This is a genomic window from Labrenzia sp. THAF82 (assembly GCF_009363435.1).
Lineage (GTDB): Bacteria > Pseudomonadota > Alphaproteobacteria > Rhizobiales > Stappiaceae > Roseibium > Roseibium porphyridii.
The window spans coordinates 474,158-702,124 of the sequence record NZ_CP045354.1 but is presented as its reverse complement, the minus strand read 5'-3'; the positions used below and the strand labels follow the sequence as shown (position 1 = coordinate 702,124).

Annotated in this window: 207 protein-coding genes, 7 tRNA genes and 32 pseudogenes (2 of these 246 only partly in view); 114 read left to right on the top strand and 132 right to left on the bottom strand. The window is 54.9% G+C overall.

The features are described 5' to 3' along the window. Window positions 1-608 carry the 5' portion of a YfbU family protein gene (locus FIV00_RS03480; RefSeq protein ID WP_152499477.1) on the bottom strand. The gene continues 88 nt to the left of window position 1, outside the view, so the window shows 608 of its 696 coding nt (coding positions 1-608); the start codon lies at window positions 606-608; its stop codon lies beyond the left edge, outside the window. 310 nt (window positions 609-918) lie between these two features. Between FIV00_RS03480 and FIV00_RS03475 the strand changes: the two genes are divergently transcribed. From FIV00_RS03475 to FIV00_RS03435, 8 genes and pseudogenes are all read left to right on the top strand, one after another. Next, complete coding sequence (locus FIV00_RS03475) at window positions 919-1,587, top strand: NYN domain-containing protein (protein ID WP_152499476.1); 669 nt, start codon at window positions 919-921, stop codon at window positions 1,585-1,587. Window positions 1,588-1,591: 4 nt separating this feature from the next. After that, a complete protein-coding gene (locus FIV00_RS03470; protein WP_152499475.1) occupies window positions 1,592-4,753 on the top strand; it encodes a type ISP restriction/modification enzyme in 3,162 nt (1,053 codons plus the stop codon). Window positions 4,754-4,796: 43 nt separating this feature from the next. After that, window positions 4,797-5,384 carry a recombinase family protein gene (locus tag FIV00_RS03465; RefSeq protein ID WP_152499474.1) on the top strand — a complete coding sequence of 196 codons (588 nt, stop codon included), beginning with the start codon at window positions 4,797-4,799 and terminating at the stop codon, window positions 5,382-5,384. A gap of 629 nt (window positions 5,385-6,013) precedes the next feature. Continuing rightward, window positions 6,014-6,739, top strand: coding sequence for an IS6 family transposase (locus FIV00_RS03460; protein WP_247649336.1), 726 nt, complete (start codon window positions 6,014-6,016; stop codon window positions 6,737-6,739). A 225-nt stretch (window positions 6,740-6,964) separates the two neighbouring features. Then, the gene (locus FIV00_RS03455) at window positions 6,965-7,708 is read left to right on the top strand and encodes a hypothetical protein (protein ID WP_152499473.1); all 744 of its coding nucleotides are present in this window, start codon (window positions 6,965-6,967) and stop codon (window positions 7,706-7,708) included. Between the two features lie 372 nt (window positions 7,709-8,080). Beyond that, window positions 8,081-8,338 (top strand): hypothetical protein, encoded by a 258-nt coding sequence (locus FIV00_RS03450; protein WP_152499472.1) that lies wholly within the window; start codon window positions 8,081-8,083, stop codon window positions 8,336-8,338. A 305-nt stretch (window positions 8,339-8,643) separates the two neighbouring features. Continuing rightward, window positions 8,644-9,374 (top strand): annotated as a pseudogene (locus FIV00_RS03440) (integrase core domain-containing protein); the annotation flags it as partial. 103 nt (window positions 9,375-9,477) lie between these two features. Continuing rightward, entirely contained in the window at window positions 9,478-10,512 is a 1,035-nt protein-coding gene (locus tag FIV00_RS03435) for a hypothetical protein (RefSeq protein ID WP_152499471.1), read from the top strand. Window positions 10,513-10,832: 320 nt separating this feature from the next. Here the strand turns inward: FIV00_RS03435 and FIV00_RS03430 are convergent. Together FIV00_RS03430 and FIV00_RS03425 are read right to left on the bottom strand one after the other, a co-directional pair. Then, window positions 10,833-11,147: pseudogene (locus tag FIV00_RS03430) on the bottom strand (integrase core domain-containing protein); the annotation flags it as partial. A gap of 66 nt (window positions 11,148-11,213) precedes the next feature. Next, window positions 11,214-11,492, bottom strand: a pseudogene (locus tag FIV00_RS03425) (transposase); the annotation flags it as partial. A gap of 132 nt (window positions 11,493-11,624) precedes the next feature. On the opposite strand from FIV00_RS03425, the pseudogene FIV00_RS03420 reads away from it, so the two are divergent. Further along, window positions 11,625-12,704, top strand: a pseudogene (locus tag FIV00_RS03420) (IS110 family transposase); the annotation flags it as partial. Between the two features lie 204 nt (window positions 12,705-12,908). Continuing rightward, window positions 12,909-13,166, top strand: a pseudogene (locus FIV00_RS30215) (IS630 family transposase); the annotation flags it as partial. Here the strand turns inward: FIV00_RS30215 and FIV00_RS03410 are convergent. Both FIV00_RS03410 and FIV00_RS03405 read right to left on the bottom strand, forming a co-directional pair. Then, window positions 13,152-15,026 carry a hypothetical protein gene (locus FIV00_RS03410; protein WP_152499470.1) on the bottom strand — a complete coding sequence of 625 codons (1,875 nt, stop codon included), beginning with the start codon at window positions 15,024-15,026 and terminating at the stop codon, window positions 13,152-13,154. The pseudogene FIV00_RS30215 and the gene FIV00_RS03410 sit on opposite strands and share 15 nt — an antisense overlap. 286 nt (window positions 15,027-15,312) lie before the next feature. Continuing rightward, window positions 15,313-15,681, bottom strand: a complete 369-nt coding sequence (locus tag FIV00_RS03405; RefSeq protein WP_152499469.1) for a hypothetical protein — start codon at window positions 15,679-15,681, stop codon at window positions 15,313-15,315. A 454-nt stretch (window positions 15,682-16,135) separates the two neighbouring features. Between FIV00_RS03405 and FIV00_RS03400 the strand changes: the two genes are divergently transcribed. Beyond that, window positions 16,136-16,849: a calcium-binding protein gene (locus FIV00_RS03400; RefSeq protein ID WP_152499468.1), complete on the top strand. Its 714-nt coding sequence runs from the start codon at window positions 16,136-16,138 to the stop codon at window positions 16,847-16,849. Between the two features lie 203 nt (window positions 16,850-17,052). Here FIV00_RS03400 and FIV00_RS03395 read toward each other — a convergent pair whose 3' ends face one another. Beyond that, window positions 17,053-17,319, bottom strand: coding sequence for a WGR domain-containing protein (locus FIV00_RS03395; RefSeq protein ID WP_247649330.1), 267 nt, complete (start codon window positions 17,317-17,319; stop codon window positions 17,053-17,055). 98 nt (window positions 17,320-17,417) lie between these two features. Between FIV00_RS03395 and FIV00_RS29565 the strand changes: the two genes are divergently transcribed. The 6 genes from FIV00_RS29565 to FIV00_RS03375 all read left to right on the top strand — a co-directional run bounded on the left by FIV00_RS29565 (window position 17,418) and on the right by FIV00_RS03375 (window position 21,127). Further along, window positions 17,418-17,585, top strand: coding sequence for a hypothetical protein (locus FIV00_RS29565; RefSeq protein WP_173005868.1), 168 nt, complete (start codon window positions 17,418-17,420; stop codon window positions 17,583-17,585). Continuing rightward, window positions 17,585-17,740 (top strand): hypothetical protein, encoded by a 156-nt coding sequence (locus FIV00_RS29560; RefSeq protein WP_173005867.1) that lies wholly within the window; start codon window positions 17,585-17,587, stop codon window positions 17,738-17,740. Before FIV00_RS29565 ends, FIV00_RS29560 begins: the two co-directional genes overlap by 1 nt. Next, window positions 17,728-18,129 carry a TrbG/VirB9 family P-type conjugative transfer protein gene (locus FIV00_RS03390; protein WP_152499467.1) on the top strand — a complete coding sequence of 134 codons (402 nt, stop codon included), beginning with the start codon at window positions 17,728-17,730 and terminating at the stop codon, window positions 18,127-18,129. Before FIV00_RS29560 ends, FIV00_RS03390 begins: the two co-directional genes overlap by 13 nt. 332 nt (window positions 18,130-18,461) lie before the next feature. Continuing rightward, window positions 18,462-19,250 carry a TrbI/VirB10 family protein gene (locus FIV00_RS03385; protein ID WP_152499466.1) on the top strand — a complete coding sequence of 263 codons (789 nt, stop codon included), beginning with the start codon at window positions 18,462-18,464 and terminating at the stop codon, window positions 19,248-19,250. Window positions 19,251-19,260: 10 nt separating this feature from the next. After that, window positions 19,261-20,766 carry a hypothetical protein gene (locus FIV00_RS03380; protein WP_152499465.1) on the top strand — a complete coding sequence of 502 codons (1,506 nt, stop codon included), beginning with the start codon at window positions 19,261-19,263 and terminating at the stop codon, window positions 20,764-20,766. 79 nt (window positions 20,767-20,845) lie between these two features. Further along, entirely contained in the window at window positions 20,846-21,127 is a 282-nt protein-coding gene (locus FIV00_RS03375) for a hypothetical protein (protein ID WP_152499464.1), read from the top strand. Here FIV00_RS03375 and FIV00_RS03370 read toward each other — a convergent pair. The 3 genes from FIV00_RS03370 to FIV00_RS03360 all read right to left on the bottom strand — a co-directional run bounded on the left by FIV00_RS03370 (window position 21,124) and on the right by FIV00_RS03360 (window position 22,679). Continuing rightward, on the bottom strand, window positions 21,124-21,561 hold the full coding sequence (locus FIV00_RS03370) for a hypothetical protein (RefSeq protein WP_152499463.1): 438 nt from the start codon (window positions 21,559-21,561) through the stop codon (window positions 21,124-21,126). The genes FIV00_RS03375 and FIV00_RS03370 overlap by 4 nt on opposite strands. An 88-nt stretch (window positions 21,562-21,649) precedes the next feature. Then, window positions 21,650-21,726 (bottom strand) — tRNA-Arg (locus FIV00_RS03365). A 443-nt stretch (window positions 21,727-22,169) separates the two neighbouring features. After that, window positions 22,170-22,679 (bottom strand): FecR domain-containing protein, encoded by a 510-nt coding sequence (locus FIV00_RS03360; RefSeq protein ID WP_152499462.1) that lies wholly within the window; start codon window positions 22,677-22,679, stop codon window positions 22,170-22,172. A 534-nt stretch (window positions 22,680-23,213) separates the two neighbouring features. Here FIV00_RS03360 and FIV00_RS03355 point away from each other — a divergent pair. Together FIV00_RS03355 and FIV00_RS03350 are read left to right on the top strand one after the other, a co-directional pair. Then, the gene (locus FIV00_RS03355; RefSeq protein ID WP_152499461.1) at window positions 23,214-23,873 is read left to right on the top strand and encodes a hypothetical protein; all 660 of its coding nucleotides are present in this window, start codon (window positions 23,214-23,216) and stop codon (window positions 23,871-23,873) included. Window positions 23,874-24,031: 158 nt separating this feature from the next. Then, window positions 24,032-24,439, top strand: coding sequence for a helix-turn-helix domain-containing protein (locus FIV00_RS03350; RefSeq protein WP_209006799.1), 408 nt, complete (start codon window positions 24,032-24,034; stop codon window positions 24,437-24,439). A gap of 177 nt (window positions 24,440-24,616) precedes the next feature. On the opposite strand, the gene FIV00_RS03345 is transcribed toward FIV00_RS03350, so the two are convergent. The 5 genes from FIV00_RS03345 to FIV00_RS29555 all read right to left on the bottom strand — a co-directional run bounded on the left by FIV00_RS03345 (window position 24,617) and on the right by FIV00_RS29555 (window position 26,017). Next, window positions 24,617-24,702 (bottom strand) — tRNA-Leu (locus FIV00_RS03345). Between the two features lie 8 nt (window positions 24,703-24,710). After that, a complete protein-coding gene (locus FIV00_RS03340) occupies window positions 24,711-25,121 on the bottom strand; it encodes a MucR family transcriptional regulator (protein WP_152499459.1) in 411 nt (136 codons plus the stop codon). A 313-nt stretch (window positions 25,122-25,434) separates the two neighbouring features. Beyond that, on the bottom strand, window positions 25,435-25,701 hold the full coding sequence (locus FIV00_RS03335; protein ID WP_247649335.1) for a WGR domain-containing protein: 267 nt from the start codon (window positions 25,699-25,701) through the stop codon (window positions 25,435-25,437). 67 nt (window positions 25,702-25,768) lie between these two features. Beyond that, a tRNA-Arg gene (locus FIV00_RS03330) sits at window positions 25,769-25,845 on the bottom strand. Window positions 25,846-25,855: 10 nt separating this feature from the next. After that, a complete protein-coding gene (locus tag FIV00_RS29555) occupies window positions 25,856-26,017 on the bottom strand; it encodes a hypothetical protein (RefSeq protein ID WP_173005864.1) in 162 nt (53 codons plus the stop codon). A 380-nt stretch (window positions 26,018-26,397) separates the two neighbouring features. Here FIV00_RS29555 and FIV00_RS30210 point away from each other — a divergent pair. Next, a pseudogene (locus tag FIV00_RS30210) lies at window positions 26,398-26,649 on the top strand (IS630 family transposase); the annotation flags it as partial. Here FIV00_RS30210 and FIV00_RS03320 read toward each other — a convergent pair. Then, a complete protein-coding gene (locus FIV00_RS03320; protein ID WP_152499458.1) occupies window positions 26,635-28,167 on the bottom strand; it encodes a hypothetical protein in 1,533 nt (510 codons plus the stop codon). The pseudogene FIV00_RS30210 and the gene FIV00_RS03320 overlap by 15 nt on opposite strands. Before the next feature lie 52 nt (window positions 28,168-28,219). Beyond that, a protein-coding gene (locus FIV00_RS03315) for an IS3 family transposase (RefSeq protein WP_371419552.1) occupies window positions 28,220-29,307 on the bottom strand; the annotation gives its coding sequence in 2 pieces (ribosomal slippage) (window positions 28,220-29,046 and window positions 29,046-29,307; 1,089 coding nt in all). 160 nt (window positions 29,308-29,467) lie between these two features. On the opposite strand from FIV00_RS03315, the gene FIV00_RS30525 reads away from it, so the two are divergent. The 3 genes from FIV00_RS30525 to FIV00_RS03300 all read left to right on the top strand — a co-directional run bounded on the left by FIV00_RS30525 (window position 29,468) and on the right by FIV00_RS03300 (window position 32,024). Then, entirely contained in the window at window positions 29,468-29,779 is a 312-nt protein-coding gene (locus FIV00_RS30525; protein ID WP_152504094.1) for a type IV secretory system conjugative DNA transfer family protein, read from the top strand. A 1,182-nt stretch (window positions 29,780-30,961) separates the two neighbouring features. Continuing rightward, window positions 30,962-31,047: transfer RNA gene (locus FIV00_RS03305), tRNA-Leu, on the top strand. 251 nt (window positions 31,048-31,298) lie between these two features. Then, window positions 31,299-32,024: a hypothetical protein gene (locus tag FIV00_RS03300; RefSeq protein ID WP_152499456.1), complete on the top strand. Its 726-nt coding sequence runs from the start codon at window positions 31,299-31,301 to the stop codon at window positions 32,022-32,024. Window positions 32,025-32,466: 442 nt separating this feature from the next. On the opposite strand, the gene FIV00_RS03290 is transcribed toward FIV00_RS03300, so the two are convergent. Continuing rightward, window positions 32,467-32,781, bottom strand: a complete 315-nt coding sequence (locus tag FIV00_RS03290) for a helix-turn-helix transcriptional regulator (RefSeq protein WP_209006798.1) — start codon at window positions 32,779-32,781, stop codon at window positions 32,467-32,469. A 98-nt stretch (window positions 32,782-32,879) separates the two neighbouring features. Here FIV00_RS03290 and FIV00_RS03285 point away from each other — a divergent pair. Then, window positions 32,880-33,023, top strand: a pseudogene (locus FIV00_RS03285) (transposase); the annotation flags it as partial. Between the two features lie 858 nt (window positions 33,024-33,881). Here FIV00_RS03285 and FIV00_RS03280 read toward each other — a convergent pair. From FIV00_RS03280 to FIV00_RS03240, 9 genes and pseudogenes are all read right to left on the bottom strand, one after another. Next, window positions 33,882-34,187, bottom strand: coding sequence for a HigA family addiction module antitoxin (locus FIV00_RS03280; protein WP_152499455.1), 306 nt, complete (start codon window positions 34,185-34,187; stop codon window positions 33,882-33,884). Window positions 34,188-34,204: 17 nt separating this feature from the next. Continuing rightward, window positions 34,205-34,489 carry a type II toxin-antitoxin system RelE/ParE family toxin gene (locus FIV00_RS03275; RefSeq protein ID WP_152504091.1) on the bottom strand — a complete coding sequence of 95 codons (285 nt, stop codon included), beginning with the start codon at window positions 34,487-34,489 and terminating at the stop codon, window positions 34,205-34,207. Window positions 34,490-34,765: 276 nt separating this feature from the next. Beyond that, on the bottom strand, window positions 34,766-34,951 hold the full coding sequence (locus FIV00_RS03270) for a helix-turn-helix domain-containing protein (RefSeq protein ID WP_209006797.1): 186 nt from the start codon (window positions 34,949-34,951) through the stop codon (window positions 34,766-34,768). 165 nt (window positions 34,952-35,116) lie between these two features. Further along, complete coding sequence (locus FIV00_RS03265; RefSeq protein WP_152499454.1) at window positions 35,117-35,416, bottom strand: transposase; 300 nt, start codon at window positions 35,414-35,416, stop codon at window positions 35,117-35,119. Window positions 35,417-35,497: 81 nt separating this feature from the next. Continuing rightward, window positions 35,498-36,013 (bottom strand): hypothetical protein, encoded by a 516-nt coding sequence (locus tag FIV00_RS03260; RefSeq protein WP_152499453.1) that lies wholly within the window; start codon window positions 36,011-36,013, stop codon window positions 35,498-35,500. A gap of 502 nt (window positions 36,014-36,515) precedes the next feature. Beyond that, a complete protein-coding gene (locus tag FIV00_RS03255) occupies window positions 36,516-37,082 on the bottom strand; it encodes a recombinase family protein (RefSeq protein ID WP_152499452.1) in 567 nt (188 codons plus the stop codon). Window positions 37,083-37,191: 109 nt separating this feature from the next. Beyond that, window positions 37,192-37,476 (bottom strand): DUF1467 family protein, encoded by a 285-nt coding sequence (locus FIV00_RS03250; protein WP_152499451.1) that lies wholly within the window; start codon window positions 37,474-37,476, stop codon window positions 37,192-37,194. 428 nt (window positions 37,477-37,904) lie between these two features. Then, window positions 37,905-38,219 (bottom strand): hypothetical protein, encoded by a 315-nt coding sequence (locus tag FIV00_RS03245; RefSeq protein ID WP_152499450.1) that lies wholly within the window; start codon window positions 38,217-38,219, stop codon window positions 37,905-37,907. Between the two features lie 327 nt (window positions 38,220-38,546). Then, window positions 38,547-39,092 (bottom strand): annotated as a pseudogene (locus FIV00_RS03240) (AAA family ATPase); the annotation flags it as partial. Between the two features lie 392 nt (window positions 39,093-39,484). Here FIV00_RS03240 and FIV00_RS03230 point away from each other — a divergent pair. Further along, window positions 39,485-40,510 (top strand): annotated as a pseudogene (locus tag FIV00_RS03230) (IS110 family transposase). A 335-nt stretch (window positions 40,511-40,845) separates the two neighbouring features. Further along, a complete protein-coding gene (locus tag FIV00_RS03225) occupies window positions 40,846-41,598 on the top strand; it encodes an IS6 family transposase (protein WP_152499447.1) in 753 nt (250 codons plus the stop codon). Between the two features lie 187 nt (window positions 41,599-41,785). Here FIV00_RS03225 and FIV00_RS03220 read toward each other — a convergent pair whose 3' ends face one another. The 7 genes and pseudogenes from FIV00_RS03220 to FIV00_RS03190 form a co-directional block, all read right to left on the bottom strand. Continuing rightward, a complete protein-coding gene (locus FIV00_RS03220) occupies window positions 41,786-42,502 on the bottom strand; it encodes an outer membrane protein (RefSeq protein ID WP_173005860.1) in 717 nt (238 codons plus the stop codon). A gap of 193 nt (window positions 42,503-42,695) precedes the next feature. Continuing rightward, window positions 42,696-43,025, bottom strand: coding sequence for a helix-turn-helix domain-containing protein (locus FIV00_RS03215; RefSeq protein WP_173005859.1), 330 nt, complete (start codon window positions 43,023-43,025; stop codon window positions 42,696-42,698). Window positions 43,026-43,409: 384 nt separating this feature from the next. Beyond that, a complete protein-coding gene (locus FIV00_RS03210) occupies window positions 43,410-43,979 on the bottom strand; it encodes a hypothetical protein (RefSeq protein WP_152499444.1) in 570 nt (189 codons plus the stop codon). Window positions 43,980-44,968: 989 nt separating this feature from the next. Further along, on the bottom strand, window positions 44,969-45,190 hold the full coding sequence (locus tag FIV00_RS03205; RefSeq protein WP_152499443.1) for a hypothetical protein: 222 nt from the start codon (window positions 45,188-45,190) through the stop codon (window positions 44,969-44,971). A gap of 602 nt (window positions 45,191-45,792) precedes the next feature. Continuing rightward, window positions 45,793-45,963: pseudogene (locus FIV00_RS30520) on the bottom strand (mobilization protein); the annotation flags it as partial. Window positions 45,964-46,032: 69 nt separating this feature from the next. Further along, window positions 46,033-46,521 (bottom strand): annotated as a pseudogene (locus tag FIV00_RS03195) (IS6 family transposase); the annotation flags it as partial. Window positions 46,522-46,597: 76 nt separating this feature from the next. Further along, entirely contained in the window at window positions 46,598-47,398 is an 801-nt protein-coding gene (locus FIV00_RS03190; RefSeq protein WP_173005858.1) for an autotransporter outer membrane beta-barrel domain-containing protein, read from the bottom strand. Between the two features lie 64 nt (window positions 47,399-47,462). On the opposite strand from FIV00_RS03190, the pseudogene FIV00_RS03185 reads away from it, so the two are divergent. Continuing rightward, a pseudogene (locus FIV00_RS03185) lies at window positions 47,463-48,758 on the top strand (type IV secretory system conjugative DNA transfer family protein); the annotation flags it as partial. 279 nt (window positions 48,759-49,037) lie between these two features. Here the strand turns inward: FIV00_RS03185 and FIV00_RS03180 are convergent. From FIV00_RS03180 to FIV00_RS29530, 4 genes are all read right to left on the bottom strand, one after another. Then, the gene (locus FIV00_RS03180) at window positions 49,038-49,784 is read right to left on the bottom strand and encodes a BID domain-containing protein (protein WP_152499441.1); all 747 of its coding nucleotides are present in this window, start codon (window positions 49,782-49,784) and stop codon (window positions 49,038-49,040) included. 54 nt (window positions 49,785-49,838) lie between these two features. Then, window positions 49,839-50,384 (bottom strand): Fic family protein, encoded by a 546-nt coding sequence (locus tag FIV00_RS03175; protein ID WP_152499440.1) that lies wholly within the window; start codon window positions 50,382-50,384, stop codon window positions 49,839-49,841. A gap of 34 nt (window positions 50,385-50,418) precedes the next feature. Further along, window positions 50,419-50,634, bottom strand: coding sequence for a hypothetical protein (locus tag FIV00_RS03170; RefSeq protein ID WP_152499439.1), 216 nt, complete (start codon window positions 50,632-50,634; stop codon window positions 50,419-50,421). A gap of 64 nt (window positions 50,635-50,698) precedes the next feature. Further along, complete coding sequence (locus tag FIV00_RS29530; RefSeq protein WP_173005856.1) at window positions 50,699-50,836, bottom strand: hypothetical protein; 138 nt, start codon at window positions 50,834-50,836, stop codon at window positions 50,699-50,701. A 366-nt stretch (window positions 50,837-51,202) separates the two neighbouring features. Here FIV00_RS29530 and FIV00_RS03165 point away from each other — a divergent pair, with 366 nt between their 5' ends. Beyond that, complete coding sequence (locus FIV00_RS03165; RefSeq protein ID WP_247649334.1) at window positions 51,203-51,451, top strand: hypothetical protein; 249 nt, start codon at window positions 51,203-51,205, stop codon at window positions 51,449-51,451. Window positions 51,452-51,458: 7 nt separating this feature from the next. Continuing rightward, complete coding sequence (locus FIV00_RS03160) at window positions 51,459-51,929, top strand: Fic family protein (protein WP_152499438.1); 471 nt, start codon at window positions 51,459-51,461, stop codon at window positions 51,927-51,929. 857 nt (window positions 51,930-52,786) lie between these two features. On the opposite strand, the gene FIV00_RS30200 is transcribed toward FIV00_RS03160, so the two are convergent. Then, entirely contained in the window at window positions 52,787-53,395 is a 609-nt protein-coding gene (locus tag FIV00_RS30200; protein WP_247649333.1) for a transposase, read from the bottom strand. Beyond that, window positions 53,392-53,841 (bottom strand): transposase, encoded by a 450-nt coding sequence (locus FIV00_RS30195; RefSeq protein ID WP_247649332.1) that lies wholly within the window; start codon window positions 53,839-53,841, stop codon window positions 53,392-53,394. The genes FIV00_RS30200 and FIV00_RS30195 overlap by 4 nt, the downstream gene beginning before the upstream one ends. A 260-nt stretch (window positions 53,842-54,101) precedes the next feature. On the opposite strand from FIV00_RS30195, the gene FIV00_RS03150 reads away from it, so the two are divergent. Both FIV00_RS03150 and FIV00_RS03140 read left to right on the top strand, forming a co-directional pair. Continuing rightward, the gene (locus FIV00_RS03150; protein WP_152499437.1) at window positions 54,102-54,407 is read left to right on the top strand and encodes a hypothetical protein; all 306 of its coding nucleotides are present in this window, start codon (window positions 54,102-54,104) and stop codon (window positions 54,405-54,407) included. A gap of 676 nt (window positions 54,408-55,083) precedes the next feature. Continuing rightward, on the top strand, window positions 55,084-56,586 hold the full coding sequence (locus tag FIV00_RS03140) for a hypothetical protein (protein ID WP_152499436.1): 1,503 nt from the start codon (window positions 55,084-55,086) through the stop codon (window positions 56,584-56,586). On the opposite strand, the pseudogene FIV00_RS30190 reads toward FIV00_RS03140, so the two are convergent. Then, window positions 56,550-56,801: pseudogene (locus FIV00_RS30190) on the bottom strand (IS630 family transposase); the annotation flags it as partial. The gene FIV00_RS03140 and the pseudogene FIV00_RS30190 overlap by 37 nt on opposite strands. An 83-nt stretch (window positions 56,802-56,884) precedes the next feature. On the opposite strand from FIV00_RS30190, the pseudogene FIV00_RS03130 reads away from it, so the two are divergent. The 3 genes and pseudogenes from FIV00_RS03130 to FIV00_RS03120 form a co-directional block, all read left to right on the top strand. Then, window positions 56,885-57,181: pseudogene (locus FIV00_RS03130) on the top strand (IS6 family transposase); the annotation flags it as partial. 14 nt (window positions 57,182-57,195) lie between these two features. Further along, window positions 57,196-57,687: a GNAT family N-acetyltransferase gene (locus FIV00_RS03125; RefSeq protein ID WP_152499435.1), complete on the top strand. Its 492-nt coding sequence runs from the start codon at window positions 57,196-57,198 to the stop codon at window positions 57,685-57,687. Between the two features lie 183 nt (window positions 57,688-57,870). Beyond that, a pseudogene (locus FIV00_RS03120) lies at window positions 57,871-57,987 on the top strand (transposase); the annotation flags it as partial. Window positions 57,988-58,372: 385 nt separating this feature from the next. Here the strand turns inward: FIV00_RS03120 and FIV00_RS03115 are convergent. The 3 genes from FIV00_RS03115 to FIV00_RS30050 all read right to left on the bottom strand — a co-directional run bounded on the left by FIV00_RS03115 (window position 58,373) and on the right by FIV00_RS30050 (window position 60,240). Next, entirely contained in the window at window positions 58,373-58,846 is a 474-nt protein-coding gene (locus FIV00_RS03115) for a cytochrome b (RefSeq protein ID WP_247649397.1), read from the bottom strand. Between the two features lie 216 nt (window positions 58,847-59,062). Further along, window positions 59,063-59,542 carry a recombinase family protein gene (locus FIV00_RS03110; RefSeq protein ID WP_209006795.1) on the bottom strand — a complete coding sequence of 160 codons (480 nt, stop codon included), beginning with the start codon at window positions 59,540-59,542 and terminating at the stop codon, window positions 59,063-59,065. Window positions 59,543-59,796: 254 nt separating this feature from the next. Then, window positions 59,797-60,240: a hypothetical protein gene (locus FIV00_RS30050; protein ID WP_209006794.1), complete on the bottom strand. Its 444-nt coding sequence runs from the start codon at window positions 60,238-60,240 to the stop codon at window positions 59,797-59,799. A 147-nt stretch (window positions 60,241-60,387) separates the two neighbouring features. Here FIV00_RS30050 and FIV00_RS30045 point away from each other — a divergent pair, with 147 nt between their 5' ends. The 6 genes and pseudogenes from FIV00_RS30045 (at window position 60,388) to FIV00_RS03080 (ending at window position 64,903) form a co-directional block, all read left to right on the top strand. Beyond that, on the top strand, window positions 60,388-60,921 hold the full coding sequence (locus FIV00_RS30045; protein ID WP_209006793.1) for a hypothetical protein: 534 nt from the start codon (window positions 60,388-60,390) through the stop codon (window positions 60,919-60,921). After that, window positions 60,866-61,953, top strand: a protein-coding gene (locus FIV00_RS03100) for an IS3 family transposase (protein ID WP_371419566.1) whose coding sequence is annotated in 2 segments (ribosomal slippage) — window positions 60,866-61,127 and window positions 61,127-61,953 — 1,089 coding nt in all. Because the reading frame shifts where the segments join, the coding sequence is not laid out codon by codon here. Before FIV00_RS30045 ends, FIV00_RS03100 begins: the two co-directional genes overlap by 56 nt. 30 nt (window positions 61,954-61,983) lie before the next feature. Next, window positions 61,984-62,223, top strand: a complete 240-nt coding sequence (locus FIV00_RS03095; protein ID WP_152499432.1) for a hypothetical protein — start codon at window positions 61,984-61,986, stop codon at window positions 62,221-62,223. Window positions 62,224-62,369: 146 nt separating this feature from the next. Then, window positions 62,370-63,653: a hypothetical protein gene (locus FIV00_RS03090; protein ID WP_152499431.1), complete on the top strand. Its 1,284-nt coding sequence runs from the start codon at window positions 62,370-62,372 to the stop codon at window positions 63,651-63,653. Window positions 63,654-63,903: 250 nt separating this feature from the next. After that, a complete protein-coding gene (locus FIV00_RS03085; RefSeq protein ID WP_305773833.1) occupies window positions 63,904-64,131 on the top strand; it encodes a recombinase family protein in 228 nt (75 codons plus the stop codon). Between the two features lie 4 nt (window positions 64,132-64,135). Then, window positions 64,136-64,903, top strand: a pseudogene (locus tag FIV00_RS03080) (IS6 family transposase). 190 nt (window positions 64,904-65,093) lie between these two features. Here the strand turns inward: FIV00_RS03080 and FIV00_RS03075 are convergent. The 3 genes and pseudogenes from FIV00_RS03075 to FIV00_RS03065 form a co-directional block, all read right to left on the bottom strand. Continuing rightward, window positions 65,094-65,672, bottom strand: a complete 579-nt coding sequence (locus FIV00_RS03075; RefSeq protein WP_152499430.1) for a hypothetical protein — start codon at window positions 65,670-65,672, stop codon at window positions 65,094-65,096. A 306-nt stretch (window positions 65,673-65,978) separates the two neighbouring features. Continuing rightward, a protein-coding gene (locus FIV00_RS03070; protein WP_371419565.1) for an IS3 family transposase occupies window positions 65,979-67,066 on the bottom strand; the annotation gives its coding sequence in 2 pieces (ribosomal slippage) (window positions 65,979-66,805 and window positions 66,805-67,066; 1,089 coding nt in all). 73 nt (window positions 67,067-67,139) lie between these two features. Further along, a pseudogene (locus tag FIV00_RS03065) lies at window positions 67,140-67,847 on the bottom strand (IS6 family transposase); the annotation flags it as partial. 266 nt (window positions 67,848-68,113) lie between these two features. Between FIV00_RS03065 and FIV00_RS03060 the strand changes: the two are divergent. Then, complete coding sequence (locus FIV00_RS03060; RefSeq protein WP_173005854.1) at window positions 68,114-75,181, top strand: non-ribosomal peptide synthetase; 7,068 nt, start codon at window positions 68,114-68,116, stop codon at window positions 75,179-75,181. A 61-nt stretch (window positions 75,182-75,242) separates the two neighbouring features. Here FIV00_RS03060 and FIV00_RS03055 read toward each other — a convergent pair. Then, window positions 75,243-75,923 (bottom strand): annotated as a pseudogene (locus FIV00_RS03055) (IS3 family transposase); the annotation flags it as partial. A gap of 57 nt (window positions 75,924-75,980) precedes the next feature. Here FIV00_RS03055 and FIV00_RS03050 point away from each other — a divergent pair. Beyond that, window positions 75,981-76,097: pseudogene (locus FIV00_RS03050) on the top strand (transposase); the annotation flags it as partial. Between the two features lie 96 nt (window positions 76,098-76,193). On the opposite strand, the pseudogene FIV00_RS03045 reads toward FIV00_RS03050, so the two are convergent. After that, window positions 76,194-76,286: pseudogene (locus FIV00_RS03045) on the bottom strand (transposase); the annotation flags it as partial. A gap of 425 nt (window positions 76,287-76,711) precedes the next feature. On the opposite strand from FIV00_RS03045, the gene FIV00_RS03040 reads away from it, so the two are divergent. From FIV00_RS03040 to FIV00_RS03025, 4 genes and pseudogenes are all read left to right on the top strand, one after another. Beyond that, complete coding sequence (locus FIV00_RS03040) at window positions 76,712-76,882, top strand: MbtH family protein (protein ID WP_152504090.1); 171 nt, start codon at window positions 76,712-76,714, stop codon at window positions 76,880-76,882. Next, window positions 76,822-77,628, top strand: coding sequence for a 4'-phosphopantetheinyl transferase superfamily protein (locus FIV00_RS03035; RefSeq protein ID WP_152499427.1), 807 nt, complete (start codon window positions 76,822-76,824; stop codon window positions 77,626-77,628). The genes FIV00_RS03040 and FIV00_RS03035 overlap by 61 nt, the downstream gene beginning before the upstream one ends. Before the next feature lie 263 nt (window positions 77,629-77,891). Further along, window positions 77,892-78,149 (top strand): annotated as a pseudogene (locus FIV00_RS03030) (IS6 family transposase); the annotation flags it as partial. Between the two features lie 171 nt (window positions 78,150-78,320). Next, a protein-coding gene (locus FIV00_RS03025) for an IS3 family transposase (RefSeq protein ID WP_371419564.1) occupies window positions 78,321-79,408 on the top strand; the annotation gives its coding sequence in 2 pieces (ribosomal slippage) (window positions 78,321-78,582 and window positions 78,582-79,408; 1,089 coding nt in all). Here FIV00_RS03025 and traF read toward each other — a convergent pair. The 4 genes from traF to traA form a co-directional block, all read right to left on the bottom strand. Further along, complete coding sequence (gene traF, locus FIV00_RS03020; RefSeq protein ID WP_152499425.1) at window positions 79,328-79,996, bottom strand: conjugative transfer signal peptidase TraF; 669 nt, start codon at window positions 79,994-79,996, stop codon at window positions 79,328-79,330. The two genes, FIV00_RS03025 and traF, sit on opposite strands and share 81 nt — an antisense overlap. A 96-nt stretch (window positions 79,997-80,092) precedes the next feature. Continuing rightward, window positions 80,093-80,178, bottom strand: a tRNA-Leu gene (locus FIV00_RS03015). A gap of 8 nt (window positions 80,179-80,186) precedes the next feature. Continuing rightward, the gene (locus FIV00_RS03010) at window positions 80,187-80,597 is read right to left on the bottom strand and encodes a MucR family transcriptional regulator (RefSeq protein WP_152499424.1); all 411 of its coding nucleotides are present in this window, start codon (window positions 80,595-80,597) and stop codon (window positions 80,187-80,189) included. Window positions 80,598-80,971: 374 nt separating this feature from the next. Next, a complete protein-coding gene (gene traA, locus FIV00_RS03005; RefSeq protein ID WP_152499423.1) occupies window positions 80,972-84,607 on the bottom strand; it encodes a Ti-type conjugative transfer relaxase TraA in 3,636 nt (1,211 codons plus the stop codon). Window positions 84,608-85,139: 532 nt separating this feature from the next. Here traA and FIV00_RS03000 point away from each other — a divergent pair. From FIV00_RS03000 to traG, 3 genes are read left to right on the top strand one after another with little or no spacing between them, the layout of a single operon-like run. Next, complete coding sequence (locus tag FIV00_RS03000) at window positions 85,140-85,391, top strand: TraC family protein (RefSeq protein WP_152499422.1); 252 nt, start codon at window positions 85,140-85,142, stop codon at window positions 85,389-85,391. A gap of 46 nt (window positions 85,392-85,437) precedes the next feature. Then, a complete protein-coding gene (traD, locus tag FIV00_RS02995; RefSeq protein WP_152499421.1) occupies window positions 85,438-85,695 on the top strand; it encodes a conjugal transfer protein TraD in 258 nt (85 codons plus the stop codon). Next, window positions 85,640-87,526 (top strand): Ti-type conjugative transfer system protein TraG, encoded by a 1,887-nt coding sequence (gene traG, locus FIV00_RS02990; RefSeq protein ID WP_247649331.1) that lies wholly within the window; start codon window positions 85,640-85,642, stop codon window positions 87,524-87,526. Before traD ends, traG begins: the two co-directional genes overlap by 56 nt. A 279-nt stretch (window positions 87,527-87,805) precedes the next feature. Here the strand turns inward: traG and FIV00_RS30040 are convergent, their stop codons facing one another. Then, window positions 87,806-88,591 carry a BID domain-containing protein gene (locus FIV00_RS30040; RefSeq protein ID WP_209006791.1) on the bottom strand — a complete coding sequence of 262 codons (786 nt, stop codon included), beginning with the start codon at window positions 88,589-88,591 and terminating at the stop codon, window positions 87,806-87,808. Window positions 88,592-88,699: 108 nt separating this feature from the next. Next, a complete protein-coding gene (locus FIV00_RS29520; protein WP_152499438.1) occupies window positions 88,700-89,170 on the bottom strand; it encodes a Fic family protein in 471 nt (156 codons plus the stop codon). Between the two features lie 31 nt (window positions 89,171-89,201). On the opposite strand from FIV00_RS29520, the gene FIV00_RS30035 reads away from it, so the two are divergent. After that, complete coding sequence (locus FIV00_RS30035) at window positions 89,202-89,567, top strand: hypothetical protein (RefSeq protein WP_209006790.1); 366 nt, start codon at window positions 89,202-89,204, stop codon at window positions 89,565-89,567. Between the two features lie 127 nt (window positions 89,568-89,694). Here the strand turns inward: FIV00_RS30035 and FIV00_RS02975 are convergent, their stop codons facing one another. The 3 genes from FIV00_RS02975 to FIV00_RS02965 form a co-directional block, all read right to left on the bottom strand. Further along, window positions 89,695-90,261, bottom strand: coding sequence for a recombinase family protein (locus FIV00_RS02975; RefSeq protein WP_152499419.1), 567 nt, complete (start codon window positions 90,259-90,261; stop codon window positions 89,695-89,697). A gap of 198 nt (window positions 90,262-90,459) precedes the next feature. Next, window positions 90,460-90,768, bottom strand: a complete 309-nt coding sequence (locus tag FIV00_RS02970) for an N-acetyltransferase (RefSeq protein ID WP_152499418.1) — start codon at window positions 90,766-90,768, stop codon at window positions 90,460-90,462. Between the two features lie 24 nt (window positions 90,769-90,792). After that, a complete protein-coding gene (locus tag FIV00_RS02965) occupies window positions 90,793-91,035 on the bottom strand; it encodes a hypothetical protein (RefSeq protein WP_152499417.1) in 243 nt (80 codons plus the stop codon). Between the two features lie 392 nt (window positions 91,036-91,427). Between FIV00_RS02965 and FIV00_RS02960 the strand changes: the two genes are divergently transcribed. Together FIV00_RS02960 and FIV00_RS02955 are read left to right on the top strand one after the other, a co-directional pair. Next, a complete protein-coding gene (locus FIV00_RS02960; protein WP_152499416.1) occupies window positions 91,428-92,594 on the top strand; it encodes an ImmA/IrrE family metallo-endopeptidase in 1,167 nt (388 codons plus the stop codon). After that, the gene (locus FIV00_RS02955; RefSeq protein ID WP_152499415.1) at window positions 92,591-93,070 is read left to right on the top strand and encodes a DUF4411 family protein; all 480 of its coding nucleotides are present in this window, start codon (window positions 92,591-92,593) and stop codon (window positions 93,068-93,070) included. Before FIV00_RS02960 ends, FIV00_RS02955 begins: the two co-directional genes overlap by 4 nt. 267 nt (window positions 93,071-93,337) lie before the next feature. On the opposite strand, the gene FIV00_RS02950 is transcribed toward FIV00_RS02955, so the two are convergent. Beyond that, window positions 93,338-93,625, bottom strand: coding sequence for a hypothetical protein (locus tag FIV00_RS02950; protein ID WP_152499414.1), 288 nt, complete (start codon window positions 93,623-93,625; stop codon window positions 93,338-93,340). Then, window positions 93,622-93,951 carry a hypothetical protein gene (locus tag FIV00_RS02945; protein WP_152499413.1) on the bottom strand — a complete coding sequence of 110 codons (330 nt, stop codon included), beginning with the start codon at window positions 93,949-93,951 and terminating at the stop codon, window positions 93,622-93,624. Before FIV00_RS02945 ends, FIV00_RS02950 begins: the two co-directional genes overlap by 4 nt. A 203-nt stretch (window positions 93,952-94,154) precedes the next feature. On the opposite strand from FIV00_RS02945, the gene FIV00_RS02940 reads away from it, so the two are divergent. Beyond that, window positions 94,155-94,844: an IS5 family transposase gene (locus tag FIV00_RS02940; RefSeq protein ID WP_152499412.1), complete on the top strand. Its 690-nt coding sequence runs from the start codon at window positions 94,155-94,157 to the stop codon at window positions 94,842-94,844. A gap of 23 nt (window positions 94,845-94,867) precedes the next feature. On the opposite strand, the gene FIV00_RS02935 is transcribed toward FIV00_RS02940, so the two are convergent. Next, window positions 94,868-97,822, bottom strand: a complete 2,955-nt coding sequence (locus FIV00_RS02935) for a Tn3 family transposase (RefSeq protein WP_152499411.1) — start codon at window positions 97,820-97,822, stop codon at window positions 94,868-94,870. Window positions 97,823-97,961: 139 nt separating this feature from the next. Between FIV00_RS02935 and FIV00_RS02930 the strand changes: the two genes are divergently transcribed. Next, window positions 97,962-98,531, top strand: coding sequence for a recombinase family protein (locus FIV00_RS02930; protein WP_152499410.1), 570 nt, complete (start codon window positions 97,962-97,964; stop codon window positions 98,529-98,531). A gap of 208 nt (window positions 98,532-98,739) precedes the next feature. Here FIV00_RS02930 and FIV00_RS02920 read toward each other — a convergent pair whose 3' ends face one another. From FIV00_RS02920 to FIV00_RS02905, 4 genes are all read right to left on the bottom strand, one after another. Further along, window positions 98,740-99,153, bottom strand: coding sequence for a type II toxin-antitoxin system VapC family toxin (locus FIV00_RS02920; RefSeq protein ID WP_152499409.1), 414 nt, complete (start codon window positions 99,151-99,153; stop codon window positions 98,740-98,742). Next, window positions 99,150-99,398 carry a type II toxin-antitoxin system VapB family antitoxin gene (locus tag FIV00_RS02915; RefSeq protein WP_152499408.1) on the bottom strand — a complete coding sequence of 83 codons (249 nt, stop codon included), beginning with the start codon at window positions 99,396-99,398 and terminating at the stop codon, window positions 99,150-99,152. The genes FIV00_RS02920 and FIV00_RS02915 overlap by 4 nt, the downstream gene beginning before the upstream one ends. A gap of 91 nt (window positions 99,399-99,489) precedes the next feature. After that, window positions 99,490-100,731 (bottom strand): replication initiation protein RepC, encoded by a 1,242-nt coding sequence (gene repC, locus FIV00_RS02910; RefSeq protein ID WP_247649396.1) that lies wholly within the window; start codon window positions 100,729-100,731, stop codon window positions 99,490-99,492. 21 nt (window positions 100,732-100,752) lie between these two features. Continuing rightward, window positions 100,753-100,962, bottom strand: a complete 210-nt coding sequence (locus tag FIV00_RS02905) for a hypothetical protein (RefSeq protein WP_152499406.1) — start codon at window positions 100,960-100,962, stop codon at window positions 100,753-100,755. A 491-nt stretch (window positions 100,963-101,453) separates the two neighbouring features. Here FIV00_RS02905 and FIV00_RS02900 point away from each other — a divergent pair. Beyond that, window positions 101,454-102,212: pseudogene (locus FIV00_RS02900) on the top strand (IS5 family transposase). Window positions 102,213-102,246: 34 nt separating this feature from the next. Here the strand turns inward: FIV00_RS02900 and FIV00_RS02895 are convergent. The 3 genes and pseudogenes from FIV00_RS02895 to FIV00_RS02885 all read right to left on the bottom strand — a co-directional run bounded on the left by FIV00_RS02895 (window position 102,247) and on the right by FIV00_RS02885 (window position 104,756). Continuing rightward, window positions 102,247-103,588: pseudogene (locus FIV00_RS02895) on the bottom strand (IS701 family transposase). A 38-nt stretch (window positions 103,589-103,626) separates the two neighbouring features. Next, window positions 103,627-104,061: a hypothetical protein gene (locus FIV00_RS02890; RefSeq protein WP_152499404.1), complete on the bottom strand. Its 435-nt coding sequence runs from the start codon at window positions 104,059-104,061 to the stop codon at window positions 103,627-103,629. Beyond that, a complete protein-coding gene (locus FIV00_RS02885; protein ID WP_152499403.1) occupies window positions 104,058-104,756 on the bottom strand; it encodes a hypothetical protein in 699 nt (232 codons plus the stop codon). Before FIV00_RS02885 ends, FIV00_RS02890 begins: the two co-directional genes overlap by 4 nt. Window positions 104,757-105,165: 409 nt before the next feature. On the opposite strand from FIV00_RS02885, the gene FIV00_RS02880 reads away from it, so the two are divergent. Continuing rightward, a complete protein-coding gene (locus FIV00_RS02880; protein WP_152499402.1) occupies window positions 105,166-105,897 on the top strand; it encodes a ParA family protein in 732 nt (243 codons plus the stop codon). Beyond that, window positions 105,894-106,202, top strand: a complete 309-nt coding sequence (locus tag FIV00_RS02875; RefSeq protein ID WP_152499401.1) for a hypothetical protein — start codon at window positions 105,894-105,896, stop codon at window positions 106,200-106,202. Before FIV00_RS02880 ends, FIV00_RS02875 begins: the two co-directional genes overlap by 4 nt. A 262-nt stretch (window positions 106,203-106,464) precedes the next feature. On the opposite strand, the gene FIV00_RS02870 is transcribed toward FIV00_RS02875, so the two are convergent. Continuing rightward, entirely contained in the window at window positions 106,465-107,640 is a 1,176-nt protein-coding gene (locus FIV00_RS02870; RefSeq protein WP_152499400.1) for a hypothetical protein, read from the bottom strand. A gap of 346 nt (window positions 107,641-107,986) precedes the next feature. Continuing rightward, window positions 107,987-108,151 (bottom strand): hypothetical protein, encoded by a 165-nt coding sequence (locus FIV00_RS02865; RefSeq protein WP_152499399.1) that lies wholly within the window; start codon window positions 108,149-108,151, stop codon window positions 107,987-107,989. Between the two features lie 44 nt (window positions 108,152-108,195). On the opposite strand from FIV00_RS02865, the gene FIV00_RS02860 reads away from it, so the two are divergent. The 8 genes from FIV00_RS02860 to FIV00_RS02830 all read left to right on the top strand — a co-directional run bounded on the left by FIV00_RS02860 (window position 108,196) and on the right by FIV00_RS02830 (window position 113,920). Beyond that, on the top strand, window positions 108,196-109,956 hold the full coding sequence (locus FIV00_RS02860; RefSeq protein ID WP_371419563.1) for an ATP-binding domain-containing protein: 1,761 nt from the start codon (window positions 108,196-108,198) through the stop codon (window positions 109,954-109,956). 11 nt (window positions 109,957-109,967) lie between these two features. Continuing rightward, window positions 109,968-110,399 carry a hypothetical protein gene (locus FIV00_RS02855; protein WP_152499397.1) on the top strand — a complete coding sequence of 144 codons (432 nt, stop codon included), beginning with the start codon at window positions 109,968-109,970 and terminating at the stop codon, window positions 110,397-110,399. Then, entirely contained in the window at window positions 110,396-112,261 is a 1,866-nt protein-coding gene (locus tag FIV00_RS02850) for a type IV secretory system conjugative DNA transfer family protein (RefSeq protein ID WP_152499396.1), read from the top strand. Before FIV00_RS02855 ends, FIV00_RS02850 begins: the two co-directional genes overlap by 4 nt. 258 nt (window positions 112,262-112,519) lie before the next feature. Beyond that, window positions 112,520-112,681 carry a hypothetical protein gene (locus FIV00_RS29510; RefSeq protein WP_173005851.1) on the top strand — a complete coding sequence of 54 codons (162 nt, stop codon included), beginning with the start codon at window positions 112,520-112,522 and terminating at the stop codon, window positions 112,679-112,681. A gap of 10 nt (window positions 112,682-112,691) precedes the next feature. Further along, window positions 112,692-112,768, top strand: a tRNA-Arg gene (locus FIV00_RS02845). Window positions 112,769-112,835: 67 nt separating this feature from the next. Further along, window positions 112,836-113,102, top strand: a complete 267-nt coding sequence (locus FIV00_RS02840) for a WGR domain-containing protein (RefSeq protein WP_247649330.1) — start codon at window positions 112,836-112,838, stop codon at window positions 113,100-113,102. A 313-nt stretch (window positions 113,103-113,415) separates the two neighbouring features. Next, window positions 113,416-113,844, top strand: coding sequence for a MucR family transcriptional regulator (locus tag FIV00_RS02835; protein WP_152499395.1), 429 nt, complete (start codon window positions 113,416-113,418; stop codon window positions 113,842-113,844). Continuing rightward, window positions 113,835-113,920: transfer RNA gene (locus FIV00_RS02830), tRNA-Leu, on the top strand. The genes FIV00_RS02835 and FIV00_RS02830 overlap by 10 nt, the downstream gene beginning before the upstream one ends. Window positions 113,921-114,284: 364 nt before the next feature. Here FIV00_RS02830 and FIV00_RS02825 read toward each other — a convergent pair. Continuing rightward, window positions 114,285-115,328: a pentapeptide repeat-containing protein gene (locus tag FIV00_RS02825; RefSeq protein WP_152499394.1), complete on the bottom strand. Its 1,044-nt coding sequence runs from the start codon at window positions 115,326-115,328 to the stop codon at window positions 114,285-114,287. 997 nt (window positions 115,329-116,325) lie between these two features. After that, window positions 116,326-116,949: a protein-L-isoaspartate O-methyltransferase gene (locus tag FIV00_RS02820; RefSeq protein WP_152499393.1), complete on the bottom strand. Its 624-nt coding sequence runs from the start codon at window positions 116,947-116,949 to the stop codon at window positions 116,326-116,328. Window positions 116,950-117,710: 761 nt separating this feature from the next. On the opposite strand from FIV00_RS02820, the gene FIV00_RS30515 reads away from it, so the two are divergent. Next, a complete protein-coding gene (locus tag FIV00_RS30515) occupies window positions 117,711-118,238 on the top strand; it encodes a GntR family transcriptional regulator (protein ID WP_152499392.1) in 528 nt (175 codons plus the stop codon). Here the strand turns inward: FIV00_RS30515 and FIV00_RS02810 are convergent. The 3 genes and pseudogenes from FIV00_RS02810 to FIV00_RS02800 form a co-directional block, all read right to left on the bottom strand. Next, window positions 118,120-118,887: pseudogene (locus FIV00_RS02810) on the bottom strand (IS6 family transposase). The gene FIV00_RS30515 and the pseudogene FIV00_RS02810 sit on opposite strands and share 119 nt — an antisense overlap. Window positions 118,888-118,961: 74 nt before the next feature. Beyond that, a pseudogene (gene mobQ / locus FIV00_RS02805) lies at window positions 118,962-119,912 on the bottom strand (MobQ family relaxase); the annotation flags it as partial. Between the two features lie 311 nt (window positions 119,913-120,223). Then, window positions 120,224-120,418 (bottom strand): hypothetical protein, encoded by a 195-nt coding sequence (locus FIV00_RS02800; protein ID WP_152499391.1) that lies wholly within the window; start codon window positions 120,416-120,418, stop codon window positions 120,224-120,226. A 1,353-nt stretch (window positions 120,419-121,771) separates the two neighbouring features. Here FIV00_RS02800 and FIV00_RS02795 point away from each other — a divergent pair. After that, window positions 121,772-122,260 carry a hypothetical protein gene (locus FIV00_RS02795; RefSeq protein ID WP_152499390.1) on the top strand — a complete coding sequence of 163 codons (489 nt, stop codon included), beginning with the start codon at window positions 121,772-121,774 and terminating at the stop codon, window positions 122,258-122,260. A 91-nt stretch (window positions 122,261-122,351) separates the two neighbouring features. Here FIV00_RS02795 and FIV00_RS02790 read toward each other — a convergent pair. Continuing rightward, window positions 122,352-122,471 (bottom strand): annotated as a pseudogene (locus FIV00_RS02790) (IS630 family transposase); the annotation flags it as partial. Window positions 122,472-122,567: 96 nt separating this feature from the next. On the opposite strand from FIV00_RS02790, the gene FIV00_RS02785 reads away from it, so the two are divergent. The 4 genes from FIV00_RS02785 to FIV00_RS02770 all read left to right on the top strand — a co-directional run bounded on the left by FIV00_RS02785 (window position 122,568) and on the right by FIV00_RS02770 (window position 127,238). Continuing rightward, window positions 122,568-122,957, top strand: coding sequence for a transposase (locus tag FIV00_RS02785; RefSeq protein ID WP_152499389.1), 390 nt, complete (start codon window positions 122,568-122,570; stop codon window positions 122,955-122,957). 80 nt (window positions 122,958-123,037) lie between these two features. Next, a complete protein-coding gene (locus FIV00_RS02780) occupies window positions 123,038-123,349 on the top strand; it encodes a transposase (protein WP_152499388.1) in 312 nt (103 codons plus the stop codon). A 441-nt stretch (window positions 123,350-123,790) separates the two neighbouring features. After that, complete coding sequence (locus FIV00_RS02775) at window positions 123,791-125,089, top strand: HlyD family efflux transporter periplasmic adaptor subunit (protein WP_152499387.1); 1,299 nt, start codon at window positions 123,791-123,793, stop codon at window positions 125,087-125,089. After that, window positions 125,079-127,238: a glycosyltransferase family 2 protein gene (locus FIV00_RS02770; protein ID WP_173005850.1), complete on the top strand. Its 2,160-nt coding sequence runs from the start codon at window positions 125,079-125,081 to the stop codon at window positions 127,236-127,238. The genes FIV00_RS02775 and FIV00_RS02770 overlap by 11 nt, the downstream gene beginning before the upstream one ends. Window positions 127,239-127,385: 147 nt before the next feature. Here the strand turns inward: FIV00_RS02770 and FIV00_RS02765 are convergent. Beyond that, window positions 127,386-127,511: pseudogene (locus tag FIV00_RS02765) on the bottom strand (helix-turn-helix domain-containing protein); the annotation flags it as partial. A gap of 3 nt (window positions 127,512-127,514) precedes the next feature. Here FIV00_RS02765 and FIV00_RS30180 point away from each other — a divergent pair. Beyond that, window positions 127,515-127,945, top strand: a pseudogene (locus tag FIV00_RS30180) (tyrosine-type recombinase/integrase); the annotation flags it as partial. A gap of 239 nt (window positions 127,946-128,184) precedes the next feature. Here the strand turns inward: FIV00_RS30180 and FIV00_RS02755 are convergent. From FIV00_RS02755 to FIV00_RS30510, 3 genes and pseudogenes are all read right to left on the bottom strand, one after another. Beyond that, window positions 128,185-128,469, bottom strand: a complete 285-nt coding sequence (locus FIV00_RS02755; RefSeq protein ID WP_152499385.1) for a type II toxin-antitoxin system RelE/ParE family toxin — start codon at window positions 128,467-128,469, stop codon at window positions 128,185-128,187. Beyond that, window positions 128,469-128,639: a hypothetical protein gene (locus FIV00_RS02750; RefSeq protein ID WP_247649329.1), complete on the bottom strand. Its 171-nt coding sequence runs from the start codon at window positions 128,637-128,639 to the stop codon at window positions 128,469-128,471. The genes FIV00_RS02755 and FIV00_RS02750 overlap by 1 nt, the downstream gene beginning before the upstream one ends. A 21-nt stretch (window positions 128,640-128,660) precedes the next feature. Further along, window positions 128,661-128,723, bottom strand: a pseudogene (locus FIV00_RS30510) (hypothetical protein); the annotation flags it as partial. 291 nt (window positions 128,724-129,014) lie between these two features. Here FIV00_RS30510 and FIV00_RS30505 point away from each other — a divergent pair. Next, window positions 129,015-129,077: pseudogene (locus FIV00_RS30505) on the top strand (hypothetical protein); the annotation flags it as partial. 54 nt (window positions 129,078-129,131) lie between these two features. On the opposite strand, the pseudogene FIV00_RS30175 reads toward FIV00_RS30505, so the two are convergent. Next, window positions 129,132-130,084 (bottom strand): annotated as a pseudogene (locus tag FIV00_RS30175) (relaxase/mobilization nuclease domain-containing protein); the annotation flags it as partial. Between the two features lie 485 nt (window positions 130,085-130,569). Continuing rightward, window positions 130,570-131,542: pseudogene (locus FIV00_RS02735) on the bottom strand (replication initiator protein A); the annotation flags it as partial. A 415-nt stretch (window positions 131,543-131,957) separates the two neighbouring features. On the opposite strand from FIV00_RS02735, the gene FIV00_RS02730 reads away from it, so the two are divergent. Beyond that, window positions 131,958-132,341: a VOC family protein gene (locus FIV00_RS02730; RefSeq protein ID WP_152499381.1), complete on the top strand. Its 384-nt coding sequence runs from the start codon at window positions 131,958-131,960 to the stop codon at window positions 132,339-132,341. Window positions 132,342-132,357: 16 nt separating this feature from the next. Here the strand turns inward: FIV00_RS02730 and FIV00_RS02725 are convergent, their stop codons facing one another. Beyond that, complete coding sequence (locus tag FIV00_RS02725) at window positions 132,358-133,320, bottom strand: sugar kinase (protein WP_209006788.1); 963 nt, start codon at window positions 133,318-133,320, stop codon at window positions 132,358-132,360. Window positions 133,321-133,416: 96 nt separating this feature from the next. Between FIV00_RS02725 and FIV00_RS02720 the strand changes: the two genes are divergently transcribed. Then, window positions 133,417-134,178 carry an HpcH/HpaI aldolase/citrate lyase family protein gene (locus tag FIV00_RS02720; RefSeq protein ID WP_152499379.1) on the top strand — a complete coding sequence of 254 codons (762 nt, stop codon included), beginning with the start codon at window positions 133,417-133,419 and terminating at the stop codon, window positions 134,176-134,178. A gap of 24 nt (window positions 134,179-134,202) precedes the next feature. On the opposite strand, the gene FIV00_RS02715 is transcribed toward FIV00_RS02720, so the two are convergent. The 7 genes from FIV00_RS02715 to FIV00_RS02685 form a co-directional block, all read right to left on the bottom strand. After that, window positions 134,203-136,092: a bifunctional sugar phosphate isomerase/epimerase/4-hydroxyphenylpyruvate dioxygenase family protein gene (locus FIV00_RS02715; RefSeq protein ID WP_152499378.1), complete on the bottom strand. Its 1,890-nt coding sequence runs from the start codon at window positions 136,090-136,092 to the stop codon at window positions 134,203-134,205. Then, window positions 136,089-136,316, bottom strand: coding sequence for a hypothetical protein (locus FIV00_RS02710; RefSeq protein ID WP_152499377.1), 228 nt, complete (start codon window positions 136,314-136,316; stop codon window positions 136,089-136,091). Before FIV00_RS02710 ends, FIV00_RS02715 begins: the two co-directional genes overlap by 4 nt. Then, window positions 136,313-137,173 (bottom strand): shikimate dehydrogenase, encoded by an 861-nt coding sequence (locus tag FIV00_RS02705; RefSeq protein ID WP_152499376.1) that lies wholly within the window; start codon window positions 137,171-137,173, stop codon window positions 136,313-136,315. Before FIV00_RS02705 ends, FIV00_RS02710 begins: the two co-directional genes overlap by 4 nt. After that, complete coding sequence (locus tag FIV00_RS02700) at window positions 137,170-138,465, bottom strand: TRAP transporter large permease (protein WP_152499375.1); 1,296 nt, start codon at window positions 138,463-138,465, stop codon at window positions 137,170-137,172. The genes FIV00_RS02705 and FIV00_RS02700 overlap by 4 nt, the downstream gene beginning before the upstream one ends. Next, window positions 138,462-139,022, bottom strand: coding sequence for a TRAP transporter small permease (locus FIV00_RS02695; protein WP_152499374.1), 561 nt, complete (start codon window positions 139,020-139,022; stop codon window positions 138,462-138,464). Before FIV00_RS02695 ends, FIV00_RS02700 begins: the two co-directional genes overlap by 4 nt. A 34-nt stretch (window positions 139,023-139,056) precedes the next feature. Beyond that, window positions 139,057-140,067 carry a sialic acid TRAP transporter substrate-binding protein SiaP gene (locus tag FIV00_RS02690; RefSeq protein WP_152499373.1) on the bottom strand — a complete coding sequence of 337 codons (1,011 nt, stop codon included), beginning with the start codon at window positions 140,065-140,067 and terminating at the stop codon, window positions 139,057-139,059. 97 nt (window positions 140,068-140,164) lie between these two features. After that, a complete protein-coding gene (locus tag FIV00_RS02685) occupies window positions 140,165-141,238 on the bottom strand; it encodes a Gfo/Idh/MocA family protein (RefSeq protein WP_152499372.1) in 1,074 nt (357 codons plus the stop codon). Window positions 141,239-141,422: 184 nt separating this feature from the next. Here FIV00_RS02685 and FIV00_RS02680 point away from each other — a divergent pair, with 184 nt between their 5' ends. Beyond that, on the top strand, window positions 141,423-142,097 hold the full coding sequence (locus FIV00_RS02680; protein ID WP_152499371.1) for a GntR family transcriptional regulator: 675 nt from the start codon (window positions 141,423-141,425) through the stop codon (window positions 142,095-142,097). Between the two features lie 36 nt (window positions 142,098-142,133). Here the strand turns inward: FIV00_RS02680 and FIV00_RS02675 are convergent, their stop codons facing one another. Beyond that, window positions 142,134-142,397, bottom strand: coding sequence for a GFA family protein (locus tag FIV00_RS02675; RefSeq protein WP_247649328.1), 264 nt, complete (start codon window positions 142,395-142,397; stop codon window positions 142,134-142,136). Between the two features lie 224 nt (window positions 142,398-142,621). Between FIV00_RS02675 and FIV00_RS02670 the strand changes: the two genes are divergently transcribed. Beyond that, window positions 142,622-143,350: a YafY family protein gene (locus FIV00_RS02670; protein ID WP_152499370.1), complete on the top strand. Its 729-nt coding sequence runs from the start codon at window positions 142,622-142,624 to the stop codon at window positions 143,348-143,350. A gap of 44 nt (window positions 143,351-143,394) precedes the next feature. Here FIV00_RS02670 and FIV00_RS02665 read toward each other — a convergent pair whose 3' ends face one another. Beyond that, window positions 143,395-145,002: a GMC family oxidoreductase gene (locus tag FIV00_RS02665; protein WP_152499369.1), complete on the bottom strand. Its 1,608-nt coding sequence runs from the start codon at window positions 145,000-145,002 to the stop codon at window positions 143,395-143,397. Window positions 145,003-145,166: 164 nt separating this feature from the next. On the opposite strand from FIV00_RS02665, the gene FIV00_RS02660 reads away from it, so the two are divergent. From FIV00_RS02660 to ftsY, 4 genes are all read left to right on the top strand, one after another. Beyond that, a complete protein-coding gene (locus FIV00_RS02660; RefSeq protein WP_152499368.1) occupies window positions 145,167-146,063 on the top strand; it encodes a neutral zinc metallopeptidase in 897 nt (298 codons plus the stop codon). 150 nt (window positions 146,064-146,213) lie between these two features. Continuing rightward, window positions 146,214-147,125: a diaminopimelate epimerase gene (gene dapF, locus FIV00_RS02655; RefSeq protein WP_152499367.1), complete on the top strand. Its 912-nt coding sequence runs from the start codon at window positions 146,214-146,216 to the stop codon at window positions 147,123-147,125. Continuing rightward, window positions 147,122-148,390 (top strand): tRNA (N(6)-L-threonylcarbamoyladenosine(37)-C(2))-methylthiotransferase MtaB, encoded by a 1,269-nt coding sequence (mtaB, locus tag FIV00_RS02650; protein WP_152499366.1) that lies wholly within the window; start codon window positions 147,122-147,124, stop codon window positions 148,388-148,390. Before dapF ends, mtaB begins: the two co-directional genes overlap by 4 nt. A 28-nt stretch (window positions 148,391-148,418) precedes the next feature. Then, the gene (ftsY, locus tag FIV00_RS02645) at window positions 148,419-149,678 is read left to right on the top strand and encodes a signal recognition particle-docking protein FtsY (RefSeq protein ID WP_152499365.1); all 1,260 of its coding nucleotides are present in this window, start codon (window positions 148,419-148,421) and stop codon (window positions 149,676-149,678) included. Window positions 149,679-149,763: 85 nt separating this feature from the next. On the opposite strand, the gene FIV00_RS02640 is transcribed toward ftsY, so the two are convergent. The 5 genes from FIV00_RS02640 to FIV00_RS02620 form a co-directional block, all read right to left on the bottom strand. Next, window positions 149,764-152,520 (bottom strand): autotransporter domain-containing protein, encoded by a 2,757-nt coding sequence (locus FIV00_RS02640; RefSeq protein WP_152499364.1) that lies wholly within the window; start codon window positions 152,518-152,520, stop codon window positions 149,764-149,766. Between the two features lie 415 nt (window positions 152,521-152,935). Continuing rightward, window positions 152,936-153,898 (bottom strand): hypothetical protein, encoded by a 963-nt coding sequence (locus tag FIV00_RS02635; RefSeq protein WP_152499363.1) that lies wholly within the window; start codon window positions 153,896-153,898, stop codon window positions 152,936-152,938. Between the two features lie 8 nt (window positions 153,899-153,906). After that, on the bottom strand, window positions 153,907-155,568 hold the full coding sequence (locus tag FIV00_RS02630; protein WP_152499362.1) for an iron ABC transporter permease: 1,662 nt from the start codon (window positions 155,566-155,568) through the stop codon (window positions 153,907-153,909). Then, window positions 155,565-156,659 carry an ABC transporter ATP-binding protein gene (locus FIV00_RS02625; protein WP_152499361.1) on the bottom strand — a complete coding sequence of 365 codons (1,095 nt, stop codon included), beginning with the start codon at window positions 156,657-156,659 and terminating at the stop codon, window positions 155,565-155,567. The genes FIV00_RS02630 and FIV00_RS02625 overlap by 4 nt, the downstream gene beginning before the upstream one ends. A gap of 81 nt (window positions 156,660-156,740) precedes the next feature. Then, on the bottom strand, window positions 156,741-157,724 hold the full coding sequence (locus FIV00_RS02620; protein WP_152499360.1) for an extracellular solute-binding protein: 984 nt from the start codon (window positions 157,722-157,724) through the stop codon (window positions 156,741-156,743). Window positions 157,725-157,913: 189 nt separating this feature from the next. Here FIV00_RS02620 and FIV00_RS02615 point away from each other — a divergent pair, with 189 nt between their 5' ends. Further along, window positions 157,914-159,047 carry an ROK family transcriptional regulator gene (locus FIV00_RS02615; RefSeq protein ID WP_209006787.1) on the top strand — a complete coding sequence of 378 codons (1,134 nt, stop codon included), beginning with the start codon at window positions 157,914-157,916 and terminating at the stop codon, window positions 159,045-159,047. A 36-nt stretch (window positions 159,048-159,083) separates the two neighbouring features. Here the strand turns inward: FIV00_RS02615 and FIV00_RS02610 are convergent, their stop codons facing one another. The 3 genes from FIV00_RS02610 to gloB form a co-directional block, all read right to left on the bottom strand. After that, the gene (locus FIV00_RS02610; protein ID WP_152499358.1) at window positions 159,084-159,527 is read right to left on the bottom strand and encodes a cupin domain-containing protein; all 444 of its coding nucleotides are present in this window, start codon (window positions 159,525-159,527) and stop codon (window positions 159,084-159,086) included. 47 nt (window positions 159,528-159,574) lie between these two features. Further along, window positions 159,575-159,790, bottom strand: coding sequence for a hypothetical protein (locus tag FIV00_RS02605; protein WP_152499357.1), 216 nt, complete (start codon window positions 159,788-159,790; stop codon window positions 159,575-159,577). Window positions 159,791-159,927: 137 nt separating this feature from the next. Further along, window positions 159,928-160,710, bottom strand: coding sequence for a hydroxyacylglutathione hydrolase (gene gloB, locus FIV00_RS02600; RefSeq protein ID WP_152499356.1), 783 nt, complete (start codon window positions 160,708-160,710; stop codon window positions 159,928-159,930). 151 nt (window positions 160,711-160,861) lie between these two features. Between gloB and FIV00_RS02595 the strand changes: the two genes are divergently transcribed. After that, the gene (locus FIV00_RS02595; protein ID WP_152499355.1) at window positions 160,862-161,656 is read left to right on the top strand and encodes a class I SAM-dependent methyltransferase; all 795 of its coding nucleotides are present in this window, start codon (window positions 160,862-160,864) and stop codon (window positions 161,654-161,656) included. A gap of 11 nt (window positions 161,657-161,667) precedes the next feature. On the opposite strand, the gene metW is transcribed toward FIV00_RS02595, so the two are convergent. Further along, window positions 161,668-162,300 carry a methionine biosynthesis protein MetW gene (metW, locus tag FIV00_RS02590; RefSeq protein ID WP_152499354.1) on the bottom strand — a complete coding sequence of 211 codons (633 nt, stop codon included), beginning with the start codon at window positions 162,298-162,300 and terminating at the stop codon, window positions 161,668-161,670. A 3-nt stretch (window positions 162,301-162,303) separates the two neighbouring features. Further along, the gene (locus FIV00_RS02585) at window positions 162,304-163,506 is read right to left on the bottom strand and encodes a homoserine O-acetyltransferase (protein ID WP_152499353.1); all 1,203 of its coding nucleotides are present in this window, start codon (window positions 163,504-163,506) and stop codon (window positions 162,304-162,306) included. A gap of 230 nt (window positions 163,507-163,736) precedes the next feature. On the opposite strand from FIV00_RS02585, the gene FIV00_RS02580 reads away from it, so the two are divergent. Genes FIV00_RS02580 through FIV00_RS02570 form a run of 3 tightly spaced genes read left to right on the top strand, consistent with a single transcriptional unit; the run spans window position 163,737 to window position 166,710 of the window. Continuing rightward, window positions 163,737-164,591: a chorismate mutase gene (locus FIV00_RS02580; RefSeq protein ID WP_173005843.1), complete on the top strand. Its 855-nt coding sequence runs from the start codon at window positions 163,737-163,739 to the stop codon at window positions 164,589-164,591. Between the two features lie 31 nt (window positions 164,592-164,622). Next, complete coding sequence (gene hisC, locus FIV00_RS02575; protein ID WP_152499352.1) at window positions 164,623-165,747, top strand: histidinol-phosphate transaminase; 1,125 nt, start codon at window positions 164,623-164,625, stop codon at window positions 165,745-165,747. A gap of 24 nt (window positions 165,748-165,771) precedes the next feature. After that, window positions 165,772-166,710 (top strand): prephenate/arogenate dehydrogenase family protein, encoded by a 939-nt coding sequence (locus FIV00_RS02570; protein WP_152499351.1) that lies wholly within the window; start codon window positions 165,772-165,774, stop codon window positions 166,708-166,710. A 10-nt stretch (window positions 166,711-166,720) separates the two neighbouring features. Here FIV00_RS02570 and FIV00_RS02565 read toward each other — a convergent pair whose 3' ends face one another. Further along, window positions 166,721-167,626, bottom strand: a complete 906-nt coding sequence (locus FIV00_RS02565) for a polyprenyl synthetase family protein (RefSeq protein WP_173005842.1) — start codon at window positions 167,624-167,626, stop codon at window positions 166,721-166,723. A gap of 137 nt (window positions 167,627-167,763) precedes the next feature. Between FIV00_RS02565 and FIV00_RS02560 the strand changes: the two genes are divergently transcribed. The 4 genes from FIV00_RS02560 to FIV00_RS02545 all read left to right on the top strand — a co-directional run bounded on the left by FIV00_RS02560 (window position 167,764) and on the right by FIV00_RS02545 (window position 170,666). Beyond that, entirely contained in the window at window positions 167,764-168,978 is a 1,215-nt protein-coding gene (locus tag FIV00_RS02560; RefSeq protein WP_152499350.1) for a cyclopropane-fatty-acyl-phospholipid synthase family protein, read from the top strand. Further along, window positions 168,971-169,711 (top strand): monofunctional biosynthetic peptidoglycan transglycosylase, encoded by a 741-nt coding sequence (mtgA, locus tag FIV00_RS02555; protein WP_152499349.1) that lies wholly within the window; start codon window positions 168,971-168,973, stop codon window positions 169,709-169,711. Before FIV00_RS02560 ends, mtgA begins: the two co-directional genes overlap by 8 nt. 183 nt (window positions 169,712-169,894) lie before the next feature. After that, window positions 169,895-170,080, top strand: coding sequence for a 50S ribosomal protein L32 (gene rpmF, locus FIV00_RS02550; protein WP_152499348.1), 186 nt, complete (start codon window positions 169,895-169,897; stop codon window positions 170,078-170,080). Between the two features lie 163 nt (window positions 170,081-170,243). Beyond that, window positions 170,244-170,666 carry a hypothetical protein gene (locus FIV00_RS02545; protein ID WP_152499347.1) on the top strand — a complete coding sequence of 141 codons (423 nt, stop codon included), beginning with the start codon at window positions 170,244-170,246 and terminating at the stop codon, window positions 170,664-170,666. An 80-nt stretch (window positions 170,667-170,746) separates the two neighbouring features. On the opposite strand, the gene FIV00_RS02540 is transcribed toward FIV00_RS02545, so the two are convergent. After that, window positions 170,747-171,388, bottom strand: coding sequence for a septation protein A (locus tag FIV00_RS02540; protein ID WP_152499346.1), 642 nt, complete (start codon window positions 171,386-171,388; stop codon window positions 170,747-170,749). 336 nt (window positions 171,389-171,724) lie between these two features. Here FIV00_RS02540 and FIV00_RS02535 point away from each other — a divergent pair, with 336 nt between their 5' ends. Beyond that, the gene (locus tag FIV00_RS02535) at window positions 171,725-172,453 is read left to right on the top strand and encodes a DUF3299 domain-containing protein (protein WP_152499345.1); all 729 of its coding nucleotides are present in this window, start codon (window positions 171,725-171,727) and stop codon (window positions 172,451-172,453) included. Window positions 172,454-172,548: 95 nt separating this feature from the next. Here FIV00_RS02535 and FIV00_RS02530 read toward each other — a convergent pair whose 3' ends face one another. The 3 genes from FIV00_RS02530 to FIV00_RS02520 all read right to left on the bottom strand — a co-directional run bounded on the left by FIV00_RS02530 (window position 172,549) and on the right by FIV00_RS02520 (window position 174,004). Beyond that, entirely contained in the window at window positions 172,549-173,004 is a 456-nt protein-coding gene (locus tag FIV00_RS02530) for a nuclear transport factor 2 family protein (RefSeq protein ID WP_152499344.1), read from the bottom strand. Window positions 173,005-173,079: 75 nt separating this feature from the next. Further along, complete coding sequence (locus tag FIV00_RS02525) at window positions 173,080-173,475, bottom strand: hypothetical protein (protein ID WP_152499343.1); 396 nt, start codon at window positions 173,473-173,475, stop codon at window positions 173,080-173,082. Further along, window positions 173,462-174,004, bottom strand: coding sequence for a peroxiredoxin family protein (locus tag FIV00_RS02520; RefSeq protein WP_152499342.1), 543 nt, complete (start codon window positions 174,002-174,004; stop codon window positions 173,462-173,464). The genes FIV00_RS02525 and FIV00_RS02520 overlap by 14 nt, the downstream gene beginning before the upstream one ends. 71 nt (window positions 174,005-174,075) lie before the next feature. On the opposite strand from FIV00_RS02520, the gene FIV00_RS02515 reads away from it, so the two are divergent. Beyond that, window positions 174,076-174,702, top strand: a complete 627-nt coding sequence (locus FIV00_RS02515; protein WP_247649327.1) for a TetR/AcrR family transcriptional regulator — start codon at window positions 174,076-174,078, stop codon at window positions 174,700-174,702. A gap of 55 nt (window positions 174,703-174,757) precedes the next feature. Here the strand turns inward: FIV00_RS02515 and phbB are convergent, their stop codons facing one another. Continuing rightward, the gene (gene phbB, locus FIV00_RS02510) at window positions 174,758-175,486 is read right to left on the bottom strand and encodes an acetoacetyl-CoA reductase (RefSeq protein WP_152499341.1); all 729 of its coding nucleotides are present in this window, start codon (window positions 175,484-175,486) and stop codon (window positions 174,758-174,760) included. A 116-nt stretch (window positions 175,487-175,602) separates the two neighbouring features. Beyond that, window positions 175,603-176,784: an acetyl-CoA C-acetyltransferase gene (locus tag FIV00_RS02505; protein WP_152499340.1), complete on the bottom strand. Its 1,182-nt coding sequence runs from the start codon at window positions 176,782-176,784 to the stop codon at window positions 175,603-175,605. Window positions 176,785-177,102: 318 nt separating this feature from the next. Here FIV00_RS02505 and phaR point away from each other — a divergent pair, with 318 nt between their 5' ends. Together phaR and FIV00_RS02495 are read left to right on the top strand one after the other, a co-directional pair. Beyond that, on the top strand, window positions 177,103-177,696 hold the full coding sequence (phaR, locus tag FIV00_RS02500; protein ID WP_152499339.1) for a polyhydroxyalkanoate synthesis repressor PhaR: 594 nt from the start codon (window positions 177,103-177,105) through the stop codon (window positions 177,694-177,696). A gap of 3 nt (window positions 177,697-177,699) precedes the next feature. Then, on the top strand, window positions 177,700-178,191 hold the full coding sequence (locus FIV00_RS02495) for a GNAT family N-acetyltransferase (protein ID WP_152499338.1): 492 nt from the start codon (window positions 177,700-177,702) through the stop codon (window positions 178,189-178,191). Window positions 178,192-178,197: 6 nt separating this feature from the next. Here the strand turns inward: FIV00_RS02495 and FIV00_RS02490 are convergent, their stop codons facing one another. Next, window positions 178,198-178,632 (bottom strand): heme-binding protein, encoded by a 435-nt coding sequence (locus tag FIV00_RS02490; RefSeq protein ID WP_152499337.1) that lies wholly within the window; start codon window positions 178,630-178,632, stop codon window positions 178,198-178,200. 227 nt (window positions 178,633-178,859) lie between these two features. Here FIV00_RS02490 and ggt point away from each other — a divergent pair, with 227 nt between their 5' ends. Then, window positions 178,860-180,455 carry a gamma-glutamyltransferase gene (gene ggt, locus FIV00_RS02485; protein WP_152499336.1) on the top strand — a complete coding sequence of 532 codons (1,596 nt, stop codon included), beginning with the start codon at window positions 178,860-178,862 and terminating at the stop codon, window positions 180,453-180,455. Between the two features lie 102 nt (window positions 180,456-180,557). Next, window positions 180,558-181,952 carry a multicopper oxidase family protein gene (locus tag FIV00_RS02480; protein ID WP_152499335.1) on the top strand — a complete coding sequence of 465 codons (1,395 nt, stop codon included), beginning with the start codon at window positions 180,558-180,560 and terminating at the stop codon, window positions 181,950-181,952. Between the two features lie 21 nt (window positions 181,953-181,973). Here FIV00_RS02480 and FIV00_RS02475 read toward each other — a convergent pair whose 3' ends face one another. From FIV00_RS02475 to FIV00_RS02450, 6 genes are all read right to left on the bottom strand, one after another. After that, window positions 181,974-182,294 (bottom strand): hypothetical protein, encoded by a 321-nt coding sequence (locus FIV00_RS02475; protein WP_152499334.1) that lies wholly within the window; start codon window positions 182,292-182,294, stop codon window positions 181,974-181,976. A 260-nt stretch (window positions 182,295-182,554) separates the two neighbouring features. Further along, entirely contained in the window at window positions 182,555-182,851 is a 297-nt protein-coding gene (locus tag FIV00_RS02470) for a hypothetical protein (RefSeq protein ID WP_209006786.1), read from the bottom strand. A gap of 298 nt (window positions 182,852-183,149) precedes the next feature. Beyond that, window positions 183,150-183,794, bottom strand: coding sequence for an exonuclease domain-containing protein (locus FIV00_RS02465; RefSeq protein WP_152499333.1), 645 nt, complete (start codon window positions 183,792-183,794; stop codon window positions 183,150-183,152). 133 nt (window positions 183,795-183,927) lie between these two features. Then, on the bottom strand, window positions 183,928-184,287 hold the full coding sequence (gene rplT, locus FIV00_RS02460; protein ID WP_152499332.1) for a 50S ribosomal protein L20: 360 nt from the start codon (window positions 184,285-184,287) through the stop codon (window positions 183,928-183,930). 26 nt (window positions 184,288-184,313) lie between these two features. Next, entirely contained in the window at window positions 184,314-184,511 is a 198-nt protein-coding gene (gene rpmI, locus FIV00_RS02455) for a 50S ribosomal protein L35 (RefSeq protein WP_145345317.1), read from the bottom strand. A 313-nt stretch (window positions 184,512-184,824) separates the two neighbouring features. Further along, on the bottom strand, window positions 184,825-185,442 hold the full coding sequence (locus FIV00_RS02450; RefSeq protein ID WP_152499331.1) for an FMN-dependent NADH-azoreductase: 618 nt from the start codon (window positions 185,440-185,442) through the stop codon (window positions 184,825-184,827). 98 nt (window positions 185,443-185,540) lie between these two features. Between FIV00_RS02450 and FIV00_RS02445 the strand changes: the two genes are divergently transcribed. Then, window positions 185,541-186,449 (top strand): LysR family transcriptional regulator, encoded by a 909-nt coding sequence (locus FIV00_RS02445; RefSeq protein WP_152499330.1) that lies wholly within the window; start codon window positions 185,541-185,543, stop codon window positions 186,447-186,449. 16 nt (window positions 186,450-186,465) lie between these two features. On the opposite strand, the gene acuI is transcribed toward FIV00_RS02445, so the two are convergent. From acuI to FIV00_RS02420, 5 genes are read right to left on the bottom strand one after another with little or no spacing between them, the layout of a single operon-like run. Further along, window positions 186,466-187,458, bottom strand: coding sequence for an acryloyl-CoA reductase (gene acuI, locus FIV00_RS02440; protein ID WP_152499329.1), 993 nt, complete (start codon window positions 187,456-187,458; stop codon window positions 186,466-186,468). 14 nt (window positions 187,459-187,472) lie between these two features. Then, window positions 187,473-189,107, bottom strand: a complete 1,635-nt coding sequence (locus tag FIV00_RS02435; RefSeq protein ID WP_152499328.1) for an acyl-CoA synthetase — start codon at window positions 189,105-189,107, stop codon at window positions 187,473-187,475. A 1-nt stretch (window position 189,108) separates the two neighbouring features. After that, complete coding sequence (locus tag FIV00_RS02430) at window positions 189,109-190,230, bottom strand: dimethylsulfoniopropionate demethylase (RefSeq protein ID WP_152499327.1); 1,122 nt, start codon at window positions 190,228-190,230, stop codon at window positions 189,109-189,111. A gap of 11 nt (window positions 190,231-190,241) precedes the next feature. Then, complete coding sequence (locus FIV00_RS02425; RefSeq protein WP_152499326.1) at window positions 190,242-190,868, bottom strand: DUF1326 domain-containing protein; 627 nt, start codon at window positions 190,866-190,868, stop codon at window positions 190,242-190,244. 10 nt (window positions 190,869-190,878) lie between these two features. After that, on the bottom strand, window positions 190,879-191,676 hold the full coding sequence (locus FIV00_RS02420; RefSeq protein ID WP_209006785.1) for a DUF2182 domain-containing protein: 798 nt from the start codon (window positions 191,674-191,676) through the stop codon (window positions 190,879-190,881). Window positions 191,677-191,831: 155 nt separating this feature from the next. On the opposite strand from FIV00_RS02420, the gene FIV00_RS02415 reads away from it, so the two are divergent. Then, window positions 191,832-192,563 carry a FadR/GntR family transcriptional regulator gene (locus FIV00_RS02415; protein ID WP_152499325.1) on the top strand — a complete coding sequence of 244 codons (732 nt, stop codon included), beginning with the start codon at window positions 191,832-191,834 and terminating at the stop codon, window positions 192,561-192,563. A 9-nt stretch (window positions 192,564-192,572) separates the two neighbouring features. Here FIV00_RS02415 and rhaI read toward each other — a convergent pair whose 3' ends face one another. Both rhaI and FIV00_RS02405 read right to left on the bottom strand, forming a co-directional pair. After that, window positions 192,573-193,856, bottom strand: coding sequence for an L-rhamnose catabolism isomerase (rhaI, locus tag FIV00_RS02410; RefSeq protein WP_152499324.1), 1,284 nt, complete (start codon window positions 193,854-193,856; stop codon window positions 192,573-192,575). Between the two features lie 150 nt (window positions 193,857-194,006). Beyond that, complete coding sequence (locus FIV00_RS02405) at window positions 194,007-196,109, bottom strand: bifunctional rhamnulose-1-phosphate aldolase/short-chain dehydrogenase (RefSeq protein WP_152499323.1); 2,103 nt, start codon at window positions 196,107-196,109, stop codon at window positions 194,007-194,009. A gap of 185 nt (window positions 196,110-196,294) precedes the next feature. On the opposite strand from FIV00_RS02405, the gene FIV00_RS02400 reads away from it, so the two are divergent. The 8 genes from FIV00_RS02400 (at window position 196,295) to FIV00_RS02365 (ending at window position 204,127) form a co-directional block, all read left to right on the top strand. Then, window positions 196,295-197,101: a DeoR/GlpR family DNA-binding transcription regulator gene (locus FIV00_RS02400; protein ID WP_152499322.1), complete on the top strand. Its 807-nt coding sequence runs from the start codon at window positions 196,295-196,297 to the stop codon at window positions 197,099-197,101. Between the two features lie 54 nt (window positions 197,102-197,155). Beyond that, window positions 197,156-198,148, top strand: coding sequence for a rhamnose ABC transporter substrate-binding protein (gene rhaS, locus FIV00_RS02395; protein ID WP_152499321.1), 993 nt, complete (start codon window positions 197,156-197,158; stop codon window positions 198,146-198,148). A gap of 94 nt (window positions 198,149-198,242) precedes the next feature. Continuing rightward, complete coding sequence (locus FIV00_RS02390) at window positions 198,243-199,796, top strand: sugar ABC transporter ATP-binding protein (RefSeq protein ID WP_152499320.1); 1,554 nt, start codon at window positions 198,243-198,245, stop codon at window positions 199,794-199,796. After that, the gene (locus FIV00_RS02385; RefSeq protein ID WP_173005841.1) at window positions 199,793-200,776 is read left to right on the top strand and encodes an ABC transporter permease; all 984 of its coding nucleotides are present in this window, start codon (window positions 199,793-199,795) and stop codon (window positions 200,774-200,776) included. Before FIV00_RS02390 ends, FIV00_RS02385 begins: the two co-directional genes overlap by 4 nt. Continuing rightward, window positions 200,773-201,786: an ABC transporter permease gene (locus tag FIV00_RS02380; protein WP_152499319.1), complete on the top strand. Its 1,014-nt coding sequence runs from the start codon at window positions 200,773-200,775 to the stop codon at window positions 201,784-201,786. Before FIV00_RS02385 ends, FIV00_RS02380 begins: the two co-directional genes overlap by 4 nt. A 4-nt stretch (window positions 201,787-201,790) precedes the next feature. Then, entirely contained in the window at window positions 201,791-202,105 is a 315-nt protein-coding gene (rhaM, locus tag FIV00_RS02375) for an L-rhamnose mutarotase (RefSeq protein ID WP_152499318.1), read from the top strand. 6 nt (window positions 202,106-202,111) lie between these two features. After that, the gene (locus FIV00_RS02370) at window positions 202,112-203,524 is read left to right on the top strand and encodes an FGGY-family carbohydrate kinase (RefSeq protein ID WP_152499317.1); all 1,413 of its coding nucleotides are present in this window, start codon (window positions 202,112-202,114) and stop codon (window positions 203,522-203,524) included. A gap of 114 nt (window positions 203,525-203,638) precedes the next feature. Next, window positions 203,639-204,127, top strand: a complete 489-nt coding sequence (locus FIV00_RS02365) for a hypothetical protein (protein WP_152499316.1) — start codon at window positions 203,639-203,641, stop codon at window positions 204,125-204,127. Window positions 204,128-204,140: 13 nt separating this feature from the next. On the opposite strand, the gene FIV00_RS02360 is transcribed toward FIV00_RS02365, so the two are convergent. Continuing rightward, window positions 204,141-204,680 carry a L,D-transpeptidase gene (locus FIV00_RS02360; RefSeq protein ID WP_152499315.1) on the bottom strand — a complete coding sequence of 180 codons (540 nt, stop codon included), beginning with the start codon at window positions 204,678-204,680 and terminating at the stop codon, window positions 204,141-204,143. A gap of 194 nt (window positions 204,681-204,874) precedes the next feature. Here FIV00_RS02360 and FIV00_RS02355 point away from each other — a divergent pair, with 194 nt between their 5' ends. Together FIV00_RS02355 and FIV00_RS02350 are read left to right on the top strand one after the other, a co-directional pair. Beyond that, complete coding sequence (locus FIV00_RS02355) at window positions 204,875-205,558, top strand: response regulator transcription factor (protein WP_152499314.1); 684 nt, start codon at window positions 204,875-204,877, stop codon at window positions 205,556-205,558. Window positions 205,559-205,583: 25 nt separating this feature from the next. Next, window positions 205,584-206,090: a Crp/Fnr family transcriptional regulator gene (locus FIV00_RS02350; RefSeq protein ID WP_152504080.1), complete on the top strand. Its 507-nt coding sequence runs from the start codon at window positions 205,584-205,586 to the stop codon at window positions 206,088-206,090. A 535-nt stretch (window positions 206,091-206,625) separates the two neighbouring features. On the opposite strand, the gene leuD is transcribed toward FIV00_RS02350, so the two are convergent. The 3 genes from leuD to FIV00_RS02335 form a co-directional block, all read right to left on the bottom strand. Then, a complete protein-coding gene (leuD, locus tag FIV00_RS02345) occupies window positions 206,626-207,231 on the bottom strand; it encodes a 3-isopropylmalate dehydratase small subunit (protein ID WP_152504079.1) in 606 nt (201 codons plus the stop codon). A gap of 36 nt (window positions 207,232-207,267) precedes the next feature. Then, a complete protein-coding gene (argC, locus tag FIV00_RS02340; RefSeq protein ID WP_152499313.1) occupies window positions 207,268-208,218 on the bottom strand; it encodes an N-acetyl-gamma-glutamyl-phosphate reductase in 951 nt (316 codons plus the stop codon). A 96-nt stretch (window positions 208,219-208,314) separates the two neighbouring features. Beyond that, complete coding sequence (locus FIV00_RS02335; RefSeq protein WP_152499312.1) at window positions 208,315-208,881, bottom strand: peroxidase-related enzyme; 567 nt, start codon at window positions 208,879-208,881, stop codon at window positions 208,315-208,317. A 107-nt stretch (window positions 208,882-208,988) separates the two neighbouring features. Between FIV00_RS02335 and FIV00_RS02330 the strand changes: the two genes are divergently transcribed. Both FIV00_RS02330 and FIV00_RS02325 read left to right on the top strand, forming a co-directional pair. Then, on the top strand, window positions 208,989-213,800 hold the full coding sequence (locus FIV00_RS02330; protein ID WP_152499311.1) for an NAD-glutamate dehydrogenase: 4,812 nt from the start codon (window positions 208,989-208,991) through the stop codon (window positions 213,798-213,800). A 77-nt stretch (window positions 213,801-213,877) separates the two neighbouring features. Next, a complete protein-coding gene (locus FIV00_RS02325) occupies window positions 213,878-215,257 on the top strand; it encodes an MFS transporter (RefSeq protein WP_152499310.1) in 1,380 nt (459 codons plus the stop codon). A gap of 37 nt (window positions 215,258-215,294) precedes the next feature. Here the strand turns inward: FIV00_RS02325 and FIV00_RS02320 are convergent, their stop codons facing one another. The 5 genes from FIV00_RS02320 to htpX form a co-directional block, all read right to left on the bottom strand. After that, complete coding sequence (locus FIV00_RS02320) at window positions 215,295-217,406, bottom strand: methyl-accepting chemotaxis protein (protein ID WP_152499309.1); 2,112 nt, start codon at window positions 217,404-217,406, stop codon at window positions 215,295-215,297. A 161-nt stretch (window positions 217,407-217,567) separates the two neighbouring features. Then, window positions 217,568-219,184, bottom strand: coding sequence for a bifunctional phosphoribosylaminoimidazolecarboxamide formyltransferase/IMP cyclohydrolase (purH, locus tag FIV00_RS02315; RefSeq protein ID WP_152499308.1), 1,617 nt, complete (start codon window positions 219,182-219,184; stop codon window positions 217,568-217,570). 93 nt (window positions 219,185-219,277) lie between these two features. Continuing rightward, a complete protein-coding gene (locus tag FIV00_RS02310) occupies window positions 219,278-221,035 on the bottom strand; it encodes a heparinase II/III family protein (protein ID WP_209006783.1) in 1,758 nt (585 codons plus the stop codon). A 127-nt stretch (window positions 221,036-221,162) separates the two neighbouring features. Beyond that, on the bottom strand, window positions 221,163-222,539 hold the full coding sequence (locus FIV00_RS02305) for an RsmB/NOP family class I SAM-dependent RNA methyltransferase (RefSeq protein WP_152499307.1): 1,377 nt from the start codon (window positions 222,537-222,539) through the stop codon (window positions 221,163-221,165). A 123-nt stretch (window positions 222,540-222,662) separates the two neighbouring features. Then, window positions 222,663-223,622 (bottom strand): zinc metalloprotease HtpX, encoded by a 960-nt coding sequence (htpX, locus tag FIV00_RS02300; RefSeq protein ID WP_152499306.1) that lies wholly within the window; start codon window positions 223,620-223,622, stop codon window positions 222,663-222,665. Window positions 223,623-223,776: 154 nt separating this feature from the next. Here htpX and FIV00_RS02295 point away from each other — a divergent pair, with 154 nt between their 5' ends. Further along, window positions 223,777-224,040, top strand: coding sequence for a DUF1674 domain-containing protein (locus FIV00_RS02295; RefSeq protein WP_152499305.1), 264 nt, complete (start codon window positions 223,777-223,779; stop codon window positions 224,038-224,040). A gap of 7 nt (window positions 224,041-224,047) precedes the next feature. Continuing rightward, entirely contained in the window at window positions 224,048-224,566 is a 519-nt protein-coding gene (locus tag FIV00_RS02290) for a hypothetical protein (protein WP_152499304.1), read from the top strand. A 1-nt stretch (window position 224,567) separates the two neighbouring features. On the opposite strand, the gene FIV00_RS02285 is transcribed toward FIV00_RS02290, so the two are convergent. Further along, window positions 224,568-225,221, bottom strand: coding sequence for an SGNH/GDSL hydrolase family protein (locus FIV00_RS02285; protein ID WP_152499303.1), 654 nt, complete (start codon window positions 225,219-225,221; stop codon window positions 224,568-224,570). A 267-nt stretch (window positions 225,222-225,488) separates the two neighbouring features. On the opposite strand from FIV00_RS02285, the gene FIV00_RS02280 reads away from it, so the two are divergent. Beyond that, complete coding sequence (locus tag FIV00_RS02280; RefSeq protein WP_152499302.1) at window positions 225,489-226,712, top strand: aminotransferase class I/II-fold pyridoxal phosphate-dependent enzyme; 1,224 nt, start codon at window positions 225,489-225,491, stop codon at window positions 226,710-226,712. Then, window positions 226,709-227,967, top strand: the beginning of a protein-coding gene (locus FIV00_RS02275; RefSeq protein WP_152499301.1) for a DNA translocase FtsK. Its footprint extends 1,516 nt past the window's final position; the window shows 1,259 of its 2,775 coding nt (coding positions 1-1,259); its start codon is at window positions 226,709-226,711; its stop codon lies off the right edge, out of view. The genes FIV00_RS02280 and FIV00_RS02275 overlap by 4 nt, the downstream gene beginning before the upstream one ends.

The window sequence follows — 227,967 nt, the reverse complement described above, 5'->3', positions numbered from 1 at the left end:
ACCATTCGATAGTACACGCCGACCTTTGGCGAGTGAGAGTTCATGCTCCGGCCTTTGAAATCCTGGAAACGCTCCATTTCGTCCACCAGGAACTGTGCAATGCCCATGTACTCGGTTTCGTTATTACCGTCGAAGCCGATGAACTTGGGGTCTTTGCCGCGGTAGGGCACAACTTTTTCCAACCGTTCCCTGTCTGCCTTGGAGAAGGCAGCATATGCACGCTCAATGAAAACCCACATATCGAGGGTATCGACCACGAGCTTAAGTGCCTGGCGGCTATCGGTATGGGAGTGCAGTACGCCGGTTAGCTCCCAATCCAGGGCCCAGAAATGGCCCCCGTAGAGGGCTTTCTGTATCAGCTTTACGGTGTCCTGGTTCTCATAGTCTGGGAGGTTTTTAAGCAGCTCTGACAACATCCAGACAATCAGGCGATTAGGCTTATTCAGCCTGAGTTCTTCGTCTTTGTCTGATCGCGTCAATGCAACTTCCAGCAGCCGGCGAACAGCCTCCGCCCGTGACGGTGCGTCGTCCTGGTCCCCTCGCCAGTGGTCTACCCTGTTCAGCAGCTCGCTATCGAGCCGCATTTCAAAACGTTCAGTCTTTGCCATATTCCGCATCTCCAATTTAGAATTATCGTACATGATACGTATCTTACGTACTATTGTACGACATTACGGAACTTGCGTCAACGAGTTTGGAGAAGGTTCTCCAACCAGTAGTAGAGTGGCAGAACGTAAGGCTTGACGTAGCCGTGGGTGCAAATGCACCACACTGACCAGCGCCCGGCGTCAGTTTTGGTTTGATTTCTTTAACGATTGATGCCATATAATGAGGCAACAGGCTTGCAGCGTGCTGCAAGTACAAGGGTCGCCTAAGAGAAGTCTTAGCGGCCTTTGCTTTTTGTGCTAAAAGTTTTCCATGAGAACAATTGTTTATGTAGACGAGTTTAACCTGTATTTTCGCTTATTGAAGCAACGGCCACACCTACGATGGCTGAATATAAAGACTTTATCGGACAATATTCTTAGCGAAGAAAACGATGTCATCGCTGTTAAATACTATACAGTGCGCGTGTCTTCTCGTCTGAAAGCCGAATCGCCAGCTCACCAGCAAATCTATTTAGATGCCCTTTCCACCGTGCCAGAGGTATCGGTGTATATGGGTATGTTCCTCACCTCCGAGAAGTTCGCCCCGTTGGTGCATCCGCCCGAGTTTCGGCCGGGACGAGATTTTGACGAGCCATGGCCAGACGTGGTGCGCATCCTCAAAACAGAGGAAAAAGGTAGTGACGTTAACCTGGCCAGTCATCTGCTGTTTGATGCGTTCCGCGACCACTACGATGTAGCTGCAGTCGTTTCGAATGACAGTGACTTGGTGGAGCCTATCCGTTTGGTTACCCAGGAGATTGGCAAGCCGGTCGGTTTGTTGTCACCGGTCAGAAGCCCGAATCCGGAGCTAGAAGCCGCTTCATCGTTCGTGAAGCGTATCCGACCGAGCCATCTGCAGGCCGCGCAATTCCATAATCCACTGACCATGGCTGACGGCCGCGAGCTAACGAAACCCGGGCATTGGGTGGAAGAAGGCTAAGAATATGAGTTTGATCGCTGACTTTTTGGCGAAAGTCGAAACTGTGCACAAGACGGGCATTGCCCGCGAGCACGCTTACCGCCCTGCCCTACATGACCTCCTTCAAGCTCTCGGCGACGACATCACCCCGGTGAATGATCCGGCGAAAAGCAAAGTCGGTGCTCCCGATTTCATTGTCCTCCAGGACGGTATTGCTATTGGCCATGTCGAAGCGAAGGATATCGACATCGCGCTTCAGGGCATGAAAGGCCCGAACAAGGAACAGCAAGATCGCTATCGGGCCGCCCTTCCCAACCTTGTCTACACCAACTGCCTCGATTGGGATTTCTACCGCGATGGCGAGCTAGTCGCTTCTGTCTCCATTGCTGACCTACTGATGGGCATTCAGCCCAAGCCGGATCAATACCAAACCCTGGAAAACCTGCTTCGCGAATTCGCTGCGGAGCGTCCCCAGACCATCACCGCGCCCAAGGAGCTAGCGGTGCGTATGGCCGGGAAAGCGCAGCTCATAAAGGATGTTCTAAGCAATACGTTGCGCGACGACAAAGACAGGCAGACTGACCTGGCAAAGCAATATGAGGCGTTCAAGGAGAATCTAATCCACGACATCACGCCCGAGGATTTCGCGGATATCTACGCTGAAACCATTGCCTACGGCATGTTCGCAGCACGCCTCCACGATACTACGCTCGACACGTTCAGCCGCCAGGAAGCCCTAGACCTCTTGCCGAAGTCCAATCCGTTCCTGCGCAGTCTGTTCACCTATGTCGCGGGCTATGACCTGGACGACCGTATCGCCTGGATCATCGACGACCTGGCCCGCGTGTTCCAAGCCTGCGATGTGGCAAAGCTCATGGAGGGCTTTGGCAAGCTAACTGGCCAGAACGACCCATTTCTCCATTTCTACGAAACCTTCCTTGCCGCTTACAATCCAGCCAAGCGCAAGGCACGTGGCGTCTGGTACACGCCAGAGCCGGTCGTGAATTTCATAGTTCGGGCCGTCGACGAGGTGCTGCAATCCGAATTCGGATTGCCAGACGGGCTAGCTGACACGTCTAAGGTCACGATCGACTGGGATACAGGGCAGCGCGCTCGTACGCAGAAAGGCGACTTCCGCAAGGACGGAAAAAACATCATCGAAAAGCGTTCAGTTCACCGGGTACAAATCCTCGACCCGGCCACTGGCACCGGCACCTTTCTGGCGGAGGTCATCAAGCAAATTGCGCCCAAAGTGCAGGGCGTCGCGCCGGGCATGTGGTCGCAATACATCGAGCAGGACCTCATCCCTCGCCTGCACGGGTTCGAGCTGCTTATGGCTTCTTATGCCATGTGCCACATGAAGCTCGACATGATCCTGACCGAGCTGGGATATCAGCCGACCAAGGAGCCGCCGCGCCTTTCCGTCTTTTTGACCAACTCACTGGAAGAAGGCGAACCCGCTAACCAGACCCTCCCCTTCACCCAATGGCTGTCACGCGAGGCTAAGGGGGCCAATACCATTAAACGCGACATGCCAATTATGTGTGTGGTCGGGAATCCGCCGTATCTGGGCGAAGGTGGTTTGTCCGAAGGCTGGCTGGGTGAGCTAATGGACGATTACAAGAAAGAGCCAGGTGGCATAGTAAAGCTTCAAGAACGAAATCCTAAATGGTTGAACGACCTTTATGTGAAGTTCATCCGCATGTCTTCACATTTAATCGAGAAGAACGGTGAAGGTATTTTGGGATTCATCACCAACCACGGTTATTTGGATAATCCTACCTTCCGAGGAATGCGTTGGCATTTATTGACGACTTTCGACCGGATTTGGGTTCTGGACTTGCACGGAAATGCAAAAAAGAAGGAGGTGTCGCCTGACGGCTCACCCGATAAGAATGTCTTTGATATTCAACAGGGTGTTGCCATTTTGATCTGCGTGATGAATCAGAATTCTGGCGACAAAATAGCAAAGGTTATGCACGGCCACGTATGGGGACAGAGGAGTTTAAAGTACAAATTCCTTGAAAGTAGATCAATAACAGATTCTATTTTCATTGAAACACAGCCTAAAGCTCCAAATTATTTTTTTCCGCCTCATGATTATGAGCTTGAGGCGCAGTATGAGTCTGGATTTAATATTAAGGACTTTTTCCAAGTCAGTGTTCTTGGTTTTCAGACACATCGGGACAAGTTTGCTGTTGCCGAGACAAAGAACGAAATTGAGCGCCGTTTGGATGATATGCTCGATGAGAGCCTAACAGATGCCGAATTTCATCGGCGCTACGGAACCAAAAACAATAGAGACTGGTCGCTGGAGAAACAGAGGAGAGCGCTATCGCACGATAAGCGGCGGAATGAGGCACTAACCAAGTGCCTATACAGACCTTTCGATGAAAGGTGGTGCCACCTTTCTTATAGAATGATGGATTATCCAAGGACAGAAATCGTTCAGCATGTCTTGAACCGCGAAAATATCTGCTTGCTCGCGTCTAGGCAGTTGGCAACGCAGGGCTACCGACACGTACTAGTGACGAATTTGCCCGCAGAAAGCTGTGCGATTTCGTTGAAGACAAAGGAGCAAAACCAAGTTCTTCCACTATACCTCTATCCGGACGAACAGGACTTGGACCAAACTCGCCGCGTCAATTTCGATCCCAAGCTATTTGCCAATCTTCAGAAGCTGGCGAAGCATCCCAAACATGGCATGCCCGATGAGATCCAAATCTTCGATTACATTTATGGCGTTCTGCATTGCCCTGCCTACCGCGAGACCTACGCCGAGTTCCTGAAAGTCGACTTTCCCCGCATTCCCTGGCCGTCGTCGCCCGATGAGTTTTGGGACGTTTCCGCCAAGGGTGCCCAGCTTCGCAACCTGCACCTTATGGAACCAGCTGCCATTGGCCAGACCCCTTATCCCTTCACAGGTGAAGGCGATAACGTCGTGGACAAGCCGCGCTTCGAGAACGACAAAGTCTGGATCAACAAGACCCAGTGTTTCGCGGATGTGCCCGAGGTTTCCTGGAGCTTCTATATCGGCGGCTATCAGCCTGCCCAGAAATGGCTGAAGGACCGTAAGGCGCGCGCGTTATCCTTCGACGATGTGAAGCATTATCAGAGGATTCTGAAAATCTTGGCTGGGACCGACCGCATCATGAAGACCATCACGATGGAAATTCATAAGTCATAACTTTCGGGCCACACCCCTCACCCCTTATTTTCCAAGCGGTTAAATGGCCCGTAAGTCCGGCCCGAAATTGTGCTACGATTTCCGTATGAAAATTGGCTACGCACGGGTCAGCACAAAAGACCAAAACCTTGACCGCCAGCTTGTCGCCCTGAAGGCCGAGGGGTGCGAGTTGGTCTATTCCGAAAAGGCCAGCGGGAAGAACACCACTGACCGCCCCCAGCTCAAAAAAGCTTTGGCCGCTCTTAATCCTGATGATGTGTTTGTGGTTGCCGAATGGGACCGGGCAACCCGTTCCTATGCGGATGGCCTCAAGATACTGGCCGACATAGGCCAGCGGGGTGCGACCGCTAGGGTTCTCGACCGCCCCTATTTTGACCTTGATGGCCCCCTGGGCAAAGCCCTCCTAGGGCTCCTATCGGCCATTGCCGAGGATGAACGACAGCGCCGCCTCGCCCAGGCGCAGGCGGGCCGGGAGCGAGCCAAAGAACGCGGCCAGCACCTTGGCCGCAAGCCTAAACTCAATCCCCGGCAGCAGGCGGAAGCTCTCAAGATGCTTGACGCCGGAAAGTCACAGCGCGAAGTCGCGGCCATTTTTGGGGTTGGTCGGGCGACTATTTCCCGACTGCGTTAAACCTAGGCACCTAGGTTTATAGGTTCCGCGTTTCCTACTTGAATGTGTTTGATGTTGCTTGGCTGCAAGTTGCCATTTCGGTTGGTTCCGGATTGCCAGGGAGAGGTTGGCTCCACTGGAAGTTCGGGTATGTCTGCCGTATTTGAGGTAATAATCTGGCGCGTCCCTGCGCAGTTTCAATTGGTAGCGGTGTGGAAGAGCGTCGGAAAAACGTCACGCGCCTCCCAAAAAAACGCACACACCCCGAAATAATTTTTCCGACATTGGGGAAAGAAAATGCCTTTCTTCTGGCAGGCCTGGAGTGGTCGCTAATTTGTGAGGGAGGATTAGAATAGATACTGACCATAAGGTGGCTCCTTGAAATCTACCTTTACTAGAGCCAATACAATATACCTATTTTTAGTTGTTTTCCAAGTCGTAGAATTTCAAAGGCCGTAAGGGAAGGTCTCTTCATGAAGGCAGGACTTGGCTCATTGGATTGAATGAGACAGGATTTTTGAGCGATCAACAAACACATTTGGCGGATGCAGTTCACAGACTGAGCCCTGATGCCGTCAGATGCAGCGCCACAAACGCCCTTTTGTTTTTTGAAAGTTGGCTTTGACGATTTCTTCGCCGGCAGAATATGCGTGGCATCCTTCCAGACTGGAAGGCAGATCATTTCCTACGCGGTTTGGGCGTATCATCGGTTTGCGTTGAGTACGGCAGATGTTGAAGACCTTCTGGCGGAGCGAGGTATCCGTGTCAGCCGGGAAACGATCCGCACCTGGGTGAACCGGTTTGGTCGGCATTTCGCGCGCTGCATTCGCCGGGACCGGCCCAAGCCCAACAACAAGTGGCATCTTGATGAGATGGTGATTGTCATTGGCGGTGTGAAATACTGGCTCTGGCGGGCGATTGACGGCGATGGCGATGTGCTCGACATCCTGGTTCAACCCCACCGCAATACAAAGGCAGCCAAGCGTTTCTTCAGCGGGCTGGTGACGCAATTCGGCGAGCCCAGGGTTGTGGTAACCCCCTCTCGTGACATTGCATGCGCAATGCACTGCCGGGCAATGGACAAATTACGCAGCTACACTAAGCCAATCCAGTCCCTGGCGCCGGATGCCGATCATCGCGCTCACAAGGGACTGAACAACAGGATTGAGAATTCCCATCGCCCGACACGCAAGCGGGAGAAAATAATGGGCCGGTTCAAGTCTCCCCGGCAAGCACAACGGTTTCTGTTTGCCCACGATCAGATCAACACGGTCTTCCGGCCGCGTCGATACACACTGTCGGCCGCCTCATACAGGCGTGCAAGGGCTGATGCATTCGGCTTATGGCACGACTACACACGCGAGATGAATGCCTGAAATCCGTCCAAAGCAGGGACAAATGCAGGCCGGACAAAATAACTTGGCGATCCCGCCGCGACCGCCTCGGCAAAATCACAAAACGCGGTCAAGCTGAAAACAATCCGGCTGTCTGACACGGACTTTCAACCCACCCCCAATGGCCCATCAGTATCAAACGAGACATCAACGCTACGTCTTACGGTTTATTCTTTTAGGCAATGAGACTTAAAAGGAATGAAGCTCATGGAGTTGCAGCCGACACGTTTAGATGCTCCCAGCACAATTTCGCAGGAAAAAACGCTTATCGGTAGAATTATTTCCTGTTTTAAGGGGCGTCGTTCTGAGCGAGCGCCGTCGTTTGCTCCTTCCCGAATCAGGGCAGGAAATCTAAGTCGGCCCAGCATCTCTGATCTGCGGTCTTCAGCAACTTCATTAATTCGTTTTATTGTTAGTTCGGAAGCTCGCCATGAATATTATTTGGCGCGCGACGTGCGAAAGCTTAAGAAAGCGCTTATTCAATTTGATGCGCAGTGGCCCAAAAACATAAAAACGGAAGTTGTGACCGTATTGCAACCAGTAAGCGGTCAGGACATTGAAAGTCGAGTAAATGAATTAATTAGCAAACCAAATTTTACATCCGGCTGGTTTGAGGTGGAAGCGAAATATCGCACACAGGACAGCGTCAAATTCGAGCCCCAATTTGAAGTTATTTTTACACGAACAAAAGACGGCGCGTTCCCAGCTGCGAAACACTCATGCCTTGCTCGGATTAGTGATGCGCTTGCCGCTGACCGGCTGGCTGAAAATGGGGAAGGAAAAGCGGGCAGAAAAAAGTCCGATGGTTTCCTTGAATCCTCTTTACGATCCTACTTTGAGGCGAAACGTGCCCCGAAAAGTACCGACTATATCAGAGAACTTGCCGATAGACTGACGAAGCAGGAGCCACAGACGGCCCCATCGGAAGGTTTCTTCGTAGAACCACGCTAAGGAAGAACTTTCAGCGAACATGATCAGGTTTCCCAGTCTCTGGCTGGCCTGATGTTCAGTGGCCGCACAATTTCGCGGTCTGCGGTCCCGGAATGCCAGTCGAAATCACCGGTGACGATACTGATCCCATGGCCGCACAAAGACGGACTATTTTCGAACCGATCGCCCTGAAACTGCAAAGCGAGCTGGAAAGACTGCTCGGCGCGTCATCACCCCAGGAGGTCAATTCCGAGCCCCCCTCCCCGCCAGGCCGATCCCATGTGATCCCTTCAAAGCTCATGCTATGCAGTGGATCTGAGGAATTCTACGCCCATCTCATCTTCGTTGAGACCCAGGCAACACCAGGCGAGATGGAAAAATACCGCCAGGATCATGTTCCCCAAGATCAAGGAAATCGACCTGCCCGCCTGGATCATCGGCGCCCCCATGGACGATGGCGTGCCCGAAAACGCACAGTCCATGATCCTCAAGGTCTGGCTCAAAAAGCTGAAACCGGTGTTTCCTAAAGAGCCCCTCAAAGAGCTCTATTGGGCGGCCAAAGATCTTGATTCCGAGCGCATGGGACGGCTCATCGCGCAAAAAACGTTGTCGCCAGACAAATCCCTCCAAGAGCTTTTAAACAAGAGCTAGCTGGTCAAGTAGCCCAAGGGAATTTCACCTGCAGGCTCTCACAGGAGAGTACTGCAAAGTGACCTGAAACCGTCAGAATGAAATCTTGTCGTTCAAAACGCTTCCCGCGCCGCCTTATCTTCGGGCAACTGCCCCACACTTGGAGAGTACCGCAAAGTGTGGGGCAGTTGCCTTTCGGGTTTGACGGTGGCAGAGATTGTGGATGCCCACGGCTCCGGAAATCTAGCAGTTGAAATTCGTCTTTTGGGGATCAGCCCGATGATCTGGCGGCGGGTGCTGGTGCCAGCCTCGACGACCCTGCGCGAGTTGAGGGCAAGCGGGTCTCGGCGATTACGATCCAGAAGATCCTGACGGACAACGGCCTTGGCTCCAAATATGACCGGTGGCTGGCGCTGGAAGAGAAAAATGCCGGGAAGAAGATTGATTTGACGGCCAAACAGGCCGCATTCATTGAGAAATTGAACCCGTCCTTCCGCGAGCGCCATGTGGAGAGTGGGGCGCCAGGAGAGCTGCTGTCAGCCGACACTTTCTTCGTGGGAAACTTGAAGGGCATCGGCAAGGTCTACCTGCATGCGGTTGTCGATACCTATGGCTCCTATGCCTTTGGCTTTCTGCATGTCTCCAAGCGGCCGGAAGCCGCGGTTGCGGTCCTGCACAATGACGTGTTGCCCTTCTATCAAAGGCTTGATCTGCCGGTGAAGGCGGTCCTGACGGATAATGGCCGGGAATTCTGCGGCACCGAAACACACCCCTATGAACTCTATCTCGACCTCAACGGGATCGAACATAGGCGAACCAAGGTGAAAACGCCAAAAACTAATGGCTTTGTCGAGCGATTTAACGGCACGGTCCTGGACGAGTTCTTCCGCATCAAAATGCGTGAAACCTTCTATGAAAGCGTCGAGGCCCTCCAGAGCGACCTCGACAAATGGCTCACACACTACACTACAACACCGAACGGCCTCATCTTGGGTATAGAAACCAGGGACGCAGGCCAATCGAAACAATCAACCTATTTGTTAGCCAAGAAGCTTAAGTGGACATTTAATGCAACAACGCCACATTTTGGCACAAATGGCACAACCAGACTAACAAATACCTCGTACCTTCACCATAAATAAACAGAGGAGTTGCTTTTTATGAAGGTAGATCGTTTAAGCCAGCAGTTACAGACGAGCCCATCCCCTCAAATTGTAAAAGACACAACAGCGGGTGTATTCCCTACTGGGACGGTTCAAATAAAAGTTAATCTTTTTAGTAGAGGCGTGAATTGTGGAGCAACTTTTGCAGGTAATTTGACGCAAAATAATCGTGCTAAACCCGATGAACTTCGAGCCTCTAATAAAGCTGTTATTACCCGCGCACCTACAACTTTGTATCAGGACGCAAAAGATGCTGCTGCATTGAAATCGACGCGTACCTTGCACATGCGGCTATGCAGGGCTTTACCAAATGTAAATGAACAGCGTCTACTTGGAGCAGCCCAAAAGAAGGGCTTGGATGCAGACGCATTCATTTCCCTTTCTAGAATGCTTCCAAACAAAAAAATATCTATTCTTGCTAAAGTAGCGGCAATTCCTGATTTTAATATTGATCGTTTCATGCAGCTTCGTTCGGCACTTCCAGGTGAGCGCAGTAAAACTCTGGGCAAAATAGCTTCGATAAAAGGCTTGGATGTTGATAAACTAATTGAGTTACGAAGTAAGCTTCCAACAGAAAATATTTATGATCTTGCTAGATTAGCGGCAATGCCTGATGTTAATGATGTTATACAGGAAGTAAACTTTGCAAAAGTACCGCTACTTCGCGAGGCGGCGCCGGAGCAACCACTTGATATTCTTCTTTCTTATTCATCTTTCCAATGTGTTGATTATAGAAAGTTAAAAAAACTACGACAAAAAGACAAGACAGTGGAATTCGTGGTTCACTTGGTTGAAGCTATGCAACCGCAAAAAACAAGTGAGCTTAAATCAAACACTTTGGAGCAAGGACTTTCGACCATCCCTCCAAATTACGCGCGAGTATGGAAGAACAAGGCGAGAGTTATCAATTTCAGACAAATAATTTCTGGTGAAGCTCATGGAAAAAATAGAAGGCCGGGTACTCTTCCTAGAACAATCCAAGAATTGGATTTGAAACAAGAATCGCATGGTGCGCACAAAAAATATTTATGATCAGAAAAATACTGATGAAATCGATGTAGATTCATGTGAGGAACCGCTTGAGCTGTCTTCCGATCTTCGAGAGTATTTTAGCACGAAAGATCAGAGAGTTACCTTGCTCGGCTTTATTGCAATTAATGTGTTATGGGTGAATCTGGTGTCCAGCTGATCCAAAACAATTTCAGACATAAAAATTGGGCTCGCCACCTTCATGGGCCTCACTCATAGCTCAACGGAAAGCGACACCTGAACAGGTGTCGCTTTTGTGTGTACCCATCAGTGACAATCCAATGTGACGCGTAAACGATGTCACAAATGAGTGGTATTCCGCCTTAGGTGTTCAGTCCCGGCATTTGATGGATCGGATTAAGTCTGAAGCGTCCAGGCTCTGAAGTCCATATCTTGCAAATGTATTCATAGGGCGTTAGCCCGCGCAGAGTTTTCAGTCTGCGCCCGAAATTGTAGGCGTTGATGAAGTCCTGGAGATGGGCTTCGAACTGGCTATGATGATCGTAGTGGAAGCGTTTGACCGTAGCTTCCTTGATGGTCCGGTTCATCCTTTCGACCTGGCCGTTTGTCCAGGGGTGTTTCACCTTCGTGAGACGATGCTCGATGCCGTTTTCCCTGCATCTCATGTCAAACATATGGGTCATGTACCGTGCTGTCGGTCCATCGGTAATCATCCCATTTTTCGCGGGGTCGATAACTGGACTTCAGGCTGCAGCTGTCAGTTTCATTTTCGGCGTAACGCCGCCGATGGCCATATTTGGCCGCTCATTGTTGTATGTCCATAGCCAGCGTGTGGCGTGATCCTGTGCCTCCTTGATCGTGTTGAATATGTATTGTCCGAGCCATTCATGGCGGACGGTTCGGTTGTAGCGCTCGATATAGGCGTTCTGTTGCGGTTTGCCGGGCTGGATGTATTGCAGCCCGATCCCGCGCCGTGAAGCCCACATTTGCAACGCCGCACTGACGTTTTCCGGGCCATAACACCTTCGGAATGATGTTGATTTATAGGCTATGATTGCCTGTGCAGCTCTCAAATTGCGGAGCAGGTGATCATAGCCGGGTCTCAGGTCCCTACAGTGGTTTTGCACCAAACCATACCGCGAGGGAGACCGACTATGACCGATGCCAGTATTGCACAGACCGAGCCTGTTCTGGTGGCAATTGATATTGCCAAGTCACGCCACGAAGTCTTGCTGTCCATTCCCGGCAGAAAGCGTCGACGCCGCCTGACCGTTTTGAACCAGCTCGACGATTTCAACCGCTTGATCGCGCTGCTTCGCGATTATGGCCGTCCTGTTCGTGTCGCTTTCGAAGCCACCGGCAATTATCACCGTGCCCTGGCCTACAGGCTTGGAAGCGCAGGTTTTGAGGTGAAGCTTGTCTCTTCGGTTTCACTGGCACGTACCCGTGAAGCCTTGAACAACAGCTGGGACAAGAACGACCCGAAGGACGCACAGGTCATTCTTCATATGATGCAAATCGGGAACGAACAGTTCTACCATGACCCGGTGCTGTGCGGCACGAACGATCTTCAGGAACTCTCCAAGACCCACGACATTGTCTCGCGCTCGAAGACCGAGCTTTGGCACCGGGTTTTGACCCATTATCTGCCGCTGTATTTTCCCGAAGCAGAACGTTTTCATCGCAGTTCACGCAGTGACTGGTTCTTTGCCTTCCTGGAACGCTACCCATCACCGCATTTTATTTCTGCCATGAGCCAAGAGGCATTCATTGCCGACGCTTGGGAGGTTGTTGGCCGCAAGGTCTCAAAAGAGCGTTTGCTCGCAGATATTTATGAGACCGCCAAAACCTCCGTCGGTTTACCAATCGCCCCAGATTCCGATGCCGCAAAGATGTTCCGGATGGTTCTGGCAGAAGGGCGAAGCCTGATTGCGCAACGCAATCAGATTGAAGGGCTTGCCGAAGCTCTGCTGAAGGAAAACGCAGACTACACTCTTCTGACATCCATCCCCGGGATAGGTGCCATCAATGCGCTCACCATCTTGGCAGAGGCCGGAGACCTACGCCGGTTTCAACATCACCGCCAGTTCCTGAAGTTCTGTGGCATGGACTTGGCGACGATCCAGTCTGGCACATTCCGAGGTCAGACCAAGCTGTCAAAATACGGAAACGCCCGATTACGGCGCACCCTTTGGATGGCTGGGCAGGTCGCGATATTGAGCGCCCGTTCCTCGTGAGCGGGCGCTCTTTTTTGGGCCTCTCGATGGCGACGCGGGGGCCTCATCGGGACAGGCCTTTGTTTCAATTTGCAAACTATTTGTCTACGCGATGATGTAGTGGTTTGGGTCTGCGTGCTACCAAACCGAAACCAGACTAACAACTACGCAACCCCCATCCCTTTTCTCAATCTGATCTAGCGCGAAATGCCCAAGGATGAGACGATCCACTTCACGCCAACCCCTTCCTCATGGCTCAATGCCGTCGAAGGCTTCTTCGCCAAACTGAGCCGGCGGCAGCTCAAAAACGGCGTCTTTCATTCCATCGTTGATCGCTAGGAAGCCATCAAACGCTTCATCCGAGAGTACAACGCCAACGAGCCCAAGCCAATCGTCTGGAAGGCCGATCCTGACAAGATCATTGCCGCTCGAAATCGGGAGGTTCAAAGGTTGGAGTCAATTCCATTAGCTCTTATTTGAAAGCTGTTGGAGGGTTTTGTCTGGCGAATTCCTTTTTTGCGTGATGAGCCAAACCATAGCCTCGGTGCCAAAACAATCGGTCGCATCAGAAAGATCTTTGAAGTACGCTTCAGGAAACAGCTCTCGTAGCTTTTCGAACCGACCCACACCATCGGCCTTAAGCCAACGAGCTGCATTAGAAAGCTCTTTAAGGGACGCATCAGAAAACAGCAATTTCAGCTCTATGAGTCGCCCGATAGCCGCGTCATCAAGCCGATCAACTACAACAACAAGCTCTTTGAAGGACGCATTAGGAAACAGCTTTTTCAACTCTTTGAGCCGCCCGATATCCGCGTCATCAAGCCAATTAACTGCATAAACAAGGTCATTGACGGACGCATCAGGAAACAGCTCTTTTTTCAGCTTTACGAGCCGCCCCACAGCTTCGGCCTTAAGCCTACGAACTGCATTAGAAAGCTCTTTGAGGGACGCATCAGGAAACAGCAATTGAAACTCTTTGAGCCGCCCCACACCATCGGCCTTAAGCAAAATAACTGCATCAACAAGGTCTATGAGGGACGCATTAGGAAACAGCTTTCTCAACTCTTTGAGCCGCCCCACAGCCGCGTCATCAAGCAAATCAACTGCATCAACAAGCTCGTTGAGGGACGCATCAGGAAACAGCAATTGAAACTCTTTGAGCCGCCCCACACCATCGGCCTTAAGCAAACTAGCTGAGTCAACAAGGTCTTTGAGGGACGCATTAGGAAACAGCTTTATAAACTCTTTGAGCCGCCCCACAGCCGCGTCATCAAGCAAATTAACTGCATCAACAAGCTCTTTGAAGGATGCATTAGAAAACAGCTCTTTTTTCAGCTTTTCGAGCCGCCCCACGTCATCTGCCTTAAGCCAACGAGCTGCTTTAGAAAGCTCTTTGAAGGACGCATTAGGAAACAGCTTTTTCAACTCTTTGAGCCGTACCATAGCTGCGTCATCAAACCAATTAACTGCATAAAAAAGCTCTTTGAAGGATGCATCAGGAAACAGCAATTGCAACTCACACATCAGCAACATAAGCTTTTCATCAGTGTTACGAAAGTACCTCAGGAAATCAAAGAACTTTGTGCTATTTTCTGAGAATCTGGATTTGCGTACCTGTTCTAGCTTTTCAATTAAAGGCTTTCTTAACTTATTTAAAGCTTTGACCAATGCAGTCTGGATTTTGATCCGTTCTTCGGTTTGCTGTTTGATCCGTTCTTCAGGTTTAAGTTTGCACTCTGCCAATACCTTAAACCAAGCAACAGCTATTTTGGCGACACCCTTTTCTTCTAACTTTTCGTGAAACTGCGAAAACGTCAGGCTGGTTTCCTCGCCTACTTTGGCTTTTCCTGTCAGGAGATTCGTGTCATCACGTAGCGGATCGGTCCTACAGCGATACTCAGACTTTAGCAGTTTTATTAGAGCATTGTATCTATCTTGTCGTGTCCCAAGAGAGGGGCCGACTTGCCGGACAGAGCCGCCCTCGTCGCTCTCTTTTTGCTCTGCCGCATTTCGTGCTAACTTTTCTGACTTATCTAATTCAGTGAGTATTGCTGGTATTGCTGGCATTGCTGATTTAGCGAGTGCACTAAATGTACATTGCGGTTTAAGAGGCGCCGTCAGAGCCGCTCCTCTAAGGGCCTCTATAGCCTCGCTATTTTTATTTTGTGCCAATCGAAACAGATACCTAAAGGCACCTACAGGATCACTCTCCTTTCCAATCTTGACAATCTGATCAACAGTCTTGCCATTAAAGTGACCGGTTATCACCCTTCCTTGGGGAGGCACCGCACCCGACTGGCTAGCTTGTGAGCCAGATCCTGGAACTTTGATGTCACCCATGTGAGCGCCCTCCCTCAACAGTTTGTTGCTGGCGGTATTGCTTCATTGCGGGGCTTGGCCGCACACGACATGTTGCGGGACATGTTGCATCAAGCATCATGGCACTCACATACCTCTTGGGTTTGAAATAGGATTCAACAAATTCAGCTGCTGAATACACGAGGTAAAAGCAAGCAGGAGTAATATTCATTACCGCGTGCCGGACAATCATTTGTGCAACATGTGTAACCTGGGGATTGCCAACTTATTTTGTACGGTCGGCAAGATGCCCTGCTTTTGACGGATTTCAGGCGTTCATTTCGCGTGTGTAGTCGTGCCACAAGCCGAAGGGCTTGATGATGTAGACGCCCTTCCTGGACAGCTTTGCCATGATCCGTCTTCTCATCCAGCGGGCATCGCCGAACAGGTCGCTTTTGGATTGCTTGCGGCTGTCAGGATTGAGACTTGTCCGCGCAATTGCAGCGAGCGCGGCAATTCCAGCCAGGCCGTTGGCGCAGCCAAGAACCAGGAACTGAACGTCTGCTTCTGTCAACAAGCCGAAGACCTGATTGAGGTAGCGCAGGTGTTGAACCACGTTGCCGTCAGGCATGGCGGCCAGATGTGGTTGGAACCAAACCCAATAAAGGGTGATGATATCGTCGGACTTCCAAAACACAGAGCCGCCGCGCCGCCCGCAATGAACCGGGCAGCCCCGTTGACGCTTAGGAACGCAACAGCCCCACCCAGAAGCACAACAGACACCAGCCCCTTGACCAATTCCTCGTTGTTGCCTGGCAAGAACAGAACAACACGCCCGGCCATGACCGCGGCAAAGAAATTCTGGAACAGGCGCACATCGCTCGAGATGTAGCGCACGGGCAATATCATGCCGCCCGAAGACGCTCTTCTCGCCGCTGACCAGGGTCAGAAGATCCTCAGGATGGGCTAGAATGGGGATTGCCAACTTATTTTGTACGGCCGGCAAGGTGCCCTGCTTTGGCCGGATTTCAGGCGTTCATTTCGCCGGGCGCATAGCAGAGATCGCACCGGCGTACCTATGACGCGCGTCACTCCCATGAAAAGAACCTATCGTTAGCCTTATATTCGAAAGTACTGAAGGAAATCTTTTCATGAAATCTAACTATTTTGAAATTAACGCGAGTTATCCTACAGAGCAATCAACGGTAGCAACTCAATATCCGACTGCTGAAATGACATATTTGAGCGACGACGCAGCCAATTACAGCCGCGCGACCCACACTGACATGCCCACAAACTTTGCATCCAACGCTATCAGTGATTATTCAGCATCCTTCGGGACCATGTTGGACAACGGGACCGTTCTCGTTTCAAGCGGGCAATTTGATGTGACATGGTCTGCAGGTTCAACCGCCGAACCTCTTGTCTTGACGGGTTCTTCAGGTGACGACACGCTCATCGGAACCGCCGACGATTTCACCATCGACAGAACGACAAGTTCCTCAGGTAGCGACACGCTGACGGGTTCTTCAGGCGACGACAAGCTCATCGGCGGAAAGGGTGATGACAAGCTCATCGGGGGAAAGGGTGACGATCAAATGTACGGCGGTGCCGGATCTGATACCTTTGTATTTAAGCCGGGCTTCGGCTCCGATCGGATCTCTGATTTCGACATGGACGCCGATCGTCTAGACTTTAGCTCCATGATTGATGCAAACGGAGTGTACATGCTGACTGCGACGAAGCAATCCGATCAGGGACTGGAGTTGGCGTTTTCCGATGGTAGCTCACTTATGCTTGACAGTGTATCCGCCACAACGATAGGTGATCCGAACATGATGTTTTTAGACGACTTAACATTCTAGAGTGAGTCACGTCAAAAGTAGGGCATCTTGCCGGCCGTACAAAATAAGTTGGCAATCCCGGCAATCGCCGTGATGAACAAGATGGATATGAAAATCGACCAAAAACTCTACCGCGAATTCCGGTCCTTGATACTGCCCAGGGAAGGTTTCGGGCGGGTCCAGAGGGCCTGAGGGTGACATTCCCTCGGGCTTACTTGACCCGGTCAGTCAAACATAGTCCTCTGTTGAGGCTCGGCCCAATATCCACGTGCACGTTTGGAAGCCTCCAGGGCCATCAGCGCTGCGACCGCCTGGCTTTCGTGTTCGTAGCAGTCCAGCCGGACCTGCCCACCCTGACCGATGCGGCCCCATTCCCGGTAGAGTGTCCATTCCCCAAACAGGTTCGGCAGAACCGCCATCCGGTAGAACCGGGCGGCATTGTTCGGGGGATCGAGTTTTTCCAGATAGGTTTGCAACATCCGTGTGCCCACGATAGCCCTCCACGCCCAGGCGCTTGTCCGCCAAGGCCGGCGGGATCATCCGGTCCTCGGACCAGTCTTAAGTTTTTCTCTCAAAGGGTCTTTGATCAATGAAACACGTCACTCTTGTAGTGTGCCTGGGGTTTTTCCTGTCCAGTTGCGCCCAGGTGGAAATGCCGATCGAGCCGAACGGCATTGACCAGATGCGCAAGTCTCCGTGTGCCTGTCTTGAGGTTGAGTTCCAGCCGGGCACGTTCGAGTGGGTCGAGGCGGCTTGATGAGTTCGCTCGCGCTCTCTCCGACCGACATGCAGGACATGCCCAAACACGCCAATATTCTGGCGGCGGACCCGTTTGCCTACAAGACCGCGCATCGTCGTCTGGCGTGTCCTATCGCATTGTCGGGTCCGGATCGCCTGACATGGGCCATGTAGCCTTTGACGACAGGGGCCGGGCACTGCCGGCAGCTGGCGCGGGCGCTATCGGCACAGCAGCTGTTGGCACCCATGGTGGCAGCGACTTTCTGAAGACCGCCCGGTTTGATCCGGCATCCTTGCGCGGCTGGGATGACTACAAGCTTTGGGGAGACAACTCGCTGCGCCCGGAGCAGGTATTTCGGGATGACAACTTCACCTACATCCAGTTCGGCGACAAGTGGAACGATCTTGAGCTGCCCACGGCCTATGTTGTGGTCGATGGCATTGACGAGCTGGTCAACACCCGCGTTCAGGGCACGACCTTCATTGTTGAAAGCACGCACCGTCTGATCACGCTGAAATCCGGCCAGTCCTTCCTGTGCATCCAGTACAAGGGGGCAAAGTGAGCGATGGCGGTTTGTGAATTTCTTCTGTCGCTTGGTCTTGGCCTGTTTTGCCCTGATGTGGAGGGGGCAAGGCCTCCTGGTCCTCCAGGTCCTCCGCCGATCATGGTGGAAAACCGGCCTGTTATTCTCCCCCCTCCCATTTTCCGTCGGCACGAGGGCCTGGTGGAGGTTCGCGAGCCTGAGGATGTTGTGCCTTCTCCGCCGACCGGCAATGCCCGCGCGGCTGCGCCGTATCTGATTGATGCCACTGACGGTCGGGTGCGCATCCGTATTGCGGATGTGACTGTTGTTATTGAAGACGGTGAGCCGACGCTCACCCTTATGAGCTTGCCTTGCAGGCGTCCTTGCGTGAGCGGGCCGAGATGCAGACAACACTTGCCGGGGCTGATCTGTCTGGCGAGTTCCAGGAGCCTCCGGCGGCTCCCTTGCCTGAGATGGCTTCTGTGCCGGCGTTTGCGCCACCTGTTGGCATTGATCCGCAAAACGACCGGTATTCCGCCCCACGCCGCTATTCGACCTCTGCCGTTGACAACAGCCGTATTCTGGCGGCCGACCGCTATATCACCGGCATTCTGGAAAGCGGCATCAACAGCCAGCTTGCCGATAACGGGACGGTTGTCGTGCAGGTGAGCCGGGATGTTTACGGCTACCACGGGCGCACGAAGCTTGTGCCGAAGGGCTCGCGGATGATCTGTGCCTATGAGTCGGTGGACAAGATCGGCCAGACGCGTGTCGGGTTCTCGTGCAGCCGTATCCTTCTGGGCGAAAGCCGTGCGGAGATTTTCCAACTGAATTCGAAGGTTGGAGATGCGCAAGGGTATGCGGGTCTTTCGGGCGAGGTGAACAACCGCTTCTGGGAGAAATACGGCTCTGCGATCCTGACGGTTGCCCTTGGCACGGCGGTGGAAGGGGCTGTGGTCGGCTCCAGCCAGATTGACAGCACCAACTCCAACATTGTTGCCAATGGTCTGACCGGTGCCAGCGAAAATATTGGCACGCTCACGGCGGCCTTCCTGGAAGACACAGTTGATCTCAAGCCGGTGATCCGGATTGCCCAGGGCACGCGTGTCCAGGTGCGTCCGGAGTTTGACTGGTATCTCGCCAATCCCCCCAAAAACTGAGGAGTTTTGAATGCGTTTGCGCAAGTATATGTATAGCGGCCTGATTGCCGCGACCCTGACGCCTACTTTGGCACCGTCCTTGGCTGTTCCCTCGGCTCTGGCCCAATCTTTGCCGGTGCCGGAAGTGGTGCGCTCTGCCGGCGCCGGCGAAGATGGCGCTGCCGGTGAAGCCGAAGCGCGGCTGCGGCCGGATCTCTTCGCGATCGCCCCTGTTCTTGAGACCGACCTGACCACGGATGCGGCGGTGCCGCTTGAATTCCGGTTTGCCAGACCGCCAGAGGTTGGCGGGGATGTGCAGGGCGTCAATGCGGAAGGCTTTGTCCGCCGCGTGCGCGCTGGTGGCAACAGTATTGCCCAGGTGGTTGTCTCCCGTCTGACGCGGGGTGCGGATTATGTCGATCTTGAGCCGCAGGATTTTACCAGCCAGTTTGTGCTTGTCGGTGAGCGTCTGTTGCCGACGACGGAGATCTCCATAGATGGCGACGAGGCGGAGTTCCTGGCGGCGCTTGCGCGCCTGAGCACACAGGCGGTTGCCGAAGAGGACGAGCCGGAAGAGGACGCGCGCGAAGAAGAGAGCAGCGGCGACAGCTCCGGCTCCGATGGCAATGAGGATGGCGGCAGTTCCAATCCGATTGCAGGTGGCTACCAGACCCCTGAGCGGCTTGCGGCCGATGAGGATGAGCCGACGGTCACCTATGACGTGACGACGGAGGGGTGCGAGCCTGTTGTCGATCTTGTCAGCGGTGTGGTGCGTCAGCAATCGATGTCGCAAACGCTGGAAGACGGTGTTGTCGTTGAGAACGATGCGTGTTCTCCCAATGGGGTGGTGTGGCCGATTGAGAAGAACTACGACGCGTGTGAGGCGATCGTGGACATCGATGCCCGTCTTGCGTTCCCGCAGTTTGAGACGTTTTACACTGACGACAAGGGCGCGCGGTACGATCTGGAAGCGTGTCAGCCGGATGAGGCCAATTACCACGTGATCAACGAGGATTTTGACGCCTGCACGCCGGAGGTTGATTTTGAGGGCAAGACGGTCGCGCTTCTGTCCAGCTTGAGCTACCGGAACAGGACTGGTGAGGTTGTGTCGGTCAGTGAATGTGCGCCCTCCAACAAGACGTTCGAGCTTGAGCGTGACTACAGCGCCTGTGACGATTTTGTCGATCTTGAGGGGCGTGAGGCGAGTGCGCAGTACACTTACTTCTATGTGGACGGGCAGGCGAGCCGGCATACGGTCAGTGCGTGCCGTGCGGATACGGAGCGCACCTGGCCGATTGAAGAGCGTGAAGAGTGCGCGCTGAACCCCATACACCATTGTCTCCGATTATCTGGAACCGGGAACGACGGCGGTCGATTACACGTTTGTGCGCACCGAAGATACGCCCGATCTGACGAATGCCTATTACGAGGGCTGTTACCAGATGGTTCCGACCAACCGGACCGAGGTATATCAGCGTCCGGATGGCACGAGCCTGCGTGTTCCGGTTGGGAGCGGGCCGGCAGCAAATGGCGGTGATTTTTGCGAGCGAGTTCGCGAGGCACGGGTCAATTCTGGTTGGGGCATCAAGGCATATTTGGAGCGTGGCAATCTTCAAATGAAGTCCGACACGGGCACCGGCAACTGGTCGCGCGGCGATAACCAAGATCCGTACTGGCAGTCGATCTCGGGCGGAAACGCCTGGATCTCGCAATTCAGCTACAACGATGGCGAGATCTGTCATTTTTATTACATCAACCGGGAAGAAGAGCGGTTGAAAATCACGGAACCTGGAACGGACAAGGTCACTTATACGGACTGGACCGGTGTCCAGGAGGTTCAGGATGGAACCCGAAGAAACTGTGAGGTGACCCGGCCGATCGGAATTCCTTCCAACTAGGACGCACCAAAGGGTTCCCGGACCATGGGACGGGGGTCTTTGCCCCCGCCCCTTCTTCCGCCCCGCTTTTGAATGAATCCCGTTTTGAGGTTTTGAGCATGTCCCAGGTTCTCCTGGAAAAAATCCTTGAGCCGTTGTCGCGTCACTATGCTGGCTCTGAAGTTGTTGAAGTGCGCACGAAAGTTCCCGGCAAGCTGATTGTCGAGCGCCGTGATCTGGACAATCGGATCGCGGAAGTCGTTGAGCCGGAGCTGACGCTTTACCGGATCAAGACCATCTGCCGGGCGCTTGCGAATATGAAGGGTCTGGAGTTCGATCCAACGGCCAAGCCGCAGCTTTCGACCGTTCTGCCCGGTGGTCACCGGTTTGAATGCCTTCTTGGCAATTCTGTCGTCTCCGGTCTGTCTCTGGCAATCCGGTGCAAACATCCCCATCGGGTCCGCCTGGAAGACATGGGGCTGGGACCCGACATGATTGCCTACGCACATCGTTCACCTGGACCAAGACGCCAGTTCACGAAGCTGGCGACCCCGACAGGATTCGAACCTGTGACCATTCGCTTAGAAGGCGAGTGCTCTATCCAGCTGAGCTACGGGGCCATGTTTTGCGTCAGATCATGAACAGGATCTGCACCCTTGCGGCGATGCAGATACAAATCCTGTCCACAATCTGGGGAGCGAAAAGGCCGGGGGGCCAGCCAAGCCGCTCCAGGGGACAGGCATAGCTCAAAACCTTCCAGGCTTGAAGCCTTGGCGTTGACAATGCTGCCGCTCGGCGACCGAAAGCAGGCAGGCTTTCAGGGTGTCGCGCGTCACAGGTGTGTGGTGTTTCGATGGGCTATCTAAAGATCAGCAGCGAGGCGAGGTTCGTTTGAGCCGAAGGTTCCTCCCAAGACGTCTTGCTGCTGTCCTTTCGTCCCGATATTGAGCGCCCGTTCCTCGTGAGCGGGCGCTCTTTTTTGGGCCTCTCGATGGCGACGCGGGGGCCTCACCGAGACATGCCCTGTCCTTACCTTTGTTGCGATCTTACCCGTCCGGTTTGGTCATCGGCCGAAGCGAGCAAGAAGAGCGTCCGCCCGTGCTGCTGACCAGCGCACGGGAGCAAAAGAAACCCCTGGTGCGACGTCGGCACCTTCCCCAGGTGTCAAGACCACCGTGTCCGATCCGTTCGCCCGGGAGACAGCAACTTCTCCGCTTACCACGAACACAGACGTCCGTTCTGCGGTTACGTCAACAGCATATACGGTGCCCCTGACACTTGCGATTGCATAGGGTGTGCGGATCTGAAAAGGACCGGATCCTGGCTGCAGATGAATCAGGACTGCATTTCTTTCGACGCGCACGATCTCCGGCTGCCCTGATCTGGTATTGAGCTCAAGGGCCGTAGCTGCTTCGGCTTCCAGCAAGAAGCCGTTCGGGCATTGAAAGACAATTCTGGGCGGGTCAGTTGCCTCTGTTTCGACGCAGCCGTCAACGGTTTGTGCAGAGCCGATGGAAACTGAGGCGACAATCGTCAAGACCGCCAGAGTTGGAAGTATTAGGAACCTTTTCATGACACTTATCCCGAGTATTGCAGGCCTTGTTTCAACCTGAATGGACCAGTCGCAAAGTATCCAGCTTACCGAGAGGCAATTATTTGCCGGATTTTAGTCCGCGTGAGCATGAATACCTTTCGAAGGCTATCTCAGAGCAGTAAACTTTCAAGCGCTTGAGGGTTGTCTCGCGCTGGTCAGCGCAACCCCGCAATAAAATCTGGTAATGCTGAATTAACGATGGGGTCACTCACGCCAAAATTCTGGCTCACCATGTTCATGCGTTTGCACTGGTCGTGACGCGACTTGACCGGTTGGCGTGGTCCGACAAGGAACGAAAGTGGAAATGCCGAGCAGGTCGGAACGGCACCGGATTTCTGTAACACGGTGAAGTTAAGCCGCCTCCAGGGGGCTATCGTGTGGAGAAGGCGGAGCATGAGGCCTTGGGATTAATTTAACGTGGTCGCCAGTGTCAATTGGTACAGTCTTCTTGTTCGTTTTTCTTTAGGCGAGCGCACGCTATGGTGGTTCTAGTTGGTGCGGGCTGGCTTAAGATTGCATCTTGCGCACACAGGGAAAACAATGAAAAGTACACAGCTCGAGACCAGCCTTGTCGGGCGCACTGCCGAAATTGTGGCAGCTTATGTCAGCAACAATAATGTCGACGCCACCTCAACCGGGGATATTGAAGCGCGCCTCAATAACATCCTTTTCACTGCGGTTAGTGCCCGGACGTTCTTCGAGCAGCTATGCGCTTCTCCGCAGTTGATTCAAGCTGCGATCACACTCGTAAATCAGACCCTGGTCGTTGATCGCATGCCTGAGAAGGTCAAGGGATCGCCGGTCTGCAGCCAAGTCAAAGAAAAACATTCCGATCTTTGCGAAGCTTTGGTTCGGCAGACACCTCAAGAGCCCTGTGATGCGACCACTCTGCCGACCTCCGCGCAGGTCAGACAAGCAATGCAGATTGCGGAGCACACTGGAGCTGCCTTGCCTGAGGAAGGTTTGCGCGATGCACAAATCCTTAACGCATGGATCCACGCATGCGAACCGGCAACGAAGAACCATATGAAATGGATCGCCAAACTTGTGGAGCACCGCAAAGTTAGACCGCCAGAAGGTTACCCGAACCAGGTGTCCGCTTTAGAGGCCAAAACCTTTCTGAACCGACATCTTGGCACCAGAAACCCATCACTCCCGTCGCGGCGTAAATGACAACTCTTAAAAAGAAATAGGGCGATCAGATACGCGTCAGCGAACGGTTCGCCTTCGGCGATCTGCACGGTAATCGGATGCTTGTTCCTATGTATCCCAACGTGCCGTCTCTGGTGCGAGGCCCTTTTCCAGAGACCTTTAAAGTCGGAGGTTGCAGAGTGTCGGTATCCACAGGTCCCAAAAAGACCATCTCTTTAGACAAACACATTGGCATGAGAATTCGAACAGCCCGGGTGCAAGCCGGGTTCACTCAAAAAACCTTGGCAGCGAAACTAGAAATTACCTATCAGCAGCTACAAAAATATGAGGCTGGGGTTAATCGAATTGCCGCAAGCAGAATTGCAACGGTCGCCCGTATTCTGGATGAGCCTATTTCGTACTTTTTCGATGGGGCTCCAAACGTCGCCCTCAAGTCACTGTGTTCACCTGAGGAAGCCATACGCCAAAAAAGGCTCTTGAAGCACGAGGATGCCATCGAGCTGGTTCAGGCGTTCAATCAAATCACCACTCTTGCCCGCCGACGTCTTGCGCTTACAATCGTCAAGGAATTGGCATCTGTTCCGTAATTGCCTGAGCGCGCGTCGAAATCGACGCGCGCTGTACCGCTGGCATTGGACGCTTTCCTCCCTCAGCATGCTACGCCACCTCTTCACGCGCGGATTGCTCTCGCCTCCCCGAAATTCTTTTCGCCGGAATGGGTACGGTAACGGCAACCGTCTGCGCTCAGAGGTCAGCGTCAGATTTGGTGCGGACAGCGGGACTCGAACCCGCACAGCTCAAGGCTTCCGGATTTTAAGTCCGGTATGTCTACCAATTTCATCATGTCCGCGTTCGGGCTCACCTGGTGCGCCCGTATTTTGTCCCCAAGCCCGATTTCTTTGCGAGCTCAGCGCGCAAAGCCGCATAGTTTGGTGCCACCATCGGGTAGCTTTCTTTCAGACCCCACTTGGCCCGGTAGTCTTCCGGGGTCATGCCATAATAGGCCCGCAGATGGCGCTTGAGGGATTTGAACCTTTTGCCGTCTTCCAGACAGATAATGTAGTCCGAATGGACCGATTTGTTGATGGGCACCGCCGGTTCCTGGGGCGCTTCGTCCAAGGTCCCGTCACTGTTCTTGCGAAGAGCCTCGTGAACGGAGCTGATCAGACCTGTCAGGTCCGACGTGTTGACTGTGTTGTTGCTGACATAGGCCGCCACAATGTCAGCGGTGCAATCGATGAGGCTGGTTTCGGCGTTGATGTCGTTCATAAGGTTCCTGCATGTGTTCAAACGGGTGAGGAGAGCTGGCAACATTCCTCTTCTCAAGAGCGGCACAGCCACCATTCTGAATTGCGTTATTCAGTAATGCATACAAGAATGGTCGACAGTGCCGTTTGACACTGCCGACCTGTCTGCGATCGAAGTTATAGCGGGCAATGCGAATGCTTCGACTTCGACCGCACCTGATGTTCAAACACATGTTGAGTGGGTATGCCTGAATGCCAGGTCTTCGGCTGACAACATGCCAGCAGACGGAAAACTATAGCTGTCCCTGCCTGTTTTCAATTCTGACCTCTGTCGGTCAGTCAAACATAGTCCTCTGTTGAGGCTCGGCCCAATATCCACGTGCACGTTTGGAAGCCTCCAGGGCCATCAGCGCTGCGACCGCCTGGCTTTCGTGTTCGTAGCAGTCCAGCCGGACCTGCCCACCCTGACCGATGCGGCCCCATTCCCGGTAGAGTGTCCATTCCCCAAACAGGTTCGGCAGAACCGCCATCCGGTAGAACCGGGCGGCATTGTTCGGGGGATCGAGTTTTTCCAGATAGGTTTGCAACATCTGTGTGCCCACGATAGCCCTCCACGCCCGGGCGCTTGCGCACATCGTTCACCTGGACCAAGACGCCAGTTCACGAAGCTGGCGACCCCGACAGGATTCGAACCTGTGACCATTCGCTTAGAAGGCGAGTGCTCTATCCAGCTGAGCTACGGGGCCATGTTTTGCGTCAGATCATGAACAGGATCTGCACCCTTGCGGCGATGCAGATACAAATCCTGTCCACAATCTGGGGAGCGAAAAGGCCGGGGGGCCAGCCAAGCCGCTCCAGGGGACAGGCATAGTTCAAAACCTTCCAGGCTTGAAGCCTTGGCGTTGACAATGCCGTCATTCGCTGGCCGAAAGCAGGCAGGCTTTCAAGGTGTCGCGCGTCACAGGTGTGTGGTGTTTCGATGGGCTATCTAAAGATCAGCAGCGAGACGAGGCTCGTTTGAGCCGAAGGTTCCTCCCAAGACGTCTTGCTGCTGTCTCTTGGTCCCGATATTGAGCGCCCGTTCCTCGTGAGCGGGCGCTCTTTTTTGGGCCTCTCGATGGCGACGCGGGGGCCTCACCGAGACATGCCTTTGTTTCAATTTGCAAACTATTTGTCTACGCGATGATGTAGGGGTTTGGGTCTGCGTGCTACCAAACCGAAACCAGATTAACAACTTCGCAACCCCCATCCCTTTTCTCAATCTGATCTAGCGCGAAATGCCCAAGGATGAGGCGATCCACTTCACGCCAACCCCTTCCTCATGGCTCAATGTCGTCGAAGGCTTCTTCGCCAAACTGAGCCGGCGGCAGCTCAAAAACGGCGTCTTTCATTCCATCTTTGATCGCTAGGCAGCCATCAAACGCCTCATCCCAGAGTACAACGCCAACGAGCCCAAGCCAATCGTCTGGAAGGCTGATCCTGACAAGATCATTGCCGCTCGAAATCGAGGGGTTCAAAGGTTGGAGTCAATTCCATTAGCTCTTATTTGAAAGCTGTTGGAGGGTTTTGTCTGGCGAATTCCTTTTTTGCGTGATGAGCCAAACCATAGCCTCGGTGTCAAAACAATTGGTCGCATCAGAAAGTTCTCTGAGGTGCGCATCAGGAAACAGCTCTCGTAGCTTTATGAGCCGCCCCATACCATCGGCATCAAGTTGACGGGCCGCGCCGCGACATTCTCTGAAGGTCGCATAGGAAAACAACCCTTTCAGCTCTTTCATCCGCTCTAATTGTTCGGCCTTAAGGACATTGACCGTAACTAGAAGTAGTTGTACCCCTTCACCAGGGAATAGCAGAAATAGCTGGCAAAATAAACTCAGAACTTTCTTTTCTTTCAGTGCCTCAATCCTGTTTTCGATATTATCTAACAGCTCTTCCAACTGGTATATATTCAGGCCTTTACAATTCGGTTTAAGCTCCTTAACAATTTCAATTTTATTAAAATGTTTACGAGCAATTCTAAAAACTCGTCCGAGCTTCTTTTGACTAGGAATAAATAATTTCAGCTCTTTGAGCAGCTCCATATGATCGGCATTAAGCCAACGAACTGAGTCAACAAGCTCTTTGAAGGACGCATTAGGAAACAGCTTTTTCAACTCTTTGAGCCGTACCATAGCTGCGTCATCAAACCAATTAACTGCATAAAAAAGCTCTTTGAAGGATGCATCAGGAAACAGCAATTGCAACTCACACATCAGCAACATAAGCTTTTCATCAGTGTTACGAAAGTACCTCAGGAAATCAAAGAACTTTGTGCTATTTTCTGAGAATCTGGATTTGCGTACCTGTTCTAGCTTTTCAATTAAAGGCTTTCTTAACTTATTTAAAGCTTTGACCAATGCAGTCTGGATTTTGATCCGTTCTTCGGTTTGCTGTTTGATCCGTTCTTCAGGTCTAAGTTTGCACTCTGCCAATACCTTAAACCAAGCAACAGCTATTTTGGCGACACCCTTTTCTTCTAACTTTTCGTGAAACTGCGAAAACGTCAGGCTGGTTTCCTCGCCTACTTTGGCTTTTCCTGTCAGGAGATTCGTGTCATCACGTAGCGGATCGGTCCTACAGCGATACTCAGACTTTAGCAGTTTTATTAGAGCATTGTATCTATCTAGTCGTGTCCCAAGAGAGGGGCCGACTTGCCGGACAGAGCCGCCCTCGTCGCTCTCTTTTTGCTCTGCCGCATTTCGTGCTAACTTTTCTGACTTATCTAATTCAGTGAGTATTGCTGGTATTGCTGGCATTGCTGATTTAGCGAGTGCACTAAATGTACATTGCGGTTTAAGAGGCGCCGTCAGAGCCGCTCCTCTAAGGGCCTCTATAGCCTCGCTATTTTTATTTTGTGCCAATCGAAACAGATACCTAAAGGCACCTACAGGATCACTCTCCTTTCCAATCTTGACAATCTGATCAACAGTCTTGCCATTAAAGTGACCGGTTATCACCCTTCCTTGGGGAGGCACCGCACCCGACTGGCTAGCTTGTGAGCCAGATCCTGGAACTTTGATGTCACCCATGTGAGCGCCCTTCGGTAATCATCCCATTTTTCGCGGGGTCGATAACTGGACTTCAGGCTGCAGCTGTCAGTTTCATTTTCGGCGTAACGCCGCCGATGGCCATATTTGGCCGCTCATTGTTGTATGTCCATAGCCAGCGTGTGGCGTGATCCTGTGCCTCCTTGATCGTGTTGAATATGTATTGTCCGAGCCATTCATGGCGGACGGTTCGGTTGTAGCGCTCGATATAGGCGTTCTGTTGCGGTTTGCCGGGCTGGATGTATTGCAGCCCGATCCCGCGCCGTGAAGCCCACATTTGCAACGCCGCACTGACGTTTTCCGGGCCATTGTCCACCCTGATGTTAAGGGGCTTGCCGCGCCATTCGATAATCCGCTCCAGCGTACGGATTACCCGTAGGGCCTGAATGGAGATGTCCACCTCAATGCCCAACCCCTCCCGGTTGAAGTCGTCCAGCACGTTCAGAGTCCTGAAGCTACGCCCATCGGCCAACTGATCCGACATGAAGTCCATTGACCAGGTGACATTTGCCTCGTTTGGCACAACCAACGGCTCCGGCTTTTCCCGAACCAGACGCTTCTTCGGGTTGATGCGCAGGTTTAACTCCAGAGCACGATAAATCCGCCGGACGCGCTTGTGGTTCCAAGCAAAGCCTTTGACATTGCGCAGGTAAAGGAAACACAAGCCGAAGCCCCAGGTACGGTGTGTTGTCGTCAGCCGCACCAGCCAGTCTGCGATCTCGGCATTCTCGTCGCCCAGTTTGCGTTCATAGCGATAGCAGCTTTCGCTGATCTGGAAAGTCCGGCAAGCAAGCGCAATGCTCACGCCACGCAGACGGATTGCATTCATGGCCATCTCTCTACGTTGAGACGGCCTCAAGGCTTTTTTCCCAGAGCATCCTTCAGCAGTTCGTTCTGCATTGCCATCTCGGCATACATCTTCTTCAGTCGGCGGTTCTCCTCGGCCATCGCCTTCATCTCAGACATCAACGAAGCGTCCATCCCGCCATATTTGGAACGCCAGTTGTAATACGTCGCGTTGCTGATCCCGTGCTCCCGGCAAAGATCGGCGACTGGGACCCCGCTCTCACCCTGCTTCAAAACTGCCAGGATCTGGCTTTCCGTAATTCTTGATTTCTTCATGTCGTTCTCCAAGCGCATCAAAGGCCGGAGAAGTCCAATTTTCAACCCGTTGGTTTTTGGGGACGATTACCATCGCCTCATCCTTGGGCATTTCGCGCTAGATCAGATTGAGAAAAGGGATGGGGGTTGCGAAGTTGTTAATCTGGTTTCGGTTTGGTAGATCGCTTTAATAATTCAGAGTTCCGTTTTCCCAGGTCGATCATCTTCTACGCAGTTTGGGCGTATCAGCGAGGAAGTCTCCGACCTGATCGGCCAGGCCACGTTCAAGGCCGAAACGGAAAACTCGGAGCGCCTCATTCAAAGGCCCCTCGTCACACCGGAAGACCTCAGAAACATGGACTATCGCAAACAGATCGTTCTGGCCCGCACCAGAAACGTCGAAAAAGCCCCCATGCACCTGTGGCAACCGCGCTATTTCCTCAGGCCAGACTGCAAAAAACACGCAGACCCAAACCCCTACATCATCGCGTAGACAAATAGTTTGCAAATTGAAACAAAGGCATGTCTCGGTGAGGCCCCCCGCGTTGCCATCGAGTGCTCCAAAAAAGAGCGCCCGCTCACGAGGAACGGGCGCTCAATATCGGGACCAAAGGACAGCAGCAAGACGTCTTGGGAGGAACCTTCGGCTCGAACGAGCCTCGCCTCGCTGCTGATCTTTAGATAGCCCATCAAAACACCACACACCTGTGACGCGCGACACCTTGAAAGCCTGCCTGCTTTCGGCCAGCGAATGACGGCATTGTCAACGCCAAGGCTTCAAGCCTGGAAGGTTTTGAGCTATGCCTGTCCCCTGGAGCGGCTTGGCTGGCCCCCCGGCCTCTTCGATCCCCAGATTGTGGACAGGATTTGTATCTTCATCGCACCGTGATGCGTTAATCATGATCCGCCCGCGACCTATCCCAAATACGCCTTATTGCCGATAGGTCACTTTATGGCCGCCTGAGTACTAAATAACACATAGCATATGGCCCGGCCTCTATGCAATTTTTACGTGTAATCCTCATACGTACAGCTAATGTACTTGTATCACGAACCGACGCGGTCCGAGGGATCCACAGCTGCAATTTGCGATGCAATAGGCTTCGGTTCCGCGCGCTGGAGAACATTATGACCAATCCTCTTTCTTGCATGACTGGCCCTCTGACTTTATTTGTCCGCGGAATAGTGTGCGTTGTAACTTGCCCTATCAGGTTTTGTGGCCGTGTCGTTCAATTCACTCTTAGACAGTCAGTTCGAGATGCTTATTTACAAGCGCCAGTTGAAGAAAAAGACAAATTGCACAAGCTTCTAGCCCGTGACGAAACGAATGATCGCACTGGTCGGACTGACATGAGCAAAGAATTTCTCGCAAAACAAACAGAGGCAATGACCCTTAAGCGTAGACGGGCATCTGCCGCCAAATGTGCAGACAATAAGACTCTTGCTGACCGAAATGTCTTGAATAGGGTTGTGATAAAGCCCACCCAGATTCCTGAAAGCCAGCCAGAAACAGATCCGCGGGTTCCCAGTGTGCTCATGGATCCGCCTGCTAATACTAGACAACCAAGCATTCTAGATTAGCAGAACCGCCGCCAGGCGGCCTTGGTGTAGATGTAGCGGATTGAGATTATCCGGTCTTGGGGACAAAATACGGGCGCACCAGGTGAATCCGAACGCGGACATGATGAAACTGGTAGACATACCGGACTTAAAATCCAAAAGCCTTGAGTCGTGCGGGTTCGAGTCCCGCTGTCCGCACCAAATCTGACGCTGACCTCTGAGCGCAGACGGTTACCGTCTTGCGCAAACCCTGAGCCAGCGCGTAGGTGCCTCTTCCCAGATTTCTGCAATACTGTGCTGCAGGCCTATCGCGCCGCCATCGCGGTCGCATTTTACACCAACGATCTTTTCTTAGGAGAGCAGTGCCAAAGATTACATTTAGATCTAAATCCAAATGCTATCAGTCTTTTACAACTGATTTGATAGTTTTTTTTGCAGGAGTGCGGTTAGAAATGAGTGTTACAGCTTCACCAGCATTAATCCATAAACCAAGCAATCATGTTTTGGAAACGGGACAGGCACACAAAAAAAAGAATCTCTTTCGAAAGATCGTCTGTGCCTTTCATAAAAAGCGCTCAAACAAGACACCAAATACAATTCATAAGGTGGACGTTGTTTATTTAACTACCGCGAAAGCAACTAAACCAAAAAAAGTAAAATATTATAATGATGCGGCTCTGGAGCGGAAATGCTTGAGAGCCTCAATAGAACTTGAGCCTCTTTTTAAAAAATTTCCAAGTAGAGTCAGAAATTTACTATCTTTACCGAAAAATCAATTTCTTGCTGCTGCAAAGAGCGGCCATTTGGACACCTGGGCCGCAGACCTGGGTTTTGTGGACCAATTGGGTAATGAAAATCAATGGAATGAGTTTTTAGGTGACATGTGGCGAGATGCGCGGTGCTTCCACCTTATTATGACTATGGATATAGATCGTTTCAAACAATTACCAGATTTTACTCTGGCCGAAATCGGCTTGGCTGATTTTGATTGTAAAAAATTGGAAGATCTATGGATCGATAAGAAAAAGAAATATTTCTTCTCGTTGGATATTAATCAATTCGCGCGCATAAAGGATGAAGAGTGGGAGTTAGTAAAACTTGGGCCAACAACCACTTCTAGAGCTGAACTTTGGAAAATGTTTGATGAGCCGAAGAAACAGAAGGCGAAGAAACAGTAGGTGTCGCGGATTTGAAACTTTCGGGTCTTGTTGATCGAGCGAACCCAAAGTGGAACTGTAATTGTAGCGGATTGAGATTATCGCCAAGATCGGTTTCACGGGAGCACCCCGTGACTGGATACGCCCGGGGCTACGAGCTCTGCCCTATCGCGAGCGTTGTTTTTATTTCCGCACTGATGCGGACACGGTGACCATATTGCGGGTCATTCATGGGCGGCAGGATGTGGCAGCGCAGGAGTTTTAAGTCGCATAAGGCTACCTTGGAATGAGAAGAGGGCCCGCGCTGCGGAATTCTCAAAGCAATGAAAGGACTGGCTTGCCCGAGACTTAAGGGCAGAACAAAACTGGGCTATTGGGGGGCAAGTATCTCGATGACCTCGCGCACAAACCACGATAATCTCAAGCCGTTACCAATAGGCGGCAAGGTAAGCCGTTCGAGCGTTCAGCTCCATACGAAGGGGCACGGCGTCTCGCGTTTCGCGCCGCTGAGCAGCTGTTCGGTCATGAAGCGCATAAGATCGGACCAGCAGGACACGCCGACCTTGAAGAAGACGTTGTTCTGATGGTGTTCCGCTATCTCCGGACGGGTCTGAAGAATGTCGGCACACTCATCAACGCCGTATCCTTGCAGGCCGAGCCGGGCGACTGCGCTTTCCTCTGCAGTCAGGTTCCAGGCTGCAAAATGGGTTTCCACCATCATGGCAAATGCGTCCGACGCTGCCTTGATTTGCTGGTGGAGTTTCGCTGGATGGTTCATCTTGCCCTCGCCACGATGTGTTGCCGATGCCTCTTATCTAAAGGACCGAATGCGCCTTGACCTGTGACGATCGGCACGCAGCAATGATCTGAACACAATGCCGGATCAAAGACCGCAGCGAGTTGCTGATTTTCTACGACTTTCCAGCCCAGCATTGGCAGAGCCTCCGGACCTCCAATCCCATCGAGTGCACAGTCGCCACGATCCGTCACCGGACAAAACGAACCAATTGCCTGCCTCGGTGAGGCCTCCGCGTCGCCATCGAGAGGCCCAAAAAAGAGCGCCCGCTCACGAGGAACGGGCGCTCAATATCGGGACCAAGAGACAGCAGCAAGACGTCTTGGGAGGAACCTTCGGCTCAAACGAACCTCGCCTCGCTGCTGATCTTTAGATAGCCCATCGAAACACCACACACATGCCCAGAAATTTAGGCCGTCGCAGCAGTGCTGCAATAATGCGGCTGTGACCGCAGTCACACGCGGACAGCATCGCATGACCCACATTAGGTCAAGTGGCGCTTGCAGAAAGTGAATGCGACGCCAAAGGAACAGATCCGATGCAAGACCGTCTGAAGGCTCTATGGCTGACGGTTTCATGTCCGCAAAAAGGTGCAATTCGATGACTGATCAAGCGATCTCAACTCAGTGCCACACCACGTCCCACAGTAAGACCTTCCCCATGCCCATGGCCCCTGGGATCCGGCAGCTGAAAGCATTTTTCTCAAATCATCGCAAACAGCAGATCTACCGCGATTTGTTGTGCGAACCCGATAGCCGCCGGGCAGACATTGGCCTGTCCCGCGAAGAGATTGTTGCTGCACTGAGATCGGTCGGCGGAAATGTTCCCCTACGAAAACCGCAGGCAGGGGTGCTTCAGCCCTGCGCTTGGAGCTGAGCGCTCCTTTGCAGGCTCCTATCTGTGCGGAACCGGAATTGTTCGTTACGCTGTGCCGCAATATGGGCCGCTTAACTAGCGAATCGGCCCTGTCAAATCTCCCGAAGCTGAATAGCTGTTGCGAATTGAGATTATCCGGGCTTGGAATTCAAGCCGCCGCATCATGACCGCCTAGACACTACTTTTGACAACAGCTCCTTGACCAGCTAGAGCAAGCTTTGCTGCGGCAGACTATCTTTTGTTGGTAGAGCGTCTATTACCCCACCTGTTTCTTTCTCGGCGGCAGCTAGGTCGAACTGATTTTGCAGGTTGAGCCAGAATTGAGGCTCGTTGCCAAACCAGTGTCCAAGCCGCAAAGCGGTATCTCCTGAAATCGCACGCTTGCCATTCAAAATCATGCTTATGCGGTTAGCCGGAACGTCGATCTGACGTGCAAGTTCGGTTGGGGAGATTCCCAACTCCAGCAGCTCATCTTTCAAAATAGTTCCCGGATGGACTGTTCTTTCAAACATCGGTTTTCTCCTTTCTCCTAGTGGTAATCCACGATTTCCACGTCACTTGCTCCCTGCTGATCTTCAGGCCACTTGAAGCAAATGCGGTATTGCTGGTTGATCCTAATGGAGTACTGCCCTGCCCTGTCACCGCGTAAGGATTCCAGCCTGTTGCTTGGCAAGGAACGCAGATCATTTAGCGAGGTAGCAGCATTCAGGATCGCAAGCCGTTTTTCGGCTTGATCTTCGAACCCTTGGAACGCCTTGACGAACTGCCCTTTGGCAAATTTCTCAGTCTTTTTGTCTGCGTAGTTCAGTATCATCAATAAATAAGGTAGCAACAAGATACGCAGTACGTCAAGCGGACAATTCGCACTCACTATACTTACCCAAAGCATCCGGTGGAGGCCTCCGCAGAAAAAAAGGCGCCCGCTCACGAAGAACGGGCGCTAAAATAAATGAAGTAACCAGCAGCTGGACGTATGGGGAGAACACTGTGGCTCAAACGAGCCCCGTCTCGCTGCTGGTCTTGGAATAGACCATTGAAACGCCCCGCGCCTGTGACGCGCGACACCAAGGAGGGCCAAGGCAGCTCGATGTCAGCTGCCCGCTTCTGCATCAGCCTCCAGCCGCCGGTAAATTGCCTGGCGCGGGACGTCGGCGGTCCGCGCAGCGGCCGTGATCGTCATGCCGCCATCGAGCATCTGGCGGATGCCGGGCCAGCGGTCATCGGTGATTGACGGTGGCCGACCAGCCGGCCGCCCTGCCCTCTTCGCAGCAGCCATTCTCTCTTTGGTTTGACCTTGCCCCTTGTCTGGTTGCACGTGCTGCCCGTTTTGAGGCAGTGCGTTGCCAACTGTGAAACCAACTCCGGCTCACGCCAAGGACGCGGCAAAGCAGGCGGATCGAATGATGGGCAACTTGGGCAGCGATGAACGCGAGCTTCGTAATCATGTCTTCGCCGCCCATTGCGCGAAAAAAGCGGATGCCTTGCGCATAACCTCATTCTCTTCCTTCAGCCGCTTGTTGTCACAGCGCAGTTGCGTCAACTCAGCTGCCTCTACTTGGCTCTGAGCCAAAGCCGCAGCAGACCCTGCTGCCAGCAGCTCAAGGTGCCAGCTCTTTAGCTGACTGCTGGTCACGCCTAACTCTCCCGCAAGACTGGCATAAGTGACCCCGTCTTCGGACAAGCGCGCAACCCCTTGCTCCTTGTACTCAGGTGTGAACCGCCGTCTCGTTTGCTTGGTCATCAGCGCCTCCGTTCCAAAGGTTTACTTTAACCCCGGTCCGGATTCATGGGGCAAAGTCACCCAATGGCCTGCAGACCCCGTTTACAAACGACGAATAATCGGGCTCTCTTTTTTTGAGATATCAATCAACTCTCCCAAGTATATTACAGGGTCGGTAAGTAAATCAAAAAATCCTCCTCGTATCTCCTGTTTAAGCGGCTCACCGTTGCTCTCCCAATTTTCAATAGTTTTTTTTGCTGTTTTTTTAATGTATTCTTTCTCTTTTTCTATTCGGACCGACACATCTTGAGATTCGCTGTTCCTTTTTCTCGTTTCATGTATGTGTTTCATAAGCCATGTATTATTCTTAAGTGCGTCCAGGATATTATCTCTGTAACCACGTTCCAACTCGCGCCGTTTATTTCGGAGTTTTGCTTCGACCTTTATTCTTGTGGGTGTACCCAGTAATCTGGAAATCGGATTCGACAATTTTATTGCAACCCGATTAAAAAAAGTGGTATTTCCCTTAATAATCACACTGGTAGAAGCATCAAACGTTTCCATTTTATTCACAAAAGCCGTTTGGCTGCTCTTGGCGCTAGGTAATTGTATGCTCATATTTTCTCCTGTGCGGATTTTTATGAAGTTTCTTTTAAAAGATAAGTGGGTGCGACTTCTGTATTAGTGTTTTTTAGTACATATCGCGCCATTACTTTGATCCGCTTCTGGTTACCATTCACGAATGCTTTTTTGGAAAGGACACAGGACTGGTCAACGCACATTCGTGGCCTTTGCATGAGAGGGCGATGTTTAGGGTGATCGCAGCGGCCCAACGAACCTTCGCGGCCGGCCGGCATCCGCGCCCGATCGGGGGCAGGGACGACAACCCGCTCGCCTTAGGTGTGCTGCACCGGAATTATCAGATGGTGGGCTCCGCAGAAAAAAGACGCCCGCTCACGAAGAATGGGCGCTAAAATAAATGAAGTAATCAGCAGCTGGACGTGTGGGGACAACACTGTGGCTCAAACGAGCCCCGTCTCGCTGCTGGTCTAGGAATAGCCCATTGAAACGCCCCGCGCCTGTGACACGCGACACCAAAGAGGGCCAAGGCAGCTCGATGTCAGCTGCCCGCTTTGGCATCAGCCTGGAGCCGACGGTAAATTGCCTGGCGCGGGACGCCGGCGGTCCGCGCCACGGCTGCAATCGTCATGCCGCCATCGAGCATCTGGCGGATGCCGGGCCAGCGATCATCGGTGATTGACGGTGGCCGGCCAACCGGCCGCCCTGCCCTCTTCGCGGCAGCCCTGCCCTCTTTCATTCGCTGCCGGATCACATCCCGTTTGAATTCGGCAAAGGCCGCACTGATATGGAAAAACAGTCGCCCGCCCGGCGTTGTCGTGTCGATCGCTTCATGTAGCGATACGAAGTCAATACCAAGCCCCCCGATCCGTTCGACATCTTCAATCAGGAACTTCATCGACCGCGCCAGCCGGTCAAGCCGCGTCACGACCAGAGCGTCTCCTTCGGAGGCTGCCTGCAATGCGTGTTCGAGCTGCGGCTTACTAACCGCCCCTCCCGAAACACCCTTGTCATGAAAAATGCGCTCACATCCAGCGGCTCTGAGCGCGTCCCGTTGACCGGCACCTGACTGGTCGTCGGTCGATGTTCTGATATATCCGATTTTCATGTCCGGAATTAATCACGCCATGCAATTTTAGACAAGCCGAATAAAGGACAGTTTTCGGTTTCGGACACACGGTCCGTCCCGCGACCTTCATGCGGTTACCTTGCCTGGATCAGTGCTTCTCGCTGCTCAGACTCGGAGGAACAAAAAATGGAATATCGTCCAGACTGAAATCTGACGCACGCATCCACGAATAGGCCCCAAACAAGATGCAGGTCACTACCGTCGTTAAAATGATGACCCGCCACAACAAAGGTTGATCCGGTGCGCTTTCCGCAGTTCCGGGGATTACATCCCCTGCTTCTTCTTGGCTCCGTTTGATGCCAAAGGGTAAGATCCCAAAAAGAACGATCCACCACATCATGAAAAACAGAGCTATGCTGAGCGTCACTGACATCCTGTTCTATTCCATTTCCAATTTGGTTTCAGGGCCCGTTTGAATCGTTTCAGGTTTGCGTCTGACTGACAGGTTCGATTTCTGAAGGCAAGCTGGATATACACAAAAACCTCGCGCTGAGTGAACTTTCCCAATTCCTACGCCATGAGCAGTTCGAGAATTTTTACACTTAAAATCATTGGGCAAGTCTGGAACTTTTTGTGACAAGTGAGGCGAACGCAACCAGATCTCCAATACGGGCACGCCGTGGTCCATGGGTGCGCCGATGATCCAGGTGGGCAGGTCGATTTCCTTGATTTTGGGGAACATGATCCTGGCGGTGTTTTCCATCTCGCCTGGTGTTGCCTGAGTCTGGGGTCGTGTCTCAACGAAGATGAGATGGGCGTAGAATTCCTCAGATTCACTGCATTGCATGAGCTTTGAAGGGATCACATGGGATCGGCCTGGCGGGGAGGGAGCTCGGAATTGACCTCTTGGGGTGATGATGCGCCGAGTAGTCTTTGCAGCTCGCTTTGCAGTTTCAGGGCGATGGGCTCAAAGATGGCCCGTCTTTGTGCGGCCATGGGGTCGGTATTGTCACCGGTGATTTCGGTGCGGATGTTGGTTTGCCCGTCTCCGGCCTGAAGAACGAGGATCCTGCCGAGTTCGCCGAGCCTTTCGTGATTGAGGTAAAAGGCCGGGGTTCCGTCAGGCAGGTCCTGGCGTGTGCTGACAACGTCTTTTGGCAGAATTCCGGCAAACATTTTTTGATTGGTTTCCCTTGTTTGTTTCAGCGGGAGAGCGGGAGTGCCAATGTCTCTCTATGTAACGATTTCGATGGCTTTTTCGCAGGCCTTTTGGAAGGTTTTTGGTCTGAAGGCGAGAGCCTTGCGGATGGCGCGGACATGGTCCTGGTGTTCGGTGTCATGAAGGAGAGCTTCATCGACCAGATAGAGGAACCAGTTTCGTAAAGATACCGATCCTGGTATGAGCTCGTTGACGGCCTGCTGTTTTGAGACGGGTTTTTGGCCGTTGTCTCCAAGGACGAGATTGAGCGCGGTGAGGATGGCCCTTGCGGCAGCAACGTCTTCAGGTTCCAGGAGCTCTTCGATGATGGCATTGGCCCGTTCTCTGACGGAGACTTTGGGCAGTATGCTGACTTCGTATCCAAGCGTTGGCAGAAGGGCGGCGAGCCGCTCATACTCTCCAACGGCGTCGTTGAAGCTATGCTGACGTTCCGGGTCAGCGGCATAGATTTCCGGCCAGGGCGGGGCAAGAAAGACGCGCTGATGATAAGGGTTTGCAGTGAGGACGTCTTTTTTGAGCGGCTCACCGGTCACATGTTGAAGGGCGGCACAGGCGTCGATGATCCCCCGATCGAAGAAGACCCATCCGGTTTTGTCTTCCACCGTTTCATAATCGTGCCTGGCCACTTCAACGGCGCGGCGGGCAAATGCAGCTACTTCGTTCCATGGCAGGGCCTTTCCGTTGCCTTCCAGCTCTTGCCTGATGATACGCCGTCCCGGCTCTTCCACTACGGCAAATCCGCGGGCGGCAAGTTCCGCCAGAAGGGTCGATTTTCCGCCTCCTGAACAGCCGGTGATCAGGACGCGCTTGTTTGTCTGGTCAAGTTTCATGTTGTCTCATTTGCAAGGGCTCGCAGTGATTTAGCAAGGTTTAGTTTTTGATCATTTGCCCTGTCGATCATAGCGCAAAAGTATCCGCCCGGAGAGGTGATGTGAGCAGGATCACGCAAGGCTTTTTCGGCAATAATGGCGATCAGGATCTTGCAGGGGAATGCTATCGGCCTTGCAAGCTTCCAGAGCAGACCCGTAGTGACCCAGAAATGCGACGAGAAAATAAGAGCTGGTGAACTGCCTGTGTACGGTTCACTTCTGATCTGGCTAGTCAGGAGTAGCTTCGACCTTTGCCTGTTCCAGCTCCTCAATGGGGCTTGATGATTTAGACGCCTGCCGCTGGCTCAGATGTGCCAAGGTAGGTTTTGTTTCAATGCTATTTTGAGGCGTCGATGTCAGAAGTTCATACAATTGGTTTGGATTTGGCGCAATCGGTATTTCATGCTCATGGGGCAGACTCATCAGGAGGAGTTGTTTTCCGCAGGCGCTTGCGGCGTAGCCAGGTTTTGAGTTTCTTTGCGGCCCAACCAAAGTGCTTAGTTGCGATGTAAGCCTGTGGCAGTGCCCACTATTGGGGACGCGAGCTTACCCGTTTGGGACACGAGGTTCGGTTGATACCGCCCATTTACGTGAAACCATTCGTGAAGCGTCAGAAGAACGATGTTGCAGATGCGGAAGCGATTTGTGAAGCCGCGACCCGCCCGACGATGCGATTTGTTGCTGTCAAGAGTGAAGAGCGTCAGGGCATTGCCGTCATATTGCGGACGCGCGAGCTATTGATCCGGCAACGTACACAGATCATCAATGCGCTGCGGGGTCATCTGGCGGAATTTGGGGTCATCGTCCCTAAAGGCGTGAGCAACACTGGTAAGTTGATGGATCACATCTGCGACCCGGCAATGGCTCTTCCCGAAACGGCCCGTGATGCTTTGAGCCATTTGACCGATAGCCTGTCCCGGTTGGATGATCACATTCAGGGTCTGGATCGCGAAATCACGCGTCGTGCGAAGGCGAGCGGGACGGCGAGGCGACTGATGACAATTCCCGGGATCGGACCTTTGATTGCAGTTGCCATAGTAGCCTTGGCGGCTCCCCCTGCAACCTTCCGGCGTGGTCGAGATTTTGCAGCTTGGCTCGGTCTTACGCCAAAGCAGAATTCGACAGGAGGAAAACAGCGATTGGGAGCCACGACAAAGATGGGAGAGCGCTCATTGCGACGATTGTTGATTATTGGCGCAAATAGTGTGGTCAGCTGGCGAGCAAAGAAGGGGGCAATGTCAGGGTCGTGGCTCGAACGTATGCTCGCTCGCAAGCCTGCGATGCTGGTTCGGGTCGCTCTGGCCAACAAGATGGCACGTATTGTCTGGGCGGTGATGTCAAGCGGTCAGACATATAGGGCTCCGGCTGCTCAAGCTTAAAACGGGAGCAGCTACGGGGACGGCGGCGCAAGAGAGGTCTTTAGAAGTTTGGCGTAACGATCTTGGGATGAGGTCAGGAAAACCAGTTTGCGACACAGTGCCTTTGAGCACGTGGGCTTGATTTTGGACCTGACACTCGAACACCATACGGGCCCGCGGCAAGTCAAAAGCCGCATCAAAGGCCGGACACATGTCAGCACCCGACCGTGCGATCAAATAACCAAAAAAATCCTCTTGCAATCAGGGCGTCTACACATGTCGCAAAGTTTTTCGTGTTAACCACGCCTTGAGGTTTGGCTGTTGAAAGAGCGGTCCTGTCATTGGAGTTCCGCGTCATGATTCTGAGGGCCATCGTTGAAAAACTGAAACGCCAATCGAAGGATGACTTCAAAGGCAGGCAGTTCGAGGCTTGGTTGATCATCCAGGCGGTGTCCTGGTACTTGCGTTATCCTCTGAGCTATAGAGACCTGGAAGAAATGTTCCTGGAAGGCGGCTTTAAGGTAGACCACAGCACCATCAACAGATGGGTTTTGGCGTATGCGCCGCTGATCGAAAAACGGCTACGCCGCTTCCGCAAACCGCATTGCGGCTCGGTCCGCATCGATGAAACCTATGTGCGCATCAAGGGCCAATGGCGCTATCTGTATCGGGCCATCGACAAGCATGGACATCCGGTCGATTTCCTGCTCACGGCAAAGCGCAACCTGAATGCTGCCAAGCGGTTCTTTCAAAAAATGTTGCGGGAGGCCCCACTGCTGTCACCGGGCAAAATCGGCACCGATGGTGCTGGCACTTTTCCTCCGGCCATCGGCGACGCGGTTGACGGTGGCCTGCTTGCTTCGGATCCGGTGCATTATGTGACCAAGCATTTGCAACAAGGCATAGAGAGCGATCATTTCAGGGTGAAAAAGAACATGCCGAAGGTCGGCGGGTTCCGCTCGTTCAACTCAGCCAGAAGAACCATCGCCAGCTTTGAAGCCATGCTGTGGCTCAAGAAGGGCTTTGACTTTACCGGTCAATGGAGTGTCCGCGAACATAACGATCTGCTGGCAGTGATCTTCGGAATTGAAAAAGTTAACGAAGCCTGAAAAACGCTCCCAAAATGGGAGAATTCTGTCCGCCAGTGAGGGTTGCGACAGGACCGTTCTATCTCGCCAAAGCCTGACTGCTTGTTAACGTGACAAGCCCGGCCGGACAAATGACTGCTCGCAACATGATCGAAATCACGGAAGAAAACTCTTGCAAAGCTTGGGCTGTCCAAAAATGGCAATCCCGCTAAAATGTATATCGAATACCAAACATGAGGTCTTGTGTGGTATAGTTGCCATCGAACCCTTGAGTAAATTCCTCGTTTATGGACCTGCTCAGCGTTCCTCCTTCAAATTTGCCCAGATCCATGTATCTGTAGCTCAAGTCAAGCGACACGTTGTTGGTTAGGCCAATTGCGAGACCTCCGCCCAAGCCCCATGCAAAATCCGTCTTGCTGTCCCCTTCAACAAGCACGCTCTGTGTACCTACGGAAACCTCCAAATCACCGGTTCTATTGTGGGACAAACCCACAAAACCCGCTACGTTGGGTGTAAACGTGAGGTTGCCTACGTCGAAGGAGAAGACGTCATAAATACCACCTAGCATGAGCGAGTAGGAACTCACATCTGCCTGGAGTCCAAAATCCAAACCTAAAAAATCTTGCAGACTTGGGTCGAAACTGTGGCCCTGCCTGTACTGAAAAAGAGCTTCGGTGCGTATCGATTTGCACAATCGGGTACCAACGGCCAAACCAAAAGTACGACCGGTTCCAAGAGTGAAATCATCGATCGGCAGAAAAAAACCGGCGTCATCTGCAAGTTGCGTTTCCCCGGCGCGCGCTCCAATGGAGGTACCGAGCTCACTTCTGAGATAAGTTTCGTTGAGAAATACGCTTTCAGCATATACTGGGCTGCAATATGCAGAAAATACTATGAAAAGAATAGTATTTTTTATTTCCCTCATTCGAATTCTCCTCATACACACAAGAAAAAAGACTTTTACTCAAGGAAAGACTTCTTGTTGGATTAATTTATTAAAGATTAACTATATTTATTAACGAAATCTAAATTATCTCATCACCAAACCTCCTCTTGCACGCGGGCGCAAGAATACGGCACTTTGCGCTCGTTCGACGCCACCGTGTTGCACAAATCAATCATGCGGCACGGCATGCCCATTTGCTCTGCATGCTCCGACTGATCTTCATGTCACGGTATTCAGCCAGATGGCCCCCCTCGTCGAGGGTGATGTCCTTCTTTTCTTTGATCAACGCTCTGACGAACTCTTCGTATGGATCAAGGAGGGAAGTACTTTTGCGACCGGGTTTGCGGAGCCGCGTCTCGCCTTGTCCAGCCCGCGCAATCCAGCGGATCGCACTCGACGCACTCACTCCAAATCGCGTTGCCGCCTGCCGGGCGGAATGACCTTCTTGCGAGGCTTTCAAAACCCGCTCTCGAAGATCGCTGCTTTGTGCCCGTCCAATCAAAGCAACCTCCATTGCTGGCAAGTTCGAAGCAGACAGAGCCAGAAATGCCACATCACATTCGATCCATCGAATAACGGAATGGCATGGAAATAATGAATAAGGAACTCTGTGCTCACAATTATGAGCTTTTCGGCTCGTCAGAGCGGAGGCCTGTAGCAGTTGAAGTGGTCCTGGAGCTTCGGACAGGTCAGCGGCTGAGTATAGGTGTATCCGGTTATCCAGGCCGATCCGGTGAACTGCGCCCCCTGATCGGTGTTCATGACCTCAGGCGGCTGATGGCCTCTTTCAAAGCTTCAACGCAGGAGTGGGCGTGCATCGTACTTGACATACGCACAGGTGGCGTTGTTTCTCTCTCCCGGGGTTGCCTGGGTCTGGGGTCGTGTCTCAACGAAGATGAGATGGGCGTGGAATTCCTGGGATCTGCTGCATCGCCTGAGCTTTCAGGGGATCACATGGGACCGGCCCGCAGGGGAGGGGGTTTTCAGCCTTTGCCTGTTCCAGCTCCTCAATGTTGTGCCGGTCACGTTCCTCGTTCTCGGCCCGCCGTCTCTCCGCTATCTCGGCGCGTTCCTGCTCCCGGAGTTCGGTAATCAATTTGTCCTGTTTCTCGCGCAACTGCTTTAGCAGCAGGCCCAGTTCAGGGTCCTCCAGATGTGCCATTGTATAACCCATCGGGTTTTGGTCCGCTTGCTCGATGCGTTCGTGCAGCCACTTGTAGCAAGTGGTCGTGAAATCGCTCGTTGTTTCGTCGGAAAAGTCCACATAAAAGCGCACTGCGTCATCTGAGATGAGATCAAGGCACTCAATCATGTGAGAACTGATTAACGTGATCCCCATCTCTTCACGATCACCAAACAGCTTGAGCAGTTGCTCTTCAGTTGCATTTGGAAGATCCGAATTACACGCCGCGAGCATGACACTCATCGCAACAGTGGCTAGAGATTTCTTGAACAATTTCTCCTCCTGACTTTACTTCTCTGTCTGATTAGCGCGGCACTCTGGCGTTGACCTGTGCCATTTGACACAGCTTCGCAACACGTCGCGCTCTGGCGCAGGTGAGACCAGCTCCAGCAAATCAAGTGTTGCCGTTGTTACCGTATTGGGTGTCTGGGAGTGTTTTGAAGAGCCTTCAGCACCGGGTCTTTGGGCACCCTGCTGGAGCCGTCTTTGCTCTCGTTTTGTTGAGAGCGCTCTCTGGCCACCGTTTGCAAGGGTAGCACGGGATGATGTGGCTGCCCTTGCTGTGGATGGTCAGGCGGCCAGAGAGCTGACTGTCTTTGTTCACAAGGGGTGGGTAAGTGTGGGGCCCTGTGAAGACAGCACTCCCGGAACTTGGATATGGTGTGCTATAGACACGCCATGCGGGTACCAAGCTACGGTTGGTTACTCGTTAGGGGTGGGTGGTCCTCAGGTTCCAAACTTTGGCCACTCGCCCCGAAAGCGAGTTTTTTGGTTGTATCAGCCAAAGTTGCGCTCGCGAAGCCCCTTTTTTGTTTTCCGACCAAATTGTTGTGTCTTGTCAGGGGATTGCCCGGTAAACCTCTGCCCCCCGTGCTTCTGCCGGCAGGACGCAGGCCCTGAGTTGGCTTTGACGCCTTGGGGCTGAGGCCAGAGGCGCCTTGCACTCGACGTCCCGCCGATTTTCGAGGACTGAGCGCCTGTCCAATTCCAAGAGCCGATAGCAGGCAACACCAGCCGATTGCAGGCAATGTCAACCGTTAGCGGGCGATAGCAGCCGATACCATGCGTTAGCAGCCGACAAGAGCGGATAGGAGCCGATTGCATTGGATGGCAGCTGACAAGAGCCGTGAGCAGATTTTGGCAGCCGATAGCAGACACCGGCTTGGAACATGGTCCTCGGCCGGGGTATGGCGCGGTGCGCGCTCCTCTGGAACTCTTTGAGTTGAAACATGTTCGGCCCGTTCATCAGCCGATAGCAGTCGTTAGCAGACGATAACAGTCGACAAGAGCCGATAGCAGAACGAGACGCGAAAGATCGCAAAACGAAGGTTTTGTGCGGGTGTTCCGCGTCTCTCAAGAGAGCGAGCGCTCTGCGCTGCCCGAATGGGCGCAAGCACGATTGCGACTATCGCCCATTCAGGATCGCGTCCGGCGGCTCTTGCCATGTTCTTGAACGCGGCCCATGCCATGATTGCCTGGCTCATGAATTCTCCTGTTTTGATTTTGTGTTCGGATGAACCGGCCAGTCAGGAGCGGGGGGGACAAAGAGAGGTGGGAAGGGGAGGGCGCGCGCACTCATTTGGAGAGTGCCGTTCTTGGCTCTCGCCATACCCGGACATTCGCTGTCTTGCAACATGACCCGCCCTTGCGACAGAGGTGCGTCGATCACCTGGTTGGTGGCAACTGCGATGTGATCGTCTGATGTCTATTCTTTGTGGTCTCTGACATTGGGACTGAGCAGAAACGAAAAAAAACGCCCGTTCACGGGGAACGGGCGCTCTGAGTTCACACAAAGTGTTGTTAGCAGCAGAACGTCTTGGGAGGAACTTTCGGCTCAATTGAGCCTCGCCCCGCTGCTGGTATTCAAATAGCTCATCTGGATATGAGGCAGCTGTGACGAATGACACAGAAGAAGCAGTGTAAACGGTTGATGCCGTCAGATGCAGCGCCACAAACGCCCTGCTGGTTTTTGAAAGTTGGCTTTGACGATTTCTTCGCCGCCGGAATATGCGTGACATCCTTCCAGACCGGAACGCAGATCATGGCAGGGACTGATTTGAGAAAAACAGCCTCAATCAGATGAGGGTCATGAAGCCTTGTTCTGGTTTTCCGACGTCACTCCGATCAGATCTGCAAATGGATCCTCGTCGGCCTCACGTGTGAGGAAGTCTGGCAGCTCACGGGCGAGCCAATCGGAGAGGCGTCTTGTGAATTCCGGATCACTGTTCTTCTCAAGCCGGTGCAGCACGAGGGCTCCGGGATTTGTCGCAAATTTTTAACCGGTGGTTCCCTTTCGGTGGTTTGGCGTTTAGAAGCCCGGGCTGCCGTCAACCGCGTCGCCGATGGCCGGAGGAAAAGTGCCAGCACCATCGGTGCCGATTTTGCCCGGTGACAGCAGTGGGGCCTCTCGCAACATTTTTTGAAAGAACCGCTTGGCAGCATTCAGGTTGCGCTTTGCCGTGAGCAGGAAATCGACCGGATGTCCATGCTTGTCGATGGCCCGATACAGATAGCGCCATTGGCCCTTGATGCGCACATAGGTTTCATCGATGCGGACCGAGCCGCAATGCGGTTTGCGGAAGCGGCGTAGCCGTTTTTCGATCAGCGGCGCATACGCCAAAACCCATCTGTTGATGGTGCTGTGGTCTACCTTAAAGCCGCCTTCCAGGAACATTTCTTCCAGGTCTCTATAGCTCAGAGGATAACGCAAGTACCAGGACACCGCCTGGATGATCAACCAAGCCTCGAACTGCCTGCCTTTGAAGTCATCCTTCGATTGGCGTTTCAGTTTTTCAACGATGGCCCTCAGAATCATGACGCGGAACTCCAATGACAGGACCGCTCTTTCAACAGCCAAACCTCAAGGCTGAGTTAACACGAAAAACTTTGCGTCACGCCCGATCAAAGGAGACCTTCGGCCCGAATTCTAGCCGTCCGAGGTCGAAGTCCTGCGACGGGATGGTTCGCCCGAGTGTATCGGTGTAGCTCTGCTGCTCTTCGTAATAATAGGTGATGCGCGTGAATGGGCTGATCCGTGTGGTCTCGTTGAGCCTGAAGTCGCCCGTCAGCCCTCCCTGCAGCAGGAACCGCTGGGTCCGGAAATCGTCTTCGAACAGTCCGAGCGCGTTGACGCTGTTGTAGGATCGGCCATAGGTCATGATTCCATTGAGGTACAAGTTCTGGTGTGCGCGAAGGACCAAATAGGGTCCGGCCATCCAGCCGACGCCGTCGGCGGAGGTGTTGGCGCTGTCGTTGCTCTCGTCGGTGACATCGAGCTGTCCCATCACACCGAAGACCGCCCTGTCCTCGTATCGGTAGTCCAGCCCCGCGAAGAACAGACCGGTCTGACTGTCGCTGTCGCTGTTCCGGGTCACTGCATAGGTGCCCTGCGCCCAGAAATCCCAGCCCGAACGCGCTCCCCCCTCTTGCCGCGCATCATGTGTCGCCGTACCGTTGTTCCCGCTCAGGATTGCCAGCGTGTCCGCCGGCTGCGGCGCGGCCGCCGTGTAGCTCATGGTGCCGGACGAACTAAACTGATCGAAGACGGCGAATCTTTCCGGATTTACGGCGGCCTGGGAAGCTGCCGCGGTAACACCGCCTGCGGCCGGTTGTTCGGAACGGCCCCTGCGCAAGGCGTTGGCGAACGCCCGCAGCGAGAACTGGAAACTTCCGGACTGGGAATGGGGCGTCACGTTGAAATTGAAACCATTCCGGCTGGACTGTCGGCCGAATGGACCGACAGTTAGGGTTGCGACTGGCCCGGGCGGAAAGGCTCCCCTCATTGCCTTCGATCAAGGCTTTGGATCCACCCATGGCATCGTCTTTGCCGGGTCAGGCGGATACAAGACCACCTCCGTCGTCATTCCCACCTGCCTCACATATCCCGGCTCCATGGTTGTGCTTGATCCGTCAACCGAGATTGCGCCGATGGTGAGCCAAAGCCGCCACTCTCTCGATCAGGACATTTATTGCCTGGATCCCAAACACCCGGAGATTGGATTTAACGTCCTGGATTGGATCGGCCAGTTCGGAGCGTCAATCGAAGAGGATATTGCAACGGTCGCGGCTTGGCTCATGTCGGAAAAGCCGCGCCTCGCATCCGGTGCCGACGACTTCTTCCGCACCAGCGCAGAGCAGCTCATCACCAGCGTGATCGCCCACGTCGTCTTTTCCAATTCCAAAAACAGTTCCAGACAAAGATCGCTGCGTGCTGTGCGCAGCATTCTCACCAAGCCGGAAGAGAACCTGAAAGAGTTCCTGGCCGACATCCACGACACGGCCCCGAACGAGTTCGTGAAAGAGCTCGTCGGCCCGTTCATCGACATGACGCCCCAAACCTTCTCCGGCGTCTATGCCACCGCCGCCAAGGAAACACACTGGCTCTCTTACGAGAACTATGCCGCTCTCGTCTCCGGCAACACCTTCAAGACCGATATCATCGCCAACGGACACACGACCGTTTTCCTCAACATCGATCTGTCCACCCTGGAAAACCACCCAGGCATGGCGCGCGTGATCATCGGCGCATTCCTGAAAGCCGTCTACAATCGCGATGGCGACATCAAGGGCCGGGTCCTCTTCATGCTCGATGAAGCTGCCCGCCTCGGCTACATGCGCATCATCGAAACGGCACGCGACGCCGGCCGGAAATACCGCATCTCCCTTCTCATGCTCTTCCAGTCGCTCGGACAAATGCGAGAGGCTTTCGGCGGCCGGGACGCAACCTCCAAATGGTTCGAATCCGCCTCCTGGGTCTCATTCGCTGCAATCAACGATACCGACACCGCGCGCTACATCTGCGAGCGATGCGGCATGACAACCGTCGAGGTCGAACAGGTCAGTCGGTCCTCGCGCGCCGGAAGCCTAACACGAAACCGCTCCAGGCAGCTCTCTCAGCGGCCCCTCATCCAGCCACATGAAATTCTCCAAATGCGGTCCGACGAACAGATCATCTTCACAAGTGGAAACAGGCCTCTTAGATGCGGCAGAGCAATTTTCTTCAGAAGGCGCGACATGAGCGGGAAAGTCAGAAATTCCAGATTCAAAGAATGAGTGTACTGAATGATACCCAGCCAACCCTGCGTAGAAGCTACTGACATAGCGCCGCCCAAGTGTGCAGCCTGGGTGGCTCGTCTTCAAGACGATCTAGTTGCATATCCCTACTTTGCCTCTCTGTTAGGCAAACAACCCGCTGTTCGACAGCGGGTTTTTTTTGAGGAAACGCTGCGGTAAGCAGAGCATGCATGTCGTGAACACCGTAGGTCTGACGTTCATCCGTTACCCTGTGCCGCAATATGGGCCGCTTGACTAGCGAATCGGCCCGCCCCTGCCCTACTCGGCCGCCTTCGTCTGGTCCAGCTTGCGGGCTTGCTGACGAACGCGGGTTTGACCTTTGTCCAGCACCTTCAAAGTGCTCTCCAACCGTTCCATCTGCTTCGGATCAAGGCCATGTTTCCGGGAGAGTTCCTCAAATCTCTTTGGCTTTACGCCTGCGCGCATCTCCCCCAAGTCCGAGCCGAAGCGTTTTTCCAGCCTGGCCATCACGTGCCGCAGTTCGGACTTGTGCGCCTCGCTCAGCGGTCCAGCTTCCTGAATGGCTTGCGTCAGCGATTGGCTTGGCGCACTTACCTCTACCCGCGCCTTGTCGACAACGGCCTGGCGTTCCTGAGCCATCGTCTTGCGGATCCCGTGCACCACGTTGATGTGCGTCCCCACAAGAGAGTGAAGGCCGCGCTGGCCTTCGATGGCATTCTGTCGGGAAAGACGATCCTGGCGCGCAACGAGCACCCCACTCTTACCTGCAAGCCCGCTAATCTGCGACAATTCCCCGACAATAGACAGATCGTCGAGCTTGCCAGTCTCGGCAACCTCCCTGATCGCAGCCAGCACAGGCTTGGGGTTGGAGAAGACGATGCCGACCTGTTTCTCAAGCTTGGCGGTCGAGGTCTGCACCGCCTTGGAAGCGGCAAGCCGATCCTGAAGTTCAGCACGGGAAACCTCCGGGCTCAGCGTCGCAGAAGGTGCGAGAACATCCATACTCGCCGTTTTGGCATGCTCAAGTGACCGGAGAGGCGACATTCTCGCCTCGATTAATTCGGCCATGGGTTTGTCGCTGGACAGAAACCCGATGCGCTAGGCTTCATTCCATAGCTCTTTGTCGGAAGCCTTCAGACTGATTTCGTAACCGGCGTTTTCCGAGATCAGGCGCAGAAACACACGCTGCACGCGGCCATTGCTTTCAATGAAGGGGTGAGCCGCGTTGATCTCGTTTAAGAGATGAGCCGCCTTCTCAGCAAACTGACCCGGTGCCAGACCCTTAAACTGATTGGCGGCCTCGAACTTCTTGAATTCCGCCTCAAGATAGGAGCGGATGTTTTCCGGCGTCGCGATAGGAACGCCTGCATTCCGGCCTGTGGTGTATGCCCGTTCCTGACCTGCCCAGCTGTAAGCATACTGGAACAGGTGATGATGAAGGGATTTCAGGCCATCGTAGGTGAGCTGCCTGGCTCTATCGGGAATGCCAACTTTTAGCCGTCGGGTAGCGATCTTGTTTTTGACTTCTTCCAACTCTTTCCATGTTCGCAGACCAAGCTTGTTGACCGGAACGCGCGGTTCATCCCCCGGATACATGATGCGCTCATAGATCTCGCGTTCGGCCTTGTCGCGAAGTTGGCTCATTCAATTTCTCAAAATAAATATCTAGCCCTGCACATCATTCGGCGGCTTGAAGATGCCGAGTTTTCGCGAATAAAATAATTCGCTCAATTTGCTCCTCTGGCGATACACCTTCCGCATCCATAGTCGTCACAAATTCTTCGAGTTCTGGCGAGGTTTCTATGCCTTCGATTGCACCCTCAACCTCTCCTTGCTCAACACGCCACGCGACGTCTTCAGGACGGTCGGAGGCAGATCGTGAAATTCGCTGCATGTTTCCACTTCGCTCTGTCACCACAAATCCCTATTATCATAAAACATTTACAAAAGACCGGTCATCAGGCGGCATGACGCCGTTTGGCTTCGACATACTCATCATCAAGGGCGTCACACTCCTGATCGGTCAGAAATCCCGTTTCCTTGCAGACTATCAGAAACTGGGTAAACAGGTCCGGTTCGTCCCGTGAGATTTTCATTGAAACACTCGCAAAATCTTATGTTTTTATAGCAGATTTCGTCTCTCCGCGCGAGCGGATATGGGTGGAAATAGCCACATTTCTCAACGAGATACGGGGTGCGAAGCCTAAGCCTGGCGCGTCCAGGAACCCGACTTCCGCGAGGGAGGGAGCGCTCTGCAATCTGTCTTGCGGGCGTTCAATGCGCCACAAAAACGGCCGGGTCGGCTCACCCCTTCGCTCTCGCCGCTGAGGTCTCAGGAGCAGGAGGCGGCTCCTGCCCTTTCGGGACGGAACTGCGCTTCGCTTAATGATATGAATTCGAGCCTTTGCCGCTCGCAAACAGAGCCTAAATCTGCTATAAATTGGAGGTCCAAGGGAGAATTTATGTCTCACGCCGTTGCTAAAATCCGTCTGTTGAGCGCTGAAGAGCAGATTCGCGTTCTTGCCAAAAAGCACGACATCTCGGTAGCGCGCACTGCCCTTGATGATTGGGCCGATGATGTCACGCGGCTGGCTGGTGATGACGTTCGGTTTGACGAGGTTCAAGAATTGGTCGTCGCGCTTCGTCGTGCTCGCGTGGTGGACGGCGTCGAGCTGACGCGCCTCCATTCACGATATTTGGACGAGCGCTAAGCCATAAATGACGTTTGATCCGTTTGGTGATTTTGCCGTCCGAGGCTATCTGAGAAACCACGCGGCGCAAAAAGATCCTGCCAAGATCAAAGATCTCGAGCACGATTCTTTTCGCGCAAATGTCGGGCGCGCTCTTAAGTATTTGAGCCAAAGTGACATGCTCACGTTCGATGACGTGAAAGCGGTTCATAAAACACTATTCGAGGACGTTTATCCATGGGCAGGGCAGGATCGATCGCAGAATGCGCTAGAGATTCATGTCACCAAAGGCAACGTTGAGTTTATGTTCGCAAACCATGTTGGGCGAGGGGTAGAATACGCCCTTCAGCAAGGCAATGACGTTTCGTCGATGCGCGTGAGGCCGGGCGAGGTGATGGGCCACCTCGCCTATGCCCACCCATTCCTTGACGGCAATGGCCGTACGATCATGACCGTGCATTCGGAATTGTGTCGGCGAGCTGGTTTTCATATTGATTAGGGAAGGACGGAAAAGAATGCCTACGGTAGTGTCGCAAACTTTAGTCGTATTCGGAGCTCTGGCTTGTTCTTGACACAGTTATCCTGCGAGCTCTATGAACTGGCGGTAAGCAGGCACCGTGTTGCACAAAACATGAGCCGGCACGCAGGTGTCCCTTACCCATAATTTTGGCATCATAAGATACGCTCGAACGTGGGACGTCCGAGCGTATCTCATGTTGTTGAGGGCCGATAAGCAGAGCGCCGCTGATCAGCGGCGCTTTCAAAATTTATCGCCTGTATGTCAAGGTTTTGCTGTATTCGGACGTGTAACCCATGTGCGACTGCTCGTCTTTGTCATTATCCACCGCCGCGACAGCGATTGTGGGCAGGGAAAGAGCAATACAAGTAGCTACTACAACTATTTTTTTCATATCGATAATTTCTCCTATTTTTGAACATCACTTACTCAGTTAAGATATAGTGTCGCTCAGCGAACGTTTATGATGCTCGTCACTGGACGTCGACCAATTGTCAAAAGTAGTGTCCAGACCGTCATCATTCGGCGGCTTGTTCCTGGTTTGATGCCGTTGATGGGGATTGCCAACTTATTTTGTACGGTCGGCAAGATGCCCTGCTTTTGACGGACTTCAGGCGTTCATTTCGCCGATGTATTCGTTCCATAAGCCGAATGCATCAGCCCTTGCGTGCCGGTATGTGTGTTGAACCGGAATTATCCGTGGCTTGCACCGGAAACATCGGGCTTGGACCACATTAAGCGATAATGTGGATGTCCAGGAAACCAGGGTTAGGCAGACACCACCGTGTTGCACAAATCATGAATCGTCACGCAGTGGTCCCTTACCCAGAATTTGGGCATTATGAGATACGCTCGAACGTGGGACGTCCGAGGGAAGTCATCTTGCCCGGGACCGAAACGCCGATCCGGCACTCGGTTCTCTGATTGTCCAGGGTACGTGATCTTAACCTTTCCCCGATGACCGACTTCCAGCGTCCCATGAGCGTTTCCACGCGCGCTCTGTGGTTATGTCCGGTGCTCTTTTGCCAGGCCATGCGGCCATGGGCCTTGATCGCTAAAACATCCAGATCCCGCGCGGTGGGGTTGGTCTCGGCCTCAGGGCCGGGAACGGCCGTCTTCGGCGGTGGAATGATGATTTCCACATCGGCAAAGCGCTGCATGATCTCGGTCCGTGTGGCAGCGCCGTCAAAGGCACCGTCCATTGACCGGCAGGCGGAATGCGAAGCAATCTGCCGAGAGGGGGCGATAAAGCGGCGCACGGGTTCGTCAATCTGGTCCAAAAGATCCGGCACGGCCAAGGGATCACCGATGTCGTCTGTCGTCAGCTCACTGCATTCGATCTGACCTGTCTCCAGATCCAGCCCCAGGTGAAGCTTGCGCCACGAGCGGCGCCGTAGCGTCTTGCCATGCTGTGTTTCCAGCCATTCTCCGGCCCCAAAGACCTTCAAACCGGTGCTGTCCCGTTGCCTGACAGGCGATCACCATCGCCGAGAAGGGAGGACAAGGTCAGGGGAAACTGGCGCTTCGGATCGTGCCCGCGGCAAAGGCTCAAGCCCGCCCCGGCCCAGCGCGAGAGCGTGGTAAAGTCGGGAACGTCCAGTCCCAGCTTCATCAGCTGGAACAACGAGCGGACGAACCCTTGGGTTTGCCGAAGGGTCAAATGGAAAACGGTCCGGAGCTCCAGACAAGCCGTGATCGCCAGATCGGAGTATGTCCCCGGCCGACCCCGCTTGCCGGTGTGCGCCACACCCCAGTTATGCGCCACGCTTTCATCAACCCAGATTGTGGAATCCCCACGCCGGCCCAGGCTTTCCGTATACTCGGGCCAGTTCGCCACACGATGCCTGGACTTTGCAAACTTGTGCCGGCGAGAGGTGTGGTGTTTGAACGGCATTCATAAAACTTCAGAAGGGAGACAACGTCGAACACGTAGGCCACCAATCGGATTAATGCAACAACGCGAGCCAGAACCTTCGATCAGCTCATCGACGCTATCGGCGATGTCTGCGACCTATTCACAAAAGACGAATACTGAAACTTCTTAAAAGCAGCAGGATATACTTCATGAATAAATGGAAACGCAGTAATGCAACAACGCCTGTTTCATTCGGCACAACCTCGCGCGCAAAGTCTGGGTAGTAGGTATGTCTGGGCATGGTCAACAACTTGGCAATCGCCAAAATAGGATACGTAGATATGATGGGTCTTTCCTTCTTTATTTGTGGAGCTAAGCAACCGGCCCCAGCAAATAAATCATCTAGTTTAGCTGCGACCAATAAATCGAAGTCAACTTTTTGGGGGAAATTTGTATTTTTCAAACGCGGACGAAAAACTGGCAAACCCATTGAAATTTGTGATCACCCTTTTGAGCGCATCCTAAAAGCGGAAGCAGATCCAAAAAAAGTAAATGAGTTTTGGAGTAAAGAACAATTATCAGAATACCTTAAGACCCTGAATTAAAGGTATTTGAATGATATCAAAGGGTTGTGATTCAGCCGTCTTTGTCGATGTGGAGATCATCATTCCACCGCTGAAGACGGCTGTTGCCGACTCTGGGGCCGGGACTACCCCCCACCCCGCGGGATCTGGATGTTCTGGCGATCATAGCCGCATGGCCTGGTAAAAGAGCACCGGAAATAACCAGAGAGCTCGCGCGGAAGCGCAAATGGGCCGTTGGAAGGGGTGTGTCGCCTATCAAGAATCTCCGGGCGAGCCCCGAGCCGATCAGCCATTCGATCCAGCACGGTCTTCCGGCCGCGTCGATACACCCTGTCGGCAGCCTCATACCGGTACGCAAGGGCTGATGCATTCGGCTTGTGGCACGACTACACACGCGAAATGAACACCTGAAATCCGTCAAAAGCAGGGCATCTTGCCGACCGTACAAAATAAGTTGGCAATCCCCAGGTTACACATGTTGCACAAATGATTGTCCGGCACGCGGTGATGAATATTACTCCTGCTTGCTTTTACCTCGTGTATTCAGCAGCTGAATTTGTTGAATCCTATTTCAAACCCAAGAGGTATGTGAGTGCCATGATGCTTGATGCAACATGTCCCGCGACATGTCGTGTGCGGCCAAGCCCCGCAATGAAGCAATACCGCCAGCAACAAACTGTTGAGGGAGGGCGCTCACATGGGTGACATCAAAGTTCCAGGATCTGGCTCACAAGCTAGCCAGTCGGGTGCGGTGCCTCCCCAAGGAAGGGTGATAACCGGTCACTTTAATGGCAAGACTGTTGATCAGATTGTCAAGATTGGAAAGGAGAGTGATCCTGTAGGTGCCTTTAGGTATCTGTTGCGATTGGCACAAAATAAAAATAGCGAGGCTATAGAGGCCCTTAGAGGAGCGGCTCTGACGGCGCCTCTTAAACCGCAATGTACATTTAGTGCACTCGCTAAATCAGCAATGCCAGCAATACCAGCAATACTCACTAAATTAGATAAGTCAGAAAAGTTAGCACGAAATGCGGCAGAGCAAAAAGAGAGCGACGAGGGCGGCTCTGTCCGGCAAGTCGGCCCCTCTCTTGGGACACGACTAGATAGATACAATGCTCTAATAAAACTGCTAAAGTCTGAGTATCGCTGTAGGACCGATCCGCTACGTGATGACACGAATCTCCTGACAGGAAAAGCCAAAGTAGGCGAGGAAACCAGCCTGACGTTTTCGCAGTTTCACGAAAAGTTAGAAGAAAAGGGTGTCGCCAAAATAGCTGTTGCTTGGTTTAAGGTATTGGCAGAGTGCAAACTTAGACCTGAAGAACGGATCAAACAGCAAACCGAAGAACGGATCAAAATCCAGACTGCATTGGTCAAAGCTTTAAATAAGTTAAAACGAGCATCTATTTACGCGTTAGAGCAAATACGCGAATCCAGATTCTCAGAAAATAGCACAAAGTTCTTTGATTTCCTGAGGTACTTTCGTAACACTGATGAAAAGCTTATGTTGCTGATGTGTGAGTTGCTATTGCTGTTTCCTGGTGCGTCCATGAGAAGATGTTATAAACTGGCTCATACACTTGATGCCGAGAGCATGAGGCGGCTTAAAGAGCTGAAACAGCTGTTTGAAAATGGATCCCCTAAAAGTCTTTCTAAGGCGGCTTGCAAGCTGGATGGTGAAGGCATGGGGCGGCTCAAAGAGTTGAAAAAGCTGTTTCCTAATGCGTCCTTCAAAGAGCTTGTTGTTGTAGTTGAAATGTTTAATGACGCGGCTGTGGGGCGGCTCAAAGAGTTTAAAAAGCTGTTTCCTAATGCGTCCTTCAAAGAGCTTGTTGTTGTAGTTGAAATGTTTAATGACGCGGCTGTGGGGTGGCTCAAAGAGTTTAAAAAGCTGTTTCCTAATGCGTCCTTCAAAGAGCTTGTTGATGTACTTAATTGTCTTGATTACGCGACTATCGGGCGGCTCAAAGAGTTGAAAAAGCTGTTTCCTAATGCGTCCCTTGAAGAGCTTTCTAATGAAGCTCGTTGGCTTAAGGCCGGTGGTGTGAGGCGGTTCGAAAAGCTACGAGAGCTGTTTCCTGAAGCGTCCTTCAAAGATCTTTCAACATGGTTTGGCTCACCACGCAAAAAAGGAATTCGCCAGACAAAACCCTCCAACAGCTTTCAAATAAGAGCTAATGGAATTGACTCCAACCTTTGAACCCCTCGATTTCGAGCGGCAATGATCTTGTCAGGATCGGCCTTCCAGACGATTGGCTTGGGCTCGTTGGCGTTGTACTCTCGGATGAAGCGTTTGATGGCTTCCTAGCGATCAACGATGGAATGAAAGACGCCGTTTTTGAGCTGCCGCCGGCTCAGTTTGGCGAAGAAGCCTTCGACGGCATTGAGCCATGAGGAAGGGGTTGGCGTGAAGTGGATCGCCTCATCCTTGGGCATTTCGCGCTAGATCAGATTGAGAAAAGGGATGGGGGTTGCGTAGTTGTTAATCTGGTTTCGGTTTGGTAGATCGCTTTAATAATTCAGAGTTCCGTTTTCCCAGGTCGATCATCTTCTACGCAGTTTGGGCGTATCAGCGTTTCGCGCTAAGTATCGCAGATGTTGAAGACCTTCTAGCGGAGCGCGGTATTCGTGTCAGCCGGGAACCGATCCGCAACTGGGTGAACCGGTTTGGTCGGTATTTCGCGCGCTGCATTCGCCAGGACCGGCCCAAGCCCAACAACAAGCGGCACCTTGATGAGATGGTGATTGTCATTGGCGGTGTGAAATACTGGCTCTGGCGGGCGATTGACGGCAATTTCCAAGGAAAGTAATGCAAGAAATATCTTTTAAATCGAACTTTTCCGTTAGGTCGTATAAAGCCACGGACATATTCCGAGTAGCGGATTTAATTGCAGAGCTTCAGGTGTTTCATGATCTGAGCGTGCAGGACCGAGAAGACATTTTATGGGACCTGAACAATATTCCAGCATCGTTTGAAGTTTGGGTTGTCTGCGATGCTAATGATATTCCGGTTGGTTTGGCAATGTGCGCTTCCATTCCTGGGCCGGGGATAAAGGCCGGTCTATTTTTGAAGGAGATTTTTGTATCTTCTAGCTATAGAAACCATGGGTTAGGTAAGATGCTAATCAGAAAAGTTGTTGCATCCGCTAGAGATAGAGGAATGCTTCGAATCGATTGGCTTGCCTCAGCAGACAATAAAAAAGCCCATGATTTTTATAAGCAAATTGGGGCCAAAGACTGTGATTCAGTAGTATTTTTCAGGATAGATAGCCCAATTTTAGATAACTTTCCTGATTTGTGAGCGGTAGAGCCGCAAATTTTTTGTCGTAGTCGGAACTCTGGCTTTGTCTTAAGGGGAATGCCATTGAGCTATGATTGAATCTGGTGTTCGGGCGATTTGAATGACGGCATTGGGTAATCGTCCTCAAAAACCAACGGGTTGAAAATTTGACTTCTCCGGCCTTTGATGCGCTTGGAGAACGAGATGAAGAAGTCACGATTTACGGAAAGCCAGATCCTGGCCCTTTTGAAGCAGGGCGAGAGTGGCGTTCCTGTTGCTGACCTTTGCCGGGAGCACGGGATCAGCAACGCGACCTATTACATCTATGGACAGCTCTCCCGATGCAAGGTTTTTGAGATCTGATCGAAGCCGGTATCTGGGTGCCAACATCTATCCGGCGTCACCAGAACGGTGCTGGTGCGCCCAAATGGGAAATCTGCGTGTGTGAAGGCCTCGACAAGTGACCGGCTTCGATGAGCCATTATAATACTCAGGTTCCCTTCACACCGGATTCAAACCGGTCGTCACATTTCTCGCAGTCTTGCACCTCTCTGCCGTGCCCCTCCTGTTTAAGCGGTACGGAACTCCGTGTTTTGTCGCAGCATGGCAAATATGCCTCATCGAAAAATCAGTCGACTTTTGCAACAGAGCCTTTAAAGGCTCCAAGTGGCAAACATATGAAAACAAATTGCAACGCTTTGCAGGTCTACAGCATTCTGTTCAACAAGCCATCCTTCTTGAAGATCTGATGCCGCAAGACCAACCCGACATGACCCAGAATCGCGACGAGCAGGCACCATCCCGCTCCGATATGAGCCCACTTGGCGATGTCACGAAGTCCGTTATCTTTCGGTAGAGGTCTGGGCATCTCCCAAGCACCGAACAGATTGACGCCGTAATTGCCCCACATCACATAAAGCCACCCACTGACAGGCATGACGAACATTGCGAAATAAAAGACCTGCTCGACCCGATGAATGAATTTTTTCTCAGTATCTGAAAGTGTTGCGGCCCAGGGTGGAAGATTGCCCATCTGTCGGTTGATAATGCGAACGACAGCAAACAACAGCGCCAACAACCCAAGAGACTTGTGCCAATCATAGTAATCGTTAGTTACTATTCCTGCAAAGCTCGAATTGAATCCAATTGTCGTCATTATATGACCGCCAATATATTGCATAGCAAAAAGTATGACTATCGACCAGTGTAAGAATTTTGTGAGCGTGCCGTAACCGCTGTCAGAATTCAAAAGAGCCATTGTCTCGCATCCAGGATTGTTTTTGCAGAATAGCAGGACATTGTAGGAAACGCTCTGAAATGCAAGCACGCATGCCGTGAACATTGCCGGGCTGAATTTCGTGCGCTTGCCCTGGGGCATGGTCAGTCCGCTTTGGAATCAGCCTCCAGCCGCCGATAGATCGCCTGGCGCGGGACGCCGGCGGTCCGCGCAGCGGCCGTGATCGTCATGCCGCCCTGCCCTCTTCGCGGCAGCCCTGCCCTCTTTCATTCGCTGCCGGATCACATCCCGTTTGAATTCGGCAAAGGCCGCACTGATATGGAAAAACAGTCGCCCGCCCGGCGTTGTCGTGTCGATCGCTTCATGTAGCGATACGAAGTCAATACCAAGCCCCCCGATCCGTTCGACATCTTCAATCAGGAACTTCATCGACCGCGCCAGCCGGTCAAGCCGCGTCACGACCAGAGCGTCTCCTTCGGAGGCTGCCTGCAATGCGTGTTCGAGCTGCGGCTTACTAACCGCCCCTCCCGAAACACCCTTGTCATGAAAAATGCGCTCACATCCAGCGGCTCTGAGCGCGTCCCGTTGACCGGCACCTGACTGGTCGTCGGTCGATGTTCTGATATATCCGATTTTCATGTCCGGAATTAATCACGCCATGCAATTTTAGACAAGCCGAATAAAGGACAGTTTTCGGTTTCGGACACGTGGCGGGTTTCTGTGGCTGGCGGCGTCCTATAATTTTCAGATTGGGACTTTTCGGACGCGTCGTAAAGCCCTCCATTTCGGACACGCTAGGCGACGAGCGGACGTTCGCTGCAAGTGCAAACACATCTGGCTCAGTTGTCGGAAGCGGACTTTGGCATGACCTTACCTAGTTGCCGCGCAATAGTTCATCGCCGCGAGGCAAAAAGAAGTGTTCGCTCTGCGAAATCAGTCAGTTCGGCATCGTTGATCGCAACCGTCTGCCAAGCGGGGTTCGAGTCGTGGTGGAAAAGGTTCGCATACCCTAGTAAGGCTCTCAGTCCTGCAATGTCGCCTGCCGACAATATTTGGTTGTTCGCAACTACGCGCTGGTCGCACAGTTCGAGGAATGGGCCGAGAAGCGTCCCTGGCCGAAAATATTCGGGATAGGCAACGCGCATGAAGGCTTCCAGAATTGGCCGAAGCGCCGCTGCAACTTGACGTTCTTTGTCAGGATCGGCTGCCCGCAAGTAGCCCCTTACCAATTCATGACGCTTGTCGTGTTCCGAAATACTGTCGTTCCGGACGTCCCAAACGGAAATCTCGGAGCCAACGACGGCACGGTTGATGCGCAGCGCAGTAGATAGGTTCAAATCAGATTGTTCTCAGAGGTTGCAAAGAAACGGCTTCGAGTGGGAGAGGACAATCACCTGCTGCACTCTCGCGGCACGGTAGTCTGCAACTGCCTGACGAACATCAGGCGATAACGCCATGCGGTCCAGAGGTGCAGCAGCCTTCGCGTGAAGCTGTTCGAGCACTCCCTCGCGGGCAGCGTTCCACTGACGGGCGATAGCGGCGGTATCGATCTCGATTCCCGGCAGGTCGGCGAAGTCCTTCCAGAATTCGTGGGCCTGAACGGCGGTACGAATGTCTCGTTCAAACGCAGATGGAATGTCTCCGGCGTGGGTATCGCGTATCCCAACACCTGTCTGCCTGATTGCAAGTTTGAGGTCTTCTTAGGCTTGGCTGAAATAGGCGCGGTAGTGATCGATCAATTCCGAGTCGCCGAGATCCTGAGCACAGAAGGGGCAAATCTCGCCGTCATGTCCCTCGGAAACTGGTTCGATGCACGCCATGCCGTCCGAGACCCACGCCTCGCCGCCACGCCCGAGCCGGGCGATATGTGCACGAACGCGTTCGGCAGCGGGGTAATCGTCCCCAAAAACCAACGGGTTGAAAATTGGACTTCTCCGGCCTTTGATGCGCTTGGAGAACGACATGAAGAAATCAAGAATTACGGAAAGCCAGATCCTGGCAGTTTTGAAGCAGGGTGAGAGCGGGGTCCCAGTCGCCGATCTTTGCCGGGAGCACGGGATCAGCAACGCGACGTATTACAACTGGCGTTCCAAATATGGCGGGATGGACGCTTCGTTGATGTCTGAGATGAAGGCGATGGCCGAGGAGAACCGCCGACTGAAGAAGATGTATGCCGAGATGGCAATGCAGAACGAACTGCTGAAGGATGCTCTGGGAAAAAAGCCTTGAGGCCGTCTCAACGTAGAGAGATGGCCATGAATGCAATCCGTCTGCGTGGCGTGAGCATTGCGCTTGCTTGCCGGACTTTCCAGATCAGCGAAAGCTGCTATCGCTATGAACGCAAACTGGGCGACGAGAATGCCGAGATCGCAGACTGGCTGGTGCGGCTGACGACAACACACCGTACCTGGGGCTTCGGCTTGTGTTTCCTTTACCTGCGCAATGTCAAAGGCTTTGCTTGGAACCACAAGCGCGTCCGGCGGATTTATCGTGCTCTGGAGTTAAACCTGCGCATCAAACCGAAGAAGCGTCTGGTTCGGGAAAAGCCGGAGCCGTTGGTTGTGCCAAACGAGGCAAATGTCACCTGGTCAATGGACTTCATGTCGGATCAGTTGGCCGATGGGCGTAGCTTCAGGACTCTGAACGTGCTGGACGACTTCAACCGGGAGGGGTTGGGCATTGAGGTGGACATCTCCATTCAGGCCCTACGGGTAATCCGTACGCTGGAGCGGATCATCGAATGGCGCGGCAAGCCCCTTAACATCAGGGTGGACAATGGCCCGGAAAACGTCAGTGCGGCGTTGCAAATGTGGGCTTCACGGCGCGGGATCGGGCTGCAATACATCCAGCCCGGCAAACCGCAACAGAACGCCTATATCGAGCGCTACAACCGAACCGTCCGCCATGAATGGCTCGGACAATACATATTCAACACGATCAAGGAGGCACAGGATCACGCCACACGCTGGCTATGGACATACAACAATGAGCGGCCAAATATGGCCATCGGCGGCGTTACGCCGAAAATGAAACTGACAGCTGCAGCCTGAAGTCCAGTTATCGACCCCGCGAAAAATGGGATGATTACCAAGCCACCGGGCAAAGCTCTGTTTGAAGTTCTCGCACCTCCATATGGATTGAAGCCCTCAGACTTAGGAGAGGAATTTGAGGATCGCGGAGAACGCTTCCGCATCATCGTTCTGGAACCCAGACGGCCCAAATATCCGGTCAATGTCGAGCGCCTGTCCAACCGGAAAAAATACAAATTCTCCGCAGACAGCATCGCCATACTCCTGGCCAAAGCGCAACAGCGAAAATGATCTTCAAAGTCCGGGCAAGAGACCACGGCAACGCGTCTCGAAAAGCACGCTTATAGTGAACCAAACAACACAGACAGAAAACAAAAATTGGTGTTTGATCTTTTGTCAGATTTATAGATATCCCGACCGCTGATAGTAGGTGAATTATGCCCATAAGTTTCGAAAATTTCGGAAATATTGTACTCGCCAATCGGGAGCGCGTTGAAAATCCCAAGAAGAATACGGTCCGCTTGAATGCAGCTGGTGATCTTTATATTGATAAAGTCAGGTCAACTAAGTCTTTCCTTGGCAGGGCAGTTAGCTGGATCAGGTCTCTATCAAGTTCAACGCGAAATAGTGAAAACAAAACGGTCCGGATGAGGTTCCGTAGCTTTCTCGCAGATATCTACGGCCCCGATGTTGGCGCACAAATTTATAACAAAACTTGCTATTCGCGTTTCAGCTTGCGGTGGCGTCCATTGACTGTGCAGAAAATTCAAAATGCTGTTTATAGCAATAGCATGCAGCTTCAAAAAAATATAGATGTCACCAAGGCGCTGACGGCCATGCAGCAGATAGCTGCCTCATTTGAGAAAGAGGGTACAGGTAACCGTCTGGAGGAAGTTGGCGTTTTTAGAGTGCCGGGTCTAACAGACAATATGAATATTTTGGAGCATATGATCGGTGGTGATCGCTACCAGGTCAACTGGGATGTGTTGAAGGCGACAGATATGAGTAATTTGTATCTTCGCTTTGGTAAAGATCACACGAGTAAAAGCGTTCGAAACTATATGGCTAAAAAGTCAGCTGAATATGAAACTTGGATTTCTGAGAATGGGAAGCCCGAAGAGTTTTTTCATTTCGGAAAATTCGGAGCGTTTGAGAGTTTACCGCCCCAATTGCAGTTGCACTTGAAGGTAATGAAGTCGGTTGTTTCGCACACAGACAAAAACCTCATGGGCCACAATATGGGAAGGATGTTCAATCCAACTCTTTTTGGGCCATATTGCATAGCAAATGCCGCAGAGCGTGAGACTTTCATATCTGAATTAGTGAAACACTACATCGGTAATCCAACTGTCGCAGCAGACATGGATGCGCTAGATGTAAACAACATACCAATTGGTCGTGATGAGGTAACTACTAACGGGGACCTAACCTCAGAGAGGGGGGGCTTATCAAGAAACAGTCTTTCCGAGTCGCGGGACTCTAGCGTGCATTCGCGGGCGACTGTGGACATCCAGCGTCTCAGGCAGATTGTGGCCGTGAATCCGAATACCCACCTCTATGGTGGGCAGTCGAGCCGGTCTGACTTTGAAATCAACCAAGATCAAGATCTGGCGGAACTGAAAGAGCTCGTGGATAACTGGGACCCGAAAGACGATCATCACGATGTGGCGGTACTTGATGCGCTTGTGGCTTTGAATACTCCCAATAAGACAAATGATTAAGAATTTGATCAGCTTGTTGCGGAAGCAACTAAAAATATCGACGTCGACAGGTTGATATAACCGGACCCCAACCTGAGCAGCTTCTGCTGGGTCGATACATAACTGCAAAGCGACACCTGAACAGGTGTCGCTTTTAGGTGTACCCATCAGTGACAATCCAATGTGACACGCAAACGATGTCACAAATGATTGGTATTCCGTATTAAGTGACGTTACACGAGGGTAATCACCCTAATGTGACGGCTTCTCCATGGCTCGCATCGGATATGCCCGCGCCAGCTCCTCCGATCAAAATCTCGAAATCCAAAAGGAGCGTTTGAAAGCCGCCGGCTGCGAAGTCATCCGCTCGGAAACCGGATCCGGTTCCTCGCGAGACGGCCGCGGTGAATTGGAGACGATCATCCAGTTCCTCCACGCGGCTCTGTTGCAAAAGTCGACTGATTTTTCGATGAGGCAGCTTTCAACTTTGTTTTGGTGATTTTATGAATGCGTTTAAGGGCCGTCATTTCACGGGCGAAGTCGTGTTGTGGGCTGTTCGCTGGTATTGCCGTTACGGGGTCAGTTAGCGGGATCTTGAACAGATGATGGCCGAGCGCGGTGTTCGGGTCGATCATTCCACGATCTACCGGTGGGTGCAGACCTATGCACCTGAAATGGAAAAACGGTTGCGCTGGCAATGGCGCTGGCCAGTTTCGGGGAGTTGGCGGGTCGATGAGACCTACATCAAGGTCCGCGGAAAATGGACCTATCTCTACCGGGCGGTGGACAAGTTCGGCAACACCATCGATTTCTATCTCTCGGCCACCCGAAACACCAAGGCGGCGAAGCGGTTCCTGGGCAAAACCTTAAGGGGACTGAAAGACTGGGAGAAGCCCCATGCGATCAATACCGATAAGGCTCCCACCTACGGCGTGGCCATTTCCGAGCTGAAAGCGGAGGGCAAATGCCCACAAGACACTGAGCACCGCCAGGTCAAATATCTAAACAACGTCGTTGAAGCCGATCACGGCAAGCTGAAGCAGCTGATCCGGCCGGTGCACGGGTTCAAAACCCTAAAGTCTGCCTATGCGACCATCAAAGGATTTGAAGTGATGCGTGCCCTGCGCAAGGGGCAGGCCAGCATCTTCAACTTCACAAATGACATTGTCGGCGAGGCTCGCATCGTCGAACGAGCGTTCGGCATCGGTCCCTGTGCTCTGGCCGAAGCGATGACCATGCTTGAAAACCATCTTCAAGATGCCGAAGCTTGAACTGGAGTGCCGGGAAAGGTCGAGATCTGTCGGGACGCAATGTTTGCAATAGGGCCGTGAGGGCCCCGTCGCTGTAGGGAAAAAAACGCCCGCTCACGAGGAGCGGGCGTCTTTTTTCTGTGGGCTTCCACCGGATGTGAACATTTTACACGTACTTTCAACCCTCCCGAACTTGGCAATCCCGTTCTGATCAACACTCGTTGGCTTTAACAGCCATCGGGACTTGATTCTCCACAACTGAAGCAACTGGAGTGTCATTGAACATAACTATCGCGTTATCGTCGGCACCATGCTCCGACCCAGCCCTATCAGCGTAATAGACATTTTCATGCTTTATTTTGTAATTTTTCTCTTTTGTCCGATTTCTTTCTAACTCACAAAATCTATTCAAGTTCAGATTAATTCGTCTTTCTCTAGGAATGTCTTCAAGAAGCGTGAAATAAAACGTAGCCTCAGGTAAATTTGATACGGAACCTTGAGCTGTGCTATCAGTTCGGGCATTGCGTTGAACAGTTCCATTGGCCTGACGGAATTCGGGCGCCCGAGATTCAGCCCGTGGGTCAATGCGGCGTGAATGCCGGTTGAAAAAAAACACTCGTCGCCCCGCAAACGTCTTGAGCCCTAAAATAATCGAACTGCCTTTTTCTTTGAAAAAGGATATTATTTTTAAGATTGAATTTTTTCTTGTTTGAGGAACAGCCAAACCGTGTTGATTTTGTGGCTGCAAATTATGAACAGATTGATTCGTTTGAATGCTATTATCAGTCATTATTTTCTCCTCCCGTCATATTCGGTATTCCGATAAGTGTTCGTTAAATGATAGCTAACTACTCTCATACATTGAATAGTGTCCTCTATGTCATTTGATACGAAATTGCTGACTTTGCCCCGTAAATCCGGACCAAGGGTTAAATTCACGGCCCTGTTGCAAACATTGCGTCCCGACAGATCTCGACCTTTCCCGGCACTCCAGTTCAAGCTTCGGCATCTTGAAGATGGTTTTCAAGCATGGTCATCGCTTCAGCCAGAGCACAGGGGTAATCATCCCATTTTTCGCGGGGTCGATAACTGGACTTCAGGCTGCAGCTGTCAGTTTCATTTTCGGCGTAACGCCGCCGATGGCCATATTTGGCCGCTCATTGTTGTATGTCCATAGCCAGCGTGTGGCGTGATCCTGTGCCTCCTTGATCGTGTTGAATATGTATTGTCCGAGCCATTCATGGCGGACGGTTCGGTTGTAGCGCTCGATATAGGCGTTCTGTTGCGGTTTGCCGGGCTGGATGTATTCCAGCCCAATGCTTCGTCTCGAGGCCCATATCTGCAGTGCGGCACTGACGTTTTCCGGGCCATTGTCCACCCGAATATTCAACGGCCGGCCGCGCCATTCGATAATCCGCTCCAGAGTGCGGATTACCCGTAGGGCCGGAATGGAAACATCTACTTCAATGCCCAACCCCTCCCGGTTGAAGTCGTCCAGCACGTTCAGAGTCCTGAAGCTACGCCCATCGGCCAACTGATCCGACATGAAGTCCATTGACCAGGTGACATTTGCCTCGTTTGGCACAACCAACGGCTCCGGCTTTTCCCGAACCAGACGCTTCTTCGGGTTGATGCGCAGGTTTAACTCCAGAGCACGATAAATCCGCCGGACGCGCTTGTGGTTCCAAGCAAAGCCTTTGACATTGCGCAAATAAAGGAAACACAATCCAAAGCCCCAGGTACGATGTGTTGTCGTCAGCCGCACCAGCCAGTCTGCGATCTCGGCATTCTCGTCGCCCAGTTTGCGTTCATAGCGATAGCAGCTTTCGCTGATCTGGAAAGTCCGGCAAGCAAGCGCAATGCTCACGCCACGCAGACGGATTGCATTCATGGCCATCTCTCTACGTTGAGACGGCCTCAAGGCTTTTTTCCCAGAGCATCCTTCAGCAGTTCGTTCTGCATTGCCATCTCGGCATACATCTTCTTCAGTCGGCGGTTCTCCTCGGCCATCGCCTTCATCTCAGACATCAACGAAGCGTCCATCCCGCCATATTTGGAACGCCAGTTGTAATACGTCGCGTTGCTGATCCCGTGCTCCCGGCAAAGATCGGCGACTGGGACCCCGCTCTCACCCTGCTTCAAAACTGCCAGGATCTGGCTTTCCGTAAATCTTGATTTCTTCATGTCGTTCTCCAAGCGCATCAAAGGCCGGAGAAGTCCAATTTTCAACCCGTTGGTTTTTGGGGACGATTACCCAGGGACCGATGCCGAACGCTCGTTCGACGATGAGAGCCTCGCCGACAATGTCATTTGTGAAGTTGAAGATGCTGGCCTGCCCCTTGCGCAGGGCACGCATCACTTCAAATCCTTTGATGGTCGCATAGGCAGACTTTAGGGTTTTGAACCCGCGCACCGGCCGGATCAGCTGCTTCAGCTTGCCGTGATCGGCTTCAACGACGTTGTTTAGATATTTGACCTGGCGGTGCTCAGTGTCTTGTGGGCATTTGCCCTCCGCTTTCAGCTCGGAAATGGCCACGCCGTAGGTGGGAGCCTTATCGGTATTGATCGCATGGGGCTTCTCCCAGTCTTTCAGTCCCCTTAAGGTTTTGCCCAGGAACCGCTTCGCCGCCTTGGTGTTTCGGGTGGCCGAGAGATAGAAATCGATGGTGTTGCCGAACTTGTCCACCGCCCGGTAGAGATAGGTCCATTTTCCGCGGACCTTGATGTAGGTCTCATCGACCCGCCAACTCCCCGAAACTGGCCGGCGCCATTGCCAGCGCAACCGTTTTTCCATTTCAGGTGCATAGGTCTGCACCCACCGGTAGATCGTGGAATGATCGACCCGAACACCGCGCTCGGCCATCATCTGTTCAAGATCCCGCTAACTGACCCCGTAACGGCAATACCAGCGAACAGCCCACAACACGACTTCGCCCGTGAAATGACGGCCCTTAAACGCATTCATAAAATCACCAAAACAAAGTTGAAAGCTGCCTCATCGAAAAATCAGTCGACTTTTGCAACAGAGCCAACAAGTCTTCGGTCCGGGCACGGGTCGAACACGTATTCGCTTATCAGAAGACCAGATTTGGATTGTTCAACCGCGCAACCGCTTTTCATATGACGAACGTCACAGGAACCGAGCCGAAAAAAGCGGTTAGTAGAAACGAATGCAAATTTCACCTGCGAAAAAGAGTATTTCCCGACGACACTAAAACGGCCGTTCAAGAAATGACAAACACGCGCATACCTTTGAGCAGGGCGCAGGCTGGCGTCTACTTCCAACATCTTCGCGATGCGACGGGCAGGACTTTCAATATTGGCCAAGTAACCCGTATTGAGACGCCCTTTGATGTAGAGCAATTCTGTGCTGCGGCGCGCTGGGTCATTTCGCGCACACCGGCACTTAATATGGCAATCCGTGTCGATGATAAAGGCTTGTATCAGACACTTATCGATCGCCGCGACACACCGATCGCATGGCATGATTTGCGGGACTGCATTGATTGCGAACAGCGGAGGGTCGATATAATTGAAGCTTTGCTGGCCAAACCTTTTGATCTAGCCAACGATCCGCTGTTTCGTTGGACTCTGATCCAGAGTGACGACCGCTATGTAGATTGGGTTCAGGTTGGTCATCACGTAGTAGTGGACGGATATGCCGGTCGCATGCTGGCGAAGCATGTAGCCCAGGCATATAGCCGTGGTGACACGGAATGCGACGCCAACATTTCCCTAGCCGACTATCGGACTTATCTCGCAATTGAGGAGGCTTATGAGACCAGCACCTCATTCAAAAACGATCGACACTACTGGCTTGACTTGTTAGACGGGGTAGAAATAGTTGCGCCCTTTGAAGCAGCTGGCGTTCAGCGAGGGCAATCGCATTTCGTCAGGTCTCACTTAGTGCTTGAAGGCCTGCGATTGCAATCGCTCAATGCTACATCTGAGATCTTATCGAGTAATCCCTACCAGATTGTGACAGCAGCCATGGTCTTGATGGAAGCTATGCAGTCGAGACAGGACGATGTCGTGATTGCGATGCCCCTGGTGGGTCGCCTAGGTGCTGGCTCACGTTCAATGGTGTCAAACGCCTCCAATGTAGGCCATCTGCGAATACGCGATGTCTGGAGCAAGGACATTGAGACGCTTCTTGGAGAGATCGCTCGCCAGCAACGCGCTGCACTTCGTCACCAGCGCTACCGGCTAGAAGACGTCCGGCGCGATCTCTTTTCCGACAGACCCGGTGCAATTTTCTCGCGTGCGAGCATCAACTTGATGCCATTCGACTACGACTTAAGGTACGGCGCATCTCTCTCAACAACACACAATCTGTGCAATGGCCCGGTGGATGGAATCGCTTTGTCTATTTACCGAGAAACGAACGGAGCCCTGCATCTTGATTTAGATGGACATGCAAATGCGTTTGATCGGGCGCAACTTTGTCATTATGGCGATCAGCTACTCCACTTTGTCGAAGTGTTGAGCGCAAGTTCTGCCTCTGATTTACCACTGGCAAGCCTTGATCTTTTGCCACCTAGCCATAGACACCCACTTGTTGAGTTCAACGCGCCGGATCATTCGATTGACGACGGGCTTGTGCCGGACCTGTTCGAGCGCGTGGCACGTGACGCGCCTGATGCGATTGCGGTGATCTGCGGCGACGAGCGGCTGGATTATGCCGGACTTGATGCTGCGTCAAACCAGCTGGCGCGTTACCTAATAGGGCTTGGGGCCGGGCCCGAGACCGTCGTGGGGATCTGCATGGATCGCTCGATCACAATGGTGGTTGCCATCCTCAGCGTGATGAAGAGCGGGGCAGCCTACCTGCCGCTCGATCCAAACCATCCAGCCGAGCGTTTGTGTGAGATGCTAGTTGACAGCGCAGCTCTAGGCGTTCTGTGTAACACAGAGCTGAAGTCGGTGTTGGGAAGCGCGACGAGGACCATCATTGTGGATGCACAGGAGACAGCAGCGGCGATCTCAGCGCAAAGTTCGGCACCACTCACCAATGCCGACAGGCTAAGCTCGCTCAAGTCCGACAATCTCGCCTATCTGATCTATACGTCAGGTTCCACCGGTAAACCTAAACCCGTGGGGAATACATTCCGTAACATTGCTCGGCTAATGCAGGAAACGAACCATTGGTATCACTTTGGGTCCAATGATTGCTGGGCACTATTCCATTCAATCGCATTTGATTTTTCAGTTTGGGAAATCTGGGGGGCCCTTCTTTATGGAGGTAGTCTTGTCGTTGTTTCGGAAGAAGATAGACGATCGCCCGATAGGTTTGTGGAACTCCTGCACCGCGAAGGCGTCACTATTCTCAATCAGACACCTTCATCTTTTTACCAGCTGACAGAGGTACTTGGAACTCATCAACAATGCACTGAGCTGTCGCTGCGCTGCATCATATTCGGTGGAGAAGCACTCGAGCCAAGTCGTCTTGCACCATGGTATAGTCTTGGTCAGTCAGCACAGTTGGTGAACATGTATGGCATTACTGAAACGACAGTGCATGTCACCTATCAGCCGTTCGATGCACAATCGATTAGCACCATCAACGACAGTCGAATTGGTGTTGTAATTCCGGATCTCGGTGTCCACATTTTGGATTCTCATTTGCGCCGTGTTCCTGTTGGTGTTTGGGGTGAGATGTACATTTCGGGCGCGGGCCTTGCGCGCGGTTATGTGGGCCGTTCTGACCTTACAGCAGAGCGTTTTGTTGCCTGTCCGTTTGGTGTGTCGGGTGAGCGGATGTATCGGACGGGGGATCTGGGCCGGTGGCGCGCCGACGGGACGATTGAGTTCGGTGGTCGAGCCGACGATCAGGTCAAGCTGCGTGGCTTTCGCATTGAGCCGGGCGAGATTGCCGCTGTGTTGGGAGCCGAGAAGGGGGTCGGTCAGGCCGCCGTGGTGCTGCGTGAGATTGCCGGTGAGGCACGCCTGGTTGCCTATGTGACGGCTGCGCGCGATGGAGAGCTGCCTGGGGTGGATGATCTGCGCAAGACGCTTTCAGCGCGTCTTCCCGACTATATGATCCCATCGGCATTTGTGGTTCTAGAAGCACTGCCGCTGACCGCGAGCGGCAAGTTGGACCGTAAGGCCCTGCCATCGCCGCAGATTGTCGGCAGTGGTGTGCATGAAGCACCGTCGACAGCACATGAAGCGCTGTTGTGTCGGCTTTACGCAGAATTGACCGGAGCACATCAGGTAGGTGTCCAAGACGGGTTCTTTGCACTAGGGGGGCATTCGCTGCTGGCGATGCGGCTTGTCAGTCAAATCCGTGAAGAGACTGGCCTTGAGATTGGGTTGCGGGCAGTATTCAGCCATCCGACAGTCGCCGGGCTTGCCAGCGAACTGGATAAGGCGGAGCGGAGCAGCTTGCGGCCGGTTGAACGCGGCAGCGGACGTGATGCGGAGGGGCGTATGACGTTGTCCTTCGGTCAAGAGCGTTTGTGGGCACTGGATCGTCTGGATGGCGGTAGCAGCCAGTATAACATCCCACTGATGGTCGAACTGGATGGGGCGCTTGATGTTTGCGCGCTTGCAGCGGCGATCCGGGCGCTGGTGATGCGTCACGAGCCGCTGCGCACAGTGATTTCGGTTGAGGCTGGTGTTCCGGTGGGCCGTCTTCTGGATGAAGTGGAGATTGCACCGCTTGTGGAGGTGCATGACTTGTCGATCTCGCCTGAGGCGCTGCAGTCACATCTGGACGCAGTTGCGGGGCATGTGTTCGACCTTGCCGGAGGGCCAAGTCTTTACGGCCGCCTGCTGCGCCTTGGTGCCGATCGCCATGTCCTTGCGCTGGTGGTGCATCATGGGGCTGCCGATGGCCGTTCGCTTGCGGTATTGTTTGAGGAACTGTCGGCGCTTTATTGCGGCGAGGGACTGACCGACCTTGCGTGGACCTACAGCGATCATGCGCATTGGCAGCGTGAGTGGCTAGTGGAGAGCGGGACGCTGGAGCGTGGCCTATCCTATTGGCGGGCGCATTTGTCGGGTGCACCGGAGGTTCTGGACCTGCCGCTGGATCATACCCGTCAGGGGGATCGGGCGCGACATGCTGGCTATGTGCCTGTTCGCATCGACAGCGTGCTCGGGGAGCAGCTTTCAAGCCTTGCAGGCGAAGCCGGTGTGACGCTCTACTCGGTGCTTCTGGGGGTCTGGGGCCTTTTGCTTGGCCGGCTGTCGCGCCAGGATGAGGTTGTGATCGGGACACCGGTTGCCGGACGGACGGCGCCAGGCAGTGAGGCACTGATTGGCTTCTTCGTCAACACGATGGCGCTTCGCCTTGACCTGTCAGGCATGCCTGACCGTGATGAACTTCTGTCGCGGGTGCATGGTGTTGTCAGTGACGGGCTCGAACACGGGGATACGCCGTTCGAGCAGGTCGTTGATGCGCTGGATGTCGCGCGGTCATTATCGCAAGCGCCAGTGTTCCAGGCAATGTTTGCCTGGCAGAGCCAGGAGACGGCGGCGCTGTCGCTGGAGAGGATGACAGCGCGGTCGCTCGATATGGGCCTCGCACAGGCGAAGTTCGACGTTACGCTGTCACTTGCCCCTCAGGCAGACGGATCGATATCGGGTGCGCTGGAATATGACGCGGATCTGTTCGACGTGGAGACGGTGTCTGGCTGGACCGTGATGTTTGAGCGGCTTGTCCTTGAATTGGTGAAAACCAAGGAGAAGCATCCCGTGGCGCTGCTGGAGTTGGTCGGCGAGGCGGACTTGGCCCCACTTGTTGAGTTCAACGCGCCGGATCATTCGATTGACGACGGGCTTGTGCCGGACCTGTTCGAGCGCGTGGCACGTGACGCGCCTGATGCGATTGCGGTGATCTGCGGCGACGAGCGGCTGGATTATGCCGGACTTGATGCTGCGTCAAACCAGCTGGCGCGTTACTTAATAGGGCTTGGGGCCGGGCCCGAGACCGTCGTGGGGATCTGCATGGATCGCTCGATCACAATGGTGGTTGCCATCCTCAGCGTGATGAAGAGCGGGGCAGCCTACCTGCCGCTCGATCCAAACCATCCAGCCGAGCGTTTGTGTGAGATGCTAGTTGACAGCGCAGCTCTAGGCGTTCTGTGTAACACAGAGCTGAAGTCGGTGTTGGGAAGCGCGACGAGGACCATCATTGTGGATGCACAGGAGACAGCAGCGGCGATCTCAGCGCAAAGTTCGGCACCACTCACCAATGCCGACAGGCTAAGCTCGCTCAAGTCCGACAATCTCGCCTATCTGATCTATACGTCAGGTTCCACCGGTAAACCTAAACCCGTGGGGAATAGTCATGGAGGATTGGCGGCTACGTTTGTCGGTCTAGAGCGTGCCGGGGTTGACTTCGCCAAAAACGATAATGTTCTCGCGCTGACGACGCTTAGCTTCGACATCTCCGTGGTTGAACTGATCTATCCGATTGTGTCAGGCGCCTGTGTGACCGTTGTTTCCACGGAACAGTCCAAGGATCTAAATAGTATACCAGATCTTATTGCCAAACATGGTGTTACAGTTGCGCAGGCAACGCCGTCCATGTGGCGTACCATCTCCTCGAACACTCCGAAACTGCGCTTGGTTCTTTGTGGGGGTGAGGCAATCGATGCCGATCTAGCCAACAGCTTGCGGAGCGTTGGTGCAGCGGTAAACCTCTATGGTCCGACAGAAACTACGATCTGGAGTACCTCGTGTCATCTTTATGATGATCGAATAGACATTGGCAGCCCGCTCGCAAATGAACAGATCCACATTTTGGATTCTCATTTGCGCCGTGTTCCTGTTGGTGTTTGGGGTGAGATGTACATTTCGGGCGCGGGCCTTGCGCGCGGTTATGTGGGCCGTTCTGACCTTACAGCAGAGCGTTTTGTTGCCTGTCCGTTTGGTGTGTCGGGTGAGCGGATGTATCGGACGGGGGATCTGGGCCGGTGGCGCGCCGACGGGACGATTGAGTTCGGTGGTCGAGCCGACGATCAGGTCAAGCTGCGTGGCTTTCGCATTGAGCCGGGCGAGATTGCCGCTGTGTTGGGAGCCGAGAAGGGGGTCGGTCAGGCCGCCGTGGTGCTGCGTGAGATTGCCGGTGAGGCACGCCTGGTTGCCTATGTGACGGCTGCGCGCGATGGAGAGCTGCCTGGGGTGGATGATCTGCGCAAGACGCTTTCAGCGCGTCTTCCCGACTATATGATCCCATCGGCATTTGTGGTTCTAGAAGCACTGCCGCTGACCGCGAGCGGCAAGTTGGACCGTAAGGCCCTGCCATCGCCGCAGATTGTCGGCAGTGGTGTGCATGAAGCACCGTCGACAGCACATGAAGCGCTGTTGTGTCGGCTTTACGCAGAATTGACCGGAGCACATCAGGTAGGTGTCCAAGACGGGTTCTTTGCACTAGGGGGGCATTCGCTGCTGGCGATGCGGCTTGTCAGTCAAATCCGTGAAGAGACTGGCCTTGAGATTGGGTTGCGGGCAGTATTCAGCCATCCGACAGTCGCCGGGCTTGCCAGCGAACTGGATAAGGCGGAGAAAGGACAGCTACCCTATCACCCGATTGTACCACTGAAGCAGGGCGGCGATCACACGCCATTGTTTTGCGTGCATCCTGCTAGCGGTATTGCGACGGTTTACAGAAAACTCGCGATGACTTTGACTTGCGATTGCCCAGTCTATGGACTACAGGCACGAGGTCTCGAGTCTAGCAGAGAGAAGCCTTTCGAAACTATCGAGCAAATGGCGGCATGCTATTTAGCTGCTATGCGTTTGATACAGCCTGTGGGTCCATATCGGCTGATCGGATGGTCGTTTGGTGGCCGAGTTGCCTTAGAAATAGCGCAGTTAATTGAGACAGCTGGTGAAGAAATCGAACAAATCATACTGCTTGACAGTCCGGTCGCCGAAACTAACCATAGAGTAGCAGCAGTCACAAACGAAGACATGCTAAAAGAAGTCGCTCGTGATCTAGGTATCGTTATTGCAGACGTTGCCTTGGAAAATCAGAGAGAGAGATTATTTAATGCGTTGATAGAACGCGGAGATATAGCCCAAACGGCCAACGTCGACATTCTCGATCGTGTCGTGGTTTGTTTGACGAATTCAATAAAGATGTTGGAAGCACACAGATTGCAGCGGCTTGTTAGTCCGGTTGTTTATATCAAAGCCAGCGACAATAAGACGGCAGATCTAAAGGAAAAGCTCACTGAAATCACAGCTGGACCAACTACGCTAGTGCCAGTGGAGGCCACTCATGGACAGATATGTTCTAATAAATTCAGTGTTCGAATTGCAGATATTTTGAATGCAACATTGAGGTAGGAACGGCACGGGAAAATGATGAGGTAATCATCCCATTTTTTGTGGGTTATAAAACTGGACTTCAGGCTGCTGTTTTCAGTTTCATTGCGGGTGTAATTCCGCCAATGGCCATGTTGGGCCGCCCATCGTTGTATGTCCATAGCCATCGTGTGGCGTGGTCCTGCGCCTCCTTGATCGCCTCGAATATGTATTGTCCGAGCCATTCATGGCGGATGGTTCGGTTGTAGCGTTCGACATAGGCGTTCTGTTGCGGCTTGCCGGGCTGGATGTATTCCAGCCCAATGCTTCGTCTCGAGGCCCATATCTGCAGTGCGGCACTGACGTTTTCCGGGCCATTGTCCACCCGAATATTCAACGGCCGGCCGCGCCATTCGATAATCCGCTCCAGAGTGCGGATTACCCGTAGGGCCGGAATGGAAACATCTACTTCAATGCCCAGACCTTCTCGGTTGAAGTCGTCCAGCACGTTCAGAGTCCTGAAGCTACGCCCATCGGCCAACTGATCCGACATGAAGTCCATTGACCAGGTGACATTTGCCTCGTTTGGCACAACCAACGGCTCCGGCTTTTCCCGAACCAGACGCTTCTTCGGGTTGATGCGCAGGTTTAACTCCAGAGCACGATAAATCCGCCGGACGCGCTTGTGGTTCCAAGCAAAGCCTTTGACATTGCGCAAATAAAGGAAACACAATCCAAAGCCCCAGGTACGATGTGTTGTCGTCAACCGCACCAGGTGACCTGCTCCCCTGAAAGTTCCTGGTTTTGAGGTTAGTCTGTTCCCAACTGAAGGAAACAGACGATGAAGCGGTCCAGGTTCTCTGAAGAACAGATCATCGGTATTTTGAAAGAACATCAGGCGGGCATATCGGCAGCCGAGCTTTGCCGCAAATACGGTGTCAGCAACGCGACGTATTACATCTATGGACAGCTCTCCCGATGCAAGGTTTTTGAGATCTGATCGAAGCCGGTATCTGGGTGCCAACATCTATCCGGCGTCACCAGAACGGTGCTGGTGCGCCCGGCACAGATCGGCAACCGGCACGCCGCTCTCACCCTGCTTTAAAATTGCCAGGATCTGGCTTTCCGTGAATCTTGATTTCTTCATCTCGTTCTCCAAGCGCATCAAAGGCCGGAGAAGTCTAATTTTCAACCCATTGGTTTTCGGGGATGATTACCATGACATGGGTCATTATTGAATGGGTCCGGTTCCCTCTCTACTTGATTAGCGTCTCCACGCTTATGAAGTTTTGCAAATACCGACACAACCCTATTTTAAACGAGCCTTGTGTCTTGACCAATTCAAAACCTCGCGACATCATAAATTCAATGTTCGCAATCGGAGCTGGGCAACGACATTCTTCCTATTGAAGAAATTGTGTTGACTTGATAGAAATTTCGATGATGAGTTGCATTTTTATTATCGATACCATCGAATATTACTGGGCGAGACTGTCTAAATGCGTCGCGCAAATATGAACAGACGAGGTGATTGACTTGGAAAAAAACTGGAGTATCGACGGCGACGAGTTCATGGTGCTCGTCAATGACGAAGAACAGTACTCACTTTGGCCTTCCGCACAGCCTATTCCAGAGGGCTGGCGCCAAGTAGGGCCTATCGGGGCTAAGCAGGAGTGCCTCAAATGGATCAACCGGAACTGGCCCGACATAGCGCCACTTTCGATCAGAAGCTCTCAGACCTAAGTGCAACTTCGAACCGGTCCGGTCGTCTGGTCTCTGTAGATGATAAGTCTTGTGCAGCCTTCCAAAAAGCGGCGGCACTAGTCCAATCAGGAAAGATCGTTTTAATCCACTCGAGTCTGATGGCTGATACCAAAGAGATGACTAATTTGCAGTATCTCAGTCCTCAAGAACGTCTGAGATTCGATGCCTACGTCTCAAAGCAAGCTGCCCGATTGTTCGTGACTGGTAGGCGACTAGTTAAGCAATTCTTTGCTAGCTGGATTGGTTGCTCAGCCTTCGAGATCGGCGTCACAATACAAGAGAACCTTAAACCCGAGATCATTTCGCCGACAATTCTGCAAGCCCCAGTCCTCCCTCAATTCAACATATCGCACTCGTGCAATCAGGTAGTATTGGCACTCGCCGATCGACTGGCTATCGGCGTCGATATAGAATTGTCAACGAATATTGACGCGAATTGTCAGCAAACGCTTTATCAAGTTTTCACGCACAACGAAGCCGCCTTTATAAGCGAACCGGATGCATATGAAACGCGCCTTGAACGCTTTTTGGCTATCTGGCGCGCTAAGGAGGCCGTTATAAAGGCGACTGGCCTCGGCTTCGCGTTGCAGCCGAACAGTTTCTCGGTACTTGAAGCCAAGGGCGTTTTTAGCCCATCTGTTTATGCCGATTCTAGACTATGGCAACTTGACAGTTTGTGCCTTACGCCGCAGCTTCAGGCTGCATGCGCCTGGGAAATTACCTAGCCATCTTGGAATTTTTGGGGCGATATGGCCAAGTTAACGAAGGCAACGCTGGCCCGTAATCGCATTCTGCCGAGCGAAACAATCCTGGCGCGCAACCAGCGCCCCACTCTTCCCCGCAAGACGATAGCCGAGGAGCACCGTGTTGTTGTGGACTGGGTCCGCCTTGAGGGGTTCTGCCGCAAACATTTAATCTGTCGGTTTCCTTTTTGCGTATCTCGGTTTAGGAGGCGGTCCTCCGTTCAGATTTTTCCAGGTATTTAGCGTTGATCCGTTTCAACGGCAGCCAGTTCCCGAAAGTCGTGGTTGTGTTCGCCGTTTTCTTCTATGTCCGCTATGGGGTTTCCTACCGGGATTTGGAAGAAATCATGGAAGAGCGCGGTGTTGATCTGGACCACACAACACTGAACCGCTGGGTCATTCGCTACAGCCCGGCAATTGCTGCAAAGGTCAAAGCCAGAAAGCGGCCCGTGTGTTCGTCCTGGAAAATGGATGAAACCTATGGTGCGCCTCGTCCCGGATGGCCCGGGGGGCATATGACTGGAATGCATTGTGAAAAGAGGAATGGAAGATTGCCTTGTCCCCTGCAGCAAGGGGCATGAGCCCAAGCGGCTGTGACCTGCTGGTAATCGTCCCCAAAAACCAACGGGTTGAAAATTGGACTTCTCCGGCCTTTGATGCGCTTGGAGAACGACATGAAGAAATCAAGATTTACGGAAAGCCAGATCCTGGCAGTTTTGAAGCAGGGTGAGAGCGGGGTCCCAGTCGCCGATCTTTGCCGGGAGCACGGGATCAGCAACGCGACGTATTACAACTGGCGTTCCAAATATGGCGGGATGGACGCTTCGTTGATGTCTGAGATGAAGGCGATGGCCGAGGAGAACCGCCGACTGAAGAAGATGTATGCCGAGATGGCAATGCAGAACGAACTGCTGAAGGATGCTCTGGGAAAAAAGCCTTGAGGCCGTCTCAACGTAGAGAGATGGCCATGAATGCAATCCGTCTGCGTGGCGTGAGCATTGCGCTTGCTTGCCGGACTTTCCAGATCAGCGAAAGCTGCTATCGCTATGAACGCAAACTGGGCGACGAGAATGCCGAGATCGCAGACTGGCTGGTGCGGCTGACGACAACACACCGTACCTGGGGCTTCGGCTTGTGTTTCCTTTACCTGCGCAATGTCAAAGGCTTTGCTTGGAACCACAAGCGCGTCCGGCGGATTTATCGTGCTCTGGAGTTAAACCTGCGCATCAAACCGAAGAAGCGTCTGGTTCGGGAAAAGCCGGAGCCGTTGGTTGTGCCAAACGAGGCAAATGTCACCTGGTCAATGGACTTCATGTCGGATCAGTTGGCCGATGGGCGTAGCTTCAGGACTCTGAACGTGCTGGACGACTTCAACCGGGAGGGGTTGGGCATTGAGGTGGACATCTCCATTCAGGCCCTACGGGTAATCCGTACGCTGGAGCGGATCATCGAATGGCGCGGCAAGCCCCTTAACATCAGGGTGGACAATGGCCCGGAAAACGTCAGTGCGGCGTTGCAAATGTGGGCTTCACGGCGCGGGATCGGGCTGCAATACATCCAGCCCGGCAAACCGCAACAGAACGCCTATATCGAGCGCTACAACCGAACCGTCCGCCATGAATGGCTCGGACAATACATATTCAACACGATCAAGGAGGCACAGGATCACGCCACACGCTGGCTATGGACATACAACAATGAGCGGCCAAATATGGCCATCGGCGGCGTTACGCCGAAAATGAAACTGACAGCTGCAGCCTGAAGTCCAGTTATCGACCCCGCGAAAAATGGGATGATTACCGATGGTGAATACCTCTCGCGCCAGGCCGAGAATGCCGCTTGCCGGGATCGGACCAAAATATCGGGAGTCATAAGAAGCCATATAGTCGGAATGGACGTAGACCATGCCGGAAGCGATGCGGCCCCCGCCATATCCGGGCAAAGCGCGTCCTTGCCCATCCCTCTTATGAACGGTTGAAAGGCTGAGCCGAATGCTATCTATGACTGCAAAGCCCTCTTTTGTGCAAACCGTCTGTCCCGGCAGAGCTGCAACCGTCTTAATGAGCGGCGCGATGCCGCCCTCACACAAGCCGGCGGGAAGATAGAGACGCTCGCGCGCAAGCTTGATTGCCGGCAAATGTGCCGGCGGGCAAATAAACACGGTGTCCCCCACCCGGACCTCACGGGTTAAGGCATCGATCCGCCACAGCCCAAGCGCAAAACTCGGCGTGGTGTTGATCCGGTAACCGCCGAGAACGCCGGCAGCACCAATGCCGGCGACCGTCACGGCTGCAAGCAACAAGATCACAAGCGCCGCGCGTCGCCCCTCACGTCTGACCGCTGTGGTCACCGAACCATGCCTTGATCCTTGGAGAGAATTTGTTTCCGGTTCAGCACAATTAGGGCTAGAAATAGAATAGTACGCGCCTGCGCTCAGCGCCAGATTTGGTGCGGACAGCGGGACTCGAACCCGCACAGCTCAAGGCTTCCGGATTTTAAGTCCGGTATGTCTACCAATTTCATCATGTCCGCGTTCGGGTTCACCTGGTGCGCCCGTATTTTGTCCCCAAGCCCGATTTCTTTGCGAGCTCAGCGCGCAAAGCCGCATAGTTTGGTGCCACCATCGGGTAGCTTTCTTTAAGATCCCACTTGGCCCGGTAGTCTTCCGGGGTCATGCCATAATAGGCCTTCAGATGGCGCTTGAGGGATTTGAACCTTTTGCCGTCTTCCAGACAGATAATGTAGTCCGAATGGACCGATTTGTTGATGGGCACCGCCGGTTCCTGGGGCGCTTCGTCCAAGGTCCCGTCACTGTTCTTGCGAAGAGCCTCGTGAACGGAGCTGATCAGCCCTGTCAGGTCCGACGTGTTGACTGTGTTGTTGCTGACATAGGCCGCCACAATGTCAGCGGTGCAATCGATGAGGCTGGTTTCGGCGTTGATGTCGTTCATAGGGTGCCTGTAGTCTGTGAATTATTATGCGAGTGCAATTCGCTGAAAAACACTCAGAAGCGGCCTTCTCGTTACCTGCTCGCGTCCGGCCGAGCAACCTGGTGGGAGAAAAAGCGAAGCCGCAAGTGTCAAATGACACCTGCGGCTTGTTTACGTTCGAAGTTATAGCGGGCAATGCTAAACATTCGACTTCGAACGCAATCGATTTTCAGGAACAAACATTGAGCAGGGTCTGTTCTTTCAAATCAACTTTGCAAGCGAATTAAGCACCAACGAACGAAGAATATAAGGTTTGCGGACATTTCACCTGTGTCGTAAATCACACGCCAAACCCTCATGAGTCATGCAGTTGCCCTCACGTCTGACCGCTGTGGTCACCGAACCATGCCTTGATCCTTGGACCAGTCTTTTTTCAAGGCGCGTTCTTGGGCTTGGTTCCGGGAACGCCTGTTCGCAGCGATCTTCTGGATCGCGTTGAACTTCGGCCAAGCCTCCGCAAGCTTGGCTTTGTCTTCGCTGGCAACCCGAACGGCCGCTCTTTCGAAGGCAGGTCCCTCCGGCTTGATGCCGGCCATAAAGGCCCGCTCTCCAAATCGCTGGTCCAGCTTCGCGGCGACTTCACCGAGCTCGGCCTCCACGTGTCTGTCCGCCAGAAAGAAGGACAAACCTGCATTTAGGTCGTTGCGGTCGATGGCATCGCGGATCCGCGTCAGAACCGTTTTGGCCGCTGGCGACAGCCCCGGCACATCGACGCGCGACAGATCCCGCTCGCGTTCCAGCTCCAAGGTGCGCAGGTCTGCGATCTCGGCACGAAGCGTGACATAGGAATTAATGTTCCGAATAAGACCGTTCACGTTCCTCAGGGCCGTATACCGAGCCTCTTTGGCTTGCCCACCGGCGAGCAAACCAGTCTTGCCTTTAAGCTCCCCGAACTGCTCCGGGTTGGTGCTGAGGTCCTGAAGCAGCCGCTCACGATCTTCCGCATGAGCGGCCTCGCCATTCTTCACCACATCGTCAAGCCGCATCGCTTGCATGGCTTTTTCCGGCTGGCGGTAGATGTGCGAGACGCGGTTCTCAAGCGCTTCCCATTGCGGGGTAAGGGATGCGTCCGACTGCAACTTGGCCTCCACATCTTGTTTGACCGGCATCGGCCAAGCCTGCACGCCCCTGATCCAGGGTTGCGGCGGGGCGACATATTCACGCGCGTCGGTTTGGACCGTATTCGCAGATGTGGCAAGGCCGCGTGACCCCATGCCGAGCTTTGCGCCGAGCGCGGCGAGCCGTTCCCCGAGGATCGCGAGCTTCGCCCTCTGCTCACCAAACCAACGGCGTTGGTTCTGGATCATCGCCTTGGCGACCCGAAGCCCATAGAGGCCACGGTTGTTGGCATAGGCGAACGCCTGCGCGTAAAGCTCCGAGTTCGCGTAGTCGAGCGTTGTTTCCTTCGCTCCGGAGCGCGACAAGAAGAACTTCAACTGGCCCGATAGCAGCTCCGCGGAGGTGTTCACCTTCCACTCATTGCGGTGCGCTTGCTGGCCGTTCGACAGCTGGAGTGCCACCTTGCCAACGTGATGAAGGCCAATCTTGTCGCTAGGCTGGCAACCGGCTTCGCTCAACGCTCGCTCCAAGTCTACGCCCCAGGTCGTGTGATGCTCACCTTTCGAGTTCTGGAGCGTCACAAAATAGCTGTCGCTGTTGGTCACCTTGTTTTCAAACCGCGCTTTACCATGCGCAACAAGTTCACCGGAACGGCGATCGCTGAATTCCTCCTGCGACGCATAGAGCTTCATATCGCTCCGGTGCCGGGTCATCGCCACATAGGCAAGATGTCGGTCCAAGGTGCGCGTCGCCAAAACCTTCACACGATCGACCGTCGCTCCTTGCGATTTGTGGATCGTCGTCGCATAGCCATGATCAACATTGCGATAGCTCTTCTGATCGACCGCCACGCGACGCGCCTGATCCGAACCCGGCTCGCCGATCTCGGCAACAAAGCGCCCCTCGCCCGCTTCAACCACACGGGCCAACATGCCGTTCTTGACGTTCAGCTCCCGATCGTTCTTCAAAAACACGATCTGATCGCCAGCTGCAAAAAACCGCTCGCCCTCCTCGGTGCGGAATTTGTCGCCAGCCCCAATCACTCCGCGCTCGATCAGAACTTGCCGCGCCATCCGGTTCAGCCGGTGCACATCTTTGCGCAAATGCGCCAGCATCAACATTGACTTCGAAGGATCATAGTCGGCTGACCAGTCCTCGATCATGGCACCAAAAACCTGATCCTTGAGCAGCAGGCCGACAACATGACCGTTCGCCTGATAAACATCGAGCGCTTTGGCGACTTCTCCACGCGCAAGATCCATCGACGCTTTGCGCATCCACTCATCGCGCTGCCGGTAGATCGTGCCAAGCTCGGCATAACCGGTCCGGCCGGTCAGAGACCGGAACGCAGCTCCCGCTTCAATCGGCTGAAGCTGCTCCGCATCCCCAATCAAAACCAACTTGCCGCCGGTCTTCGCAATCGTCTCCACAAAGACGCTCATCTGACGACTGTCGACCATACCCGCCTCATCGATCACAAAGACGGTCTTTCTATCGGGAAGCTCCTCGCCTCTGCTCCATGACAACTGCCAGGACGCCAAGGTGCGCGATGCGATCCCGGCCTCCTTTTCCAACCCTTCAGCCGCCTTGCCCGCAAGCGCGCTACCGACAACCCGATAGCCATCTGCCTCCCAAACCTCACGCGCAGCTTTCATCATCGTGGTCTTGCCTGCCCCAGCCCGACCAACGACCGACGCCATCCGCTCCCCACCCGTGATCCGCTCAATCGCAACGCGCTGCTCATCAGAAAGCTGCTGGACCCTGGAAAGGATCTCGGCGCGTGAGCGCACACCAACATTATGCGAGGTTGCCGACACAAGGTCATCTGCACGGCGCCCCATCTCAGCCTCAAGCCACAACATCTCCCGGCTGGTAAACTTTGCAGGCACCTGTTCACCCGTGACCGGATCAATCACTTCGACCGCAAGCTTCACCACATCCGCAGACGTCAAAACGCGCGCAAGCAAGTCCTGGAACTGTCCCGGATCGTCCACATACCGATGAAGGTATTTTGCAATATCCCGCTCATCGAACACGCTCTTCTCACGCGTAACCGCATCGATGACGATTTCCGGACGGCGCGTGATCCGTGTGACATTTTCCCGGCACGCAGCAGCGTGCCACTCCATGCGCTCAAGATCGATCTCCCGCCCCCGCGCCTTCGCCTTCCTTTCAATGTTGCGTGCCTGAACACCGATTTTCGTCGTCGGCTGAAGATCAATCCCCTGAGCCGCATAGCTGCGATGATCAATCCGCGCATCATGACCGGCAAGCTCCAGGCTCTTGTTCGCATGACATGCCCAAAGCTCCCGCCACGCCTTCAGCGTCTGCTTGTCACCCGCCCAGGCGCGATACTGGATCTTGCCGTTACTCTGACCGCCCGCTCGAACTGGATTGCCGCGCTCGTCCAAAACCGTTTCCCATTTGGAACCGAACCCTTTCTCCGTCATCGGCGCCAACGTCAGCATGATATGGACATGCGGATTGTTCTCTTTGTCGTGATAGACCCAATCCGCAATCATGCCCCGCGACGTGAAGGCTTCGCGGATATAGCCCTGCATCAGAGCAATATTCTCAGTCCGGCTCAATTCGCTCGGCAATGCAATGACAATTTCCCGGGCAAGCTGCCCATTCGCCCGCGTCTCATGCGCTTCAACCGCATTCCAAAGCGCCTCGCTGGAACCGGCAACGCTGCGACCATCGGTCAATGCTCGGAACCATTCCGGTGGTTGGTCGGGCAGCGCAAGTTCCTCGTGAACCAAATCCGTGTCCCGATCCGAATAGTCGAACTTCCTGTGGTCCATCTCATTCGACACCGTCATCTGCGTGCGATGCCGATAGGCGCTTGCTGCCACTGCCGAACGGCCTTGGCTGCGCGAGATCACCTGAGCGCTGAAGTGGTATATCGACATGGAAGAAGGAATTTTCTGAAGCCGACGAGGATGGCAATTGCGATAGTCTGTGCCGGATAACACGCAAGGATTGTAATCACAATCCTATAAGTGCCCATAGAAATCCTGCTTTTGGCAGTCCTTCCAATGAGCCGTCGCCTTTAGCGACGGGGCGCAAGACCAAGACTCAATACAAACTTTGCAAAGCACCCCTTCTCAAGCTCACCCTTTCAAAGAAAAAATGCTTAAAAAGCCCAGACCCGGTTTACCACAGGCTACGGCTTTCTCTTCAGCGCTTCATGACCAGCGCGTTCGAGCCTCCGCCCGCTCCGTCCGCTTTTCCCTAAAACCGAACTCCGGCCCTTCGGGCTGGAAAACCGGGTCTTCAATGAACGCTTCCACGCGCCGATGGGCAACTCCCTTTCCTATGGCCGAACTCCGCTTAAGTTGTATCCACGACAAGTTTCACAACCAATCTCGACTTGCTTTCAACGACACGCTATGAGCGCGCCCCGTCTATTAAAAAACCCATTCCCGGAATAAGGAAAACCTGATGGCTCCCCGCAATTCCAAATCCGCATCTGAACAGATCGATGACATCGAAGCACAGATCGCAAAGCTGCAACAGCGCAAAAAAGAAGTGCTCAAGAAGCAGTCCGAACGCGTTGCCAAGCTCGTCATGGAAAGCGGACTGGCCGAGCTCAATATCAACGAAACCGAACTCTCAAAAGCATTGAGCGAAGTCGCCGCCCGATTTCAAAACGCGGCCGCTCCACAAACTAACACTCCAGCTCCGCAGAATTGAAGGCCAGTTCCGAACCCTTGAAAACCGGATAAAGCGCAACCAGCTCATGGACCGCAAGAAAGACGCAAGACAGAAGATCCAGCTCGGCGGCCTCATCGTCAAAGCCGGACTTCGAGAAACCGACAAGGCCATCCTTCTCGGCATCCTCACCGATGCTGCGAAACGCCTTGGCGAGAGGAACGAGCGCGACAGATGGCGCGCAATCGGAAAGGCCGCATTCAACGATGACACCCAAGAGAGCAATCTTCATGGTGATCCCCATAGCCCTCATGCTCATAAGCCTATGGGGCTTGAGCGGGATTGAGACAAAACTGGCGGCCTTTGCCACCAACCAGAAAGCCTACATCACCCTCGGCAGGATCGGCCTTGCCCTTCCCTTCCTCTGCTCCGCAGGCCTCGGTCTCATCGTTCTCTTCTCAGTGCGCGGAAGTCTCGATGTCAAATGGGCAGGCTTCGGCGTTCTCTTCGGTGGCGTCATGGTCTTTGCCGTCGGAGCGCTTCATGAACTGCTCCGCCTCAACTCGTTCGTCGCCCAGGTGCAACCTGGAACCATCCAGAACTATACAGATATCCATTCCCTCGCCGGAGCGACAACTGCATTCCTGGTCGCCCTCTTCGGGCTCAAGGTTGGCATGAATGGCAACAGCGCCTTCGGCCTCAACCAGCCAAAACGGGTGTCCGGCCGCAGAGCCATCCATGGCGAAAGCGACTGGATGGACAATGCCACAGCAGCAAGGATCTTTCCCGAACAGGCCGGCATCATCATAGGAGAGCGCTACCGGGTCGATAACGACACCGTGGCGCAAGTCAATTTCGATCCCAGGCACAAAGAGACCTGGGGCCCGGGCGGAAAGGCTCCCCTCATTGCCTTCGATCAAGGCTTTGGATCCACCCATGGCATCGTCTTTGCCGGGTCAGGCGGATACAAGACCACCTCCGTCGTCATTCCCACCTGCCTCACATATCCCGGCTCCATGGTTGTGCTTGATCCGTCAACCGAGATTGCGCCGATGGTGAGCCAAAGCCGCCACTCTCTCGATCAGGACATTTATTGCCTGGATCCCAAACACCCGGAGATTGGATTTAACGTCCTGGATTGGATCGGCCAGTTCGGAGCGTCAATCGAAGAGGATATTGCAACGGTCGCGGCTTGGCTCATGTCGGAAAAGCCGCGCCTCGCATCCGGTGCCGACGACTTCTTCCGCACCAGCGCAGAGCAGCTCATCACCAGCGTGATCGCCCACGTCGTCTTTTCCAATTCCAAAAACAGTTCCAGACAAAGATCGCTGCGTGCTGTGCGCAGCATTCTCACCAAGCCGGAAGAGAACCTGAAAGAGTTCCTGGCCGACATCCACGACACGGCCCCGAACGAGTTCGTGAAAGAGCTCGTCGGCCCGTTCATCGACATGACGCCCCAAACCTTCTCCGGCGTCTATGCCACCGCCGCCAAGGAAACACACTGGCTCTCTTACGAGAACTATGCCGCTCTCGTCTCCGGCAACACCTTCAAGACCGATATCATCGCCAACGGACACACGACCGTTTTCCTCAACATCGATCTGTCCACCCTGGAAAACCACCCAGGCATGGCGCGCGTGATCATCGGCGCATTCCTGAAAGCCGTCTACAATCGCGATGGCGACATCAAGGGCCGGGTCCTCTTCATGCTCGATGAAGCTGCCCGCCTCGGCTACATGCGCATCATCGAAACGGCACGCGACGCCGGCCGGAAATACCGCATCTCCCTTCTCATGCTCTTCCAGTCGCTCGGACAAATGCGAGAGGCTTTCGGCGGCCGGGACGCAACCTCCAAATGGTTCGAATCCGCCTCCTGGGTCTCATTCGCTGCAATCAACGATACCGACACCGCGCGCTACATCTGCGAGCGATGCGGCATGACAACCGTCGAGGTCGAACAGGTCAGTCGGTCCTCGCGCGCCGGAAGCCTAACACGAAACCGCTCCAGGCAGCTCTCTCAGCGGCCCCTCATCCAGCCACATGAAATTCTCCAAATGCGGTCCGACGAACAGATCATCTTCACAAGTGGAAACAGGCCTCTTAGATGCGGCAGAGCAATTTTCTTCAGAAGGCGCGACATGAGCGGGAAAGTCAGAAATTCCAGATTCAAAGAATGAGTGTACTGAATGATACCCAGCCAACCCTGCGTAGAAGCTACTGACATAGCGCCGCCCAAGTGTGCAGCCTGGGTGGCTCGTCTTCAAGACGATCTAGTTGCATATCCCTACTTTGCCTCTCTGTTAGGCAAACAACCCGCTGTTCGACAGCGGGTTTTTTTTGAGGAAACGCTGCGGTAAGCAGAGCATGCATGTCGTGAACACCGTAGGTCTGACGTTCATCCGTTACCCTGTGCCGCAATATGGGCCGCTTGACTAGCGAATCGGCCCGCCCCTGCCCTACTCGGCCGCCTTCGTCTGGTCCAGCTTGCGGGCTTGCTGACGAACGCGGGTTTGACCTTTGTCCAGCACCTTCAAAGTGCTCTCCAACCGTTCCATCTGCTTCGGATCAAGGCCATGTTTCCGGGAGAGTTCCTCAAATCTCTTTGGCTTTACGCCTGCGCGCATCTCCCCCAAGTCCGAGCCGAAGCGTTTTTCCAGCCTGGCCATCACGTGCCGCAGTTCGGACTTGTGCGCCTCGCTCAGCGGTCCAGCTTCCTGAATGGCTTGCGTCAGCGATTGGCTTGGCGCACTTACCTCTACCCGCGCCTTGTCGACAACGGCCTGGCGTTCCTGAGCCATCGTCTTGCGGATCCCGTGCACCACGTTGATGTGCGTCCCCACAAGAGAGTGAAGGCCGCGCTGGCCTTCGATGGCATTCTGTCGGGAAAGACGATCCTGGCGCGCAACGAGCACCCCACTCTTACCTGCAAGCCCGCTAATCTGCGACAATTCCCCGACAATAGACAGATCGTCGAGCTTGCCAGTCTCGGCAACCTCCCTGATCGCAGCCAGCACAGGCTTGGGGTTGGAGAAGACGATGCCGACCTGTTTCTCAAGCTTGGCGGTCGAGGTCTGCACCGCCTTGGAAGCGGCAAGCCGATCCTGAAGTTCAGCACGGGAAACCTCCGGGCTCAGCGTCGCAGAAGGAACCATGATTTCCCGTTGAACACTGTCGCCAACCATCGCCTGGGGCCCGAGGCCGGGGAGTTGCTGAAGGTTTGCGGAAATTGCAACAAGTTGCAAAGCCCCTTCTAGCATGAAGGGTTTGAGATAAGCGTCCAGATACCCTTTTCCTGGCGCGTCGATTTCAGCTGTTAACGCCTCCAGATAGGCATTCTTTTCCGTCCTTCCCTAATCAATATGAAAACCAGCTCGCCGACACAATTCCGAATGCACGGTCATGATCGTACGGCCATTGCCGTCAAGGAATGGGTGGGCATAGGCGAGGTGGCCCATCACCTCGCCCGGCCTCACGCGCATCGACGAAACGTCATTGCCTTGCTGAAGGGCGTATTCTACCCCTCGCCCAACATGGTTTGCGAACATAAACTCAACGTTGCCTTTGGTGACATGAATCTCTAGCGCATTCTGCGATCGATCCTGCCCTGCCCATGGATAAACGTCCTCGAATAGTGTTTTATGAACCGCTTTCACGTCATCGAACGTGAGCATGTCACTTTGGCTCAAATACTTAAGAGCGCGCCCGACATTTGCGCGAAAAGAATCGTGCTCGAGATCTTTGATCTTGGCAGGATCTTTTTGCGCCGCGTGGTTTCTCAGATAGCCTCGGACGGCAAAATCACCAAACGGATCAAACGTCATTTATGGCTTAGCGCTCGTCCAAATATCGTGAATGGAGGCGCGTCAGCTCGACGCCGTCCACCACGCGAGCACGACGAAGCGCGACGACCAATTCTTGAACCTCGTCAAACCGAACGTCATCACCAGCCAGCCGCGTGACATCATCGGCCCAATCATCAAGGGCAGTGCGCGCCACCGAGATGTCGTGCTTTTTGGCAAGAACGCGAATCTGCTCTTCAGCGCTCAACAGACGGATTTTAGCAACGGCGTGAGGGACAAGGGGAAAATCAGGAGGGGGATCTCCCACCGGGACGGCCCGGTGCGGGTTCGCGCCCGCGCGGATACGTGCCTGGTCCTGCACAAACGGAAGGAGCCGGCGCAGCCGGTTCATGCAGTGCGGAAGGATGGGGAGACCTGATTTTTCCCTTGTGGGAGAGGGGAAGCCGCGCGGCCCCTCCCCTGCACCCAAGTAATAATGATCGCGGTAGCGAGCCGTTCCACAACAGGCACATGAACGGGCAAGGGCTCAATGAACATAAAAACCTTCAGCTGCTCGCTCCGGCATCCGCCTGAAGCCGCCGATAGATCGCCTGGCGCGGGACGCCGGCGGTTCGCGCCGCCGCCGCGATCGTCATGCCGCCATCAAGCAAGTGGCGAATACCGGGCCAGCGTGCATCAGTGATCGCCGGTGGCCGGCCAACCGGCCGCCCTGCCCTCTTCGCGGCCGCCATTCCCTCTTTTGTTCGCTGTCGGATCACATCCCGTTCGAATTCCGCGTAGGCCGCGCTGATATGGAAGAACAGCCGCCCGCCCGGCGTCGTCGTGTCGATCGCCTCGTGCAGCGACACAAAGTCAATGCCAAAGCGCCCGATCCGCTCGACATCCTCGATCAGGAATTTCATCGATCGCGCCAGCCGGTCAAGCCGCGTCACGACCAGAGCGCCCCCTTCCGAGGCCGCGTTCAATGCGCGCTCGAGCTGCGGCTTGCAAACCGCCCCTCCAGAAACTCCCTTGTCATGGAAAATTCGCTCGCAGCCGGCCGCCTTGAGAGCTTCCCGTTGACCGGCGCCGGTCTGGTCACCGGTTGATGTTCTTATATATCCGATTTTCATGTCCGGAATTAATCACGCCAAGTGATTTCAGACAAGTCGAATAAAGGACAGTTTTCGGTTTCGGACACATGGCGGATTTCTGCGCCGGACAGCGTCCGATAATTATCGGGCTCGAATTTACCGGACATGTCCGGAAGCGATCCTTTTAGGACACGTGAGACGATCATGACCAGATCTTCAATATGGACAACGCTTCCATTAGCTGACGAGCGACCCGTCTGGGATCCGCAAATCTTTTGAGAGATCCTCCCAACCATATGCAACTTCGTTCAATGTAGCGTCCGTTCTCACATCTTCGCGAAATCCAATCACACGTGCTCCTATCGTCTCGTAGAACGAGCGTGCCGGATGATTGTCTTCCAGGACCCACAAGGCGGCAGCTTTTTGCTCCAGTGCCAATAGATGTTGCGCACCCTGGCGAATGAGATCCCCCCCAATGCCATTGCGTTGAACAGCTGCCAGTGCGTAAAGCGCTTCGATCTCGCCAGTAAAACCCTTATCGCGCAACGCGACATCCCTTTGTGGGCCGACCTAAACGAACCCCACGGCTCTGCGCTCGTTCAAGGCCAAAAACACTGAACCTTCACGACCACCGGCTTTCCTAAAGATGACCGAGGTCCACCTTTTTGTGCGGTCCGCGACATTCAGGTCAGACAGCATCTGATCCGGGAGGATGCCTGCATATGCTTCTTGCCACGAAGTCACGTGAACACTGGCGATCGCTTCTGCGTCCGCCAATGCCGCCACCCTGATTTTTGTGAGATTTCTGGTCATACTGGCAATATGCTCCGGCGCCGGCGTTTTGTCAGTTCAGAATGACGGGCTTGGACTCGGGAGCTGACATTCGCTGCAAATCGGTAGAACGCCCAGGATGGGCGGGTAGCAGACATGCGGCAGCGCGGCATGGTAAGCTCGGCGGTATAATAAGCGGTCATTCGGTGAGCGCGGTCTAGCGCCATGCCTTCGGGCGCGAATAGCCCATTAGCTGACGCTCGCCGCCGGGGAGAATGCGGGTAGCAAAGTACCCACTTTCGGATGACCGGATCCCAGCCGCAGTTGGCATTGTCGGCGGGGCCTTGCCCGTATATGTAGCGCGCGAATATTTTTATTTACACTCCCGTGGCTAAGCTCACATAGTGAAGCTAGGAAGCAGAGAGCAGTATCATATGGCACAGGTAACAATATCGCCTGACGTCCTGGAGTGGGCGCGAGAGCGCGCCGGCGTGCCGTTTGAAACTCTGTCTAAGCGCTTCAAGAAATATCCATTCTGGCTGGACGGGCAAGGCGGCCCTACGTTCCAGCAGCTCGAAACCCTTGCCAGCATCCTTCAACTGCCTGTGGGTATGTTTTTCCTTCGGGAGCCGCCGGAGGAGAAGCTGCCGCTTCCAGACTTCAGGCGTATGGCGGACGGCGTGGTTCAAAGACCTAGCACGGAGTTGATCGACACGATCCATATCTGCCAGCGGCGACAGAGGTTGTATCGTGAACATGTTGCCGGTTCTCGTGCCGACACTCTTCCCTTCGTCGGCGCAGTCGACGTTGGCGATCAACCCGCAGTAGTGGCGGGGCACATCCGGACAGTTTTGAAGCTCGAAGTCGGAAGCCGCAACGAAGCGGCGACTTGGGAAGAGTTCTTACGTCAGTTCATCGCACTCGCGCGCGAGGCAGGTGTTCTGGTGATGATCAACGGCGTGGTCGGAAATAATACCCATCGCCCCTTAAACCCCCGAGAGTTCAGGGGATTTGCGATTGCCGATCCCTTCGCCCCGCTGGTGTTTATCAATGGTGCAGATACCAAGTCCGGGCAAATCTTCACGCTCGCGCACGAACTCGCCCATATTTGGATCGGCGAGGACGGTGTGAGCAATAGCGCCGTTGACGACTTGCCTGAGCAGCTTGGTCCCGATTCCAGGGTGGAGCGCTTCTGTAATGCGGTTGCGGCTGAGGTTCTTGTTCCGATGGCGCAGCTATCCAATATGGACCTGCCGTGGGATGTTGACCAGGCAAAGGCGATGATTGCGCGGACCTTCAGGGTAAGCACGCTGGTTGCACTCCGCCGCATGAAGGATCTGGGACGCCTGTCTTATGACGATTTCCAGGATGCCTATGACGCCGAGCTGGACTTTCTCAAGAGGAAAGCCAAACAGAAGAAATCCAGCGGCGGGGATTTCTACAATACGATGGGCGCCCGTGTTGACCCCCACTTCGCATCCGCAGTTATCTCGGCGGCGCTCGAAGGCCAGATGCTCATGGGCGATGCGTTTGAACTTCTAAATATCAAGAATTCGACCACCTTCCGGCAGGAAGCTCGGCACCTTGGAGTGACAAGTTGACCCTGCTTCCGGACTCCAACACATTCCTCACGCCTGCGATGACGTATTACGCGTTCGATATTTGCGGCAGCTACTGGTCGTGGATCGCTCAAGCGGCAGCCACGGGTGACGTTAAAAGCATTTCCCCGGTGAAGCGGGAGCTTCGACAGAAGGACGATCAAATTCGGAACTGGATCGACATGCACGGTTCCGACATTTTCATGCCTGATGACTCTGCGGTTACGAACACCATGGCGCAGGTCGCGACATGGGCGGGCTCTAATGGGTACACCCCTGCGGCGGTCGCCGAGTTCCTAGGCAAGGCCGACTCTTATCTGGTGGCTTACGCAATGCTTGGAGGGCACCAGATAGTCACGCTCGAAGTCGGCGCTCCGGCGGCGAAAAGCAAGATAAAGATCCCAGACGCTGCCAACGCGCATGGGATTTCGACGATAACGCCCTATCAAATGCTCCGGCAGCACGGCGTATATTTCTGAGCCGATTACTGACAATCGGATTGGACGCAGCGAACGGGCGCCTCGGTCCCGCCCTACTGACCTCGGATCAGTGGGAATGCTGCGGCCGGAATGAATGGCGGTTTCGGTGACGCTGTGGTGTGGCATTGCACTCACCTTGAATGACTGCTGAGGGCCGAAAGCGACTACACGCACAGCGCACAAGAATGTCGATAACTTCCCTACCTGTAGCTGTAGCGACTTGCATTTATCCATGGCTCGGATTGCAAGTCGCTACAAATAGAAAGGCTAGATTTTCGCTCGATCCATTAGCTCTTTTAGAGCTTCTGGGTAGCTCAGCCGATTTTCGATCGCCCACGCGACAAAGCGATTATAAACTGAAACTGGTGGGCGAATGTTGAGCTTAGCAGATGGCTCTGCTTCTTTTCGGCGAACGATCTTTTTGACAGGTTCACGAGGTAAAAAACCGTGACGTTCGGCTACCTGGTCAATAGCATGGTCCGGGACAGTATCTTTATCTTTCTTGCTGTCTGGCCTGATAGTCGCAAGGCGGCTCTGGAATCCTAGATCTTTCATGCGGCGACCTCCTGGTCGGCGACAAGGTTCACAAGTTCTTCCGTTAGACGAAGGGCGTTGTCGCGTGCTTGTGGCAGCCCGTTCACTTCAGTTTGATTCAGCTCTTGCAGATCCAGTTGATGATAGAACATGCTTTTGAAGGCCGCTCGCTCGTTTAGATGTGTCGTAAAATGCGGGATGTCGCCGCCCTTGAGTTGCGCGAGAATAGCCTTTTCCAGTTTCGTGGGAATAGCTTGTGAAGTTCGGGTGAATAGGACGCGGTAGGGAATTACCTTGTCAAAGGATTCACCCTCGTCTTTGATGAGATGAATAGCGCGGGCTGCCAATTCCGCGTCCGTAGGACTGGCCTGAATTGGAATTATAACCAGGTGAGAGCGGAATAACGCCCGGGACATTAAGCGGTTAGCCGTCCCCTCAAGGTCTATGAAGACAAATTGTTTGTGCTGGCGGTGGTAGTCGGCGTTGTTGCATTAATCTGATTTGTGCCCTACTTGCTCGGCGTTGTTGTGTCCCTTGTGAAGTTTTGTGAATGCCGTTCAAACACCACGCCTCCCGCCGCCACAAGTTTGCGAAATCCAAGCATCGTGTGACGAACTGGCCCGAGTATAATGAGAGCATGCGCCAGCGCGGGGATGTCACGGTCTGGGTTGATGAGAGCGTGGCGCATAACTGGGGCGTGGCACACACCGGCAAGCGGGGTCGGCCGGGGACATACTCCGATCTGGCGATCACGGCTTGTCTGGAGCTCCGGATCGTTTTCCATTTGGCCCTGCGGCAAACCCAAGGGTTCCTGCGCTCTGTGTTCAGGCTGATGAAGCTGGAACTGGACGTTCCCGACTTTACCACGCTCTCGCGCCGAGCCGGCGGGCTTGAGCCTTTGCCGCGGGTAAGATCGGAGACGCCAGTATCCCTTGACCTGGTATTGGACAGCACCGGCCTGAAGGTCTTTGGGGCCGGGGAATGGCTGGAAACCAAGCACGGCAAGACGTCCAAGCGCCGCTCGTGGCGCAAGCTTCACCTGGGGCTGGATCTGGAGACAGGTCAGATCGAATGCAGTGAGCTGACGACAGACGACATCGGTGATCCATCGACCGTGCCGAATCTTTTGGACCAGATTGACGAACCCGTGCACCGCTTTCTTGCAGATGGTGCCTATGACGGGGCTGCCACTCGGACCGAGATGGCCCCATCGGAAGGTTTGTGCGTAGGATTACTCTAAGGAAGAACTATCCGCGAACACAATCAGGTTCCCCAGTCTCTGGCTGGCCTGATGTTCAGGGGTCGCGCAATTTTGCGGTCTGCGGCTCCAGAATGCCAATCGAAATCGCCGGATAGGCTGACATGCTCCCACCCGAGGGGTGATGTGTGGGCAAGCAGCTTGGCATCGTAGAGCGGGCTGGTTTGCGCGAGGTGCTTGGCGGCCTTGTCCATGTAGAGCGTGTTCCAGAACGTGATGGCGGTGATGACGAGGTTGAGCGCCATGGCCCGCTTCTGTTGGGCGGCTTCAGAGCTATCATGAATACGCCCTTGTGAGTGGGCAAAGACGGCCCGCGCCAGCGAGTGTCGCGCTTCACTCTTGTTGAGGCCTGCGTGGCATTCCATGCGCAGGTCGGCATTTTCGATCCAGTCGAGCATGAAGAGCGTGCGCTCGATCCGGCCGATTTCACCCAAAGCAAGGTAGAGCCGGTTTTGCTGGCGGTACGCTCCAAGCTTGCGCAAGATTTCAGACGGTTTCAGAGACTTGTCGCGGATGCTGGCCGCGAGCCGCATGATGTCGCCCCAATGCTGCCGGATCACCTCTTCGTTGATGGGCTTCCCGATGAGGGGGGCCAGGGTGGGCCATGCCTTCGTGCTTCCGAAGCATGCCAGCCGCCGATCGGGAAAGTCGCGCAAGCGCGGGGCAAACGTCATCCCCAAGAGATGGAACAGGGCGAAGACGTGGTCCGACACGCCGCCGGTATCGGTGTAATGCACAAGCGGGTCAAAGCTGGCTGGGTTGCTCAGGAGGCTATCAAGCACGAAGGGGGCTTCGCCTGCGGTCGCGCCGATGACATTGGAATGGAATGATCCGTACTGACCCGACAAGAAGGAGTAGATCTTCAGACCGGGATCTGGTCCATATTTGGCGTTGATGAGCCCGCTGCCGCGACTGGCCGCGAAGAACTGCCCATCCGATGAGCTGTGCTCCGCCGTGCCCCAGTGCTGCGCAAAGGGCAGACTATGATGGGCATCGACAATGCGGCCCAGGGCATCCGCGAATGTCTCCGGCCGAAGGTACCATGTCTGCGCCCAGGTCAACTGCGCATGGCTGATGCGCGATGAAGCATGTGCCATCCGTTCCAGACCAAGATTGGTGGCCCCGACCAGGATCGTAGCCAGAACGGCTGCGGGTTCATCATGCTGCTTGCCAGACCGCAGGTCGGTGAAGGCATTGAGGAACCCGGTCTGCGCATCCACCTCCCAGAGCAATTCCGTGATGCGGATGCGCGGCATCACGGCATCGATCGCCCGTTCCAAGCGAACAGCAGCGGGCGGTGTGACCGCGTCATGCGGCGTAATCTTCAACCGCCCGCGTTCAATGCGGGCACCAGGGAGCGCATTGTGCTTCAGGGCACGTTCCACCTGCTCAAGGCGATTCGCCATCGTTGCTCGCCGGTCAGACAACCATGCGTCTGGATCGGTTTCGAAGCCCGCATCCCGCATGATGATTTCGGCTGTGTCCCTGGGCTTCAGGTAGCTGTCGAACCGCCGATATTCTCGACTGCCGTCGACCCAAACACCCCCGGCGCGCAGGCGCTCTCGCAAGGTTGAGACAACGGCGGTCTCATACACGCGCCGTTGTGGCTGACCATCCTGGATGATCAGCGACTGCCAATGCTTGGCCGCAAACGGCATCGGTGGATCGTCGGGCAACTTGCGTTTGCCTGTGCGGTTCTGGTCGCGCAGCAAGGTGATTGCGTCCTTGAGGTCATCCCCTGCGTCGGAAGCCTTGAACTCGAACGCATCAAGGAAGGCAGGAGCGAACTTGCGCATATAGGTATAGCGTTCCGCCGCCAGCGCGAGCGGATCACTGGTTGCCAGCTCCCCAAAGCCAGCGATTTCGTCACGCTTGCCCAAGAGTGGTTCCCACCCGACATCCGCATCCAACGCAGCAAAGGGATCTTGCCCCAAATCTTGTGCGCGGGCCATGGCATCAATGGACGCGCCGAAGAGCTGCATCAGTTTGCCAACCTTGGTCTTGCCCATGCGCCAGACCTCCTCCTGGCGATTGCGGGATCGTGAGAAGAGCTGGCCTGTCAGCCGCTCGAACATGGCGATCGTAGCATCGGTGAGTGTGATGGATAAATCCGCCATCTGCGCCGCGAGCGTGGCGATCCGCCTCCGTTCACCAAAATCGTTCAGCAAGCTCACAGGCGCCACAGCGCCCTCGCGCGCAAACTTGAGCAGCCGGTCCGGGTGAAGGCCGTGCCCAAGGTTTGGCGGTAAATTCAGCGATCGCAGATATTTCAGGCGATCCAGAAGCGCGCTCATGTTGGCCGGGCTGGCGGAGTGCGGATAGCCCCGCAACCATGTGAGCCGCGTTTGCCCGACAAACGGATCCTTGACCAAGAGCGCCTGCAACTGGACCCGTTCGTCAGGTGAGAGAGCATCAAACAGCGCCGCGGCAGCCTCGCGCCGGGCGCGTGCCCGCCCTTTAAGCGCAAGGCGCTCAAGCGTGTCCACGCTCGGCAACAACAGATGCTTCTTACGCAGCTCCGCAACCAGCGTCTCAACAATCTTCACGCCGTGATCCGTCGCGAAGGCCGCCCTCGTGGCGATATCCTCTGCCATCGCCATATGCGCTTTGGAGAACGGGGGCAGATCCAAATGCTGCAACGCAAGAGCTTGATGCGCCGCCCGTGTCGCCCCGCGGCTGGCGTAATTCTGAAGATGTGACGCCGAGAGATGAAGTTGATCCCCAAGCCAGTCCAGGAGGGCTGTCGGCAATACCACTCCATCGCGCCAACCTTGGCCAGGATAGCGAAGAAGAGAGACATGGACTGCCAGGCCAAGCCGGTTTTCATCGCGACGGCGGGTGCGGATCAGGTCCAGATCCGACGGCAAAAACAGGTAATGGCGTATCAGGTCATCAGGGTCTGTCGGGATGACGAAGAGGTCTGCGCGAGCACGGGCGGAAAGCAGTGAGCGAGGGGGCATAGGTGTCCTCAAAACGGTATTGAAGTTTTCTGGACACGCCTTAATATGGAGACTATTAAATAGACAGATATCGATACTCGGAAGGATGATTTCCCACCTTCTGGGAAGATGTCCTCAAACCGTTCGTTTTGGAGACATCATGCCACGCACTGGCGACATTCTCGGATACGCAAGGGTCTCGACCGCCGATCAAGACCTGTCCGGCCAGAGAGACCGGTTGCTGCAGCACGGTGCTATTCGCGTGTTCGAGGATGTGATCTCCGGCAAGACGTTCAACCGGCCCGGTTTGGCAGACCTGCTTGAGCAGGCACGGCCCAACGACACCCTCGCCGTCATCCGCCTCGATCGATTGGGACGCTCACTCAAAGAGCTTCTGGAAACCGTCGATGACCTCAAGGCCAGAGAGATCAATCTGATCAGTCTCGAGGAACGGATCGACACGACATCCGCTGCCGGTGAACTCGTGTTCCATGTCTTCGGGGCCATCGCTCATTTCGAGCGCCGTCTGATCTCTGAACGCACCAAAGATGGCCTGATCAACGCCCGAAAGCATGGCCGCACCCCGGGGCGGCCGCCATTGCAGCCCGAGACAATCTCAGCCCTCCAGGATCTCGTCAGTGCCGGAAAATCCGTCGCTCAGGCCGCAAAACACCTCGGCATAGGCAGATCAACCGCTTACAAGATGATCAGAAACAACAACCCACTATGAGTGTTCGCGGAAAGTTCCACCTTGGAGTAATCCTACGCACAAACCTTCCGATGGGGCCCACGAGCGTACGCCGCGAGGCGGAACGAAATGGTCGCCGTCTTCCGTCAAGAACCTCATCGACCGGGCTCGCAGATCCGGTCTTTTGACTGTAGCGGAGGGGTAAACCTTCCAATTTCCTTCAGCATGGTGCAGTGCCCTGCTGACAGAATTAGATTTCCCAGGGCGAAATGAGCTCGAGGCCGGTCGTCTGGAAGTCGTTCAGATTGCGGGTGGCCAGTCGACCGCCATTGATACGTGCGATCGCGGCAATCATTCCGTCCGGCGCAGACATTCCGCGGCCTTTGCGAGCCGCCTCGCCCATGAGGTTGCCATATGCCAATGCCGCCGTTTCAGTCAGGCCAAAAATCCGATCGGCAAACCTGCGCCGCCAGTCTGAAAGGCCTTGTTCCAGACGATCGGCACGCTGATCCGGCCGGATTTTCTGTATACCGAATGCTATCTCGGCGATGACAACCGTCGAAAGCGCCAATTCTGCGTCGTGCCGTACCAACCACGCGATCACTCCCGGTTCAGGAGTTTTTTTCAACGTTTCCGAGATCACATTTGTGTCGAGGAAAATCAAAGCTCCGGTCCCAGATGGACTTTGCGATTTTCGCGAATCACTTCTTCAAGATCGATATCGGTGCCCGAGCTTTCTGCAACACGGGCGTAAAAGTCCGCGGCCGGTTCCTTGCCGGCCTCACGCACTTCGTATGCCTCGAGGGCACGTTCGACGATGTCGGCGATCGAACGGTGTTCACGGCGAGCAAGGCGATGTGCCAGGTCCCGCGCCTTGGCACTGCGTACGGAAAGTTGAGGTTCAGCCACGAGAGGTCTCCTTCGTTCTAAATATAGCGAACAATCGAATTGCCATCAAGATGGCAGATGACGGCTAGCCATCACATTTACCTGACAGAGCTCATTTCGCAGCCAGACCGAACAGGGACTTTGCGAGCGCCAACTTTCCTTCCGCAGCCCGGTCGCAGCACGCCCTGAAATATCCGCCAGGCGAGCTGATCTTTTCGGGGTCTCGCAAGGCCTTTTCGGCAACGACCGCCAGAATAGCTGCGGCAGCCTGCCTTCCAAGCCGGCCGAAAGCCTGGGCGTAGGCGGGTTCACTGAGACCTATCCCCACCAGCATGACTTCAGCCGCAGACACCAATTCCGGCCAGCTTGCCAGAGACAGTCCAAAATCGCTTTGAACGGCCGTACAGGCGCTTTCCAGCAAGGAGATCGAAACTGCATCCAAAGATGCAGAACTCAGGAAATTCGCTCCACTTGGGCGCTTCTGCGGGTGTTTGGAGGCCAATTTGCCCCCACCCGGCTCCGCTTGCTCCTTTTCAGGAGCTTTCTCGGCGCCGTAGGCGACGTCAGTATCCGATTGAGCGAGTGTATCGCCCACACGCCTACCGGAACGGCTGTTTTCTGACGTTTCCGCTTGTTCATTCAGATGTTGCGCTTCCCTGCCCGCTCCGCAAGGCTCTTCGTCAAGAGCCATTTCAACGGCGCAGCCGTTGTCAGTTTTCAGGTTGACTTCTTGCTCGTTAGAGCAAGTCCGCTTGTTACCAATAAATACAGAAGGTGATTGGGTTGTATTATATAAGCGGGGGACATTCTGACCGCCCGCGGGGGACATTTCAGCCTGCTTTGAGGCTTTTTCCGATGTTTTCTGACGCAGACTTTCCACAGCCATAAGAGCATCGTCATAAAGCGCCTGAAGCCACTCAGTACAGGCCTCCGGATCATGTCGCAGCTCGGCCACCAGCTTCTCGGCATGAGTGGCATAGTCTGAAAAGTCCGATCCTGCTGCCTCCACCAGATCGATGATGGCTCGGGAGAGCCGCGTGACAGCACGCTTCGCGTTGCGCTCCCGGTTGAGCGCTTCCCGATAGTCATCAGCCAAGACCGCAAAGGTCGCGAGATTGAAACAGGCGGGCGTGAAATCAAGCCCGTAAGCCTCGTCCGGCGTGCCGTCATTCTTCCGGTAGACATAGCGACGACCGGTCGGGCTGTCCCGATAAGCAAGGATGCCGGCTTCGACCAGGGATTTCAAACAGCGCGAGACGGTCTTGATAGACGCGCCGGTGTATTGCATCAGGCGGTCATTCGAGATCGCGACGACAGGACGCTTGCCGGGTGCAAAGTCTTCCGGCCGGACCAGGCCGAGCAGGATATCAAGGATCTAATAGGCCGTGCGCCGGATGCCGAGGACCGATGCTGCACGTTTGAGCGTTCGGGCGAGTTCCGCCTTGGCGACCTCCGGTCGGTCATCGTGCGCAGCCAGGGTGGCGCTGGCGAGAATTCCATCGGACAGTTTGCGGAAACTGGCGATGTGCGGACGAGCGGCAGGGCGCGCGCTCGCACGCTGTGAGAACGATTTGTCTTGGTCCATGTTTTTCACTGAGACCAGGCAACAAAAATCGGTTCACCGAAACGGTGATCAGGATTGACAGCAATGTCGGGGATGCACTACAAGAAAGGTGCTAAAGTTCTTGAAGCGCATCTGCCGTTGTCGGTTCGTTCCGATGACGGGTTGCGTTCTAGGGCTCCGTTTTCCTTTCTGTTCTGGGCGATGCCGGAAATTGCCGGGTCAGATCCGTCGGGCTGCTTCAGCTCTCAAAAGGGTCGAATCGCGTGACCGCAGATCATGCCTAGTCATTTTTGCGAGGCAAGGTTGAATAGACCTGATTCACCGAATTGGCGCAATGTCATGTGGAAAGAGGCCACTGACGTGTTCAATCGACCCGCAGGCGCCGATCTGCATCGCGCTTGCTCGGAGCACCAAATTCGCCAGACAAAGCCGCCAGTTTAGGCTTCAGACCCATAAAATGAGTATGCAAATCAGTTGAAGTCTGCTTCAAGCTCCTAAACAGTAGTTGGGCGATGTCCGATAGTTTGTTCTGGCTCAGCGATGAGCAGTTTTCGAAGTTGCAGTCGCTGTTGCCGACCGACACGCGGGGCAAGGCCCGTGTCGATGACCGGCGGGTGATCGGTGGCATCATTCATGTTCTGAAGTCGGGCGGTCGGCGGGTCGATGCGCCGGAGGTCTACGGGCCGTAGGAAAACCCTCTACAATCGCTTTGTCCGCTGGTCGGAGAAAGGTGTCTTGACAGGGATCTTCGACACATTGTCCCAAACCGGCGGTCCTGTTCTGGAAGTGATGATCGAAAGCACAGCCGTTCGGGCGCACCGGGTCGCCCACAGCGGCAAAGGGGGGCTCAAGCCCACGCCCTGGGCCGAGCTCGTGGTGGTCCGGGAACAAAATTCCATGCCCTGAGCGACAACAAGGGACGCCCAATCGCCTTCCACCTGACGGGAGCCAATGTCTCGGATTTCACGGGAGCTTAGGCACTCTTGCCGCTCGTTCCGGCAAACGGCGTTCTGCATGGCGATAAAGGCTACGACAGTGACCGGATCCGCCGAGCCGTCGAGGCGCGCAGTTCGCTGCCAAATATCCCGCCCCGCAAAACACGCAAATGGAAAAACTGTTTCTCGCCATACCTTTACAAGAGCAGAAACGTTATCGAGAGGATGTTCGGCAGGCTCAAGGAGTTTCGCAGGATCGCAACACGCCATGACCGCAATGCCAGGAACTTTCTGCCGTCCCTCTGCCTCGCGGCAACCGTATGCTACTGGTTATGAGTCTGAAGCCTAGCACTACTTTGGCAGGTTTTTCTCAAAGATAGATTTCCGGCAATGAGGGCATCTTTCGGGCGGAGGTTTTTGAATGATTTTCAGGATTTCCGTCCGGACGGCAGGCAGTGTTGGTTGCGGCGGAGGTCCGGAGATTCTTTTTTTCCCCTGTCGCTTGCTTAAGGCGTCGGGATTGCAGGAAGGCAAAGGCGATCATCGTCATTAATGCGTGCCGGTGAAGCCCAGTCCACGATCGTCCTTCAAAGTGATCCAGACCGAGTTCCTCTTTGAGCTGTTGATGTGCCTGTTCGCAGATCCAACGCGCCTTGATGGCGCCGGCAAGTTGTTTGAGTGTCGCTTCTGCGGGAAAGTTGGACAGATAGTATTTGCGCTCGCCGGTCGAGCGGTGCTCGCCGACGACCCAGACCTCCTCTCCCGGCAGGTGCTGGGCACCCATGTCGCGAATGCGCTGAGGTGGACCGTCTGCGATCCGGACCCGCACAGCTGCAAAGCGTGCCGAAAGGGCTCCCTTGGTCCCGCGCCGCCAACTGACCTTCTGCCACTTTGCGGTTTCCAACATGGCCTGCGCTGTGATCGACTTTGTATCGGGAATGTGCCGCTGGCGCGGGCGGCCGCGTTTGGCGACAGGGAAGATCATCTTCACGTCTGCGGGATAAACCTTTTGCTTGAACGGGATGCCAACGGCCCAGGTCAACCCGCGTGCGCTCAAAGCCTGCCGGAAAGGAGCACTCAAGCCATATCCGGCATCGGCAAGGACGCAACCAAAACGCACACCTGCTGCACGAACCCGGTCGATTTCCGCCAAGGCGATCTCGGGCTTGGTCTTGTAGTCACGAACATCATCAGGAACTCTGGCGTGATCAAGCCGGGCGGTATCGCAGATCCAGCTCTCCGGCAGAAAGAGCCGCAAGCCGACCATGACAGGCACTTCATTCGAAGCCAGCGTCACGGATACCAGCGTCTGGCAGTTCGCCCGTTTCCCCAATGCCGAAGCATATTGCGGGGCCACGCCGACCGAGTGGTTCCCCTTTTTGGGCAGTGCGGTGTCGTCGATAATCAGCCATGCATCGTTCCCGCCAACCTGTCGGTCAGCTTCGCTGAGCAATGCGGCTTCGACTGGAGCAGGATCCCAGGGACTGCTCGCAATGAAATGGTGAAACTGATCGTAACTGGCTGCGCCCGTCCTCTCCGCCATCGGCTGAATGCTCTTGCGGTCTCCTGGACCGATCAAACCTTCAATATAGGCCGGGCACATCCGGGCACGCGTCTTGTGACGAAGCGCTACCAAAAACGGCGCTAACCAACCTTCGAGATCACTTTGCCAATTCCCATCCATGACCGACACCTCCTAAAGCCGGTCTTATATGAAGCACCGAAAACTCCGTCGGGGAATCCTCCAAAATCAAAACTCACAAAAACCTGCCAAAGTAGGGCTAGGCTTCGTTCCGATCCTGATCGGTATCTCGTGCATAGTGGGCGGCGAGAGTAACTCTGTGAGTTTAAGCATCTCCGGCCATTTCCAGATTAGAGCTGCAGCAACTTGGTGGAGTGGCGTCTTTTGATAGCCCGGAGCGAGAACAAATCCATGAAGCCCGGCACTTCTAAGTGCGGCCCGCTCTGCTCGGTTTTTCATTAAACGTCCGTCACCTGTGATGAACATCCACGTTTGCGGGTTTCTGCGAAGAAACTCAATCCACTCCACATCCTTTGAGTGGCGACCGTTAGGCAACCCAGGAACTTTTGATATGTGAAAAGCAGCAAGTCCCTCTTTTTGGACAAAGGCATTTAGCGTCTCAGCCAAGACCGGCGCTGTACAATTGTCGAAGAAGACCTTCACGCTGCTTGTCGATATTCCATGGATGTTTCAAACTCTAGCGCATTACGCACCGAGGATTCACTGACTTCATATGCTCGCGCCGCCTCGCGTAAGCCCATTTCGCGGGCTGCATTTGCCAAAACAGATGTCGGCACTGATGAGGCGGAATCTATGGGGGCGCCAAAGGCTCGTGCCGGGTCAATAACAATTAGAAAACGACGACCAGCTGGCCACCACGCGGACGGGGTCCCGTCCTCACCGAGATCAACGGTTTTTAAGATGGGCTCGATAAATCCCTTGAACTCGTATTGTTTCTTGAAAAGGTTCAGCAGCCGCTCGCGCTGTTCACCGTCCTCGCCTGTTTCGATAACATGCAGAAAAATCTCCCGGCCATCGGTTCGGAAACGGTTGGTTGCCAAAGGATGATCTTGACCGATGATACGCCGGGCTTCGTCGATAGCCGTACGAACGCGCCTAGCGGAGAGGCCGCATTCTATAAATGCAGAAGCGACACGCACTTCCATAAGATCTCGAAACCCCAAGAAGACCTTGCCATCTTCCAGATCGACCTCGGGCGTCCAGAGCGGCTCATAGTTTCCTTTGCCCTTGATCTGATGGCCGCGAAGCCAGCGAGAAATCTTGCGGGAAGGGACCTTCAGAAGCCTTTCTGCTTCGACCGGAGTGTAGAGACCTATGCCGAATAGATCGTCCCTCATGGCGGTAGCGAACTCCTCTGCTTCAAACTTTCTGATAACATAGGTTGACAAATCTCCAAGGACATTCTTTTTCGCGTATCCGAAGCAACGACTAATGAAGCCCAATTGCTGTTGCTTTAAATATACCGAAGCTTAGCAAAAACCGCCGAAGACAATTCGTCCCACGCCACTGTACGCAATGGTCCGGAATCGGCAGCCTGCACGCCGAACAAGCATATCGATAAACACCCTCCCCGGCCCACCAGGGCAAACAAAGAGCAAATCTCTCAGTTATCCAGCACACACCAACAATCACTTTAACTTTAACGTTAGAGTTAAAGTTACCATTGGCTCTATCATTAACATCAAAGTTAATGATATTTTTTAGCATTGGCGTCTATGATTCTCTCAATCAAATTAGGAACCAGCCATGTTCACCATCACCTTTGCCAACCCGAAAGGGGGATCCGGCAAGACCACTTCAGCCATGCTTCTGGCCGAACAAATCCACGAAGCAGGCGGCCAGGTTGCCATTCTTGACTGTGACCCCAACCAAAACATCGTTCAATGGGCCAGACAGCGCCAGGACGAGAGGAGGGGAGTTCCATTCCAGGTAACTCCCCTCCCCAGCGAAGCTGCCTTTCTAGACACGGTAGAAAGCATCCAAACCAAAGCCGACTACTTGATTATCGACCTTGAGGGTACGGCATCCACGCTCGTAACCTTCGCTATCAGCCAGTCCGACCTAGTACTTGTTCCTTTCGAACCAACACCGATGGAAGCCCGACAAGCGGCCCGCGCTGTTCAGTTGGTTCGAAGCACCAGCCGGGCAATGAACAAGACCATCGGCCACGCCCTTGTCCTCACCCGCGTGAACGCCGCTTTCCAAACAAGCGACGAAAAAGACGTGCGCAAGGACATGGAAGCTGGCGATGTGCCGGTACTGGAAACGGCCATCGTGCGCCGTGCGCCCTACACTCGAATTGTCCGCGAAGGGTACCTCCTGCGGGAATTGTACGACCAGGCTAGTAACGAAGTGAAGGACAGTAGCAATTCACAGCAAGAACGAGCGTTAAAACCCGTTGCCTCGGCCATCAAGAACGCTAAGACATTTGCCCAAAAGGTCGTCAACAACCTTCCCGGGCAGGAGGCTGCGGCATGACAAATTACGGATTTGGGTCAAAAAAAGTAACGGTCGATACGCTAAAGCTTCCCCAGAGCAGCGCTAAACCTGCTGTTCCGGTCTCTAACATCGCCGGTGTTCTTCAGAACGGACAAGAGCTTGGATTTGTCTCTCGTGAGCCTAATACTCGCCGTAAGCCGGGGCCAAAACGCACCGAAGCTCAGGACAAGATTACTGTCACCGGCCGCAAACACACGATAGACCAACTCAAGGCTTACTGCGACCTAGAAGGCCTATCCTACTGCGAAGCCATTGAGCGCCTTCTAGGCAATGAAAATCGCTGAGAAATAGGCAGGGCAAACGCTTGAAGATGTTCCGCTTCGGCCTTGAGCGCCCGATATCCGATGCGAGCCATGGAGGATCCCGTCACATTAGGGTGGTTGCCCTCGTGTAACGTCACTTAATACGGAATACCACTCATTTGTGACATCGTTTGCGTGTCACATTGGATTGTCACTGATGGATACACCTAAAAGCGACACCTGTTCAGGTGTCGCTTTGCAGTTATGTATAGACCCAGCAGAAGCTGCTCAGGTTGGGGTCCGGTTATATCAACCTGTCGACGTCGATATTTTTAGTTGCTTCCGCAACAAGCTGATCAAATTCTTCATCATTTGTCTTTTTGGGAGTATTCAAAGCCACAAGCGCATCAAGTACCGCCACATCGTGATGATCGTCTTTCGGGTCCCAGTTATCCACGAGCTCTTTCAGTTCGGTATCAGGATCATTCTTCGCGGCATTGCTGTTAGAGACTTCAGAGTGCTGCCGAGGGAGTTTGTGGAGAGCTGTGCTCGCAGCGTCTTCATGAAATTCGCCGTCCCACAGCAGCGGGCTGTTTGGGGGGGACTGCGCCACCTGACCATTTCCAGAGTTTAGCTCATTGACGTTAATGATCAAGCCAATTGTTGCTGACATTCTTTTCCACTGTTCAATATGTTTAATAACAACATCAGCATCTATTATACCTTCTCCATAGTTGTCACCTATGAGCTTCAGCCTTGCTATCTCTTGGGAAACGATAGTGCACATTGCTTCTGAAAGTTTCTTTCCATTTTCATACCACGCTCTCTTAACCGCAAGACGGGCATTGGATGGTGAGATATTTTCGTTATTTTTCAAAAAATCTCGAATATTCTTCGCAATCCTCTTGTTAAATTCTTCCTTAATACCTTCGTTAGCCGCTTTGCCAAGATTTTTCACTTCTTCGCATTCATCTATTTTTGCTTGAATAGCGTCAATCTCTTTTCCAGCGGAATCCTTTACTTGCTGAGCTTCTTCCTTTATTTTCTGCAGTTCTGACGTATTCTCAGTAAAATTTTGTGCATTTACTAGCTTGTTACAAGCCAAGTTTTTCTTGTTTTCAGTCAATGCCTTCTTCGCACTAAGTTCCTTAACCTCCCTAGCAAGTATATCTTCATATAAATCGCTAGCTTCTTTGAGTAATTCATCAAGCTTGGCACGTGGAGATTGATTGAAAAGGCTTTGCTTGTAAGCGTCTTCCCCACTCTCGAGTTTGCAAGCCAAATTTTCAAGGTATTTTGTTGCCGCAAGATTATAGATCGTCGGGTCATTCATACGCCAAGCCTTAAACCTAGCCGCCTTGCTCTGGAAGTAGGTGATAACCCGTGCAGAGAGTATGCGCACGGCTTCTCGTGGCTCGCGAATGCGCAGCGGCTCTAGGGCGAGTTGCTTTCGCGCCCTATCTCGCATGAACTTAGCCATATTGGCTCCGACACCCGGGCCACTCCTGTCACGAGGATTTCCTTTAGGTCGAAATTTGACAACCTTACCGGCGAATTCCCTCATACGGTTGGGTGTGCTTAGCTCTATACGAGCCTCAGGAATGCCTCTTGTTGCAGTAGTCCTATTTAATATTTCACCCATAACACTATATGCCTTTAACCAGTACCAATATATAGATCCCGATTACCAAATTTACCCGTTGCAGGTCGTGACATTTAGAACACTTTCTTCGCGTCAGTGGATTCACGGTTCAAGGTAGGCCTAAGAGGCCCGAACGTGCACATTTGGGCCTTTTTGGGGTAGATTGAAAGTACGTGTAAAGAGTTCAGACGGCCGGATTGTTTTCAGCTTGACCGCGTTTTGTGATTTTGCCGAGGCGGTCGCGGCTTGGCTTTCGACCTGCCTGGGCTTGCTCTGCCAGCTTTTCAAAGTCTTCCAGGTTGAAGCAGGCCGGGGTAAAATCGAGACCATAGGCCTCCTTTCTCGTCACATAACGCTCGCCATTGGGGCTGTCCCTGTATCCGCCGGCAGAAGGTGGACTGGCAGCGCCAGGTCTCTGTTGCCTTTGCCACCCAGAAGACCGGGGAGGCCCTGGCTGCCTACCGCGACAACGGCTCTGTTCATCTTGAACAGGGTGGCGAGGCTGCCCGCAGCGCTGTTGTTCGGGATTATCTGGCCGACATGGACGGCAACCCGCAGGCCAGCCGCGTGGTGCTGGCGCATCGCCGGGCGGATGTGAAGGCTTTGAATGAGGCGATCCGGTCCACGCTGCAAGAGTGGGGGGCACTGACAAAGGGCGCGGAGGCCGGCGAGGTCGTGGCTGAAACCAATGACGGCACGCGGTCCTTTGCGAGCGGAGACCGGATCGTCTTCCTTGAAAACAACCGCGAGCTCGGTGTCAAGAATGGAATGCTTGGCACGGTGGAACGCATCGAAACGTCCGGGGACAACCTTGCACCCCGGCTCGTCGCCCGGCTTGACGGCGAGAACGGCAGAAGCGTCCAGGTTGATCTGGACACCTACAAGGCCATCGACCATGGCTATGCGACCACGATCCACAAGAGCCAGGGGGCGACCGTGGACCGGGCCTTTGTGCTGGCCTCCAGCACCATGGACCGGCACCTGACCTATGTCGCCATGACCCGGCATCGCAAGGACGTTCAGCTCTATGCCGACGCAAGCGCGTTTGCCGGCCGTTCAGCCAGCCACGCTTCAGGTCAGTCGTCTGGGCACACTTCTGGGCGTCTGGTCGCTCATGGCGCTGCTCCGTTCGAGCACAAGCAAGGCAACGCCAAGAGCTACTTTGTCACCCTGGAAACGGCCCAGGGCGCGCAGCACACCACATGGGGTGTTGATCTGGAGCGGGCGCTTGGTGAGGCCAGGCCGAAGATTGGCGACATGATCGGGCTTCGGCGTGAGGGATCACAGAGCGTTCGTCTTCCCGACGGGCGCACGGTGGAGCGCAATGCCTGGGCCGTGCAGAGCGGCGAAGAGCTCGCATATGACAAGCTGGCAGAGCAGCTGTCGCGTTCGGGTGCAAAAGAAACCACCCTCGACTACACCGCCGCCTTTGCCGAGCGGCGCGGGATTGCCAGCACCCTTGGCATCAACAGCGAGATTGAGGTCAAGGGGCTTGAGGGCGGCTTGGCGGCTCGGCACGACAACGCGCCGGAAAAGCGCGTGTTCTCCATGGACAACGGCAGCATTGACGAACACTGGGGTGGGTCTGTGGAGGAAAACGACAGGAAAAAAGAAACAGGGCTCGACCGCGGGCTGGAAAAACCGATAGAGCAGACGTCTCCCCTTGTGGGCAGGCAACAAGCACCGACAGGGGCCGTTGCCGGTGGCCGGAGCCAGGAGACCCAAGGGCAAGATACGGCGCGAGCGGCTGGAAGCGACGACCAGTGGGCGGCGCCCTCTGACAAGTGGAAAGCCAAGGCGCAGGAATGGAGGGCAAAGGCGCAGGCATTGCGCGATCAGCGCCAGCACGAGGACGGCGAGCCCCAACTTTCCGCCCGTGACAGCATCAGGGACAGGCGGCTGGAGATCGAAAGTCGCAGCGACAACCAGGAACAAGCCATGTGGGCCATAGCTGAACGCGCAACACTGCACAAAACAGCACAGACAGGCCGGGAAAAAGAAATGCAATACAAACTTGAGGCAAAAGCCAGGATCTACCCACAGGTCTGGCAGCAAGTCAGCTCGCAATTGGCCGCTGGCGAACACACACAACACCTGGCACAGGCCGTGGACAAGTCCATCGCCGCCGCGCGCGACACTGACATCGAACGATAGGACCCCATCCGTTGAACAAGACCACCGACGACCTGTTCACCGTCATCGACGAACGCCTGACTCTGGCAGAAGAAACCATTGCCACAGCAATCAGGAATGCCGGCGCAGCCGGACAATCTCCCGCCAGTGTTGATGCTGCGCAACTCGACGCCCTGTCGAAGGAGACCCGGACCCTTTATGCAGACGTTGCCAACCTGGTGAAGCGACAAAACCGCAACGCAGTGGTTTATGCCGGAGCCTTGCTGAGCGCTGCCCTCGTGGGCGCAGCCATTGCCAGCCTTGCCTCAAGTGGTCTTGGCGAAGCACTTCTGGCGACGAACGACACCACGAACGGTTGGAAAGACTATATCTGGCAGCAGCACGGCCAGAACCTCCAGGCCTGTCATGAGCAGGCGCGCCAGCAAGGCCTGCCCATAGCCTGCCGGATCGAGGTTGCCCCATGAGGTCTCTTCTGGTCAAGGGACTGGCCGTTGTATCGCCCATTCTCGTCTACGCGGTCATGGCCGGGCTTGCTGCTCTGTTCTTGCCAGGCAACAACGGGGAATTGGTCAAGGGGCTGGTCTGTGTTGTGCTTCTGGGTGGGGCTGTTGCATTCCTAAGCGTCAACGGGGCTGCCCGGTTCATTGCGGGCGGCGCGGCGGTTCTGTGTTTTTGGAAGTCCGACGATATCATCGCCCTTTATTGGGCTTGGTACCAACCACACCTGGCCGCCATGCCTGACGGCAACGCGGTTCAACACCTGCGCTACCTCAATCAGGTCTTCGGCTTGTTGACAGAAGCAGACGTTCAGTTCCTGGTTCTTGGCTGCGCCAACGGCCTGGCTGGAATTGCCGCGCTCGCTGCAATTGCGCGGACAAGTCTCAATCCTGACAGCCGCAAGCAATCCAAAAGCGACCTGTTCGGCGATGCCCGCTGGATGAGAAGACGGATCATGGCAAAGCTGTCCAGGAAGGGCGGCATTATTTTGGGCCAGTTCGACAAGCCCCATGAGACCAGAACGACACGTTCGCCTCTTATGCAATTCCCGTTGCAGGCCCATGGCCTCACCTGTGCCCCGTCCCGCTCCGGCAAGGGGCTCGTGATCGCCGCCAATCTGCTCGCTCCAAACACCAGAAGCTGGCAAGGCCCGGTCGTTGTCATCGACCCAAAGGGTGAGGCCTATATGATCGCAGCACGCCGCCGCCGTGAGCTCGGCCGGCGTGTTGTCCTGTTGGACCCCTTTGCCGTTGTGAAGGAAAAAGCTGACGCGCACAAAGACCTCGACATGGCCGGTGCCGACAGCTGGGACTTCAATCCTCTCGACTTCGTACGCCAGGACGAGCGGATGATCGCCGATATCAACGTCATCCTGGACGCGCTCGTTGTTCCGGCAAAAGACGCCAATGCGTCCGGCGCGCACTTTGCCGATGGTGCGCGGCGCGTGATCGCAAGCTCAATCTGCTGGATCATCGCCACCGTTCCACAGCCTCAACGCAATCTGATGGCTGTCAGAGACCTGCTCAATCAGGAATGGGCCGTTCTGGGGCCCCAGCTGGAGAAGATGGCTGCAAGCGATGCAGCCTTTGGTTTGGCAGCAGACGGGGCCAGGCTGCTGCTCTCGGTCGGGGAAAAGGAGCGCGGCTCCTTCCTGTCCACCGTTACCAACGCCCTCGCTTTCCTGCAATATCGGCAGATCCAGCACCATATGAGCAAATCCGGGTTCTCGCTCGACGGCCTATCCACCAATGACCTTGACCTGTTCATTGTCGTGCCGTCCGAATTGCTGGAAAAAGTCCGCATGTACCTGCGTCTGTGGGTCACCCTGCCAATGGCCCAGGTCAGCCGTCAGACACCCGAAAAACGCGTCCTGCTCATGCTCGACGAAATGCCCGCCATTGGCCGACTGACACCTGTCCTTCAGGCCTACAGAATGGCCGCAGGCAAAGGGCTGTCCGTGTGGGGCTTCACACAGACCTTCGCCGGCCTCATCGACGAATACGGACGCGAAGCCTTTGAGGATATCCGCGACAACGCCGACTTCGTGCAATTCTTTGAAATCCCGCCAACCGCAAAAAGGTTCAGCGAGGAAGTCTTCGACCTAATCGGCCAGGCCACGTTCAAGGCCGAAACGGAAAACTCGGAGCGCCTCATTCAAAGGCCCCTCGTCACACCGGAAGACCTCAGAAACATGGACTATCGCAAACAGATCGTTCTGGCCCGCACCAGAAACGTCGAAAAAGCCCCCATGCACCTGTGGCAACCGCGCTATTTCCTCAGGCCAGACTGCAAAAAACACGCAGACCCAAACCCCTACATCATCGCGTAGACAAATAGTTTGCAAATTGAAACAAAGGCATGTCTCGGTGAGGCCCCCCGCGTTGCCATCGAGTGCTCCAAAAAAGAGCGCCCGCTCACGAGGAACGGGCGCTCAATATCGGGACCAAAGGACAGCAGCAAGACGTCTTGGGAGGAACCTTCGGCTCGAACGAGCCTCGCCTCGCTGCTGATCTTTAGATAGCCCATCAAAACACCACACACCTGTGACGCGCGACACCTTGAAAGCCTGCCTGCTTTCGGCCAGCGAATGACGGCATTGTCAACGCCAAGGCTTCAAGCCTGGAAGGTTTTGAGCTATGCCTGTCCCCTGGAGCGGCTTGGCTGGCCCCCCGGCCTCTTCGATCCCCAGATTGTGGACAGGATTTGTATCTTCATCGCCGCAAGGGTGCAGATCCTGTTCATGATCTGACGCAAAACATGGCCCCGTAGCTCAGCTGGAGAGAGCACTCACCTTCTAAGCGAATGGCCACAGGCTCGAATCCTGTTGGGGTCGCCAGCTTCGTGAACTGGCGTCTTGGTCCAGGTGAACGATGTGCGCAAGCGCCCGGGCGTGGAGGGCTATCGTGGGCACACGGATGTTGCAAACCTATCTGGAAAAACTCGATCCCCCGAACAATGCCGCCCGGTTCTACCGGATGGCGGTTCTGCCGAACCTGTTTGGGGAATGGACACTCTACCGGGAATGGGGCCGCATCGGTCAGGGTGGGCAGGTCCGGCTGGACTGCTACGAACACGAAAGCCAGGCGGTCGCAGCGCTGATGGCCCTGGAGGCTTCCAAACGTGCACGTGGATATTGGGCCGAGCCTCAACAGAGGACTATGTTTGACTGACCGACAGAGGTCAGAATTGAAAACAGGCAGGGACAGCTATAGTTCTCCGTCTGCTGGCATGATGTCAGCCGAAGACCTGGTATTCAGGCATACCCACTCAACATGTGTTTGAACATCAGGTGCGGTCGAAGTCGAAGCATTCGCATTGCCCGCTATAACTTCGATCGCAGACAGGTCGGCAGTGTCAAACGGCACTGTCGACCATTCTTGTATGCATTACTGAATAACGCAATTCAGAATGGTGGCTGTGCCGCTCTTGAGAAGAGGAATGTTGCCAGCTCTCCTCACCCGTTTGAACACATGCAGGAACCTTATGAACGACATCAACGCCGAAACCAGCCTCATCGATTGCACCGCTGACATTGTGGCGGCCTATGTCAGCAACAACACAGTCAACACGTCGGACCTGACAGGTCTGATCAGCTCCGTTCACGAGGCTCTTCGCAAGAACAGTGACGGGACCTTGGACGAAGCGCCCCAGGAACCGGCGGTGCCCATCAACAAATCGGTCCATTCGGACTACATTATCTGTCTGGAAGACGGCAAAAGGTTCAAATCCCTCAAGCGCCATCTGAAGGCCTATTATGGCATGACCCCGGAAGACTACCGGGCCAAGTGGGATCTTAAAGAAAGCTACCCGATGGTGGCACCAAACTATGCGGCTTTGCGCGCTGAGCTCGCAAAGAAATCGGGCTTGGGGACAAAATACGGGCGCTCAAAAGGCGCTAAAACGCGGACATGAGGGAACTGGTAGACATACCGGACTTAAAATCCGGAAGCCTTGAGCTGTGCGGGTTCGAGTCCCGCTGTCCGCACCAAATCTGACGCTGACCTCTGAGTGCAGACGGTTGCCGTTACCGTACCCATTCCGGCGAAAAGAATTTCGGGGAGGCGAGAGCAATCCGCGCGTGAAGAGGTGCCGCCTAAAAAAACGCCCGCTCACGAGGAACGGGCGCTCAAAGTTTAATCCAAGATGGAGCAGCAGCAAGACGGTCTTGGGAGGAAACTTTCGGCTCAATCGAGCCTCGCCTCGCTGCTGGTCTTTAGATAGCCCATCGAAACGCCAGAGCCCTGTGACGTGCGGCACCCAGAAAGCCGGGGCCAGAAGAAACCATCAGTCAATTAACAAAGTCATAGTGACTACATACATCTGGCCCTTGCTCTTTGAAGGGGAGATCGAAATCACATCATTGGAGATGTGTTTTTGTCATTAGCACCAGCTGATTCTTCGACCTCTGAATAAGAGTGGTCGCTTGTCACAGCAGAATTTTCGGGTTGCACAAGGCTATCACTATCCCCTGACTGACGCGTGCCAAAGCTCATTTTGTCATCGCTTTGACGTTTCGCTTTAGGCTCAAATTCATATTCGCCCCTCTTACGTTTGGGCTGTGCTCCTGGAACATAGTCCGGGTCCAGAAGTGCTTTGAGATAATCTTCATCATCGGGTTTCATAATTGCGCCATCAAAGGCATTTTTGAAATTGCCAAAGACGTGGACATTGCCAATTTTAGCTCCTTCCATATTAAACCCTCTCATGTAACCATCACCGAGTTGGGTGCCATCAAAGTTTGCATCACGTGCGTCGGCATTCTCAAGGTCTGCCTCGCGGAACGTGGCCTCGGAAAGAGTGGAGCGCTGCATTTTTGCTTTGGTAAAATCAGAGTTGCGGAAATCGCTACCAGACAGATCCGCATCGTTCATTTTTGCCTCAATGAACGTAGCGGTAATGGCTATCACATTTTTAAAGCTTGAACGCTCCAAGAGGGCACCGTCAAACATCGCGTTTGTCAAATCACTGCCATCGAAGATGGCCCCTTTACAGCTGGCTCCCTTCAAGGTGGCCCCTTTACAGCTGGCTCCCTTCAAGGTGGCCCCTTGGAAACTTGCCCCTTCCAAGCGAGCGCCATCAAACATTGCATCTGTTAGATCGCAATTATCGAAGATGGCTCCTCTAAGATCTTTCCCTCTGAAATCCGCTCCTTGAAGGTCTTGTCCGCTAAAGTCCTTAGTTTTCATATAGATTTTGCTAAGCAAAGAGACTTTATTGAATTGAGGCGTATTGCCGTTTGAAGCTTTAATATGTTCGATCACTTTTGGCGCACCGCCGCCGTTCGGACGAATCTTCGCGGCCTTTTCAACCGTCTTGGTCAAATTTGACCTGTTTTTTTTGATTTGATCAATAAAATGCTGAACACCGAATTCGGCACCTGTGGATTTTACTTCCATGTCAATATTACCATCCTGTTATGATACCACACCAGTACAAACAAACAGAGGCTGGCCGTGTGCTATTTGGCGCTCGGTTCGATGAGAACCTTTGACTTGCTCGGAGTATTGTATGCTTCCGGTCTGGAAGTCTTTATCAGTACTATTTATGATTGTTTCTTTTTTCAAAGCAACTTAACGGAAGAAGTGGCGTCGCATGCTGAGGGAGGAAAGCGTCCAATGCCGCCGGTAAAGCGCGCGTCGGTTTCGACGCGCGCTGCCGAAATGCCCAGAAATTTAGGCCGTCGCAGCAGTGCTGCAATAATGCGGCTGTGACCGCAGTCACACGCGGACAGCATCGCATGACCCACATTAGGTCAAGTGGCGCTTGCAGAAAGTGAATGCGACGCCAAAGGAACAGATCCGATGCAAGACCGTCTGAAGGCTCTATGGCTGACGGTTTCATGTCCGCAAAAAGGTGCAATTCGATGACTGATCAAGCGATCTCAACTCAGTGCCACACCACGTCCCACAGTAAGACCTTCCCCATGCCCATGGCCCCTGGGATCCGGCAGCTGAAAGCATTTTTCTCAAATCATCGCAAACAGCAGATCTACCGCGATTTGTTGTGCGAACCCGATAGCCGCCGGGCAGACATTGGCCTGTCCCGCGAAGAGATTGTTGCTGCACTGAGATCGGTCGGCGGAAATGTTCCCCTACGAAAACCGCAGGCAGGGGTGCTTCAGCCCTGCGCTTGGAGCTGAGCGCTCCTTTGCAGGCTACTATCTGTGCGGAACCGGAAACAATCAGTCCGATAACAAACGCTGAGTGACTACATGCATCTGGCCCTCGCTCTCTGAGCGGGGAAATCACGTCTTCGAACACGCGGATGGCACCGTGTTGCAGCAGGTGGTGGTTCACTCAGACTGAGCGATGACTTCGTAGGTTGCTCTATCTTCATTCATGTGAAGTTTGAGCTGAACGCCAGCGCGCAGCTCTCCGGCCGCTCGAAGCTGCTTCAAGTCAGCCTCGATATCGGGGTGTCGTGCGCCAAGGCACGGGTAGAACCTGCAAGTGCCAATAATCTCTCCGACAAAACCATTCGGCGACTGTCTGAACAGAACCATCGCACCACAACCTTCATCGTCCGTGATAGAAGGATGCGTCCATCGGGTTTTAGCGATGATTGCCAATGCGGCAATGGATGGGTTGCGCCGGCAAAAGCTACGATCAGGTCAAACTGGTCTTTTTCGATCTCAAAACCCGAGGTGGCATCCTGATTAAGAACGGAAACATTGTGACAGTCGGCCAACGCTTTGCTCGCCAGCACGCAAAGGTGTGGCTCGATTTCAGTCGCCACAACAGAACCTTTGTTCCCCACCAATTCCGACAAGATGGCCGTATAATAGCCAGACCCAGCCCCTACTTGCAGAACACGTTCACCGTTCAATGGGTTGGCAGACCAGAGAAACTTCGCCCACATTGACGGCAGACCAATGGCAATGCCGCGCTGCTCATCAAGCATTACAAGCACATCACGGTAAAGCTGATCTGGATTGCTGTCGTTGGTTCGCAATAAGACACCCTGGTGCGGATCAGTCAGTTGCCAGGGGCCCTTACCGACGAAACGCTCCCGTTGCACCTTCGAAAAGGCCCTAAAATCCGTTCTTCGGCAGGTGTGGCGGGTAGTCCGGAAGCCTTTCTTACATCTACAGCAAAACGACGCCTGACAGGCTCTGAGACAACCGACATTGATGGTCCTTTTTCTAAATCAAGAGAAGCAGACAAAAAGCCATAGCCTACGGCCTTTAAAGGCTCCAAGTGGCAAACAAAACCTACCGATTAAAGTCGGAGCTGCCGGAAACACGCTGACGGTAAGTGGACGGCAAAGGCATGAATATGGCGAAGGGAATGGACCCCAATAGGGCCGAGGCTCGGCAAGCCTGCGACCGCACCTACCCTATTGCAGTTGCTACCCCGACCACTCAGGTGGGGCTGATCAGCGGATTGAGGTCATCTTCTACACCTATGGAAACAACTGTCGTTCAGATTCCATTTCCATTAAAGGACTAGGCCATGAAGACTGAAAGGTCTTGCTTTCGGCTCCCTTGCCTGAAACAAAAACGATTAATGCCAAGAAGGTCATAGCTAAGAAGAAAGACGTTATAATTAATAACGATATTCGAATCATAAGTATGTTGCCATTTTTCACTTTGAGGCTTCCATAAGCCCAAACAGTTCTCAGAAGAACAAACACGCCTGAAAATTTCTCTTTAGACTGACGACGCAACCAAAAGAGAGCCTCTCCTTAATTCAAATAATCGAATGTTGTGTACTATTTAGTACTCAAAAAAGCAGGGATTTGACTGACACACTTCGATTTGTCGAAAGCGAGGTCTCCTGATGCGTTTATCAAGCGATACGCTGGTTGTAACTGAACTCAGAAGGCGCCTCTTTATGGGCGAACTTCGTTCTGGATCCGCAGTAAATATTTCTGACGTTGCTGACGATCTCGGTGTGAGCAATGCACCCGTAAGAGACGCGCTGATAAAGCTTTCAGAAAGAGGGCTAATTGATCGAGTGAACGGGCGGGGATTTTTTGTTGCAACCACACCAGATTATGAAGCCTCGGAACTTCTAGATATTCTCCATCAGATTATGGTGTTTTCCATCGAGAGGAGCCGTCCTTCACCGGAGGTTCAGCGGTGGCGACGAGGTTACCCAGCCGAAGACAATGATCCCGATAGATTAAATGCGGCCCTATTGCAAACATTGCGTCCCGACAGATCTCGACCTTTCCCGGCACTCCAGTTCAAGCTTCGGCATCTTGAAGATGGTTTTCAAGCATGGTCATCGCTTCGGCCAGAGCACAGGGACCGATGCCGAACGCTCGTTCGACGATGCGAGCCTCGCCGACAATGTCATTTGTGAAGTTGAAGATGCTGGCCTGCCCCTTGCGCAGGGCACGCATCACTTCAAATCCTTTGATGGTCGCATAGGCAGACTTTAGGGTTTTGAACCCGTGCACCGGCCGGATCAGCTGCTTCAGCTTGCCGTGATCGGCTTCAACGACGTTGTTTAGATATTTGACCTGGCGGTGCTCAGTGTCTTGTGGGCATTTGCCCTCCGCTTTCAGCTCGGAAATGGCCACGCCGTAGGTGGGAGCCTTATCGGTATTGATCGCATGGGGCTTCTCCCAGTCTTTCAGTCCCCTTAAGGTTTTGCCCAGGAACCGCTTCGCCGCCTTGGTGTTTCGGGTGGCCGAGAGATAGAAATCGATGGTGTTGCCGAACTTGTCCACCGCCCGGTAGAGATAGGTCCATTTTCCGCGGACCTTGATGTAGGTCTCATCGACCCGCCAACTCCCCGAAACTGGCCGGCGCCATTGCCAGCGCAACCGTTTTTCCATTTCAGGTGCATAGGTCTGCACCCACCGGTAGATCGTGGAATGATCGACCCGAACACCGCGCTCGGCCATCATCTGTTCAAGATCCCGCTAACTGACCCCGTAACGGCAATACCAGCGAACAGCCCACAACACGACTTCGCCCGTGAAATGACGGCCCTTAAACGCATTCATAAAATCACCAAAACAAAGTTGAAAGCTGCCTCATCGAAAAATCAGTCGACTTTTGCAACAGAGCCCTCCGGGCTGACCTCGCCGGTCAGGGGATCAACCTGCTCGCCCTGAAGCATGACCAGCGCCGGGGAGGCCATGACCGCAGCAAAGGCATTCTGGAACAGGCGCACATCGCTTGAGATGTAGCGATGCAGCGCGCGGGCAATATCATGCCGCCCAAAAACACTCTTCTCGCCGCTGACCAGGGTCAAAAGATCCTCAGGATGCTCAAGAATATGCTCGCCATTGAGCTTGGCCGAGGCATCATCCATGGCGACCTGATCAACCGGCAGGCCCTGGCGCTGCATCTGGGTGGCCTGCACCCCGACATGCTCGGTCGGAATGATTTCCAGCCCGCGCTCCACATGGGAGCGATGGTCGATCCGGATGTCATGGCCCTCACGGGCGAGCTGGGCATTGGCAATGGTTTCCCAGGACTGGCGCAAATCCCGAAGCTGGATCTGGGACAACGGCAATCCGTTGGCCAACAGCCATTTGTTCTCGCGCTCAAAAACCGTCTTCTCACCCAGGCCAGTGTCCTCAAGCACCCGGGTGGTCATCATCACATGGGCATGGACGTTGCGAATGTCGCCGGCCACATGCGGGGCGTGAATGGCAAAATCAACGGCCGTGCCATAGCGCTCGCACAGCTCTGCGGCAAACACGCGAACCGCCTCGATGCGCCCTTCAGGGGAAAGCTCATGGGGAAGGGCCAGTTCAAACTCGCGGGCGACACGGGCAGCCTTGCGCTTTTCGGCTAACTCGGCGGCATTCCACAAAGCCGAGCGATCGCGGGCCTAGTCTGCCGATGATCCTTCGGAAAGAACGATCTCGGCGTGCTCGATGCCCTGCTTCTTGGTGAAGTCATGAAGGAGGCCATCGCGCTGATTGAGCAGGCATGCGCCGGCGCGGTAGGCACTTGCGGCGACAGCACTGCGTCCGGACGATCGGGAGATGGGCTTGATGGAGCAATGATAGATTGCCAGGGGGATATCCTTCCGTCTGGTGTGTCTATCAAGCAATGAGTTGTCTCACAACTCGAGAGTGCGCCCTTGTCAAATTTTTCCAGGCAAAAATTCTCCGTCGGTCTGGCGCCCGCGGCAGGCCGAAGCCATAACACACCAAACGCCGTTTGGAAGATCCGCCGGAGCGGACAGGAAAAACGACAAAACAAAAAAGGAGCCGAAGAAACCTCGATGGGCGCGCAGCGCCATACAGCCTTGAAGGCAGCCGTTTCTAAAGAAATTAGCTGAATCCCGAGCTGTTCAGAGGCCGAAGGTCATGCGCGATGCCGATATCAGAGGCCAAACGAAGGGGCTGTCACCTCTCGTCCGGCAACGGCGTTCAAGGTCGTTTCGTCTGTGAATGCTTCAAATACGGCTGTGTAGGTGTTCACAGCGCCAGCCTGTGGGAAAACGGCAGCAAACAGACGTTTTGCGCGGGTATATATTTGAGTGTGTTTGATCGAGGCGGCGATCTCATAAAATCTCATATAAGTTCATACGGGATCTGATAGTATCATACGGAACAATGGAATTTCACATAGGATCATACAATCTCTTATAAAATCATACAGGATTACGTCTGAAGGGGGTGGCGAGCAGCAATCTGGTGCATGCCCTTGGAGAACAGCGCCTTTTGAGCCGGGATCATATGAGATCATAAAATCTCAAGGTGAGTCACAAAAAATCACAAAAGATCATATGGGATCATACAAGATCACATGCGTGCCCATTCGGGCAGCGCAGAGCGCTCGCTCTCTTGAGAGACGCGGAACACCCGCACAAAACCTTCGTTTTGCGATCTTTCGCGTCTCGTTCTGCTATCGGCTCTTGTCGACTGTTATCGTCTGCTAACGACTGCTATCGGCTGATGAACGGGCCGAACATGTTTCAACTCAAAGAGTTCCAGAGGAGCGCGCACCGCGCCATACCCCGGCCGAGGACCATGTTCCAAGCCGGTGTCTGCTATCGGCTGCCAAAATCTGCTCACGGCTCTTGTCAGCTGCCATCCAATGCAATCGGCTCCTATCCGCTCTTGTCGGCTGCTAACGCATGGTATCGGCTGCTATCGCCCGCTAACGGTTGACATTGCCTGCAATCGGCTGGTGTTGCCTGCTATCGGCTCTTGGAATTGGACAGGCGCTCAGTCCTCGAAAATCGGCGGGACGTCGAGTGCAAGGCGCCTCTGGCCTCAGCCCCAAGGCGTCAAAGCCAACTCAGGGCCTGCGTCCTGCCGGCAGAAGCACGGGGGGCAGAGGTTTACCGGGCAATCCCCTGACAAGACACAACAATTTGGTCGGAAAACAAAAAAGGGGCTTCGCGAGCGCAACTTTGGCTGATACAACCAAAAAACTCGCTTTCGGGGCGAGTGGCCAAAGTTTGGAACCTGAGGACCACCCACCCCTAACGAGTAACCAACCGTAGCTTGGTACCCGCATGGCGTGTCTATAGCACACCATATCCAAGTTCCGGGAGTGCTGTCTTCACAGGGCCCCACACTTACCCACCCCTTGTGAACAAAGACAGTCAGCTCTCTGGCCGCCTGACCATCCACAGCAAGGGCAGCCACATCATCCCGTGCTACCCTTGCAAACGGTGGCCAGAGAGCGCTCTCAACAAAACGAGAGCAAAGACGGCTCCAGCAGGGTGCCCAAAGACCCGGTGCTGAAGGCTCTTCAAAACACTCCCAGACACCCAATACGGTAACAACGGCAACACTTGATTTGCTGGAGCTGGTCTCACCTGCGCCAGAGCGCGACGTGTTGCGAAGCTGTGTCAAATGGCACAGGTCAACGCCAGAGTGCCGCGCTAATCAGACAGAGAAGTAAAGTCAGGAGGAGAAATTGTTCAAGAAATCTCTAGCCACTGTTGCGATGAGTGTCATGCTCGCGGCGTGTAATTCGGATCTTCCAAATGCAACTGAAGAGCAACTGCTCAAGCTGTTTGGTGATCGTGAAGAGATGGGGATCACGTTAATCAGTTCTCACATGATTGAGTGCCTTGATCTCATCTCAGATGACGCAGTGCGCTTTTATGTGGACTTTTCCGACGAAACAACGAGCGATTTCACGACCACTTGCTACAAGTGGCTGCACGAACGCATCGAGCAAGCGGACCAAAACCCGATGGGTTATACAATGGCACATCTGGAGGACCCTGAACTGGGCCTGCTGCTAAAGCAGTTGCGCGAGAAACAGGACAAATTGATTACCGAACTCCGGGAGCAGGAACGCGCCGAGATAGCGGAGAGACGGCGGGCCGAGAACGAGGAACGTGACCGGCACAACATTGAGGAGCTGGAACAGGCAAAGGCTGAAACTACTCCTGACTAGCCAAATCAGGAGTGAAAAGGATGCAATTCGATGACTGATCAAGCGATCTCAACACAGTGCTCAAAGGGCTTCAGTCTAGAGCACATCCAGATTAATCCGGTTCATATCCGGCGGCTTTGAAGTAGTTTGCGCATTCGTCTGGCTTGAAGACATCCATCAAATCACCGACTACGTCCCAAAGCGCGGGTATTGTTCGCTCAGCTTTGGCCCTGGCCGTGTGGACGGATTGACTCAGGTATCGGTTTTGGGATTCTGAATTTGATTTTAAAGTGATTCATAGGTTGCCGACGTGATTTGGAGGTCGGCGATGTGTACCAAGATGACAGACCGGGATTTCGAACTGGCACTGGAGGTTTTCCAGGCTTGCTTGCCACGGGTTGGCGCGCAGGCAAAGAATGACCGACTGTTTTTGGAGGCGCTGCACTATTTTACGCTTCACAACATCTCCTGGCGCGCTTTGCCCGAGCGGTTCGGCAACTGGAACAGCGTCTGGAAACGCTTCGACCGCCTTGGCAAGGCAGGTATGTTCGAGGACTATTTTTCCATTCTGGCCGGGCTTGATGAAGGCGCGCATCTGATCGCCATGTTCGACAGCACCGTCATTCGCGCCCATGTTTCTGCGGCAGGCGCCAAAGGGGGCAGGAAGGTCAAGCGCTCGGGCGTTCGCGCGGCGGGTTCGGCACCAAAATCCATCTGAAAACGGATCGGAACGGCCTGCCGCTTGGCTTTGAGCTGACCGGTGGCGAAGCCTCTGACAGCTAGCAGTTTACGGAACTCGTGGAAACCGGCCTCGACATCAAACATCGGGCCATCGTTGCCGACAAGGGCTATGGCAGCAACGCCAATCGCGAAGTTACGCGAAAGGCCGGGGCTGTCCCGGTCATTCCATACAAATCAAACCGGCGCGACATTCCGAGGCACTTCGCCAAAGCGCTCTACCGGGGCCGCGCACGCATCGAACAAATGATGGGGAAGCTCAAACGCTTTAAACGCGTCGCCCTGCGTTGCGAGAAAACCGCCAGAAACTTCCGCTCCATCGTCGCAATCGCCGCGACCTTCATCTTGATCAAATCCGTCCACACGGCCTAGAGAAATGCCAAGATCCGTCCGGTTTGTTCATCGGCCGAAACGTGCAAGATCCAACCTACCCCAAAACGGACAGGCTTTCGGAGTGTCGCGCGTCACAGGCCCAAGCGCACCGAACATGCATAGATAATGGTCATAAGAAGCTCAAAAAAAACACGCTAATTTTTGCCCGTTCGCTGCGTTAGTATTCCAAGACTGCTTTGGCAGTTTCATGCTGTCGATGTCCGCAAGAAAGGATGTTTGCCAACTACTGTGGTGGTGAAACTTATTAAAATAGAAATTCAGCCTCTCTACGCTACAAGCGTAGACATCCAATGCTGTCTGGATTTGGTTAGGTTGGCAGAATTTTTACTAAAATGAAGTTGGCAACCGCCACCTAGTGGTCAACAATCAACGCAGCATTTCGATAATCCATTGAATTTATTTTCAGGCCCGGATCCAACCATGAAACTGAGGCGAGCGGCGCGGATTGCAGCAGGCGTTGCCTGTCTTGGTGCCGCGTTCATGATTTTTGCACCACACGCAACGAGTTATATTTCACGATCTGCAGTGGTCAACGCCCCCATCATTTCTATCAAAAGCCCCTTTGACGGCGCTCTGATGTCCGACGCGCTCACGCCCGCAACGCCAGTGCTGCCGGCCACTGCGATTGTAGAACTTCAGGCATCGCGCTCCAGCCGGACCGAGCTTGCGCGGCTGGAAGCTAGGATCGGCATCCTGGCTCGCGAGGAAGTTTCCATCAGCACTGAAATTGCCGCCCTTACGCAGTTGGATCAGCAACTTCTGGTAAGAATGGAACAAGTGCAAACGCTTGCACGGCAAGTGCTGCAGACGCAACTGAGCGGTTTGCGGGGGGAGCTGGCGGCAGCGCGCGAACACCAAGACCGGCGGGCGCGAGATGCTCAAAGGTTTGAGCGGCTTTACGCTAGCGGGTCGGTGCCGCAGACAAAGGCTGAGACAGCGGCGTCGTTGGCGGTCGAGGCGAACGGTGAGGTGATCCGGCTGGCCGCAGCGGTCGAAGAGACGGTGCGGACCATGGCCGGGGTCAAGGTTGGTATCTTGCCGGGACTGGGAACTGAGGATGGCAGCTATGCCCGGCAACGCCGGGATGAGGTTGCAATCCGTCTGGCTGATCTCAAGGGCCGGAAGGCCCGTGTTAGCGCACAGCGCACCGGTTTGCTTCACGAAGCCGAGGCCTTGCGCGAGGAGGTGGAACGGCTTGACTTGTTTGCCCCGCAATTGCCCTCTGGCGCCGTAGTCTGGTCCGCAACCCCTGCCAAGGGCGCAATGATCGCAGCGGGAGACGAAGTCCTGCAGCTTCTCGATTGCTCCCGCAGGTTCGTCGAGGTATTTGTGCATGAAACAGCGTTTGATGCGATCCGCCCCGGGGACACAGCGCAGGTGCGGCTGCGCGGCTCGGATGAGACCTTCCCCGCAGCTGTCGAGGCGTTGCGCGGCGCTGGCGCCAAGCGCGCTACCGGGCTGCTCGCGGCTGAGCCGGAAAACCTCACAGAGGGCAGCTTGCATATCATGCTGCGCCTTGACCCGGCAAATGTTGCAAAAGCAGGAGTAGCACAAAATTTTTGCGATGTCGGGCGCACTGCCGAAGTGCGCTTTGACCGCAGATTGGGCAACAAGCTGACGGTCGCCGGCCATTGGGTTCAGGACCTGCTTCGCGGTATATCACCTTCGCTTGCCGCGTCGCCCGCTCTCGATGAGGAGGGCCAGACGGATGCAGGCTGAATCCCTCGTTCCCCTGCTGCTGATCACCGCGGCAATTCTGCTGTTCGGCAACAGATGTCAGAATAACGCTTGGGCAGAGCGGCTGGTGGTAGCGGGCTTGACGGTGGTGATCCTGCGCTACCTCAACTGGCGGCTGGTTGAAACGGTGCTGCCGGTCGGTATTTTCAGCGTGACCGGCCTGTTTATCTGGACCGTCTTCATCATCGAGATCTTGGTCTGGCTCGACACCGCGTTGCTTTATGCCTACATGTTGCGCCGCACCAACCGCACTCCGGAGGCGGACAAGCACGAAACGCGGCTGCGCGGCACTACCCCGTTAGACTTGCCCGAGGTAGACATCTTCATCGCCACCTACAACGAACCCGCGGAAGTGTTGGAGAAGACAATTTTTGGTGCAATGGAGCTGGACTGGCCGCAGGCAAAGCTCAATGTCTGGGTGCTAGATGACGGTCGGCGCGGCTGGCTGCAGCGCATGAGTAAACGTCTGGGCGTCGGCTATCTGACACGTGCAGACAATGCCCACGCAAAGGCAGGCAATATCAATGCCGCGGTTCCGCTCACCTCCGCTCCTTTTTTCCTTGTTCTTGACGCGGATTTTATCCCGCAGCGCGATTTCCTCTACCGGGCAATGGGATTTTTCGAGGACCCGAAAATCGGGATCGTGCAGATTCCCCATAACTTTTTCAATCCCGATCCGATGCAGGCTTCGCTGAACTTGAGCAAGGTTATGCCCGATGATCAGCGGTTTTTCTTCGAGACGATTATGCCGGGGCGAGACGGGTATGATTGCGCCTTCTGCTGCGGGTCCAACGGCATCGTTCGGCGCAGCGCACTGGAGGAGATCGGCAACAAGCTGCCCTGCAGCTCGATCACCGAAGACATGCTCCTGACGCTCGCCCTCAAACGGAAAGGCTACATAACGCGCTATCTGGATGAGCGTCTGGCATTTGGCCTGGCCCCAGAGAACATCAATGCCTTCTTCATTCAGCGAGCACGGTGGGCGCGCGGCGCCATCCAGATCATGTTTCTTCGCGAAGGTCCGTTTGGCGGTCCTGGGTTGAAATGGTATGAACGCCTATTCTTCCTGCCGCTTCATTGGATTACGCAGTCATTTGGCGCCACCTTTGCAATGGTGACGCCAGTCATATTCCTGCTCACGGGAATGCCGCCGCTGGTCAATGCGTCAACGGACACGGTAATGTCTTTCCAGCTTCCTGCGGTTGTCGCAGCCATTGCCGCTGTCCGGCATTTCGCGCCGGGAAAATACCATCCGCTGGCAAGGATGGCGCTCAACGTTCTGCAAGCGTTCCGCTTGCTGCCCGTGGTGGCTGTCACGCTGCTGAAACCCCACGGCCATGCGTTCAAGGTCACCCCCAAAGGTAGCGAAGGGACCGAAATACAAGACACAGCAACAGTTGCCATCTGCCTTATGCTTTGCGGCCTAATGACTGCCGGCTTAGTCATAAACTCTAGCTTCAACCTTCAGATCGTCGCTTCCAGCCACCTGATGTCAGTCGTTGCCCTCTGGTTGGCGGTCAACATGGTCGTTCTGCTGCTGGTGGCAAAAATAGCCATCACGCCGCAGAGTTTGCGCAGCGAAGTTCGGTTCGAACTGAATGAGCCTGTAGTCTTGCGTACAGAAGGAGGCGAGCAGGTTGTAGGCAAATGCCATGACATATCGCTGAACGGTATACAGGTAGAGGTACATGCGTGCTGCTCTTGTCTACCTGAGCCTGGTGGCTGGATCGGTGTAGATGTCGCACAGGTTGGCGTAGTGCCGGCACTGCTTCAACGTGTGTTCGAAGGAGAAGGTGGCAGCCTTCGCGCAGGGCTGTCCTTTGTCTTGCCCGCGGCGGAGGAACTGGCAGAGCCTTTGGAAGAAACGAGCCCGGAGTGCACTGCGGAGGCTGAAGACGTCGCGCAGCTACGGCGGCGTTTGATCCTCAAACTGTTTACCAAGGACCGGGTGCGCAAGTTCGATGGCCAGGATGATTGGAGGATAGGGGTCAGCATGCTAAAAAGTATTGTGGCCTCAGAAAAAGTCGCCAATTCGGATAAAAATGTCAGTCAGGATGCCGCCCACCCAGTCGTGCCTGATTGGTTGGCAGAGATGGTCGCGAGTTTTCGGACTAGTTTTCCGCCGGGCTAATACCAATCGTCATAATTCAAAACCCGTGCGCCCAATTGCGCAACCGCTTGCTCCTTGTACTCAGGTGTGAACCGCCGTCTTGTTTGCTTGGTCATCAGTATCTCCGTGCTAAAGGTTTACGTCCGGATTCACGGTAAAAGGTCATTTTCAGAGACGTACAGGAACAGGACAATCGAAGGCTAAAGAAATTCCCCACACCCTGAACCGCCCTCGCCCAGTCAACTCCCTCAGATTGAGCTCTTCGACAAGCCGGAGCGCTGCTTGCGGTGCGACCCCGAAAGCGGCCTTTTGGCCTGCGCGTCCATTCGTCTCGGCCGCACCAAGACAGAAGATTCTTCAGGTGACGACAATCATGTGATCATCATCGGCCGGCCGGTAGACGCTCTCAAAACCTGGCTAGAAGCTGCCGACATCACCGAAGGCTCTGTTTTTCGCGCGATCGATCAATGGGGAAATTTGAAGGCCCGGGCGCTCTCGCCGCAATCGGTCAACGCCGTGCTTAAGGCAAGGATCGAGAGGCCGGCTTCGATCCAAAAGATTTCTCTGTGCACGGCTTGCGCTCCGGGTTCCGGACCGAGGCAGCTCAACGAGGCATTCCCATTCAGGACGCCATGCAGCAATCACGGCATCGCTCCGTTGCCCAGGCCTCAAGCTGTTACAACGCGGCCAGCCGCAACCGTCGCCGATCAGCAAGAATCCTTGAATAAGCCCCGTCATATGGCAATGAGCACGGTGGTGGAAATTTGGTTTGTTGCCGCCCTCTCCAAAACAGCATCGAAATGTGTCCGCCAGTTGGGGTTAACAACCAGGAAGCGGAGAGAGCGGCAGGAAGAAGACTAATCTGAGTGGACTTGAAAGTACATGTGTCAAACAAAGGCATTCAGTGGCGATGCTGTCTTTCTTTCCGGTGTGCTCGCCACCCATGCGACCGGAATTGCCCCCGTGCCTATCGATCTTCAAGTGCATGCCGCACGCGAAGGATAATAACTTGCTTCTCGGAAATGCGGTAACGAACGATGTACCCGCTTGAACCAAATCTGACGGGCAACTCACGGATTTCATCTTCGACATCCCAAGGACGCCCTTTGTCGAGGAAACGGTCGAGAGAACCAGCGGCTTCAATTAGCGTGTCAACTGCCCGAACTGCTGCACTTGGGCTGTGCCGCTCGATAAACGCATGGAGTCGCTTCAGATCCTTCAGCGCATCGGGCACCCAATGGACATTTGCCATCAGTCAAACTTGGTACCGCTAGTACGAAGATTTGCCGCCCACTCGGCAACTTTATCATGACCAATCGCTTCACCGGTGATTTCGTACTTTTTCCAGCGGTCCAACACGAGCCGGCGTTCCTTCTCCAGCGCTTCCTCTTCATCCAAAAATCGCTCGATCGCGAGTTTCATCAAATAATGAGGTGTCCTGTCTCTTGCTTTGCTCAAAGTGTCGAGCCGCTTTTTGATGTCCTCATTCAGTCGAACGTTTGTCATGATCATTCCTGAGATCTCGTTTGATTGCATTGTGTCACAAAGTGTAGCAGCCAGCAATAGCACTTGGGAAAATCATAGTTCCTACCCGTACTACTACACCAACCCGTGGAACGACTTGTGGAGGCGGACCTTGCCCGGGCCTGCCCTATCGATCATGGCGCGAAAGTATCCACCCGGGCATGTAATCTGCTCCGGATCCCTCAACGCCTTCTCGGCAACAACAACGAGGCAGGCCGCCGCCAGATATTGTCCCTGACACTCGACGGCGTGGGCGTGATGATGTAGACGCCCGTGACGCTTCAGGTGATCCGGGATTGGGTCTTGCGTTTCAACGCGGAAGGTCCAGCTGGTCTGATCGACCGTACAGCACCGGGCAGGCAGTCGAAGTTGAACAACGAGCAGCGCAAGGCGCATACCCAAGTCGCGCAGCCTGCTCTCCATTTCAAGAGCAATCACCCATTCTCCGGAACTGGTCTTGGTGGCCAGCCCCAGCTTTTCCAGATACCGCAAGCGGCCGATTATCAGTCTGCGGATTGCGCGATCTGACTTGTCGCTCGTTGCAGGGCGCAGATCGATGGCACCGACATCATCCGTGGCAATGCGGATTTCACGATCGAGGCTCGTCCACCGCTCCGCCGAGATGTCTTTTTCGAGTTTGCCGCGGATGTCCTGTTCAGATTTTGGACCAAGTTCGAGCGACACAAGTTCCTCGCCGCGTGACCGCAGTCCCTGGCTAATGTAGTCTCGCGAGATTACCAGATCAGCACCGGTCTCATCGACACCGCGCACAATGAGATGGATATGCGGATTGTCTGTGTTCCAATGATCGACCGCGATCCAGTCGAGCTTGGTTTCAAGATCAGTTTCTATTTGGCCGGCAAGATCGCGGGTAAACGCTTTGAGATCTTCCAGGTCGGCCGCCTCTTCTGGCGACACGATGAAGCGGAAGTGATGCCGGTCATCTTCGCACCTGGCCGCAAACGCGCGATCATCTACCCGATCCGACGTGGTATCAAAGAGGACGCCGCGATTTCCGTCCCGGGTCACGCCGTCCCGTTTTAGTTAGCCGATATGCGCGCTGAGGGGGCGGACCGATGACTACTGCTTCGATGACGCACAATCCGGGCTTTGACGACAACACGCCTCGTGGAGCTGAACAGCCGGTCACGGGCGTAACGCGTCCGGCCTTGCCCGAAGTTTGATCGACTGAAGGAAGTCCCATGGCCTTTTCTGCCTGACGGGAACCCGGATTTCTGGGCGGCCCACAGGACCTGGTTGATGAAGCTTTTTACACGTGGCGCAGGAGTGTTTCGAATACGCCCGGGACGCACGTGGATGTCATCTTCCTTGCCACCTTTCATAGGCTCTTCCTATTTTCGAACTTTGACGCAGTGCCGCAAACAGCATTGAATTCCCTGATCAAACAACAGATGGCGGCACGCGATCCGACCGACTGGCACGCCGGAACAAAAGTCATTGCAATGACTTGCGAGACCTGCGGCGTGCACCTTTTATCTTGCCATCCCTCATCTGCAGCACTTCTCCCCTGACCAATCCTTCGCTTATGCCCGCTGCTCTTTCTTAAGAGTGCGCACCTTCAATTCCGCACCGACCGCATCATTCGACCTAAAGAGGCGTCAGTCGTGCCGTGATTGCTCTGACCGGCAGGGGGCCAAAATATCGGCTGTCGAGGCTGTCTGGTCTTGCAGCATTTAAGAAAGACCTCACCGGGACCGAGCACCTGGCACCCTTTCCGACCCGTTTCCCGTCTCTTCCCCAAGCACCGGCAAGGTTCAGAGCCAGGGTTTTTTCCCAACACCCCCTTTCTGGTTTAGGAAAGCGACAATCATTGCTCGTCGTCCAAAGCTGAGCTGGGCGACTGGCTAGGGTTAGCTCTGTCGGCATCAGAGGAGCGGGAATTCCAGACCTTTCGGGAGCCGCTTCTGGAGCGCAATGCCCCACCGTCGGTCGTGTTGTCCCTAGTGCCAGTTTCCAAAAAAACGTTAGAGTCTTTGTTAGACTCTAAGTTAAGGGCGCGATTAGGTGTTTCGGATCTGTGACTTAAGCCCTGTTTGGGTTCCCGATAGCACGATAGTCCGGTTCCTGATGGCACGATAGTTCGGGTTCCCGATAGCACGAACGGTTCCACAGTAGTCCACAGGCTCGGGAGGGCTCGAAGGAAAGCAGTGTTCGACCGCTCGCTTCCGCCTCCAAAAACAAGATGTATCCGGGAAGCGGTTGGCGTCGGATCATCTCCCTTATCTCAAAGGCAAACCGTTTGAACGGCGCGAGGGACCCGGACTTTCGATAAAGATGCCGGAGCTCAAACAGCCATCCGGACGGCTGGCTGCCGCCATGCTTGCGGACGATCCGGTATAACCAGCGTTCCAGCCCCCCGGTCAATCAAAAATAGGCCCGGTCGATGGTCAGAATCAGTGCATTGTCGAGGACCGCCCGATAGAGCCAGTCCGGGAGGATCAGTTCAATTCCGCTAGGTCTCCCGGTTTCACTTATCTGCTCCCGCCACTCATTGATCCAGGAAAAGCGGTGACGCCGTCCTTTGACCGGGTGGCGGATTGATGTGCAGACAGTGGTGGATTGCAGCCGGTCGAGCCCGGCTTTCAAACGCTGATAATCGCGCGCGGAGGTGCCACGACCAATGAAGGTGAGGATTTCATAAGGGGTCGCCGTCATCAGGCGCGAGGTGCGCAGCCCCTTGTCATGGGCTTCCACAAGCTGGCTCGACGCCCACTCAGAACATCCGCATCCCAAATGGTCGCTATCCCGTGTCGAGGCACAGCTTCAACGCGGATCGAGACAGATTAGACAAAAATTCTGGCCAGTTTAGCAGCCAAATTCGTTTACCGACAAAAGAGCAAGCATTTTGTCGCTTAAAAAAGCACGAATGTCGGTAATGTCAAGGCACAAAGAAAACTGAAACGGTTTTTGAAACGGTTCCGGCGAAACGATGGATCTGAAAGTTCGGTTATGCCAAATACGCCTCGAACCCAATAACACACTGAATTAAATAGCTAAGACTAGGTAAAAAAGTGACCCATAGGACTTACGGATATTGCCTCGAACTTGGGTTCTTGAATTCCTAATCTGAGGGTCACAGGTTCGAATCCTGTCGGGGTCACCATTTTTCAGAAGTCCATTTCTTCATTGTGTTTGCCACAGTCTGGCAACATGGCTTGAGAACGCAAACCTCGCCCAAATCCCGGATATCAAAAAATGCTCTCTGGCGTCTGTATTGGAACCAACGACATCGAAGCCGCCGGCACCTTTTACGACAAGGTGCTGGCAACGTTGGGCATGCGGCGTGTGCTGGATGAGCCGCATGAACTGGGCTACGCAGGCAGCGATGGCCGGACCACAGTTTTCGTTGTTCTCCCCTTTAACGAGCAGCCTGCGACCTTTGGCAATGGCACACAGATCATGTTTTATGCGCCGGATGCCGACGGCGTAGACGCGTTCCACGCAACTGCACTCGAGAGCGGGGGCACGGACGAGGGTGCGCCGGGACCACGCCACTATCACCCAGACTATTACGGAGCCTATGTCCGAGATCTTGACGGAAACAAGCTCAACGTATCCGTCGATCTTGCGGGTAAGTGAAGATTGCCGAGGTTAATCAAACGGCAGTTTTTAGAACTGTGGTCCGGTCCGGAATAGCTTCAATCGCGCCATAACCGCTCACTGTCCCGGCTGCGACGATCGCAGCCCGTCTTGCGGCTTCCGTTTCATTTCCTGTTTCCAGAAGATACGCCAGAAAAGCACCGGCAAAACTGTCGCCCGCCCCTGTGGAATCGACGGCATCCGCTTGCGGTGCCCTGATCTCAAACTGGTCCACTGATGTTGCCAGGACGGCCCCCTGGCGGCCACGCTTGAGAAGAACATATCTTGCGCCGTGACGCTGAAAATGCGCGATTTGCGCCTTAGGATCGCAAGTGCCCAGGAGAGTGTTCGCCTCATCATCTGACGGCAGCACTATGTCGGCCAAGGGCAAAAACGCTGCAATGGTCTGCCGGGCTGTGTCGAGCGACCATAGATTCAGGCGCAGATTCAAATCAAACGACACAAGCGTTTCACTGTCCTTTGCCAGCTTTGCCGCCTGAAGCACGGCCCGTCGCATTTCCGGGCTAATGGCAAGGCTAACGGCCGAAACATGGAGAATTCTCGCGTTTGCGATGGCGCCCTGGGGCAAGTCGGAAACAGAATAGTGGCTCGCAGCCGAACCGCGCCTTGCATAGAAGAACCGCCGCCCCTCCGGATGAGGATGGATAAAATTGACGCCGGTTGGATCTTCAGGCCGCACAAGGATGTTGGACCTGTCTATGCCTTCGTGGTCACAGAGCGCCAGGATGTCTTCGCCGAACGGATCACTGCCGACTGCGGAAAGATATCCGGTGGCCCCTCCCTGGCGTGCTGCTGCCACGAGAGCATTGAGTGTGTCACCTCCAACACTTTGCCGATAGGCAGGCCGCCCGTCAATTTGGTCTGCCAGTCGAACCATCTCGATCAAAGGCTCTCCAAGGGCAAGTATCTGTGCAGTGGTCATGCCCGGATTAAAGAACCTCGTCTCAAGATTGTCCATGGATCGACGCCCAGACATGTCTGGCCAGATGACAAAATATGGGCTTAACTTCAGACAGTTTGTCACTTTTTCTCATGCGCAACAGGTTGAATTGAAATGAAAAATCCGAAAAACCTTTTCAAGGCCGCATTGCGTGCAAAGAAACACCAGCTAGGCATCTGGAATACGATTGGCGGTAATGCCGTCCCCGAACTTCTTGGAGGCGCGGGATTTGACTGGATCCTGATCGATTGCGAGCATTCTCCGGTTGAAGCACTGGATGTTCTGCCCGCCCTCCAGGCAATCGCAGGCGACCCGACCACAAGCGCCGTTGTCCGCCCTGCCGCCAACGATCCAGTCCTCTTCAAAAGGCTGCTCGATTTCGGCGCACAGACGCTTATGGTCCCTTATGTGCAAACTGCGGAAGAGGCGGCGGCAGCCGTCAGTGCAATGCGTTACGCACCGCGCGGTATTCGCGGCATGGCCGGCATGACGCGTGCTACCCGCTATGGCAAGGTGGATGATTACTACAACATCGCGGAAGAAGAACTCTGCCTGATCGTCCAACTCGAAACCCAAACCGCATTGGACAATCTGGAAGCGATTGCCAAGACCGACGGTGTTGATGCCGTCTTCATTGGCCCTGCTGACCTGAGTGCCAGTATGGGCATCCCTGGTCAGATGAACCACCCCGACGTTCAATCCGCAATCAAAGAAGCGTTTGAGCGCCTCAAGGCAATGGGCGTTCCCTACGGTATCTTGACGCTCGATCCCGATGCAGCCGGAAGCTACATGTCGCAAGGCACCGCGTTCACAGCAGTCGGCGTCGATCTCGCACTGCTTGCAGACGCTGTCGCGACGCTCAAGGCACGGTTTTGAGGTGCATCCTGCAATTGGCGGCTTCTACGTGGCAGGCATGCCTTTGGCGAGCCCGGCTCGTTTTTGAGCGGCGATGCGAAACGGTGCATTTGGTGCACCAAAGCCCGAATATGCGGCATCCCGTTGCACGATTTCGATAAACAGGCCACCGGCGGTCTGACGCGAATAGAACTGAAAGAACGGTGCACCGTTTTCCTCGTCGTAAAGGATGTTTGCAGCTCTCAGCCGCTCCAACAGATCATCTGGAAAATCGAACCTAGCAGCCAGGTCGGCATAATAGTTGCCGGGTATTGGCAAAATTTCAAAACCGTTGGACGACAGAGCTTCAGCGGCATCAAAAACGTCTTCAGTTGAAAAGGCCAGATGTTGAACGGCAGCGCCGAAGTGTTTCGCAGCAAAGGAGCCGGCGAGCGTCCGATGGGTTTCAGCGCCGTTCAAAGTGATTTTCGTCTTGCGGTCTTCGCTTTCAATTGCCTGGCTTCGCACCAGCCCATCCGGGTCGACCACGTCGATCATGGGCAGTTTTTTCATTTGAAACAACGACGTGAAGAACAGCGACCAGCTAAGCATGTCCTGATAATTCATCGTTTGAGCAATGTGATCGAATGCTTTCAAAGGACCTTCTGTAGCAGCAGCGGTCGGTTTACCTTCAAACTCCTGGTGCCAGACCTCCGCCAAGCCGCTTTCAGCATCGATAAAATGAAAGACTGAACCGCCAAGGCCTCGGATAGCCGGTATGTCCAGTTCGCCAGGGCCCAGAGGCTGCGCAAAAGGCTTTGCACCAAGTGTGCGGGCACGCCGAAGGGCATCGCCGGCTGAGTTCACACGCAAGCCTATATCGCAGACCGAAAGACCTTTGGCGCTCCAGACGGCCCCGGCATGTCCTGCTGTTTCAGAATTGACCACAATTCTAATGTTTCCCTGCTGCCATAGAGCGATAGCCTTGTTCCGGTGAATGCCAACCCGGCTGAACCCCAACTGCATGAGCAGATCGGACAGGAAGGTGAACTCGTCTCCGCGCGCCGCAAATTCGATGAACTCGATACCCTCCACAACAACACGTTCTGGAAGATCAGGCAGGTCGATTGATGCTTCCGGCTCGACGCGCCGCACATCGTCCATCAAAGCCATCAGCGATCTGTAACCATCCAATGCAACAGTCGATGGGTTGCCGCCCCGAAACTGATCATTGAAAATCTCAAGGCTCACCGGGCCGTCATAGCCGGTGGCAGCAACCGCCTGCATGAAATGTTTCACATCAAGATCGCCCTCACCCGGCATGTTGCGAAAGTGACGGGACCAGTAGAGCAGGTCCATCTCGATTGCTGGGGCATCGGCAACCTGAACAAAGAAGATGCGATCGCCGGGAATTGACCGAATGGACTCCGGGCTCAGTTTCCTTCCCAACGTATGAAAACTGTCCAGGATCAGACCGGTATTGGGATGATTTGCGCGGCGAACGATTTCCCAGGCATCGCGGTGGTCATTCACATGACGTCCCCACGCAAGAGCTTCATAGCCGACACGCAGGCCACGTTCAGCTGCTCTTTGGCCAAGTTCTCTCAAATCATCGGCAGCACGGTCTATCCCACCAAGGGAAGCCGGATGGACGGAAGAGCAGATCAGCACGAGGTCTGTCCCCAGTTCCTGCATCACATCGAACTTGCGTTCCATGCGGTCGAAAGCTTTGCTGCGCAATGGTTCCGGCAAGCATTCAAAGTCCCGGAATGGTTGAAACAGCGTTATTTCCAGACCAAAGTCGCGAACCATGTTCCCAACGTCTCTCGGCGTGCCGTCATGGGCAATGAAATCCTGTTCGAAGATCTCCACACCGTAGAAACCGGCGCTGGAAATCGCCTTCAGTTTCTCAACCAGATTGCCCGAGATGGACACAGTTGCAATCGACGCCTTCATGGTCGCACTCCAACGTGATTGCAGGCTGACCCGCAACGAACCGATGCCCTCTGAAGAGCACGCGAGCGCACAGTTGCCGTCACGAAATGAACCCCCGTGGCTTTCTCATCAAAGGTCAGATAGTGCAGCCAGCGGGGTGGAATGGATCTCTTGTCCCACCACGCGGCAATTGCAACTGCGAACTCGAAGACCAGCCTGAACTGAGCGTTGCCAGGTACCTTCATGCTTCTGCCTCCAAGTCTTGGTCGGCCAGCAATGAGGCAAATACCGATCCCATTCGCGAAGTATCCGGTCGGCAATCTGTCAGGAGCCTAAAAGCGTGAACGGCCTGATTGAGTGCCATTGCGCCGCCATCCAGAACCTGACGACCCTGTTGGCGCGCAGCGCAAACAAGGTCGGTCTTCAATGGGCGGTAAACGATGTCGGCAACCCAGGCCGTGGGACTGAATGAAGAAAGGTCGAAAGGCAATCCTGGATAGGAATACATGCCAACCGGCGTCGCGTTGACGACGCCGCGGTAACGTTGGAAATCAACATCTTCTGGAGTTACGGCACTGGTATCGGCGTCTGGTCGCGCTTCTTTCAACTGAGCAACCAGACACTCCGCTCGTTCTTTGTCCGTATCGACGAGCTGAAGTGCCAAAACCTTTTCATCGATCAGGGCCAGTGCAGTTGCCGCGCCTGCACCTCCGGCACCAAATTGCACGATCCTCTGACCGCGCAGGGGAAGCGAACTGTTCCTCATAGCTTCTCTGAACCCGGAATAGTCCGTAGAATGGCCAATACGGTGCCCATCCCGGAACAAGATCGTGTTCACAGTTTTGATGTGCGCGGCGGCACCTTCCAGCCGGTCGACGAGCTGGCAGGCATGAACCTTGAAGGGATGGGTAATGTTCAGTCCGGCAAAGCTGCGTTTTTCGGCGTGGTCCAGGATCTCGGACAAGGACACGCCCTTCCAACGGCCGGACGAAGTGTCGAAACGCTCATAACGATAGTCGATTTCCTGCGCGCGCCCTTCTCGCTCGTGCAGCTCAGGGGTCAAAGATGGGCCTATTCCGGATCCGACCAGCCCGGCTCTCATCCCACGTACCCAAACAAACGTGGCAGGAACAAAACAATATCCGGAAAGACGATCAGCACCAGCAGAGCAAGCACCAGGACGCCGAGAAACGGCCAGATTTCCCTGATGATCTCTCGGAGCGGGATCCCGGTTACCGCGTTGATGACAAAGAGCAGAATGCCGTAAGGCGGCGTGATCAGACCGATCATGGAATTCACGACGACCAAAACGCCAAAATGCACCAGGTCTATGCCAAGCGCCTTGCATGTCGGAATGAACAGAGGAACGATCACAAGAATGATAGTTGTCGCGTCCAGGACGCATCCGAGCAAAAGCACCAGCAGATTGACCAGAAGCAGGAACACAAGCGGATGAACGTCAACGCCGGTCAGAAAGTCCGACATCATGCCGGGAATGTTTTCCGAAACCACGATGAAGTTCAGGATCAGCGCTCCGCCAATAACAATACCGACAGCTGCTGACGAGCGCGCACTCTCCACGAAAATGCGGTAGAGCGAATGGAACGTGAGCGCACGGTAAAAAAGAGCAGCCAGCAAAAGCGCATAAAAAGCCGCCACAGCAGCAGCTTCCGTGGGCGTGGTAACGCCTCCATAGATACCGTAAAGCAATATGGCCGGCATGAGCAGCGCAGGAAATGCATTGGCTGTGCGGCGCGGCAATTCGCGCAACGGAACCGGCTTCTCAAGTGCAAAACCTCTTTTGGCCGACAGATAGGAATTCATTCCCATCAGGACGGCCCCCATCACAAGTCCCGGCAATATGCCCGCGAGAAACAGGGCACCTATCGACGCGTTGGAGACAAGTGCGTAAAGCACCATCGGGATCGACGGCGGTATGATGGGCCCGATTGTTGCGGAAGCTGCCGTGATTGCGGCAGCATATCCCCGGCTGTACCGGCCTTCCTTGGTCATCATCTCGATGATGATTTTTCCGATGCCCGCAGCGTCTGCGACCGCCGATCCCGACATTCCGGAAAAAATGAGCGATGCCACTACGTTGACATGCCCAAGCCCGCCGCGAAATCGGCCGACGGCAGCGACGCAGAAATTCAGCAATCGCTCTGAAATCGTGCCGGCATTCATGATGTTGGCCGCAACGATGAACAACGGGACAGCCAGGAGCACAAAGCTCTTATAGAGGCCTTGAAGGATCTTCTCGCCGGTCAGAGCGATATCCAGCCCTCCAACGGCCAAATAAACGGTCGATGCGAGAATGATCGCGTAGCCGATCGGGGTCCCGATGCCCGCCAGAAAAAACAGGGTCAGGAGGCAGAGGGCAAGCTCGAGCGTCATACGGCTTCGTCTCCTTCCTGAATGGCAGGAAGGTCATGATCATGGCCCGGCAGTTCGTGATCGTTGTCCGGCGGCCCAAAGCGAAGAACATCGATGAACCGCCAGGCATATCTGGCCGCGACCACGATCATGAACAGTGCATAGATCGAAAAGATTGTCCGCATCGGGATCTTGTCACCCGTAAAAGGGTTTCTGACCGTCGTCGTCTTCCGGATTTTCATCCAGTCGATGTAGTCCCAGGTCGGCAGGAACGACCAGGCAAGACCGACAACAATGGCGGCTGCTGAGAGCAGGGCCAATACACGCCGCAGTCTGGTCGGAGCCGCGAGATACAAGATATCGAATGTCACGTGATCTCGTTCACGAACCAGAAACGCGTTCCCGAAAAAGACAATCCAGACCCAGAGAATAAGACAGAGTTCAAGGGTCCAACCGAACGGTGCATGCAGCACGTAACGGGAAAAGATTTGCAAGAGAAACGTCAGAAACATCGCCGCCAGCATTGTGGCGGCGATGAACTCGGTGCCATGGGTGAACAATCTGGTAAACTGCCGCACCGCTGTCCCCCAATTGGTTCAAACGCAGTTGCGCTCAGTTTCCAAGTGCGTTGATTTTTTCCAGCACGCCTTCCGGCCAGCTTGCGGCGAATTCGCTGCCGACATATTGAGCCTGGACATGGTCGCGGAACGCAGCCAGGTCCGGCTCGTAGATCTCAACACCTTGCTCGGTGATGAAACTGGCAAGGCTGTCTTCCAGTTCAAGCTGCTTCTTGCGGCCGCTTTCTGCAGCTGCATCGGCTGCCTTTTGAACCACCTCCTGCTGTTCAGGCGTCAGGCTGTCCCAGACGGCCTTTGAAAAGGCGATGTAATTCAGGTCAACCAGATGCGAAGTCAGCACAATCTGATTTGTGACCTCGTAGAACTTTGCATCCACAACGGTCGGCAAAGGATTGTCCTGACCATCGACAGCACCGGTCGACAGAGCCGTATAGACTTCGGCAAACGACATGGGCGTTGGAGAAGCGCCCAGCGCTGATCCCAGAAACTGCCATGCATCCGTCCCTGGCATGCGCAGGTTCACGCCAGCAAGGTCTGCTGGTGTTTTGACGGTGAGCTCGTCCTTGGTCTGACGCAGGTTCACGTGCCGTCGGCCCAGATACATGACGGAGAGCAGTTTAACGCCGAGTTCATCCTCGACCTTCTTTTTGAAAGGATCCATCAGTGGATCGTTGAAGACCCGCACCTGATGTTCGGCATCCTGATGCACATATCCTGTGGCAAAAATCGAAAACTCCGGGAAAAACTGAGCCAGCTCCTGGGCGGAGGCAATCGACATCTCGAGATTGCCGCGACTGATCGCTTCCAATTCCGTACCTTGCGCAAACAGGGTCGCGTTGTATCCCGGCTGGTAGTCTGCAAAGTCCTTGACCATGGGTGCAAAGACTTCTGCCATCGCCACAGACCGCTGGTCGGTTTCAGAACCGGCCGTCGCAAGACGCAGCGTAATGCGATCAGATGCAGCACTGCTTCCCATCGCTCCCGCCATCAGTCCGACGGCAAGTGATGCCGCAACAACGGCTCGTCTTGTGTATTTCAATGTCATCTCTTCCTCCCTGCGACGATTGCTTCGTCTTTCAGCACCAAGGATCTTGCTTGGTTTTCCAAATTATTCAATATGTTTTGAATAATATCTGATATTTTTAACTCGCCAACTCAACGCTTACCTGGTCCGACTTCAGCGCTACGGTTTTATCGTTTTCTGCAGAGTATTGAATCGCCTCAATGACTTGCAGAGACTTCAAGCCCTCTTCTCCTGCAACCAGTGGCTGGGCACCGTGCGCGATGACGTCCGCGAAGTTCTTGATCTGGTTCACCAACGGGTCGGTGGCGTCGCGCGTCAACGCTGTCGCCGACAAAGGCGACCACCAGTCGGGGTCACGTCCGGGGTAGTGCCAAAGCCGAAGGTCGGGAATGGACAATGACCCTCTGGATCCGCCGATGAGGTAACTGCTTTCCGAAGTCGGCGGATAAATCGGGTATTCGCGTGACGTCAGTTCCCAACTCCAGGGAGCGACGATACCGTCGGATACCGAGACAGTGCCAATTGCGCCGTTTTCAAGTTCCAACAAGGCACTTGCGACGTCTTCATTTTCAAAACCTCGTGCAGAGGGACTGGCGACAGCACGCACTGTGCGGATTTCACCGCACAGATACCTGATGAGGTCAATGTCATGCACGAGGTTGACGGCGATGGGGCCGGCACCGTTTTTCTTTCGCCACTCCGCTGTTTCGAAATAGTGATCCGGCTTGTAGAACCAGCATGTCGCCTGAACGGCGCGTATCTGGCCCAGATCTCCTGTTTCTATCGTTTTTTTGGCTCTTTCGATTAGCGGATTGTGTCGCCTGTGATGTCCCACCAGCAGCGGAACAGTCTTTTTGTTCGCGTGTTGCACTAGCACGCGTGCATCATCGGAGGTCGTCGCGATCGGCTTTTCAACAAGGACGGGACAACCGTAATCAATGCAGGTCATGGCCTGGGGCACATGCAGGCTGTTGGGGGTAGCCAGGATCATGCCATCGGCATGACTGCGCGCAAAAAACTCCTCTATGTTGTTGAAACAGGGTAGTCCCTGGTCTGCGGCAGCCTTTTGACCCGCCTCTCCCGGCTCGATCACGGCAACGAGGTCAACGCCCGACGTTGTCGCAATGGCGTCACCATGCCGTCGACCAACCAGCCCAAATCCTGCAATCGCCAACCGGACGTTGCGGTCCATTTGTCCTCCCCAGTCCCGCTTTTGGAGCAAGGTCTCTGCTTGCTTGGGGCAAAGCTTAGGACAAAAACTATCGACTTGGCAATAATATCTGATATTTTTATTTTTGAATGATTTTATTTGAAATTGAAGACAGGCGAAACAAGTGGTAAATGCCTGACAATTCGGAGGGTCAGGGTGAAATGCGATGAGTGAAACGGCAAACACTGTCGGATCAACCACGTATCAGCGTATCAAGCGTGACATCATTTTCGGCGCATTGAAGCCGGGTGCGAAACTCAAACTCGATGCGTTGAAGGCGGTCTACAAGACGAGTCTGTCAACACTGCGTGAAACGCTTAACAGGCTTGCCAGCGAAGGTTTCGTTGAAGCCCCGGCTCAGAGGGGTTTCCTGGTTAAACCGGTCTCCGTGACCGATTTGAAGGAAATCACTCATTTGCGTGTCTTGCTTGAGTGCCACGCCTTGGAACTGTCGCTTGAAAACGGCGACACTGATTGGGAAGGAAACCTGGTCTCCGCGCATCACAAGCTGCATCTTATGGAACAGAAGATGCTTGACGGTGACACCTCAAAAAAAGAGATCTGGAAGAGATACGACTGGGAATTCCATCTCGCCATGATCCAGGCCTGCAATTCCGAAAACCTACTTGCCTTGCATTCCATACTCTATGACAAGTACCTGCGATATCAGATGATCGTCCTGACAAATCGCGGCGAAGCGGCGGTCCAGGAACATCGTGACATGTTTGAAGCCGCGATTGCACGCGATGCTGAAAAAGCAAAATCCTTGCTGACACAGCATATCGAAAATGGGCTGGAACACACACTCGCTGCTATGGACCGAGGTGAACTGGTCGCCTGATGTATGCAACTCGATCTCTTTAAACGCCGATAGGCACTAGGCTTTTTCGTCTTGAGGCCCTGGTGCCCATTCTGGTTTTTCAGCGACGAATTCGTGAAATGAAGTGCGAATGCCGGGATCATCATCAAGGCAATGCGCGTTGATGGGGAACGTATCATCCTTGGAGAGCGGTTCTCCCAAGGATGTTCCGCAAGACCGGCAATAAGACCGGACATATTTGTAGGGCGGCTCTGGTTCGACGGTTTGAATGTCGTCCGCACCGCTGACAAGCCTGAACTGCTCGCGTTTTACAAACACCATAGTCGAAGTCCCCAGTTTACGGCATCTTGAGCAGTGGCATTTGCCCATCATGGTCGGCCGTTCATCAATGACGAATTGAACGGCGCCACAACAACAGCTTCCCTTGAGTTCCATAGCAATTGCCTTCTGACATTGAAGCTATGCCAAGACTTAACATCCGGCTGCTGCCAACGTATTGTCAGCATCATGTCAGCATGTCAGACATTGTTTGAAGGGACATCGCGATGAGGCGCGGGGACCGTTTGTTCGAACTGATCGAAGTGCTCAGGCGGTCACGGCATCCCATCTCCGCTGAGGTCATCGGAGAACAACTCGAGGTCTCGAAAAGAACCGTATATCGCGATATTGCTGCGCTGATGGCGCAAAACGTCCCGATCCGCGGCGAAGCCGGGATTGGTTATGTGCTCGAACCCGGGTTTCACATGCCGCCTCTTATGCTGACCCTGGACGAGATTGAGGCCGCTGTTCTGGGAGCTCAATGGGTCGCCACGCGTGGAGAGCCTGAACTGGCAAATGCTGCTGCCAATCTCATATCCAAACTTGAGGCAATAGCGCCCTCAGGTTCTGAAACGTTTTTTGACGCGCCCTCGACCAATGTTGCGCCTGTCGAACCACCCAAGGAAGGCCTGGATTCATCCAGAATTCGGGCAGCGATCCGCAATCGCAACAAGATCTGGATCTCCTATCGCGATGACAAGGGCTCAACATCCGAACGAACCATCTGGCCATTGCTACTCGGCTATCGGGACGCCGGCCGGATCATTGCCTCGTGGTGCGAGCTCAGGTCGGCATTCCGATACTTTCGAACAGAGCGGATCAACGCCGCGAATGTGCTGCGGGACAGGATCCCCCAGCGTATGGATTTGCTGAGAGCAGAGTGGCAGAAAGCAATGGCTTCCGAGCGGGAAAAATATATGGCCCCAAAAGCCGTCACGAGACACGAAGACCCCTGAAGGGAACGATCAAAATTCTTCGTGGCTCAGACGCGTAAAATGTCTCAAGAACGGATCATATCGGCCGCTTTTTCGGCGATCATGATCACCGGTGATGCAGTATTGCCAGAGACGATTTTCGGCATGATCGACGCGTCAATCACGCGCAATCCCTCAAGACCGCGCACCCGAAGCTGCGGATCAACGACACTCGCCTCGTCGCTGCCCATCCGGCAGGTTCCCACCGGGTGAAATATCGTCGTTCCGATATCACCTATCTTTTCCAGCAATGTTGCATCATCGGCGACTTCGGGACCGGGAAGAATTTCTTGCGGCTGGTAGGTTTCCAGTGCCTTTGCAGTCATGATCTGACGCGCCTGACGCACGGATTTCAAGGCAACGTCCTTGTCTCTTTGGCTCGATAGATAATTGAGCCGGATATCTGGCTGGTCGGCGAGTTCTTTGCTTCTGACATGAACGGAGCCGACACTTTCAGGTCTGAGATTGCAGACCGACATTGTGATCGCCGGGAAGGGATGAAGCGGATCTCCCAATTTGTCCGTCGAAAGCGGCTGCACGTGATACTCAAGATCGGGAGTATCCAGAGCCGGATCCGACTTTGTAAACATGCCGAACTGGCTGGGCGCCATGGACATCGGACCCGATTGTGTGAGTGCGTATTGCAACGCAATTTTTGCCTTGCCGAACAGGCTGTTCGCAAGCGTATTCAACGTTTTGACGTTCTTGACCTTGTAGACCGTCCGGATTTGCAAATGGTCCTGAAGGTTTTCACCAATGCCGGTCCGCTCGTGAAGAACGTCAATCCCCTGGTCTTTCAAGACCCGTCCCGAGCCGATCCCGGATAGCTCCATGATCTTGGGCGAGTTGATCGCACCTGCGGCAAGCAGAACCTCGCGTTCTGCAACAGCCTCTAGAGAACGTCCTTTGTGTTGAAACCGGACGCCTTTGACCCGTTTGCCATCAAGTATGAGGCTCTTTGTTTCGGCGTGTGTAATCAGCCTCAGATTTGGGCGTTTCAAAGCCGGCTTCAAAAACCCTCGCGCAGTGTTCCAACGCACGCCGTTCTTCTGATTCACTTCAAAGAAACCACTGCCCTCATTGTTGCCGTCATTGAAATCGCTGCGTGGTTCGATGCCGAATTCCCGAGCGCCTGTTTGCACGGCATGAAGGATGTCCCAACTGACCCGCTGCTTGGATACCTTCCACTCACCGCCCGCCCCATGCAGCCCGGTGGAACCAGCATGATGGTCCTCCGATTTCAGGAAATACGGTAGAACGTCCTCCCAGGACCAGCCGACGTTTCCCAGCTGCCGCCAGTGGTCATAGTCGGCAGCCTGGCCGCGCATGTAGATCATGCCGTTTACCGAGGAACATCCGCCAAGAACCTTGCCGCGCGGGTAGACGAGGCTGCGGCCGTTCAGTCCGGGCTCGGCGGCCGTCTTCATCATCCAGTCTGTGCGCGGGTTGCCGATGCAGTAAAGATATCCCACCGGGATCTGGACCCAATGGTAACTGTCCGATCCGCCGGCTTCCAGAAGGAGAACCCGAACCGACGGATCTTCGCTCAGACGGTTTGCAAGCACACATCCGGCCGTCCCGGCACCAATGATGATATAGTCATATGTTCCATCAAGCGGCTCCGACCGGGTCATTGAACTTCCATTTATCTGTTGCAGGCATTGACGATCTGACCGCCACTTTAGAGTGGATCATCTTTCCGGCCACCGAAAAAGCTGTCATTCGGACTAATGCATGACAACCACATGGATCGATCTGGTATATCGGGAGCGGATACTCAGACAAGGTATGACGTGCCATGCGATGGAAAGGCCGACGCGGCAGCAGCAACATTGATGACAGACGTGGTCGCAGCGGCCGGCGGCGGGCAAGATCGACCGGTGTACGCAGAATGCGAACCGGTGGTGGCTTGGGTGTCACCGGCATACTTGTCGTGGTCGGAATTGCCTGGTTGATGGGCATCAATCCGCTCACACTTCTGTCGCAGCTGGATGGTGGCGGAGGATTCGAAACACCGTCTTACCAGAGCCAGGCACCGAGCAGGCCTGCGGACGGCGAAACTGCTCAATTTGTTTCAGTCGTGCTCGCCGACACGGAGGAAACCTGGGGACGTATATTTGAAGGTCATGGTGGCAGCTATCCTGAACCGACCCTTGTTCTGTTCTCCGGTTCCGTCTCGTCGGCATGTGGATTTGCAAGCGCTGCAACGGGACCGTTTTACTGCAGCGCGGATGACAAGCTCTATATCGACCTTTCCTTTTATCAACGCTTGGCCAACCAGCTGAACGCACCTGGAGACTTCGCTCAGGCCTATGTCCTTGCCCATGAAGTCGGCCATCATATTCAGAACGTACTGGGCGTATTGCCGGAATTCCACAAGGTTCGCAAAACCTTGAGCAAGGCGGAAGGCAATGCGTTGTCGGTGCGGGTTGAACTTCAGGCTGACTGTTATGCGGGCATCTGGGCTCACTTTGCTGCCAGGCAGCGCGGTTTCGTCGAAGATGGTGACATCGAGGAAGCGTTGAACGCGGCCAGCCGCATTGGTGACGACACGCTGCAACGGCAGGCCCAAGGATATGTGGTGCCAGAAAGTTTCAACCACGGAACCTCGGCACAGCGTGTCCGCTGGTTTCGCAAAGGCTTTCAATCCGGCCAGCTTGAAGTTTGCGACACCTTCAGCGCGCAGCACCTCTGACACCAGCGACACGAAGGCCGGCCGGCCAAATGCATAGCTGCTTCCAGAGGCGTGCCACTGGTAATTTACGGTGTTTTCAGCCATATAAGAGCAACTGTCTGACGGAAACGTCAGGCGTAACCCCACTCAAACCTTCGAAGTGCACTCGGTATGGCGTCTGAAACCAGACCCTTTTTGAAGATGAATGGCCTTGGCAATGATTTCGTGGTCTGGGACGCACGGGTAGATCCCTTGCGCTTGTCCCCGGAAGTCGTCGCACGTCTTGGCGACCGGGAAACCGGTATTGGCTTCGATCAGATGATCACCGTTGAGCGGTCCTCATTTGGCGTTGATGCATTCATGCGCATTCACAATCAGAACGGTGGCGAGGTGTCCGCCTGCGGCAACGCCACACGCTGCATTGGCCGTCTTCTCATGGAAGAAGCCGGCAAGGACCTGGTAACGATCGAGACGGCGGCCGGGCTGCTGCATGCCTTTGATGCCGAGGGTCCGCGTACCGTTACAGTCGACATGGGGAAACCGCGCTTTGAGTGGGATCAGATCCCGCTTGCCGAGGAATTTGCCGACACGCGCGCGATTGAGCTGCAGATCGGACCGATCGACGATCCGGTCCTGCACACACCGGCAGCTGTCAGCATGGGCAATCCGCATGCGATCTTCTGGGTCGACGATGTTGAAGGATATGAGTTGGAGCGGTTCGGCCCTTTGCTCGAGCAACATCCGATTTTCCCCGAAGGCGCCAACATCTCGCTGGCTCACATTTTTGATGAAGATCACATCCGGGTAAAAGTCTGGGAACGCGGTGTTGGATTAACGCTCGCGTGCGGCACAGCGGCTTGCGCTGTCGGGGTTGCCGCCGCACGCGATGGCAAGACCGGTCGCAAAACCACCATTCATCTTCCCGGTGGACCGATCGGCATTGAATGGCGGGAGAGCGACGAACACGTCCTCATGACCGGCCTGACCGAAGTGGAATTCGAAGGTGAAGTCGATTTTGAAACACTCACCTGGCGCAAGACTGGAGCCGGCGACGCTTCGACGGAGGCGGAGGCGGCCTCATGAGCATTGACGTCGTGACTTTTGGTTGCCGCCTCAATTCCTACGAGTCGGAAGTGATGAAACGTGAGGCGGAGGCTGCTGGCCTCAAAGACGCGATTCTGATCAACACGTGCGCTGTCACGAACGAAGCTGTACGGCAGGCACGGCAGGCCGTTCGAAAGGCCAAGCGTGATAACCCGAACGCCCGCGTGATTGTTACCGGATGCGCCGCGCAGACCGAAACCGAAACCTTCTCCGAAATGGAGGAAGTGGATCTTGTCCTCGGCAATACGGAAAAGCTGGAACGCAAATCCTATCAAGACGTTGCCGCGTTCGGTATTTCAGGTTCCGAGCGGGTACGCGTCAACGACATCATGAGTGTCGAAGAAACGGCGGGCCACCTGATCGACGGCCTTACAGGCCGCGCGCGCGCCTTTGTTCAGGTCCAGAACGGATGCGACCACCGGTGCACGTTTTGTATTATTCCCTATGGCCGCGGCAATTCACGCTCCGTGCCGATGGGCGTCGTGATTGATCAGATCAAGCGCCTCGTATCGAATGGCTACAACGAGATTGTCCTGACCGGTGTCGATATCACCTCCTATGGCGCAGACTTGCCGGGCACTCCGAAACTCGGCACGCTGACGGCCAAGATCCTGAAAATGGTGCCCGCTCTCAAACGCCTGCGTCTGTCGTCCATTGACAGCATCGAGGCCGACGAGGATCTGATGCGGGTGATCGGTGAAGACGAACGGCTGATGCCGCATTTTCACCTGTCGCTGCAGGCAGGCGACGACATGATCTTGAAACGGATGAAACGGCGCCACCTTCGCGAAGACACCATCCGCTTTTGTGAGGAAGTCAGGCATGTGCGGCCGGATGTGGTTTTCGGTGCAGACATCATTGCCGGGTTTCCAACAGAAACCGAGGCAATGTTCGAAAACTCGCTGAAAATCGTCGACGAATGCGGCTTGACGCATCTTCACGTTTTCCCGTTTTCACCACGTCCTGGAACGCCCGCGGCCCGCATGCCGCAATTGCCGCGCAATATTGTCAAGGAACGGGGCGCGCGCTTGCGCGCCAAAGGTGCCGACGCCCTGATCACACATCTGACTTCAGAGGTCGGCAAGACCAGGCCCGTCCTTGTCGAGAAGGAAGGGCTTGGCCGCACCGAGCAATTCACTCAGGTGGAACTGGCAGGTGGTATAGCGGGAGAGATTGTCGAAACCAGAATAATCGGTCATACCGGTCGACATCTTCTGGGCGAAGCCCTTTCCAAAGCGGCATAAGCAGCGACAGCAGTTTTAAGGCGGTTTCATGAGCGAGAAAAAGCGCGGATTTCTTGGACGGCTGTTCGGCGGCAAGGAGCCTTCTGAAGACCAGGCCGAAGCCTCGGCTGAGACACCCGTTGCAGACCCCCTCTCCGATGCAACAAGCGAAGTTGACCCGACTGTTGACGTCGAGATGGAAGTCCAGCCAGTCGCAGCCTTGAATGTGCCGCCACAACCCATGCCCCTGGATGCTGCTCAGAACCTCGGGCGGACAATGTCCTCGGTCCCATCCTCAACACCGTCGATGCAGGATATACTGCCGACGGATGTTTCGCTTGATGCTGAGTCCGATCCTGAGATCGCACCGCCAACACCATCGGAAGAACCGAAGCTATCCTGGTTCCAGCGTCTCAAAAGCGGTCTTTCACGTTCGTCCTCTTCGCTGACCGAAGGCATTGCCTCCATCTTCACCAAGCGCAAGTTGGACGCCTCCATGCTGGAGGAACTTGAAGACATTCTGATCCAGGCGGACCTTGGCGTTGATACCGCAATGGCAATCACCGACCGGTTGTCTGATGGACGTTACAACAAGGAAATTTCGCCTGAGGAAGTCAGGGCCATCCTCTCTGAAGAAGTGGAGAAGGTACTGGAACCCGTCGCCAAACCGCTTGACCTTGAAACTGGAAAATCGCCTCACGTTGTTCTGATGGTTGGTGTCAATGGCACCGGTAAGACAACCACGATCGGCAAACTGTCACAGCAACTGAGAGCGGGCGGCAAGAAAGTCATTCTGGCTGCAGGAGACACGTTTCGGGCTGCCGCTGTTGAGCAGTTGAAAATCTGGGGTCAGCGCACCGGCGCTGAAGTCGTGGCCCGCGACACCGGTGCCGATGCAGCAGGTCTGGCCTTCGACGCCATGCAGGAAGCGAAAGAAAAGCAGGCAGACGTTCTTTTAATCGACACCGCAGGACGTCTTCAGAACAAGGCGGAACTGATGGATGAGCTTGAAAAGGTCATCCGCGTCATCAAGAAACACGATCCGGACGCGCCGCACACGGTTCTGCTCACACTGGATGCCACCACCGGTCAGAACGCGCTCAATCAAGTTGAAATCTTCGGTAAAGTCGCCGGAGTGACGGGCCTTGTCATGACCAAACTGGATGGAACGGCACGCGGTGGAATTCTTGTGGCCATTGCGGCAAAATACGGCATGCCTGTACATTTCATCGGTGTTGGCGAGGGTGTCGCCGATCTGGAACCATTCTCCGCCAAAGACTTCGCCAGCGCCATTGCCGGACTGGCATAAGGGTTACGTGTGAGTGCTGGTCCAGAACGTTGTGTTCACGCATCGTGTTTGCGTCGGAACGGAGCTGGTTTCCGTCTCATAATCTTTAGAAAGCCAAGCTGCCTTTGAGCAGGAACCCGTGTTGCTGCGTATCTGAGGACAGTGCCCCTTCATACGAGAGTTTCAGGGCCGCGCCATTTTCAAACAGGGCTGTCGCGCCTACGGAAAAATCGGCAAACACATTTCCGAAATCCGACGAATTGGTGAACGAACCGACGCCCGCAGGAGCATTTAGAAAATCGGCAGACAAGCTGCTGTCATCGTCTGGATAGAAGCTGACACCGGCACGTACGAAAGGCCTTAGGACGCCTCCCTCAGACAGGACGATCTCATTCCCCAACTCCACTGAGGGCGTGATGGAATAGTACGTGTCGGAACTGCCGGAAACACTCAGATTGGCCGCCCCTCCACCGCGTTCCGTTACACTGCCTCGATGAAGATATGTGAAACCGAGGTCGAGCTGCGGTTTGGCGAACCAGGTCCCGTGTTCAAACAAATACGCAGCCCGTATCTTTCCTGCGACGTGGGAAACCCTGTGTCCGGACGTGGCGACCAAGTTGAGCCCACCGAAATTGATGGTTCGGTCTGTATCATAGTCGTCAATTCCACCGCTTATCGCAGTCGACAACAAGAGCGGACCGTTCTGGTATTTGACAGAAACGCCGGCGCTGAAGCGATTGCTCGTGCTATCCGCATTGGAATCTGTGCTCAGTGAAGCACTTTCGTATCCAAGCCCGACTCCCGCGAACCAGTTGGGTGCAAAAGACACCTGGGCACCACCGGCAATGCCGCCTGCATTCTCGTCATAGCCGATTGACTGGCCATCATTGTCTTGCCGGGTAAATCGACCCCGGGGCTGGACCCAAACGCATTGGCCCTGGTTGATGGCGCTCAGACCCACTCCTGCCACGTCGCAGGAAAACAAGAGGTTTGAAAAGTTGTTTGCCGCGAAAAGAGAAGCCGTTTGGGTGCTTAGGAAAACTTCCGCCGAAAGCTGATCGAGCGCGTCCTCATAAGCACTGGTGCTCGATACGTTGTTCAACAGGGCATTCAGGATAGGTTGCAGACCGCCCTGTCCCGCATCGAAAGCGGCATTCAGTCGATTGCCTATGCTGCGCTGATTTTCGTTGCCGGCTCCGGCCGAAAAATCGATTGAAGTGGTCAGGACGACATCGTTGGCGTTTGGAAATGAAAGGCCTGCCTGAAATGCCGGACTGACTTCGGCAAGACTGACACCGGAGTTCGTTGTTCCACCGGTCGCAGACAGTATTGTTACAGAAACAGCGTCTCTCGATTGGTTTATTACATGCGGAGAAATCGATCCATCGAGTGTCGCCGTTCCAGACACATTGAGACGATCAGCAGAACCTGCAGTCGTATCGACTGTTATTGTCATGGTACCGGCGCTGGTTTGAATAAGGTTCCCGGTGATAGTGGTCGTGCCAACGGTCGATTCCCCACCAGGTGACAGGTTACCGGCATTGGTCAGGGTGTTGCCAGAACCCAGCGTAACAGTCGACCCGGAATTGAATGTTCCTCCCGACTGGTTGTTGAAGCTGTTGGTTCCCGCACCAAGGGTCACATTGCCAGTGATTGTGCCGGTATTGTTGACCGTGTCGTCGCCATCCTGGCCGGAAACGGCAAGGCCTGATTGCGCAGAAAGTGTCGCCGCGTTGTTGAGCGTGCTTGAAACACCAGACACACTTTCCAGCGAAACCCCGCTGCCAGAACCGGTTCCCCCTTGAACTGTCCCACTGTTCAAGTTGACAGTGCTCGAACCCGAAGAACCTATGATGGACTGAACCCCATGGCCCGTCGACGCCGTAATGTCGCCGGTGGAATTGACGACGACCGTTCCCCTTTCAGCTTCCGCTGTGATGCCATCTTCCTCAGCGGTGATATTGCCGACCGAGGTCACGCTGGTTGTTCCAGTCGTGCCTACAAGTTGACTTGTTTCAGCTTCGATACCGTCTTCGGTGCTTGAGACAATGTTCCCCGTTGAGTTCACGGTAACATTGAGCCTTGCCGAGGCCTCGATGCCCTCGTCTTCCGCCGTAATGTTTCCCGTAGATGTAACCGTCGCCTGCTCGCCTGAACCGGCCGTGGCATCAATGCCAATGTCCGTGCGGGCGGTGATATTTCCGGTTGACGTTACAAAAACACTGCCGCTGTTGCGGTTGAACGCGTTGATACCGTCATTGTCCGCATCAATGTTGCCTTTGGACGTGACAGTGGTATCGCCCTCGCCTTCATGGCTCGCGTCGATGCCATTCCCGCTGCCCGCCGTGAGGTTGCCCGTCGACGTAACGCTGAGGGTACCCTCGCCGAAATGGTCCGTGTTTATGCCATCCCGATCTCCGGTAACGTTGCCATTGGACGTAACGCTGATGTCTCCATCGACCCGGGCACTGAAGGTGCCGAGCCGGGCATCAATACCGTTCGCTCCGCCCGTTGCCGTAATTGAGAACGATCCGGTATCGCTATTGATTGTGATGTCTTGGGCAACGGAACTCTCAAACTCGATGCCGTCCACACCCGAAGCAGGCGCAATATCCTGGGTGACATTTTCAACTGTTAAAGACGTCAGAGGAGAATTGGCATCAATGCCGCTGGAAACGTCGCCGGTACAAGTTGCGCTTGTGCCTGAAACGGTACACGGTCCGGAACTTGGCGGCACTACGGTTTGAGACAGGACTGTTTTTGGCTCACCAACCAGCGTCAAACTGAAAGTAGCTGTCGCCAAAAGCAGGTTGCGTGATAATGTCGGCCCGTTGCATGTCGACTTCATTGGACGCCGCATCATGCTGCTTCCTCCAGTCTTAGTGGCAGCAGATATTGTATGTTTCACCTGCTGCTTACACGACTAGGAATATTTGCCGATACATGCGACCAGATGACAAGATGAACTTGCTGAATTCGCTCAACTGTCAACATGGAATTCGCAATTACACCGTCTTGTCTAAAAATGCTTAACGGGCGGTTAACATCTTAGTCACCGTCGCCTTTCGAACGAGCCAAGGCTTCTCTCGGCCAAATACTTCAATCTGCTATCGTGTTGTTGACGCTTTTCCCTGCATTCCTGCAGGCGGGTCATCCGCACACGAAATCAGAAGGGCTGAACGAAACTGCGCCGATCGGGCAGTCTTCAAAGCCTGCCTCAACTAGTCGGAGTGTCACCTCTGGCTCCCGCTCCGGGTGTACTGTTCAGCAGGCGCACCTCAACCAACATTGCAGTCTGCAATAACGACAGTTCTGTCGTCGAAAAATTCCGATTTTGTGCCACCTTTGACGGTCGCAAGATCACAAATTCGATGAAAGTCCAGCTCTTCCGCCCGTTCAAATTCCTCTTCCCAAGCGGCAATTGTCGGTATGGAAGGCAAGGTCGCATAGCCATCGCTGAAGACTTCAATAGTGTGAATTTCAGATTTGGGAATTCGTTCGTCTATCCAGTCGCCAAGTTTTGGGCTGCCGTTCGCCAGCACGTCGTAACAGAGCGCACTTCCTTCAACATTGGCAAACATGCCCTGCTTACAGATTCCGGACTTCAAGAAATCGCGCACCGCATCAGCTTCTGCAGCAAGATCCAGTGAGCGGATTGTGTCATGTATAATCTCGTCAGCTGCCGTTTCTGACAGGACGCCATCTCTAACGGCCGCTGACAAACCCAGGAAAATTCCACGGCGAGCGGTCAATTCTGTTGTCTCAGGATCAGATCCACCGTCTCTCAGGTGTTTGAACAGCGCCACTCGAGCATGTGTTGCGACATCATCGATCAGTTTTGAGTGCCTCAATATGGTATCCGCGTTGAGACGGATTCCACTGTCGCCAAGACAAAAGAGCCTCCATTGGTCACCGCAATCAATCGCCAGCGACAGCGTCGTCGCAGGCAACTGAGGCAGGTCGAACGGTTCCAGTTTCTCCGCATACATTTCGCAAATCCGGTCCACGAGCTGCCTTGCCGGCAGCTCTCTATTCTTGCGGTCTAAGAACAGCTCTGAAACCACCTCTGCTGCGGTGAGTGCGGCCAACCGGGCTGCGGGAACTCCGGCGATAACGTTGCCGCGAACATCCGTTGCCCCATCGAAGACGCCAAGACAGACACCGGGCAACACAAGCGGAACATCGTCTCCGGGACGATCATTGTCGCGGTATTTGCAGCGTGAAAATACTTCAATATTCATGGAAAACCTTAGAGAAACGCGGAGTCACGGTTTTCAGTGAACCGGAAGACTGCGTAAACACAGACGCCGGTGCTGAGCAGCAGGATGGTGGACAAAGCAGCAGCAATGCCGAATTCGCCGTCAAGAACAGCCACATAGACCTGAACAGGCATCGTAATCGTCCCTGAATCGTAGATGATCAGGGTGGATGAAAGCTCGTTGATAGCTGTGATGAAACTCATAAGTGAGCCGACGATGATACCTGGAAGAATGAGCGGCACAGTCACTTTCATGAACGCGCCGAGCGGGGTTGCTCCCAAATTGACGGCCGCTTCTTCCAGAGAAGGTTTTATTTGCCGCAAGCTGGACGTCGTGGACCGAACACCGTAGGGAAGCCGGCGGATGAAATAGATCATGATCAGCAAGGTGGCGGCACTGAATACGTCAGGAAATCCATTGCGGAAGACGGTGACAAAGCCAATTGCCATGACGACGCCTGGCACGAGATAGGGAACCATCATCAGGAAATCGATTGACGCCGCCGCCCTGGTCTCCCGTCGCACGATGACGTAACTGATCAGACCGGATGCGATTGTAATGAAGACCACCGCAGTAATCGCGAACAAAAAGCTGTTCGTTATCGCCTCGGGGGCATCTCGCCAGATGCGTTGATAGCTCTCAAGACCAAAGCCACCAACAAAGACAGGGCCATTGGTTTTAAGGAACGACGTATAGACCACGACCGCTGATGGGATCATCGCCAGGATGACGATGCCATGGCTCAAGACATGAACAAGAGCGTTCTTCCAGCCTTTGAGCCTCACTGGCACGGGAAGGTTGGTCAGGGAACTTGCATAGCGCCGTTTGGATAGAATCCGGCGTTGAGCCAACAGGGCCAACATTGAAATTGCCATCATCAAGATTGAAACGGTCACCGCCATGGTTGGCGGGCCTCCGAGCTCAGACCGGTAAGCCGACAATGCAATGGTCGACAGGGTTCTAAATCCCCGCCCAAGTATGGCGGGTGTGCCAAAGTCCGCTATGGCCAGGACGAAGCAGATAATTGCTCCGGTGCTCACAGCCGGAAACACCAGGGGAAGCGTGATCTTGTAAAACCGCTGCCAGGGGCTGCAGCCGAGATTTTCCGCAGCGTCCTCAAGCGATTTGTTTACGGCGTTGAGCGCCGTCTGTGTCATCAAGAAAATGAACGGGAAGAACTTGAGAGAAAAAACCAGAATGATGCCATGAGCACCATAAATCGTGGGAACATCCAGCCCGAAATTGCCAAAAAAGTTGGTAACGACGCCGTTGGATCCCAGGATCATGATCCAGGCATAGGCGCCTATGAACGGCGGAGACACCAGCACCAGGATGGCAAGCGTCGAGATCAGTGCTTTGCCTTTGACGATGAACCTGGTGGTAAAGAACGCCAAGGGGACGCCGATCAGGCACGCGCCAATTGTTCCAAGGACACCTACGAACAGTGTATTTTTCAGGCCGTTGACGTAGTAGTTCCGCGTGAAAACCTCGATGAAATTGCCGAGCGTGAATTGCCCCGTATCCGGATCAATGAATCCCAGCAAAAGGACACGCAAAATTGGCAGGATAAGGAGAAGCGACAGCATCACGATGATCGCGATCGTGACGACTGTCCAGAAATCGAGTCTTTGACGCGACAGAGACAAATTCATCCGATCCGGCTCCCGAGAGCTTCTTTCTCAAAAAAAGAAAGGTTGTGGCGCTCAATGCGAAATTGCGCGTCACTGTCGAGTGGTAGATCAATTACGCTTGGATCTGATCGGCTTACGGACTTAAGGATCTCACCTTGCTCCGTAGTTCCAAAAACTTCCATTTCCCGGCCAATGAAACTTACCTCTTTGATACGGACCGGGATCGAAATTTCAGATTGATCGGTTGCGGACCCCTGTTTACCTGGAATGACGGTTATGTCTTCAGGTCGGATCGCACACACAACATCACCGGAATGCTGATTTGGCAGATCCAGCAGGATCTGTTCGCTCCCGCATTTCAGGGCAGCCTCGGCACCGGAGCGCTCGACATCGAGGAAATTGTTGGAGCCAACAAAGGACGCGACAAACCGATTGGCTGGCCGCAAATACACATCAAGCGGAGAAGCCGCCTGCTGAATGACGCCACCTTCCATGACACAAACAACATCTGAAAGCGCAAGGGCTTCTTCCTGATCATGTGTCACGTAGATTGTCGTGACACCTAGGTCCTGCTGAATGCGTCTGAGTTCCGCACGCAGATCGACCCTAAGTTTCGCGTCGAGGTTGGACAGCGGTTCATCCATCAAAAGCACTTTCGGCCGCACAACAATTGCACGAGCAAGGCCAACTCTCTGCTGCTGGCCACCAGACAGTTCATGAGGCATGCGGCCGGCAAATTTTCCGAGCTGAACGACCTCCATAACCTGATCAACCCGCTGCCGAATTTCGTTTGCCTCGATGCGTCTTTGCTTGAGGCCGAAAGCGATGTTGTCGCGGACGCTGAGATGGGGGAAAACCGCATAGTCCTGGAACACCATGGCCACATCCCTTTGGTGGGCAGGCAAATGCCCAATGGAGCGTCCATCCACTGATATGTCGCCAGCTGATTGGCTGTGAAATCCAGCAATCGTGCGTAACAACGTGGTCTTGCCGCAGCCGGATGGGCCCAGCAGGGTGTAAAATGTGCCGCTTGGAATGGAAACATTAATGTCCGAAAGCGCGACCACGCTGCCATACAGTTTTCGAAGCCCGGATATCTCAACTGACGCCATGATAAATTCCTAAAAATTTCGGAGTTTCGGCGCGTGCCTGGCGGCTTTGGCCCAGCCAAACCGCCAAGCACAGCACCTCAGTTATTGGACGTCAAGGAGAAGATCTTCCCATTGGGCAACGAGTTTCTTGCGGTTCTCGGCCGCCCATGCTCCGTCATAACCGACGGACGGCAATTCACTCACGGGCTGGAGCGCAGGGTTTGAGGCCACATCCGCGCGAACAGGGCGCCTTCCCTGCTGAGCGACCACTTCCTGAGCTTCTTTCGAAAGCATGAAGTCCAGGAATGCCTTACCGTTTTCAGCATTTGGTGCTCCGGCGACAAGCGTCATGGCATCCGGGACGATTGCAGTGCCTTCCGATGGGTAGACAATCTGAACGGGTCCACCACCCTCAACATAGCGCAACGCGGCGTCTTCCAACGTTACGCCGACAGCCAGTTCTCCGTCGTTGACAAACCGGGGAACTGCACCCGAGCTGTCAGAAAGCACAAAGTTCGAGAGTAGCCCTTTGTAGGTTTCCCAACCGGCTTCTTCAGTGTCATAAGCCTGCAAGACGGTTGCAAGCTGGATGTAGGCTGAACCAGATGCATTCGCCTTGGCCGACGAAACGACATCATCATATTTCGGATCAGACAATTCCGCCCAACTTGTCGGAACAGGCAAATCGCCGAGTTTGCCTTCATTCACGATGAAAGCCATGACAACAGCCGTAAACGGGCTCCAGAGTTCACTCGGCTTCATGCCTTCAGCAAGCGCATCCGTACCTTCAGCGTCATAAGACTGAAACAGTGCCGGGTTGAAGTCGACGACCGTTCCATCAACGCTCCAAAGCACATCCGCAACCGGGTTGTTCGCTTCTGCTGTCAGGCGGTTCAAAAGCTCTCCAGAGCCCGCCTTGATGATTTCAACTTCAGTTCCCGTTTTTTCCTCAAAGACAGGCACAAGCGCGTCAATGAAGTTCTGCGGTACTGCCGTATAAACGGTAACAGAGCCGTCGGCGAAGGCAGTAGAGGCTGCAACAGCCATGCTTGAAGACAGCATGGTGGCCAAAAGAAATTTCTTCATATTCTCCTCCATCTATTAGGCGTTTGTAACGCCTGATTGGCCCGCTTTTTCGGACCGGCAGGACCTGCAATTATTATATTGCATAATGCAAGCTAATAATTGATCTTGCGGAATGTCAAGGAGGTTTGAGACAACGTTGCTCTGGTTGAGCAGTCAAAATCGAAAAATGAAAGAGCGGTGACGATGTCAATGGGACTGGATTTGGGGTTCAATTCTCGGCGCATAATTGCGTGTGTCCGGACATCTGGACCGCAATCTCGTGCAGATCTGGCTCGCAAGCTCGGGGTCAACCCAGCGACTGTTACCCGTCTTACGACCGCGATGGTTGAAGGTGGCATTCTGTACGAGGAATCTGATCCAGGCCGTGAAGGCAAAAAGGGATTTCCCGCCAAGGTTCTCAAGATTGAACCGACAGGCCTTTATTCAGCTGGCGTTTATCTGGATCCTGATAAAATCCGGACATGTGTGATCAATGCTGCGGGCGATATTATTACCAATGACGAAATCGAGCCGGCTGATCTGACTTTCGAATCCATCATGACCGCGGCAGGAACACGTGTCCGACAGCAGATTGGCGACTGCGGATTGGACGATGGCCGCGTGGCCGGTTGCGGCGTCAGCTATCCTGGTCAGTACACGGAGAACCCTTCTCGTGTAAGGAGGATCCAGCAGTTCAAGGACTGGCCAAACATTAGTATCGAAAGGGATCTGGAGCCGTACTTCAACATGCCCGTCAAACATATGAACGATGCGAAGGCCGCCTGTTTGGCCGAGCTCTATCACGGGGTTTGCACGGATGTTGAGGACTTTTGCTACATTTGGCTGTCCTACGGGATTGGCGGCGGTGCAGTCGTACGCGGGAATCCCCATTTGGGAAGACTGAAGGGTGCAGCGGAGTGGGGAGGACTGTTTCCCAAAACAAAGCCTCGCCCCTCGGGACAAGACTTGTTCGATACCCTTGCTGCAGCGGGCAACCCGATTGAGAAACTGAGCGACATCGGCGACGAGCATCTCGGCTTGCCCATCGTTCACGACTGGCGCGAACGCGCGGCGCAACAAATTCAATGGCTCTGCCTGGTGATCGCAAGAACCTTCGATCCGGAAACCATCGTGGTGGGAGGAACAATGCATCCTGATATTCTGGATGGCTTCATCGACCACATGATGAAAGGAAACGGCCTGGGCGACGACTATGAATGGTCCCTGCCCAACATCGTTCGTGCATCACGCGATGACCTGCCGGAGCTGGGGGCCGCTGCGCTTCCTATTCATGATGTCACCAATCCGACGGCCTACGCGGGAAGAGCCAGTAAAGGCTGGTGAGGAAGCGATCTTGAATAGCAAGAAGCTTTGATCCAATCAGCTTCCAGGCTGCCACCCTTCCGGAGCCATTTCAAAGCCTTCGAACTGAAAGCCGGGTGCAACAGTACAGCCAACCAACGTCCAGCTGCCAAGTGACTGTGCCTGCTGCCACCCGTCACGGGGTACGATTCCTTGCGGCCGTTGACCAGCGGCGAGATCGTTGCCGAGCGTCAGGACCACTTTGCGTGCTCCATCCGGACTGATGGACAGCTCAAGTGGTGCGCCCGCATACCAGTGCCAGGTTTCCACCGCATCGACCTTGTGCCAGCGCGACAAAATGCCGTCCGGCAACAGGAAATAGATGAGTGTCGACGCAGCCCGTCCTGCCGCATCAGTGACATCATCCCGAAAGGTTTCGACATAAAACCCGCCTTCTGGATGCGGCTGCATTTTCAAAAGATTGACAACATCGTCAGCCGTCAGGTTCGGAGAAATGCTCATCTGAATTCCGCAAATTGAATGCCGGGTTGGATGACACTGCCAACGTTTCAGGACTGGCCGGTATCCGAACAGAAGGCGATATCGTCTATGGTTTCTCGAAGCGCCGCAACGACTTCTTCGTACAGAACTTGCATGTCCAGCCGGTGCCCGCCGCCTTGGTGCATGGGAATGGCCTCCGCCTGATTGACGATCCGATGAACCACATCCTTGGCGCGTTGTTCAGCGGTTCGGCTCAAATGGTTTTTGCTACTCGCAGGTGTCATGGAACTGCCCCTTCACAGATCACGATCTCGTGCATATGGGGACAGATCCCATTTGTTTTAAGTCCGAACGACAGAAAAGCTTCCAGAGAAAACAATCAGGAATTGTTGCCAAGCTGATAGCGCCCTCTCAAGACTGATCAGGCGTTGTCCTTGCGTGTCCGGATCTCGGTAAAGACCTCGACAGCCGGCTTACCGTCCATTCCAAGCGCGGCTGCAACTGAAACCTCTCCGGCCCGCAAAAACGGATTGGTTGCCTTTTCAAGCCGCATTGTTGTCGGCAATGTCGGTTCGCTTCTGGCGCGAAGCCCGGCAACTTCTTCGGCACGCGCTTTCAGATCGGCATTGCCCGGTTCGATGGTAAGGGCAAAGCGGGCGTTTGCTTCGGTATATTCGTGGCCGCAATAAATCACGGTATCATCGGGTAATTTCTGCATGAGCTTGGCAAGCGAAGACCACATCATTTCCTTGTCGCCCTCAAAGACGCGGCCGCAACCAAGCGAGAACAGCGTGTCCCCCGTGTGGGCAACTCCGATTGAAGCGATATGCCAGGATATCTGGTCCAGTGTGTGCCCGGGTGTCGATATGGCTCTGACCTCATAAGGACCGCACAGAACGCCATCTCCGTCTTCAACAGTCCGGTCCAGTTCGGCAATCTTCTGGCGCGATCGTTCCGGACCGATCACGGTCGCCCCGGTTTTCTCTTTCAATTCACCAAGGCCCTGGACGTGGTCCCAGTGATGGTGGGTGATCAGAATATGCGTCAGTTTCCAGCCCGTGGTCTCAAGCACCTCTTCATAGGCTCCCGAATCCGGCACATCGAACGCGACGGTCGTCCCGCTCTCAGAATCATGAATGAGAACGCCGAAATTGTCGTCAAGGCAGGAAAACTGGCGGATTTCAGTCGTGTCACTCAATGCCATAGAGGAGCTCCGTTGATGGGCAGGTCTGTTAAAACGCAGAGTGGCAAAGTGCCGGAACAAGAGCAAGGCAAGAGATCTTGCGCTGGACTGCGGTTCCATGTTCAATCGCGGCGTCAAGAGGACGAACCCCGCGTTCACAGAGCCAGGCTGCATGTATCTAGACGTCGTTCATTTGCGCGCCTTTTACGATCTACCGCTCGGCAGGTTGCTTCGAAGCCTGATCGGTGCGCCGATCCGCAAGATGTGGCCGGACCTGTCTGGGCAAAGTCTGCTGGGCATTGGCTATGCGGGTCCTTTCATGCGTCCGTACCTGGACTCCGCCGAGCGTGCGATCGCCGCAATGCCTGCCCCACAGGGGGCCGTACCCTGGCCACGCGAACGCGCGGGATCTTGTACGCTGGTAGAAGACGCAATCTTGCCCTTTCCCGATCTTTCCTTTGACAGGATCATGCTTGTCCATGCTCTGGACCATTGCTCGGATCCGGCGGCTGTCCTTAAAGAAGCTTGGCGGGTACTCGCCCCCGGCGGCCGGCTGATCATTGTGGTGCCCAATCGGCGCGGCCTGTGGGCTCAGTCGGAGCTTTCCCCGTTCGGATATGGCAGGCCTTATTCCGGCCGCCAGCTAAAGGACCTGATGAAAAGCTGCCAGTTCAACGTTCTGGACGACACGGAAGCCTTGTTCATGCCGCCCACAAAGGCACGAGCAATCCTGCGAGCGGCACGAACCTGGGAAGGGATCGGACGCCGCGTCCTGCCCGCATTCGGTGGTGTCCTTGTTATGGAAGCGGAAAAACTGGTGTTTCAAAGTCTGCCCGCCGACGGCAAACGCAGCCGCCTGCGCGTTCTGCGTCCCGTTTTCATACCCGAAGGTGTCGCGACGGGACTGAAACCGGTTCGGGCCACACATCCGAGATACGCTCGTTCGCGTTATGAACCTTTGAGCTGAAGCAATATTCTTTACCGTTTCAGCAGAAATACCGCCTGTTCGGCCACAATGTTCCAGACCCACCAAGGTGCATTCACCGGAATTTCGTTGCCGTGAGCGCTCAAGGCAACGGCCTTGACGACTTCGGCGTCAAGCTCATGGCACAACTCGACAAAGTCGCGCAGAGAACAGAAGTGAATGTTCGGCGTGTCGTACCACTCATAGGGCAGATATTTCGTCACCGGCATACGGCCGCGGAAGAGAAGCTGCATGCGGTTGCGCCAATGGGCAAAATTCGGGATCGACACAATCACCCGCTTGCCGATCCGCAGCAGTTCGCTCATCACCTCTTTCGGTTCACGCGTCGCCTGCAGCGTTTGGCTGAGAATAACGACATCAAAAGCCCGGTCCGGATAATCGGACAGATCCTTGTCCGCATCACCTTGTATGACGGAAAGGCCTCGTGCAACGCACCGGTTCACGCCTGCCTGCGACAGTTCGATGCCACGACCGTCGATCCGGCGCTCGCGGGCAAGCAGATCGAGCAGAGCTCCGTCTTCCGAACCGATGTCCAGAACACGCGCGCCTTCAGGCACCAGCGAGGCAACCACCTTGTGATCGCCGCGCACTTCGCCGGGCCGGGTTTGTCTGGGGGCAAGGTTCACAGTTTAGGCCTCCCCACCAGGTGCGGGCACACCACGCGCCCGAGCGGCACCGGTCAGGAAACCCCGAATGGTTTCGAACATCTCCGGCACATCCAACAGGAAAGAATCGTGACCGCGATCGCTCTCAATTTCGACAAAGGACACGTTTGCCGCAGCCGCATTCAAGGCCTTCACGACTTGCCGGCTTTCTGAAGTTGGAAACAACCAGTCGGACGTGAATGACATCACGCAAAAACGCGTGTTCGTCCCCGCAAATGCCTGCGGCAATGCCCCGTCGAACTGGTCTGCCAGGTCAAAATAATCCATGGCACGCGTGACATAGAGATAGGAATTGGCATCAAACCGATCGACAAATGTCATGCCCTGGTGGCGCAGGTAACTCTCGATCTGGAAATCCGCGTCAAAACCGAACGTCAGATTGTCTCTGTCCTGAAGGTTCCTGCCGAACTTTTGATGCAGTGATTCATCCGACATATAGGTGACATGAGCCGCCATGCGCGCGACCGCAAGACCTTTCGTTGGACGAACCCCTTCCTGGATGTAGGTGCCCTGCCGCCAGTTGGGATCAGCCATGATTGCCTGCCTGCCAACCTCGTGAAACGCGATGTTCTGCGAAGTGTGGCGCGCAGCAGCCGCGATCGGGACCGCCGCAAACACCCGTTCAGGATAACTGACAGCCCACTGCAGAACCTGCATTCCACCCATGGAACCACCCATGACTGCAAAAAGCGTGTCGATGCCCAAATAGTCAACCAGCCGTGCCTGCGCACGAACCATGTCGCGAATGGTGATCACGGGGAGATCCAACCCATAAGGCACACCGGTTTGAGGGTTCATGGTTGCAGGGCCGGTGGTTCCAAGGCAGCCGCCAAGAACATTGGCGCAAATAACGAAGTAATGATCTGTGTCGACCGGCCTGCCGGGACCGACCATCAGCTCCCACCAGCCAGGCTTACCGGTCACAGGATTGGTAGACGCCACATATTGATCACCCGTCAGCGCGTGACAGATCACAATCGCGTTGGATTTGTCGGCGTTCAGCTCGCCATAGGTCTCATAGGCAATTTGCCATGGCCCAAGTTTGACACCCGAATCCAGCTCCAACGGCTCATCTGCAGGAAAATGCGCGAGCTTGCTTGAAGGGGCGATGGCCTCGTTTGCCTTGACGTCTTCTGATGTTTCTGGACTGGGTGTATCGGCGGACATGGCTCGGTTCGGCGTGTTGATATCGGTCCGAATTGAATTAGGACCTGATTGCAGCGATTTGGGGCCCGCTGAACCCGCTCCCTGATTGCCGCCGCCATAGGCGGCCTGACATCAGTCAGACTGGCGACCTAGCCGCGTGAAGCTTTGAGAGTCAATGTTTTCTTTTGCGTTTGACCGATCACATGCCTATGACTATGCGCCGCTGACCCTTGAATAAGGCGGAGCCTTCAATGTCTCAACTACCGGATAGCGGATTGTCGCTGGCGGATTTGCGCAAGCGTATCGATGATATCGATGCCCGCATCCACGATGCGCTGATGGAGCGCGCTCAGGCAGAAGCCGAAGTCAACTCGGCCCCTCCTGTCTCTGGAGAAAGCAGAACGGTGTTTTCGCCGGAGCGGGACGCGGATCTGATGCGTCAACTGGTGGAGCGCCACAAAGGTGAATTGCCGCTGGCAACAGTTGAGCACTTCTGGCGGGACATCATCTGTGCCTGCACCGATCTGAAAGTAGGCACCGCCATTCATCTGGACGGCGGCGCAGAGTTGATCGAGATGCTGGATCTGGCGCGTTTCTATTTCGGCTTCTCCGCTGAGCTGGTCCCTGGAGGCGATGCTGCGGATGTGGTCGGCGCTGTTGCCGCATCCCGAAGCGATCTTGGTCTCATAGCCTTGAACGATCGGGCCGAACTGCCCTGGTGGCGCGGCCTGAGCGAAACCGGTGCACAGGTTCGATCCAGGCTTCCTTTCGTGGTTCTGGAAGATAGGCCCGCCGATTTACCTGCGCTTGTACTGTCCCGGGCTGACGGCCTGGTCGACAACACGGATGTGGCGGTTTATGACGCTCGCTGGTCCGATCTCCTGCCCGGTAAACTGATGGACCAGGGCATTGAGGTCCTCAGCTTCTTCCGATCCGCAAGCGGGGTCGATGCCCTGATTGCCATTTCGGGTGAATTGTCGGAGGAAGACGTCCTGGAATCCTGCGCTGCAGCCGGGGCGGCACCTGACATATTGAGACATGTCGGCGGATACGCTGCACCAATTGACGGTGACGGCGACGCAGACGAAGCATTTGGACCGGAATAAACACTGAAGCCGGGGACAGGGAGCCTCAGGAATGAACGAGATGAGCAAAGTGAACGAAGCCGGAAACCGTCCGCAGCCGAAAGCCGGCGTGCTGGATATTGCAGCCTACGTCCCGGGCAAATCCAAAGGCAGCCACGGCAAGACCGTTCACAAGCTTTCTTCCAATGAAACGCCACTTGGCACCAGCGCAACGGTCAGCCCGGCGGTTGATCATGTGATCCGGAATCTGGAGCTTTATCCGGATGGCGCGGCAACCGAACTGCGGGAAGCCATTGGCGACATCTACGGGCTCAATCCTGACAGGATCATTTGTGGTGCCGGCTCGGACGAAGTGTTGAGCATGCTGGCAAATGCATATCTTGCTCCCGGTGACGAGGCGATTTATTCCGAGCACGGATTTCTGGTTTACGATATTGCCATCCGCGCCGCTGGCGCCACACCGGTCGTTGCGCCGGAGACCGACCTTTCAACGGATGTCGATGCGATCCTGGAACGGGTGACCGACAAGACCAAAATGGTCTTCATAGCCAATCCCAACAATCCGACAGGAACATATCTGCCCTATGAGGAAGTCAAACGGCTGCATGAGAGCCTGCCTGCTCACGTGCTTTTGGTGCTGGATGCGGCCTACGGCGAATATGTTCGGCGCAATGACTACGAGAGCGGCATTGAACTGGCCGCAACCTCTGAAAATGTTTTCATGACCCGGACCTTTTCCAAGATCTACGGCCTTGCAAACCTGCGTGTCGGATGGGGCTTCGGCCCGGCTCATATCATTGATGCCCTGAACCGGATCCGCGGCCCCTTCAACATGTCCGGCGTTGCGATAGCGGCGGGCATTGCTGCCGTCAGAGATCGGGATTTTGTCGCCAAGTCTGTTGACCACAACGAGAAATGGCTTCCTTGGGTCACCAATGAGCTGGAAAAAATCGGACTCAAGGTAACACCCAGCGTCGGCAATTTCGTACTGGTTCATTTTCCCGATCAGGACGGCCAGCGCGCCAAGGACGCAGACGCCTATTTGCTGGAGCGTGGCTGTGTCCTGCGCATGGTCGGGAATTACGGCCTTCCCAACGCGATCCGCATGACAATCGGTTCAGAAGAAGCCAACCGCACAGTTGTGGCCCATCTCAGGGATTTCCTGACAAACCGTTGACAGACAGAAAGCAGACAACTCCCGATGACTGGCGCCCCCCTTTTTGAGCGCATGGCCCTGATCGGCATTGGCCTGATCGGGTCGTCGATCGCACAGACCGCACGGCAACGTGGCCTGGTCAAGGAAATCGCGATTTCCACTCGCTCCCCTGCCACATTGCAGCGGGCGGAAGAGTTGGAGCTCGGCGACTTTTATTCGGTCGATGCCGCGCAAGCCGTTGACGGCGCTGATCTCGTGATCTTGTGTGTTCCCGTTGGTGCCAACGAAGCAGTTGCCAAGTGGATTTCGCCCGTGCTCAAGGCCGGTGCTATTTTGACCGATGTCGGCTCCACCAAGCAGTCTGTTGTGGATCAGGTGAGCCCACACGTTCCCAAGGGTGTGCATTTCATCCCGGGCCATCCGATTGCGGGCACTGAACAATCCGGTCCCGACGCAGGTTTCCCGACCCTCTTCGATCAACGTTGGTGCATCCTGACGCCGCCCAAGGGTACGGATCAGGCCGCTTTGGAAAAGCTGTCGGCTTTCTGGCAAGAGTGTGGCTCAAACGTCGACCTCATGGATCCAAAACACCACGATCTGGTGTTGGCGATCGTTTCACATCTGCCGCATCTGATCGCTTACAATATTGTCGGCACTGCCGATGACCTGGAAACGGTCACAAAGTCTCAGGTAATCAAGTATTCCGCGTCCGGTTTTCGCGATTTTACGCGTCTGGCCGCCTCGGACCCGACCATGTGGCGCGACGTGTGCCTGAACAACAAGGAAGCGATTCTGGAGATGCTGTCGCGTTTCTCAGAAGATCTTTCTGCCATGCAGCGCGCCATCCGCTGGGGTGACGGGGACATGCTCTTTGACCTGTTTACACGCACACGCGGCATCCGGCGCTCCATCATCGAAGCCGGACAGGAAACCGACGAACCGGACTTTGGCCGTCATGCAGCGGACACGCGTCAGGACGATTGAAAGATCCGCATCAGTTCGAACGTTTGACGATGTAGTCCGCTAGCGCGGTCAGCACACGAGCTCGCTCGCCGTAAGGTTCAAGCAGTGTTTCGGCGTCTTTAGAGAGCCGGGCCAGTTCGTCCCTGGTCTTGTCGATACCCCAAAGGCCGACAAGTGTGGCCTTTCCGGCTTCGGCATCCTTGCCTGTCGCCTTTCCCATGGTTTCCGCACTCGCTTCGACATCCAGGAGATCGTCTGCCAGCTGAAAGGCGAGACCTGTGACTTCTCCAAAACGGGTAAGGCAGTGCAGATCACTTTCGTCTGCATCGGCAAGTACCGCACCCGCCCAACAAGCGTAGCGTAGCAAGGCTCCGGTTTTCATGGATTGCAGCTGCCGGATGTCGGCCTCACTTCGATCCAGATGTTCAGATTCAAGATCGATCATCTGACCGCCCGCCATGCCGCCGACACCTGAAGCCCTTGCAAGGCCACGTGAAAGTCTCAGGCGTACGGAAGGATCTGCGTGAACAGCTTCTCCTGCAATAACGTCAAACGCCAGGGTCAGCAGCGCATCGCCTGCAAGAATAGCAGCGGCTTCGTCAAATGCCTTGTGCACCGTTGGCTGCCCACGGCGCAGGTCATCATCATCCATGGCTGGAAGATCATCGTGGACGAGCGAATAGCAATGAACAAGCTCCAATGCGCAGGCCGCCTCCAGAACGCCCTGATCCGAGCGACCGAACAGGTTGGCCGCTTCCAGGACAAGAATGGGACGCAAACGCTTGCCACCGTTCAGGGCACCATGACGCATTGCGGCCAGCAGGCGTGGTGGCCGCGTGGTCTCGGCATCCAGGGCAGCGCTGCCCAAAATGCGCTCCAGAACAGTCTCTATGCGTCCAGCCTGTGCTGTCAGATGCTGCTTCAAGTCAAAGGTCACATTCAGCTCCAGAACAACTTTTTCAAAGTTCGGGTTTCCCTGATACCAATTCTCTGTATCGTCAAGGCGCGAATTTGAAAAACTGGCAGCTGTATTAATCGCCGGTCTGTCTTGGTTCTGGGTTGGGAGACTGTTTTATGAGATTGCTGTCGGGTCTGTTGCGGTCCTTTATCAAGCGCGGGCGCATGCGTGTTTATGATGCCGGCGGCGCATTGCACGAGTTTGGATCGGGCGAAGACGGACCAACAGTCACCATTCGCCTGCATGACAAGAAGCTCCACAGATCCCTTTTCCTGAACCCAGAACTGGCAGCCGGAGAGGCCTATATGGACAGGTCGCTCACGATGGAAGAAGGCTCTACCTGCTACGACTTCATGTTTCTGTTTTCGATCAACAGAGCGCCGCTTGGCGCGCACCCGGTTCAAGGCCTGTTGCGCAAGGGATGGAAAGCCTTCCGACGACGCCATCAGCAAAACAGCGTTGAACGGGCAAAAACACAGGCCCGGCATCACTATGACCTTTCCACCGAGCTCTACCGGCTCTTTCTGGATGAAGGGCTGAACTACAGCTGTGCCTATTACACAAGTCCGGATGAAAGCCTTGAAAACGCACAAGCTGCAAAGCTGACCCACCTTGTTGCCAAACTCGATCTTGAACCGGACATGGAAGTGCTTGAGATCGGTGGCGGATGGGGGTCACTTGCCATCCGCATGGCCGAAGCAGGTGCCCGTGTGACATCGCTGAACGTTTCGCCGGAACAGGTCAAGATTGCAGAAGAACGCGTTCGCGCCGCCGGACTGGAAGACAGGGTCACCTTTGTTCTCAAAGACTACCGCGAGTTCGAAGGACAGTTCGACCGGGTCATTTCAGTTGGCATGATGGAGCATGTCGGCATAGGCCATCTTGACGACTATTTCGGCAAGATCAGGTCCTGTCTGACAGATCGGGGCTATGCCGTGATCCACTCCATTGGCCGCATGACGCCTCCAGGTACGACGGGCCCCTTCATTCGCAAATACATTTTCCCAGGTGGTTACGTCCCCGCGCTGTCGGAGGTTTTCGCTTCCACGGAAAGGCTGGGGCTATGGGTCTGCGATGCGGAAATACTGCGTCTGCACTACTACTACACCATCCGCGATTGGCGTCGTCGCTTCGAAGCACAGCGTATCCCGGCCGCCGCCCTTTACGACGAAGCGTTCTGCCGTATGTGGGAATTTTACCTTTGTGCTGTTGAACTCGGTTTCCTTCACGGGTCAAACATGGTTTTTCAACTTCTCCTGTCGAAAGAGCGGGACGCTGTTCCGATTATTCGGGACTATATCGTGGACAACGAACGGGCTTTGAATGGCTAGAACAAGAGCGACCGGAGGTGGATCGGGCGCGCGGAAAACATCGACCAAGAAGCGCTCCTTCTGGGCGCTCCTGCGCAAATGGTTGGTCCGCCTCGTTCTCCTCGCCATTGTTCTGCCCCCGCTCCTGACAATCATCTATTCTGTCGTGCCGCCTGTGAGCACACTCATGATCGGTCGCTATGCGCAGCTTCTCTGGGTGGATCGGCAATGGGTGCCCCTGGAACGGATATCGCCAAACCTTGTGAAATCGGTCATCACATCCGAAGACAGTGGCTTCTGCGTAAACGATGGCGTTGAATGGGACGCGCTACAGGACCAGGTCGAAGCTCTGAGCGAAGGCGAACGGCCGCGCGGCGCCAGCACAATTACAATGCAGACAGCGAAGAACCTGTTCCTCTGGGGAGACAGGTCCTATGTACGCAAAGCACTTGAGCTGCCTTTGGCGCTGATGCTGGATGCGATCCTCACCAAAAGGCGGGTCCTGGAGATCTATCTCAATATCGCCGAGTGGGGTGAAGGCATCTTCGGCGCAGAGGCGGCAGCGCAGGCCTGGTTCGGCAAACCTGCAAAGGATCTGACACGGGTGGAAGCGGCAAGACTGGCAACGGCTCTGCCAAATCCGCTTGCGCGCAACCCGGTGAGTCCCTCTTCCGGGCACCGCCGTCTGGCGTCGACCAACCTTGCCAGGGTCAAAGGCGCTGGTCCTATATTCGGCTGCGTTCTGGACAATTGAATTTGCCTGGCCGAAGCCTGCGACAGGTAAGTTCCGGCCGAACCAAGAAATTTTTGTCTATGGGGTGGCAAAATGCCGGAGTTGCCTGTATAACGCCGCGCATTCCAATGCACTGCGTGCTGCCACGCCCCGGGCTTACCCGGTCCGGGCCGCGCGGTTATGGACCACGGAGAAACAAATAAAATGGCCGTTCCAAAGAGAAAAACCTCGCGCATGAAGCGCGGTTTTCGCCGTTCCACGGACGCCCTCAAGCAGCCGACTTACGTCGAGGACAAGGATTCGGGCGAATTGCGCCGTCCGCATCACGTTGACCTGAAGACCGGCATGTACCGGGGCCGTCAGATCATGACCCCGAAAGAAGACGCATAACAGCGTTTTTCTAAGGGCGGATCGCCGCTCGGCAAACCAGGATTGAGGCTGGCCCTGTTTCGACAGGCCGGCCTTTTTCTTTTGGCTTGAAATCGCCGGGATGTTGGTGTCAGGTCGGGTCCATTCCGCCCGGACAGGGCCAGACTTACCGGGAGCCGCATCAATGCGTCTGTTTTCTGCCATTCCTTTCACTTTGTTCAGTTTGCTGATTTACAACGGTTTTGCCTTCACCGTCGGAGCCGCAGATCCCGGCTTCTGGTCGCAACCCATTATCACGATTGCCATGGTTTCGGGCGCAACCTTCCAGCTGCTCGCCAGCGACCTCCTGATTACAATCGGCCTCTTCTTTCTGTTCATTGAAATTCTGAAAGCCACGCGCATAGGCACCACAGCCTTGCTTGACCACATGTTTTCAGTGCTCGTATTTGTCGCTTACCTAGTCGAATTTCTCGTGCTGCAACAGGCGGCCACATCCCTGTTCTTCATCTTGATGGCAATCTCCCTGATTGACGTAATCGCAGGGTTCTCAATCTCCATCACAGGCGCGCGCCGGGATGTCTCGTTCGGTCACGACGGCATGCACTGAGGAAGTGCGCCAAGCGGCGCACCTGGATTCAAATCACACAACAGCTGTCAGCTCCGGCCGGACTGACACCGACAAAGCCGTCAATCGTCTTCGTCGTCTTCCAGAATGGCATGTTTTTGAATCAGCGGTAGCTGTGAGAGCGTGAAAAGCAATGTGATCGGCATGATGCCGAACACCTTGAAATTGACCCAGAAATCGGTTGAAAAATTACGCCAAACGATCTCATTGATCGCCGCCAGCACAAAGAAGAAAACGCCCCAGCGCAAAGTCAGCTTGCGCCAGCCTTCATCGGTAAGTCTGAAAGCACTGTCGAAGACATATCCAAGCAACGCTTTTCCGAATACCAACCCCAAAAGCAGCACGGAACCGAACAGGCTATTGACGATGGTCGGCTTGAGCTTGATGAAAAGCTCGTCATGCAGCCAAAGGGTCAGTGCTCCAAACACAAGCACGACGACACCCGAAACCAGTGGCATGATCGGCAGCCGTCTGGTCAGCCAGAGCGACACCGTCAGCGAAATCGTGATGGCAACCATGAAAGCGGCCGTCGCCAGAAAAATCGGCTCGCCAATCGCCTGAAGTACAGGAAATGAAGCTGCGAGCTGTTCACCGCGAGCGTTGAACAGAAAAAACACGCCGAGCGGGCCGAGTTCCAGTGCCAGCTTCAAGAGCGGCGACAATTCCTTCCGCGTCGGATCGTTCGGAGCGTGTTCAAATTCCATTGTCTAATCGGTTCCTATTAAGTCGCACTGCCCGCCCGGACATATGTGATGCAAGGCAGGAGGGTCAAGCTTGACGCGCCTGAAACAGCACGCAGCACAACTTCTTGGCCAGTGCAAGATCGCGGAACCCGACACGGAGCAGCAAGCATCCAGTCCGGTCACAACGTCAAAACTTGCGACTTAAGACGTGAGACACACTCCGCTCCTCTTTGTCTGGTCAACACCCAGTCTGTGGGCAACATATGTGGTCTTCGCAGCAATTTGAGGTGCTTGGAAGGCGCCAATCTGCTATCGCCTAGGAAGCGATTTTAAGATCAACCGCACAGGTAGCCGCATATGCGTCTGTTTTTAATCTTGTGCCTCTTTCTAGTTTCCTTTCCGGCGGCAGCGGCAAAGGTTGCCGTCAATTGGACAGATCTGCCCGACCCCGGCTCCACCATCTTTGAAGATCCCTTCGCCACCTTGAGCATTGCGGAACTTCGATCTCTCGGGACTGTGCTGCGGCTGCGCCGCGAGCTTGAACAAACGACCCTTTCTGCAAATTCCGCTGCGCAGACGAGAGAGAGACTTCAGCGCGAGGAAGCCAAGCTTGCCGCATCCGGCGTTCGCACGGACTGGTTATTGTCGCAACGTCATGAGATCGGCAAAAAGCGTGCGAAGGCGGCTCTAGCCGGCAATCCCGACCTTGATGGCCAGGAAATCGTTATTTCGGGCTACGCCATTCCTGTTTTCGCACCTGGAACCAAAACGGTTACCGGCGGCTATCTTGTTCCGGAAGCAGGCATGTGCAGCCACATGCCTGCACCCGACCCCAATCAGATGATCCGTTATCAGGTTGAGGAAGGGTTGAATGCCGAAGAAATCTATCAACCCGTACAGATGGTTGGCCGCTTGTCCTTGCGAACCACGCGCCAGGAAATCACGTTGCTGGATGGCCAGGTGGACATGATTGCCGCATTCGACATGGACGTTTCCGAAATTCGCAACATGGATCGGCCAGCAAGATCATCCGGCAACAGATTATTGAATTTTTTCACCGGACGCAAAGTGACGCCGCATCAATAACCGCGGCAAAGAAAAAGGCGCGTAAAGGCGCCTTTTTCGTCCTTTAGGGCGTTCATTTGCTCCCAGTCCGCGTGCCTTGGACCCGAGTTTTAATGCTATTCCTCATGCTGATGCCACATGTCAGCGGCCACTTCCCAGCCTTCGTCGCCAGGTTGCAGGACATAGAGATAGGTGCCTGTTGCGTCCATACCAGCGCTTTCGATCTTGGCAACGACTGACCCGATCATTACCGCAAGCGTTCCATCGTCAGATACGAAAAGCGTATCGATCGAATGACTGACGTCTCCCTTGTTCGAGGTAACGAATTCGAACAGCTTCTTGGGTTCTTCCAATCCCTTGACGGCAGGCTTTCCGGGTGCAATCCAGATCGTGTCGTCCGCATAGAGCGACAGGATACCCGCCGCGTCATGGTTGGAGGCAGCTGCGTTGAAACGATCATTGAGGCCTTCCAGGGCTGCGATTGCGCCTTCCTGATCTGCCGACACGACCAATGGCGCGGCGGAGAGCATTAGGGCGATCGAAAGGCCTACGGTCTTCAATTTGAAACTCATCTGATTAGTCCTGATTTTATTGAGAAGCAGGTGCCCGACCCGTAAGCGACCCAGGCAATCTATGAACCTGTTGGTCTAGGAAACCGGCCTTGTAACAATCACTTCGCGTGTAATTTGCCAGCGATTGTCCTGATTGACCAAATCAATACCGAGCGTGATCTGCTGATTGGGCCCGGTCAGCTCGTTGCGTCTGGAAAGCAAAACATGTGCCGTATCACCATTGACGGAGACATGATGAAACCGGGCCCAGGTTCCGATGGCGCCGTTATTCTGTTCAAGGGTTTTGGTGACGGTTTCGGTCATTTGCTGCTTGTCCAGAACAATGGCCTCATCCTCTGGGCTCAGCATGATGACGGTCATGTCGTCATGATAGGTGTCATCGAGGATTGAAGCCGTGTTCGATGAAACATTTTCAATCAGCCGCTCAATTACCGCTTTCACTGCTGTTGCCTGGTCGTCAGTTCTGGACATGATGTGTTCCTCGGATCGGATAGTTGTTTTCCGGATTTTTGATGAAATTCAGCCCCATCAACACGGATGAAAGAGCCGGCCGGGCGAACGGTGCATTGGAGATATCCGTGACCTGCAGTTTGCCGGCGTCATTGATCACAAAGAGCCCAGGCTCAGCAAAAGGCCGATCTGTTTCTTCCGCAGATCGAGGATCAGAAACGTAAAGCCCGAGTTGGCGCATCTGGTCGACGGTCAATTCAATGCCGACGGGAAAATCTGCACCGGCTTCGGCGATCTGGGCCTGCGCACGGCTTTCAGGGTCCGCTGAAACGGCAACGACATCGACGCCGATCTTGCTCAAATCGGGAAGAATGGCGTTGAGCTCAGACAAATAGCGGGTACAGATAGGACAGTGTTTACCACGGTAGACCACGACCAGCTGCCAGTCATGGCCGGCGCCGGGTCTACCGAGAGTCAGCTCTCCACCACCCAGTTTGGGTACGGTGATTTTTGGGAATACGTCCCCTACAAGAGGCTTTGGATTTGCCATCGAGTGCTCCTTGAGATATATAATGATCGATACATAAATATACGAAATGAGCGCAAGTCAAGGATTATATATTGACCGATACAAAAAAAATGGGTCGTCCGCGCACCTTTGACAGTCGCGAGGCGCTAATGGCGGCGATGAATGTGTTCTGGGCGAAGGGCTATGACGGCGCTTCGCTGAAAGACCTGACAGGTGCGATGGGGATCAGCGGACCCAGCATGTACGCGGCCTTTGGCGACAAACGGGAACTTTTTCTGAAGACCATCGACCTTTACGGCGATGTCGATGGCTGTGCACCGGTTGTGGCTTTTGAGGCCGAACCGGATATCGAGCGCGCCGTCAAGGGGTTCCTGGAGCAGGTGATCATCTACGCCACTGCGCATGAAAGCGGCGCAAAGGGCTGTTTTCTGGCATCGAGCGTGTCAGCCAGCATTGGTGAAGTCGAGGGAGTTTCAGAACGGGTTGAAAAGGCCATCGACGACACGGACAAGCGGCTGGCCGCTCGTTTTGACCTGGAAAAGGAAAAGGGTGTGCTGCCGCCGGATTTCCCTTCTCTGGAGCGCGCCCGCTTCCTGTACGACATTCGTCAGGGATACATGTTTCGGGGCCGTGCAGGCTGGACAGCGGACGCCATGCGCAAGGACATTGACCATCGCGTCAAGATGATCCTCGCCACGCAATCCGTCGGGTGTGCCTAGAGCAACAAAAAAGGCGCCAAATGGCGCCTTCTTCGGATCTCGGTTGGCAAGTTGATCAGCCGTTGGCGATATACTGGCCGCCATTGATGGTCATGACGGCACCTGTCATGAATGCCGCAGAGTCCGACGCCAGATAAACGACGGTCTGTGCGATTTCCTCAGGATGGCCAAGACGGCCGACAGGGATGCCGGAGACGATGCTTTCAAGAACCTTTTCCGGCATTGCAGCGACCATATCGGTGTTGATGTAACCCGGGCAAACGCAGTTGACTGTGATGCCTTTAAAGGCGTTTTCCTGGGCTAGCGCCTTGGTGAAACCGATCACCCCTGCTTTTGCTGCGGAATAGTTGGTCTGGCCCATCTGGCCTTTTTGGCCGTTGATGGACGAGATGTTGATGATGCGCCCCGACCCGCGTCCGCGCATGCCGTTGATGACAGGCTTGGTCATCGTGAACATGGAGTCCAGATTAGTGGAGAGCACTGCCCGCCACTGATCGAAGTCCATCTTGTGGAACATGCCGTCGCGGGTGATGCCCGCATTGTTGACCAGAACCTCGACCGGCCCCAGCTCCTCTTCAACCTTTGCAATGCCCGCAGCGCAGGCGTCAGGATCGGAGACGTCCCATTTAAAGACGTGGATACCGGTTTCTGCCTTGAAGGCTTCGGCCTTTTCGGTATTGCCGGCATAAGTGGCCGCCACCGTATAGCCTGCGTCCTTAAGACCACGCGAAATGGATTCGCCGATGCCACGCGTTCCACCAGTGACCAATGCGACCTTGCTCATTCCCCTTCCTCCTGAATTCCGGTTTCGGACCCTTAGGGCCTCGAGGTTTTTGAACTCTCAGTTTCTTAAAAGCCATGGCCGGACGATGCCGGCCATGATCCAAATCATTTGAACGCTTAGCGCTCCAGACACATGGCAACGCCCATACCGCCGCCGATACACAGCGTTGCAAGGCCCTTTTTGGCGTCACGACGGTTCATTTCGTGGATCAATGTACACAGGATGCGAGCACCTGACGCGCCGATCGGGTGTCCGATCGCAATTGCGCCGCCGTTGACATTGACGATGTCCGGGTTCCAGCCCATGTCCTTGTTGACGGCACATGCCTGAGCCGCGAAGGCTTCGTTTGCCTCGACCAGATCGAGATCAGCCGCGCTCCAGCCTGCCTTGTCCAGAGCCTTCCGTGAGGACGGGATCGGACCTGATCCCATGATCGCCGGATCGACGCCGGCCGTTGCCCAGGATGCAATCCGCACCAGAGGTGTCAGCCCACGCTTTTTGGCTTCCGCGGCGCTCATCACCAAAAGCGCAGCCGCGCCGTCGTTGATGCCGGAAGCATTCGCGGCTGTCACAGATCCTTCCTTGTTGAAGGCCGGACGAAGTTTTGCAACGCTTTCAAGGGTCGCGCCATGACGAATATATTCATCATCCTCAACGACACGCTCCGACCTGCGCTCCTTTACGGTGACCGGTGTGATCTCATCCTTGAACTTTCCGGCCTTCTGAGCTGCTTCCGCCTTGTTCTGGGAAGCGACCGCGAATTCATCCTGCTGCTCGCGGTTGATCTGCCACTTTTCAGCGACATTCTCGGCGGTCTGACCCATATGGTAGCCATTGAACGCGTCCCACAAGCCGTCTTTGATCATTGTGTCGATCATCTTGTAGTCGCCCATCTTGTAGCCGTTGCGCATATGTGCCGCATGCGGAGACAAAGACATGTTTTCCTGTCCACCGGCCATCATGATGGATGCATCGCCTGTCTGGATCTGCTGTGCCGCAATGGCGACCGTCCGCAGGCCGGAACCGCAAACCTGATTAAGGGTCCAGGCGGTCGAACTGTCGGCGATACCTGCGTTGATGGCTGCCTGCCGTGCAGGGTTCTGGCCTTGCGCCGCAGTCAACACCTGACCGAAAACCACCTCGTCGATATCAGCGCCGTCGACACCGGCCTGTTCCATCGCTGCTTTCATAACAATGGTACCAAGATCATGTGCCGGCACATTGGCAAAAGAACCGTTGAACGACCCGACAGGGGTGCGGGTCGCGCTGACAATGACAACATCGGTGGAAGCGCTCATCATACTCTCCAGGACTTGAGGCCGGACGGCCATAGAATGCTGGTACCGTTAGGGCACCTTTGTTCCTTATCGATGAGGCGACTAGAAACCGCACCGGCATGCGTGTCAACCGTGACTCTCCGTATGCGCGGCCTGATTTCGCATTTGCGGCATTATCCTTTCGTCGGCGCACATAAAAAGAGTGGCACGATCCGCTACGATTGGCTTAGTCTCTTAGTTGGAGGAGATGACGCGTCTGCGAAGACGGCGCCATCAAATGCGAAACGAGACGGGAGCAAATCCCGTTCCAGCCGTAAGGCAGATAGGCGGAAGTGACGGATGGCCAAAACCAGCGAGCCAACAATCATCAAGAAATACGCCAACCGGCGGCTCTACAACACGGGCACCAGCACCTATGTCACCCTTGAGGATCTGGCGGTGATGGTGAAGGGGGAAGAAGACTTTGTCGTCTATGACGCAAAGAGCGGCGAGGATATCACCCGGTCTGTTCTGACCCAGATTATCTTCGAGCAGGAAGGCAAGGGCCAGAACCTGCTTCCCGTGACTTTCCTCAGACAACTGATCCGCTTTTACGGCGACAGCATGCAGGGTCTCGTGCCGAGCTTTCTCGAATATTCGATGACATCCTTGACGAAGGAACAGGAAAAGCTGCGATCTCAAATGAGCGAAGCTTTCGGAGCCACAGCCTTCGACGCGATCGAGGACCAGGTCAAACGCAATACTGAAATGTTTGAACGGGCGATGAAGATGTTCATGCCGTTCCCGACAGGTGAGGCCGGAGCCGCATCGGAAGCACCGACAGCCACAGGCAGCACCAAGACCGAGAAAGCCGAAACGGCTGATCTTGACGATATGAAGCGTCAGCTCGAGGAAATGCAGAAGAAGATCAACAAGCTCTCCGACAAGCCCTGATCTTTGACGGCGCGCGCACTCGCCGGAATTCTGCCCCTGTCTGACCTTTCCCGGCAGCTTGGGCAGATCGCAGACTTGTATCAGGACAGTTGGCCGCACTGGTATGGGCCAGGCGGTTCAGGTGACGCAAGAAAAGACCTGAAGGCCTGCCTAAAGACGCCAGGCATCTTGCCGCAATGCCTGGTGGCGGTAGATCGAGCCTTACTGCCAATTGGAACCGTATCGCTCAGGTCAACATCTCCAGGCTCCGACGTCTATCCCGGCGCTTGGTTGACGGCTTTGCTTGTGCCGGAAGCCCTGCGCCGAAATGGCATCGGAAGCGCGCTGGTTGCTGCTGCGGAAATCGAGGCGGCGCAACTCGGATTTGATCACATCCTTGCTACGACAGGTTCGGCAACGACCATTCTGAAAAACAGACGCTGGGAACAGATCGATCAGGTGGCAACGGCCAGCGGAAAACTGGCCATATTCCGAAAAGGCCTCTCAACCCGTTGAACCGGATCAGCCGCAATCGGCGACAAGACCGGCAGCAACAATGCCGGCAACTGCGCACGCTTCGTCATTGTCAGAGGTATCTCCGGTTATTCCGACAGCGCCAAGGGTCTCTCCACTCTCGCCTTTGATCAGAACACCACCTGGAACAGGCACGATCGCACCGCCGGAGACGCCGTTCAGCGCGTTGACGAAATGAGGCCGCGACTCCGCGTTTGCATTCAGCCAGCGTGTACCGGTTCCGACAGCCAATGCTCCAATGGCTTTTCCGGTTGCAATCTGAGGGCGCATAATGGATGAGCCGTCCTGCCGTTTGACCAGAACCGCATGACCGCCCGCGTCCAGAATCGCAACGGTAAGAGGCTTCAGTTTGAGTTCGACTGCTTTTTCCAATGCGGCGGAAGTGATTGCCTCTGCCGTTGAAAGTGTCATTCCAAGAGTCATTGTTTACCGCCTGTCTGGTCTGTTGGCCGGTTGGCACCTTGTCCGGCTTGTTCCGCCGCATCGAAGAAACCCGCTCATGCAGGTTTGCGCAATTAACCGCTTCTCCTTAAGGTGCTGCCCGCGATCGGGATTTGCTAGCAAATCGAACGGGTGCCGAATAGGTGGGAAAGTCGGGAAACACTTGCGGCAATTCGGAATAAATAGGCGTTTCGGGCAGGAGATTTTCAGTGAAGCGTGATTTTCAGGCGCCAGGCCGGTCACCGGTTTTTGCGCGCGAAGCAGCTGCGGCAACATCGCATCCTCTGGCAACAAGCACCGCGCTGGAGGTTCTGCAGGACGGAGGCAACGCAGTGGACGCGGCCATCGCCGCCGTTGCCGTGCAATGTGTCGTCGAACCGCATATGACAGGCATCGGCGGTGACTGCTTTGCAATCGTTACCGAACCGGATGGCCGGCTGACCGGCTTTAATGGTTCGGGCGCAGCACCGCGTGCGGCAACACCTGAAAAACTCGCCGAACTAGGCGTTGAAGACATCACCGACACGTCCGCCCATGCGGTCACTGTGCCGGGTGCTGTGCGCGCTTGGGAAACCCTGCACAAGGCGCACGGATCAACGGAATTCGGCAAACTTTTCAAGCGTGCCATTCAATATGCCCGTGAAGGGTTTCCTGTTGCGCCCCGCGTGGCAAACGACTGGGCCAACAATGTCGAGAAACTGGCCTCTGATCCGGTATCGACGGCACGGTACCTCATTGATGGCAACGCACCTGCCATAGGCACGATCCTCAAATACCCGCATCTTGCCGCAACACTCGAGGCTATCGCCGCCGATGGTGCGGATGCGTTTTATTCCGGTCCGATTGCCAGCGATATCGTCGAAGCTCTGCAAAGCCGCGGCGGCTTGATGACGGAGGACGACCTCGCCGCGTGCCATACGACCGCGGTCTCTCCCGTCATGAGAGACTACAAGGGGCATACGGTTGCGGAATTGCCGCCCAATGGACAAGGCATCATTGCCTTGGTGATGCTCGGGATTCTGGAAAAGTTCGACCTTGAAAACCTGGATCCAATGGGCCCGGAGAGGTTCCACCTGCAGATGGAAGCAACACGGCTTGCCTATGCAGTCCGCGACAGGTTCGTAACGGATCCTGGCTATATGGACGTTTGCCATTCCGGGTTGATTGCGTCGGATTATCTCGACCGGCTTGCCGCAGAAGTGTCGGTCAACAAACGCATGGCTTCCCTGCCCCAATCTTCACTGAGCCCGCAGACCGATACGGTTTATCTGACCGTTGTAGACAAGGATGGGCTGGCCGTTTCCTTTATAAACTCGCTGTTTTCGGATTTCGGCTCGGGGATCGTTGCACAGGACAGCGGTGTGCTTCTGCATTGCCGTGGCCGAGCGTTCAAGGCACAGGCAGGTCACGCAAACTCCATTGACGGCGGCAAGCGGCCGCTCCACACGATCATTCCGGCTATGGTGCTCAAGGATGGCAATCCATGGCTGTCCTTCGGTGTAATGGGTGGCCAATACCAGGCCTGCGGACATGCCCACCTGCTGACCAACATCATCGACTATGGAATGGACGTACAGGCTGCGATCGATTTCCCACGCATGTTCATGGATCTGGATACACACGAACTCCAGGCAGAGAAACTGATCCCGCCATCGACACTGGACGGCCTCAAAGCACTTGGCCATCAGGTGACGCCAGCCAAGGGAGCCATTGGCGGCAGTCAGGCCATCATGATCGACAAGGCACGGGGGTTGTTGACAGCCGGGTCTGACCCGCGCAAGGACGGCCACGCAGCAGGTTATTGACGAATTGCTCGGCACTACCGGGCACTCTCACTTTGTCCTTGCGAAAGTGTGCGCCTGCGTGTTGATTGCGCCAGGATGCGCCTTCAAATCATAAGGACAGTCATGCCTTCAGTATCAAGGCGAGAATTGTTGCTGGGCAGCGCAGGAGCAGTTTCAGCGTTTGCGGCAGGAGGCCTTGCGGCAAAAGGCTTTGCGGCTACCGATTCCGCGGAGCATATCCTGAGACTTTCCAACCACGATCACTCCATTTTGCCCGGGACGCTTACGCGCGACATGATGAGCTTCCTCCCTGATGCGCCGCCGCCGGTACTGCGCATGAGGCAGGGACAGAAGGTGGCAATCGATGTCATCAACGATCTGGATGAGCCGACCGTCGTGCATTGGCACGGACTTAGAATTCCCAACCGGATGGATGGCGTGCCTTATCTGACCCAGTATCCGATCGAAACGGGTCAGTCCTTCCGATACGAATTCACGCCGCCAGATGCAGGGACGTTCTGGTATCACCCTCATTGCAATACGCTTGAACAGATTGCTCGTGGCCTGACCGGGATCATGGTGGTCGAAGAACCGGAAGATATTGGTTTCGACCAAGACCTGCCATTGAACATTCGGGACTTTCGCCTCGGCGGCGACGGTCAGTTCATTGCCTTCTCAAAGCCGAGAAATGCTGCACGCGGTGGCACGCTCGGAACGGTGTCGACCGTCAATTGGCAGAAGGAGCCTGTTTACGAACTGCAGGCGGGAAGCCTTGTCCGCCTCAGACTGGCCGTTACCGACCTGACTCGCGTTGGAACTTACGAACTTGAGGGCGGCGAGGCCCGGGTCATCGCTATCGATTCTCACCCATTACCCAAGCCCCTACCGGCGAAAGACCTGGTCCTGTCGCCCGGTCAGCGTGCGGATATTGCGTTGAAGGTACCGGACCAGGACGGCGAAACGGTAAAATTGTTTCTACGTCGTGCCAATGGTGACCGGCTTCTGGCAACGTTCAGCGCAGCTGGCCAAAGCGTCCGACGAGATTTGAAGGAATTAGAGCCGCTTCCTCCCAATCCGGTGCCTGAGCCGGATCTCGCCAATGCCGAAGTGATCGATTTCGTGTTCGGCTGGTCACCGGAAGGAGATGCTCCGCAAGCCAGCATCTGTGGCTCACTCGGATATACATTCTGGTCGATCAACCGGGTGGCCTGGCCGGGGGATACGCCTGGACCTTTCGACCCATTGGCGACGATGAAGCTGGGCAAGTCATACGTGCTGCGTCTCAGAAACGAATCTCCGAACGCCCATCCGATCCATCTTCATGGCGTTTCCTTCAAACTGCTGCGGTCAAACAAACGCACCCTGCCGCCACTCGTGACCGATACGGCTTTGCTATTGAAGGATGAAACGATGGAAGTAGCCCTTGTCGCTGACAATCCCGGTGATTGGGCGTTCCATTGTCACGTCATCGAGCACCAGAAAACCGGTTTGGCCGGCTTTCTGAGGATCGAGACTTGATAAACCATCACCAGAACCAAATCAGGCAGACAGTGAGATCGTGAAGGAAGTTTCTTCGCTGTCTTCGGAGGCAGTGGCGTATTGCGCCAAATGCTGCTGACGCTCCATTTCGGTCTCTGCGGACATGTTACGGCTCGCCAGAAGCTGGGTTGCGTATTCTGCATGTGAACCGGCGTGAAGGTCACGCTGCAGCTCTTCTGCGGCCAGGTGAGCTGGCATCATGTCGACACCAGCGAATGTTCCTTCAGATACTCCAAAGAGGTCTGAATTGGGAACGAAGTCTGCTGATGGTTTTTGGCGAATTCGCAGGGCGTGAATCGCTGAAACAGGTCTTACTTGCATCTTTTGCTCCGTGGTGGGCCAGTCCGTGGCCAGTCTTTCGGAGGTCCGGGGATTCCGGATCTGCGTTCAAACCTATCGTGACTCGCAAGAGAAAAATGTGACGCGCGTCACAAAAGGGTTGCCAGCTCCACCGCAACAACAAAAGCAAGCGGTCCAAATCTGCCTGACCCTCAAAGAAATCAGCGCTAAAAAAGAGCCCGGAGCGATGCTCCGGGCCGAGGCTATCCAGTGGTACATCTGGAATTCAAAAAATCGAGAGATCAGCGCTCGGTCTTGAGAAGGTGGCCTGCTCCACGCTGTCGCGGCAGAGCTGCCATCGCCCGATAGCTGTTAGCACCTGACAGAGTGTCTGCTGGGCGGACCTGACGGGTCTGGATGTCATAGTCGCGTGTTGCAATCAGATGAGCCAGAAAGACCGAATTCGGGTAATACCGTCCGGTGAAGGCATCATGATCACGCTCAAGATCCGGCTTGGGCGGCTCTGGCAGGTATGACGCAAAGCTATTGCCCTGGCGCTCGCTTTCCGTCTCTCCCATTGAGGGACGTTTGCGCCTCACATTGGCACGTCCTGCCGATGTTACCGGGTTCACTCGCACGTATTAACGCCTCATTGTTTCAAATCGGCACAATCAGTGCCTTCCTGTCTGAAACCTCGCAATCACCATGCCAATATAGGAAGGCGTTAACCTTTTGTCCGCGGAAAACCGCCAAAACAGGGTCACAAAAGTTAACGAAAGTGTGCGCGAATGGGCCAGGTAAGGGGGAAAACGAGGATATTGCGCGCAAGAAGAAAAAGAACTTGCCTTCGCAAAACCGGCAAATCCCGTCCCAATTTGTGATTCTGTCCTGTTTTGGTCAGACTTGGACCAAGGCTCCGGTTTTGGGACTCGGCAAATCAAAGTCGGAAGCGTCCAAGCGTCCGGTCTTCAGAAGATGCTGCAGGCAAACCGTGATCGACATTGCGTCATCGAGTGCATCATGATGACGGCCGGGTGGGGTCGGCAACCCGAAGTAGGTCGCAAGTTCACCGCTGGTCGTCCTGCCAATATCCTCCAAAGACATACCGGCCTTGTTCAAAAGGCTTGCCGCGTTCCCGAACCTGTGCGCCGGAATTGGCGGAACCATGCCCGCCACGTAGCAGCTGACTGCCATCAGAAACATTTCGTCCTTACCCCAGGACCACAGCGTCGCATCGCCGGCAATTCGGGCAAGCCTCAAATGTGCGTCTTCAGGTCTTATTCCTTCGGCGTCGATCCGAGCCTGGGTAATACCGGTCAATTCAGTGAAGAATGGATCGACAACGGTCGGCTTTCCATATCGATCCGCGGTCTTGATAAATATTCGCTCCGTTTCAAGCACACGAAAGCCCGGCTCAAGCGACAGCTTCACAGCACCGATTTGGGCGACACACGGATCGGGGTCCAATGGCCCGCACCACATGCGGTCCTTCGCACCGGGGGCTGTCAGAAACTCGCTGTCAAAGACAATAGTGTGAGACATTCGACCTTTATCGCTTCGTTGCCGGAGAGCTCTGAGCCTAACAGGGCATGCGCAACACGGTCACGCAGACAAAAGAAAAAGCGCGGCCCGCTAAAGCCGCGCTTTCCAGAATTCTTGTTCCAAGCTGCCCGAATTAAGCAGTCAGAGCACCCTGTGCCTTGTCAACCAGAACCTTGAAGGCATCCGGCTGATTGATCGCGAGATCGGACAGAATCTTGCGGTCGACTTCAACACCAGCCTTGTTCAGACCGTCGATAAACCGGCCATAGGTCAGGCCATGCTGACGGGTTGCTGCGTTGATGCGCTGGATCCAGAGCGAGCGGAAGTTACGCTTCTTGGCCTTGCGGTCGCGATAAGCGTATTGGCCTGCCTTCTCGACAGCCTGCTTGGCAACGCGGATGGTGCTCTTGCGGCGGCCGTAATAACCTTTAGCGGCCTTCAGAACTTTCTTGTGACGAGCGTGGGCGGTTACGCCCCGTTTGACGCGTGACATTTAGGTGATCTCCTTCGGGGCTGGCGTTATGCGTAAGGCAGGAACTGCTTCACGATCCGTGCATCCTGATCGCTCAACGTGGTGGTGCCACGAGCGTTGCGGATGAACTTGTTCGTGCGCTTGATCATGCCATGGCGCTTGCCGGCCTGCGCGGTTTTCACCTTGCCGGTCGCAGTCACTTTAAAGCGCTTTTTAGCGCCGGACTTCGTCTTCAGCTTGGGCATTTTGCATCCTTTCCTTGGTGCGTCCGCTCAAACGGGCGCTTCTTTCTTGGTGCATTCAGAGCCGACACGGCATGCCCTTGGTTGTCGATGGAGGCCTGCAAGAGAATACAGAAGACCAGTCCACGACGAGCCGGACGACTCTGGACCGGGCGCTTATATGGGAGGATCTGCGGAAATGCAACCGGAAACGGGCGTTTCCCGGCACCCCGAAATGCCTGCACCCGTCGCCCCAACTTGGCGCAACGGGTATCGGCCGATCTGATCTTCAAAAACTGGGCGATGGAAGCCCTGGCCCGAAGTCTTTTTTCATGGCCTATACAGCTCGCTTCGCTTCATCTTTGGCGGCCTCGAGCCTGTCGGCAAATGCATCGGCCGCCGCTATTGCCGTGCCTTGTACATGAACGAATTCGACACTTTCTATGCCCAGGAAGTTCAACAGGAAATTAAGATATGGCTGTACGAAATTTGCAGCGGAAAAGGGCTCACCCGCCAGGTATCCCTCAGCGCCATAGGTGCAGACAACAACCGCACGACGCGTTTTGACCAGTCCCTTGAAACCACCTTCTCCCATGGAAAATGTGTGACCGATGCGGGAAATCTGATCGACCCAGGCCTTGAGTGCAGCAGGAATGGAGAAATTGTAGATCGGGACTGCGAGCAATAGCGTATCTGATGCCTGAATTTCTGCGATCAGACTATCCGACAGGGCCGTTGCAGCTTGCAGTTCAACAGAAAGACCATCCTGAGGGGCGTAGAACCCTTCAATGGTTTCTTGAGCGATGAACGGGATAGAACCGTCTGAGACATTTCGGGTAATGACCCGGCACCCTGGATGCTGTGTTCTGAACTCAGCTTCAAAGGCGTCTGCCACGGCTGCAGAATGCGACCCCTGCAGACGGGAGCTTGAATTGATGCGAAGCAACTGGGTCATGAACTGACCTCCTTGGTGAATGGTCAGTCGGATTTAGTTTCATGCGCTAGTTCGAAAAATACGTCGAAATGCATCGAAGTCGTGCGTAAGCTGCACGAATGGAACTCTCAACACTCAAGACGGCACTCCTCGTGCGGGACCTTGGCAGCTTCGCTGCCGTTGCCAGACTTCTGGATCTCGACGCTTCGAGCGTGTCGCGCGTCATCGCGCAGCTGGAACAGGATGTCGGATTTCGGTTATTCCAGCGAAGCACCCGCAGTCTTGCTCCAACAAGCGAAGGGGAACTTTATCTGAACCGCATTGCGCCGCTTTTGGAAGAACTTGAAGCTGCGGGCGACGAAGCCCGAACGACGGCAATTTCTCCGAGGGGAACCTTGCGCATGACGGTCAGCATTTCCTTCGCTCAGGAATGCTTGCTCCCGGTTCTGCCCGAATTCAAGGAAAGATATCCGGAAATTGACGTTGAGCTTCTGGCGTCGGACTCAAACCTCGATTTGAGGGCAGACGGAATTGACCTTGCAGTTCGGTTCGGCTCCATGCCGAAAGGAGACTGGATTGTCAGCAAACTGATGACGACGCGATACCGCGCTGTTGCTTCGCCGGAGTATATTGAAAGAACAGGGCCCGTCCGTCACCCGGACGATCTGTCGGAGCGGGAGTGTATCCGTTTCGCCATCCCAGGCTTTCGAACCTATTGGCAGTTTCGGGAGCATGACAGCACAGAAGCATTCGCCGTCCCGATTGGTGGCGCGACCGTCATATCGAACGCCTTGTCGATCAGGTCGGCGGCCCGTCTCGGCATGGGCATCGCACTCATGCCGATCATGCTGATCAGGCGGGACCTGCAAAAAGGAACGCTGGTTGACCTTTTTCCGGATTACGCTTGCGCGGCGGCATCTTTTGAAACAGCTGCCTGGCTTGTTTACCCAAGCAGGTCTTATCTTCCGCAGAAGGTCAGAGTTATGATCGATTTTCTGAAAGAGCATTACGGGCGGCCTGCACTCTGACCGCCCAGACACCGCATCAGGCGTTCACATCGACCACGACACGACCCTTCACCTGTCCCTTGAGGATATCGGCTCCCAGTTTGGGCAGGTCCTCCAGTGTCGCGGGCTGAATCATTGCCTCAAGCTTGTCCATCGGCAGGTCTTTGGCCAATCTCTCCCAAGCCTTCAGACGCGCGTCATATGGCTTCATCACGCTGTCGATCCCAAGAAGATTGACACCGCGCAACAGGAAGGGGACGACGGTTGCCGGCAATGCCGCACCACCAGCCAGACCAACCGCTGCGACGGACGCGCCGTATTTCATCTGACCCAGGACCCTTGCAAGCATCGATCCGCCAACCGCGTCGATACAGCCAGCCCAGGTTTCCGATTCCAGAGGACGTTTGACGGTCTCGGCGACATCGTCTCGCGGCACAATGCGGCTGGCACCGAGCGATTTCAGATAATCCCAGGTGCTTTCGCGCCCTGTAACAGCAGCCACTTCGTAACCAAGATTGGCCAAAATGGCTGTCGCGACGGATCCGACACCACCTGCGGCTCCTGTCACCAGAACAGGGCCATTCTCAGGCTTCAGGCCATGCTCTTCCAGCGCCATCACCGCCAGCATTGCGGTGAAACCGGCTGTTCCGATCGCCATGGCATTCCGAGTGCTCAAACCGTCCGGCAACGGAACCAGCCACTCGCCTTTCACGCAGGCCTTTTGCGCATATCCGCCCCACCAGGCTTCACCAACGCGCCAGCCGGTCAGCACAACCTTGTCGCCCGGCTTGTACCAATCGTCGTTGGACTCCTCGACAGTGCCTGCGAAATCGATCCCCGGCACATGCGGGTAGTTTCTTACCAGCCCGCCACCCGGTCCGACGCACAAACCGTCCTTATAGTTCAGGGTTGAATAATCCACCGCAACAGTCACATCACCTGCCGGCAATTGTGTCTGATCAATTTCCTGAACGGAGGCATTTGTCTTGCCGTCTTCATCCTTGTCGACAATTAGGGCTTTGAACGTCATTTCATCTGGTCCTGTTAAACTGCTGTTTCGGCAATAGACCTGGCCTGTTGGCGCAGGACAAATTTCTGGATCTTACCGGTTGCGGTCTTGGGCAACTCGGTGAAGACAATCTTCTTGGGTCGCTTGAAGCCAGCCATGTTCTCACGGCAAAAGCCAATCAGACTTTCCTCTGTTTCAGCGCTGCCATCCTTCAATTCGACAAAGGCGCAAGGAACCTCGCCCCAGGTTTCATCAGGCAAGGCGACGACGGCGGCCAGCACCACATCCGGATGCCTGTGCAACACGCCCTCAACCTCGACAGAGGAAATGTTCTCTCCGCCTGAGATTATCACATCCTTCAACCTGTCCCGGATCTGGATATAGCCGTTTTGGTGGCGAATGGCAGCATCGCCGGAGTTGAACCGGCCGCCGGAAAACCCATCGGCTGTTGCCTCCGGGTTCTTGTAGTAGCCTTTCATCACGGTGTTGCTTCTGATGACAATCTCGCCTTGCGTTTCCCCGTCCCAGGGAACAGAAACTCCGGTGTCACGGTCGATGACATCAATCGTTTCCGTCATCGGAAAACCGACACCTTGCCACGATTGCCGCTCGGCCTGTACGTCCGCGGACAGATCGTCCCATTCCTCGCGCCACAAGCATTGCGCGACATGTCCATAGGTTTCGGTCAGGCCATAGACCTGCATTACCTCCAGGCCCAACTGCTTTACGCCGGCGAGAACCGCTGCTGGAGGCGGTGCGCCTGCGGTCATGACCTTGACCTTGTGGCTGATGGCCTTCCGTTGGCTTTCGGGCGTGTTCAAAAGCATGGCGAGGACGATCGGCGCCCCGCCAAGATGCGTTATCTGGTGTTCGGCGATCAGCCTGAAGACCGCCTCGCCGGTGATCTGACGAATACAGACAATCGTCCCGGCCATCAGTGTCATGGTCCAGGCATGACACCAGCCATTGCAGTGAAACATCGGGACTGAATAGAGATAGACCGGATGGCGCGGCAGTTCCCATGCCTGGGGCGTACCCATGCACATGAGATAGGCTCCACGATGATGATAGACGACACCTTTGGGCCGACCTGACGTTCCCGACGTATAGTTCAGGGCAAGAGCGTCCCATTCGTCGCCAGGCCCTTGCCACGGGAAGTCCGGATCGCCTTCCTTCACCAGTTGGTCGTAGGTCGAAGACCCAATGCAGGCCCCGCCAGGGCCCTGAGCATCAATGATATCGACGGCAGGAACGATGGCCTCATTGATATCAAAAGCCTTTTTGACAACATCGGAAAAGGCAGTGTCAACGAAGACCAGCTTCGCATCGCTGTGATCCAGAATGTAAGCAACCGTTTCGGGTTCCAGCCTCGTATTGATCGTGTTCAGCACAGCTCCTGTCAAAGGGACTGCATAATGCAGCTCGAACATTTCAGGGATGTTCGCTGCCATGACGGAGACCGTGTCTCCAGGCTTGATACCCATCGCGACCAATTGCGCTGCGACCCTGCTGACACGGTCCTTGACTTCGGACCATGAGTATCGGCGTTCGTTATAAATAATGGCGGTTCGCGCAGGAAAGATCGCCGCTGTCCTTTCAAGAAAGGAAAGCGGGGACAAGGGCACGTAGTTGGCTGCTTGCCTGGAGAAGGCGTCGTAATGCTCCTTCATCTCAGGGCTCCTGATGAATAAACGGCTTTTCCCAGACTGTGGCGGCCCTCATGCCGTGCGGGGTGTCGACCTGCACCTTGGTTCCATCATCCCAATGCGTCATGCGCACCATGCCGAGCGCGACATTGGTCCGATAATCCGGGGAATAGGCTGCCGAGCTCACCGTACCGACCTGGCGCCCCCCTGCAATGATCGGCCACAATTCGTCGCATGGCGGCACCGGATCACCGTCAATCGCAACGCTGCGGATTTGCCTGACAGGGCCTTCCACGGCAACGCGCAGCAAAGCATCCCTGCCGATGCAGCCGATGGCGTCCTTCGTCTGGCAGAACCGCCCCAACCCGCATTCATGGGGTGTGTTGTTTCGAGTCATGTCATTGCCATAAGACAGCAACTGACCTTCGATCCGCTCAATCAGGTTTGGGCAACCGGCGCGGACATCCATGTCTTCCCCGGCTTCCATCAAGGCATCCCAGACAGGTTCGCCAAGATCGAACCCTTCAACATAGAGTTCAAAGCCTCCCTGTTTTGAATAGCCTGACCGGGCCAGAACCAGCCTCTGACCCTCAAACTCGACATAATCATAGTGAAAGAAACGAATGGAGCGGATCCGTTCTCCAAAGACCCGCGCCACCAGGTCTTCGGCTTTCGGCCCCTGGATCGCGAGCGGAGCGACATCGGGTTCATCGACATCGACCTCCAGCCGGAAAGCATGGGCGAGGCCCTTGATCCAGAACAGAAGATCGCTATCGGCCACCGACACCCAGAACTTGTCTTCGGCAAGTTTTGTCGTCACCGGGTCATTCAGCATGCCACCGGTTTCGTCGACCATCGGTGTATAGTAGCACCGCTCTTCGCTCATTCCGGACAGGTCGCGCGGCGTCAGCATCTGCGCCAACCGTGCGGCGTCAGGCCCCCAAAGCTCCACCTGCCGTTCGCACGAAACATCCCAAAGCTGAACTTTGGATTTCAGATGACGATAGTCCGCTTCCACGCTTTCAAACACTGTCGGCAGAAGCATATGGTTGTAAACCGTATAACCCTTGACACCGGCGGACTGAACGCGCCGGGAAAATGGGGTCTTTCGGGTACGGCGAGAAACTGAAAGCGCGGGGACCTGCATCTCGATCTCCTTTATGCAGCCTGTTCGGCAGCCGGACCCGACCAGTCGATCTGGCAGATCTCTGCACTGCGGCCATCGAAATCCCAAACCCGGCCAAACGCCCGCACGCGGCCCTGCGTTGCCGTGGCAACGGTGATATCCCGGCCCATCCAGTATTCGGTGTTGGAAATAACGATGTCTTCATCCGGATTGGCACCCGGCACCGGCACGACTTCTCCCTTGATGGCCTTGCCCACCACCAAACGGCGTGTCTTGCCCTCATTGGTGTAAGACACTGGCGCGCGCTCTGCTCCAAGAAACTCACTCACGAGCACTTTGAACAACCCGGTCGTTCCCCGGGCCTGACCTGAGAAGATTTTCACAAGACCGTCAAACGCTGTGTCACTTGCACGATCATCGATGAATACGGCGGCTTTCCAGTTTCCACGCGCCATCAATCCGGGTATCTCAATCAAAAGCCCGATATTCAGGCCGGACAGGTCCTCACCCTGATAGTGCCCTTCGTCGATGCGAATTCCTCCCCAGGTCTGGCAGTAACCCTCGGTCGGCGGATGCTTTCCAAGCGACACCACGCAGGGACAGAAGACCGTACAGTTGCAGTTCAAGATCAATTCACCGCGAATGGCCCATCCGGACATTAGTATCTCCCTAGACTGATTGCGTTGTTACGAGTGGCAGGAGGACGACGGTCAGTCCTGCCACAATTAGAAAAACACCAAGCGGTGCGCTGATCCGGGAGCCGAATTGCGGCAGTTTCTCCAGCGTCATCAGCACCATCGCAAGACCCATGAACGCAAGGTTCATTGTGCCCGCCACAAAGGCCAGCAGCATCAAGGCCCAGCAACATCCAAGACAGACAGCTCCGAGCCGCAGGCCAAGTTGAAGGGCTCCCGATACGCCCGGTTTCCAGTGGCTCATGAAAAACGTCAACGGGCTCTGGCAAGCTTTAAGACAAGCCTCCTTGAGCGGGCTGAACTGATAGACGCCGGCCAGGATCAAGAGGCCGCCATTGACGAAAACCGAAGTGACCTGGCCGAGCGGATTGAGAAGGCCGGCGCTTGCCAACCACACCTGGATCACGGCCGCCAAAGCAGAAAATCCCAGCCAGATTGCCAGGTAACCGCCTCCAAGGGCTGCAAACGACCAAGTACCTGCAGCATCGGTGTGGGTCAGATCTGAGTAGGTACGAAGGGCCGGAAATGCGGTTGGCGCCATCATCGCAAGCGCCATCAAAGACCACATCACCACGGCCGAACCGAGCCCGGCATCAGCAGCAGATTGCGAACAAAGCGACAGCAGAAATTGCGCAGCCGAGCCTTGCCACTTCAAGGCCGGATCAACGGCAGCCTGCATGGCGAACAGGACACTCCAGGCCACCAAGATGCTCGCAAAAAACGTAAGCCACATCGCCTTGTGGCCGGGCAAAAGTCGGTCGATAGCCTTCACCCTGTCCTCCCAGACTTGATTGCGCTTACGCTGCTCCTCGTGAATTGAAAAGTCAAACTTTTAATTGTCTGACATTTGTTTTTTCCAATTGACCCTCGAGTCGACGGCCATTAGGTTGATCAGGCTGAAATGAAACTGCATGGCGGGAGAGCTCATTGGCGATTGAATTCAATACGATTCAGAAGGAAGGACTCTCGGTCCAGATCGCCAATGCCATCCGAAATGCCATTCTCGAAGGCCGTCTCGCCGGAGAGGAGCGCCTTCCGAGCGAAGCTGAATTGTCAGAACGTTTCGGTGTGTCACGCTCAACGGTGCGCGAAGCCCTGAAAAGGCTGGCCGCCCAAAACCTGATCCGCAGTGAACGCGGCTCTTCCGGTGGCGCTTTCGTCAACCGCATGACTTGGGACGAAGCCAAAGCCAATCTCGTGACGACCACGCGTCTGCTGATCGGCATGAACGATATTCCGTTTGAAGATGCGATTGAATCCCGGTTCGCACTGGAAATGGCAGCACTGCCGATGGCGGCCCTGAACCGAACCGAAGAACAGCTTGAAGCACTCGAAACCGAGATTGCCCGCCAACGGAATCCAAACACAAGCGACGAAGACTTCTGCGCTTCTGATGTCAGCTTTCATTCGGTCGTAGCCGATGCCACTGACAGCCCATTGCTGGCATTCCAGCTTTCATCGGCTTTTGAAGCCATGCAGCCGCTGATGAACATGCTGGTCTATCGACTGCGCGACCGCGAGCGCATCGCCGAAATTCATGAGGCGATGCTTGGTGCGCTGAAGGCCGGCGACAGCGATGCAGCGTCGGCTCAGCTAGAAGCCTTGTCTGCCTACACCCGCGAACTTGCCGCTCAGCGCCGAAAGCCAATCGGCAACTAACTGGCGGCTTCAGACAATTCCACCACCTGCACCGGTCACTGCCGGCCGTATCTCAGCGACCTTGTTCCGATACCCGGAGGCGCGGTATGCCGAAACCGGGTCGATGACACCCCCATTTTCAAGTCGGGCCATGGCAAGAATGGGTTCAACGTCAGTTCTGAAGGCTTGCTTCAGTGTCGCTGAGGCCATCAGGGCGTCGTTGTCCTGCTGAAAGTCATGCAGCACCGATCTGTCGACAATCAGCGCCTGCGCATAGGCGCGTTGAACTTCCATGGCGCTCACCATGAGGCTCTCGATCGGGTCGGTCACGTTGTGCGACTGATCAAGCATATGCGCAGGAGCGAAACCTTCTGCACTGCGCGTCTCCGCGTCGACCAGCTCGTTGAAGACCAGAAACAGCCGGTAAGGATCGATCGATCCGGTATCCAGATCGTCGTCACCATATTTGCTGTCGTTGAAATGGAAACCGCCCAGTTTCTGGAATTGAATGAGCCGAGCTACGATCATCTCGATGTTGACGTTCGGCGCATGATGCCCGAGATCAACGAGGCAAAAGGCCCGGTCTCCAAGCTCCTGCGCAATGAGGTAATTGGTGCCCCAGTCCTGCACGACTGTCGAATAGAAAGCTGGTTCAAAAATCTTGTGTTCCGTGAAAAGCCGCCAGTTCTCGGGCAACTCCGCATAGATTGCCTTTGCTGAGTCCAGATATCTCTCGAACTGCCGGACAAAATGCGTCTGCCCCGGAAAATTGGAGCCGTCTCCAACCCAGACTGTAAGCGCCGTGGAGCCGATGGCAGTGCCGATCTCGATGCACTCCAGATTATGGTCAATCGCCTGCTGGCGCGTTGCCGCATTGGTATGCGTCAGAGAACCGTATTTATAGGAATGCGTCTGGCCAGGCTGGTCCTGAAAGGTGTTGGAATTCATCGCATCGAACCCAAGACCAAGCGATAACGCACTTGCTTTGAGGTCCGACGGATCCGCCTTGTCCCAGGGAATGTGCAGAGAAACCGACGGCGTCGCGCGGGTCAATTGATGAACAACCGCGCAATCCTCAAGCTTGTCGAATATGTGCCGGGGCTCACCTCTGCCGGGAAAACGCGCAAATCGCGTCCCTCCTGTTCCAACCCCCCAGGAGGGGATAGCAACACCGTAGCCGGAGACCTTGGCTTTTATGTCGTCTATCGCGATGCCGCGACGATCCAGCTGTTCACCCAGTGTTGCATAGTCGCGGCTCAAGACGGTCAAAGCCGCTTCGTTTTCCTGGGCGATCACAGAGTTGTCGATCATCATCTTGAAGATCCTTTCCTGACCCTTCCCGGCCGTTGGTGACCAGGCGGTCCGGCACTCGATAGGGGGTGAAACAATGTCTGAATGTGTCTTCCAACCGTGGGGATGTCACCCTGCTCGAACCAGTGCTCCAGGCAACCGCCGGGTTGGACGCTAGCGCGTAAAAGACTGCACATTTCCGGCATCGACATTGATGATGTTGCCGGTTGATTTTGACGACACGTCGGAAGCGAAGAAATAACTCGCTTCAGCAATATCTTCCGGCAGAACGGATCGCTTCAGAAGAGATCGCTGACGGTAGTGTTCTTCGAGTTCGGATGTGTCTTTGCCATAGGCTTCCGCCCGTTCCTTCAGCCAGTTTCCGGACCAGATCTTGGATCCCCGAAGCACCGCATCCGGGTTGACCACATTGACGCGGATCCCTTCAGGAGCACCTTCCAGCGCCAAACACCTGGCAAGATGCAGCTCCGACGCCTTCGCTGTGCAATAGGCGCTGGCACCTGGTGAAGCCGCCAATCCGTTTTTGGATCCGATGAAAACGATGGAACCGCCTAGCCCTTGTGTCTTGAGAACCTGAAATGCCGCGCGCGACACCAGAAAATAGCCGGTCGACAGGATGGAAAGGTTGCGGTTCCAGAGATCCAGCGTCGTCTCCTCTATCGGCGCAGAGGAGGCAATGCCTGCATTCGACACAAGGATATCAACGCCACCGAATTCCAGCGCAGCCCGAGAAAAACTCTCCGCGACCGCGTCTTCACTCGTGACATCCATTGTGACGGCCCGGACAACATCCTTGGAGTAGCGCCCGCTCAGATTGTCCGCGGCGGCCGCAAGGGCCTCCTTGTCGATATCCGCCAGGACAACACAGGCTCCTTCGCGCAAAAACCGCTCAGCCGTTGCTGACCCTATTCCGCCAGCACCTCCGGTCACCAACGCGATCCGCCCCGCCAGGCTTTTCGACTTTGGCATACGCTGCAGCTTCGCCTCTTCGAGCAACCAGTACTCAATGTCGAAAGCTTCCTGCTCACGCAGTCCGCAATAGGTCGAAACGCTGGAAGCGCCCCGCATGACGTTAATGGCATTGGTATAGAATTCGCCTGAAATTCGGGCGGTTGCCTTGTCCTTGGCAAAGGTGATCATGCCGACACCCGGCACCAGATAGACGACGGCGTTCGGATCCCGAAGCGCTGGACTGTTGTCGTATTTACAACGTGCATAATAGGCGGCGTAATCGTCCCGATAGGTTTCCACCGCCTCGCCCAGGCCGGAGAGCGTGGCTTGAATGGCTGGATTGCCCGGGTCGAAATCGACAACAAGCGGCCTGATTTTGGTTCGCAGAAAATGATCGGGACAACTGGTGCCCAGAGCCGCCAGGGCTTCCATGTCATTGGAGTTGACGAATTCCAGAACTGCGTCACTGTCGTCAAAATGTCCGACCATGTGCTGCTTCCCGGAAATCATGCCTCGAATTGCCGGCATGAGACTGGCGGCGATGTCCCGCCGCTCAACCGGCGGCAGAGCATTGAACCTGGCACCGCCAAAGGCGTTTGTGCCCGCAGTTTTGTCCTCGAACCAGCCTATCGCCTTGTTGATGATTTCCAACGTCGTTTCGTAGCACTCCTTGGCGGTATCCGCCCAGGTAAACAATCCATGGCTTTCAAGAACGACACCCCGTGCCTGCGGGTTCGCCTCGCAAAACTTTTCAAGCCACAGACCCAACTCATATCCAGGCCGTTTCCAGGGCAGCCAGCCAATGTCCTTGCCAAAAATCTCTCGTGTGAGCTCCCTGCTGTCAGCCGCCGCCGCAATAGCGATGATTGCGTCGGGGTGCATGTGATCAACATGCGTCATGGGCACATAGGCATGAAGAGGCGTGTCGATCGACGCTGCACGCGGGTTCAGGTTGAAGGTACAGTGTGGCAGGTAGCCAACCATCTCATCTTCAAACTCAAGCCCCCGATAAAGACCTTTCAATGCGCGCAGCTTTTCCATGTAAAGCGTCGCAAAACCATCCATCTTGATGGTGCCGACGTCGCCTCCTGAGCCTTTCACCCACAGGACCTCAACTTCGTCGCCAATAAGCGGATCCTTTTGAAAAACCTTCGCGGATGTGTTGCCACCACCGTAGTTTGTGATGCGCTTGTCGGATCCGAGAAGGTTCGAACGATAAAGAAGAAGTTCAGGCTCACTCATGCCCGACGCCTTTTGATCGTCCCACAGGTTTTCCAGCCGGGACCCGGCGGCCGAATTCAACATGGTGTCCTCCCAGAATACGCCTGACAGCGGTCGTTTGTTTGGCTAGACACTCGCTTGATCAGACACGAATGTCAATCAAAAACAATCATATCCAATCATACTGCATTGCAAAATGATTATTATTGATCTTTTTTGATTGACAGTGACTGATAATGATGAAAACGTTTGATCAACGGGAGGACTATATGCACGAGAAAGAGCGCCACAGGATCATCTTGTCCGCTGTCCAGGATCGGCCGGTTGTTACGGTCCAGGAATTGGTGGCGTTGACGGATTCCTCGGAAGCAACCATACGTCGCGACATTGCTCAGCTGCATGTGCAAAAGAAACTGCGCCGTGTGCGTGGGGGCGCGGAATCAATTCACCCACCACAATTTGTCGGCCTGGCAGGACGTCCTTTCAGCGTAAACGAAACGATCAACATCGCGCAAAAGCGCGCGATTGCTCAAAAGGCTGTCGAACTCTGCGAAGACGGCGATGCGATCATCATCAACGGCGGCACCACGACATTTCAAATGGTCCACCCGCTGGCGACAAAACGGATGCAGGTATTCACCAACTCCTTCCCGATCGCCGAACATCTTCTCAAGAACTCCAAGAACACGATCATGCTGTCCGGCGGAGCGATCTACCGGGAGCAGAACATCATCTTGAGCCCCTTCGACAATGACGTGACCCGAAATTTCTATGCAAAGCGGATGTTCATGGGTGCGCAGGGCCTCGGCCCTCTCGGTCTCATGGAAGCTGATCCGCTTCTGATCCAGGCCGAACAGAAATTGATCGGCCAGGCGGACGAACTGGTCGTGCTTGCGGATTCATCCAAATTCAGTGCGCGTTCCAGCCTGATCCTGTGTGCGCTTGACCGGATCTCAACCGTGATCACAGACGAAGGCATTCCGGACAACGCGGCCAAGATGCTGGAGCAGGCCGACATCAATCTGATCGTGGCATCGGTGAACGCCACACAGAGCAAGGCGACCTCAAGCGGGTAGCCGGCATTCTGCCGGAACCCTCAACGGGCCGGCAGTTCATTTAGGGAGGAAGCAATGAAACTCTTCAAGTCACTATTGGCTGCAACAGCAGTTGCCGCCGTTTGTATCGCCGCTCCTGCACAAGCTGAAGACAAGCGCATTGCGTTGGTCGTCAAGGCTCTCGGGATCGGTTTCTTTGAGGCTGCCGCTAAAGGCGCGGAAGAAGCTGCCAAGGAATTGGGCGACGTGGAAATCATCTACACTGGCCCGACAGACACGACAGCGGAAGGTCAGATTGAGGTGATCAACGCCCTGATCGCGCAGAAGGTCGATGCTATCGCGATTTCCGCCAACGATCAGGATGCGCTGGTTCCAGCACTCAAAAAGGCCATGGACCGCGGCATAACAGTGATTTCGTGGGATTCAGGCGTTGCTCCGGAAGGCCGTCAGTTGCACCTCAATCCGTCGTCAAACCCGTTGATCGGCAACATGATCATCAAGCTGGCAGCTGATCATCTGCCAGATGGTGGCGATGTCGCGGTCCTGTCCGCATCAGCTACCGCAACGAACCAGAACATCTGGATCGAGGAGATGAACAAGGTCAAGGACAACTACCCCGGCATCAATGTGGTTGCGACCGTCTATGGTGACGATCTGGCAGACAAGTCCTACCGCGAAGCCCAGGGCCTGATGCAAACCTATCCCGATCTCAAGGCGATCATCGCACCGACCTCTGTCGGCATCGTCGCCGCGGCCCAGGCAGTATCGGACGCTGAAAAAGCCGGACAGATCAACGTTACCGGTCTTGGATTGCCATCTGAGATGGCCGGACATATTGAGTCGGGCGCATCCAAGTCGTTCGCCATCTGGAACCCGATCGATCTGGGCTATTCAGCCACGATGCTGGCCTACAATCTCGCGACCGGAAAGGCAGAAGCTGCACCCGGTGCTGAAATTGAAATGGGCCGCATGGGCAAACTTGAGCTGAACGACAACAACGAAGGCGCAATGGCCGACCCGTTTGTCTACGACAGCTCCAACATCAACGACTTCAAAGATATCTTCTAAGCCTTTGCTTAGATCCATCTTAGGATGTCTTGGACCCGGTGCCCTGCACCGGGTCTCCTGAACCAACTAGAACAACTGGCTCCGGGATATGGTTATGCTTGCGAACACGCACGGCATTGAAGACGCGCATCCTCAGTCCGCCAGGGGATCCAAACCGGCTCTGTCCCTGACAGGCATCTCCAAGTCCTTTCCCGGGGTCAAGGCACTGTCTGAGGTTTCCCTGGAGCTTTATCCTGGCGAAGTCACAGCACTTGTCGGCGAAAACGGTGCCGGTAAATCCACCATCGTCAAGATATTAACTGGCATCTACCAGCCGGATGAAGGTGAAATCGTCATTGACGAAAAACGCGTCGCGTTTCCGACTGCTCAAGATGCAGGACGCGCCGGCGTGACCGCAATTCATCAGGAAACTGTTCTGTTTGATGACCTGTCGGTCGCGGAGAATATCTTCATCGGCCACGCCCCCAAGACCCGCTTCGGCTTGATCGACCGGCGCAAAATGCTCATTCAAGCGCAAAATCTTCTGGACAGAATTGGCGCGTCGATCGACCCCCATGTCACACTGAGAGACCTCGGGATTGCCAACAAGCATCTGGTGGCGATTGCTCGCGCGCTCTCTATTGATGCCAGCATCGTCATCATGGACGAACCGACGGCATCGCTCTCGCACAAGGAAATTGAAGAGACCTACGAGCTCGTTGAACGGTTGAAGACGGAAGGAAAGGCCATCCTCTTCATCAGTCACAAGTTCGATGAAATCTTTCGGATCGCAGACCGTTACACCGTATTCAGGGACGGACAGATGGTCGGTGCCGGACGCATCAATGAAGTATCCGAACGTGAATTGGTCAAACTCATGGTCGGGCGCTCGGTCGATCAGGTCTTCCCGAAGCGCTCTCCGCAGCTCGGCAAGGAAGTGCTCAAGGTTGCCGGCTATTCGCATCCGACCGAATTTGAAGATATTGGCTTCGCATTGCGATCGGGTGAAATTCTCGGTTTCTATGGCCTGGTCGGTGCCGGTCGAAGTGAATTCATGCAGGCGCTCTTCGGTGTAACGCGTCCCTCGAAGGGCGCTATTCGCATCGACGATCAGATCGCCGTTATTCGAGATCCAAATGAAGCCATCGGCCACGGCATCGTCTATGTCCCGGAGGACCGGGGCAAGCAAGGCGCCGTCAAGGGATTGCCGATTTTCCAGAACATTTCCCTGCCGTCCTTGAAGGAAACATCCAGAAACGGTTTTCTGAGGCTGGCGGAGGAATTCAAACTTGCCCGCGACTACACCAGGCGCCTGGACTTGCGTGCCGCGGCGCTCGACCAGGACATTGGTGAATTGTCCGGCGGCAACCAGCAGAAAGTCGTCATCGCCAAATGGCTGGCAACGAAGCCACGGGTCATCATTCTCGACGAACCGACGAAAGGCATTGATATCGGTTCCAAGGCCGCCGTTCACGAGTTCATGGCGGAACTGGCGGCAGAAGGCCTCGCAGTGATCATGGTGTCCTCCGAAATCCCTGAAATTCTTGGCATGTCGGATCGCGTGATCGTTATGAGAGAGGGCCGAATTGCAGCCGAGTTTGAAGGGGCGGAGCTGACTCCGGAACACCTGGTCCGGGCAGCGGCGGGAATTGTGGAGACGCACTCATGATCCACTCTCTGATCAAGTCCCGTGAGACTGTTCTGGCGGCCGCCATTCTTGTCCTCATCGGTGCCATTGCATCGCGGTTCCCCGCCTTCGTCGCTCCGTCAAATCTTGTAAATGTTTTTAACGACACGGCACCACTGATCATTCTCGCACTCGGTCAGATGGTTGTGATCCTGACCCGATGTATCGACCTGTCGGTCGCCGCCAATCTGGCCCTAACAGGCATGGTTGTCGCAATGCTCAACACGATCTTTCCGGATCTTCCCGTACCGTTGATCATGGTGATTGCCATCGGACTGGGATCAGTGATGGGCCTCATCAACGGTCTTCTTGTATGGAAACTCGACATACCGCCGATTGTTGTCACGCTCGGCACCATGACCATCTTTCGCGGCATCATTTTTGTCATCTCCGGTGGTGAGTGGATCAACGCGCACGAAATGAGCGCCGCCTTCAAGGCGTTTCCGCGGGAGGTAGTCTTCGGGCTGCCGGTGCTGTCATGGATCGCAATCCTGGTGTTGATCGGCTTCATCGTCCTGATCGGGCGCACGGCGCTCGGGCGGGCCTTCTTCGCGGTCGGCGGCAATCCACACGCCGCTGTTTATACCGGCATCAATGTCGGGCTGACCCAATGTGCAGCTTACGTCATTTCCGGCGCTCTGGCTGGCCTCACCGGCTACCTTTGGGTCGCGCGATACGCTGTTGCCTATGTCGACATTGCAGGCGGGTTCGAACTTGAAGTCGTGGCTGCCTGTGTCATCGGCGGCATCTCGATTGCGGGCGGCATTGGGTCGGTTGGTGGCGCGCTCCTGGGGGCGCTTTTCCTCGGCATCGTCAAGAACGCCTTGCCTGTGGTCAATATCTCTCCGTTCTGGCAACTCGCCATTTCAGGCAGCGCCATCATCATCGCCGTTGCCTTCAACGCGACATCGAACCGGACCAAAGGCCGGGTGATCCTGAAAAAAGCGGAACATGCAACATGAGCCTTGCGACACACCAGGCCTCAACCGGACGGCAGATCCCGGATCGATTGAAAACCCCGTTACACCGCTTTCTGGCAAGTTGGGAACTGCTGCTACTTTGCGTCGCCGTGGCTGTTTTCATCCTGAACAGCTTCGCTTCTCCTTATTTCCTCGATCCCTGGAATCTTTCCGACGCGACCTACAATTTCACCGAAAAGGCGATGATCGCCTTCGCCATGGCATTGCTGATCATATCGGGCGAGATCGACCTCTCGGTCGCCTCGATCATCGCGCTAGCGTCAACCGCCATGGGGTTCGCCGTGCAACTCGGCGCGGAAACCCCGGCTCTGATCCTCATAGGGCTTGGCGTCGGCCTCCTGTGCGGGGCCTTCAACGGCTTTCTCGTCACAGGCCTCGGTTTGCCGTCCATCGTGGTCACAATTGGCACGATGAGCCTCTTTCGTGGCATCTCCTATATCGTCCTCGGAGACAAGGCTTACACCGGCTATCCTTCTGATTTCGGCTTTTTCGGCCAGGGCTACGTCGGGTGGGTGATAACCTTCGAACTCGTTCTCTTCGCAATTACCGCCGTCCTTTTTGCCATACTCCTACACAGGACCAACTTCGGTCGGGCCGTTTTTGCAATCGGCAACAATCCGGTTGGTGCGCTCTTCTCCGGCATTCGAGTGACCCGCGTTAAGTTTGCGTTGTTTTTGCTCACCGGTCTCATGTCGGGCGTTGCAGCCATCTGCCTGACTTCGCGCCTTGGTGCCACGCGGCCTTCGATCGCCTTCGGCTGGGAGCTTGAAGTGGTCACCATGGTCGTCCTTGGCGGCGTCAGCATCTTGGGCGGCTCAGGATCCATCCCGGGTGTTGTTATCGCTGCATTCGTGATGGGTATGGTGACCTTCGGCTTTGGCCTTTTGAATGTACCAGGCATCGTGATGTCGATTTTCATCGGCCTTCTGCTGATTGCGGTCATCACATTGCCGAGAATTGTCCGCCAGATCCTCACCAGACGGAAAGCCTGATCACATGGAAAAAGTCGCTTTCAAGATGTTGCTCAATCCCGGCATGGAAGACGAATACAAGAAGCGGCATGACGAGATCTGGCCGGAGTTGGTCACCCTGTTGAAGGATGCAGGCATCCGGGACTATTCCATTCATCTTGACCCGGACACCAACATCCTCTTCGGAGTTTTGTGGCGCGAAGACAATCACACCATGGAGGCACTGCCCGACCACCCCGTGATGCAGAAATGGTGGGCGCACATGGCTGACATCATGGCCAGCGAACCCGACAACAAACCTGTCGTGACAGACCTCAAGTCCGTCTTTCATATGGATTGACGGCAAATGGTCACCATCCAGCATGTCGGCGTCATCGATATCGGCAAGACCAATGTAAAAGTTGCTGTTGTCGATCTGGAAAAGCGGGCGGAAATTGGCGTTTTGACCCGGCCCAACAACGTGCTCCCGGGGCCGCCCTATCCGCACTATGACATTGATGGCCATTGGCATTTTATTTGTGACGCGCTCAAGAAACTCAATCTCGCCCACGGCATTGACGCCCTTTCGGTCACCGCGCATGGCGCAAGTGCCGTACTCCTGGACAAAGAGGGGAGGCTGGCATCTCCGGTGATCGACTACGAGTTTACCGGACCCGACGACCTTGAAACTGAATATGATGAAATCAGGCCTGCATTTTCCGAAACGGGATCGCCGCGCTTGAGCATGGGCCTGAATGTTGGCGCCCAGATCCATTGGCAGCTGAGCAACGACCCGACGCTTCACGATCGTATTGCCACTGTTCTGACCTATCCTCAGTACTGGACCTACCGTTTGACAGGGAAACTTGCCAATGAGGTGACGTCTCTTGGTTGCCATACCGACCTCTGGTGTCCACAGCAGGCAAGTTACTCAAGCCTCATTGACAAACTGGACCTGGGTGCACGGATGGCCCCGGTCAAAAAGGCTGCGGACCTTATGGGCCCCCTGTTGCCGGACGTTGCCCAAGAAATCGGAATTCCGGCCGACTTGAAGGTCACTTGCGGCATTCACGATTCCAACGCATCCCTCTACCCGTATCTACAGGAGCGGCGCCCTCCATTTTCCGTCGTCTCCACCGGCACCTGGGTCATCACGCTCGCCATTGGCGGTGTTGACGTTACGCTTGATCCAAGTCGAGACACCTTGATGAATGTGAACGCGCATGGTGACCCCGTCCCTTCGGCGCGATTCATGGGCGGAAGAGAATTTGATCTCGTCATGAGCGGACACGAGGCTTCCTGCACGGCCCGCGACGTTGAGCACGTTCTCACCGAGCCAATCTTGCTGTTTCCTGCTGTCGACCCGCGTTCAGGGCCCTTTCAGGGAAAGACCCATAGCTGGAACACCGATGAGACAAACCTTTCTGACGGAGAGCGCTATGCCGCGGTGTCTTTTTACCTTGCCCTGATGACGGCAGAGTGCCTGAAGATAACAGGAGCTCTCGGCCCAAGCCTTGTAGAGGGCCCATTTGCTCGCAACTCCCTTTATCTGGACATGCTGGCAGCAGCGACGGAGCGTTCGGTGGAAACCTCATCAGGCTCCTCCACGGGAACGAGCATCGGCGCTGCATTGCTGCTCGACAAAAAGGTCACCGCGCAGGCTTTTGGATCGGACTTTACAGACAAGGCAGAAACATTCGATGGCCGTTTGACCGGTTACGCAAGCGAATGGAAAAGCGCAGTCCAAAGCCAGCTCAATCGGTCAATTCCGCAACGTTGATCTGGTTTCCTCCGCTATCGGCAGATCACAAAATTGTGACTCAGGGCACAGCAATCGATTCGCACTTGCCGTAACGTGAGATCTTCAGGGGTGCGAGCTTAAGGATTATCGAAAATGCCCGACGTTACCGCACAACAGGCCCAGCAATTGATCTCCTTCGCAACCCAGCGACTTGGCCGGGTTGAGGGCAACGGTGAATGCTGGACACTCGTCAACAACGGTTACCAAAGCGTGGGCTTTATTAAGCCTTCAGGCACATATGTCTGGGGACGTGTTGTTCAACAACTAAGCCAGGCTCAGCCGGGCGATGTGTTTCAGTTTACCCGATTTGAAGTCACGACAAGGGTCACGAACTCGGACGGCAGCTGGTCTGAAACTGTCATGAGCCGGGGCGCACCCAGGCACACCGCCATCCTGGAAAGCATCGATGCAAATGGACTTGCGTCCTTCCTGGAAAGCAACGTGACCGAAGACCAGGTTGTCGTTCGCAACAACTACGGCACCCGAACCTACTCTTCTACCGACGACAACGGTGTCAGAACTTCCGTCACAGTCAGCGGAAGTTTCATCATTTATCGCCCGCAGGTCGCTGCCACACCCTGATGTCCGAAGCCTGTTACGGGACGATCACCATATTCGTCCCGACACCAGCAAGAGATAGGAGCAGCCGCATGTGCGCGGGCGCCACGGCGACACAGCCTTCGGTAGGGCTGTAGTCCTCGCGCGCGATGTGGAAAAAGATGGCACTACCACGCCCCTTCACGGCTGGAGACATGTTGCAGTCCAGAACAACGACGACATCGTAAAGCTGGTCATCGCGCCACATTTTTTCATGACCGGCGCCGAACGGCAGATCAACGGGTCTGTTGTAACGGCTGTGCGCCGGGTCATCGCACCAGCCGGAGGAAGGCGACAGAGGTTCATGCGGCAAGTCGGTCGGAGGAGGCAAACCCTTGTCGGGACGATAGTAGACATGAAGCAGTTCGAACCGTCCTGCTGGTGTGGCGCCATCACCCTCTTTTTTCCGTGTCACAATGCCTGATCGGCCAAGCGCACACGGAACCGTGATCTGGCCGAGACGCAAAATGCCCTTGGTTCGATCACGCGGTCGCGCTCGAACTTCAAGCGTATCTGCCGTTTTCCGGTGGGCTGTCATTTGATATCCGTTCCGTTTAGTCTGCAGGACAGAAGAACTTGATAAACCAGCCTTAAACCCCGCGTGAAGAAGAATTGACGACGCATGGCTTGTATGGCGAGAATTTCCCACGCACATAGAGGCAGCAACACGCATGTGTAGTTTGCACAAATCAGCGTGATCAGTTTTGAAGATTTTTGGCGAGGACCTCGACAATGACCGCCCGCACGATTTTGATAGTCGACGACGATAACGAACTCCGTGAAGCGCTGGTGGAACAGCTTTCTCTTTATGATGAGTTCGAGACCATCCAGGCGGATTCAGCTACGTCCGGCATCGGCCTTGCCAAGGATGAGCATGTCGATCTGCTCCTGATGGATGTCGGCCTTCCGGATATCGATGGCCGCGAAGCCGTTAAGCTGCTGCGTAAAAACGGCTTCAAAGCACCGATCATCATGCTTACGGGCCATGACGGAGACAGCGATACGATCCTTGGGCTGGAAGCCGGCGCAAATGACTATGTCACCAAGCCGTTCAAATTCGCAGTGCTTCTGGCCCGCGTCCGCGCTCATCTGCGCCAGCATGAGCAGAGCGAAGATGCCACCTTTGCCATTGGCCGCTATTCGTTCCGTCCTGCCGCCAAAGTCATGCAGGATGATGCAGGCGGCAAAGTTCGGCTGACCGAGAAAGAAACCTCCATTCTCAAATTTCTCTATCGCGCTGGTGAAAAGCCGGTGACCAGAGACGTGCTGTTGCATGAAGTGTGGGGCTACAATTCCGGTGTCACCACACACACACTTGAGACCCATATTTATCGGCTGAGGCAGAAAATCGAGCGTGATCCATCCAATGCCGAGCTTCTCGTGACAGAAGCCGGTGGATATAAGCTTGTGCCCTGAGAGCTATTCGGCGTAAATCTTGGGCATGAGCCTTGCCCAAGATATTGCGATTCTCAAACAAATCCCGATGCTGTCGGACTTCGCTGAGGACCAGTTGCGTCTGCTCGCCTTCAGTGCCGAAAGCATGGAGTATGGCAGCGGCCAGCGCTTGTTCGATCAGGACGAGCGCGCCGATGGCGGGCTCGTGATCACCAGTGGCACGGTAAGTCTGCAAATTCGGGGCGAGGATGGCTTCGACGAAGTCGACCGTGTTGGCGAAGGAACGTTGTTGGGCGAAACCGCGTTGCTGGCGGAAAACAAGCGTCCATGCCGCGCCGAGGCGATTGAAGGCGTTCGCATCATCCGCATTCGCCGCGCGCTCTTCAAACGCATGATCCAGGAATACCCGGAACTCGCCAAACGTCTCTTCGACCAGCGGGTCAATCAATTCCGCCACACGGTTTCTGTCCTCCGTCCACTCGGCGACAAGATGGCCGAACTGGAGCAGCTGAACGCGGAACGGCGCGTGCGGGACGACGAGAAGAAGTCGTAGCTCAATAAAAGAGTTTTTTGGAATAGATATTAAAGGGAATGCCGTGAATGGCTGGAGCGGCACGGACGAACCCGAACCCCATTTTCTTTAGTAGCTCTAGCTCTGCATTCATGATTGGTGTTGCGTGAATGGCTACGGAAGAATTCCGATCCCGGCGCACCCTCCAGATACAAACTTCAAGCAACCGTCTAGTGAACGCATGTGTGTCTAGGCCTGGAGGCACAAACAAGTACCGGATGAGGGGCACTGACAGATCAAAGCAGTCCGGTTTGTCGCCCCATGAAGGTATGAAATGCACCGCTGCAACCGGGCCAATTTCTGTTTCTGCAACATAGGCTTCATGCAGAAATTGATAGCTCGGCAGGTTCCCAACCCAACTTGAGAACGCTACCGGATCGCTACAATGGCTCTCCAGAACGTTGCAAGCTGACCTAGTGATTTTGGCAATGGCTGGCTGGTCGCCTATCCGGCCTGGACGGATTGCAACCTTCACCAGACTAGTATCGACATTACGACTTCATGAATCGCGTTGCTATCAAACCCAGGGACGGCTTTCGCCCATGGAGCCTTCGAAGCTGTCGATCTGCTCAGACTTGGCCATGGTCAGACCGATGTCATCAAGGCCGTTGATCAGGCAGTGCTTGCGGAACTGGTCGATCTTGAACGCAATGTCGCCGCTCTCCAGGCCCTGGATCTCCTGTTTTTCCAGGTCGATGGTCAGGGTAAAATTGGATCCGCGCTCAGCAGCATGCAGCAGGGTTTCCAACTCGTCTTCGGAGACTTCAATCGGCAAAATGCCGTTCTTGAAGCAGTTGTTGTAGAAAATATCTGCGAATGATGTGGAGATCACGCAGCGGATGCCGAAGTCGAGAAGAGCCCAAGGCGCATGCTCACGGGACGATCCGCAACCGAAATTATCACCTGCGATCAGGATCTTGGCGTCGCGATAGGCCGCCTTGTTCAGGATGAAATCGACGTTTTCAGAACCATCGTCATTGGTGCGCATTTCATGGAACAGTGCAGTTCCAAGGCCGGTGCGCTTGATCGTCTTCAGAAATTGCTTCGGAATGATCATGTCCGTGTCGATATTGACGATCGGCATCGGTGCCGCAACACCGGTCAAGGTTTCGAATTTTTCCATCATGGTCTCCTGAAGGGTCAGGCCGGGAGCATCACCTCAAGCCGCAAGGCTTGTGGTCTGATCAACTCCAAGCATCAGATTGAGGTTCTGGACGGCAGCGCCTGATGCGCCTTTGCCCAGGTTGTCGTAAACGGCAATGATCGCGGCCTGTGCGCGCGCATCATTGGCAAAAACGTGAAGGCGTAACCGGTTGGTGTCGTTGAGCGCCTGTGGATTGAGCTCGTCCGACCGTTCCAGCGCTTCCAGAGGAGCAACATCGACGAACCCATCTGGCGCATTGGCATAATGGTCGCTCAAGGCTGCGTGGATTTCAGCACCTGTCGGCACCTTGTCGAGTGCTGCAAGGTTCAGCGGAACGACTGTCAGCATGCCTGTGTAATAGTTGCCGACTGTCGGGGTGAACAGGGGCGCCCTTTCAATCAGTGCATATTCGGTCATTTCCGGAAGATGCTTGTGATTGAAGCCAAGCCCATAGGGCGCAAGCACATTGGCGCTGACACCAAGGCTGTCATATTCGGCGATCATGCCTTTGCCGCCGCCCGAATATCCGGATATTCCGTGAAAATTGACCGCAAAGTCCGACGGCAGCAATTCCGCTGCAACAAGGGGCCGCACAGATGCGATCAGACCCTGAGGCCAGCATCCCGGATTTGCAACGCGCAGGGACGCGGCAATGACGTCGCTTTGGTTGCGGTCCATTTCCGCAAAACCATAGGCCCAGCCTTCGGCGACCCGATGAGCGCTCGAGGCATCGATCACACGCGTAGTGTCGTTTTCAATAAGCGTCACGCTTTCCTTTGCCGCCGCATCCGGCAGACAAAGGATCGCGATATCAGCCTTGTTGAGGAAATCGGCACGCGCCGCAGGATCTTTCCGGCTTTCTTCCGGAATGGAGAGCAGCTCCAGGTCACCGCGCATGGCAAGGCGCTCACGGATTTGCAGACCCGTTGTACCGACTTCACCATCTATGAATACGCGCGCAACCATCGCCCGATCCTCTCCTTGTTGGCGGTTTCCCGAAAATCGCCCTGCGTCATACACCCAATCGCGCGACTTGTCACCGTTCCGGCACGCTAGAAGAGCTCAACGAGCCCTTGAGTGATACTCATCATTTGGCCGCATGTCGGTTGCTGCAGCCACCCGATTGGTCATGTTGAAGAAGGCCGCGACGGAAGCAATGTCCCAGATGTCGCGATCCGAGTAGCCGGCATCCCTCAAGCCTTGCCGATCGCTCTCCAGGATTTCTGCCGGCCGCTCTGTCAGTTTGACAGCGAAATCGAGCATTGCCCTTTGTTTCTCCGAAAGATCGGCCACCCGGTAATTCATCACCATCAATTCGCCGAGTTCCGGATCTCCCGACAATTCGCGCACAGCGCAGCCGTGGGCGGTTAGGCAATAAAAACAGTGATTGACGGACGATACCGCAACGGCAATCATCTCTCTATCAAGCTTGGAGAGACCGCTCTCGCTGAGCATGAGGTCGTTATACATGTCCGTGAAGGCGCGCAGTTTGGTTTCGTCAAATGCATAAGCTTTGAGAACATTGGGCACCAGACCCAGCTTCTCCTCGCATAATTCGAAATACGCCTGCGTTTTTTCACTTAATGTTTCAATTGAATCGATTCGCAAGGCCGTGACTTTACTTGACAATTTACTCCTCCCGTCATGAAAACTTTCAGGTCGCCGAAATATGAACTTAAGTCTTAGAACCAGCGCGCGACAGAGCCAAACCAAAAGATCGCCTAAGGGGATGGAAAATGCCGGACAAACACGACGTCGAGAAACTGAAACTCATCGACGCTGTCCACACCACCTTGAACAAAGAGGACCCTGACCTCGCGGAGTTTTCCAGCGCGTTTTACGACCGCGCCGCGGCGGAGGATGTGGTTGCCTACTCCAGTGAAGAACTCACTGCTTTCGTCAAGGATGCCTGGCAGGATTTCCAGACCCACAAACTCGGCACGCACCGGGTCAAACTTTCAGATCCCGCCTTCAAGGCAGCCGGCAACAAAGCCAGCGAACTCACAGTCATCGAAATCGTCAATGACAACATGCCGTTTCTGGTCGATTCGGTGATGGATGAGCTGCAGGAAAGCAAGCTAGAGGTTCATCTCGTCCTGCATCCGATCTTCATCGTCGAACGCGACGACGACGGAAAATTACTTTCGGCCGTCGCCCGCAAAAAGCCGGCAAAGCGCAAGGACCGTCAAGAAAGCCTGATCCATATTCACATCACCCGGATCGATTCAGACAAGGCTCGTCAGGCCCTGCAGGACAGACTTGATGCGGTTTTGAATTCCGTCCGTTCGGTTGTCACCGACTTCAAGCCGATGCAGGAACGTCTTGCCGAGGCAATTGACACTTACAAAACCACGCAGATCCCCGGAAGCAGCGACGAACTCTGGGAAGCCATCCATTTTCTTGAATGGATGGAGAACGACAATTTCATTTTCCTCGGAATGCGCGAATATACGTTCGAGGGCGGCGTCGAGGAAGGCGAACTTTCACCCCATGAAGGAACCGGCCTCGGTTTGTTGACCGACCCTGATGTGCGAGTCCTCCGGCGCGGATCTGAATTTGTACAGATAACGCCGGAAATTCGAGAATTCTTGAACAAGCCGGAACCGCTCATCATTGCCAAGGCCAATGTGAAGAGCAACGTTCACCGGCGCGTTCACATGGATTATGTCGGCGCCAAACTCTATGATGACGACGGCAACATGATGGGTGAATTGCGGATTGTCGGCCTATTCGCCTCAACCGCCTATACCGAGCCTACCAACACTATTCCCTTCCTGCGCCGCAAGGTCGCCAGCGTTCTCGCCCGCGCCGGATATGGCTCGGAAAGCCATTCGGGACGCGCGCTGCGCAACGTGCTGGAAGCCTATCCACGCGATGAGCTCTTCCAGATCGATCGCGATCTGCTGTTCAGTTTTGCCATTTCGATCCTTCAGCTGGACGAGCGCCCGCGCATCCGCGTCCTGTCACGGCCGGACAAGTTCGATCGCTATGTCTCGATCCTGGTTTTTGTCCCCCGTGATCGCTACACAACCGAAGTGCGCCTGAATGTCGGCACGTATCTGGCGACCGTCTATGAAGGCCGTGTGTCCGCTTGGTACGTCACCTATCCTGAAGGACCGCTTGCGCGCGTTCACTACATTGTTGGCCGGGACAAAGGCGAAACACCTGAGCCGCCTCAAGAAGAACTGGAAATTGCAGTCGCCGACATGATCCGGACCTGGTCCGACAGTGTCCGTGACGCGCTCAAGCAGGAGTTCGCGCCCGCGAAGGCACGCTCGCTGGCGGATCGCTATGCCTTGTCGTTCCACGGCGGCTACAAGGAAGTTTACAATGCGCAGTCCGCGCTGCTCGACATCGTCAAACTGGAAACACTGACGGATGAGCATAACACGACGATCACCTTTCACAGATTGAAGGGATCCAAGGACAACAGGCTATCGCTGAAGGTTTATCACAGCGGCTCTCCGATTCCGTTGTCTGCCCGCGTGCCCCTTTTGGAAAACATGGGTTTCCGCGTCATCAACGAGCGCACCTACCGCGTCACGCCCGCGGACCTTGGCATGTCATATCTTCACGAAATGACCCTGGAGGCCCAGGCAGGGGAATCCTTTGAAGTCGGTGACGAACTCCAGTCGCGCCTTGAAAGCATGTTCATGGCGGTCTGGTCCGACCAGGCCGAGAACGACGGCTACAACCGATTGGTCCTGACGGCGGATCTCGCCTGGCGTGACATCGCGGTCATTCGCGCATTGTCCAAATATCTGCGCCAGGCAGGTATTCGCTTTTCCGAAGACTACATGTGGGGCACCTTGAACCGTTATCCGGCCATTGCCGGCAAGCTGGTCGAACTGTTTCACCTGCGGTTCAATCCCGATGTCACCGAAAAGGACCGCACCAACGGCACCAAACGCCTCGAGGAAGAGCTGACAAGCAGCCTGGAAGACGTGTCCAGCCTCGATGATGATCGTATCCTGCGCCGTTTCCAGAACGCGATTGAATCGATCCTGCGAACCAACTTCTATCAGTTGGATGAGGCCGGACTGCCCAAATCCACTTTCGCGTTCAAGGTCGACAGCCGGTCGATCGACGATCTGCCGCAGCCGAGGCCCTACCGAGAAATCTTCGTTTACAGCCCAAGAGTCGAGGGCGTTCACTTGCGCTTCGGCATGGTAGCGCGCGGTGGCCTTCGCTGGTCCGACAGACCTCAGGATTTCCGCACCGAGGTGCTCGGTCTCGTCAAAGCCCAACAGGTGAAGAACGCCGTGATTGTTCCGGTCGGCGCCAAGGGTGGCTTCCTGCCCAAAAGACTGCCTCCGATGAGCGACCGCGAAGCCTGGTTCACTGAAGGTACCGAGAGCTACAAGATCTTCATCAATGCGCTCCTCGACGTCACCGACAACCTGGGAGAAGACAGCATCCTGCCGCCGGAACGTGTTCAGCGCTTCGACGGTGACGACCCTTATCTCGTCGTTGCCGCCGACAAGGGCACAGCGACATTTTCCGATACGGCCAACGGTATTTCCGAAGGACGGAATTTCTGGCTTGGCGATGCGTTCGCATCGGGTGGTTCAGCCGGATATGACCACAAGAAAATGGGCATCACCGCCCGTGGTGCCTGGGAGGCTGTCAAACGACACTTCCGGGAAATGAATAGGGACATTCAGAGCGAACCCTTTACCGCTGCAGGTGTGGGAGACATGTCGGGCGATGTCTTTGGCAACGGCATGCTGTTGTCGAAGGCAACCAAACTTGTGGCCGCATTCGATCACAGGGATATATTCATTGATCCCGATCCGGACCCGGCCAAGACCTGGGACGAACGCAAGCGTTTGTTCGACATGGGCCGCTCTTCGTGGAAGGACTACAATCAGGACCTGATTTCAAAGGGTGGCGGGATCTTTTCCCGTCAGCTGAAATCCATACCTCTGTCTCCGGAAATTCAGAAGCTTCTCGACCTTCAGGTTGCCAGCGCGACTCCGCAGGAAGTCATGATGGCCATTTTGAAGATGGAAGTTGACCTGCTCTGGTTCGGCGGGATCGGCACCTATATTCGCGCTACGACGGAGACCGATGCCGATGCCGGCGACCGGGCGAATGATCCGATCCGCATTACAGCACCGGAACTTCGCACCAAGGTGATCGGTGAAGGTGCAAACCTTGGCCTGACCCAACTGGCTCGCATCGAGTTCAACAAGAAGGGTGGACGCTGTAATTCGGACGCAATCGACAATTCCGCCGGTGTGAACTCCTCCGACATGGAGGTCAACATCAAGATTGCGTTCGGTGCAGCCGTCAAAGCCGGCAAGTTGAACATCGAGCAACGCAATGAGCTCCTGGCTGAGATGACCGACGAAGTCGCGGATCTGGTCTTGCGGAACAACTATCTGCAGACCCTCGCGATCTCCATGACCCATTTGCGCGGCATGGAAGACTTCGGTTTCCAGGTCCGCATGATGCGCCAGCTCGAACAAGCCGATCTTCTGGATCGGGTTGTCGAACAGTTGCCTGATGAGGCCACTCTCGACGAGATGCGCAAGGCAGGTCAGTTGCTGACACGTGCGGAGCTTGGTGTGCTCCTGGCCTATGCCAAGCTTACGCTTTACGACGCGTTGCTGGAAAGCACGGTTCCCGACGACTCCTATCTTGCCCGCGAGCTTTTCCGTTATTTCCCGGACCAGATGGCAGAGACCTACAAGGACGAGATCAACGGACACCGGCTGCGCCGCGAGATAATCGCAACCATGCTGGCGAACTCGATGATCAATCGCGGCGGAGCGACCTTCATTACCCGCCTGCGCGACCAGACCGGCGCGACGGCAACAGAAATCGCTCAAGCCTTCGTTGCAGTTCGCAACAGCTTCGACCTGACCGACCTCAACACCGAGATTGATGTCCTCGATACAAAAATCGACGGCAAACTGCAGCTAGAGCTTTATTCCGAAGTGCAGTCCCTGTTGCTGGAACGGGTGGTCTGGTTCAAGCGGAACGTTGCCTTCGACAAAGGGCTGTCCGCTGTTGTAGAGCGTTTCCGGACAGGAATCTCCGCCCTACGTGGCCGCCTCGAGAGCCTGTTGCCGGAAGAGCCGGGCGCAATTTTGAACCAGCGCACAGCTGACTACATCAGCCGGGGCGTGCCGGAAGACCTTGCCAAACGCATTGCCTGGTTGATCGCCGAGCAAGCGATTCCAGACATCGTCATCGTTTCTGAAGAAACCGGTGCTGATCTCGATACTGCTGCAACTGCCTATTTCCAGGTTGCACATCACTTCAGGATCGGAGCCATGCACGAACGCACCGATGAGCTTGATGTGCGCGATTACTATGACGGCCTTGCTCTTGACCGAGCACGGGCAACTCTCTTCGGCGCGCACCGTGCGCTCGCGATCCAGGCCGTCAAATCAGGTGGCTTTGACGGTTGGCTGGAATCCCACACTGCAGAAGTTGCGCGCACACAAAGGTCCGTGACTGAAATTCTGGACGGTGCGCTCAGTGTCTCCAAGTTCTCGGTCGCCGCAAGCCTGCTTGCCGAGATTTGCGGCACGGCGTGACCTGGAAAACATGCTAGGACTGAAAAGGGTCGGCAGGACTGCTGCCGGCCCTTTTCGTATCGGCACAGGATGCTCTGATGACAACAGTTGCTGACACCGGCACCCTGAAGACTGATCGCCGTGCCGTTCTGTCCTGGGCACTTTTTGACTGGGCTGCCCAGCCATTTTTCACCCTGGTCACGACCTTCGTCTTCGCACCCTATTTTGCCGCCTCTCTCGCCTCGACACCCGCGGAGGGACAGGCGTTATGGGGCTATGCAACGGCAGCCGCCGGTCTTGGCATTGCCCTTTCGGCACCGGTGCTCGGATCAATTGCCGATGCAACGGGTCGGAGAAAACGCTGGATCCTGTTGTTTTCCATTCCGTTTCTGATCTGTTGTTGGGCGCTTTGGTACGCCGCTCCAGGCGGAGCCCACAGCATTACGGTCGCCTTGTTCGCGTTTGCCATCGGCACACTTTCCATCGAGGTGGCGACTGTATTCAACAACGCCATGATGCCTTCGCTGGTTCCGGCAGCAAAAATCGGGCGGTTGTCGAGTTTTGGCTGGGCAATGGGCTATGTCAGCGGGCTGGTCACATTGGTCATCGCGCTCGGGTTTTTCGCGGCAAGCCCGGAAACCGGACGGACACTCCTGGGCTTCGAACCGGTTCTCGGTCTCGATGCGGCCACCCGGGAGGGAGACCGCGCGGTCGGGCCCTTCTCAGCCGTCTGGTTCATTATCTTCGCGATACCGATGTTTCTGTTCGTTCCCGATGTACCAAAGCGGGCAAAAATCGGCGCAGCGGTTCGCAAAGGCTTGTCCGAACTCGGCGAAAGCCTCGCCCAGGCCCGCGCCAACACAAACATCTTCCTGTTCCTGGCTTCCAACATGATTTTCAAGGACGGGTTGGTCGCCTTGTTTGCCTTCGGCGGCATTTATTCAGCAGGACAACTCGGCTGGGGATCTATCGAAATCGGGACCTTTGGAATCATTTTGACCATCACGGGTACGCTGGGGCTGCTTCTGGGCGGTCCGATGGATGATCGCTTCGGCGCTAAACTTGTCATTTTGTTTTGCCTGATTGTCCTGATGATCTGTGGCCTTGGAATGATTTCTGTCGACAAGACAACCGTCTTTTTTGTGATCAAGTCAGAGCCTGCACCGGAAGGCGCGCTGTTCGCTTCACTGCCTGAACAGGTTTTCATTGTGTTGGGAGCAATCATCGGTGCTGTTTCCGGGCCGCTTCAGGCATCGTGTCGCAGCCTCTTGATCCGACTGGCGCCGCATGAGCACATGACACAGTACTTCGGGCTGCTGGCACTTTCCGGGAAGGTCACAAGCTTCCTCGCACCTCTTGCGGTTGGTGTCGTAACTGCGATCACCGCCAACCAGGCAGCCGGAATGTCAGTTATTCTCGTGTTCTTCTTTGTGGGTCTGGTCCTGCTCACGATGGTCAAAGAAAAACGCGCCGGATGATCTCCGGCGCGCTCTTTGGTGCTGAATTGAACAGGTCCTAGCCAACCTGACGGACATTATCCAGAAAGCCCACGACTTCCTGTTTCAGGCGATCGGCCTCCTTCTGCAGGACGTCTGCAGAAGCTGAAACCTGCCGCGCCGCATTGCCGGTGTCGTCGGCGGACGCTGCGACCTTGACGATGTTCTGTGCAACTTCCTGGGTACCATTGGAGGCTTCCTGAATGTTGCGAGCGATCTCGTTGGTGGCAAGGCCCTGCTGTTCAACCGAGGTTTCGATGCTTGAGGAAATCTCGTTCATCTTCTCGATGGTTTCGGAAATCCCCTTGATGGCTTCAACCGAACCGGCCGTCTCCGTTTGCACGGACTGGATCTGCAGCGAAATTTCTTCCGTCGCCTTTGCCGTCTGATTGGCCAGCTCCTTGACCTCCGCCGCCACAACCGCGAAACCCTTGCCGGCTTCGCCAGCGCGCGCAGCCTCGATTGTCGCGTTCAGCGCCAGCAAGTTGGTCTGCTCAGCGATGTCGGTAATGAGTTTGACAACTTCACTGATCCGGTTGGCGGCTTCGGCAAGACCTTCGATCTTTGCGTTGGTCACCTGTGCCTGCTCCACAGCGTGCGAAGCAATCTCGGTCGACTGTCCCATCTGGCGGGTAATTTCGCCAACCGATGCCAACAGCTCTTCCGCCGCCGAAGCAACGGTTTCCACGTTGGACGATGCCTCTTCGGAGGCGGCCGCCACGGTAGTGCTCTTTTCGCTGGTATCGTCCGCACCCGCTGTGAGGGTGACCGAGGCCGAGTTCAGATCCTGCACCTGGCTCATCACCGTTTCGGTCAACTCGGAAATCTGACGGTCGAAATTTAGGGAAAGATCGCTGATCCGTTCAGCACGCGCCAACTGTTGACGTTGTGCTTCTTCCTGCTCCGCCGTCAAAGTCTCGGCTTGCTGGGCTTTTTCGCGGAAAACCTCCAGAGCCTTGCTGATTTCGCCGATTTCGTCGCTGCGCTCGGTGCCGTGGATCGGCTCGTCGTACCGACGATCGATCAGGGCCTGAATGCTGCGTACGGACTGTTCCAGCGGACGGCGCACAATTGCGTTGCCGACCAGGTAGATGGAAAGCGCGACGACCAAGAGCAGGACGGCTCCGACGGCCAGGATCATCGTCAGGATTTGCGTTGAAGCCGCATTGAGCGTCTCAAGTGGCACACTTACGACAACGGCAAGTTTCGACCCGGTTTCTCCGATCGGAACAGGCACCACGATACGATGAACATCGGCTCCAAGCGAATTGGAGTATCCCTGATAGTCAAACCGGTTGCCGCTCTCAACGGCTGCAAGCAACTGATCCTGATGCGCCAGATCGGCTTCAGAGCGACCTTCAGACCAGCTTTTTCCAAGGACAGCAGGGTCGGGATGCGCGATCCAGACACCATTTTGCGACAGCAGGTGAACCGACCCCGAACCAAGCGGCTTCTGTTGAGCGAGAACATCCGAAAGCGGCGTCAGCAAAATGTCGCCACCGGCAACACCGATGACCTTCTTGTCGTTGAAAATCGGGATGCTGAACGAAACGCCGGTGACCGTTTTGCCGTCTGCCTCCCAGCTGTAAGGCTCGGTAACGTAGTCCTTGCCGGAGACATAGGCACCATTGAACCAGAGTTCGGCGGGATCGCTTGTGTCTCCCACATCAATTTCCTCAATCGGACGATAGGCAAGCGTGCCATCGGCCTTGCGGAAGAAATACGGCTGCCATTCGCCGCCGGCGGCCCATTTTTCATTGCCTTTGAATTCAGCGTCTTTCCCGTCAAGCTGGTCACCCGTGACCACGCCCCATGCGCCGGACAGATCCTTGTTGGTGAGTGCAAGATTTTCGACTACCGAATTCCATGCGTCACGATCGACAGCGCCGGCGTTCTTCAATCCGCCTAGGGCACTGGCCAGGGCTTGCGCAGATTTGAGCCCCTTCTCAAGGCCCCGCTGAACAAATTCTGCCTGCTCGCGTGCAACGGTTTCAGCTTCTGTGCGAGCCAGCTTTCCCGTGACATTCGAGGCTTGCCAGCCAATGGCTGTGATGCCGATAGCCAGGGCGACCGTCATGGCCGCAGCGCTGGCACCAATCAGCTTCGTGGTGACCTTCGCTTTCTTAAACACCAATATTCTCCGCGAATCGATAGGCGGCAGATGAGGTCTGCCGGAATGCTCGCGAAGTTACAATTTGAGAGTTAACAAGGTCTTCAAAACCCAAAGTAATTCCGAAGACCTTTTGTCAATTTTTACAGGATTTATATATAGTTAGACTGCAAATCACAGTATTAGTGTCGAAAATGTCGCATGCCGGTCATCACCATGGCGAGCCCGGCTTCATCCGCCGCAGCAATGACATCATCATCGCGCATGGATCCTCCTGGCTGGATAACCGCGGTGGCTCCAGCCTCTGCCGCAGACAGCAGTCCATCGGCAAACGGGAAAAACGCATCGGACGCGACAACACACCCATTTGTAAGCGGTTCGGATAGTCCGGCAGCTTCGGTCGCATCAAGCGCCTTTCGCGCTGCAATCCGCGCTGAATCCACCCGACTCATCTGACCAGCACCAACACCGACAGTTGCACCGTCCCTGGCGTAAACGATCGCGTTGGATTTGACATGTTTCGCGACCCGGAATGCGAATTTGAGATCTGCCAGTTCCTGGTCGCTAGGCGCCCGTTTGGTGACAACTTTCAGATCGAGATCATCGACCACACCATTGTCGCGGAATTGCACCAGCAATCCGCCTGCGACCGACTTGACATAAAGACCCTTCGCGCGGGCATCCGCAAGACCGCCCGTTGTCAGAAGACGCAGGTTCTTTTTGGCTGAAATAATCTCTCGCGCCGCGTCGTCGGCGTCCGGAGCAATAATGACTTCAGTGAAGATCTTGACAATTTCTTCTGCTGCAGCGGCGTCCAGGACCTTGTTCAACGCAACGATACCGCCAAAGGCAGAGACAGGATCGCAGCGAAGAGCCTTTTCATAGGCCTCCTTAAGGTCTGCACCCTCTGCAACACCACATGGATTGGCGTGTTTGATGATCGCAACAGCGCTTGTGCGCGACGGATCAAATTCGCTGACCAATTCGAAGGCAGCATCGGTATCGTTGATATTGTTGTAGGAAAGGGTTTTGCCCTGAAGCTGCCGCGCGGTCGCAACGCCCGGACGTTTTTCGCCGGTTTTATAAAAGCCTGCCGTCTGGTGCGGGTTCTCACCATATCTCATCACCTCGGCGAGCGTGCCGCCGACTGCCCGGTGTGCCGGTGTTGCGTCCTCAAGCTGATCAGCCATCCAGTTGGAAACCGATGCATCGTATGCAGCCGTACGGGCAAAAGCCTTGAGCGCTAGTTTCTTGCGCAAGTCCAGCGGCGATTGGCCACCATTCGCGTCCAGTTCGGAAATAACCGTCTCGTAGTCAGCCGGATCGGTCACAACCGTGACATAGGCATGGTTCTTGGCAGCCGCGCGGGTCATTGCCGGACCACCGATATCTATATTTTCAATACCGGTTGCATAGTCGGCACCCGATGCTACGACATCTTCAAACGGATAGAGATTACCGCAGAACAGATCAATCCCGGTGATACCGTGCTCACCCATGGCCAGTTGGTGGTCATTGTCATCGCGGATGGCAAGCAGGCCGCCATGAACCATCGGATGGAGTGTCTTGACCCGACCATCCATGATTTCCGGAAAACCGGTCACCTCAGATATGTCCAGCACCTCCAGACCGGCGTCTTTCAAAGCCTTGTAGGACCCACCTGTGGAAACCAGTTCAACACCGCGCTCTGCCAGCGCCTTTGCGAAGTCGACGAGGCCTGACTTGTCGAAAACGGAAAGAAGGGCGCGCTTAACGGAAACCAGTTCAGGAACGGGAACGGCTTTGGACACAATGGCCATGAATATGCCTCGCGATTGGGACAGTCTGGGAAGGTTGCCGTCGCCCTATCACGTCTTTGGTCAAATCGAAAGCTGCTTGCTTGGCTAATGCGCCTATTCTTCCAATGGAAGTTCACCGACATCGTCGAAATCGCTGGTGCCCCTGCGGCTCAGCTTGGCAGTCGCCGTTTTGCGGAACTGCCACCCCACGGAAGGCGTTGCCAAGAGTGCACCCGCGACAACAATCTGCTCGCTCTTACGGTGCCCATAGACATCCGACAGATAAATGCTCTCTTCCAGAACGATCTCACTGCCCGGGGCTTCGAACTCCCAGGCTTCGCCATCCCGGCAGACCAGCAGGACGGCCGAACCTCCCCTGATGAGAGACGTGCGCAGCGATGGATGAAGGTGAAACCGGATGGCAAACCCGTGTTCCGGATCAACGTTGCCGATCGCCGAGAACGTATCCAGACCGTCAAGCACCGTGCCATCCGCTGAGAGACTGACATCGCGTTTGTGCAGCACCCGGAACTCGGCAGCATAACCGTCATGGGACGCCGAAATTCGGCTGCCAGCCCTGTCGTCCTCCCGCTCAACCGGAACATTTACCGGACCTGAGAGGATCGGAGCGCCAAGCAGATGACCGAAGGGTTTTTCAGAGAGGAAACGGCTGGAGGACGTGTCCTCGATCGTTGCTGTGGAGTGGGCCGCTGTCGACCGGCTCACCTTGCGCCACAAGGGGTTGGATTTCGGAGAGACCCCGCAGTTGACGACGATGCGATTGGTCGCCGATGAAAACTCAAGCGATAGGCAACCCGCATGGGCATCGCCCGAGACACTCAAAACCGGGGCCGGGCCTGTATCCAGAAGGACGACCGACGACCCACCGCTAAGCCTTTGATATCCCGAATGAGGTGCATTGACCGGTGGCGCGCCACGCGCATCGTCATAGGCCAGAATTGTTGCCACAAGATCGCCCGGTGTTGATCCCATACCGTTGAAATGCGCCAGCGCGCCATCTCCATGACGGAAAAAACGCAGTAGTGGCATCATCCGGTCAACCGATTGAAGCATGGCCGGAGGCATCTCCAGCCCTTGCGCGACAAATGCCTGACGAACGGGAAGAAGGTCGGCCAGTATATCGATCAATGCCCTTGGATTGCGCGATATGTGGCCGCCATCGGGTAGAATCTGCCGGTTCAGTTCGTGTTCCAGACGGCGGATACTCTGGCGGGCGAAACGTCCTTGTCCAGCCATTGAGATGCAGGCTGATGAAATCGCAAGGGCTGCGTGAAGCCGCTCAACACCATCATCGGTCTCGTTGATGGTCTGACGGAGAAATCGAACCTGACGCGCGAGAGACTTGACGAAGCTGCGATAAAAATCGTGGTCGCCATCCTGGAGAATAAAAGGCGAATGGGCGAGCCAGGACAGAATTCGGCGGGTGACAACACCTGCTTCCCATCCGATCTCATGCCAACGTCCGCTGTATTTGATCCAGTCCTCAACCAGGGCACGCGCATTCTGCCGGGCAATCTGGCTGTCGGCCGCCCGCAGATCCCGGAGCCAGCCGAAGCTGTGCAGCTCGCGCTGCCAGTCCTCATGCACGGCTTTCAGTTCGAACGGTGATTTGCCCTGTGTTTCAACCAGGTGGCCGGAAAACAGAAATCGTCCGCCATAGATATCGGCAGCATTGGTCGCGTCGGCGGTGCGCAGATCCTGAGGCGCAATCAGGAGTCGCGCTGGCACAGACGAAAACGGCTGCATGCGGAACAGCGGTCCGCCATGCATCCATTTCAGGGAGCGTTGCCAAACATGCAGGGCCACAAGACGCCAGATACGGCTTCTTTCGTTGAGGCTTGCGATATTCACCAAACCATCTCCAACATCGATGGTTCACGCGCGACGATGATACTCTCCGATCACAAACTGAAGAAACGGATCGTTAAGGTTAGCATTTCATTTAGGGAATCATTGCAAGTGAACAGTTTATGCCACGTTAAGACCGCCTGAATCTGGCAGCGAAAAATCCGTCCATTCCCGTAGTTTCCGGCGTTTCACCAGCCTCGTAACACGGCATGCACCGCAAATAACCCTCAGCCGTAATGCATTCTGTGAGACCACCGATCTCATCAGCGTTTATCTCAACCACTTCGATTTTCCCGGTTTGCCGCGCCAGGAACGCACTTACCTGGATTTCCCCTTCCGCAGCTTCAAGGGAACAGGTGCAATAGACGATCAACCCGCCAGGCTTGACCCAGGCGATCACCCGATCCAGCAGCTCTGCTTGAATTTCCGAAAGTTTCTCAATGTCATACGGCTTCTTGATCCAGGGAACATCCGGGTGCCGACGGATCGTACCGGTTGCGCTGCACGGTGCATCCAGCAAGACCGCGTCAAATGGCTCCGCCGGTTCATAACTTCGAAGGTCAGAAGCAACGGTTTCAACGGACAATCCCAAACGCTGCATATTTTCCGACAGCCTCTTGAGCCGGCCTTTGGAAATGTCGATTGCCGTGACATTGGCTCCAGCAGCTGCAAGCTGTGCTGTCTTGCCCCCAGGGGCCGCACAAAGATCTGCAACCTTCAAGCCCGCAACATTCCCCAGCAAGCGTGCTGGAAGTGCCGCGGCAACATCTTGAACCCACCACGCACCGTCATCAAACCCTTCCAGAGCCTCGACAGCTCCTTTCTTGACGAGACGCACGGTGCCGACGCCGACCGGAACGCCGTCGAGGCGGCGTGCCCAGTCGGCCGGGTTTTCCTTGACGGAAAGATCAAGCGCAGCTTCTTTTTGATGCGCCCTGGAAATCTTGCGCGCCAAATCTTCACCATAGGTTTCCTGCCAACTGGTCCAGAGCCAATCAGGCGTGTTGAGACGTTCGGCATCAAGATCTTCAGTAAGATCACTTCGTTCCCGCCCCAGGCGGCGCAAAACGCCATTCACCAACCCCTTGTAGGGCCGCGCGCGGCGATCCAGACCCGCATGATCCACCGCCAGCGAAACTGCCGCTCTGTCTGGAACATCCAGGAAAAGCATCTGGGCAATGGCAACATGAAGAATGTCGAGAACCCGGCCGGTTTTCTCCGGAATATCCCGATCCAGCAGTCTGGTCAGGATTTCGGCAATCTCGCCCCTGTGCCTCAGGCCCGCTCCGACGATGGCCCGCACCAGGGATCTGTCGTTACCGGCAAGCGCACGAAACCCGGAGTGACCCGACTGTGTGTCCAGCTCTCCGTCTAACGGGCGTTTCTTATGGACGACATTGCCGAGAATATCAGCAGCGACCTTGCGTGCGGCAAAGCCCGGTTTGTCGGCTGGCTGGCTTCCATCAGTGGCAGCAGGTCTACGATTGTTGTTCGGCCGTCTCGTCAAGTCATCTTACCATGTTCAGGAAAACCAAGCGCCGCAGACGGGGGCTCCGGCTGCGGCGCGATGAAACAAGTTTAAGGTGCTGAGGGCAGTTGGCAAAGAAGTTTTTGCGCGTTCGCCTTGTGATCAGCCCCAAGGGCCCTTCGGACTGCGCGGCGGACTTGCCGGTTCTGACCGGCCAGATCCGGCCCAGGGGCCAGATTGCGGAGAAGAGCCGCGGCTGAATGACATCCGGCCACCGGTTCCAAGCCCACCATCGGCAAGTTTGCGCAACTCGTTGATCCTGTTCTCCGTGTTCGGGTGCGTGGAAAACAGATTGTCCATGCGCTCGCCGGACAGCGGATTCATGATGAACATATGCGCTGTTGCCGGATTGGCTTCCGCATCCGGATTGTGAATTCGTTTCACCCCGCCAGCTATCTTGCCAAGCGCGGATGCCAGCCACATGGGCTCGCCACAGATTTCAGCGCCCATCCGGTCTGCCGCATATTCGCGCGTCCTCGAAATCGCCATCTGCACAACCATCGCAGCCATCGGAGCAACGATCATCATCAGCAACATGCCGACAATGCCAAGTGGATTGTTCCTGTTGCCGCCAAAGAAGAAGGCAAAATTGGCCAGCATGGAAATCGCACCGGCAATGGTCGCCGTGATCGTCATGATCAGGGTGTCGTGGTTTTTCACATGCGCCAGTTCATGCGCCATGACACCCGCAACTTCCTCTGACGTCAGCATGTTCAAGAGGCCGGTCGTCGCGGCAACGGCAGCATTTTGCGGGTTCCGGCCGGTCGCAAACGCATTCGGTTGCGGATTGTCGATGACATAGACCTTCGGCATTGGCAGATCGGCATTCTGCGCCAGACGCTGTATCATTCGATAAAAATCTGGAGCTGAGCGTTCATCGACTTCTCGCGCATGATGCATGCGCAAAACCATCTTGTCGGCGTTCCAATAACTGAAAAGGTTCATGGCAGCAGCAATCGCCAGGGCAATGATCATGCCTGCCTGGCCGCCGATCATGAAGCCTATGCCCATAAACAAGGCGGTCATAGCCGCCAAAAGCATTGCTGTGCGAATGTAATTCATCGCCGCCTGTTTCCATTTCCTTGTTCGGTTCGATCCCGGCCCGTCACCGTGCTTTCGCACTTCGGTACCATTTCCAAGATGGGAATTGCTGCCATTCTTGGCAAGATTGCCCTATATACACATGACAAAAGCGTAATCCGGATGAACAGGAACCATGACGGACAAACCGGACACAGCAACTGCTGCCTATTCGCAGACCGACGCCCCTTCCTTGAAGACGGAAATCGAGGCTGTCCCGAAAAAGAAATTTGAAGATCTGCCACCCGCCGCCCAGCGCGCACTGATGGAAGCAGAAGCACGACGCAAAGAGATAGACGGCAAGCAGGAAGCGTTGCCTGAAGAGGTCAACGGTCGCGGGGGGCTGGAGCCCACACGCTATGACGATTGGGAAATCAAAGGCCTGACGGTCGACTTCTGATTGCCCCATGTCAAAGACCCTTCGCACAATACTTTCGGCGTGGGACGGCAAGGATACCGGCAAACTGGAAGCCCTTTTCGAAGGTGAACGCGCCAATCCGGTTTTTGTCCAGGCGTTGGTAGGGCTGTGTGAGATCGAGGACTGCCAGCGCGGTGCCACCTGGCTTCTCAAGCGCCACTTCGATCTGAAAGGGCCGCCGCTTCCTGAAGATCTCACACGACAGCATCTCGGCCTGCTTGCCAAAATCTCACATTGGGAAGCAAAGCTGCATGTTCTTCAGTATTTCGAGAAGCTCCAGTTGTCGCTAGCGCCCTACAGCGAACTTGAGGGATTTGTCGAAACCGGAACCCGTAGCGACAACAAATTTGTGCGGGCGTGGGCCTACTACGGCCTTGCCGTTCTGGCACTTAGCTACCCTGAAATGAGCGACAGGGTGCGCAATATCCTGACGGACGCCCGTGACGTTGAAACTGCCGGATCGGTCAAGGTTCGCATTCGTAAGGCGCTTGAAAAGCTGGGAAATTAACTTATGCCGTATCGAGCGCGCGCACTTCAGCAGCAATCGCTTTTGCCAGATCCGCCTGTGGTGCGGCTTCAAAGTGAATGGCATCAATGTCGCTCACGGATATCACGCTGGACGTATCAAAGAATCCAACGCCATATTCCGCCGCGATCTGCCGGTAGACACCCGCAATCAGTTTCGACTGCTCGCGGCCGTGAGCATTTGAATAAACGCCGGCAAATTCCTTGCCAGTGAAGTCACCCAGTGGCGGTGGTGCCATCAACAGAACTTTCGGAGCTCGACCTTCGACATCATCCGTCGCACGGGTCGCGGAAAAAAGGATCCGGCCCATGGCGCGTCCAATTGCATCCGCGCTCATGCAGAAACGATCCTGCAGATCGTTCGTGCCCAGCATGATGGTCATGATGTCGATGGGCATGTGGGTTTTGCGAATGCCTTCCAGATGCGCCAACCCGTTCTTGTCACCCCGCACGGGATCTTCGAACACGGTCGTACGGCCATTGATCCCTTCTTCAACCACATAATATTGGGCACCAAGCTCTCTTTGCAGCAACCGTGTCCAACGGATGTCGTGCCCGAAACGGGACTTATCGACCGGATTGAAGCCCCATGTGAGCGAATCTCCGAAACAGACGACGGTTTTAGGCTGTTCAGTCACGAAAGAGGCACCCCCGGCTCAATTGTTTTCTGGCCAGATGAGAGCAAAACCTTTGCAATTAAACAAGCAATTCTTGTCGGCCGGCCCGATCAGCGAAACAAGTCGGACAACCTGCAAGCCGTCTCTATGGGAGCAACTCTGAAAAAGCGATCACCTCAGCTCAAATCATGGCTGAAAATCACAAGACGGCCTGCTTGGTTAATAAGAGCTTTACCATGTGGGCGATAGGGTCGTCTCAAAGTTATGCGTAACGACTGCGGATCCTCGATGACTGCCAGCCAAATTGCCTATCAGCGCGGAGCATGCCTGCCGAGCTCCAATCCGTTTCAACGCCTTGCCGAACTGCTGGACGGTGAGACACCTGGTCTTGACCCAATCATCATGACCATTGGTGAGCCACAGCATGCGATTCCCGATTTTACCGGTGAAGTCCTGTCCAAGAATCTCGCCGGTTTTCGGAGATATCCGCCGATCAAGGGATCGCCGGAATTCCGCCAGGCCATCGCTACATGGCTCGACAAGCGCTATTCGCTTGATGGCATGGTAGACGCTGAAAACGGTGTCCTGCCGCTGAACGGTTCGCGCGAAGGTTTGTCCTTTGGCGCAATTGCAGCGCGGGATCAGCTGGACAAGGGCCTCGACCATCCCGCGGTTATCCTGCCCAACCCGTTTTATCAAACGTATGCTGCTGCTGCCCACGTCGCAGACGGGGAAGCCGTTTTGCTTGACGCAGTTCCCGGCAACAATTTTCTGCCTGATCTCGACAGTCTGGACACAGAGTTACTCGACAGGACGGTCGCATTTTATGTTGCCTCGCCCACCAATCCGGAAGGCTTTGTCGCTGATATTGCCTATTGGCAGCGGTTGATCGGGATGGCACGCAAGCACCGGTTCTTTATCTTCGCGGACGAGTGCTATTCGGAAATATACCGGGAGACACCGCCTCCGGGTATTCTGGAAGCCGCGAAGGCTATGGGCACCGACTTTGCCAACATCATTGTGTTGAATTCATTGTCCAAACGCTCGAATTTGGCGGGTCTGCGCTGCGGTTTTGCCGCCGGTGATCCGGTTTTCCTTGAAAAATGGTCGAAATTCCGGGGCCTCGCCGCGCCCCAGGTACCTCTGCCTGCGCAGGCCGTTGCCGTGAGAGCCTACCAGGACGAGGCGCATGTCGCCGAAAACCGGCGGCTCTACAACGAAAAGTTCAAGGCTGCCGAACGTCATCTGGGCCCAATCCTTGGCAAGGTCACGCCTGAAGCCGGGTTCTTCCTGTGGCTCGACGTGTCCAGGTGGGGAGACGGTGTTGCCGTGACCCGATCCCTTTGGACCGATATCGGCGTGAAAGTCGTACCCGGCAGTTATCTCGCATCCGATCAATCGGACGGCAGCAATCCGGGACGTCATTACATTCGTGTGGGGCTGACAGCACCGCTGGAACAGACCGAAATCGCCCTTGAACGATTTGCAAACTGGTTGGGAGACAAGTCATGAGACGGGCCGGTGCAGTTCGCGGAAACGGCCGCCGGACAGCGGCAGACCTGCTGGATACGGAAAGCCCGCTCAAGCGCTTCCTTAGACGCAATCTCGTGGGTGCGTCCGGCCTTGGCATCATTGCACTTGCAGCCATGCTGGCGGCAAGCCTTGCAACCTGGTCGGTCGCCGATCCAAGCCTGAACCATGCAACCGAAGGACCCGTCCGCAATGCTCTCGGAGCACCGGGCGCTGTCATCTCTGACATCCTGATGCAGACCATCGGCCTGGCCACTGCCGTTTTCCTAATTCCGCTCGTCCTGTGGGGCTGGCGATTGATGACAGGTCACGAACTCGGTATCGGCAGAAGGCGGCTCTTGTATTGGGTCATTGGTTCAGGCCTGGCCGCTGGTGCTCTTGCGGCACTTCCGGTTCCTGAAAGCTGGCCGCTCCCCACTGGTTTGGGCGGCTTCCTCGGTGACACCGTCCATAGCTTCCCGGCCCTGATCACCGGAAACATGACCAGCGGTGCGGCCACGATTGTCGGCGGACTTGGCCTTGGTGTTCCGGCGATATTGTTCCTGCTGGCCGCTGCCGGGTGGCTCGGTTCTATCGGTCAGCCAAAAGAACGCGTCGAGCCGGTGGCAGCGCCAGCTGGCCATGGCCGCGCCATTGAAGACGAATTGGGTCTTGATGACGATGAAGGTGAATCCCGCCTTGGCATGATGGCAACCGCCTTTGTCGGGCAGGTGGAGCATTGGCGCATGTCGACCGGTGCGCATCTCCGCCGCCTGACGGGACTTAAACGGTCACGCCCTGAACCGGATGACGAGGACTGGGACGAAGACGAGGAAGACATCGAATATGAGGCGGAAGAGGACCATCGCGGTGGTCGCCTGAGCGTTTTCAAACGCGCCCTCAAGGGTCGTCTCATGCCGCAGGACGACGACGGCCTCGACGAGTTTTACGGCCGCGGTCGCGGTGGCGACGATTTCGACCATGACGACCCCTATCAGGAACCGCCCTTCGAAGACGAGGGCGAGAGTTTTGAACCCGACGACCTTCTGATCGACAAGGGCCCCGTTACCGGACGTCCGGCCGTTCCCGTCGGCATCGCTGCGCCGGAACAGGCACCAGCACCTTCGCAGCAACCAGGTCAGTCCGCACAGGCAGCAGCTCAGGCAGGCCGGGTCATTCCACCCGCGCCTCGTCCAAAGCAGAGCAAGCGTGCGATTGACGAAGCTCAGCCGTCCTTCCTCGGAGCGCCGGAAGAATA

Bases quoted from the DNA above. Each gene is read 5' to 3' on its own strand.
- FIV00_RS03475 (WP_152499476.1), top strand. From the start codon at position 919: ATGAGAACAATTGTTTATGTAGACGAGTTTAACCTGTATTTTCGCTTA.
- FIV00_RS03470 (WP_152499475.1), top strand. From the start codon at position 1,592: ATGAGTTTGATCGCTGACTTTTTGGCGAAAGTCGAAACTGTGCACAAG.
- FIV00_RS03465 (WP_152499474.1), top strand. From the start codon at position 4,797: ATGGCCCGTAAGTCCGGCCCGAAATTGTGCTACGATTTCCGTATGAAA.
- FIV00_RS03455 (WP_152499473.1), top strand. From the start codon at position 6,965: ATGGAGTTGCAGCCGACACGTTTAGATGCTCCCAGCACAATTTCGCAG.
- FIV00_RS03450 (WP_152499472.1), top strand. From the start codon at position 8,081: ATGTTCCCCAAGATCAAGGAAATCGACCTGCCCGCCTGGATCATCGGC.
- FIV00_RS03435 (WP_152499471.1), top strand. From the start codon at position 9,478: ATGAAGGTAGATCGTTTAAGCCAGCAGTTACAGACGAGCCCATCCCCT.
- FIV00_RS03410 (WP_152499470.1), bottom strand. From the start codon at position 15,026: ATGGGTGACATCAAAGTTCCAGGATCTGGCTCACAAGCTAGCCAGTCG.
- FIV00_RS03400 (WP_152499468.1), top strand. From the start codon at position 16,136: ATGAAATCTAACTATTTTGAAATTAACGCGAGTTATCCTACAGAGCAA.
- FIV00_RS29565 (WP_173005868.1), top strand. From the start codon at position 17,418: ATGAAACACGTCACTCTTGTAGTGTGCCTGGGGTTTTTCCTGTCCAGT.
- FIV00_RS29560 (WP_173005867.1), top strand. From the start codon at position 17,585: ATGAGTTCGCTCGCGCTCTCTCCGACCGACATGCAGGACATGCCCAAA.
- FIV00_RS03390 (WP_152499467.1), top strand. From the start codon at position 17,728: ATGGGCCATGTAGCCTTTGACGACAGGGGCCGGGCACTGCCGGCAGCT.
- FIV00_RS03380 (WP_152499465.1), top strand. From the start codon at position 19,261: ATGCGTTTGCGCAAGTATATGTATAGCGGCCTGATTGCCGCGACCCTG.
- FIV00_RS03375 (WP_152499464.1), top strand. From the start codon at position 20,846: ATGAAGTCCGACACGGGCACCGGCAACTGGTCGCGCGGCGATAACCAA.
- FIV00_RS03370 (WP_152499463.1), bottom strand. From the start codon at position 21,561: ATGGGGATGTTTGCACCGGATTGCCAGAGACAGACCGGAGACGACAGA.
- FIV00_RS03360 (WP_152499462.1), bottom strand. From the start codon at position 22,679: ATGAAAAGGTTCCTAATACTTCCAACTCTGGCGGTCTTGACGATTGTC.
- FIV00_RS03340 (WP_152499459.1), bottom strand. From the start codon at position 25,121: ATGAACGACATCAACGCCGAAACCAGCCTCATCGATTGCACCGCTGAC.
- FIV00_RS29555 (WP_173005864.1), bottom strand. From the start codon at position 26,017: ATGACGGCATTGTCAACGCCAAGGCTTCAAGCCTGGAAGGTTTTGAAC.
- FIV00_RS03320 (WP_152499458.1), bottom strand. From the start codon at position 28,167: ATGGGTGACATCAAAGTTCCAGGATCTGGCTCACAAGCTAGCCAGTCG.
- FIV00_RS03300 (WP_152499456.1), top strand. From the start codon at position 31,299: ATGAGTGTTACAGCTTCACCAGCATTAATCCATAAACCAAGCAATCAT.
- FIV00_RS03290 (WP_209006798.1), bottom strand. From the start codon at position 32,781: ATGAACCATCCAGCGAAACTCCACCAGCAAATCAAGGCAGCGTCGGAC.
- FIV00_RS03280 (WP_152499455.1), bottom strand. From the start codon at position 34,187: ATGTTTGAAAGAACAGTCCATCCGGGAACTATTTTGAAAGATGAGCTG.
- FIV00_RS03275 (WP_152504091.1), bottom strand. From the start codon at position 34,489: ATGATACTGAACTACGCAGACAAAAAGACTGAGAAATTTGCCAAAGGG.
- FIV00_RS03270 (WP_209006797.1), bottom strand. From the start codon at position 34,951: ATGGCTGCTGCGAAGAGGGCAGGGCGGCCGGCTGGTCGGCCACCGTCA.
- FIV00_RS03265 (WP_152499454.1), bottom strand. From the start codon at position 35,416: ATGACCAAGCAAACGAGACGGCGGTTCACACCTGAGTACAAGGAGCAA.
- FIV00_RS03260 (WP_152499453.1), bottom strand. From the start codon at position 36,013: ATGAGCATACAATTACCTAGCGCCAAGAGCAGCCAAACGGCTTTTGTG.
- FIV00_RS03255 (WP_152499452.1), bottom strand. From the start codon at position 37,082: ATGAAAATCGGATATATCAGAACATCGACCGACGACCAGTCAGGTGCC.
- FIV00_RS03250 (WP_152499451.1), bottom strand. From the start codon at position 37,476: ATGTCAGTGACGCTCAGCATAGCTCTGTTTTTCATGATGTGGTGGATC.
- FIV00_RS03245 (WP_152499450.1), bottom strand. From the start codon at position 38,219: ATGTTTGCCGGAATTCTGCCAAAAGACGTTGTCAGCACACGCCAGGAC.
- FIV00_RS03225 (WP_152499447.1), top strand. From the start codon at position 40,846: ATGATTCTGAGGGCCATCGTTGAAAAACTGAAACGCCAATCGAAGGAT.
- FIV00_RS03220 (WP_173005860.1), bottom strand. From the start codon at position 42,502: ATGAGGGAAATAAAAAATACTATTCTTTTCATAGTATTTTCTGCATAT.
- FIV00_RS03205 (WP_152499443.1), bottom strand. From the start codon at position 45,190: ATGAGCCAGGCAATCATGGCATGGGCCGCGTTCAAGAACATGGCAAGA.
- FIV00_RS03180 (WP_152499441.1), bottom strand. From the start codon at position 49,784: ATGTCGCCTCTCCGGTCACTTGAGCATGCCAAAACGGCGAGTATGGAT.
- FIV00_RS03175 (WP_152499440.1), bottom strand. From the start codon at position 50,384: ATGAGCCAACTTCGCGACAAGGCCGAACGCGAGATCTATGAGCGCATC.
- FIV00_RS03170 (WP_152499439.1), bottom strand. From the start codon at position 50,634: ATGCAGCGAATTTCACGATCTGCCTCCGACCGTCCTGAAGACGTCGCG.
- FIV00_RS29530 (WP_173005856.1), bottom strand. From the start codon at position 50,836: ATGAAAATCTCACGGGACGAACCGGACCTGTTTACCCAGTTTCTGATA.
- FIV00_RS03165 (WP_247649334.1), top strand. From the start codon at position 51,203: ATGTCTCACGCCGTTGCTAAAATCCGTCTGTTGAGCGCTGAAGAGCAG.
- FIV00_RS03160 (WP_152499438.1), top strand. From the start codon at position 51,459: ATGACGTTTGATCCGTTTGGTGATTTTGCCGTCCGAGGCTATCTGAGA.
- FIV00_RS30195 (WP_247649332.1), bottom strand. From the start codon at position 53,841: ATGCCGTTCAAACACCACACCTCTCGCCGGCACAAGTTTGCAAAGTCC.
- FIV00_RS03150 (WP_152499437.1), top strand. From the start codon at position 54,102: ATGGTCAACAACTTGGCAATCGCCAAAATAGGATACGTAGATATGATG.
- FIV00_RS03140 (WP_152499436.1), top strand. From the start codon at position 55,084: ATGGGTGACATCAAAGTTCCAGGATCTGGCTCACAAGCTAGCCAGTCG.
- FIV00_RS03125 (WP_152499435.1), top strand. From the start codon at position 57,196: ATGCAAGAAATATCTTTTAAATCGAACTTTTCCGTTAGGTCGTATAAA.
- FIV00_RS03115 (WP_247649397.1), bottom strand. From the start codon at position 58,846: ATGCAATATATTGGCGGTCATATAATGACGACAATTGGATTCAATTCG.
- FIV00_RS03110 (WP_209006795.1), bottom strand. From the start codon at position 59,542: ATGAAAATCGGATATATCAGAACATCGACCGACGACCAGTCAGGTGCC.
- FIV00_RS03095 (WP_152499432.1), top strand. From the start codon at position 61,984: ATGATTACCAAGCCACCGGGCAAAGCTCTGTTTGAAGTTCTCGCACCT.
- FIV00_RS03090 (WP_152499431.1), top strand. From the start codon at position 62,370: ATGCCCATAAGTTTCGAAAATTTCGGAAATATTGTACTCGCCAATCGG.
- FIV00_RS03085 (WP_305773833.1), top strand. From the start codon at position 63,904: ATGGCTCGCATCGGATATGCCCGCGCCAGCTCCTCCGATCAAAATCTC.
- FIV00_RS03075 (WP_152499430.1), bottom strand. From the start codon at position 65,672: ATGACTGATAATAGCATTCAAACGAATCAATCTGTTCATAATTTGCAG.
- FIV00_RS03060 (WP_173005854.1), top strand. From the start codon at position 68,114: ATGACAAACACGCGCATACCTTTGAGCAGGGCGCAGGCTGGCGTCTAC.
- FIV00_RS03040 (WP_152504090.1), top strand. From the start codon at position 76,712: ATGGTGCTCGTCAATGACGAAGAACAGTACTCACTTTGGCCTTCCGCA.
- FIV00_RS03035 (WP_152499427.1), top strand. From the start codon at position 76,822: ATGGATCAACCGGAACTGGCCCGACATAGCGCCACTTTCGATCAGAAG.
- FIV00_RS03010 (WP_152499424.1), bottom strand. From the start codon at position 80,597: ATGAACGACATCAACGCCGAAACCAGCCTCATCGATTGCACCGCTGAC.
- traA (WP_152499423.1), bottom strand. From the start codon at position 84,607: ATGTCGATATACCACTTCAGCGCTCAGGTGATCTCGCGCAGCCAAGGC.
- FIV00_RS03000 (WP_152499422.1), top strand. From the start codon at position 85,140: ATGGCTCCCCGCAATTCCAAATCCGCATCTGAACAGATCGATGACATC.
- traD (WP_152499421.1), top strand. From the start codon at position 85,438: ATGGACCGCAAGAAAGACGCAAGACAGAAGATCCAGCTCGGCGGCCTC.
- traG (WP_247649331.1), top strand. From the start codon at position 85,640: ATGGTGATCCCCATAGCCCTCATGCTCATAAGCCTATGGGGCTTGAGC.
- FIV00_RS29520 (WP_152499438.1), bottom strand. From the start codon at position 89,170: ATGACGTTTGATCCGTTTGGTGATTTTGCCGTCCGAGGCTATCTGAGA.
- FIV00_RS30035 (WP_209006790.1), top strand. From the start codon at position 89,202: ATGGAGGCGCGTCAGCTCGACGCCGTCCACCACGCGAGCACGACGAAG.
- FIV00_RS02975 (WP_152499419.1), bottom strand. From the start codon at position 90,261: ATGAAAATCGGATATATAAGAACATCAACCGGTGACCAGACCGGCGCC.
- FIV00_RS02965 (WP_152499417.1), bottom strand. From the start codon at position 91,035: ATGACCAGAAATCTCACAAAAATCAGGGTGGCGGCATTGGCGGACGCA.
- FIV00_RS02960 (WP_152499416.1), top strand. From the start codon at position 91,428: ATGGCACAGGTAACAATATCGCCTGACGTCCTGGAGTGGGCGCGAGAG.
- FIV00_RS02950 (WP_152499414.1), bottom strand. From the start codon at position 93,625: ATGAAAGATCTAGGATTCCAGAGCCGCCTTGCGACTATCAGGCCAGAC.
- FIV00_RS02940 (WP_152499412.1), top strand. From the start codon at position 94,155: ATGCCGTTCAAACACCACGCCTCCCGCCGCCACAAGTTTGCGAAATCC.
- FIV00_RS02935 (WP_152499411.1), bottom strand. From the start codon at position 97,822: ATGCCCCCTCGCTCACTGCTTTCCGCCCGTGCTCGCGCAGACCTCTTC.
- FIV00_RS02930 (WP_152499410.1), top strand. From the start codon at position 97,962: ATGCCACGCACTGGCGACATTCTCGGATACGCAAGGGTCTCGACCGCC.
- FIV00_RS02905 (WP_152499406.1), bottom strand. From the start codon at position 100,962: ATGGACCAAGACAAATCGTTCTCACAGCGTGCGAGCGCGCGCCCTGCC.
- FIV00_RS02885 (WP_152499403.1), bottom strand. From the start codon at position 104,756: ATGAGGGACGATCTATTCGGCATAGGTCTCTACACTCCGGTCGAAGCA.
- FIV00_RS02880 (WP_152499402.1), top strand. From the start codon at position 105,166: ATGTTCACCATCACCTTTGCCAACCCGAAAGGGGGATCCGGCAAGACC.
- FIV00_RS02875 (WP_152499401.1), top strand. From the start codon at position 105,894: ATGACAAATTACGGATTTGGGTCAAAAAAAGTAACGGTCGATACGCTA.
- FIV00_RS02870 (WP_152499400.1), bottom strand. From the start codon at position 107,640: ATGGCTAAGTTCATGCGAGATAGGGCGCGAAAGCAACTCGCCCTAGAG.
- FIV00_RS02850 (WP_152499396.1), top strand. From the start codon at position 110,396: ATGAGGTCTCTTCTGGTCAAGGGACTGGCCGTTGTATCGCCCATTCTC.
- FIV00_RS29510 (WP_173005851.1), top strand. From the start codon at position 112,520: ATGACGGCATTGTCAACGCCAAGGCTTCAAGCCTGGAAGGTTTTGAGC.
- FIV00_RS02835 (WP_152499395.1), top strand. From the start codon at position 113,416: ATGAACGACATCAACGCCGAAACCAGCCTCATCGATTGCACCGCTGAC.
- FIV00_RS02825 (WP_152499394.1), bottom strand. From the start codon at position 115,328: ATGGAAGTAAAATCCACAGGTGCCGAATTCGGTGTTCAGCATTTTATT.
- FIV00_RS30515 (WP_152499392.1), top strand. From the start codon at position 117,711: ATGCGTTTATCAAGCGATACGCTGGTTGTAACTGAACTCAGAAGGCGC.
- FIV00_RS02800 (WP_152499391.1), bottom strand. From the start codon at position 120,418: ATGAGATTTTATGAGATCGCCGCCTCGATCAAACACACTCAAATATAT.
- FIV00_RS02785 (WP_152499389.1), top strand. From the start codon at position 122,568: ATGTGTACCAAGATGACAGACCGGGATTTCGAACTGGCACTGGAGGTT.
- FIV00_RS02775 (WP_152499387.1), top strand. From the start codon at position 123,791: ATGAAACTGAGGCGAGCGGCGCGGATTGCAGCAGGCGTTGCCTGTCTT.
- FIV00_RS02770 (WP_173005850.1), top strand. From the start codon at position 125,079: ATGCAGGCTGAATCCCTCGTTCCCCTGCTGCTGATCACCGCGGCAATT.
- FIV00_RS02755 (WP_152499385.1), bottom strand. From the start codon at position 128,469: ATGGCAAATGTCCATTGGGTGCCCGATGCGCTGAAGGATCTGAAGCGA.
- FIV00_RS02750 (WP_247649329.1), bottom strand. From the start codon at position 128,639: ATGAAACTCGCGATCGAGCGATTTTTGGATGAAGAGGAAGCGCTGGAG.
- FIV00_RS02730 (WP_152499381.1), top strand. From the start codon at position 131,958: ATGCTCTCTGGCGTCTGTATTGGAACCAACGACATCGAAGCCGCCGGC.
- FIV00_RS02725 (WP_209006788.1), bottom strand. From the start codon at position 133,320: ATGGACAATCTTGAGACGAGGTTCTTTAATCCGGGCATGACCACTGCA.
- FIV00_RS02720 (WP_152499379.1), top strand. From the start codon at position 133,417: ATGAAAAATCCGAAAAACCTTTTCAAGGCCGCATTGCGTGCAAAGAAA.
- FIV00_RS02715 (WP_152499378.1), bottom strand. From the start codon at position 136,092: ATGAAGGCGTCGATTGCAACTGTGTCCATCTCGGGCAATCTGGTTGAG.
- FIV00_RS02710 (WP_152499377.1), bottom strand. From the start codon at position 136,316: ATGAAGGTACCTGGCAACGCTCAGTTCAGGCTGGTCTTCGAGTTCGCA.
- FIV00_RS02705 (WP_152499376.1), bottom strand. From the start codon at position 137,173: ATGAGAGCCGGGCTGGTCGGATCCGGAATAGGCCCATCTTTGACCCCT.
- FIV00_RS02700 (WP_152499375.1), bottom strand. From the start codon at position 138,465: ATGACGCTCGAGCTTGCCCTCTGCCTCCTGACCCTGTTTTTTCTGGCG.
- FIV00_RS02690 (WP_152499373.1), bottom strand. From the start codon at position 140,067: ATGACATTGAAATACACAAGACGAGCCGTTGTTGCGGCATCACTTGCC.
- FIV00_RS02685 (WP_152499372.1), bottom strand. From the start codon at position 141,238: ATGGACCGCAACGTCCGGTTGGCGATTGCAGGATTTGGGCTGGTTGGT.
- FIV00_RS02680 (WP_152499371.1), top strand. From the start codon at position 141,423: ATGAGTGAAACGGCAAACACTGTCGGATCAACCACGTATCAGCGTATC.
- FIV00_RS02675 (WP_247649328.1), bottom strand. From the start codon at position 142,397: ATGGTGTTTGTAAAACGCGAGCAGTTCAGGCTTGTCAGCGGTGCGGAC.
- FIV00_RS02670 (WP_152499370.1), top strand. From the start codon at position 142,622: ATGAGGCGCGGGGACCGTTTGTTCGAACTGATCGAAGTGCTCAGGCGG.
- FIV00_RS02665 (WP_152499369.1), bottom strand. From the start codon at position 145,002: ATGACCCGGTCGGAGCCGCTTGATGGAACATATGACTATATCATCATT.
- FIV00_RS02660 (WP_152499368.1), top strand. From the start codon at position 145,167: ATGCGATGGAAAGGCCGACGCGGCAGCAGCAACATTGATGACAGACGT.
- dapF (WP_152499367.1), top strand. From the start codon at position 146,214: ATGGCGTCTGAAACCAGACCCTTTTTGAAGATGAATGGCCTTGGCAAT.
- mtaB (WP_152499366.1), top strand. From the start codon at position 147,122: ATGAGCATTGACGTCGTGACTTTTGGTTGCCGCCTCAATTCCTACGAG.
- ftsY (WP_152499365.1), top strand. From the start codon at position 148,419: ATGAGCGAGAAAAAGCGCGGATTTCTTGGACGGCTGTTCGGCGGCAAG.
- FIV00_RS02640 (WP_152499364.1), bottom strand. From the start codon at position 152,520: ATGATGCGGCGTCCAATGAAGTCGACATGCAACGGGCCGACATTATCA.
- FIV00_RS02635 (WP_152499363.1), bottom strand. From the start codon at position 153,898: ATGAATATTGAAGTATTTTCACGCTGCAAATACCGCGACAATGATCGT.
- FIV00_RS02630 (WP_152499362.1), bottom strand. From the start codon at position 155,568: ATGAATTTGTCTCTGTCGCGTCAAAGACTCGATTTCTGGACAGTCGTC.
- FIV00_RS02625 (WP_152499361.1), bottom strand. From the start codon at position 156,659: ATGGCGTCAGTTGAGATATCCGGGCTTCGAAAACTGTATGGCAGCGTG.
- FIV00_RS02620 (WP_152499360.1), bottom strand. From the start codon at position 157,724: ATGAAGAAATTTCTTTTGGCCACCATGCTGTCTTCAAGCATGGCTGTT.
- FIV00_RS02615 (WP_209006787.1), top strand. From the start codon at position 157,914: ATGGGACTGGATTTGGGGTTCAATTCTCGGCGCATAATTGCGTGTGTC.
- FIV00_RS02610 (WP_152499358.1), bottom strand. From the start codon at position 159,527: ATGAGCATTTCTCCGAACCTGACGGCTGACGATGTTGTCAATCTTTTG.
- FIV00_RS02605 (WP_152499357.1), bottom strand. From the start codon at position 159,790: ATGACACCTGCGAGTAGCAAAAACCATTTGAGCCGAACCGCTGAACAA.
- gloB (WP_152499356.1), bottom strand. From the start codon at position 160,710: ATGGCATTGAGTGACACGACTGAAATCCGCCAGTTTTCCTGCCTTGAC.
- FIV00_RS02595 (WP_152499355.1), top strand. From the start codon at position 160,862: ATGTATCTAGACGTCGTTCATTTGCGCGCCTTTTACGATCTACCGCTC.
- FIV00_RS02585 (WP_152499353.1), bottom strand. From the start codon at position 163,506: ATGTCCGCCGATACACCCAGTCCAGAAACATCAGAAGACGTCAAGGCA.
- FIV00_RS02580 (WP_173005843.1), top strand. From the start codon at position 163,737: ATGTCTCAACTACCGGATAGCGGATTGTCGCTGGCGGATTTGCGCAAG.
- hisC (WP_152499352.1), top strand. From the start codon at position 164,623: ATGAACGAGATGAGCAAAGTGAACGAAGCCGGAAACCGTCCGCAGCCG.
- FIV00_RS02570 (WP_152499351.1), top strand. From the start codon at position 165,772: ATGACTGGCGCCCCCCTTTTTGAGCGCATGGCCCTGATCGGCATTGGC.
- FIV00_RS02560 (WP_152499350.1), top strand. From the start codon at position 167,764: ATGAGATTGCTGTCGGGTCTGTTGCGGTCCTTTATCAAGCGCGGGCGC.
- mtgA (WP_152499349.1), top strand. From the start codon at position 168,971: ATGGCTAGAACAAGAGCGACCGGAGGTGGATCGGGCGCGCGGAAAACA.
- rpmF (WP_152499348.1), top strand. From the start codon at position 169,895: ATGGCCGTTCCAAAGAGAAAAACCTCGCGCATGAAGCGCGGTTTTCGC.
- FIV00_RS02545 (WP_152499347.1), top strand. From the start codon at position 170,244: ATGCGTCTGTTTTCTGCCATTCCTTTCACTTTGTTCAGTTTGCTGATT.
- FIV00_RS02540 (WP_152499346.1), bottom strand. From the start codon at position 171,388: ATGGAATTTGAACACGCTCCGAACGATCCGACGCGGAAGGAATTGTCG.
- FIV00_RS02535 (WP_152499345.1), top strand. From the start codon at position 171,725: ATGCGTCTGTTTTTAATCTTGTGCCTCTTTCTAGTTTCCTTTCCGGCG.
- FIV00_RS02530 (WP_152499344.1), bottom strand. From the start codon at position 173,004: ATGAGTTTCAAATTGAAGACCGTAGGCCTTTCGATCGCCCTAATGCTC.
- FIV00_RS02525 (WP_152499343.1), bottom strand. From the start codon at position 173,475: ATGTCCAGAACTGACGACCAGGCAACAGCAGTGAAAGCGGTAATTGAG.
- FIV00_RS02520 (WP_152499342.1), bottom strand. From the start codon at position 174,004: ATGGCAAATCCAAAGCCTCTTGTAGGGGACGTATTCCCAAAAATCACC.
- phbB (WP_152499341.1), bottom strand. From the start codon at position 175,486: ATGAGCAAGGTCGCATTGGTCACTGGTGGAACGCGTGGCATCGGCGAA.
- FIV00_RS02505 (WP_152499340.1), bottom strand. From the start codon at position 176,784: ATGAGCGCTTCCACCGATGTTGTCATTGTCAGCGCGACCCGCACCCCT.
- phaR (WP_152499339.1), top strand. From the start codon at position 177,103: ATGGCCAAAACCAGCGAGCCAACAATCATCAAGAAATACGCCAACCGG.
- FIV00_RS02490 (WP_152499337.1), bottom strand. From the start codon at position 178,632: ATGACTCTTGGAATGACACTTTCAACGGCAGAGGCAATCACTTCCGCC.
- FIV00_RS02480 (WP_152499335.1), top strand. From the start codon at position 180,558: ATGCCTTCAGTATCAAGGCGAGAATTGTTGCTGGGCAGCGCAGGAGCA.
- FIV00_RS02475 (WP_152499334.1), bottom strand. From the start codon at position 182,294: ATGCAAGTAAGACCTGTTTCAGCGATTCACGCCCTGCGAATTCGCCAA.
- FIV00_RS02465 (WP_152499333.1), bottom strand. From the start codon at position 183,794: ATGTCTCACACTATTGTCTTTGACAGCGAGTTTCTGACAGCCCCCGGT.
- rplT (WP_152499332.1), bottom strand. From the start codon at position 184,287: ATGTCACGCGTCAAACGGGGCGTAACCGCCCACGCTCGTCACAAGAAA.
- rpmI (WP_145345317.1), bottom strand. From the start codon at position 184,511: ATGCCCAAGCTGAAGACGAAGTCCGGCGCTAAAAAGCGCTTTAAAGTG.
- FIV00_RS02450 (WP_152499331.1), bottom strand. From the start codon at position 185,442: ATGACCCAGTTGCTTCGCATCAATTCAAGCTCCCGTCTGCAGGGGTCG.
- FIV00_RS02445 (WP_152499330.1), top strand. From the start codon at position 185,541: ATGGAACTCTCAACACTCAAGACGGCACTCCTCGTGCGGGACCTTGGC.
- acuI (WP_152499329.1), bottom strand. From the start codon at position 187,458: ATGACGTTCAAAGCCCTAATTGTCGACAAGGATGAAGACGGCAAGACA.
- FIV00_RS02435 (WP_152499328.1), bottom strand. From the start codon at position 189,107: ATGAAGGAGCATTACGACGCCTTCTCCAGGCAAGCAGCCAACTACGTG.
- FIV00_RS02430 (WP_152499327.1), bottom strand. From the start codon at position 190,230: ATGCAGGTCCCCGCGCTTTCAGTTTCTCGCCGTACCCGAAAGACCCCA.
- FIV00_RS02425 (WP_152499326.1), bottom strand. From the start codon at position 190,868: ATGTCCGGATGGGCCATTCGCGGTGAATTGATCTTGAACTGCAACTGT.
- rhaI (WP_152499324.1), bottom strand. From the start codon at position 193,856: ATGATGATCGACAACTCTGTGATCGCCCAGGAAAACGAAGCGGCTTTG.
- FIV00_RS02405 (WP_152499323.1), bottom strand. From the start codon at position 196,109: ATGTTGAATTCGGCCGCCGGGTCCCGGCTGGAAAACCTGTGGGACGAT.
- FIV00_RS02400 (WP_152499322.1), top strand. From the start codon at position 196,295: ATGCACGAGAAAGAGCGCCACAGGATCATCTTGTCCGCTGTCCAGGAT.
- rhaS (WP_152499321.1), top strand. From the start codon at position 197,156: ATGAAACTCTTCAAGTCACTATTGGCTGCAACAGCAGTTGCCGCCGTT.
- FIV00_RS02390 (WP_152499320.1), top strand. From the start codon at position 198,243: ATGCTTGCGAACACGCACGGCATTGAAGACGCGCATCCTCAGTCCGCC.
- FIV00_RS02385 (WP_173005841.1), top strand. From the start codon at position 199,793: ATGATCCACTCTCTGATCAAGTCCCGTGAGACTGTTCTGGCGGCCGCC.
- FIV00_RS02380 (WP_152499319.1), top strand. From the start codon at position 200,773: ATGAGCCTTGCGACACACCAGGCCTCAACCGGACGGCAGATCCCGGAT.
- rhaM (WP_152499318.1), top strand. From the start codon at position 201,791: ATGGAAAAAGTCGCTTTCAAGATGTTGCTCAATCCCGGCATGGAAGAC.
- FIV00_RS02370 (WP_152499317.1), top strand. From the start codon at position 202,112: ATGGTCACCATCCAGCATGTCGGCGTCATCGATATCGGCAAGACCAAT.
- FIV00_RS02365 (WP_152499316.1), top strand. From the start codon at position 203,639: ATGCCCGACGTTACCGCACAACAGGCCCAGCAATTGATCTCCTTCGCA.
- FIV00_RS02360 (WP_152499315.1), bottom strand. From the start codon at position 204,680: ATGACAGCCCACCGGAAAACGGCAGATACGCTTGAAGTTCGAGCGCGA.
- FIV00_RS02355 (WP_152499314.1), top strand. From the start codon at position 204,875: ATGACCGCCCGCACGATTTTGATAGTCGACGACGATAACGAACTCCGT.
- FIV00_RS02350 (WP_152504080.1), top strand. From the start codon at position 205,584: ATGAGCCTTGCCCAAGATATTGCGATTCTCAAACAAATCCCGATGCTG.
- leuD (WP_152504079.1), bottom strand. From the start codon at position 207,231: ATGGAAAAATTCGAAACCTTGACCGGTGTTGCGGCACCGATGCCGATC.
- argC (WP_152499313.1), bottom strand. From the start codon at position 208,218: ATGGTTGCGCGCGTATTCATAGATGGTGAAGTCGGTACAACGGGTCTG.
- FIV00_RS02330 (WP_152499311.1), top strand. From the start codon at position 208,989: ATGCCGGACAAACACGACGTCGAGAAACTGAAACTCATCGACGCTGTC.
- FIV00_RS02325 (WP_152499310.1), top strand. From the start codon at position 213,878: ATGACAACAGTTGCTGACACCGGCACCCTGAAGACTGATCGCCGTGCC.
- purH (WP_152499308.1), bottom strand. From the start codon at position 219,184: ATGGCCATTGTGTCCAAAGCCGTTCCCGTTCCTGAACTGGTTTCCGTT.
- htpX (WP_152499306.1), bottom strand. From the start codon at position 223,622: ATGAATTACATTCGCACAGCAATGCTTTTGGCGGCTATGACCGCCTTG.
- FIV00_RS02295 (WP_152499305.1), top strand. From the start codon at position 223,777: ATGACGGACAAACCGGACACAGCAACTGCTGCCTATTCGCAGACCGAC.
- FIV00_RS02290 (WP_152499304.1), top strand. From the start codon at position 224,048: ATGTCAAAGACCCTTCGCACAATACTTTCGGCGTGGGACGGCAAGGAT.
- FIV00_RS02280 (WP_152499302.1), top strand. From the start codon at position 225,489: ATGACTGCCAGCCAAATTGCCTATCAGCGCGGAGCATGCCTGCCGAGC.